General features: G+C 62.7%; 199 protein-coding genes, 6 tRNA genes, 3 rRNA genes, 1 other RNA gene, 6 pseudogenes and 1 riboswitch (1 of these 216 cut by a window edge). Of the genes and pseudogenes, 137 read left to right on the forward strand and 78 right to left on the reverse strand.

The genetic code is table 11. The annotated features are described in order from the left end of the window. Positions 1–18 precede the first annotated feature (18 nt). The 6 genes from infC to pheT all read left to right on the forward strand — a co-directional run bounded on the left by infC (position 19) and on the right by pheT (position 6,046). Positions 19–660: a translation initiation factor IF-3 gene (gene infC, locus ACP8LP_RS05065; RefSeq protein WP_004808524.1), complete on the forward strand. Its 642-nt coding sequence runs from the start codon at positions 19–21 to the stop codon at positions 658–660. Positions 661–761: 101 nt separating this feature from the next. Beyond that, a complete protein-coding gene (rpmI, locus tag ACP8LP_RS05070) occupies positions 762–968 on the forward strand; it encodes a 50S ribosomal protein L35 (protein ID WP_015582520.1) in 207 nt (68 codons plus the stop codon). Between the two features lie 100 nt (positions 969–1,068). Further along, on the forward strand, positions 1,069–1,440 hold the full coding sequence (rplT, locus tag ACP8LP_RS05075) for a 50S ribosomal protein L20 (RefSeq protein ID WP_004808521.1): 372 nt from the start codon (positions 1,069–1,071) through the stop codon (positions 1,438–1,440). Between the two features lies 1 nt (position 1,441). Beyond that, positions 1,442–2,263 carry a TrmH family RNA methyltransferase gene (locus tag ACP8LP_RS05080; protein ID WP_179856612.1) on the forward strand — a complete coding sequence of 274 codons (822 nt, stop codon included), beginning with the start codon at positions 1,442–1,444 and terminating at the stop codon, positions 2,261–2,263. A 157-nt stretch (positions 2,264–2,420) separates the two neighbouring features. Beyond that, on the forward strand, positions 2,421–3,530 hold the full coding sequence (gene pheS / locus ACP8LP_RS05085) for a phenylalanine--tRNA ligase subunit alpha (protein ID WP_484483303.1): 1,110 nt from the start codon (positions 2,421–2,423) through the stop codon (positions 3,528–3,530). Further along, a complete protein-coding gene (gene pheT, locus ACP8LP_RS05090) occupies positions 3,527–6,046 on the forward strand; it encodes a phenylalanine--tRNA ligase subunit beta (RefSeq protein WP_484483304.1) in 2,520 nt (839 codons plus the stop codon). The genes pheS and pheT overlap by 4 nt, the downstream gene beginning before the upstream one ends. An 88-nt stretch (positions 6,047–6,134) precedes the next feature. On the opposite strand, the gene bioB is transcribed toward pheT, so the two are convergent. After that, a complete protein-coding gene (bioB, locus tag ACP8LP_RS05095) occupies positions 6,135–7,301 on the reverse strand; it encodes a biotin synthase BioB (RefSeq protein ID WP_484483305.1) in 1,167 nt (388 codons plus the stop codon). Positions 7,302–7,361: 60 nt separating this feature from the next. Between bioB and ACP8LP_RS05100 the strand changes: the two genes are divergently transcribed. The 6 genes from ACP8LP_RS05100 (at position 7,362) to rrf (ending at position 15,744) form a co-directional block, all read left to right on the forward strand. Continuing rightward, positions 7,362–7,928 carry a TetR/AcrR family transcriptional regulator C-terminal domain-containing protein gene (locus tag ACP8LP_RS05100; RefSeq protein ID WP_484483306.1) on the forward strand — a complete coding sequence of 189 codons (567 nt, stop codon included), beginning with the start codon at positions 7,362–7,364 and terminating at the stop codon, positions 7,926–7,928. 97 nt (positions 7,929–8,025) lie between these two features. Next, positions 8,026–8,565 (forward strand): arginine repressor, encoded by a 540-nt coding sequence (locus ACP8LP_RS05105; RefSeq protein ID WP_016665639.1) that lies wholly within the window; start codon positions 8,026–8,028, stop codon positions 8,563–8,565. Positions 8,566–8,644: 79 nt separating this feature from the next. After that, on the forward strand, positions 8,645–9,901 hold the full coding sequence (gene tyrS / locus ACP8LP_RS05110; protein WP_484483307.1) for a tyrosine--tRNA ligase: 1,257 nt from the start codon (positions 8,645–8,647) through the stop codon (positions 9,899–9,901). Positions 9,902–10,640: 739 nt separating this feature from the next. Beyond that, positions 10,641–12,162 (forward strand): 16S ribosomal RNA (locus tag ACP8LP_RS05115). Positions 12,163–12,437: 275 nt separating this feature from the next. Next, positions 12,438–15,525, forward strand: a 23S ribosomal RNA gene (locus ACP8LP_RS05120). A gap of 102 nt (positions 15,526–15,627) precedes the next feature. Beyond that, positions 15,628–15,744, forward strand: a 5S ribosomal RNA gene (gene rrf / locus ACP8LP_RS05125). The 16S, 23S and 5S rRNA genes sit together here, the layout of an rRNA operon. 233 nt (positions 15,745–15,977) lie before the next feature. On the opposite strand, the gene ACP8LP_RS05130 is transcribed toward rrf, so the two are convergent. Beyond that, positions 15,978–16,637, reverse strand: coding sequence for a class I SAM-dependent methyltransferase (locus ACP8LP_RS05130; protein WP_117189832.1), 660 nt, complete (start codon positions 16,635–16,637; stop codon positions 15,978–15,980). Positions 16,638–16,789: 152 nt separating this feature from the next. On the opposite strand from ACP8LP_RS05130, the gene ACP8LP_RS05135 reads away from it, so the two are divergent. The 15 genes from ACP8LP_RS05135 (at position 16,790) to ACP8LP_RS05205 (ending at position 31,223) form a co-directional block, all read left to right on the forward strand. Further along, entirely contained in the window at positions 16,790–18,091 is a 1,302-nt protein-coding gene (locus ACP8LP_RS05135; RefSeq protein ID WP_484483308.1) for a hypothetical protein, read from the forward strand. Continuing rightward, complete coding sequence (locus ACP8LP_RS05140) at positions 18,088–19,086, forward strand: HAD-IIA family hydrolase (protein ID WP_484483309.1); 999 nt, start codon at positions 18,088–18,090, stop codon at positions 19,084–19,086. The genes ACP8LP_RS05135 and ACP8LP_RS05140 overlap by 4 nt, the downstream gene beginning before the upstream one ends. A gap of 56 nt (positions 19,087–19,142) precedes the next feature. After that, on the forward strand, positions 19,143–19,727 hold the full coding sequence (locus ACP8LP_RS05145; protein WP_484483310.1) for a biotin transporter BioY: 585 nt from the start codon (positions 19,143–19,145) through the stop codon (positions 19,725–19,727). Beyond that, positions 19,724–20,443 (forward strand): energy-coupling factor ABC transporter ATP-binding protein, encoded by a 720-nt coding sequence (locus ACP8LP_RS05150; RefSeq protein ID WP_016667822.1) that lies wholly within the window; start codon positions 19,724–19,726, stop codon positions 20,441–20,443. The genes ACP8LP_RS05145 and ACP8LP_RS05150 overlap by 4 nt, the downstream gene beginning before the upstream one ends. After that, positions 20,440–21,066 (forward strand): energy-coupling factor transporter transmembrane component T family protein, encoded by a 627-nt coding sequence (locus ACP8LP_RS05155; protein ID WP_484483311.1) that lies wholly within the window; start codon positions 20,440–20,442, stop codon positions 21,064–21,066. The genes ACP8LP_RS05150 and ACP8LP_RS05155 overlap by 4 nt, the downstream gene beginning before the upstream one ends. A gap of 214 nt (positions 21,067–21,280) precedes the next feature. Further along, complete coding sequence (locus ACP8LP_RS05160) at positions 21,281–22,018, forward strand: TlyA family RNA methyltransferase (RefSeq protein ID WP_484483312.1); 738 nt, start codon at positions 21,281–21,283, stop codon at positions 22,016–22,018. 42 nt (positions 22,019–22,060) lie between these two features. Then, positions 22,061–22,996, forward strand: coding sequence for an NAD kinase (locus ACP8LP_RS05165; RefSeq protein ID WP_004810924.1), 936 nt, complete (start codon positions 22,061–22,063; stop codon positions 22,994–22,996). Continuing rightward, positions 22,993–24,672 carry a DNA repair protein RecN gene (recN, locus tag ACP8LP_RS05170; protein ID WP_016667819.1) on the forward strand — a complete coding sequence of 560 codons (1,680 nt, stop codon included), beginning with the start codon at positions 22,993–22,995 and terminating at the stop codon, positions 24,670–24,672. Before ACP8LP_RS05165 ends, recN begins: the two co-directional genes overlap by 4 nt. A 75-nt stretch (positions 24,673–24,747) precedes the next feature. Continuing rightward, the gene (pyrG, locus tag ACP8LP_RS05175; protein WP_063279481.1) at positions 24,748–26,448 is read left to right on the forward strand and encodes a CTP synthase; all 1,701 of its coding nucleotides are present in this window, start codon (positions 24,748–24,750) and stop codon (positions 26,446–26,448) included. Further along, positions 26,445–27,104 carry an NUDIX domain-containing protein gene (locus ACP8LP_RS05180; protein WP_484483313.1) on the forward strand — a complete coding sequence of 220 codons (660 nt, stop codon included), beginning with the start codon at positions 26,445–26,447 and terminating at the stop codon, positions 27,102–27,104. The genes pyrG and ACP8LP_RS05180 overlap by 4 nt, the downstream gene beginning before the upstream one ends. Continuing rightward, positions 27,101–28,021 (forward strand): site-specific tyrosine recombinase XerD, encoded by a 921-nt coding sequence (locus tag ACP8LP_RS05185; protein WP_016667816.1) that lies wholly within the window; start codon positions 27,101–27,103, stop codon positions 28,019–28,021. The genes ACP8LP_RS05180 and ACP8LP_RS05185 overlap by 4 nt, the downstream gene beginning before the upstream one ends. 96 nt (positions 28,022–28,117) lie before the next feature. Beyond that, the gene (locus tag ACP8LP_RS05190; RefSeq protein WP_484483314.1) at positions 28,118–29,035 is read left to right on the forward strand and encodes a ParA family protein; all 918 of its coding nucleotides are present in this window, start codon (positions 28,118–28,120) and stop codon (positions 29,033–29,035) included. Continuing rightward, complete coding sequence (locus tag ACP8LP_RS05195) at positions 29,020–29,382, forward strand: hypothetical protein (RefSeq protein WP_016667814.1); 363 nt, start codon at positions 29,020–29,022, stop codon at positions 29,380–29,382. The genes ACP8LP_RS05190 and ACP8LP_RS05195 overlap by 16 nt, the downstream gene beginning before the upstream one ends. A gap of 17 nt (positions 29,383–29,399) precedes the next feature. Continuing rightward, complete coding sequence (locus ACP8LP_RS05200) at positions 29,400–30,137, forward strand: pseudouridine synthase (protein WP_016667813.1); 738 nt, start codon at positions 29,400–29,402, stop codon at positions 30,135–30,137. Positions 30,138–30,146: 9 nt separating this feature from the next. After that, positions 30,147–31,223, forward strand: coding sequence for an FKBP-type peptidyl-prolyl cis-trans isomerase (locus tag ACP8LP_RS05205; RefSeq protein ID WP_484483315.1), 1,077 nt, complete (start codon positions 30,147–30,149; stop codon positions 31,221–31,223). 61 nt (positions 31,224–31,284) lie between these two features. Here the strand turns inward: ACP8LP_RS05205 and gluQRS are convergent, their stop codons facing one another. After that, positions 31,285–32,316 (reverse strand): tRNA glutamyl-Q(34) synthetase GluQRS, encoded by a 1,032-nt coding sequence (gene gluQRS, locus ACP8LP_RS05210; RefSeq protein ID WP_484483316.1) that lies wholly within the window; start codon positions 32,314–32,316, stop codon positions 31,285–31,287. A gap of 45 nt (positions 32,317–32,361) precedes the next feature. Between gluQRS and ACP8LP_RS05215 the strand changes: the two genes are divergently transcribed. The 12 genes from ACP8LP_RS05215 (at position 32,362) to ilvC (ending at position 44,363) form a co-directional block, all read left to right on the forward strand. After that, a complete protein-coding gene (locus tag ACP8LP_RS05215) occupies positions 32,362–33,324 on the forward strand; it encodes a helix-turn-helix transcriptional regulator (protein WP_015582539.1) in 963 nt (320 codons plus the stop codon). After that, positions 33,321–34,289, forward strand: a complete 969-nt coding sequence (locus ACP8LP_RS05220; protein ID WP_484483317.1) for a WYL domain-containing protein — start codon at positions 33,321–33,323, stop codon at positions 34,287–34,289. Before ACP8LP_RS05215 ends, ACP8LP_RS05220 begins: the two co-directional genes overlap by 4 nt. A gap of 1 nt (position 34,290) precedes the next feature. Then, positions 34,291–34,494: a hypothetical protein gene (locus ACP8LP_RS05225; protein ID WP_004810945.1), complete on the forward strand. Its 204-nt coding sequence runs from the start codon at positions 34,291–34,293 to the stop codon at positions 34,492–34,494. A 92-nt stretch (positions 34,495–34,586) separates the two neighbouring features. Continuing rightward, positions 34,587–34,820, forward strand: a complete 234-nt coding sequence (locus tag ACP8LP_RS05230; protein ID WP_004810948.1) for a twin-arginine translocase TatA/TatE family subunit — start codon at positions 34,587–34,589, stop codon at positions 34,818–34,820. An 8-nt stretch (positions 34,821–34,828) separates the two neighbouring features. Further along, complete coding sequence (tatC, locus tag ACP8LP_RS05235) at positions 34,829–35,722, forward strand: twin-arginine translocase subunit TatC (protein WP_004810949.1); 894 nt, start codon at positions 34,829–34,831, stop codon at positions 35,720–35,722. 38 nt (positions 35,723–35,760) lie between these two features. After that, on the forward strand, positions 35,761–36,654 hold the full coding sequence (locus tag ACP8LP_RS05240; protein WP_063279477.1) for a diacylglycerol/lipid kinase family protein: 894 nt from the start codon (positions 35,761–35,763) through the stop codon (positions 36,652–36,654). Between the two features lie 29 nt (positions 36,655–36,683). Beyond that, positions 36,684–39,443, forward strand: a complete 2,760-nt coding sequence (locus ACP8LP_RS05245; protein ID WP_484483318.1) for a DEAD/DEAH box helicase — start codon at positions 36,684–36,686, stop codon at positions 39,441–39,443. 71 nt (positions 39,444–39,514) lie between these two features. After that, a complete protein-coding gene (gene hisF, locus ACP8LP_RS05250; protein WP_016667809.1) occupies positions 39,515–40,276 on the forward strand; it encodes an imidazole glycerol phosphate synthase subunit HisF in 762 nt (253 codons plus the stop codon). Between the two features lie 44 nt (positions 40,277–40,320). Continuing rightward, positions 40,321–40,731: an HIT family protein gene (locus ACP8LP_RS05255; RefSeq protein ID WP_016667808.1), complete on the forward strand. Its 411-nt coding sequence runs from the start codon at positions 40,321–40,323 to the stop codon at positions 40,729–40,731. A 207-nt stretch (positions 40,732–40,938) separates the two neighbouring features. Further along, positions 40,939–42,771 (forward strand): acetolactate synthase large subunit, encoded by a 1,833-nt coding sequence (locus tag ACP8LP_RS05260; protein ID WP_484483358.1) that lies wholly within the window; start codon positions 40,939–40,941, stop codon positions 42,769–42,771. After that, a complete protein-coding gene (gene ilvN / locus ACP8LP_RS05265; protein WP_484483319.1) occupies positions 42,768–43,274 on the forward strand; it encodes an acetolactate synthase small subunit in 507 nt (168 codons plus the stop codon). Before ACP8LP_RS05260 ends, ilvN begins: the two co-directional genes overlap by 4 nt. 60 nt (positions 43,275–43,334) lie before the next feature. Beyond that, positions 43,335–44,363: a ketol-acid reductoisomerase gene (gene ilvC, locus ACP8LP_RS05270; protein WP_016667806.1), complete on the forward strand. Its 1,029-nt coding sequence runs from the start codon at positions 43,335–43,337 to the stop codon at positions 44,361–44,363. 84 nt (positions 44,364–44,447) lie between these two features. Here the strand turns inward: ilvC and ACP8LP_RS05275 are convergent, their stop codons facing one another. Further along, positions 44,448–45,026 (reverse strand): O-methyltransferase, encoded by a 579-nt coding sequence (locus tag ACP8LP_RS05275; RefSeq protein ID WP_036976641.1) that lies wholly within the window; start codon positions 45,024–45,026, stop codon positions 44,448–44,450. A gap of 100 nt (positions 45,027–45,126) precedes the next feature. Beyond that, positions 45,127–46,185: a 3-isopropylmalate dehydrogenase gene (locus ACP8LP_RS05280; protein WP_063279475.1), complete on the reverse strand. Its 1,059-nt coding sequence runs from the start codon at positions 46,183–46,185 to the stop codon at positions 45,127–45,129. Between the two features lie 89 nt (positions 46,186–46,274). On the opposite strand from ACP8LP_RS05280, the gene ACP8LP_RS05285 reads away from it, so the two are divergent. Continuing rightward, the gene (locus ACP8LP_RS05285) at positions 46,275–47,366 is read left to right on the forward strand and encodes a branched-chain amino acid aminotransferase (protein WP_016667803.1); all 1,092 of its coding nucleotides are present in this window, start codon (positions 46,275–46,277) and stop codon (positions 47,364–47,366) included. 111 nt (positions 47,367–47,477) lie between these two features. Here ACP8LP_RS05285 and ACP8LP_RS05290 read toward each other — a convergent pair whose 3' ends face one another. Then, on the reverse strand, positions 47,478–48,761 hold the full coding sequence (locus ACP8LP_RS05290) for a thymidine phosphorylase (RefSeq protein ID WP_016667802.1): 1,284 nt from the start codon (positions 48,759–48,761) through the stop codon (positions 47,478–47,480). 82 nt (positions 48,762–48,843) lie between these two features. On the opposite strand from ACP8LP_RS05290, the gene ACP8LP_RS05295 reads away from it, so the two are divergent. From ACP8LP_RS05295 to ACP8LP_RS05310, 4 genes are all read left to right on the forward strand, one after another. Continuing rightward, complete coding sequence (locus tag ACP8LP_RS05295; RefSeq protein ID WP_063279474.1) at positions 48,844–49,644, forward strand: fumarylacetoacetate hydrolase family protein; 801 nt, start codon at positions 48,844–48,846, stop codon at positions 49,642–49,644. Then, entirely contained in the window at positions 49,644–50,606 is a 963-nt protein-coding gene (locus ACP8LP_RS05300; RefSeq protein ID WP_484483320.1) for a CPBP family intramembrane glutamic endopeptidase, read from the forward strand. The genes ACP8LP_RS05295 and ACP8LP_RS05300 overlap by 1 nt, the downstream gene beginning before the upstream one ends. A 75-nt stretch (positions 50,607–50,681) precedes the next feature. Further along, a tRNA-Gln gene (locus ACP8LP_RS05305) sits at positions 50,682–50,753 on the forward strand. 136 nt (positions 50,754–50,889) lie between these two features. Beyond that, positions 50,890–50,965, forward strand: a tRNA-Glu gene (locus ACP8LP_RS05310). A gap of 139 nt (positions 50,966–51,104) precedes the next feature. Here the strand turns inward: ACP8LP_RS05310 and ACP8LP_RS05315 are convergent. Continuing rightward, positions 51,105–51,824: an IclR family transcriptional regulator gene (locus ACP8LP_RS05315; RefSeq protein ID WP_004810977.1), complete on the reverse strand. Its 720-nt coding sequence runs from the start codon at positions 51,822–51,824 to the stop codon at positions 51,105–51,107. A gap of 119 nt (positions 51,825–51,943) precedes the next feature. Between ACP8LP_RS05315 and leuC the strand changes: the two genes are divergently transcribed. The 4 genes from leuC (at position 51,944) to ACP8LP_RS05335 (ending at position 55,970) form a co-directional block, all read left to right on the forward strand. After that, positions 51,944–53,365, forward strand: coding sequence for a 3-isopropylmalate dehydratase large subunit (leuC, locus tag ACP8LP_RS05320; RefSeq protein ID WP_016667799.1), 1,422 nt, complete (start codon positions 51,944–51,946; stop codon positions 53,363–53,365). A 1-nt stretch (position 53,366) separates the two neighbouring features. Continuing rightward, the gene (gene leuD / locus ACP8LP_RS05325; RefSeq protein WP_004810983.1) at positions 53,367–53,957 is read left to right on the forward strand and encodes a 3-isopropylmalate dehydratase small subunit; all 591 of its coding nucleotides are present in this window, start codon (positions 53,367–53,369) and stop codon (positions 53,955–53,957) included. 144 nt (positions 53,958–54,101) lie between these two features. Next, the gene (locus ACP8LP_RS05330; RefSeq protein WP_484483359.1) at positions 54,102–54,824 is read left to right on the forward strand and encodes a lysophospholipid acyltransferase family protein; all 723 of its coding nucleotides are present in this window, start codon (positions 54,102–54,104) and stop codon (positions 54,822–54,824) included. Positions 54,825–54,872: 48 nt separating this feature from the next. Continuing rightward, a complete protein-coding gene (locus ACP8LP_RS05335; protein ID WP_004810986.1) occupies positions 54,873–55,970 on the forward strand; it encodes a D-alanine--D-alanine ligase family protein in 1,098 nt (365 codons plus the stop codon). A gap of 9 nt (positions 55,971–55,979) precedes the next feature. Here the strand turns inward: ACP8LP_RS05335 and ACP8LP_RS05340 are convergent, their stop codons facing one another. Further along, entirely contained in the window at positions 55,980–56,438 is a 459-nt protein-coding gene (locus tag ACP8LP_RS05340) for a DUF3515 family protein (RefSeq protein ID WP_174266639.1), read from the reverse strand. 51 nt (positions 56,439–56,489) lie between these two features. Here ACP8LP_RS05340 and ACP8LP_RS05345 point away from each other — a divergent pair, with 51 nt between their 5' ends. After that, positions 56,490–57,452, forward strand: a complete 963-nt coding sequence (locus tag ACP8LP_RS05345; protein ID WP_016667798.1) for a thiamine-phosphate kinase — start codon at positions 56,490–56,492, stop codon at positions 57,450–57,452. Between the two features lie 50 nt (positions 57,453–57,502). Here the strand turns inward: ACP8LP_RS05345 and ACP8LP_RS05350 are convergent, their stop codons facing one another. Next, complete coding sequence (locus tag ACP8LP_RS05350; RefSeq protein WP_484483360.1) at positions 57,503–57,757, reverse strand: amidase; 255 nt, start codon at positions 57,755–57,757, stop codon at positions 57,503–57,505. Between the two features lie 19 nt (positions 57,758–57,776). Between ACP8LP_RS05350 and ACP8LP_RS05355 the strand changes: the two genes are divergently transcribed. Continuing rightward, on the forward strand, positions 57,777–60,149 hold the full coding sequence (locus ACP8LP_RS05355) for an FtsK/SpoIIIE family DNA translocase (RefSeq protein WP_484483321.1): 2,373 nt from the start codon (positions 57,777–57,779) through the stop codon (positions 60,147–60,149). A 78-nt stretch (positions 60,150–60,227) separates the two neighbouring features. On the opposite strand, the gene ACP8LP_RS05360 is transcribed toward ACP8LP_RS05355, so the two are convergent. Next, a complete protein-coding gene (locus tag ACP8LP_RS05360; protein WP_004810996.1) occupies positions 60,228–60,800 on the reverse strand; it encodes a DUF805 domain-containing protein in 573 nt (190 codons plus the stop codon). Positions 60,801–60,952: 152 nt separating this feature from the next. Continuing rightward, positions 60,953–61,026, reverse strand: a tRNA-Val gene (locus ACP8LP_RS05365). A 98-nt stretch (positions 61,027–61,124) separates the two neighbouring features. Between ACP8LP_RS05365 and prfB the strand changes: the two genes are divergently transcribed. The 12 genes from prfB to ssrA all read left to right on the forward strand — a co-directional run bounded on the left by prfB (position 61,125) and on the right by ssrA (position 72,054). Then, positions 61,125–62,231 (forward strand): peptide chain release factor 2, encoded by a 1,107-nt coding sequence (gene prfB / locus ACP8LP_RS05370; RefSeq protein WP_004810998.1) that lies wholly within the window; start codon positions 61,125–61,127, stop codon positions 62,229–62,231. A 10-nt stretch (positions 62,232–62,241) separates the two neighbouring features. Beyond that, positions 62,242–62,928 (forward strand): cell division ATP-binding protein FtsE, encoded by a 687-nt coding sequence (gene ftsE, locus ACP8LP_RS05375; protein ID WP_004811000.1) that lies wholly within the window; start codon positions 62,242–62,244, stop codon positions 62,926–62,928. A 32-nt stretch (positions 62,929–62,960) separates the two neighbouring features. Further along, complete coding sequence (gene ftsX / locus ACP8LP_RS05380; RefSeq protein WP_221267608.1) at positions 62,961–63,863, forward strand: permease-like cell division protein FtsX; 903 nt, start codon at positions 62,961–62,963, stop codon at positions 63,861–63,863. 46 nt (positions 63,864–63,909) lie between these two features. Continuing rightward, a complete protein-coding gene (gene smpB / locus ACP8LP_RS05385) occupies positions 63,910–64,392 on the forward strand; it encodes an SsrA-binding protein SmpB (protein ID WP_484483322.1) in 483 nt (160 codons plus the stop codon). 98 nt (positions 64,393–64,490) lie between these two features. Further along, complete coding sequence (gene argC, locus ACP8LP_RS05390; protein ID WP_484483323.1) at positions 64,491–65,546, forward strand: N-acetyl-gamma-glutamyl-phosphate reductase; 1,056 nt, start codon at positions 64,491–64,493, stop codon at positions 65,544–65,546. An 11-nt stretch (positions 65,547–65,557) separates the two neighbouring features. Further along, positions 65,558–66,724: a bifunctional glutamate N-acetyltransferase/amino-acid acetyltransferase ArgJ gene (argJ, locus tag ACP8LP_RS05395; protein ID WP_004811007.1), complete on the forward strand. Its 1,167-nt coding sequence runs from the start codon at positions 65,558–65,560 to the stop codon at positions 66,722–66,724. After that, positions 66,721–67,653 carry an acetylglutamate kinase gene (argB, locus tag ACP8LP_RS05400; RefSeq protein ID WP_004811010.1) on the forward strand — a complete coding sequence of 311 codons (933 nt, stop codon included), beginning with the start codon at positions 66,721–66,723 and terminating at the stop codon, positions 67,651–67,653. The genes argJ and argB overlap by 4 nt, the downstream gene beginning before the upstream one ends. A 10-nt stretch (positions 67,654–67,663) precedes the next feature. Beyond that, a complete protein-coding gene (locus ACP8LP_RS05405) occupies positions 67,664–68,863 on the forward strand; it encodes an acetylornithine transaminase (protein WP_484483324.1) in 1,200 nt (399 codons plus the stop codon). Between the two features lie 145 nt (positions 68,864–69,008). After that, positions 69,009–70,415, forward strand: a complete 1,407-nt coding sequence (argH, locus tag ACP8LP_RS05410) for an argininosuccinate lyase (RefSeq protein WP_484483361.1) — start codon at positions 69,009–69,011, stop codon at positions 70,413–70,415. After that, positions 70,412–70,945 carry a DUF1707 SHOCT-like domain-containing protein gene (locus ACP8LP_RS05415; protein ID WP_462575117.1) on the forward strand — a complete coding sequence of 178 codons (534 nt, stop codon included), beginning with the start codon at positions 70,412–70,414 and terminating at the stop codon, positions 70,943–70,945. Before argH ends, ACP8LP_RS05415 begins: the two co-directional genes overlap by 4 nt. A 97-nt stretch (positions 70,946–71,042) precedes the next feature. Continuing rightward, on the forward strand, positions 71,043–71,654 hold the full coding sequence (locus ACP8LP_RS05420; RefSeq protein WP_462575118.1) for a DUF1707 SHOCT-like domain-containing protein: 612 nt from the start codon (positions 71,043–71,045) through the stop codon (positions 71,652–71,654). Positions 71,655–71,683: 29 nt separating this feature from the next. Next, positions 71,684–72,054: a transfer-messenger RNA gene (gene ssrA / locus ACP8LP_RS05425) on the forward strand. Positions 72,055–72,085: 31 nt separating this feature from the next. Here the strand turns inward: ssrA and ACP8LP_RS05430 are convergent. The 3 genes from ACP8LP_RS05430 to ACP8LP_RS05440 form a co-directional block, all read right to left on the reverse strand. Beyond that, entirely contained in the window at positions 72,086–72,370 is a 285-nt protein-coding gene (locus tag ACP8LP_RS05430) for a hypothetical protein (RefSeq protein ID WP_316088473.1), read from the reverse strand. Positions 72,371–72,376: 6 nt separating this feature from the next. Next, the gene (locus ACP8LP_RS05435) at positions 72,377–72,622 is read right to left on the reverse strand and encodes a hypothetical protein (RefSeq protein WP_016667791.1); all 246 of its coding nucleotides are present in this window, start codon (positions 72,620–72,622) and stop codon (positions 72,377–72,379) included. A 1,222-nt stretch (positions 72,623–73,844) separates the two neighbouring features. After that, complete coding sequence (locus ACP8LP_RS05440) at positions 73,845–74,342, reverse strand: arsenate reductase ArsC (protein WP_279187012.1); 498 nt, start codon at positions 74,340–74,342, stop codon at positions 73,845–73,847. 151 nt (positions 74,343–74,493) lie between these two features. On the opposite strand from ACP8LP_RS05440, the gene ACP8LP_RS05445 reads away from it, so the two are divergent. The 8 genes from ACP8LP_RS05445 (at position 74,494) to secA (ending at position 84,573) form a co-directional block, all read left to right on the forward strand. Further along, positions 74,494–75,159 carry a hypothetical protein gene (locus tag ACP8LP_RS05445; protein ID WP_279187011.1) on the forward strand — a complete coding sequence of 222 codons (666 nt, stop codon included), beginning with the start codon at positions 74,494–74,496 and terminating at the stop codon, positions 75,157–75,159. A 198-nt stretch (positions 75,160–75,357) separates the two neighbouring features. Beyond that, the gene (locus tag ACP8LP_RS05450) at positions 75,358–75,936 is read left to right on the forward strand and encodes a YqgE/AlgH family protein (RefSeq protein ID WP_484483325.1); all 579 of its coding nucleotides are present in this window, start codon (positions 75,358–75,360) and stop codon (positions 75,934–75,936) included. A 64-nt stretch (positions 75,937–76,000) separates the two neighbouring features. Continuing rightward, positions 76,001–76,711, forward strand: a complete 711-nt coding sequence (gene mtrA, locus ACP8LP_RS05455) for an MtrAB system response regulator MtrA (protein ID WP_004811040.1) — start codon at positions 76,001–76,003, stop codon at positions 76,709–76,711. Between the two features lie 116 nt (positions 76,712–76,827). Next, the gene (gene mtrB / locus ACP8LP_RS05460; protein ID WP_484483326.1) at positions 76,828–78,306 is read left to right on the forward strand and encodes an MtrAB system histidine kinase MtrB; all 1,479 of its coding nucleotides are present in this window, start codon (positions 76,828–76,830) and stop codon (positions 78,304–78,306) included. Continuing rightward, on the forward strand, positions 78,303–80,084 hold the full coding sequence (locus ACP8LP_RS05465; RefSeq protein ID WP_484483327.1) for an LpqB family beta-propeller domain-containing protein: 1,782 nt from the start codon (positions 78,303–78,305) through the stop codon (positions 80,082–80,084). Before mtrB ends, ACP8LP_RS05465 begins: the two co-directional genes overlap by 4 nt. A 194-nt stretch (positions 80,085–80,278) precedes the next feature. After that, on the forward strand, positions 80,279–80,773 hold the full coding sequence (locus ACP8LP_RS05470) for a ComF family protein (RefSeq protein WP_221269307.1): 495 nt from the start codon (positions 80,279–80,281) through the stop codon (positions 80,771–80,773). A 217-nt stretch (positions 80,774–80,990) separates the two neighbouring features. Beyond that, positions 80,991–81,602, forward strand: a complete 612-nt coding sequence (hpf, locus tag ACP8LP_RS05475; protein WP_016667783.1) for a ribosome hibernation-promoting factor, HPF/YfiA family — start codon at positions 80,991–80,993, stop codon at positions 81,600–81,602. Positions 81,603–81,870: 268 nt separating this feature from the next. Continuing rightward, the gene (secA, locus tag ACP8LP_RS05480) at positions 81,871–84,573 is read left to right on the forward strand and encodes a preprotein translocase subunit SecA (protein ID WP_484483328.1); all 2,703 of its coding nucleotides are present in this window, start codon (positions 81,871–81,873) and stop codon (positions 84,571–84,573) included. A gap of 48 nt (positions 84,574–84,621) precedes the next feature. Here secA and ACP8LP_RS05485 read toward each other — a convergent pair whose 3' ends face one another. After that, positions 84,622–85,146 carry an Rv3235 family protein gene (locus tag ACP8LP_RS05485; RefSeq protein ID WP_016667781.1) on the reverse strand — a complete coding sequence of 175 codons (525 nt, stop codon included), beginning with the start codon at positions 85,144–85,146 and terminating at the stop codon, positions 84,622–84,624. 179 nt (positions 85,147–85,325) lie between these two features. On the opposite strand from ACP8LP_RS05485, the gene ACP8LP_RS05490 reads away from it, so the two are divergent. After that, positions 85,326–85,823, forward strand: coding sequence for a DUF6912 family protein (locus ACP8LP_RS05490; RefSeq protein WP_016667780.1), 498 nt, complete (start codon positions 85,326–85,328; stop codon positions 85,821–85,823). 28 nt (positions 85,824–85,851) lie between these two features. Here the strand turns inward: ACP8LP_RS05490 and ACP8LP_RS05495 are convergent, their stop codons facing one another. Further along, positions 85,852–86,325 carry a DUF2505 domain-containing protein gene (locus ACP8LP_RS05495; RefSeq protein ID WP_016667779.1) on the reverse strand — a complete coding sequence of 158 codons (474 nt, stop codon included), beginning with the start codon at positions 86,323–86,325 and terminating at the stop codon, positions 85,852–85,854. Between the two features lie 151 nt (positions 86,326–86,476). Between ACP8LP_RS05495 and ACP8LP_RS05500 the strand changes: the two genes are divergently transcribed. The 3 genes from ACP8LP_RS05500 (at position 86,477) to trpS (ending at position 93,181) form a co-directional block, all read left to right on the forward strand. Continuing rightward, the gene (locus tag ACP8LP_RS05500; protein ID WP_484483362.1) at positions 86,477–91,087 is read left to right on the forward strand and encodes an NAD-glutamate dehydrogenase; all 4,611 of its coding nucleotides are present in this window, start codon (positions 86,477–86,479) and stop codon (positions 91,085–91,087) included. A gap of 59 nt (positions 91,088–91,146) precedes the next feature. After that, positions 91,147–91,944: a PHP domain-containing protein gene (locus tag ACP8LP_RS05505; protein WP_036976622.1), complete on the forward strand. Its 798-nt coding sequence runs from the start codon at positions 91,147–91,149 to the stop codon at positions 91,942–91,944. A gap of 145 nt (positions 91,945–92,089) precedes the next feature. Beyond that, on the forward strand, positions 92,090–93,181 hold the full coding sequence (gene trpS / locus ACP8LP_RS05510; protein WP_016667776.1) for a tryptophan--tRNA ligase: 1,092 nt from the start codon (positions 92,090–92,092) through the stop codon (positions 93,179–93,181). A gap of 53 nt (positions 93,182–93,234) precedes the next feature. On the opposite strand, the gene ACP8LP_RS05515 is transcribed toward trpS, so the two are convergent. After that, the gene (locus ACP8LP_RS05515; protein ID WP_063279663.1) at positions 93,235–94,872 is read right to left on the reverse strand and encodes a DEAD/DEAH box helicase; all 1,638 of its coding nucleotides are present in this window, start codon (positions 94,870–94,872) and stop codon (positions 93,235–93,237) included. 249 nt (positions 94,873–95,121) lie between these two features. On the opposite strand from ACP8LP_RS05515, the gene ACP8LP_RS05520 reads away from it, so the two are divergent. Beyond that, positions 95,122–95,688, forward strand: coding sequence for a hypothetical protein (locus ACP8LP_RS05520; RefSeq protein WP_187117081.1), 567 nt, complete (start codon positions 95,122–95,124; stop codon positions 95,686–95,688). 92 nt (positions 95,689–95,780) lie between these two features. Here ACP8LP_RS05520 and ACP8LP_RS05525 read toward each other — a convergent pair whose 3' ends face one another. Next, a complete protein-coding gene (locus tag ACP8LP_RS05525) occupies positions 95,781–96,008 on the reverse strand; it encodes a DUF3107 domain-containing protein (protein WP_016667773.1) in 228 nt (75 codons plus the stop codon). Positions 96,009–96,029: 21 nt separating this feature from the next. Then, on the reverse strand, positions 96,030–96,893 hold the full coding sequence (locus tag ACP8LP_RS05530; protein WP_016667772.1) for a PP2C family protein-serine/threonine phosphatase: 864 nt from the start codon (positions 96,891–96,893) through the stop codon (positions 96,030–96,032). A 269-nt stretch (positions 96,894–97,162) separates the two neighbouring features. Between ACP8LP_RS05530 and ACP8LP_RS05535 the strand changes: the two are divergent. From ACP8LP_RS05535 to nudC, 4 genes and pseudogenes are all read left to right on the forward strand, one after another. Continuing rightward, positions 97,163–98,557 (forward strand): annotated as a pseudogene (locus tag ACP8LP_RS05535) (UvrD-helicase domain-containing protein); the annotation flags it as partial. A gap of 72 nt (positions 98,558–98,629) precedes the next feature. Next, positions 98,630–100,333: pseudogene (locus tag ACP8LP_RS05540) on the forward strand (RecB family exonuclease); the annotation flags it as partial. Next, the gene (locus tag ACP8LP_RS05545) at positions 100,330–103,578 is read left to right on the forward strand and encodes an ATP-dependent helicase (protein WP_063279662.1); all 3,249 of its coding nucleotides are present in this window, start codon (positions 100,330–100,332) and stop codon (positions 103,576–103,578) included. The pseudogene ACP8LP_RS05540 and the gene ACP8LP_RS05545, both read left to right, overlap by 4 nt. Positions 103,579–103,711: 133 nt before the next feature. Beyond that, positions 103,712–104,500, forward strand: a complete 789-nt coding sequence (nudC, locus tag ACP8LP_RS05550; protein WP_290126807.1) for an NAD(+) diphosphatase — start codon at positions 103,712–103,714, stop codon at positions 104,498–104,500. A gap of 31 nt (positions 104,501–104,531) precedes the next feature. Here the strand turns inward: nudC and recD are convergent, their stop codons facing one another. From recD to ACP8LP_RS05565, 3 genes are read right to left on the reverse strand one after another with little or no spacing between them, the layout of a single operon-like run. Then, a complete protein-coding gene (gene recD / locus ACP8LP_RS05555) occupies positions 104,532–106,400 on the reverse strand; it encodes an exodeoxyribonuclease V subunit alpha (protein ID WP_016667768.1) in 1,869 nt (622 codons plus the stop codon). Then, positions 106,393–109,626, reverse strand: a complete 3,234-nt coding sequence (locus ACP8LP_RS05560) for a UvrD-helicase domain-containing protein (RefSeq protein WP_484483329.1) — start codon at positions 109,624–109,626, stop codon at positions 106,393–106,395. The genes recD and ACP8LP_RS05560 overlap by 8 nt, the downstream gene beginning before the upstream one ends. Then, positions 109,623–112,778 carry an exodeoxyribonuclease V subunit gamma gene (locus ACP8LP_RS05565; RefSeq protein WP_484483330.1) on the reverse strand — a complete coding sequence of 1,052 codons (3,156 nt, stop codon included), beginning with the start codon at positions 112,776–112,778 and terminating at the stop codon, positions 109,623–109,625. Before ACP8LP_RS05565 ends, ACP8LP_RS05560 begins: the two co-directional genes overlap by 4 nt. Positions 112,779–112,942: 164 nt before the next feature. Here ACP8LP_RS05565 and ACP8LP_RS05570 point away from each other — a divergent pair, with 164 nt between their 5' ends. Then, complete coding sequence (locus ACP8LP_RS05570; RefSeq protein ID WP_147612116.1) at positions 112,943–115,024, forward strand: ATP-dependent DNA helicase UvrD2; 2,082 nt, start codon at positions 112,943–112,945, stop codon at positions 115,022–115,024. On the opposite strand, the gene ACP8LP_RS05575 is transcribed toward ACP8LP_RS05570, so the two are convergent. Continuing rightward, a complete protein-coding gene (locus ACP8LP_RS05575) occupies positions 114,982–115,926 on the reverse strand; it encodes a hypothetical protein (protein ID WP_484483331.1) in 945 nt (314 codons plus the stop codon). The genes ACP8LP_RS05570 and ACP8LP_RS05575 overlap by 43 nt on opposite strands. A 178-nt stretch (positions 115,927–116,104) precedes the next feature. On the opposite strand from ACP8LP_RS05575, the gene ACP8LP_RS05580 reads away from it, so the two are divergent. After that, the gene (locus tag ACP8LP_RS05580) at positions 116,105–116,728 is read left to right on the forward strand and encodes a M48 metallopeptidase family protein (RefSeq protein ID WP_484483332.1); all 624 of its coding nucleotides are present in this window, start codon (positions 116,105–116,107) and stop codon (positions 116,726–116,728) included. Here the strand turns inward: ACP8LP_RS05580 and ACP8LP_RS05585 are convergent. Next, entirely contained in the window at positions 116,716–118,077 is a 1,362-nt protein-coding gene (locus ACP8LP_RS05585) for a zinc-dependent metalloprotease (RefSeq protein WP_462575122.1), read from the reverse strand. The two genes, ACP8LP_RS05580 and ACP8LP_RS05585, sit on opposite strands and share 13 nt — an antisense overlap. Before the next feature lie 86 nt (positions 118,078–118,163). On the opposite strand from ACP8LP_RS05585, the gene ACP8LP_RS05590 reads away from it, so the two are divergent. The 3 genes from ACP8LP_RS05590 (at position 118,164) to ACP8LP_RS05600 (ending at position 120,525) form a co-directional block, all read left to right on the forward strand. Then, a complete protein-coding gene (locus ACP8LP_RS05590) occupies positions 118,164–119,312 on the forward strand; it encodes a YlbL family protein (protein ID WP_462575123.1) in 1,149 nt (382 codons plus the stop codon). Continuing rightward, positions 119,309–119,872 carry a PPA1309 family protein gene (locus ACP8LP_RS05595; RefSeq protein WP_462575133.1) on the forward strand — a complete coding sequence of 188 codons (564 nt, stop codon included), beginning with the start codon at positions 119,309–119,311 and terminating at the stop codon, positions 119,870–119,872. The genes ACP8LP_RS05590 and ACP8LP_RS05595 overlap by 4 nt, the downstream gene beginning before the upstream one ends. 167 nt (positions 119,873–120,039) lie before the next feature. Further along, complete coding sequence (locus tag ACP8LP_RS05600; RefSeq protein WP_187117078.1) at positions 120,040–120,525, forward strand: universal stress protein; 486 nt, start codon at positions 120,040–120,042, stop codon at positions 120,523–120,525. 73 nt (positions 120,526–120,598) lie between these two features. Here ACP8LP_RS05600 and ACP8LP_RS05605 read toward each other — a convergent pair whose 3' ends face one another. Further along, positions 120,599–121,243 (reverse strand): cation efflux transmembrane domain-containing protein, encoded by a 645-nt coding sequence (locus tag ACP8LP_RS05605; protein WP_462575124.1) that lies wholly within the window; start codon positions 121,241–121,243, stop codon positions 120,599–120,601. A gap of 166 nt (positions 121,244–121,409) precedes the next feature. Continuing rightward, positions 121,410–122,513, reverse strand: coding sequence for a hypothetical protein (locus ACP8LP_RS05610; protein WP_462575126.1), 1,104 nt, complete (start codon positions 122,511–122,513; stop codon positions 121,410–121,412). Positions 122,514–123,002: 489 nt separating this feature from the next. Between ACP8LP_RS05610 and ACP8LP_RS05615 the strand changes: the two genes are divergently transcribed. Continuing rightward, a protein-coding gene (locus ACP8LP_RS05615) for an IS3 family transposase (protein WP_484484209.1) occupies positions 123,003–124,237 on the forward strand; the annotation gives its coding sequence in 2 pieces (ribosomal slippage) (positions 123,003–123,312 and positions 123,312–124,237; 1,236 coding nt in all). Here the strand turns inward: ACP8LP_RS05615 and ACP8LP_RS05620 are convergent. Beyond that, positions 124,195–124,596 (reverse strand): hypothetical protein, encoded by a 402-nt coding sequence (locus ACP8LP_RS05620; protein ID WP_484483333.1) that lies wholly within the window; start codon positions 124,594–124,596, stop codon positions 124,195–124,197. The genes ACP8LP_RS05615 and ACP8LP_RS05620 overlap by 43 nt on opposite strands. A gap of 85 nt (positions 124,597–124,681) precedes the next feature. Beyond that, positions 124,682–125,101, reverse strand: coding sequence for a hypothetical protein (locus ACP8LP_RS05625; protein WP_462575305.1), 420 nt, complete (start codon positions 125,099–125,101; stop codon positions 124,682–124,684). Between the two features lie 698 nt (positions 125,102–125,799). On the opposite strand from ACP8LP_RS05625, the pseudogene ACP8LP_RS05630 reads away from it, so the two are divergent. Next, positions 125,800–127,053, forward strand: a pseudogene (locus ACP8LP_RS05630) (IS3 family transposase). A gap of 80 nt (positions 127,054–127,133) precedes the next feature. On the opposite strand, the gene ACP8LP_RS05635 reads toward ACP8LP_RS05630, so the two are convergent. Next, complete coding sequence (locus tag ACP8LP_RS05635) at positions 127,134–127,955, reverse strand: hypothetical protein (RefSeq protein WP_462575307.1); 822 nt, start codon at positions 127,953–127,955, stop codon at positions 127,134–127,136. Between the two features lie 372 nt (positions 127,956–128,327). On the opposite strand from ACP8LP_RS05635, the gene ACP8LP_RS05640 reads away from it, so the two are divergent. Further along, positions 128,328–129,629, forward strand: coding sequence for an ISL3 family transposase (locus ACP8LP_RS05640; protein ID WP_221268287.1), 1,302 nt, complete (start codon positions 128,328–128,330; stop codon positions 129,627–129,629). A 299-nt stretch (positions 129,630–129,928) separates the two neighbouring features. Here ACP8LP_RS05640 and ACP8LP_RS05645 read toward each other — a convergent pair. Then, a tRNA-Met gene (locus tag ACP8LP_RS05645) sits at positions 129,929–130,002 on the reverse strand. Between the two features lie 219 nt (positions 130,003–130,221). On the opposite strand from ACP8LP_RS05645, the gene ACP8LP_RS05650 reads away from it, so the two are divergent. Genes ACP8LP_RS05650 through serA form a run of 6 tightly spaced genes read left to right on the forward strand, consistent with a single transcriptional unit; the run spans position 130,222 to position 136,323 of the window. Continuing rightward, positions 130,222–131,709: an ABC transporter substrate-binding protein gene (locus ACP8LP_RS05650; RefSeq protein WP_279187148.1), complete on the forward strand. Its 1,488-nt coding sequence runs from the start codon at positions 130,222–130,224 to the stop codon at positions 131,707–131,709. Beyond that, complete coding sequence (locus tag ACP8LP_RS05655) at positions 131,706–132,683, forward strand: ABC transporter permease (protein ID WP_279187149.1); 978 nt, start codon at positions 131,706–131,708, stop codon at positions 132,681–132,683. The genes ACP8LP_RS05650 and ACP8LP_RS05655 overlap by 4 nt, the downstream gene beginning before the upstream one ends. After that, positions 132,680–133,492 (forward strand): ABC transporter permease, encoded by an 813-nt coding sequence (locus tag ACP8LP_RS05660; RefSeq protein WP_016667748.1) that lies wholly within the window; start codon positions 132,680–132,682, stop codon positions 133,490–133,492. Before ACP8LP_RS05655 ends, ACP8LP_RS05660 begins: the two co-directional genes overlap by 4 nt. Then, positions 133,492–134,304 carry an ABC transporter ATP-binding protein gene (locus ACP8LP_RS05665; RefSeq protein WP_279187150.1) on the forward strand — a complete coding sequence of 271 codons (813 nt, stop codon included), beginning with the start codon at positions 133,492–133,494 and terminating at the stop codon, positions 134,302–134,304. Before ACP8LP_RS05660 ends, ACP8LP_RS05665 begins: the two co-directional genes overlap by 1 nt. Further along, positions 134,301–135,086, forward strand: a complete 786-nt coding sequence (locus tag ACP8LP_RS05670) for an ABC transporter ATP-binding protein (protein ID WP_279187151.1) — start codon at positions 134,301–134,303, stop codon at positions 135,084–135,086. The genes ACP8LP_RS05665 and ACP8LP_RS05670 overlap by 4 nt, the downstream gene beginning before the upstream one ends. Before the next feature lie 46 nt (positions 135,087–135,132). After that, on the forward strand, positions 135,133–136,323 hold the full coding sequence (gene serA / locus ACP8LP_RS05675) for a phosphoglycerate dehydrogenase (RefSeq protein WP_279187152.1): 1,191 nt from the start codon (positions 135,133–135,135) through the stop codon (positions 136,321–136,323). An 82-nt stretch (positions 136,324–136,405) separates the two neighbouring features. Here serA and ACP8LP_RS05680 read toward each other — a convergent pair whose 3' ends face one another. Then, positions 136,406–137,194: an inositol monophosphatase family protein gene (locus ACP8LP_RS05680; protein WP_016667744.1), complete on the reverse strand. Its 789-nt coding sequence runs from the start codon at positions 137,192–137,194 to the stop codon at positions 136,406–136,408. Positions 137,195–137,276: 82 nt separating this feature from the next. Here ACP8LP_RS05680 and ACP8LP_RS05685 point away from each other — a divergent pair, with 82 nt between their 5' ends. Then, on the forward strand, positions 137,277–138,794 hold the full coding sequence (locus ACP8LP_RS05685; protein ID WP_016667743.1) for a S10 family peptidase: 1,518 nt from the start codon (positions 137,277–137,279) through the stop codon (positions 138,792–138,794). A gap of 21 nt (positions 138,795–138,815) precedes the next feature. Here ACP8LP_RS05685 and rsgA read toward each other — a convergent pair whose 3' ends face one another. Genes rsgA through ACP8LP_RS05700 form a run of 3 tightly spaced genes read right to left on the reverse strand, consistent with a single transcriptional unit; the run spans position 138,816 to position 141,729 of the window. Further along, entirely contained in the window at positions 138,816–139,817 is a 1,002-nt protein-coding gene (gene rsgA, locus ACP8LP_RS05690) for a ribosome small subunit-dependent GTPase A (RefSeq protein WP_279187153.1), read from the reverse strand. Continuing rightward, positions 139,818–141,107, reverse strand: coding sequence for a 3-phosphoshikimate 1-carboxyvinyltransferase (aroA, locus tag ACP8LP_RS05695; RefSeq protein ID WP_279187154.1), 1,290 nt, complete (start codon positions 141,105–141,107; stop codon positions 139,818–139,820). Further along, entirely contained in the window at positions 141,097–141,729 is a 633-nt protein-coding gene (locus ACP8LP_RS05700; RefSeq protein WP_036976010.1) for a DoxX family membrane protein, read from the reverse strand. Before ACP8LP_RS05700 ends, aroA begins: the two co-directional genes overlap by 11 nt. 190 nt (positions 141,730–141,919) lie before the next feature. On the opposite strand from ACP8LP_RS05700, the gene ACP8LP_RS05705 reads away from it, so the two are divergent. Both ACP8LP_RS05705 and ACP8LP_RS05710 read left to right on the forward strand, forming a co-directional pair. Beyond that, a complete protein-coding gene (locus ACP8LP_RS05705; RefSeq protein ID WP_016667739.1) occupies positions 141,920–142,630 on the forward strand; it encodes a sigma-70 family RNA polymerase sigma factor in 711 nt (236 codons plus the stop codon). Next, positions 142,621–142,896 carry an anti-sigma factor RsrA gene (locus ACP8LP_RS05710; RefSeq protein ID WP_171048569.1) on the forward strand — a complete coding sequence of 92 codons (276 nt, stop codon included), beginning with the start codon at positions 142,621–142,623 and terminating at the stop codon, positions 142,894–142,896. Before ACP8LP_RS05705 ends, ACP8LP_RS05710 begins: the two co-directional genes overlap by 10 nt. Positions 142,897–142,947: 51 nt before the next feature. On the opposite strand, the gene ACP8LP_RS05715 is transcribed toward ACP8LP_RS05710, so the two are convergent. Beyond that, positions 142,948–143,022: a 50S ribosomal protein bL37 gene (locus ACP8LP_RS05715; protein ID WP_369797015.1), complete on the reverse strand. Its 75-nt coding sequence runs from the start codon at positions 143,020–143,022 to the stop codon at positions 142,948–142,950. A 181-nt stretch (positions 143,023–143,203) separates the two neighbouring features. Here ACP8LP_RS05715 and ACP8LP_RS05720 point away from each other — a divergent pair, with 181 nt between their 5' ends. After that, positions 143,204–144,679 carry a sensor histidine kinase gene (locus ACP8LP_RS05720; RefSeq protein ID WP_279187155.1) on the forward strand — a complete coding sequence of 492 codons (1,476 nt, stop codon included), beginning with the start codon at positions 143,204–143,206 and terminating at the stop codon, positions 144,677–144,679. 69 nt (positions 144,680–144,748) lie between these two features. On the opposite strand, the gene ACP8LP_RS05725 is transcribed toward ACP8LP_RS05720, so the two are convergent. Beyond that, the gene (locus ACP8LP_RS05725) at positions 144,749–145,000 is read right to left on the reverse strand and encodes a WhiB family transcriptional regulator (protein WP_002513444.1); all 252 of its coding nucleotides are present in this window, start codon (positions 144,998–145,000) and stop codon (positions 144,749–144,751) included. A 278-nt stretch (positions 145,001–145,278) separates the two neighbouring features. Here ACP8LP_RS05725 and ACP8LP_RS05730 point away from each other — a divergent pair, with 278 nt between their 5' ends. Further along, on the forward strand, positions 145,279–145,677 hold the full coding sequence (locus ACP8LP_RS05730) for a hypothetical protein (protein ID WP_279187156.1): 399 nt from the start codon (positions 145,279–145,281) through the stop codon (positions 145,675–145,677). Positions 145,678–145,725: 48 nt separating this feature from the next. Here the strand turns inward: ACP8LP_RS05730 and ACP8LP_RS05735 are convergent, their stop codons facing one another. The 4 genes from ACP8LP_RS05735 to ACP8LP_RS05750 all read right to left on the reverse strand — a co-directional run bounded on the left by ACP8LP_RS05735 (position 145,726) and on the right by ACP8LP_RS05750 (position 151,418). Then, positions 145,726–145,902, reverse strand: coding sequence for a DUF6104 family protein (locus ACP8LP_RS05735; protein WP_279187157.1), 177 nt, complete (start codon positions 145,900–145,902; stop codon positions 145,726–145,728). Between the two features lie 76 nt (positions 145,903–145,978). Further along, complete coding sequence (locus tag ACP8LP_RS05740; RefSeq protein ID WP_484483334.1) at positions 145,979–149,779, reverse strand: multifunctional oxoglutarate decarboxylase/oxoglutarate dehydrogenase thiamine pyrophosphate-binding subunit/dihydrolipoyllysine-residue succinyltransferase subunit; 3,801 nt, start codon at positions 149,777–149,779, stop codon at positions 145,979–145,981. 186 nt (positions 149,780–149,965) lie between these two features. After that, entirely contained in the window at positions 149,966–151,195 is a 1,230-nt protein-coding gene (locus tag ACP8LP_RS05745) for a glycosyltransferase 87 family protein (protein WP_279187170.1), read from the reverse strand. Positions 151,196–151,346: 151 nt separating this feature from the next. After that, positions 151,347–151,418, reverse strand: a tRNA-Arg gene (locus tag ACP8LP_RS05750). A 122-nt stretch (positions 151,419–151,540) separates the two neighbouring features. Between ACP8LP_RS05750 and lysA the strand changes: the two genes are divergently transcribed. The 21 genes and pseudogenes from lysA (at position 151,541) to ACP8LP_RS05855 (ending at position 171,576) form a co-directional block, all read left to right on the forward strand. Further along, a complete protein-coding gene (gene lysA / locus ACP8LP_RS05755; RefSeq protein WP_252923475.1) occupies positions 151,541–152,977 on the forward strand; it encodes a diaminopimelate decarboxylase in 1,437 nt (478 codons plus the stop codon). Between the two features lie 70 nt (positions 152,978–153,047). Beyond that, positions 153,048–154,373: a homoserine dehydrogenase gene (locus tag ACP8LP_RS05760; protein WP_016667731.1), complete on the forward strand. Its 1,326-nt coding sequence runs from the start codon at positions 153,048–153,050 to the stop codon at positions 154,371–154,373. Then, positions 154,370–155,446, forward strand: coding sequence for a threonine synthase (thrC, locus tag ACP8LP_RS05765; RefSeq protein WP_036976006.1), 1,077 nt, complete (start codon positions 154,370–154,372; stop codon positions 155,444–155,446). The genes ACP8LP_RS05760 and thrC overlap by 4 nt, the downstream gene beginning before the upstream one ends. Positions 155,447–155,456: 10 nt before the next feature. Continuing rightward, entirely contained in the window at positions 155,457–156,347 is an 891-nt protein-coding gene (gene thrB / locus ACP8LP_RS05770; protein ID WP_252905925.1) for a homoserine kinase, read from the forward strand. A 300-nt stretch (positions 156,348–156,647) separates the two neighbouring features. Further along, complete coding sequence (gene rho, locus ACP8LP_RS05775; RefSeq protein ID WP_279187160.1) at positions 156,648–158,549, forward strand: transcription termination factor Rho; 1,902 nt, start codon at positions 156,648–156,650, stop codon at positions 158,547–158,549. 114 nt (positions 158,550–158,663) lie between these two features. Beyond that, complete coding sequence (gene rpmE, locus ACP8LP_RS05780) at positions 158,664–158,873, forward strand: 50S ribosomal protein L31 (protein ID WP_004811173.1); 210 nt, start codon at positions 158,664–158,666, stop codon at positions 158,871–158,873. A 103-nt stretch (positions 158,874–158,976) separates the two neighbouring features. Then, positions 158,977–160,065: a peptide chain release factor 1 gene (prfA, locus tag ACP8LP_RS05785; RefSeq protein WP_252905927.1), complete on the forward strand. Its 1,089-nt coding sequence runs from the start codon at positions 158,977–158,979 to the stop codon at positions 160,063–160,065. Further along, positions 160,062–160,928 carry a peptide chain release factor N(5)-glutamine methyltransferase gene (gene prmC, locus ACP8LP_RS05790; protein ID WP_016667726.1) on the forward strand — a complete coding sequence of 289 codons (867 nt, stop codon included), beginning with the start codon at positions 160,062–160,064 and terminating at the stop codon, positions 160,926–160,928. Before prfA ends, prmC begins: the two co-directional genes overlap by 4 nt. Next, positions 160,870–161,713 (forward strand): annotated as a pseudogene (locus tag ACP8LP_RS05795) (L-threonylcarbamoyladenylate synthase); the annotation flags it as partial. The gene prmC and the pseudogene ACP8LP_RS05795, both read left to right, overlap by 59 nt. Positions 161,714–161,916: 203 nt before the next feature. Continuing rightward, the gene (locus ACP8LP_RS05800) at positions 161,917–163,020 is read left to right on the forward strand and encodes an MraY family glycosyltransferase (protein WP_252905929.1); all 1,104 of its coding nucleotides are present in this window, start codon (positions 161,917–161,919) and stop codon (positions 163,018–163,020) included. Positions 163,021–163,161: 141 nt separating this feature from the next. Beyond that, complete coding sequence (locus ACP8LP_RS05805) at positions 163,162–163,665, forward strand: cyanate permease (RefSeq protein WP_252920461.1); 504 nt, start codon at positions 163,162–163,164, stop codon at positions 163,663–163,665. Positions 163,666–163,679: 14 nt separating this feature from the next. Further along, positions 163,680–163,958 (forward strand): hypothetical protein, encoded by a 279-nt coding sequence (locus ACP8LP_RS05810; protein WP_252905931.1) that lies wholly within the window; start codon positions 163,680–163,682, stop codon positions 163,956–163,958. Continuing rightward, positions 163,955–164,731 carry a F0F1 ATP synthase subunit A gene (atpB, locus tag ACP8LP_RS05815; protein ID WP_252923471.1) on the forward strand — a complete coding sequence of 259 codons (777 nt, stop codon included), beginning with the start codon at positions 163,955–163,957 and terminating at the stop codon, positions 164,729–164,731. The genes ACP8LP_RS05810 and atpB overlap by 4 nt, the downstream gene beginning before the upstream one ends. Positions 164,732–164,816: 85 nt before the next feature. Beyond that, positions 164,817–165,038 carry an ATP synthase F0 subunit C gene (atpE, locus tag ACP8LP_RS05820; protein ID WP_004811190.1) on the forward strand — a complete coding sequence of 74 codons (222 nt, stop codon included), beginning with the start codon at positions 164,817–164,819 and terminating at the stop codon, positions 165,036–165,038. A 10-nt stretch (positions 165,039–165,048) separates the two neighbouring features. Beyond that, positions 165,049–165,603 (forward strand): F0F1 ATP synthase subunit B, encoded by a 555-nt coding sequence (locus ACP8LP_RS05825; protein WP_004811192.1) that lies wholly within the window; start codon positions 165,049–165,051, stop codon positions 165,601–165,603. Further along, positions 165,600–166,391, forward strand: a complete 792-nt coding sequence (locus ACP8LP_RS05830) for a F0F1 ATP synthase subunit delta (RefSeq protein WP_016667719.1) — start codon at positions 165,600–165,602, stop codon at positions 166,389–166,391. The genes ACP8LP_RS05825 and ACP8LP_RS05830 overlap by 4 nt, the downstream gene beginning before the upstream one ends. 53 nt (positions 166,392–166,444) lie before the next feature. Further along, positions 166,445–168,082 carry a F0F1 ATP synthase subunit alpha gene (gene atpA / locus ACP8LP_RS05835; RefSeq protein WP_016667718.1) on the forward strand — a complete coding sequence of 546 codons (1,638 nt, stop codon included), beginning with the start codon at positions 166,445–166,447 and terminating at the stop codon, positions 168,080–168,082. Between the two features lie 3 nt (positions 168,083–168,085). Then, on the forward strand, positions 168,086–169,030 hold the full coding sequence (locus ACP8LP_RS05840) for a F0F1 ATP synthase subunit gamma (protein WP_484483335.1): 945 nt from the start codon (positions 168,086–168,088) through the stop codon (positions 169,028–169,030). Positions 169,031–169,041: 11 nt separating this feature from the next. Continuing rightward, positions 169,042–170,496 (forward strand): F0F1 ATP synthase subunit beta, encoded by a 1,455-nt coding sequence (atpD, locus tag ACP8LP_RS05845; protein ID WP_484483336.1) that lies wholly within the window; start codon positions 169,042–169,044, stop codon positions 170,494–170,496. A gap of 5 nt (positions 170,497–170,501) precedes the next feature. After that, the gene (locus ACP8LP_RS05850) at positions 170,502–170,933 is read left to right on the forward strand and encodes a F0F1 ATP synthase subunit epsilon (RefSeq protein ID WP_065672809.1); all 432 of its coding nucleotides are present in this window, start codon (positions 170,502–170,504) and stop codon (positions 170,931–170,933) included. Between the two features lie 130 nt (positions 170,934–171,063). Continuing rightward, entirely contained in the window at positions 171,064–171,576 is a 513-nt protein-coding gene (locus ACP8LP_RS05855) for a DUF2550 domain-containing protein (protein WP_065672808.1), read from the forward strand. Here the strand turns inward: ACP8LP_RS05855 and ACP8LP_RS05860 are convergent, their stop codons facing one another. The 3 genes from ACP8LP_RS05860 to ACP8LP_RS05870 form a co-directional block, all read right to left on the reverse strand. Continuing rightward, positions 171,577–172,227 (reverse strand): cob(I)yrinic acid a,c-diamide adenosyltransferase, encoded by a 651-nt coding sequence (locus ACP8LP_RS05860; protein WP_117189129.1) that lies wholly within the window; start codon positions 172,225–172,227, stop codon positions 171,577–171,579. A gap of 186 nt (positions 172,228–172,413) precedes the next feature. Continuing rightward, a complete protein-coding gene (locus ACP8LP_RS05865; RefSeq protein WP_462575209.1) occupies positions 172,414–173,250 on the reverse strand; it encodes a uracil-DNA glycosylase in 837 nt (278 codons plus the stop codon). Between the two features lie 2 nt (positions 173,251–173,252). After that, a complete protein-coding gene (locus ACP8LP_RS05870; RefSeq protein WP_462575210.1) occupies positions 173,253–174,464 on the reverse strand; it encodes a low temperature requirement protein A in 1,212 nt (403 codons plus the stop codon). Positions 174,465–174,727: 263 nt separating this feature from the next. On the opposite strand from ACP8LP_RS05870, the gene ACP8LP_RS05875 reads away from it, so the two are divergent. The 5 genes from ACP8LP_RS05875 (at position 174,728) to ACP8LP_RS05895 (ending at position 179,278) form a co-directional block, all read left to right on the forward strand. Then, positions 174,728–175,051: a MarR family winged helix-turn-helix transcriptional regulator gene (locus ACP8LP_RS05875; protein WP_279187171.1), complete on the forward strand. Its 324-nt coding sequence runs from the start codon at positions 174,728–174,730 to the stop codon at positions 175,049–175,051. Then, positions 175,048–176,247, forward strand: a complete 1,200-nt coding sequence (locus ACP8LP_RS05880) for an MFS transporter (protein ID WP_279187163.1) — start codon at positions 175,048–175,050, stop codon at positions 176,245–176,247. The genes ACP8LP_RS05875 and ACP8LP_RS05880 overlap by 4 nt, the downstream gene beginning before the upstream one ends. Before the next feature lie 221 nt (positions 176,248–176,468). Then, positions 176,469–176,891, forward strand: coding sequence for an alternative ribosome rescue aminoacyl-tRNA hydrolase ArfB (gene arfB, locus ACP8LP_RS05885; protein WP_279187164.1), 423 nt, complete (start codon positions 176,469–176,471; stop codon positions 176,889–176,891). Positions 176,892–177,249: 358 nt separating this feature from the next. Next, on the forward strand, positions 177,250–177,942 hold the full coding sequence (locus tag ACP8LP_RS05890) for a type I restriction-modification system subunit M N-terminal domain-containing protein (RefSeq protein ID WP_484483337.1): 693 nt from the start codon (positions 177,250–177,252) through the stop codon (positions 177,940–177,942). An 82-nt stretch (positions 177,943–178,024) separates the two neighbouring features. After that, complete coding sequence (locus ACP8LP_RS05895) at positions 178,025–179,278, forward strand: AlbA family DNA-binding domain-containing protein (protein ID WP_462575212.1); 1,254 nt, start codon at positions 178,025–178,027, stop codon at positions 179,276–179,278. A gap of 177 nt (positions 179,279–179,455) precedes the next feature. Here ACP8LP_RS05895 and ACP8LP_RS05900 read toward each other — a convergent pair. Next, positions 179,456–180,448: pseudogene (locus tag ACP8LP_RS05900) on the reverse strand (IS481 family transposase). 121 nt (positions 180,449–180,569) lie between these two features. Further along, positions 180,570–181,532, reverse strand: a pseudogene (locus tag ACP8LP_RS05905) (FecCD family ABC transporter permease); the annotation flags it as partial. A 161-nt stretch (positions 181,533–181,693) separates the two neighbouring features. Next, a riboswitch (cobalamin riboswitch) is annotated at positions 181,694–181,815 on the reverse strand. Between the two features lie 474 nt (positions 181,816–182,289). On the opposite strand from ACP8LP_RS05905, the gene ACP8LP_RS05910 reads away from it, so the two are divergent. From ACP8LP_RS05910 to ACP8LP_RS05920, 3 genes are read left to right on the forward strand one after another with little or no spacing between them, the layout of a single operon-like run. Continuing rightward, positions 182,290–183,618, forward strand: coding sequence for a hypothetical protein (locus ACP8LP_RS05910; RefSeq protein WP_016667698.1), 1,329 nt, complete (start codon positions 182,290–182,292; stop codon positions 183,616–183,618). A 57-nt stretch (positions 183,619–183,675) separates the two neighbouring features. Continuing rightward, positions 183,676–184,242 carry a hypothetical protein gene (locus ACP8LP_RS05915; RefSeq protein WP_016667697.1) on the forward strand — a complete coding sequence of 189 codons (567 nt, stop codon included), beginning with the start codon at positions 183,676–183,678 and terminating at the stop codon, positions 184,240–184,242. A gap of 6 nt (positions 184,243–184,248) precedes the next feature. After that, entirely contained in the window at positions 184,249–184,878 is a 630-nt protein-coding gene (locus ACP8LP_RS05920; RefSeq protein WP_004811240.1) for a hypothetical protein, read from the forward strand. A gap of 183 nt (positions 184,879–185,061) precedes the next feature. On the opposite strand, the gene lpdA is transcribed toward ACP8LP_RS05920, so the two are convergent. Next, the gene (gene lpdA, locus ACP8LP_RS05925; protein WP_016667696.1) at positions 185,062–186,465 is read right to left on the reverse strand and encodes a dihydrolipoyl dehydrogenase; all 1,404 of its coding nucleotides are present in this window, start codon (positions 186,463–186,465) and stop codon (positions 185,062–185,064) included. Positions 186,466–186,616: 151 nt separating this feature from the next. Between lpdA and ACP8LP_RS05930 the strand changes: the two genes are divergently transcribed. Continuing rightward, positions 186,617–188,143, forward strand: a complete 1,527-nt coding sequence (locus tag ACP8LP_RS05930; RefSeq protein WP_016667695.1) for a helix-turn-helix domain-containing protein — start codon at positions 186,617–186,619, stop codon at positions 188,141–188,143. Here the strand turns inward: ACP8LP_RS05930 and pdxY are convergent. Then, a complete protein-coding gene (gene pdxY, locus ACP8LP_RS05935) occupies positions 188,080–188,955 on the reverse strand; it encodes a pyridoxal kinase (protein ID WP_016667694.1) in 876 nt (291 codons plus the stop codon). The two genes, ACP8LP_RS05930 and pdxY, sit on opposite strands and share 64 nt — an antisense overlap. A gap of 66 nt (positions 188,956–189,021) precedes the next feature. Between pdxY and ACP8LP_RS05940 the strand changes: the two genes are divergently transcribed. Together ACP8LP_RS05940 and ACP8LP_RS05945 are read left to right on the forward strand one after the other, a co-directional pair. Then, complete coding sequence (locus ACP8LP_RS05940; protein WP_187117036.1) at positions 189,022–189,816, forward strand: glycerophosphodiester phosphodiesterase family protein; 795 nt, start codon at positions 189,022–189,024, stop codon at positions 189,814–189,816. Positions 189,817–189,977: 161 nt separating this feature from the next. Then, positions 189,978–190,310, forward strand: a complete 333-nt coding sequence (locus tag ACP8LP_RS05945; RefSeq protein WP_004811252.1) for an RNA polymerase-binding protein RbpA — start codon at positions 189,978–189,980, stop codon at positions 190,308–190,310. A 113-nt stretch (positions 190,311–190,423) separates the two neighbouring features. On the opposite strand, the gene ACP8LP_RS05950 is transcribed toward ACP8LP_RS05945, so the two are convergent. Genes ACP8LP_RS05950 through metX form a run of 5 tightly spaced genes read right to left on the reverse strand, consistent with a single transcriptional unit; the run spans position 190,424 to position 195,149 of the window. Beyond that, entirely contained in the window at positions 190,424–191,242 is an 819-nt protein-coding gene (locus ACP8LP_RS05950) for a polyprenol monophosphomannose synthase (RefSeq protein WP_484483338.1), read from the reverse strand. Next, complete coding sequence (lnt, locus tag ACP8LP_RS05955; protein ID WP_016667691.1) at positions 191,223–192,812, reverse strand: apolipoprotein N-acyltransferase; 1,590 nt, start codon at positions 192,810–192,812, stop codon at positions 191,223–191,225. Before lnt ends, ACP8LP_RS05950 begins: the two co-directional genes overlap by 20 nt. Further along, positions 192,809–193,300 (reverse strand): Lrp/AsnC family transcriptional regulator, encoded by a 492-nt coding sequence (locus ACP8LP_RS05960; protein WP_016667690.1) that lies wholly within the window; start codon positions 193,298–193,300, stop codon positions 192,809–192,811. The genes lnt and ACP8LP_RS05960 overlap by 4 nt, the downstream gene beginning before the upstream one ends. Next, on the reverse strand, positions 193,297–193,947 hold the full coding sequence (gene metW / locus ACP8LP_RS05965; protein WP_036975992.1) for a methionine biosynthesis protein MetW: 651 nt from the start codon (positions 193,945–193,947) through the stop codon (positions 193,297–193,299). The genes ACP8LP_RS05960 and metW overlap by 4 nt, the downstream gene beginning before the upstream one ends. Then, positions 193,923–195,149: a homoserine O-acetyltransferase MetX gene (gene metX / locus ACP8LP_RS05970; protein ID WP_016667688.1), complete on the reverse strand. Its 1,227-nt coding sequence runs from the start codon at positions 195,147–195,149 to the stop codon at positions 193,923–193,925. Before metX ends, metW begins: the two co-directional genes overlap by 25 nt. A 67-nt stretch (positions 195,150–195,216) precedes the next feature. On the opposite strand from metX, the gene ACP8LP_RS05975 reads away from it, so the two are divergent. Then, positions 195,217–196,434, forward strand: coding sequence for an acetyl-CoA hydrolase/transferase C-terminal domain-containing protein (locus tag ACP8LP_RS05975; protein WP_016667687.1), 1,218 nt, complete (start codon positions 195,217–195,219; stop codon positions 196,432–196,434). Here ACP8LP_RS05975 and ACP8LP_RS05980 read toward each other — a convergent pair whose 3' ends face one another. The 7 genes from ACP8LP_RS05980 to prcB all read right to left on the reverse strand — a co-directional run bounded on the left by ACP8LP_RS05980 (position 196,435) and on the right by prcB (position 202,394). Beyond that, a complete protein-coding gene (locus ACP8LP_RS05980) occupies positions 196,435–197,283 on the reverse strand; it encodes an HAD family hydrolase (RefSeq protein WP_016667686.1) in 849 nt (282 codons plus the stop codon). A 207-nt stretch (positions 197,284–197,490) separates the two neighbouring features. Beyond that, positions 197,491–197,564 (reverse strand) — tRNA-Pro (locus tag ACP8LP_RS05985). 63 nt (positions 197,565–197,627) lie between these two features. Beyond that, a complete protein-coding gene (der, locus tag ACP8LP_RS05990) occupies positions 197,628–198,998 on the reverse strand; it encodes a ribosome biogenesis GTPase Der (protein WP_016667685.1) in 1,371 nt (456 codons plus the stop codon). Positions 198,999–199,062: 64 nt separating this feature from the next. Further along, positions 199,063–199,734, reverse strand: coding sequence for a (d)CMP kinase (cmk, locus tag ACP8LP_RS05995; protein WP_484483339.1), 672 nt, complete (start codon positions 199,732–199,734; stop codon positions 199,063–199,065). A 62-nt stretch (positions 199,735–199,796) separates the two neighbouring features. Beyond that, positions 199,797–200,918: a prephenate dehydrogenase gene (locus tag ACP8LP_RS06000; RefSeq protein ID WP_252906089.1), complete on the reverse strand. Its 1,122-nt coding sequence runs from the start codon at positions 200,916–200,918 to the stop codon at positions 199,797–199,799. Then, positions 200,881–201,558 carry a proteasome subunit alpha gene (gene prcA, locus ACP8LP_RS06005; protein ID WP_016667682.1) on the reverse strand — a complete coding sequence of 226 codons (678 nt, stop codon included), beginning with the start codon at positions 201,556–201,558 and terminating at the stop codon, positions 200,881–200,883. The genes ACP8LP_RS06000 and prcA overlap by 38 nt, the downstream gene beginning before the upstream one ends. Next, on the reverse strand, positions 201,555–202,394 hold the full coding sequence (gene prcB, locus ACP8LP_RS06010; protein ID WP_016667681.1) for a proteasome subunit beta: 840 nt from the start codon (positions 202,392–202,394) through the stop codon (positions 201,555–201,557). Before prcB ends, prcA begins: the two co-directional genes overlap by 4 nt. A 143-nt stretch (positions 202,395–202,537) precedes the next feature. Between prcB and ACP8LP_RS06015 the strand changes: the two genes are divergently transcribed. Genes ACP8LP_RS06015 through ACP8LP_RS06030 form a run of 4 tightly spaced genes read left to right on the forward strand, consistent with a single transcriptional unit; the run spans position 202,538 to position 206,645 of the window. Beyond that, the gene (locus ACP8LP_RS06015; RefSeq protein ID WP_036975990.1) at positions 202,538–203,158 is read left to right on the forward strand and encodes a TetR/AcrR family transcriptional regulator; all 621 of its coding nucleotides are present in this window, start codon (positions 202,538–202,540) and stop codon (positions 203,156–203,158) included. Then, complete coding sequence (locus ACP8LP_RS06020) at positions 203,158–204,066, forward strand: ATP-binding cassette domain-containing protein (RefSeq protein WP_016667679.1); 909 nt, start codon at positions 203,158–203,160, stop codon at positions 204,064–204,066. Before ACP8LP_RS06015 ends, ACP8LP_RS06020 begins: the two co-directional genes overlap by 1 nt. A gap of 3 nt (positions 204,067–204,069) precedes the next feature. Further along, entirely contained in the window at positions 204,070–206,256 is a 2,187-nt protein-coding gene (locus ACP8LP_RS06025) for a YhgE/Pip domain-containing protein (protein ID WP_063279953.1), read from the forward strand. Then, entirely contained in the window at positions 206,253–206,645 is a 393-nt protein-coding gene (locus ACP8LP_RS06030; protein ID WP_016667677.1) for a DUF3054 domain-containing protein, read from the forward strand. The genes ACP8LP_RS06025 and ACP8LP_RS06030 overlap by 4 nt, the downstream gene beginning before the upstream one ends. A 114-nt stretch (positions 206,646–206,759) precedes the next feature. Here ACP8LP_RS06030 and ACP8LP_RS06035 read toward each other — a convergent pair whose 3' ends face one another. Together ACP8LP_RS06035 and metH are read right to left on the reverse strand one after the other, a co-directional pair. Then, positions 206,760–208,382 carry an HAD-IA family hydrolase gene (locus tag ACP8LP_RS06035; protein ID WP_063279952.1) on the reverse strand — a complete coding sequence of 541 codons (1,623 nt, stop codon included), beginning with the start codon at positions 208,380–208,382 and terminating at the stop codon, positions 206,760–206,762. Positions 208,383–208,389: 7 nt separating this feature from the next. Further along, positions 208,390–211,875: a methionine synthase gene (gene metH / locus ACP8LP_RS06040; RefSeq protein WP_016667675.1), complete on the reverse strand. Its 3,486-nt coding sequence runs from the start codon at positions 211,873–211,875 to the stop codon at positions 208,390–208,392. Positions 211,876–211,926: 51 nt separating this feature from the next. Here metH and ACP8LP_RS06045 point away from each other — a divergent pair, with 51 nt between their 5' ends. After that, positions 211,927–212,733, forward strand: a complete 807-nt coding sequence (locus ACP8LP_RS06045; protein ID WP_016667674.1) for a proteasome assembly chaperone family protein — start codon at positions 211,927–211,929, stop codon at positions 212,731–212,733. 9 nt (positions 212,734–212,742) lie between these two features. On the opposite strand, the gene rpe is transcribed toward ACP8LP_RS06045, so the two are convergent. The 12 genes from rpe to efp form a co-directional block, all read right to left on the reverse strand. Then, positions 212,743–213,414, reverse strand: coding sequence for a ribulose-phosphate 3-epimerase (rpe, locus tag ACP8LP_RS06050; RefSeq protein ID WP_016667673.1), 672 nt, complete (start codon positions 213,412–213,414; stop codon positions 212,743–212,745). A gap of 425 nt (positions 213,415–213,839) precedes the next feature. Next, positions 213,840–214,685 (reverse strand): CAMP factor family pore-forming toxin, encoded by an 846-nt coding sequence (locus ACP8LP_RS06055; RefSeq protein WP_016667672.1) that lies wholly within the window; start codon positions 214,683–214,685, stop codon positions 213,840–213,842. A gap of 395 nt (positions 214,686–215,080) precedes the next feature. Then, positions 215,081–216,445: an RsmB/NOP family class I SAM-dependent RNA methyltransferase gene (locus ACP8LP_RS06060; RefSeq protein WP_065672772.1), complete on the reverse strand. Its 1,365-nt coding sequence runs from the start codon at positions 216,443–216,445 to the stop codon at positions 215,081–215,083. After that, positions 216,442–217,389 (reverse strand): methionyl-tRNA formyltransferase, encoded by a 948-nt coding sequence (gene fmt, locus ACP8LP_RS06065; RefSeq protein ID WP_016667670.1) that lies wholly within the window; start codon positions 217,387–217,389, stop codon positions 216,442–216,444. The genes ACP8LP_RS06060 and fmt overlap by 4 nt, the downstream gene beginning before the upstream one ends. A gap of 36 nt (positions 217,390–217,425) precedes the next feature. Beyond that, positions 217,426–219,435 (reverse strand): primosomal protein N', encoded by a 2,010-nt coding sequence (locus ACP8LP_RS06070; RefSeq protein WP_484483340.1) that lies wholly within the window; start codon positions 219,433–219,435, stop codon positions 217,426–217,428. A 52-nt stretch (positions 219,436–219,487) separates the two neighbouring features. Then, complete coding sequence (gene metK / locus ACP8LP_RS06075) at positions 219,488–220,684, reverse strand: methionine adenosyltransferase (protein WP_016667668.1); 1,197 nt, start codon at positions 220,682–220,684, stop codon at positions 219,488–219,490. A gap of 40 nt (positions 220,685–220,724) precedes the next feature. Then, positions 220,725–221,957, reverse strand: coding sequence for a bifunctional phosphopantothenoylcysteine decarboxylase/phosphopantothenate--cysteine ligase CoaBC (coaBC, locus tag ACP8LP_RS06080; RefSeq protein ID WP_016667667.1), 1,233 nt, complete (start codon positions 221,955–221,957; stop codon positions 220,725–220,727). Between the two features lie 12 nt (positions 221,958–221,969). Beyond that, on the reverse strand, positions 221,970–222,317 hold the full coding sequence (rpoZ, locus tag ACP8LP_RS06085; protein WP_490292980.1) for a DNA-directed RNA polymerase subunit omega: 348 nt from the start codon (positions 222,315–222,317) through the stop codon (positions 221,970–221,972). Positions 222,318–222,337: 20 nt separating this feature from the next. After that, positions 222,338–222,937 carry a guanylate kinase gene (gene gmk, locus ACP8LP_RS06090; protein WP_016667666.1) on the reverse strand — a complete coding sequence of 200 codons (600 nt, stop codon included), beginning with the start codon at positions 222,935–222,937 and terminating at the stop codon, positions 222,338–222,340. Positions 222,938–222,988: 51 nt separating this feature from the next. Beyond that, on the reverse strand, positions 222,989–223,306 hold the full coding sequence (gene mihF, locus ACP8LP_RS06095; RefSeq protein WP_016667665.1) for an integration host factor, actinobacterial type: 318 nt from the start codon (positions 223,304–223,306) through the stop codon (positions 222,989–222,991). A gap of 90 nt (positions 223,307–223,396) precedes the next feature. Next, the gene (gene nusB, locus ACP8LP_RS06100) at positions 223,397–224,089 is read right to left on the reverse strand and encodes a transcription antitermination factor NusB (RefSeq protein WP_016667664.1); all 693 of its coding nucleotides are present in this window, start codon (positions 224,087–224,089) and stop codon (positions 223,397–223,399) included. Then, positions 224,086–224,655: an elongation factor P gene (efp, locus tag ACP8LP_RS06105; protein WP_016667663.1), complete on the reverse strand. Its 570-nt coding sequence runs from the start codon at positions 224,653–224,655 to the stop codon at positions 224,086–224,088. Before efp ends, nusB begins: the two co-directional genes overlap by 4 nt. 231 nt (positions 224,656–224,886) lie before the next feature. On the opposite strand from efp, the gene ppk2 reads away from it, so the two are divergent. After that, positions 224,887–225,837, forward strand: coding sequence for a polyphosphate kinase 2 (gene ppk2, locus ACP8LP_RS06110; protein ID WP_015582679.1), 951 nt, complete (start codon positions 224,887–224,889; stop codon positions 225,835–225,837). Here ppk2 and ACP8LP_RS06115 read toward each other — a convergent pair. The 5 genes from ACP8LP_RS06115 to aroC all read right to left on the reverse strand — a co-directional run. Beyond that, the gene (locus ACP8LP_RS06115; RefSeq protein WP_484483341.1) at positions 225,756–227,714 is read right to left on the reverse strand and encodes a heavy metal translocating P-type ATPase; all 1,959 of its coding nucleotides are present in this window, start codon (positions 227,712–227,714) and stop codon (positions 225,756–225,758) included. The two genes, ppk2 and ACP8LP_RS06115, sit on opposite strands and share 82 nt — an antisense overlap. Before the next feature lie 112 nt (positions 227,715–227,826). Further along, the gene (locus tag ACP8LP_RS06120) at positions 227,827–228,222 is read right to left on the reverse strand and encodes an ArsR/SmtB family transcription factor (RefSeq protein ID WP_065672765.1); all 396 of its coding nucleotides are present in this window, start codon (positions 228,220–228,222) and stop codon (positions 227,827–227,829) included. Between the two features lie 199 nt (positions 228,223–228,421). Continuing rightward, positions 228,422–229,501 (reverse strand): 3-dehydroquinate synthase family protein, encoded by a 1,080-nt coding sequence (locus tag ACP8LP_RS06125; protein ID WP_434286018.1) that lies wholly within the window; start codon positions 229,499–229,501, stop codon positions 228,422–228,424. After that, on the reverse strand, positions 229,498–230,013 hold the full coding sequence (locus tag ACP8LP_RS06130; RefSeq protein ID WP_484483342.1) for a shikimate kinase: 516 nt from the start codon (positions 230,011–230,013) through the stop codon (positions 229,498–229,500). The genes ACP8LP_RS06125 and ACP8LP_RS06130 overlap by 4 nt, the downstream gene beginning before the upstream one ends. Further along, positions 230,010–230,686, reverse strand: the 3' portion of a protein-coding gene (gene aroC, locus ACP8LP_RS06135; RefSeq protein ID WP_484483343.1) for a chorismate synthase. Its footprint extends 520 nt past the window's final position; only the last 677 of its 1,197 coding nucleotides appear in the window; its start codon lies beyond the right edge, outside the window — the gene reads right to left on this strand; the stop codon is at positions 230,010–230,012. The genes ACP8LP_RS06130 and aroC overlap by 4 nt, the downstream gene beginning before the upstream one ends.

Below are 230,686 nucleotides of genomic sequence, written 5' to 3' on the forward strand. Positions count from 1 at the left end.
CGGATCCGCGTTCCCGAGGTGCGCCTGGTCGGCCCCAATGGCGAACAGGTCGGAATCGTCAGGGTCGAGCAGGCCCTGCAGCTCGCCCGCGAGCAGGACCTCGATTTGGTTGAGGTGGCTCCGCAAGCCCGGCCCCCTGTCGTCAAGCTCATGGACTACGGCAAGTTCAAGTACGAGGCGGCCCAGAAGGCCCGGGAGTCGCGACGCAACCAGGCAAACTCCATCATCAAGGAGATGAAGCTTCGTCCCAAGATTGACGACCATGACTACGAGACCAAGAAGGGCCATGTTCTGCGGTTCCTCAAGGCCGGTGACAAGGTCAAGATCACGATCATGTTCCGTGGCCGTGAACAGTCCCGTCCGGAGCTCGGCGTCAACCTGCTGCGTCGTCTTGCTGACGATCTGACCGAGTACGCGACCGTCGAATCCCCTCCCAAGCAGGAGGGCCGCAACATGCTCATGATCCTCGCCCCGACTCGTAAGAAGAACGAGGCCAAGGCGGATCAGAAGGCTGAGCGTGACCGTCGAGCCGCTGAGCGCGCCGAGGCTGCTGAGGCCGACAAGGCTTACGAGGCTGCTCAGCGAGCTGCTGCCGGCACCGCCAAGAAAAAGAAGAAGAAGGGTCCCGCCGACAACATGGACCCCGACATCGACCTCTGAGCACTGCTCAGAACCAGGCGATCCGGTCTTCACCGGTGAGCCAGCCCGGGACCTTCCCTTCCGGTTCGCGGGACGACACACATGAACGAATGGAGCCATCCATGCCCAAGATGAAGAGCCACTCCGGGACGAAAAAGCGTTTCAAGGTGACCGGCTCGGGCAAGGTCACCGCTCGCAAGGCTGGCAAGCGCCACCTGAACGAGCACAAGTCTTCGCGCGTCACTCGCCGTCTGACCGGCGAGACCGTGCTGCCCAAGGGCGAGGCCGCCAAGGTCAAGAAGCTGCTCGCTGGCCACCCCGGCCGCTGACGACAGTCGACGTCGCCACTGACGACGTCCCCAAGTCCACTGGGCGGCACACGCCCCGAACCAATCCGGGACTGACCCGGGAGATCCAAGGAGAATCACCATGGCACGCGTGAAGCGTTCTGTGAATGCCAAGAAGAAGCGTCGCGAGGTCCTCGACCAGGCCTCCGGTTACCGCGGGCAGCGTTCCCGCCTGTACCGCAAGGCCAAGGAGCAGACCCTCCACTCGGCCACCTACTCGTTCCGCGATCGTCGCGCCAAGAAGGGCGACTTCCGCTCGCTGTGGATCCAGCGCATCAATGCTGCCTCCCGTGCCCAGGGCATGACCTACAACCGTTTCATCAACGGTCTGAAGAACGCTGGCATCGAGGTCGACCGCAAGATGCTCGCCGAGCTGGCCGTCTCCGACATCGACGCCTTCAACAGCCTCGTCGAGGTCGCCAAGGCCAGCCAGCAGCAGAACGCTGCTGCCTGACGTGGGTATGAGTGACGGGCCGAACGACGACCATTCGAGGTGGGATCGCATCTCGAAGGGGTCGCTGCGTTCGGCCCGTCGTCTTTCATCGCGGCGCGGACGTGAGGAGTCCGGGCTCTTTCTCGTCGAGGGTGCTCAGGCGGTGCGCGAGGCACTGGCGTGGCCTGGCAAGGTGAATCTGCTGGCCACTTCGGATCCGGTGCGTGATGCCGAGCACGTCGGAGCCGCAGAACGTCGTGGGATCAGGGTGGCGTTACTGACTGACGAGGACGTCAGTGCCTTGTCCGACACTGTCACCAGTCAGGGGGTCTTCGCCGTCTGCCGACAGGTTACCCGCCACGAGTTGCCTGACGAGGACGTGCACCTGGCCGTCATCTGCGCCCAGGTCCGTGACCCCGGTAACGCCGGAACGGTCATCCGCTGCGCCGATGCCTTTGGTGCCGATTGCGTGATCCTGACGCGCGGGTCGGTGGACCCGCACAACCCCAAGACGGTTCGGTCCTCGGTGGGATCGATCTTCCACCTGCCAGTCCTCGTCGGAGTCGACCTCGCCGATGCGGTGGAGTGGGCTCACAGGCACCAGATGACGGTGCTTGCCGCGGACGGGGGAGGTCACGGCCTCGACGCCGTTGCCCGGTCCGGACGTCTCAAGAGGCCCATCGCGTGGCTGATGGGCAATGAGGCGTGGGGACTGCCCGAGGCGGATCGCGCCCTGGCTGACGAGGTCGTCGGGGTTCCGATGTGGGGATCGGCTGAGTCCCTCAACCTCTCCACTGCGGCCGCCGTCGTTCTGTATGCCACGGCGAGTGAGCAGCGAGCCTGACGGTTCTGTGAGTGAGCAGCGTGCCTGATTCCCGCGAACCGGCCATCAACCATTGACGGCGTCGACACCACTAGAATCGTGGTGATCGACGCCAGTCGCACACTCGCGCCCCGGAGACGGGCGCTTTTCCAACGTCAACCCATCAGGGGGAAGGCCCATGAGTGGCCCCAACACGAATTATGACCCGGTCCAGGTGAGCACCCTGGACGCCGACCAGGTCGACGCCCGGGTGGCCGAGGCTCTGGAAGCGATCGCCGGGGCGTCCACCACTGCCGAGCTCAAGCAGGTGCGCATCGCCCACACCGGTGACAAGTCTCCGCTGGCTTTGGCCAACCGCGAGATTGGAGCTCTGCCTCCGGCTGCCCGCAAGGACGTCGGAAAGCGGATCGGTCAGGCGCGTGGCCGCGTCAACCAGGCTCTCAAGGCTCGTCAGGAGGAGCTTGCCGAGGCTGAGCTGGAGGCTCGTCTCGCCGCCGAGACGACCGATGTCACCTTGCCGGTCGTCACTTCACCTCAAGGCGCTCCACACCCGATCACAGCCCTCATCGACGACGTCTGTGACGTCTTCACCGCCATGGGCTGGGAGATCGCGGAGGGCCCGGAGGCCGAGTCCGAGTGGTTCAACTTCGACGCATTGAACCTGGGCACCGACCATCCCGCCCGCGCCCTGCAGGACACCCTGTGGCTCGATCCGGTCAGCGATGGCAAGTGCATGCGCACCGCCACCAGCCCGGTGCAGATTCACACCCTGCTCAAGCAACAGCCGCCGGTGCGCATCATCAGCCCGGGCAAGGTGTTCCGTGCCGATGAGTACGACGCCACCCACCTGCCGGTCTTCCATCAGGTCGAGGGGCTGTGCGTGGACAAGGGCATCACGATGGGTCACCTCAAGGGCACCGTCGACGCCTTCGCCCGCGCAATGTTCGGTGACGTGCGTACCAGGTTCCGTCCGCACTACTTCCCGTTCACCGAGCCCAGCGCCGAGGTCGACCTGGAGTGCTTCGTCTGTCACGGGGCCTCGGTCGGCAATCCCGACCGTCCGTGCCGTACGTGCCGCTCCGAGGGATGGATCGAGTGGGGCGGCTGCGGCATCGTCAACCCGCGCGTGCTCATCGCCTGCGGAATCGACACCGACGTCTACTCCGGGTTCGCCTTCGGAATGGGCATTGACCGCACGGTGATGTTCCGCAACAACGCCCCTGACCTGCGCGACTTCGTCGAGGGTGATGTCCGATTCAGCCGCTCACTCAAGGGAGGAGCACGATGAAGGTCCCCATATCATGGCTGCAGGCCATGGTCAATCTGCCTGACGGCACCACCACCGAGCAGGTGGCTCAGGCCCTCACCGACCACACCGCGACCGTTGAGAAGGTCGAGGTCGTCGGTGGCGAGCTCTCGGGCCCGATCGTCATCGGTCACATCCTGTCCTCGATCCCCGAGCCGCAGAAGAACGGCAAGACCATCAACTGGTGTCGGGTCGACGTCGGTCCCCGGTACAACGCCGAGGGACACCCCAAGAACGTTGAGGATGGCGTCGAGGGACGGGGCATCATCTGTGGTGCTCCCAATGCCGTCGAAGGCGCCTGGGTGGTCGTCTCCCTGCCCGGAGCGGTGCTTCCCGGCGGATTCGCCATCAGTGCCCGCAGGACCTACGGCCACATGTCCGACGGCATGCTCTGCGCCGCCGACGAGTTGGGTATCGGTGTCGACCACTCCGGCATCATCACTCTGCCGCCATCTGTCGAGGGACACCAGCTGGTTCCTGGCGAGGATGCCCTGCCGATTCTGGGCGTGCCTGAAGAGGTCCTCGACGTCGACGTCACTCCCGACATTGGCTACTGCATGTCGGTGCGTGGCATTGCCCGCGAGGTGGCCCATGCCATGTCGGTGCACTTCCCCGATCCCTATGACGAGCAGCCGATCAGCCCGGTTGAAGGGCCTGTGGCGGTCGACATTCAGTCGAATGCGTGCAGCCAGTTCGTCGCCCTGCCGGTGACCGGTCTGGATCCGCACGCACCGACCCCGCGGTTCATCACCGATCGCATTACCCGGGCAGGAATGCGTCCGATCAGCCTGGCCGTCGACGTCACCAACTACGTCATGCTGGAGTCCGGCCAGCCCCTCCACGCCTACGACGCCGACAAGGTGAGTGGGACGATCGTCGTTCGTAAGGCTCACGAGGGTGAGCACCTGGTCACCCTCGACGACACCGAGCGCACCCTTGATCCCGATGACCTGGTCATCGCGGATGACTCGGGTGCCATTGGCCTGGCGGGTGTCATGGGTGGTTCCGCCACCGAGATGAGTTCGGAATCGACCTCAATCATCCTCGAGGGGGCTCACTTCGATCCCATGACGGTGGCTCGGGCCTACCGACGTCACAAGCTGGGTTCGGAGGCCTCCCGTCGCTTCGAGCGCGGAGTCGACCCGGTGTGCGCCCACACTGCCGCCGTTCGCGCCGCCGAGCTGCTGGCTCAGTACGGTGGAGCCACCATCGGTGAGCCGACGGTCGTCGGCGAGGTGCCGCAAATGCCGCACCAGACCATCAGCGCCGAGCTGCCGGGCCGCATCCTGGGCACGAAGGTGTCCACCGAGGAAGTCATCGAGATCCTCACCCGTTCGGGTGTCAAAGTGACCGCCCTGGGCGATTCCCTCAGCCTCGTCCCGCCGACCTGGCGTCCTGACCTGGTCGACGCATACGACTACGTCGAGGAGATCGGCCGCAAGATCGGTTTCGACCGCATTGAGCTGGCTCTCCCGCCAAGCCTGGGCGCCGCCGGTCTGACCAAGGCCCAGCAGGCCGGTCGTCGCGTGCTGCGTTCGGTCGTCGAGGCCGGATTCGTCGAGCTCATCACCTTGCCGTTCATGGGCGACAAGGATCTCGAAACCCTCGGGATCAGTGCCGATGACCCTCGTCATGCGACGGTGAAGCTGGCCAATCCGCTTGACGACACTCACCCCTATCTGCGCACCAGCCTGTTGCCGGGACTTTTCCACGCCGTGGCGACGAACATGTCGCGGTCCCAGGAAGATCTCGCGGTCTTCGAGAGCGGTGCGGTCTTCCGCGCCGTGATCCCGGCCAGGGCGCCACGTCCTGGTGTCGACGAGCGTCCCTCCGACGAGGTTCTCGCTGAGATCGACGCCGCTCTGCCAGCCCAGCCGCGCATGCTGGCCGCGGTCATCTGCGGAAATTGGCTGCCTGATCGCTGGGACGGCGAGCCCGTCAAGGCGGATTGGCGTCATGCGGTGCTGGTGGCTCAGAAGGCCGCTGACGCCGTCGGCGTCACGTTGGAGCGTACGGCGGACCGGCAGGCTCCGTGGCATCCCGGCCGGTGCGCCGCTCTCATCGTGGGCGGCAAGGTCATCGGTCACGCGGGCGAGCTGCACCCGACCGTGGTGTCGAGTGCTGGTCTGCCGCAGCGAACCTGTGCCGTTGAGTTCAACCTTGACGCCTTGGTGGCCGCTGCACCTCGTGGTGGCCAGGTCAAGGCGATCTCGAGCTTCCCGGTGGCCAAGGAGGACGTCGCTCTTGTCGTTGATGAGTCCGTCCCCAGCGAGGACGTCCAGCAGGCCCTCATCGAAGGTGCTGGACCGTTGCTGGAGTCGGTCGAGCTGTTCGACGTCTACGAGGGCGAGCAGGTCGGTGAGGGACACAAGTCCCTGGCCTTCAACCTGCGACTGCGCGCCGCCGACCGGACTCTCACCGACGCCGAGGCTGCTGAGGCTCGAGACGCTGCGGTGGCTCGCGCCGAGGAGGCTTGTGGGGCTCAGCTGAGGTCCTGATATCTATCCGATACATGCCATGGGGGCCGACATGACGTCGGCCCCCATGCTGTGTTCAGGCGTGTGCTGAGATCTGGATGGGTGTGGCTCAGGCGTTTGCCGGAACCTCACTGCCAACGCCACGGTGACGGATCGGAACCGCGTTGATGGGCAGGTCAGCTGACTGGTACGAATCGACGGTGGTGTGAACCATGGGCTGTCCGTCGGCCCCTTCAGGGACGAAGCCGCCATCCTGAATCATCTGCAGGTCGGCAGCGCCGGCAGCGCCCTCACTGGTGAGGTAGTCGCCCAGGAAGATGGAGTTGACGACCTCGAGGGCCAGCGGCTGCATGGTGCGGATGTGCTGCTCACGACCGGCAGCAGCACGCACCTCGGAGTCCGGATGGACGAAGCGGACCATGGCCAGACGCTTGAGGCACCACTGCGGGGTGATGTGCTGGGCGCCACCGGCGAGCGGAGTTCCCTCGAAGGGCAGCAGGAAGTTGACGGGCACCGAGTCGACGCCGTGCTCACGCAGGTCGAAGATGACGTCGACGAATTCCTCGTCGGTCTCGCCCATGCCAGCGATGACGCCCGAGCAGGGGGAGAGGCCGTTGCGCTTGAGGACCTCGACGGTGTCCATGCGGTCCTCGTAGGAGTGGGTGGTGCAGATCTCGTCGTAGTGGGAGCGAGCGGTGTTTGCGTTGTGGTTGTAGGCGTCGGCACCGGCCTCCTTGATGGAGGCGGCCTTCTCGTCGTCCACGAAGCCCAGACAGACGCAGACCTCGACGTCGGGATGGTCTGCCTTGAGGGAGCGCACCATGCCGTTGACGCGCTCGACATCTCGCGTGGAGGGGCCATGCCCGGAGGCCACCATGCAGACGCGACGGGCCCCGCCGGCGATACCAGCCTCGACGGCCTCGTGCACCTTCTCGGGGTCGGCCCAGGAGTACTTCATGATCTCGGCACGAGACCCCAGGCGCTGCGAGCAGTATGAGCAGTCCTCGGGGCACAGGCCCGACTTGAGGTTGACCAGGTAATTGAGGCGCACCCGGTTGTCGAAGAAGTGGCGACGAATCTTTCCGGCAGCGGCGATGATCGACATGAGTTCTTCATCACTGCTGCGAAGGATCTCGAGAGCCTCCTCGCGGGTGATCGACTCCCCTCTCAGGCCGCGCTCGGTCATGTCGGCTAGATTCAGCAATGCTCTGGTCCTTCCGAGACTGGAGACGTCCTGAACACCGTTCAGGATTGAACGGGGTTCAATGTAGTCCATGAGGTTCGGTCGACGTGGGCCACCCCCGACAAAAAGTGTCATCGAGTTCGAGGAGTCACCGTGAGCCTGACCAAGGCGGACGTCGTCCGGGCGGGAGTTGAGATCCTCGACACCTACGGGCTCGGTGACCTCTCCATGCGCCGGTTGGCTGAACGGCTCGGTGTCAAGGCCGGCGCTCTGTACTGGCATGTTGCCAATAAGCAGAGTCTGTTGGCGGCAGTGAGCGACGAGATCTTGGCAGTGGATGGAGGGCCGACGTCCGTACCGGTTGCAGAGGCTGACCTCGCTGAAGGTATTGACGAGTGGGCCCGGTGTTTCCGAAGGACCCTGCTCGCCCATCGTGACGGTGCGGAACTGGTTGCCTCGACGATCTCGGTGGGGCTGGGGGAAGTTGATCCCATCGTGACGGTGCGGGAATTTCTGGCAGCTCATGGCTTTGATGCTGATCGTGCCGGGGGAGTTTCGCGGGCCATCGTGCATCTCGTTCTGGGCCACACCATGGAGGAGCAGACCCGCACCCAGTTGCACGACCTGGGCGTCATGGGGGAGACCGATCTCGCCCGGCAAGAGGCGGATTTCGACCTCGCGCTGGCAATCTTCATTGCGGGTATGGAGAGCGTCCTCTGAGTCGTGGTTGGACTCGGGCCGCTGTATTGATGCATACTTATGTGGTCTGTCGAAAATTTAGCAGCCGGTCCAATGGTGCGTGATCTAAGGAGGTTCCATGGGCGAGGGGCACTTGGCGCCGACCTCACGCGCAGCGCGGCACGCCCGCATCCGCGCCTTGATTCAGGAGGGAAGGATTTCCTCCCAAGCTGAGTTGGGCGAGATCCTGGCCTCGGAAGGCTTCGTCGCCTCTCAAGGTACCCTTTCCCGTGACCTTGTCGAGATCGGAGCCGTCCGGGGGCGTGATCATGTCGGAAACCCGTGTTATTCAATTCCTGAGGGAGAGCACCCCTCGGATGTGACCACGGGCTCGCCGGCATGGATCAAGCTGGCACGAATGACCAAGGAGCTGTGCACCGGGGTGCAAAATAATGAGTACCTCGTGGTGCTCAAGACCCCGCCGGGTGCTGCCCAGTACTACGGATCTGCCATCGACAAGGCGGGCCTGGACATCATCCTGGGAACGATTGCCGGGGACGACACCATCGCTCTGATGTGCGCCACCGGGGTCGACGCCGGAGAGCTCGCGGGCGCCTTCTCACAGATGGCCGTCAGTGGTGTTCCCGCCGAGATACTCTCGCGTCCGGCTCATGCCTGAGCGAACTGCGGAGAACGGCTCTGTCGATAGACTGACGCTGAATCGACCCCACGTGGGGTCTTAACGAGAGGAAGTTGACGTGTCGGATCTGTTGGACGACCTGGAGTGGAGAGGGCTTGTTGCCGATTCCACCGACCGTGAGGCATTGGAGGCCCACCTCGCCCAAGGACCCGTCACCTTCTATGTGGGTTTCGACCCAACTGCCAAGAGCCTTCACATTGGTCACCTCGTTCAGTTGATGCTGGTGCGGGCCCTGCAGGAACGCGGTCACAAGCCGTTGCTTCTCGTTGGTGGGGCGACTGGTCTCATCGGTGATCCGAAGATGACGGGTGAGCGTCAGATGAACGACCGTGCGGTCGTCGCCGAGTGGGTCGAGTCCATCAAGGAGCAGGTGAGCAAGTACGTTGACACCGAGGGCCCGAACGCCGCTCGGATCGTCAACAACTACGACTGGACGGTCGAGTACACCGCGTTGGACTTCCTGCGTGACGTCGGCAAGTACTTCTCCATCAACCGAATGCTTACCCGCGACGTGGTGGCCCGACGTCTCGAGAGCGGCATCTCGTACACCGAGTTCAGCTACGTTCTGCTTCAGGCGCTCGACTTCTACGAGCTGCACAGGCGCTATGGCTGCACCTTGCAGACCGGTGCTCAGGATCAATGGGGGAACATCACAGCGGGTGCAGAATTCATCCGCAGGACGACCGGTGACGTCGTGCACGGTCTAGTGACCCCGCTGTTGACCAAGGCTGATGGCACCAAGTACGGCAAGACTGAGTCCGGGACGGTCTGGGTCGATCCGGAGCTGACGAGTGCTTATGCCTTCCACCAGTTCTTCCTCAATGCGGAGGATGCGAAGGTCATCGAGTACCTCAAGATCTTCAGCCCGCGCTCCCGTGAGGAGATCGAGGAGCTGGCTCGCAAGACCGAGGAGGAGCCCTGGCGGCGTGCTGCCCAGCACTGTCTGGCGGATGACCTCACGGATCTGGTTCACGGGGTCGAGCAGCGCAAGGCTGCCGAGGCCGCTGCTCAGGCCATCTTCGGACGCGGTGAGTTGCGTGACCTCGACGAGAAAACGGTGGTTTCCCTTGCTGACGAGCTGGGTGCTGCCCATCATGAGGGTGGCGAGTACCCGACAATCGTTGACGCCATGGTTGCGGCTGGAATCGTCGACACCAAGTCTGCCGGCAAGCGGGCCGTGACAGAGGGCGGCGCATACCTCAACAACGTCAAGGTGACTGATCCGGATCAGCGTCTGAGTGACGATGACTTCCTATGTGGTCGAGTGGCGTTGGTGCGTCGAGGCAAGAAGACGGTGGGTGCGTTGACCCGCTGAGCACCTCCATGTCGGATCCGTCCGGGGATCACCGTGTCTGCGGTGGTCCCCGGACGGTTGTATTTACCCACCAAACGCAACCGTGACGCGGCCGGACGGTGGGGCGGTTCGAGTCCTGAATCAGCCCGATTTGCGTTGGGGGTGTGGTTGTGGCAGTGTTGTCTCTCGGCCTGGCGCCTGGTGGGTGTGGGCTGGTGGGAGTGCTGATGGTCCTGTTGTGGGATTGTTGGTGACACGATTTGACGATTGTTTGATGAGTGTTTAGGCTTCTGCGGGTTCCCTTGTTGGAGGGGGCTGGGAATGACTGGATGGTTTTTCTGATGGTGATTTCCCTGGTGAATTCCTGGATTTGACATTCAGGATTGATCCGGTAAAGTTGATCGGGTCGCTGCTTTTCGGAGTGGTGGCACGGTTTCGGCTGGTTTTGCTGGCTGATCTTGAAACCGCGGGTTTTGCGGGGTTGGGGTTGGTGTGGTAGGGTCGGTCGGGTCGCCTTGGGGTGGTCCTGCTGGTTAAGCGGTGGGGTTGTTCTGGTGGGTGTGATGCTTGAGAACTCAACAGTGTGTCTTTGATAGTCAATGATTTTTTGATGCATCTATGGATGTGTCGGATTTGTTTATGAATTCCTTTGTGATTCTGGACATGGACTGAATTTTTTTGGTCAGTGTTTGGGGTTAGTGTTTTGGATTCTCTTGTGACACCGTTGCCTGCATTGTGTGTGTGGGTGGGTGATATTTTTTCATTGGAGAGTTTGATCCTGGCTCAGGACGAACGCTGGCGGCGTGCTTAACACATGCAAGTCGAACGGAAAGGCCCCTTTGGGGGTACTCGAGTGGCGAACGGGTGAGTAACACGTGAGTAACCTGCCCTTGACTTCGGGATAACTTCAGGAAACTGGGGCTAATACCGGATAGGAATCCTTGCTGCATGGTGGGGGTTGGAAAGCTTCGGCGGTTTTGGATGGACTCGCGGCTTATCAGCTTGTTGGTGGGGTAGTGGCTTACCAAGGCTTTGACGGGTAGCCGGCCTGAGAGGGCGACCGGCCACATTGGGACTGAGATACGGCCCAGACTCCTACGGGAGGCAGCAGTGGGGAATATTGCACAATGGGCGGAAGCCTGATGCAGCAACGCCGCGTGCGGGATGACGGCCTTCGGGTTGTAAACCGCTTTCAGCAGGGGCGAAGCTTTTGTGACGGTACCTGCAGAAGAAGCACCGGCTAACTACGTGCCAGCAGCCGCGGTGATACGTAGGGTGCGAGCGTTGTCCGGATTTATTGGGCGTAAAGAGCTCGTAGGTGGTTGATTGCGTCGGAAGTGAAAACTTGGGGCTTAACCCTGAGCGTGCTTTCGATACGGGTTGACTTGAGGAAGGTAGGGGAGAATGGAATTCCTGGTGGAGCGGTGGAATGCGCAGATATCAGGAGGAACACCAGTGGCGAAGGCGGTTCTCTGGACCTTTCCTGACGCTGAGGAGCGAAAGCGTGGGGAGCGAACAGGCTTAGATACCCTGGTAGTCCACGCTGTAAACGGTGGGTACTAGGTGTGGGGTCCATTCCACGGATTCCGTGCCGTAGCTAACGCATTAAGTACCCCGCCTGGGGAGTACGGCCGCAAGGCTAAAACTCAAAGGAATTGACGGGGCCCCGCACAAGCGGCGGAGCATGCGGATTAATTCGATGCAACGCGAAGAACCTTACCTGGGTTTGACATGGACTGGGAGTGCTCAGAGATGGGTATGCCTCCTTGTGGGGCTGGTTCACAGGTGGTGCATGGCTGTCGTCAGCTCGTGTCGTGAGATGTTGGGTTAAGTCCCGCAACGAGCGCAACCCTCGTTCACTGTTGCCAGCACGTTATGGTGGGGACTCAGTGGAGACCGCCGGGGTCAACTCGGAGGAAGGTGGGGATGACGTCAAGTCATCATGCCCCTTATGTCCAGGGCTTCACGCATGCTACAATGGCCGGTACAAAGAGTTGCGAGCCTGTGAGGGTGAGCGAATCTCGGAAAGCCGGTCTCAGTTCGGATTGGGGTCTGCAACTCGACCCTATGAAGTCGGAGTCGCTAGTAATCGCAGATCAGCAACGCTGCGGTGAATACGTTCCCGGGGCTTGTACACACCGCCCGTCAAGTCATGAAAGTCGGTAACACCCGAAGCCGGTGGCCTAACCTGTGTGGGGGAGCCGTCGAAGGTGGGACTGGTAATTAGGACTAAGTCGTAACAAGGTAGCCGTACCGGAAGGTGCGGCTGGATCACCTCCTTTCTAAGGAGCACTTCATTGTCAGGACTCATCATTGCTGTGTGGCTCGTTGTGAGTCGTTGGTGGATGGGTTAGCTTCTTGTGGAACATTGGCGTGTTCATCTTGTGGTGGACGGTCTGGGGCATGCTGTTGGGGTTCTGGGGTATCACACTGGTGTGTGGTGGCCTGGTGCGGTGATGCTGCGTCTGCTGTGTGGTGGGTGTGGTGTTGATTCGTGTGGTGGTTGAGAACTGTATAGTGGATGCGAGCATCTTAATTTTTTGTGTCTTGTGTTGTTGTGCAAGTTGTTAAGTGCGATCGGTGGATGCCTTGGCACCAAGAGCCGATGAAGGACGTTGTAACCTGCGATAAGCCCTGGGGAGTTGGTAAACGAGCTGTGATCCGGGGGTGTCCGAATGGGGAAACCTGGAGTGTCCGGAGTAGTGTCCGGTGACCCTGCCCTGAATGTATAGGGGTGTGGGAGGTAACGCGGGGAAGTGAAACATCTTAGTACCCGTAGGAAGAGAAAACAACCGTGATTCCGTGAGTAGTGGCGAGCGAAAGTGGATGAGGCTAAACCGTGTGTGTGTTCAAGCCGGCAGGTGTTGCATGTGCGGGGTTGTGGGGGCCTTTGGGTTCTGCTGCCGCAGGATTGGCCAGTGATAAATGTTGCGTGAAGGTGAAGCGTCTGGGAAGGCGTACCGGAGTGGGTGAGAGTCCCGTAACTGTAAGCGTGGCACTGGTGAGGGTTACCCCAAGTAGCGTGGAACTCGTGGAATTTCGCGTGAATCTGGCGGGACCACCCGTCAAGCCTAAATACTCCTTGGTGACCGATAGTGGATCAGTACCGTGAGGGAATGGTGAAAAGTACCCCGGGAGGGGAGTGAAATAGTACCTGAAACCGGTCGCATACAAGCCGTCAGAGCCTTGTGGGGTGATGGCGTGCCTTTTGAAGAATGAGCCTGCGAGTTAGTGATGCGTGGCGAGGTTAACCTGTGTGGGGGAGTCGTAGCGAAAGCGAGTCCGATAAGGGCGTGAGTCGCGTGTTCTAGACCCGAAGCGGTGTGATCTATCCATGGCCAGGATGAAGCGTCGGTAAGACGTCGTGGAGGTCCGAACCCACTTCAGTTGAAAATGGAGGGGATGAGCTGTGGATAGGGGTGAAAGGCCAATCAAACACCGTGATAGCTGGTTCTCCCCGAAATGCATTTAGGTGCAGCGTTGCGTGGTTCTTGTCGGAGGTAGAGCACTGGATGGTCTAGGGGGCCTATCAGCTTACCGAAATCAGCCAAACTCCGAATGCCGGCAAGTGGAGCGTAGCAGTGAGACGGCGGGGGATAAGCTTCGTCGTCGAGAGGGAAACAGCCCAGATCATCAGCTAAGGCCCCTAAGTGGTAACTCAGTGGAAAAGGATGTGGAGTTGCGTAGACAGCCAGGAGGTTGGCTTGGAAGCAGCCATCCTTGAAAGAGTGCGTAATAGCTCACTGGTCAAGTGATTCCGCGCCGACAATGTAGCGGGGCTTAAGTTATCCGCCGAAGCTGTGGCAGATCTCCTTTGTGGGGGTTTGGGTAGGGGAGCGTCCTGTGCGAGGTGAAGCTGCCGGGTGACCGTGTGGTGGATTGTGCGGGAGTGAGAATGCAGGCATGAGTAGCGAATGACGGGTGGAAAACCCGTCCGCCGATTATCCAAGGGTTCCAGGGTCAAGTTAATCTGCCCTGGGTGAGTCGGGACCTAAGGCGAGGCCGACAGGCGTAGTCGATGGATAACCAGTTGATATTCTGGTACCGGCTTGTCACCGTCCGTGTCGAGGTGTGTGATGCTAAGCGTGCGAGCCTGCCATTGTGATGTCTTTGATGTTGTGGTGGTGTGGTGAGTGTGTGAACCGATCATGTAGTAGGCAAGCTGCGGAGGGACGCAGGGAGGTAGCTCATCCCCGGCGATGGTTGTCCGGGGCTAAATGTGTGGACCGTCTGGTAGGTAAATCCGCCAGGGTTGTGGTTGAGGCATGATGGCGAGCCCACGGAACGTGGGTGAGTGAGTGATCCTGTACTGTCGAGAAAATCTTCGTGAGCGAGGTGGCTGGTCCGCCCGTACCCTAAACCGACACTGGTGGATAGGTAGAGTATACCGAGGCGATCGAGATCATCATGGTGAAGGAACTCGGCAAAATGCCCCCGTAACTTCGGGATAAGGGGGACCTGAACTGTCAAGGCTTTTACAGCTGGTAGCGGTGAGGGGCGCAGAGACCAGGGGGAAACGACTGTTTACCAAAAACACAGGTCCGTGCGAAGTTGTAAGACGATGTATACGGACTGACTCCTGCCCGGTGCTGGAAGGTTAAGGGGAACTGTTAGCGTTGGCGAAGCGGTGAACTTAAGCCCCAGTAAACGGCGGTGGTAACTATAACCATCCTAAGGTAGCGAAATTCCTTGTCGGGTAAGTTCCGACCTGCACGAATGGAGTAACGATTTCCCTACTGTCTCCACCATGAACTCGGTGAAATTGCATTACGAGTAAAGATGCTCGTTACGCGCAGCAGGACGGAAAGACCCCGGGACCTTTACTATAGTTTGGTATTGGTGATTGGGACGACTTGTGTAGGATAGGTGGGAGACTGTGAAGCGGCCACGCCAGTGGTTGTGGAGTCATTGTTGAAATACCACTCTGGTCGTTCTGGTTATCTAACTTTGGGCCGTGATCCGGTTCAGGGACAGTGCCTGATGGGTAGTTTGACTGGGGCGGTCGCCTCCTAAAAGGTAACGGAGGCGCCCAAAGGTTCCCTCATCCTGGTTGGTAATCAGGTGTCGAGTGTAAGTGCACAAGGGGGCTTGACTGTGAGACTGACAGGTCGAGCAGGGACGAAAGTCGGGACTAGTGATCTGACGGTGGCTTGTGGACGCGCCGTCACTCAACGGATAAAAGGTACCCCGGGGATAACAGGCTGATCTTGCCCGAGCGCTCATAGCGACGGCATGGTTTGGCACCTCGATGTCGGCTCGTCGCATCCTGGGGCTGGAGTCGGTCCCAAGGGTTGGGCTGTTCGCCCATTAAAGCGGCACGCGAGCTGGGTTCAGAACGTCGTGAGACAGTTCGGTCCCTATCCGCTGCGCGCGGAGGAATCTTGAGAAGGGCTGTCCTTAGTACGAGAGGACCGGGACGGACTGACCTCTGGTGTGCCAGTTGTTCTGCCAAGAGCATGGCTGGTTGGCTACGTCGGGTTGTGATAACCGCTGAAAGCATCTAAGCGGGAAGCACGCTTCAAGATGAGGGTTCCTGCAGATGAATCTGGTAAGGTCTCCGGTAGACGACCGGGTTGATAGGCCAGGCGTGGACGCATCGTAAGGTGTGGAGCTGACTGGTACTAATAGACCGAGGACTTACAAACACACACTTTCACGTCCAAGAAGAATTGTGATGATCGCATCCACTGTACGGCTCCCAGCCCCCACGCGGGGGTTGCGCCAAGCCTGACTGGCCCCATAGTTTTTCCGGTGGCCATAGCGGAAGGGAAACACCCGGTCCCATACCGAACCCGGTAGTTAAGCCTTCCAGCGCTGATGGTACTGCACGAGGGATCGTGTGGGAGAGTAGGACGCCGCCGGAATTTATTTTTCAATAGCTCCGGGCGGAACATTTTCGAGTGTTCCGCCCGGAGCTTTTCTGTACTCCTACACAACCGCCAACCTATGCCGAGCGTGTTGGCTTCCCGTATTCGGGCGTCATTGTTCAGCGTTGTTCCTCGTCATGTCTGATGGCGAAGAAAACCAAAAACGATGACCGCGCCGGCATGTTGACGCGGTCATGGGGACGAATTCGAATTCATCGACTCGGGCGCCGTCAGCGCTGAGCTTTGGCCAGAAAAAGTGGGAACTCCTTGATTTGTCCGTCGCGTTCGCGCTTGATGGTCAACGGCACTGACCACGTCATCTCGCTGAACCCTGCATGTGAACACAGTCGGTTCATTGTTTCTTCGGTGAAGCCGTCGTGGTAATAGCGTGGGTCGTCGTCACCATCGGAGTGATGGACGTGAAATGCCCGTCCCTCCTTCTCGGTGAGGTCGATGGCGATGAAGGTTCCGTTCGGTTTCAACATCTTGTGCACGGATGAAAACAACGTCGCCAGGTCCTTGACGTGGTGCAGGACCATCTGGGCGATGACGAGGTCATAGTTGCCGTCGTCCAGCTTCGTTGAAGGACATGAGTAATCCCGATCGAGGACCTTCCATCCCCGGTCCGAGGTTCGTTCGGTGGCAACCCTGCGCATTCCCTCACTGGTGTCGGTCAATGTGAACGTCCAGGTGGCCGGCATCACCAAATCGGCAATCTCGATGGCAAGCTGGCCCGTTCCCGCTCCGATTTCCAAGACGTCGAGGTCGGGGATTCTGTGATTGTCGCCCGGACACATCGTCTCGACGATTGCGCGGGCGACGCGCTTTGCCTGCTTGTGCCTGTGAGGATTGGTCTCCCAGTCCTTGGCGCGGTTGTCGAATTGGCTCACGTCAGTTGATCCTAGATGGCTGGTGTGCGATCTGTGAGCGCTCATCGCCGACGGTGACGATCATGGGGTCGCTGGCTGGCCGTCAAGCACATGGTGAACCGGCTTCGATCTCGGTTCGCCATGATGGCCGGGTGTGCGGGACAATAGGAGACATGGCAGATTCTTCCTCCCCCAACAACGGCCGATCCGGCGGAGACCGACGAGGTCAGGGCCGCAATGGATGGTCCGGCAAGTCGGGCGGACGCAGCGGTTGGAACTCGAAGTCGAATGGTCGTGGTGGTGACCGCCGTGACCGTCGATCCTGGTCCGATGACGGAGGTCGTCGCGGGGATCGCTGGCAAGGACGCGGGGGGGATGGAGATCGTCGTTGGAATGACGATCACAAGTCTCGTCGCGACGGTGGACGTCGTTGGGATGACGATCGTAAGCCCCGTCGTGAGGGCGACTCGGATCGTCCTTGGCGAGACGACCGTGGGGCACGGCGTGGCGGTCAAGGACGCGATGGTCGCTGGAATGACCGCGACGACCGTCGGCGCGGTGACCGTCGCTGGGACAAGGACCGTCAGGACGGCCGCAGGGAATTCCGCAAGTCGGATCGCAAGAACTTCCGGAGCGGCCCGCGGGATGACCGTCGCAATGAACACCGTGATGACCGTCGCAACGGTCGTCCTACTGGCGATGGCACTCTTGAGGAGAAGGTGACTCAGGCCACCGACGAGCCGATGGCACCGCTGGACTTCGATGAGAAGGCTCTGCCCGCCTCGGTGCGTGCCGAGCTTCGTGGTGTTCCTGCCGACACTGCCCACATCATCGAGGGGCACCTCGTCGCGGCTGCCGAACTCCTCGATGAGGATCCTGCCCAGGCCAACGCCCATGCCCAGGCGGCGCGAAGGCGTGCTCCGCGTCTGCCCGTGCTGCGTGAGGTGGCTGCCGAAGCCGCTTACCAGGCCGGCGAGTATGCCTCGGCACTCAACGACTACCGCGCCCTGCGGCGCATGACCGGTAATGACAACTTCCTTCCCGTGATGGCCGACTGCGAGCGCGCGCTGGGGCGTCCCCAGGCTGCTCTTCGCCTCATTCGTGAGGGGCAGGAAGCCGATCTCACCCCGGCTCAGCAGGTTGAGCTGGTGCTCGTCCAGGCCGGTGCCCGTCGAGACCTCGACCAGAAGGCCGAGGCCGTCCGCCTGCTGCGCGAGGCCGTCAAGAACCTCAAGGCACCAACCGAGGCCACAGCCCGTCTGCACTACGCCTACGCCGAGACCTTGCTCGAGGAAGGCGACACCGCCGGTGCGCGGAAGTGGTTCGTGTCGGCCCAGAGTCACGATCCGGCCAATTTCCTGGACTGCCAGGACCGCATCGACATCATTGATGGCAAGGAGCCGAGCGAGGACCTTGACGACGCGGACGACATGGTTTTCATCGAGATGGACGACGACGAGGAGACGAATCAGTGAGCGGCGCCCTCATTGACGGACATGACGCAGTCCTCTTCGACCTGGACGGAGTCGTCTACCTGGGGCCCCATCCAGTACCTGCTGCCCCGGACACGATTGCGGAACTGCGTCGCCGAGGGGTCAAGGTTGGCTTCGTCACCAACAATGCGGCCCGGTCCGCGGAGGTAGTTGCCCAGCATTTGACCGACATCGGTATCCCCACGGAGGCCAGTGACGTCGTCACCTCAGCTCAGGCCATCACCGATCTTGCCGCCGAACAGCTATCTGCAGGGGCCAAGGTGCTCATCATCGGTACCGAGTCGCTGCGTGTGGAGGCGCGATCTCGCGGGCTCGTGACAGTGGAATCGGCGCAGGATGATCCGGTGGCGGTCATCCAGGGCTACGACCCCCACATTGACTGGTCGTTGTTGGAGGAAGCCGGGCTCGCCCTGCAGGCCGGAGCCAAATGGTACGCGGCCAACCCGGACATCACCCGCCCCACCGATCGGGGCATCGTCCCCGGCATCGGCGCCCAGCTCCAGGTCGTCGCGACGACGTGTGACGCCATGCCGGTCATCGCTGGCAAGCCCTACCGTCCGCTGCTGGAGGCCACCGTTTCGCGTCTCGGGTGCAAGGCACCGATCTTCGTGGGGGACCGGCTGGACACCGACATTCGTGGTGCCAACGCCATGACGATGGACTCCTTGTTCGTCTTCACCGGGGCTCACGGCGTCGCTGATCTGCTGGCCGCAACACCTGAGGACCGACCGCAGAACATCGCTGTGGACCTGTCGGGCCTGCTGGAGCCTGCGCGGACGGTTGAGATGTCGGACGCCCACGCTCGTTGTGGTGAGGCGGAGGTCTCACTGACGGCTGACCGCGAGATCCGCGCTGACATGGTTCCTGGCGACGTCTCCGGACAGCTCGATGCCGTGACCGCCATGATGACTCTCGTCCACGAGGCCGGTGCGACAGTTCCCGAGAAGCCTGCGGAGTCTTTCGACAAGCTCCACTGAACAGTGTTCAATTAGTTGTGACGGCCGCTCATCTCGTGCGGCCGCACGATCTCTTCATGGGAGAAAACCCAATGTCATCACGCAGAGGATTCCAGGCCACCGACCTGGCACTCGTCGCCGTCTTCGCTGCCCTCATCGCGGTGCTCGCGGTCATTCCGCCGATCTTCATGGTGGGGGCAGTGCCCTTTGCCCTGCAGATGATTGCCGTCATGCTGACGCCGATGGTGCTTGGCAGCGTCCGCGGCGGATGCGCCATTGGTCTGTACATCCTCGTCGGTGTCCTGGGGCTTCCGGTCTTCAGCGGCGGCGCCAGTGGTGTCGGCGTTCTCGTCGGCCCGACCGGTGGATTCCTGTGGGGTTGGTTGCTGGGAGCATTCGTCGCCGGCGCAGTGGCGACTGTGGTTCTACGTCGACGCCCGCGCAAGTCAATGCTGCCGGTCTGGCTCTTTCTCGTCGCACTCGTGGACCTGGTGTGCGTCTACCTTGGCGGCATCCTCGGGCTGATGGCCTTCGCGAAGCTCAGCCTGAATGCAGCACTGGCTGCCAATATCGCCTTCGTCGGACTCGACCTGGTCAAGGGGATCTTGGCCTGTCTCATCGCCACAGCGGTGCTGACGGCCTTCCCGCGTCTCATGCCGTGATTGAGTTCAAGGATGTCGGCGTCGACGTCGATGAGTATGACGTCGAGGGCCATCACCGACGGGTGACCATCCTCAGCGGGGTCAATGTCACCGTGCCTGAGCGTCGGGTGGCGGTGGTCGGGCCCAACGGAGCGGGCAAGTCAACCCTGCTCAAGCTCGTCAACGGGCTCATGGCGGCCACCAGCGGCACCGTCACCGTCGACGGAATTGATCCCAAGTTCGACGGCAAGGCGGCGAGACGGCGGGTGGGGTACATCTTCACCAACCCCATGAGCCAGCTCGTCATGTCGACCCCCGTCGCTGACGTCGAGCTGTCCTTGCGCCAGCGCATCCGCAATCGCGCGGAGCGTCACGACGCTGCCTTGAAGATCCTTGCCGACCAGGGACTGGAGGCCATCGCTGGCCGCAGCGTCCACGCCCTGTCCGGGGGAGAGCGTCAGTTGGTCTCCCTGGCGAGCGTCCTCGCCGTGGAGCCGTCGGTCATCCTCGCCGACGAGCCGACGACCCTGCTCGACCTGCGTAACCGAGAAATGGTCCGGCACGCCTTTGAACGCCTGGATCAGCAGATCCTGTGTTGCACCCACGACCTGGAGCTGGCGGCCTCCTTCGATCGGGTGTTGGCTGTCGAGGACGGCAGGGTCGTCGATGACGGGGACCCTGCCAAAGTCATTGCCGGGTACCGCCGACGGATGATGACCGAGGAGCTGTCCCGATGAAGGCTGACATCTCGGCTTTCCTCGGGGGTTACCGTCCTGCTCACAGCCTGGCCCACCGGATGCCGGTGTGGTCGAAATACCTGCTCGTGGTGGTCGTAGGTGTCACCCCGTTCTTCGTCAAGCAATGGTGGTTCTCGTCGGGCTGCCTGATCATGGCCGTCGGCATCGACCTGGTCGTGGCAAGGATGCCCGCCCGCACTGCGCTGTCCATCGGCGTGCCATTGTGGATCGCGAACGTCCTCATCCTGGCCTATCACTGCTTCTTCACCACCTGGCAGCGAGGAGTGATCTATGTGGCAGGCCTGCTTGCCTGCCTCTACATCGCTCGGCTCGTCACGTGCACCACGGATCCTGGCGCTCTCATGGACGCCATCGTCGCGATGGTGGGTCCGTTGCGCCCGCTGGGAGCCAAACCTGAGAAGTTCGCCCTCACCTTGGCCCTGATGTGGACCACAATTCCGTATCTCATCGGATCAGTCGGACAGGTGAGGGAAGCCACCAGGGCCAGAGGACTGAGACATTCCAGCTGGAGGTTCCTCATCCCGATGTTCGTGGGCGCAGTGGGCCATGCCCTGGAGATGGGGGAGGCTCTCAAGGCCCGTGGGCTCGGCGACGACGAGTGACTCCTTCAGCACGTCGCATGGTCAGGTTGCGAAACGAAAAGCTCACAAATTGGGAACAATCTGCTGAAACCGTGGGAGACTGCACATCCCTGATGCATGGGTGCGTCAACTATTCGGCTAGCAGTAGCCATTCGTCGCTTTGAGAGCCACAATGACGACGCCTGCTGTATCACCCCTGGCGCGCCAGGTCACCGAGAGGTGGCAGGCTGTCCCCGTGAGACTCGACCAAGCCCTCGTCGACGCCGAACTGGCGCGTTCACGCACCCTGGCCACCCGATTGGTGCGCGAAGGACGGGTGACCGTCAACGGAATGGTCGTCACCAAGCCCGCGGCGAAGGTTGGCCCCTCGGACGACCTGGTGGCAGAGGAAGAGGTGTGGGTCTCCCGGGCGTCCCACAAACTCATCGGGGCACTGGACATTCTCGATGTCGAGGTGCCCGCCCGGGTGCTTGACGCCGGAGCATCCACCGGTGGGTTCACCCAAGTCGTCCTGGCGAGGGGAGCTCAACTCGTTCACGCCGTCGACGTCGGTCATGACCAGCTCTCCCCGGTGCTGCGCGAAGACCCGAGGGTCGTCGTCCACGAGGGACTCAACCTGCGCGATCTCACCCCGGATGACCTGGCCATCGACGACCACTTCGAACCCGTTGATCTCGTCGTGGGGGACGTCTCCTTCATCTCCCTGACCATGATCATGGAACCGATCTCGGCCGTCATGAACCCGGACGGCCTCATGTTGTTACTGGTCAAGCCACAATTCGAGGTCGGGCGCAAGGCCCTTGGTGCCCACGGGGTCGTCACCGACCCGCAGCTGCGCGCTCAAGCCGTCGCGACCGTCATCGCCAAGGCTGAAGAACTGGGTTGGTCAGTGCGCGACGAGTGCGACAGCCCCTTGCCCGGACAGGACGGAAACGTTGAGCACTTCGTCCTGCTGGAACGGTCTGGTCGGTGAAAGCGGGCCGGACAGGTCACACCGGGCCGCTACTGTGGTGACGTGAACGACACGAGCCCTTCCAGATACGTTGTCGTCGTCACCCATGCCACTCGTGACGACGCCTTTGACGCGGCCGCCGAGTTCATCGCCGAGATGGATAGCAGGAATATTGGCTGCGCCGTTCCCGACGATCAGGTGGAACCGATGACGGAGAAGCTGCCCGGAATTCGGGTCCAGGCTCTCGGAGAGTTCACCCACGAGGCTGAGGTCGTCGTCGTCTTCGGCGGTGACGGTACGATCCTGAGGGCGGCGGAGTGGTCCCTCCCTCGGCACGTCCCCATGATCGGCGTCAACCTGGGACATGTCGGATTCCTGGCCGAATTGGAACGCTCCGACATGGCTGACCTGGTCAACAAGGTCTGTTCGCGCGAATACACCGTTGAGGACCGGCTGGTCCTCAAGATCGCCGTCACCGAGCATTCCGGTCAGCATCGCTGGAATTCGTTTGCCGTCAATGAGTTGTCCTTGGAGAAAGCAGCCCGACGCCGCATGCTCGACGTGCTGGCATCCGTCGACGAACTGCCCGTGCAGCGCTGGAGTTGTGATGGGATCCTCGTCTCCACCCCGACCGGCTCCACCGCCTATGCCTTCTCCGCCGGCGGCCCGGTCATGTGGCCCGATCTCGATGCCATGCTCATGGTGCCGCTCAGTGCCCATGCCCTTTTCGCTCGCCCCCTTGTCATGAGTCCAGCAGCTCGCGTCGACCTCGACATCCAGCCAGATGGTTCGGAATCCGCGGTGCTGTGGTGCGACGGACGCCGCTCCTGCACGGTGCGACCGGGGGAGAGGATCACCGTCGTGCGTCACCCCGATCGTTTGCGCATTGCCCGCCTGGCCGCACAACCCTTCACCTCCCGTCTGGTCAAGAAATTTGAGCTTCCGGTCAGTGGGTGGCGCCAGGGGCGCGGACGTAATCATCCGGGGGAGAGCTCGTGATTCGCAGTGTCCGGATTTGCGGGCTGGGTGTCATTGACGAGACTGTCTTCGAGCCTTCTTCCGCGTTGACAGCGGTGACCGGCGAGACGGGCGCCGGCAAGACGATGGTGGTCACCGGCATCGGCCTGCTGCTGGGGGACAAGGCCGACACCGGACTGGTTCGCCATGGTCGCGACCGAGCCGTCGTCGAGGCCGTTCTCGATGTTCCTGACGCTGATCGCATCAATGACCTGGGCGGAACCGTCGAGGACGGTGAGGTCATCTGCGCCCGACACATCACGACGCGTCGTTCCCGGGCTCTGCTGGGAGGGGCCCAGGTCGCCGCGAACCAGTTGGCGGAGGTCGTCGGGGAGCAGGTGACGATCCACGGACAGTCCGAGCAGGTTCGCCTCGTGGATGCATCGCGTCAGCTCGACGTCGTGGACCGTGCCGCTGGTAAGGAACTAGCCGCGCAGTTGGAGCGTCACTCCCAGTTATGGACGCAATTTCGCACCGCTTCCCAGCGTCTTCACCGCCTCAATGAGGATCGCGCCGGGGCCGAGATGGAGCGCGAGGTGCTGTCCCGACGGGTGGGAGAGGTCGACGCCGTCGATCCACAGCCCCATGAGGACGACGACCTCATCGCGGAGATGGCGGGGCTCCAAGCAGCTCAGTCGATTCGAGAATCGCTGCGCAGGGCCGATGTCCTCCTCAACGGTCTGGAGACGTCCACCGGGCCTCAACCGGGAACGCTGGCCCTCCTGGAACAGGCAGTTCACGAGCTCGACGGCACCGGGGACGTCGATCCGGAAGCTGCCGAACTGGCTGAGCGCGCTCGCCAGATGTCGTACGACCTGACAGACCTGGCCGCATCAGTGGCCGGCCATGCCGCCCGCGCCGAGTCCGATCCGCAGCGTCTCGAAGAACTGGGGGGACGGCTGGCGGCGATTCAGCGCTTGTTGAGGGCCCGCACGACGACCCTTGACGATCTGCTGGAGACCACCGCCGCGGATCGACAGCGTCTTGCCGAACTCGATCCCGCTGCCAATGATCTCGATGCCCTGGGACGTGAGGTGGAGAAGTTGCGCTCCCAGCTGCGGGAATCGGCCGACCGCATCAGTGCTGTGCGACGCCGGACCGCCGTCCGGTTGGCTGCCGAGGTGAAGCCGGAGTTGGCGGCCCTGGCCATGCCACACGCTCGGCTGGAGTTTCGCGTCGACCCTGCTCCCATGGGGCCGCGAGGTGCCGATGCCGTGACGATCATGCTGGCGTCCAACCCAGGTGCGGATCCGGCGCCGCTGTCCAAGGCGGCCTCAGGTGGTGAGTTGTCGCGAGTGAGGCTGGCCCTCGAGGTCGTCGCGGCACAGACCCAGTCCCCACAGACCTTCGTCTTCGACGAGATCGACTCCGGTGTCGGAGGTGCGGTCGGCATCGAGATTGGGCGGCGACTGCGTCAACTGGCACGTCGTCACCAAGTCGTCGTCGTCACCCACCTGGCCCAGGTCGCCGCCTTCGCCGACACCCATGTCGTCATCACGAAGGCTTCCGACGGAGCCGTCACCAGCTCTGGTCTGAGAGAGGTCGGCGGGTCCGAGCGCGAGATCGAGTTGTCCCGGATGATGAGCGGCATGGTCGACTCGGAGTCTGGTCTGGAGCACGCTCATGACCTGCTGCACGAGGTTGCGGGACAGGACTGACAAGGCCGTCGCCGACTGTCCGCCAGCCGGGCCGCTTTGGCCGAGACCTTGGGCCATCCGTTAGGCTGGAGGTCCGTGGGCACCGACAATCACTCCAGCAAGCACGTTTTCGTCACCGGAGGAGTCGTCTCCTCCTTGGGAAAGGGGCTCACGGCCTCCTCCCTCGGGTCTCTTCTCAAGGCTCGTGGCCTCAAGGTCACGATGCAGAAGCTGGACCCCTACCTCAACGTCGATCCGGGAACGATGAACCCGTTCCAGCATGGTGAGGTCTTCGTCACCGAGGACGGTGCCGAGACCGACCTGGACATCGGCCACTACGAGCGATTCCTCAATGAGAACCTGTCTGGCCAGGCCAACGTCACCACCGGCAAGGTCTACTCCGCCGTGATCGCCAAGGAACGTCGTGGTGACTACCTGGGCGACACGGTTCAGGTCATTCCTCACATCACCAACGAGATCAAGGAACGCATGTTGGCGATGGAGGAGGGTAACCCCGACGTCGTCATCCATGAGATCGGCGGCACCGTGGGTGACATCGAGTCTCTGCCCTTCCTCGAGGCTGCCCGTCAGGTTCGTCACGAGATCGGCCGGGAGAACGTCTTTTTCCTGCACGTCTCCCTGGTTCCCTACATCAAGCCGTCCGGTGAGATGAAGACCAAGCCCACCCAGCACTCCGTGGCAGCCCTGCGGGAGGTTGGTATCCAGCCCGACGCCATCGTCTGCCGTTCCGAGCGCCCGCTGGGCAAGGGCATCAAGTCGAAGATCGCCCTCATGTGTGACGTCGAGGGCCCGGCCGTCGTGTCCTGTCCGGATGCCCCGTCGATCTACCTCATCCCCAAGGTCCTGCACCGCGAGGGCTTGGACGCCTACGTCGTGCAGAAACTCAGCCTGTTCTTCCGCGACGTCGACTGGACGACTTGGGAAGACCTGCTCGACCGAGTCCGCAAGCCGCGCAACGAGGTGACGGTGGCCCTGGTCGGCAAGTACATCGACCTGCCGGACGCCTACCTGTCGGTGACGGAGGCCCTGCGTGCCGGAGGATTTGCCAACAAGGCCAAGGCCAACGTGGTGTGGGTGGCCTCGGACTCCTGCGTGACCCCTGAGGGCGCTGCACAGCAGCTCAAGGACGCTGACGCCATCTGTGTCCCGGGCGGATTCGGCATCCGTGGGGTCGAGGGCAAGATCGGTGCCATTCGCTACGCCCGCGAGCACAAGGTGCCCTTCCTGGGCCTGTGCCTGGGCATGCAGTGCGCGGTTATCGAGGTCGCCCGGGACCTGGCCGGTATCGAGAACGCTGCCTCCAGTGAGTTTGACCCACAGACCACCGACCCGGTCATCGCGACGATGGCCGAGCAGGTCGACGCCGTCTCCGGCAAGGGAGATCTGGGCGGCACTATGCGCCTGGGGGCCTACCCCGCCAAGCTCGCCAAGGATTCCCTGGTGGCCGAGCTCTATGGCACGACGACGGTCTCCGAGCGTCACCGGCACCGCTACGAGGTCAACAACGCCTACCGAGATCGCCTCGAGCAGGTAGGTCTGAGGATCAGCGGCACCTCTCCTGACGGCGGTCTGGCGGAGTTCGTGGAACTCGACCGCGAAGCTCATCCGTACTTCGTCGCCACCCAGGCCCATCCGGAGCTCAAGTCGCGCCCGACGCACGCCCACCCGCTGTTCCGTGGGCTCGTCGCCGCTGCTGTCGAGCATGCCAAGGCTACTGCCAAGGAAGCCCCCAAGGAGACAGCCAAGGACGTAGCCAAGAAGGAGGCCGACAAGTGAGCCAGGAGCGCTGGGACCGCGACGAGTGCTGGCAGGTCGTTGACCACCAGGTGAAGGCCACCGGTCGGGTGTGCAACTTCGTCGATGACGCTGTCGTCACCCCGTCCGGGGAGCACATCAATCGTCAGTACATGAGCCATCCCGGCGCGGTGGGCATCATCGCCCTCGATGACCAGGACCGCGTCGCGGTGGTGAGGCAGTACCGTCATCCGGTGCGCATGGTTCTCGTCGAGCCGCCTGCCGGTCTGCTCGACGTCGACGGCGAGGACTTCCTGGTGGCAGCTCAGCGGGAGCTGGCCGAGGAGGCCATGCTCGCTGCCGATAACTGGCGCATCCTCGTCGACATCGTCACCACCCCGGGCGGATGCCAGGAATCCTTGCGGATCTACCTGGCTCGTGGGCTTCACGAGGCGCCTCGTCCCGAAGGTTTCGTGTTGGAGGGTGAGGAAGTGTCGATGAAAGCTGGCTGGGAGCCGCTGGACGACCTCGTCGAGGCGATCTACGCCGGACAGTGCCAGTCACCGACCCTGGTGACCGGGGTCATGGCCCTTGAACTGGCTCGTCGCACTGGCCGGATCGACCAGCTGCGTCCTGCCGATTCGCCGTGGCCAATTCGTGAGCGCCCCGGTGGCATCAACGGAGCCCTTGCCGAGTGAGGTCGACCGTCGGTGAGCAGGTCGAGGACTACCTGCGTCACCTCGTCGTGGAGCGAGGGTTGTCCGACAACACGGTTCAGGCTTACCGACGCGACCTCGCGCGCTATCAGGACTTCCTCGACTCGCGCGGGATCCGATCCCTCCCGGAGGTCACCCGCGTCGACGTCGAGGAATTCCGCCGCCATCTCGACGACCTGGGACTGGCCCCGGCATCGGTCACCCGATCTGTGGTTGCGGTGCGCAATCTCCATCGGTTTGCCGCAGGTGCCGGGCAGACTCCGACAGATGTGACGGCTGGCATCTCTCCGGGAACTCGCTCTCGTCGACTTCCCAAGGCCCTGTCCATGGATCAGGTCGAGGCGCTACTGGCGGCACCTGACACGGAGACCGTGGAAGGCCTGCGCGACGTGGCGTTACTGGAATTGCTCTATGGTACAGGTGCGCGTGTCTCGGAGATCTGCGCCCTTGACGTCGACGACATTCGTCCCGTCCTGGACGATCCAGAACTCGGCTTGAGGCTTGTCGGCAAAGGAGACAAGGAACGCATCGTTCCGCTGGGGAACTATGCGGCGAAGGCGGTGAACGCATGGCTGGTGCGAGGACGTCCCTCCTGGGCCGGGGCCGGACATGGCGACCACGCCCTGCTCCTCAACACTCGTGGGCGGAGGTTGTCCCGGCAGTCAGCGTGGGCCGTCATTCGTCGCGCAGGCCAAGCCGCGGGTCTGGACGTCGAGCACCTGTCACCGCACAGCTTGCGTCACTCCTACGCCACCCACCTGCTCGACGGTGGAGCCGATGTCCGAGTGGTGCAGGAACTCCTGGGGCATTCCTCGGTGACGACGACACAGATCTACACCCTGGTGACGGCCGACCATCTCAGGGAGGTGTACCGGTCCTCTCACCCCCGAGCCCTCTGAGGCCAGTCTCGAGGATGGGGTGAGGTTGTCGGGTTCGCCCACTATCGTTGGTGCGAGCATGGATTGTTGTCGTGACGTCGAGAGGAAGGCCACCACGTGTCCGAGACTGACCCCGAACCGCTGTTCCGTGTCCCCGGGCCGGGCCGAGAGGCCCAGGAGGCTGCCGAGAACTCCGTTGGTCCGACCGGACGCCAGCTTCCCGACCTTCCCGAACCGACGCCGGTTCCCGACGGTCCGAAGCACGCCACCGTCATCTCGATGTGCAACCAGAAGGGTGGAGTCGGCAAGACGACGACGACCATCAACCTGGGTGCTGGGCTGGCCGAATATGGCCGCAAGGTGTTGCTCGTCGACTTCGATCCGCAGGGATCCCTGTCGGTGGGGCTGGGAGTCAATCCACACACCCTGGAGAAATCGATCTACACCCTCCTGATGTCCCGGCGCGACGACGTTCATGACGTCATCCAGCCCACCGAGACCGAGGGTATGGATCTGCTACCGGCCAACATCGACCTTTCGGCGGCGGAGGTGCAGCTCGTCAGCGAAGTGGCTCGTGAGCAGACCCTCAAGCGGGTCATCGATCGTGTCCGTGGCGAGTACGACATGATCCTCATCGACTGCGCTCCGTCGCTGGGTCTGCTCACCATCAACGCTTTGACGGCTTCTGACTACGTCATCATGCCGCTGGAATGTGAGTTCTTCGCCCTGCGTGGTATCGCTCTGCTCACCGACACCATCGAGAAGGTTCAGGATCGCCTCAACCCGGATCTGGAAATCCTCGGCATCCTCGGCACGATGTTCGACCCGCGTACCCTGCATGCTCGGGAAGTCATGGAGCGCGTCGTCCAGGCCTTTGGCGAGGTCGTCTTCCACACCGTCATCAAGCGCACCATCAAGTTTCCAGAGACAACGGTCGCGGGGGAGCCGATCACCAGCTATGCCTCCTCGTCACCGGGCGCTCAGGCTTATCGTGATCTGGCCAAGGAGGTTCTGGCCCGATGCCGCGTCGAGTGAGCCTGCCGGGAGCCAACGAGCTCTTCCGGCCCACCGTCGGCAACCACGAACCGGAACGTGCGAAGGCCCCTAAGAACACGGAGACGAAAACTGCCAAGGCGTCCCCGCCGAGCGCATCGGGAGGGAAACGAGCTGGTAGCGGGCGGATCCGCCACGATGAGAAGATCACCGTCTATGTCTCCACCGAGGAACTCATTGCTCTGGAGACCGCCAGGTTGGCCCTGCGATCCCAGGGAATCAACGCCGATCGTGGCCGTATCGTGCGCGCATCGGTAGCCATGGCCCTGGCCGATCTGGAGGAGAACGGCCAGGACTCCCGACTAGCCCGTCTCCTCACCACTGACTGAACAACGCGAGGAAGAACATGAGCGACGAGCAAGGTATCCGGCTTCAGAAGGTGCTGGCCCAGGCGGGGCTGGCGTCCCGCCGGGCTGCGGAAGAGATGATTGCGGCAGGACGAGTCGAGGTCAATGGTGAACTCATCATTGAGCAGGGACGGCGTGTTGATCCGGAGCGCGACGAGATCCGCGTCGACGGGTCCCGTATACCTACTGCCCGACGTCACGTCTACTATGTGCTCAACAAGCCGCAGGGCGTCGTGTCCACGATGGACGATCCAGAAGGGCGCCCCTGTCTGTCAGACATCGAGGGAGTGCCACACGGCATTCGTCTGTTCCACGTCGGTCGTCTAGACACCGAGACCTCTGGACTCATACTGCTGACCAACGATGGTGAATTCTCCAACCGCATGACCCACCCGTCGTACAAGGTTCTCAAGACTTACCTGGCTGACGTCGAGGGTCGGGTCGATGACAAGGTCATTCGTCGCCTTACGAAAGGCATCACCCTGGAGGACGGTCCGGTCAAGCCCGATGCCGTGCGACTCGTGCAGGCCAACGATGAGCACTCCTTGGTCGAGGTGAGCCTTCACGAGGGCCGAAACCGCATCGTGCGCCGCATGATGGACTCGGTTGCCCACCCGGTGCGTCGGCTGTCCCGGACGGCGATCGGCCCGGTCAGACTAGGGCGTTTGGGACGTGGCGATATGCGCGAGCTCACGCGCGAGGAGCTGGGGCAGCTTCTCGACCTCGTCGAGTTGTGAGGCGCTTCAGTGGCAGGAATTGTGCTGAAGCATCCCTCGGGTAATCTCAGGCAGGTGAGTTCGAACAAGCATCGTCCGGTCAGCGCCGCGGCACTTGCCGCCGTACTGTGCGTGTCGTCACTGGCCCTCGCCTCCTGCAACAAGTCATCCTCCGACACCGAGCCGTCGCCGAGTGCCTCGGCAAGCGCCCCGGCCTCCGCCCCCGCGAGCGTGAAGGCCTCGGCCACTCCGACCAAGAAGCCGACCATGGTCACGAACCTTGATCGGATCAAGGTGTCCGGCGAGGACGGCAAGGCACCCAAGGTTGAGGGATCATGGCCGCTGGCCATCGCCAAGACCCAGTCCAAGGTGCTCAAGAAGGGCGACGGCGAGAAGGTCAACAAGAACGCCACTGTCAAGGTGAATTACGTTGGCGTCAACGGGCGTACCGGAAAGGTGTTCGACTCCTCCTACCAGCGTGGGTCAACCGTGGACTTCCCGCTGTCCCAGGTCGTCCCAGGATTTGCGAAGGGTCTCGCCGGCAAACATGAGGGCGATCGCGTCCTCATCATGATGCCGGGTTCTGACGCCTACGATTCCCAGGGTGGTGTCCCGCAGGCTGGCATCATGAAGGGTGATTCCCTCGTCTTCGTCGTCGACATCGTCGGTGTGCCGCTCACCAAGGCCAAGGGCGAGGCAGTGACCCCGGCGTCCGGCCTGCCAACCGTCAAGGAGGTTCATGGAGCCCCGGTCGTGACGATCGGCAACGCCAAGAAGCCGTCGAAGCTTGTCATCCAGCCCCTCACCAAGGGAGATGGCAAGAAGGTCACGGCCAAGGATGCGATTGACGTCAAGTACCGCACCTACGCCTGGTCCTCGAAGGAGCTCATCGAGGATGGGTTCTCCGGCGAGGCCGTCACCGGTTCCATGAACTCGGTCATCTCGGGGTGGAAGAAGGGCCTGGTGGGTCAGACGGTCGGTTCGCGCGTCATGCTCATCGTCCCGCCTGCCGATGCCTATCCGGAGGGCAACACCAATCCACCCGTGAAGAAGGGCGAGACCTTGGTGTACGTCATCGATATTCTCTCGGCTCAGAAGGAGTCTTGAGACACTGATCTGAGGCATTGATTCGGTCGGTCCTGTCTGACAGGCCCGGCCGAATCAGTTGTCACAACTCGTCCACGGAGAGGACGGCGTCACTCCACCACCCCAACGGGCCATCGAGGGAAGCGGGATCCAGTGGGATGACCTCGGCCGGGGCTGAGGGCGGGGTCAGAGCCGCGGACCCGATGAGGTCATGCGGGTCGCTGACTTCTGGAAGCCCCAAGGACCGGCACAGCCACGCCATGATGCGGTTGCGGTCGATCCCCCCAGCCATGAGCCGGGTCAGTCCTGCTGCTCCCGCCGATTTGGAGAGACGCTCACCACCGGGGGCAGCGACGAGACCGGTGTGCGCATAGGTTGGGGCCTCGAAACCCAGCAGTGCGGCCAAGTGGGACTGACGCGGTGCCGATGACCACAGGTCCCGTGCCCGAACGACCTGATCCACCCCCTGCAGTCCGTCGTCGACGACCACCGCGAGGTTGTATGCGGGGATGCCGTCGTTACGCACCAGAACGAGATCGTCGACTCGTCCTCGGCAATGTCCCCGAGCTAGGTCGGTGGCCTCGAAGGAGTCGACCTGGCTGGCCAGGCGGGTGGCGGGAGGACGTTTCGTCGCCCGTTCCTCGCGCTGTGGTGCAGTCACGGTTCGGCAGGTCCCCGGGTATGGACGCCAGTCGGCCTCGTTGGGGGCGGTGGCCGCTGCCGCGATCTCCTTGCGAGTGCAGAAACAGGGGTAGGTGTCCAAGCCCGCGACGGCGTCGGCGTAGAGATCACGACGCTCCGACTGCCGGACCACTGGTCCGTCCCAGTCGATGCCAAGGATCTCCAGATCCCGTAGCTGGGCCGAGGCGATGTTTCCGGCGGCGGCCACCCGTGCCTGATCCAGATCCTCGATGCGCACCACGAATCGCCGTCCCGAGGATCGAGCCAGCAACCAGGCCGCCAACGCGGTGCGGAGGTTCCCCAGGTGGAGAGTCGAGGTGGGGGACGGGGCGAATCGCCCCGCTGCCGCGGATGGCTGCGAAGAGGAATGGGTCGCGGCAAAATCGGTCACGAGCGGCAGTGTAGGCAAAAATTGTTGTGACGGAATGGGCATGCCCGCCCACATGGGTAGGCTGTGACGCTGGAAGGGAGGATGCCGATGGCTGCGCAGCGTTCGGAGAGGTTGGTCAACCTCGTCATCGCTCTCCTGGTCACTGACCGTCCTCTCACTCGTGCCCAGCTGCGCGACATGATCGAGGACTACCGCAGGGTCTCCGAGGTCGCTTTCCAGCGCTCCTTCGAGCGCGACAAGGAGGAACTGCGTCGGATCGGCATCACCGTCGAGTCCGTGACCCTCGACACCTTCTTCGGCGACGAGGTCGGTTACCGCATCCCCCGTGCGGACGTCGAGCTACCTCCCGTGCAGTTCACCCAGGCCGAGGCCGACGCCCTGGCCACTGCGGCGAGGGTGTGGCGGGAGTCCGTTCTTGACGAGTCCTCCACCTCTGCGCTGGTGAAGCTGCGGGCTGCTGGTGTCGAGCCCGACACCGAGGCCGGTATTGCCACGCAGGTCGTCACGGGAGCTGACGCGCCGTCCTTCTCTGATCTGTGGCGGGCCACCATCGACCGGTCCCGGGTGAGGTTCGGGTACCGAGGTGGCAAACAGCGCACCGTCGATCCATGGCGAATGGCTCTGCGCCGGGGACGTTGGTACCTCGTTGGACGTGATGTGGACCGCGACGAGCCGCGACTGTTCCGTCTCTCGCGCATCAGTTCTGCGGTGACGACCGTGGGGGAGCCCGGTACCGTCACCAGTCCCGAACCTGAGGTCATTGAGGCCCACCTCAATCGCCTCGAACCGCCGGAGCCCGAGGAGGTCGACGTCACCATGGCCGTCGCTCCCGGTGTGCGTCTGGGAGTCATGACGACTCGTGCGGAGTGGGATGGACCCGTTCCTGAGGGGTACGAGGTCGTCACCGGCGGGTTTGGCGGATATGACGAGGCCGCCACCGCGGTGCTGCGCGCTGGTGGACGGATCATTCTGCTCGCCCCGGAGAAGGCCCGCACGGTGCTCGCCGATCGTATTCAGGCCGTCCTGCGGTTGGAGGAGGATGCCTCATGACCGCCCGTACTGACACCGCCAGACTGCTCGCGCTCATCCCGTATCTGCGTTCCCATCCCGGAGTCGCCGTCACCGAGGTCGCTAGGGTCTTCGGAGTGACCACCGACCGGGTGATCGCGGATCTCAAGATCCTGTGGATGGTCGGACTGCCCGGCGGCATGCCGGACGATCTCATTGACATCGACATGGATGCCGTCGACTCCGACGGCACCATTACGATCACCAATGCCGACGCCCTGCCACGCCCCATGCGTCTGACACCTGACGAGGCGTGGTCCCTGCTGGCCGCTCTGCAGGTCATCGCCGATCTGGCCGACGACACCGTTCGGCCTGTCGTGGCGTCGGCGGTCGAGAAGTTGCGCCAGGTCTGCCCGCAGTCCGGTCCGGATCCGGTCGAAGCCAGCGTGGAGGCCGATTACGATCCGCGTTCGGAATGGTTCACCGGAGCCTGCGCCAACAAGTGGCGCATCGAGATCGTCCACAAGCGAGGCGATGACCCCACCCCGCACACCCAGGTCGTCGATCCTGTCCGGGTAGAGGTTCGTGACGGTCATCGTTACCTCGTAGGGTGGTCGATGGCCCGCAAACAGTGGCGAACCTGGCGTCTGGATCGCATCGTGACAGGCAAGAGGTTGGGTCACGCCACAAATCATGGCCGTCCGCCCAAGACTCTTGAGTGGTTTTCCGATGTCGTCGATGAAGTGACACTGACCCTGGCCCCGCGTGCCGGATGGGTCGCCGAATACCACCCGGTGCGTCACGTCGAGAAGGACGGGGACGTGTGGAAGGTGACGTTCGCAGTCGCCTCACCGACCTGGCTCGCCGAGCTCATGGTGGGTCTGAGCCCCGATGTCCTCGCCGTAGATCCGCCTCGTGCGGCTGCTCCAGCGATTCAGCTGGCACGCGCGGCCGCCATCGCCAACGGTATTGAGGCGCCACAGCGTGAGGCTGGGGGCGAGTCCTGATATGTGGTGGATGTGGGTTCTTGTCCTCGCATTCGTCCTGTTTGTCGTGGAGATCGTGGTCGGCATGATCTGGTTGTGGCACAAGGTCGTCGCATTGCTGAGCGACGTGGAACGGACGACCAGTCGGCTCGACGAGTTGGCTCACGTCCTGGAGGATCTCGACACCACTGCTGGTAAGGAGTCGATGAGGCCCGATGTACGGTGAGCGTCGTGGTAGCCTAAACGCCGATCGTCGAGCTGGCGGCCCTCCTGTGTGGTGCGGGAAGGGTGCCAGCCAAGTCTGGAAGGAGAGCCTCAATGGCTCCTCTGCTCATCGCGAATGACATGACCATCATCATCATCGTCGTCCTCGCGCTTGTTCTCTTCGGTGGTTCCCGCATCGCCGGTGTTGGCAAGGGTGCCGGTCGCGCCATCCGTGAGTTCAAGGAAGAGACTGCCGGTCTCGACAAGGGCAAGGACAAGGAGGCCGAGAAGGACATCGAGGCCGTCGAGGCTGACGTCGTCAAGGATCAGAGCAAGCCGACCGAGTGAGTCAACCCATGGCCACGGATACTCCGGTCGAGCAAGCTGAGGTGGGGCAGACCGTCGGTGAGGAGCACCGTCGGTTTGCCCGATTTCGTCCGCCCGAGGCCGGGGAGGGCGGCACGATGTCTCTCCTGGATCATGTCCGGGAGCTTCGCTACCGAATCATCGTGTCCTTCATCGCGGTTGCCATCACGAGCTCCGTGGCCTTCGTGTTCTACCGGCCGCTGGTCGAGATCGTCATGTATCCCTACCAGCAGGCCAGCGCCGCGATCAAGGAAAAGAATCCGACGGCCTCCTTGCAGGTCGTCAACAACGGTGTCGTCGCCCCGTTCGTGTTGAACATGAGGGTGGCCATCGTCGCCGGACTCATCGCAGCCTGTCCTGTCTGGTTGTACCAGATCTGGGCCTTCATCGTCCCTGGTCTTCTCGTCAACGAGAAGAAATGGGCGCTGCGATTCCTGGGATCGGCCATTCCGTTGTTCCTCATCGGCTCCGCGCTGGGATATTGGGTGCTGCCCAAGGGCATCGCCCTGATGTTGAACTTCACTCCCCACGGCATGGGCATCACCAACCTGCTGGACATGAATGCCTTCCTTGCGCTGGAGATTCGCGTCATCCTGCTGTTCGGGGTGAGCTTCCTGTTGCCGGTCGTGCTGGTCCTGCTCAACCTGGTCCACGTGTTGTCGTCTGCGCAGTTAAAGTCGGCGCGCAAGTGGTCCATCTTCGGCTTCTTCTGCCTAGGCGCCTTCGTCAATCCGTCCGGTGACCCGATCTCGATGTGTGCCCTCGCGGTACCACTGAGCGTGATGTACGTCATCGCCGAGTGGATCTGCCGCAGCAATGAGCGAAAGCGCAACACCGATGACCTGGGCATCGACAAATCCGAGTTCAACATTCAGATCGACTGATCCGTGCCCACCTCTGCGTCGCGGCAGGAGTGCGCCGCATGACAACCCGTCTGCTTGTCAATCCGGCCGCCGGTGGCGGCCGCGCTGATCGTCTCCAGCCCTGGGTGGCAGCACAGTTGCAGCGGGCCTTCGGTGACGTCGATGCCGTACACACCACCAGCTTTCAAAATGCCGACGAGGCATTGGCTGAGTTTGCGGCCACCGACGGTGAGGGGGACCGCGTCGTCGTCATGGGCGGAGACGGCATGGTCCACCTGGGACTCAACCATCTCGCAGGGACCAGGATCCGGCTCGCCATCGTGCCATCGGGAACCGGGAATGACTTTGCCTCGTCGGTGGGCCTGCCCTCCAGGGTTGACGATGCGATTAGGCACATCGTGGCTGATCAGCCCACTCGGATCGACCTCGCCGAGGTCACAGGTGCCGTGTATGGCGGGCATTGCTGGGTGGGATGCGTTGTCTCCACCGGGTACGACGCCATCGTCAACCGACGTACCAACCGCATGACGACGAAGTTCGGCCCGCTGAGTTACGGCTGGGTCGCGCTGTCAGCCCTGGCCGAGTTCACTCCCAGGCACTACCGGATCAGCATCGATGGGCAGGACCGAGAGCTCGACGCCATGCTCATCGCCGTCGGCAATGGCGGACACTTCGGTGGCGGGATGAGGGTCTGTCCGACGGCCAGCGTCGTCGACGGGTTGCTCGACATCACGATCATCCATGCCGTATCCCGCCGGACACTGCTCAGCTGCCTGCCCCTGCTGTACGCCGGCCGGTTCACCCATCTCGACTTCGTGGAGACCCTGCGCGCCCGACGCGTTGACATCGATGGAGATGACATGTTTGCGATGGCCGACGGAGAAGAGATCGGGGACGTTCCACTGACCGTCGTCGCTCGTTCATCCGCGGTCAACCTCGTCGGTCTGCCGTGACGGTCGTACCTGGCCGCTAGGTTGGAGGCATGAGCGAGACTCTTGACCGGTTCATCGCAGGGCTGTCCTTCGAACCTGACGACTACCAGGTGACGGCTTGTCAGGATCTCGACGACGGTGCCGGGGTCCTGGTCGCCGCGCCGACGGGGGCCGGTAAGACGGTGGTGGGCGAGTACGCCACTGACTTGGCTCTGGCCTCAGGTCTGAAGTGCTTCTACACCACCCCCATCAAGGCGCTGTCCAACCAGAAGTTCCATGATCTGGTGGCTCGTCACGGTGAGGACCAGGTGGGTCTGTTGACTGGTGACGTCACCATCAACTCGGAAGCTCCCGTTGTCGTCATGACGACTGAGGTGTTGCGGAATATGATCTACCGCAACTCCCACACCCTCGACACCCTGGGTTGGGTCGTGCTCGACGAGGTGCACTACCTGGCTGATCGTTTCCGTGGCCCGGTCTGGGAGGAAGTCATCCTCGGTCTGGACCCGCAGGTCAAGATCGTCGGACTCTCGGCGACCGTGTCCAACGCGGAGGAATTCGGGGAGTGGCTGGACGAGGTGCGCGGGGACGTTCGTGTCGTCGTCTCCGAGCGTCGCCCCGTCCCGTTGACCCAGCACGTGGCCGTTGGACGGCGACTCCATGATCTCTTTGGCGACAGGCGTCTCACCGACGTCAATCCGGAGCTGATCTCCATCGCCAAGGAGGAGTCCAGATTCCAGCGGGACGACTCCCGTCGTCCCCGAGGCCGCTCTGGCAAGGGGAAACGCAATGTCTCCTATGGCAGTGGCCGGTTCGGCGGAGCCTCCGCCCAGCGTCGAGGACGAGGCGGACGTGACAAGCCGCGCGGTCCTCGTAACCAACCCAGTCGCATTCAGGTCGTGCGGTCCCTCCAGAGGGCCAATCTGCTGCCCGCCATCATCTTCGTGTTCTCCCGGGCCGGATGTGACGCCGCCGTCAGCCAATTACTCAACACCGACCTGGTCCTCACGAGCCAGCGGGAGGCCCGCCAACTGCGCCGGATCGCTGAGCGCCACGGCGAGGGATTGACAGACGAGGAGCGTCGAGCGGTGGGCTGGAACCACTTCGTGGCGGCCTTCGAGCGCGGTATCGCCGCTCACCACGCAGGACTGCTGCCGGTGCTCAAGGCCATCGTCGAGGAAGGGTTTGTCGCAGGGCTCCTCAAGGTCGTCATCGCCACGGAGACGCTGGCTCTGGGTATCAACATGCCTGCTCGCACCGTCGTGCTGGAAAAGCTCGTCAAGTACAACGGACAGACCCATGCCGACATCACACCGGGCGATTACACCCAGCTCACCGGTCGTGCCGGACGCCGCGGCATCGACACCCAGGGACATGCGGTGGTGTGCTGGCAAGCCGGGATGGATCCCCGTGCGGTGGCCGGTTTGGCGTCGCGACGGACGTATCCGCTCAACTCGGCCTTCGTCCCGACCTACAACATGGCCGTCAACCTCGTCGGATCGATGGGACGCGAGAAGGCCCGTGACTTGCTGGAACACTCCTTCGCCCAGTTCCAGACCGATCGCAGGCTGGGTGGTTCGGCAGTACGGAGCCGTAAGACCCAGTCCGAGATCGACGCCTACCTGAAAGCGGCCCACTGCGAGCACGGCGATTTCGCGGAGTACGCCCGCATGCGTGAGGAGATCGGCGAGCTGGAGCATGAGCAGGCGCGGCTGCGCAAGGGGGAACGGCCCAGCCAGGTCGCCGATTCCCTGTCCCGTCTCGACTCGGGTGACGTCATCGCGGTGCCGTCCGGTCCGTACGCCGGGTGGGTTGTCGTCGTCGACCCCGGTACTCACGGAAAACGGGGTAAGCGTCCGCATCCACTTGTCATGACCCCGGGCCGCACCGTGATTCGCCTTGGTCATGAGGACGTCGACGCCCCCGTCAAGCGGGTTGCCGGGGTCACGGTTCCGCGCCATTTTCACCCAGGAAATCAGGCCGATCGTCGATCCCTGGGTAAGGCCCTCGATCGAGTCCTTGACGGTCTGGGGCAGCCGGTCATCCAACCGAAACGTCCCGAGGTGGACGCGGAACTGGCCGAGCGCATCCGTGAGCTGAGGGCTCGGATGAGGCAGCATCCCTGCCATTCCTGCCCGGATCGGGAATCCCACGCTCGCTTTGCCGAGCGTACCATGAGGCTGTCGCGTCGCAGCGAGCGAGAGTTGGCGAAAGCGCGGGCCAAAGCCACGTCGATCGCTACCCAGTTCGAGCGGATCGTGCTCGTCCTGGAGGCACTGGGATACCTCGGTGAAGGGGGCCAGGACGTCACCGACGCCGGCCGAATGTTGTCGGGGATCTACTCCGAACTCGACCTCGTGACGGCCGAGGCCATTCGGCGTGGTGTCTTCGACAAACTGGACTACCCCCAGCTGGCCGCGGTGTTGTCAACCATCGTCCACGAATCTCGTCCTGGTGATCGTGGCCACCTGCACCGCATGCCCGACCATGGCAGCGAGTCGGCGGAATCCCAGCTCCGAGCCGTGCGAGCCGAAATCGGCCTGCTGGAGCGCGATCACCGTATCGAGCGTCCTCGCGATCTCGACATCGGATTCGCGGAGATGGCCTATGCCTGGGCTGCTGGGGCCGGGTTGGAAACGGTGCTCGATGACATGAGTGCCGGTGACTTCGTGCGCCGGGTGCGCCAGGTCTGTGATCTCGCGGGCCAGATCGCTCATGCCGGAGTCTCTGAGGAGCTTGCCCACACCTGCCGTCAGGTGGTCGGTACCATGCAGCGCGGGGTCGTCACCATGGACCGCGAGGAGGAGTGAGACCGCCGCTCACCCTCGACGGCACCTGCTCACCCCCTGGGCCAAGGGGCCACGCCCGGTAGCCTGTGGCCATGGCTGTGGCTGTGCGTGTCATCCCGTGTCTCGACGTCAAAGACGGACGAGTCGTCAAGGGCGTCAACTTCGTCGGTCTGCGCGACGCCGGTGATCCGGTGGAATTGGCGGCTGAGTACGGACGCCTGGGTGCTGACGAGGTGACCTTCCTTGACATCTCCGCCTCAAGCGAGGGACGAGCCACCACCCGCGAGGTGGTGACCCGCTGCGCCGAGACGGTTTTCGTGCCCCTCACGGTGGGCGGCGGGGTACGCGGGGTTGACGACGTCGACGTCCTGCTGCGCTCGGGTGCCGACAAGGTGGGGATCAACACCGGAGCCATCGCCAACCCGGGGATCATCGACGAGGTCGCCGACCGATTCGGCAACCAGGTCATCGTGCTGTCGGTCGACGCACGACGGGAACCAGACCAGCCCTCCGGATTCGGGGTGACCACCCACGGTGGAAGCCGTTCGGCCGGTCTTGATGCCGTTGAGTGGGCGCGTCAAGCCGTCGACCGAGGAGCCGGAGAGGTCCTGCTCAACTCCATGGACGCTGACGGCACCACGGATGGTTTCGACATCGAGATGATCGAGGCGGTACGCCGGGCAGTCGACGTCCCACTCATCGCCTCGGGCGGGGCCGGCAAGGTGTCTGACTTCGTCGAGGCGGTGCGAGCCGGTGCCGACGCCGTCCTGGCTGCATCGGTGTTTCACTACCGCACCCTGACGATTGCCCAGGTCAAGGACGGCTTGCGCGAGGCCGGTTTCGAGGTCCGCTGAGCGAACATCGTCATCAGGGAGAGCTGTTGTGGTAGTCATGATTCATGGACTGCCTTTTCTGCTCAATTGCTGCGGGGGACATCCCTGCGACGATCGTTGATTCCGACGACATCTCGGTCGCATTCCTCGACATCGAGCCCTTCCAGGATGGCCACACCCTCGTCATCCCGCGGAAGCATGTCACGAGCGTTCTCGACGATGACGGGGAGTTGGCTCGTATCAGCCCGATGGTGACGAAGGTGGCTCGGCGTCTCGTCGATTCGCTGGGAGCATCCGGGGTCAACATCGTCTCCAACGCGGGTGAAGTCGCTGGTCAGAGCGTCCATCATCTTCACGTCCATGTCGTTCCGCGGTATGACCGCGAGCCCGGGATCAATGCCATTCGTTCGACCATGCCGCGACGCCCGGTCGAGGAGGTTGCTGCCATGGTGACCGGAGAGCCGAACAGAAGATAGTCCACAATATGGGACGTTTGTCCGAATTGGTTGACGGCTGGCCGCTCATGCACGAAGCTCAAAGGCATGAACGGCCAGCTTCTCGTTATTGGTTAGCGTCCTCATCCTCGGATAGGACGCTCCCTCGTGTGCCACCTCGGCAGCGAGGGTTTTTTCTTGTCCAGGATCTTGGCAGCACCAATGAAGGGCACCGTTTCGCAACCACGGATGGAGGATGGCATGACCGAGAAATCCCGGCATCAACAGATGATGACTGGCGCACAGATCGTCATCGAGAGCCTCGAGAAGCTCGGTGCCGAGGTTGTCTTCGGACTTCCCGGTGGTGCGATCATGCCAACCTATGATCCGCTGATGGATTCCGCGAGGGTGCGGCACATCCTGGTGCGCCATGAACAGGGAGCTGGCCATGCCGCAGAGGGGTACGCAGTCGCCACCGGAAAGGTGGGTGTGTGCATGGCGACCTCGGGGCCAGGCGCGACCAACCTCGTCACCCCGCTCTACGACGCCTACCTGGATTCGGTGCCACTGGTGGCCGTCACTGGTCAGGTCGGTACCACCCTCATCGGAACTGACGGTTTCCAGGAGGCCGACATACGCGGCATCACGATGCCGATCACCAAGCACAACTTCCTCATCACCCGTGCCGAGGACATCCCGTTGGCGATGGCCGAGGCCTTCCACATCGCGTCGACCGGACGACCCGGCCCGGTCCTGATCGACATCACCAAGGACGCCCAGACCTCGGTCGTCCCGTTCACGTGGCCCAAGCAGTTCGACCTGCCTGGCTACAAGCCGACGACTCGTCCCCACAGCAGGCAGATCAAGGAGGCGACCGACCTCATCCGTGCCGCTCGTCGTCCGGTGCTCTACATCGGTGGCGGCGTCGCCAAGGCCGAGGGTGCGGGCGAACTGGCTCGGTTGGTCGACATGACGAGCATCCCGGTCGCAACCACCTTGATGGCCCGCGACGTCTTACCGGCCACACATCCGTTGGCCCTCGGCATGCCCGGCATGCACGGCTCGGTGGCTGCCGTCGGGGCGTTGCAGCGCGCCGATCTCCTCATCGCCGTCGGTACTCGGTTCGACGACCGTGTCACCGGGCGTCTCGACACCTTCGGTCCCGGCGCCAAGGTCATCCACGCCGACATCGATCCGGCTGAGATCGGCAAGAATCGTCATGCCGATGTCCCGATTGTCGGGGACGCAAGGCTGACCCTGTTGCGCCTGGCGGAGTCCCTGGAGGGCAAGGAACTGCCCGATATCTTCAACTGGGTGCGTCAGCTGCAGCGGATGAAGGAGATCTACGCGCCGTCGTGGGAAGAGGTGCCCGAGGGCGAGATCTCCCCGCAACAGGTCATCCAGCGCATCGGCGCCCTGGCACCCGAGGACAGCGTGTTCGTGACAGGTGTGGGCCAGCACCAGATGTGGGCCTCCCACTTCCTGCCGCACGACAAGCCACGCTCCTGGTTGACCTCCGGCGGCGCCGGAACGATGGGGTACTGCGTCCCGGCAGCCTTGGGTGCCAAGGTCGGGCGTCCTGATGCCACCGTGTGGGGTATTGACGGTGATGGCTGCTTCCAGATGACCAACCAGGAACTCGTCACGGCCGCACTCAACGGTGCACCGGTCAAGATCGCCATCATCAACAACAACGTGCTCGGCATGGTGCGTCAGTGGCAGAACCTCTTCTTCGACTCCAGGTTCTCCCACACTGACCTGCACTCCGACCGTCTGCCGGACTTCGTCAAGCTCGCCGAGGCGATGGGCTGTGCGGCCTTCCGCGTGACCGATCCAGACAAGGTCGACGAAACGATCAAGACTGCCAACGAGATCAACGACCGTCCGGTGGTCGTGGAGTTCGTCGTCCACACTGACGCCATGGTGTGGCCGATGGTGGCCGCCGGGACCAGCAACGACGACATCAAGATCGCTCGCGACATGGCTCCCGACTGGGGAAACGCCGGGGATGAGATCACACCCGTCGATGACGAGGACGATGCGGACGACAGCGGACGACAGAACCGAGGAGAACTGAGATGACCAGACACGTGCTGTCGGTGTTGGTGACGAACCGTCCGGGCGTGCTGACCCGGGTGTCGGGCCTGTTCGCCCGCCGGGGATACAACATCGAGTCCCTGACCGTTTCGCCGACCGATGATCCCAGCGAGTCCCGGATGACGATCGGGGTGAGCGTCGTCTCCGCCCAGGCCCTCGAGCAGATCGTCAAGCAGCTCAACAAACTCATCGAGGTTCACAAGATTGTCGAGTTGGATCCCGGTGCGGTCACCCGTGAGCTCATCCTCGTCAAGGTGTGCTCCAACGTCGAGAATCGCTCCAAGATCATCGACACCGTCGAACTGTTCCGGGGCAAGACCGTCGACGTCTCATTGGAGTCACTGACGATCGAGGCGACCGGGGGACGTGAGAAGCTGGACGCATTGCTGCAGATGCTGGAGCCGTTCGGAATCATCGAACTCGTTCAGTCCGGACAGGTGGCCCTCAACCGTGGTGCCGCCGCTCTCGGGGCAAAACGCTCTGGGTGACCAGGAATTCCTCGAACCGAAATACAAGAAGGCCGAAACACAACAAGGAGACAACACACCATGGCAAAGATCTACTACGACGACGACGCCGACCTGTCCATCATCCAGAACCGTCAGGTTGCCGTCATTGGTTACGGCTCCCAGGGACATGCCCACGCCCTCAACCTGCGTGACTCCGGCGTTGACGTGCGGGTCGGTCTGCGCGAGGGTTCCTCGTCGATCGCCAAGGCTGAGGCTCAGGGTCTGCGCGTGCTGCCCATCGAGGAAGCGTGTGAGGAGGCCGACGTGATCATGGTCCTGGCCCCCGATCAGAACCAGCGTCAGCTGTACGCCGAGCAGATCGCCCCGCACCTCAAGGACGGCGACGCCCTCTTCTTCGCCCATGGCTTCAACGTCCACTTCGGCTACGTCGAGGCCCCCGAGGGCGTCGATGTCTGCATGGTCGCCCCGAAGGGCCCCGGTCACATCGTGCGTCGTGAATACGCTGACGGCCGCGGTGTCCCGGTGCTTGTCTGTGTCGAGAAGGATGCTTCTGGCATGGCCTGGGCCCTGACCAAGTCCTACGCCAAGGCCCTCGGCGGTCTGCGCGCCGGCGGCATTGAGACCAGCTTCCGTGAGGAGACCGAGACCGACCTCTTCGGTGAGCAGGCCGTGTTGTGTGGTGGCCTGTCCCATCTCATCCAGGCTGGTTTCGAGACCCTCGTCAATGCCGGTTACCAGCCGGAGATGGCCTACTTCGAGGTCTGCCATGAGATGAAGATGATCGTCGACCTCATCATCGAGGGCGGCATCTCCAAGCAGCGTTGGTCGATCTCCGACACGGCTGAGTACGGCGACTACGTCTCTGGTCCGCGGGTCGTCGACGACCATGTCAAGGAGAACATGAAGGCCGTCCTGGATGACATCCAGACCGGCGCCTTCGCCAAGCGATTCATCGACGACCAGGACGCCGGTGCTCCGGAGTTCAGGAAGCTGCGTGAGGAGGAGGCCAAGCACCCGATCGAGGCCACTGGCAAGGAGCTTCGCAAGATGTACTCCTGGCTGGCCGCCACCGACGAGGGCTACACCGAGGGCAGCGCTGCTCGCTGAGCTCGAGGTTGCTGACAACTGCCGAGGGCCCGTGGACAACCACGGGCCCTCGGGCTGTGTGCAGGAGGTATGACGAGCGGTTGCTCAGCCGCGCGGGGACAGGCGGCAGGCGACGATGGCCGCCATGTCGGAGGCGAGCTGAATCTCGGTGGCATGGACCTTCGGGTGGGTGAGCCACGCCAGCCTGGTGGTGTCGACGATGCCATTGATGTCGCGCGGGGGGAATCCGTGGCTGGGGGGCATGTCGTCGATGACGACCAAACCGCCGACGGCGACAGCCTTGAGGATGTCGTCGACCTCACGTACCCGAGCCACTCGAATCGGGACGGAGAGAAGACCGAAGGGTCCGCGTTCCAACAGGTCGTCCCAGGTGCCCTCGATGATGTCAATGTCGAGGTCAGCCAAGACCTCGCGGGCACGGGCGCACACCGTCGGATCAGGCTCGTAGCTGATGACCTTGGTGCGCTTGCGGGCCCCCAGACGCAGCCAGGCAGCTCCGGCACCGGATCCTGTCTCGCATTCCCCGATGGAGCCGTGCACTCCCGCAGCCAAGGTGGCCATGAAACGGCCGGTCTCATTACGGGTGGTGGTGAAATAGCCCATCTCCAGCGCATTGTGGAGGGCCTTCGTCACCGGTTCGGGAATCTCGGGAATGGATAGCACGGGGACATTGTGCCAGGAGGGCACATCCTTCTGGACGGTGGTGGCCGACAACTGGACACAGGAAGCCCCGGTCCTGTCGGGTCAGGGTTCTCGTTGCGGCTTAGAGACGCTCGGCGATGCCTCGCCCGATCTCGCTGGTGGTACGGGATGGCCCCGACGCCCTGGCAGCGATGTCGGCCGCAACAGCCTTGCGGATGCGTTCAGCGTCGTCGGCGTGATCGAGATGGTCCAGGAGCAAGGCCATCGAGAGAATCGCGGCGGTGGGATCAGCCTTACCGGTTCCAGCGATGTCAGGAGCCGAACCGTGCACCGGCTCGAACATCGACGGGTACTCACCAGAGGTGTTGATGTTTGCGCTGGGGGCCAGGCCGATGCCACCGGTCACCGCTCCTGCGAGGTCGGTGATGATGTCTCCGAAGAGGTTGTCGGTGACGATGACGTCGAAATGCTGTGGCTCCTTGACCAGAGCGATCGTCACGGCATCGACGTGCATGTAGTCGGTCGTCACCTGGGGGAATTCCACGGAGACCTCGTCGACAATTCGACGCCACAGCGAACCGGCGTTGACGAGAACATTGTGCTTGTGGACGAGGGTGAGGTGGCCACGACGGGCAGCTGCTCGCGAGAAGGCGTCGCGAACGACCCTCTCAACCCCGAAGGCAGTGTTGATGCTCACCTCGGTGGCAATCTCGTGGGAGGTTCCGGTCCGCACTGATCCGCCATTGCCACAGTAGAGACCTTCGGTACCTTCTCGGCAGACGATGAAGTCGATGGGTCCGGCCTCGGTGATCTCGGGAGCCAACGGAGTGGCGGTGCCGGGGTACCAGGTCGAGGGCCGCAGATTGACACCATGGTCAAGGGCGAACCGAAGTTTGAGCAGCAGACCTCGTTCCAGGAGTCCTGAGGGGACCTCGGTCGAGCCGGGAGTGGCACCGACGGCTCCCAGCACGATGGCATCTGCCTTCGAGATCTCGACCAGGGTGGAGTCATTGAGGACCTCCCCGGTGGTCTTCCAGTGCTCGGCGCCGAGGTGGTACTCATGGGTGGTGAAGGTCTCGGTCCCGATCGTCCGCTCCAACACGTGGAGAGCCTGCTCGGTGACCTCGGGGCCGATTCCGTCGCCACCGATGACGGCGAGCTGCATCACGTCGTTCGTCATGGTCGAAACCCTACCTGGATGGTCCACGATGTGATCATGCGATTTCACGAATTGGAACAGAGGGTTCTCCCTCGGTGTAGCGTGTGGCCATGAGTTTGCGCTTTGCTTCTGCTGATGATCTGACGTGGTCCTCCGACGAGCGGATCGCGCTGGAACATGCCACTCCCCGATTTGGTGAGGTTTTCATCGACCACATGGCCCTTGCCACCTGGCAGGCCGGTGACGGCTGGGGAGACGACGCCGTGGTCAATTACCGTGGTCTGGACATCAATCCTGGTGGTGCTGTTCTCCATTACGCCCAGGAGATTTTCGAGGGCCTCAAGGCCTACCGTCACGCCGACGGGTCCGTATGGCTTTTCCGTCCCGACCAGAACGGTGAGCGTTTCGCCCTGTCGGCTGAGCGCCTTGCCCTGCCCAAGTTGCCGATTGATGACTTCGTCAACGCCTGTGTGCGGTTGGCCGAGGTCGACGCCCGCTGGGTTCCTGATCCCGGGGAGGACGGCGAGAAGTCCCTCTACCTGCGTCCGTTCATGATTGCCAACCAGGATTTCCTCGGCGTCGCTCCAGCGACGACGGTGCTGTTCTCCGTGATCGGCTCACCGGTGGGCGCCTACTTCGTCGGGGGAGTGAAGCCAGTGCGCATCCTCGTCGAGCGCCAGCAGGCCCGTACTGCTCCCGGCGGCACAGGCGAGGCGAAGTGCGGTGGCAACTACGCTGCCTCGCTGCGCTCCCAGATCGAGGCTCAGGCCCGCGGCTGCGCCCAGGTGCTCTTCGTCGACGCGGTCGAGCACCGCTGGATCGAGGAGCTCGGCGGCATGAACTTCATGGCCGTCAGCAAGGACGGCCAGCTCATCACCCCGGAGCTGACGGGCACGATCCTGCGCGGTATCACCCGTCGGTCCATCCTCGAGGTGGCCCCGGATCTCGGCCTGGAGCCGGTGGAGCGCAAGCTCGGCATCGACGAGATGCTTGACGGAGTGCGCTCGGGCGAGTTCCCGGAGGTCTTCGCCTGCGGTACCGCTGCGGTCGTCACCCCGATCGGATCCTTCCTCGACGGCGACGACGAGGTGACGGTCGCCGAGCCGACCGGAAAGACCACGATGGAGATTCGTCGTCGTCTCCTTGACATCCAGTTCGGTCGTGCCGAGGACACTCATGGGTGGCTCAAGCGAGTCTGTTGACCGGCACAACGTCAAAACTGTCCTGACGACACCTGTCCTGACGGCACTGGGGCCGGTTCACCAGAAGTGGACCGGCCCCAGTCGTCGTCAGATGCCCTAGGTGCGATCCGCTCAGGCCGTAATGGTGTCGACGACGATGGTGCGGGGCTGGAAGGACTTCCCGACGGTGAAGGCGTCGATCAAGGCGTCCTCGGCGCGCGAGATGGTGTCGGCGGTATCGGTGAGCAGGGTTGCCAGCGGCTGGCCAGCGACGACCCGATCACCCGGGCGAACGCGCAACATGACGCCGGCGGCAGCCTGCACCGGATCCTCCTTGCGAGCTCGTCCCGCTCCCAGACGCCAGGCGGCCAGGCCGACGGACATCGCGTCGATTCCGGTGACGATGCCAGCTTCGGAGGCGATGACGTCCTGGGAATGGTGAGCCACCGGCAGCGGAGCATCGGGGTCGCCGCCCTGGGCACGGACCATGTCGCGCCAGACGTCCATGGCCTTGCCGCTGGCAAGGACGTCGGCCGGGTCAGTGCCATCCAGCCCAGCGGCCTTGACCATCTGGCGGGCCAGCGCGACGGTGAGGTCGACGACGTCGGCAGGTCCGCCGCCGGACAGCACCTCGAGGGACTCGGCCACCTCGATGCCGTTACCGCAGGCATAACCCAGCGGGACGTCCATCCTGGTCAGCAGGGCGGTGGTGCGCACGCCGGCGGACTCGCCCAGGCCGACGAGACGACGTGCCAGCTCGCGGGCGTCCTCCTCAGTCTTCATAAAAGCTCCCGAGCCCGTCTTGACGTCGAGGACAAGGCTGTCGGTGCCCTCGGCGATCTTCTTGCTCATGATCGAGGAGGCGATGAGGGGGATTGACTCGACGGTGCCGGTGACGTCACGCAAGGCATAGAGCTTCTTGTCCGCGGGGGCAAGCCCGGGCCCGGCAGCGCAGATGACGGCGCCGACAGTGTCGAGCTGGGCAACCATCTCGTCGTGGGAGAGGTCCGCCCGCCACCCGGGAATTGCCTCCATCTTGTCGAGGGTGCCGCCGGTGTGGCCCAGGCCGCGGCCGGACAGCTGGGGAACGGCTGCACCGCAGGCAGCGACGAGGGGAGCCAAAGGCAGGGTTATCTTGTCACCGACACCACCGGTGGAGTGCTTGTCGACGGTGGGACGAGACAGCCCCTTGAAGCTCATTCGCTCGCCGGACTCGATCATCGCCGTTGTCCAGGTCGAGAGCTCCTCGTCGTCCAGACCCTGGAAGAACACCGCCATGGCCATGGCGGACATCTGTTCATCGGCGACGACACCATCGGTGTACGCGCGAATGAGCCAACGGATCTGATCGGAGTCGAGGGTCTGACCTCCGCGCTTGGCGCGGATGAGGTCGAGGACGGAGTAGGTGGTGATCATGCCGGAAAGTATGGCAGGACCAGCGGGTTCTCGGTGCGTGGATGCCCCCGTTGTGTCGCGTGTCGCCATTACTCTTGGACCCATGCGTATTGCCCGGTTTGTCACAGCTGGTTCCGACCCCGCCTTCGGGATCGTTGAACTCGCCGCCGATCACGGAGACCATCCCGACACCATCGCCGGCATCACTGGAGACCCAGTGGCGGCTCCGGTTCAGTACACCGGTGCTCGTCACGACCTCGCTGACGTCCGGTTGCTGTCTCCGGTGATTCCGCGCTCCAAGATCATCGGAATCGGCCGTAACTACACCGAACATGCCAGTGAGCTGGGTAATGAAGTCCCATCCCGGCCTCTGCTCTTCCTCAAGCCCAACACCTCGGTCATCGGACCTGACGAGGCCATCGTCCGGCCGGCCGCATCCTCGAACCTGCACTACGAGGGGGAGCTGGCCATCGTCATCGGTCGCATCTGCAAGGACGTCCCCGAGGAAAGGGCCCAGGAAGTCATCTTCGGGTTCACCGCGGCCAACGACGTCACCGCTCGCGACATGCAGAACTCCGACGGCCACTGGGTGCGTGCCAAGGGGGCGGACACCTTCTGCCCACTCGGTCCATGGATGGTCACCCACTTCTCCATCGCCGAGGCCTCACACCGACAGATCGTCACTCGTCTGGACGGCGAGGAGGTCCAGCACGGCAACACCGGCCAGATGATCCACACCATTCCCAAACTCATCTCCTACGTTTCGTCCTGCATGACCCTGTTGCCCGGCGACGTCCTCCTCACCGGAACTCCTGCGGGAGTTGGGCCCATGGAACCCGGCCAGCGCGTCGAGGTCGAGATCGAGGGGATCGGTACCCTGGCCAATACCGTCGTGGAGGTTTGATGGCGACTCGTGCCGTGTCCCGCCGCTCGACGGTGACCGACCCTGAGCCGCGAGCGGACTACACCCGGGTCCTCGTCGATTCCTCGGCTGGACCGGGCCCCGGTCTGCTCGGTCTCATTGGGCTTTTTCTGGGGTACGCGATCATCGTCCCCGGGCTGCTGTACGCCTTCCTGGGGATCGGTTTCCTCTTCGAGCGCAACGACGGGGAAGGGTTCAGTGCCTACTACAAGCGAGCAGCTGGCTATCACACCGTCGGAGGCCTCATCGCCACCCATCTGGCGCTGGCAAGCCTCATCGTCGTGGTGTTGGTGCTGGCGCGGTATCTCAACCATCGCGCGCCTCGGTGGGTGGCATCAGTCCAACCAGACATTCGATGGCGTTTCGGCCTGCTGGTGGCTCTGGTTGCCGTCGTCGTGCTCAACCTGACCCAGCTGCTGGTACGCGGGGGTGCAGACGCCCATTACACCGTTCCCCGGTACTGGTGGGTGTGGCTGTTGGCGATCATCATCACATCGCCCTTGCAGGCCCTTGCCGAGGAGATGTTCTTCCGGGGATATCTCATGAACGTCATCTCCGGACTGGCCTTGAACCTGCCTGAGAAAGCGGGTCGATGGCTCTCGGTCGTCGGTTCCGCCCTCATCTTTGCCTTGATGCACGGCACCCAGAACGCCTGGCTCTTCGCCGACAGACTCGCCTTCGGATTACTCGCTGGATGGCTCGTCATCGTCACCGGTGGCTTGGAGGCCGGGGTTGCTGCCCACGTCGTCAACAACCTCTTTGCCTTCGGCTATGCGGTCTTTCTGGGAGGGGTGTCGCAGGCTCGCGGCATGACCTCGATGGGTTGGGTCGACGCGGCCTGGGACATCGGCGGATTCCTGGCCATTGCCTTGGCCGGGTGGTGGATCGGGAACCTCATGAGAGTCGCTCGAAGGACACCCCCACGGCAAGGTATTTCGTCCTGATTTGCAAAGTGGGAGGAGAGTTCGTTAAAGTTTCTCGTCGTTGCGCCACTGAGGTACACCGAGGTGGAACGACAATGGGGTATAGGGTAATTGGCAGCCCGACTGATTCTGGTTCAGTTAGTCCAGGTTCGAGTCCTGGTACCCCAGCTCGGGAGACTGAAACCATGAAGTTGCGAAAGCGGCAGAATGATTGCTAAGGTTTTCCAGCCTAGTCCGGAAAGGATGCGGGAACAACAGAAAAAGGTTATCAAGACCCGAATTTAACGAGTATTGATGTCCGTATGGCCCCGTAGTGCAGCGGCCTAGCACGCGGCCCTCTCAAGGCTGAAACGGCGGTTCGAATCCGCTCGGGGCTACCATCAATCAATGGCCCGGATCCGTCAGGATCCGGGCCATTGATTTCACACCGGGGAAATGCTGACGCTGCCATTTCCGAGAATCAAGAAGGGATGGAAGGGAATTCCCCCGCATCCCAGGCGCACACCGGGACGACCGGCCTCACTTGGCAGAGCGCCGCAGCACCTCGGACAGACGCCCTCCGGCAGCGACGACCGCAGGAGCGTGAATACGTCCGGGTTGGCGGGTCAGACGCTCAATCGGTCCAGAGACGGAGACGGCCGCAATGACCTTGCCGGAGGGGGACCGCACCGGGGCAGAGACCGAGGCGACGCCGGCTTCGCGCTCGCCCACCGATTGGGACCAGCCGCGCTTGCGTACGGCAGCGAGGGTGACCTCGGAGAAGGCGGAGTTGCTCAATCCACGACGGATCTTGTCGCTGTCCTCCCACGCCAGCAGAATCTGAGCCGCTGATCCAGCGTCCATGGACAGGATGGATCCCACCGGGATGGTGTCCCGCAATCCGGTCGGACGCTCGGCGGTGGCTGCACAGACGCGGCTGCCAGCCTGACGACGGTAGAGCTGAGCGGATTCACCGGTGATGTCTCGAAGTCTGGCCAGGATCGGTCCAGATGCAGCCAGGAGACGATCCTCGCCGGCTGCCGCCGCGAGCTCTGAGAGCCTCGGGCCGAGAATGAAGCGGCCTTGCAGATCACGACTGACGAACCGATGGTGTTCCAGCGCGCGGGCCAGACGATGGGCCGTCGGACGGGCCAATCCGGTCATCTGAACCAGTCCTGCCAAGGATGCCGGACCCGTCTCCAGAGCAGCCAACACGAGGGCGGCCTTGTCCAGCACGCCCACACCACTTGATTCGTCCATATGGCGATATTAGCGTTCCAAATCCTGATCGTCGAGTCAGAATGGATCTCGTCAACCGGTGGGGCTGATGGCATGCCACACAACATCGGTGACGAACGACCAGCGAAAGGGAAGACGCGATGGGGAGAACGCTGAGCGAGAAGCTCTGGGACGCCCACGTTGTCAGGCACGGACAGGACGGGGAGCGCGACCTTCTCTACATCGACCTCCACCTTGTGCACGAGGTGACCAGTCCCCAGGCCTTCGACGGACTGCGGTTGGCGGGGCGCAAGGTTCGTCGTCCGGATCTGACGATTGCGACCGAGGACCACAACATCCCCACCCTCGACATTCTCCAGCCCATCGCCGACCCGATCTCGCGGGCACAGGTCGAGGCGTTGCGTGAGAACGCCCCTGAGTTCGGGGTGCCGCTGCATCCTCTGGGTGACGCGGACCAAGGAGTGGTACACATCATTGGCCCCCAGCTGGGGCTTACCCAGCCGGGTATGACGATTGTGTGTGGTGACTCCCACACCTCGACCCATGGCGCCTTGGGTGCTCTGGCCTTTGGCATCGGCACCAGCGAGGTCGAACACGTGTTGGCGACCCAGACCCTGCCGCAGGTCAAGCCCAGGACCATGGCGGTGACGGTTGACGGGGAGCTGCCGGAAGGCGTCACCCCGAAGGACCTCATCCTGGCCCTCATCTCCAAGACCGGCACCGGCGGTGGCCAGGGCCACATGGTCGAGTATCGCGGTGAGGCCATCGAGAAGATGTCGATGGAGGGCCGCATGACGATCTGCAACATGTCGATCGAGTGGGGAGCCCGCGCCGGCATGGTCGCCCCCGACGAGACCACCTTCGCCTACCTCAAGGACCGTCCGCATGCACCCAAAGGCGAGCAGTGGGACGAGGCCGTCGAGTACTGGCGCACCCTGCGTACTGACGACGACGCCACCTTTGACGCCGAGATCCACCTCGACGCATCCAAGCTCACCCCCTTCGTGACGTGGGGGACGAACCCCGGCCAGGGGGTCCCGCTGGGCGGGGTCGTCCCTGCCGCCGAGGATTTCGAGGATGAGGTCGCTCGTAACGCCGCTGCTCGCGCCCTGGAGTACATGGCCCTCACGCCAGGTACCAAGATGCGCGACATCCCCATTGACACCGTCTTCCTGGGGTCGTGCACCAACGGTCGCATCGAGGATCTCCGGCTGGCCGCCGAGGTCATCAAGGGGCGTCACATCGCCGAAGGCACCCGAATGCTCGTCGTTCCCGGTTCGGCGCGGGTGCGACTGCAGGCCATGGAGGAGGGTCTGGACGAGGTCTTCATCAAGGCCGGAGCCGAGTGGCGCGGAGCCGGATGTTCCATGTGCCTGGGCATGAACCCTGACCAGCTGTCACCGGGGGAGCGCTCGGCGTCGACCTCGAACCGAAACTTCGAGGGGCGTCAGGGCAAGGGAGGACGAACCCACCTCGTCTCCCCGGCCGTCGTTGCCGCCACGGCCGTCACCGGACGGCTCTCCAGTCCCGCCGATCTGCCACCCGTTTCCCACGAGGCCTGAGATGGACGCTTTCACCACGCACACCGGAGTTCCTGTCCCGCTGCGACGGGCCAACGTCGACACCGACCAGATCATTCCCGCGAGCTACCTCAAGCGGATCACCCGAACCGGTTTCGAGGACGGCCTGTTCGCCTCCTGGCGCTCCGAGCCGGACTTCGTGCTCAACAAGGAGCCGTGGAGCACCGGCTCGATCCTCATCGTGGGGCCCGACTTCGGTATCGGATCCTCCCGTGAGCACGCGGTGTGGGCACTGCAGAACTACGGGTTCAAGGTCGTCATCGGATCGCGGTTCGCCGACATCTTCCGCAACAACTCCGGAAACAACGGACTGCTGCTCGCCCAGGTGGACCTCGCGGTCGTCGAGAAACTGTGGGACTTCGCCGAGCACAACCTCGGTGAGAAGCTCACCGTCTCCCTCGAAGACAAGACCATCAGCCTACCCGACGGTACGTCCCACCCGTTCGTGATCGACGACGCCACCCGTCAGCGTCTGCTTGCAGGCCTGGATGCCATTGGCGAGACCCTCGAGTACGCCGACGACATCGCAGCTTACGAGGCTCGTCGGCCATCCTTCCTGCCGACGACGGCTTGACCCGTTGATCAACCCACCCTATCGGCTCACCGATGACAGTATCAGTGAGCCGATAGGGTGGGTTGATCCACATCACTCAGGAGGGACACCGTGGCGCTGCCCGCCGTGACCAATCCAGCCGACACCCCTGGTCTCATCTTCCGGATGGGTGTGGGGACGCTGTACCCGCTGGCTCGTACCTTGACGCGGTTCGACCACCACGGTGGTGAGAATCTGCCTGGACCAGGGCCAGCCCTTGTCGTGAGCAACCACGTCTCCAACTACGATCCCATCGTGCTGGGGTCCTTCTTGGTCGCCAATGGTCGTTGGCCGCACTGGTTGGCCAAGAAGGAGTTGTTCTCGGTGCCGATCGTCGGATGGGTGGCCTCGGCCAGTGGTCAGATCTCGGTGGACCGGAAGGGTCCGAATCCGGCCAAGGTCCTCGACGACGCCAAGACTGCCTTGGACAAAGGTATGACGGTGGTCATGTACCCGGAAGGTACGATCACCGCAGATCCCCTGCACTGGCCGATGACCGGACGAACAGGGGCCGCACGCCTGGCCCTGGAGACCGGTGTACCCGTCATCCCCGTGGGGCAATGGGGACCCCAGGAGGTCATGGGATACAAGGAGATGACCTTCCCCAAACTGTGGCCGCGCAAGACCATGAAACTGTACTGCGGGACCGAGGTCGAACTGTCGGACCTCCATGGCCATCACGACCGCGCGTCGGTCCGCGAGGCCACCAATCGCATCATGGATGCCATCGACGCCCAGGTCGCCCATGCTCGCGGAGAGTTCCCGCCGTCGGACCGTTACGACATGCGCAAGGGGAGGCGGGTTCCCAAGTCGGTTGCTCCTGCGCGGCCAGTCGTCGACCCTCGGTGACGTGATGCCTCGGTAGGGTGGGGTGCCGTCATAGCGAAAGGACCTCACATGAATCGCACCCACGTTGCCGTCATCTTCGGTGGGATGAGTTCGGAGCATTCGATCTCCTGCCTGTCAGCGGCGAACGTGGTAGCTGCGATTGACCGTGAACGATTCGACGTCTCCGGTGTGGGCATCACCCCCGATGGTGTCTGGGTGCGATACGGGGTTGACGAGATCCTTGGCCTGCCCAGCACCGGCCAGCTTCCCGTCGTGGAGGTGGGGGATCGTTCCTTGGTGTCGGTCAAGCAGATGCCGGAGGGTACCTGCATCGTTGACACCGAGGGCAACGCCGATCTCGTCCAGGTGGTCTTCCCAGTACTTCATGGTCCTTTCGGCGAGGACGGAACCATCCAGGGTCTGCTGGAGATGGCCGGCGTGCGCTATGTCGGGTGCGGCGTCGCGGCAAGTGCCAACTGCATGGACAAGCACCTCACCAAGATGATCCTGGCCGAGGCCGGGGTTCTCGTGGGTCCCTATGTCGTCGTCCGTGACCATGAGTGGCGAGAGGACCGCAATGCCGTTCTCAAGGCCGCTTCCCGCTTGGAATATCCGTTGTTCGTCAAGCCAGCGCGGGGCGGATCGTCAATCGGCATCTCCAAGGTGATGAGCCCCGACAGGCTGGAAGCCGCCATCGAGGTGGCTCGCGAGCATGACAACAAGGTCCTCATCGAGCAGGGGATCCGAGGCCGCGAGATCGAGTGTTCCGTCCTCGACGGTCACCATGGTGCCGCCCCTCGAGCTTCCGTGCCTGGTGAGATCGTCGTCCATGACCCGGATGGTTTCTATGACTTCGAGGCCAAGTACCTGAGCGGGGAACAGAAGGCCTCCGTACAGGCCCGAGCCAAGCTTGATGACGAGATCCGCAATCGGGTCCAGAAGGTCGCGATCAAGGCGTTCCGGGTGCTTGGCTGTGAAGGACTCGCCCGCATTGACACCTTCGTGGCCCCTGACGGCACCGTCTACGTCAACGAGCCCAACACTATGCCGGGATTCACCCGCAGCTCGGGGTTCCCGCTGATGTGGCAGGCCAGTGGTATGACGTATGCCCAGATCGTCAGCGAACTCATCGAGCTTGCCCTGGAACGTCCTCTGGGACTGCGCTGATCTGAGCCCTCACTGGCAGGGCTGCACCACTGGCACCTTCTTGACGGTGGCCGACAGGTCGACCAAGGCATCGGCCTCCGGGGCGTACGTGGCAGGAACGGTCACCTCGACGTTGCCAGCCCTCCCGATGGTCGTGAAGCGCCAGCCGTCCTCGATCTGCTCGGCGAACCAGCCCACGTCGTTGATGACGTCACATCGCGACGTTGGTTCGAGTTTGGCGGGCTTGTCCACCCCACAGCGCAGCACGATGCGGGGGTCGCCCCAGGTCGCCACCGTCCCGTCATGATCCTCGAGGTTCGCTCCGGCAACCGTCTGTGGCAGATCGGCCATCGCGGCCTGACATCCGGCAGCGGCTGAACCGCTGGGAGACGGATGGGTGATGGGTTCCTCGTTCGAGCACGCTGCTGTGCCGGCCAACAGACAGACAGCCAGCATGGTTGCGCACCGGGTTGCATGATGGATGGGCACGCACTCACGCTAACGTGTTCTCGACCACCAGCCCGGTACCAAGGAGATCCAATGGCCACCACGACGACCATTTCCCAGGTGGGGGAGTTCCCGCTCATTTCCTCCATCGTCAGGGATCTGCCCATGAGCCAGGCCGTCACCCTGGGACCGGGGGACGACGGTGCCGTCTTCCAGGTTGACGGATCTGTCGTCGTCTCGACCGATGTCCTCGTCGAAGAGGTACATTTCCGTCGCAGATGGTCGACGGCTACCGATGTCGGTCGGAAAGCCGTCGCCGTCAATGTCTCCGACATCGAGGCGATGGGCGCTGTCCCGGTCGCCCTCGTCGTCGGATTCTCCGCGCCGGGAGATCTGCCGGCGTCCTGGGCCCGGGAGTTCATGGCAGGAATGGCTGCCGAGGCCGAGCAGGCTGGGGTGAGCGTCGTGGGAGGTGACACGACCGCTGGACCTGCCATCAGCATTGCGGTCACCGTGATAGGCCAGACAGCTGGGATGGCCCCGGTCCGTCGTGACGGCGCCGTGCCCGGAGACGAGGTGGCAGTCGTCGGTCAGCTTGGCCTGGCTGCTGCTGGACTCGTGCTGCTCGGTCGAGGATTCCGGTCACCGCGTGCAGCGGTCTCGGCCCAACGATGTCCTGAGGTCCCTTACGGGCAGGGACGGGTGGCGGCTCAGGCGGGCGCCCACGCGATGATTGACCTCTCGGACGGCTTGTTGGCCGATCTGGGCCACATCGCAGAGGAGTCTGGATTCGCCATCGACGTCAACACCTCGGTTCTCGACATCGAGGAATCAGTGCGGACTGTCGGCATGGCCACCGGGATGGACCCGCTCGACTGGGTGCTGGCCGGAGGGGAGGACCATGCCTTGGCGGCAACCTTTGCTCCCGGCACCGTTCCGGAGGGATGGACGGTCATCGGGCGGGTCCTTCCACCCGACCAGGTCGCCGACCCCACGGTTCTCGTCGACGGCCAACCGTGGCAGCGTGAGCGAGGCTGGACCCACTTCCATTCCTGAGATGACCACGGCATTGACATCGCGTTCGAACGATGACACTCGCTGATCAATCATCTGACTCTCCGCCTGGCCTGTCGGCCACTGGTGGCCATGGTTGATAACGTCAATGACATGGTGACCCGTGCGTCTTCCCCAGCGCGGTCCCGAAATACGACGGCGAAGAAATCGTCACGTGGCTCGGGCACACGCTCGAACGGAAGCAACAAGAAAACGTCGACCAGCTCGAGGAGCAGGTCGACGCCACCGAGTGCACCCACTTCCACGAATCCGGTGGCCCGAGCGCTGTCGGCAACTTGGTCGGGTATTGCTCGCGGACTGGGAACTATGGTCCGCGGTATCGGTGGACGTCCCGCGGAGCCTGAGGTGACCCACGACGGTACCGGGCTCATGCTGCTGTTGTTGTCGGCCCTGGTAGCTGCTGGATTCTGGTTCGATCTGCCCGGTGGCTTCGGCAACGGATTGCGAATGGGTGTGGCGACGATCTTCGGATCGCTGTCCTACGCCCTGCCGCTGCTCGGGCTGGCCATGATGTGGCACATCCTGCGTCACCCGGCGACCAACGGCACGGGTGGACGCCAGGTAATGGGCTGGGTGTGTTTCTTCCTCGGCCTACTTGGCGTCGTCAACATTGCCCACGGCCTTCCCCGCCCGGATCGTCCTGAGGCGGTCCGCGCCGCCGGCGGCATGCTTGGTTACATCTCCTCGAGTCTGCTGGCTGACCTGCTGACGAAGTGGGTCGCTTTGCCTCTGCTCATCCTCGTGACGGTCCTGGGCGTGCTCCTCATCGTGGGACGCCCCCTCGTTGACGGGGCCGCACGGGTGCGAAACGCCTCTCGTCGCGCGGTGGCCAAGCCTCGTGAGATCGAGTCTCGCCGGGCCTACGACACCCCTCTGGTGACAGACACCCTCGTTGACCACAATCCTGACGAGATCGCCACACAAGAGATGCCCTCTGTCAAGGGTCGTCGTTCCAGGAAGCGCAAGAGCAGCTCCGAGCGCACCGATGAGAGTCTTGACGCGATCTTTGACGCCGAAATCGTCGATGAGCCCCCTTCCGACGTGGCCGGGGATTCCTTGCCGCTCGACCTTCCGACCGGGGACGACGAACCTGCCAAGGAACGCACGACTGCCGGGTTGCCGCAGGGATTCACCGTTCACGAACATGCGGACCTCGAACCCCCGGCCCATGAACCGATGCCAGCTCGCGTCGAGCAATTGCAGCTCTCCGGTGACATCGCCTACACCCTGCCGGCCTCTGAGCTGCTCCATCCGGGATCGATTCCGCAGGCTCGCACGGAGGCCTCTGACGCTGTCGTCTCTAAATTGTCGTCGGTCTTCGACGAGTTCGGGATCGACGCCCAGGTGACTGGCTACTCCCGTGGCCCGACGGTGACCCGTTACGAGGTCGAGCTCGGAGCGGCCGTCAAGGTCGAGAAGGTCACCGCACTGAGCAAGAACATTGCCTATGCGGTGGCATCCCCGGACGTCCGCATTCTGTCGCCCATCCCCGGCAAGTCGGCCATCGGCATCGAGATCCCCAACCGCGACAAGGAAATCGTCTCCTTGGGCGACGTGCTGCGCTCCTCGAAGGCTCGCAATGACCACAACCCGTTGGTCGTCGGCCTGGGCAAGGACGTCGAGGGCGGGTTCGTCATCGCCAATGTCGCGAAGATGCCGCACCTCTTGGTGGCCGGTGCGACGGGTTCCGGTAAGTCAAGCTTCGTCAACTCCCTCATCACGTCTGTGATGATGCGAGCGACCCCCGACGAGGTCCGCATGATGCTCGTCGACCCCAAACGAGTGGAGTTGACCCAGTACGAGGGGATTCCTCACCTGGTCACCCCCATCATCACCAGCGCCAAGAAGGCTGCCGAGGCCTTGCAGTGGGTGGTCCGCGAGATGGACCAGCGTTACGACGACCTGGCCGCCTTCGGCTTCCGCCATGTCAAGGACTTCAACAAGGCTGTGCTGGCGGGAGAGGTCACTCTTCCGCCCGGTTCCGAGCGGGTGCTGGCCCCTTACCCATATCTGTTGGTCGTCGTCGATGAGTTGGCTGACCTCATGCTGGTGGCCCCGCGTGACGTCGAGGACTCCATCGTCCGCATCACCCAGCTGGCCCGAGCTGCCGGCATCCACCTGGTACTGGCCACCCAGCGGCCGTCGACCGACGTCTGCACCGGCCTCATCAAGGCAAACATCCCGTCGCGGCTGGCGTTCGCGACCTCGTCGATGACGGACTCCCGCGTCATCTTGGACCAGCCGGGCGCCGAGAAGCTCGTGGGCCAAGGTGACGGGTTGTTCTTGCCGATGGGTGCGTCGAAGCCGGTGCGTGTACAGGGATCGTGGGTGTCTGATTCCGAGATTCACCAGGTCGCCGCTCACGTGAAGTCCCAGATGGAGGCCCATTACCGCGAGGACGTCGCCGCCCCTACCGCCGAGAAGAAGGTTGCCGAGGACATTGGTGACGACATGGAGCTCGTGCTCGAGGCGGCCAAGCTCGTCGTTGAGTTGCAGTTGGGCTCGACGTCGATGTTGCAGCGCAAGCTGCGCGTGGGATTCGCGAAGGCCGGTCGTCTCATGGACATCTTGGAGACTCGCAATGTCGTCGGGCCGTCGGAGGGCTCGAAGCCTCGAGACGTGCTGGTGCGTCCTGACGATCTTGACGACGTCCTCGCGAATCTGCAGGCCGAAGCCTGAGGAACCCAAGAACTGAGGTACGCGAGAGGGGTCCGAACGATGTGTTCGGACCCTTTCTGATGTCTGGTGACTGAAGAGTTACTCGGTGACGGGCAGCGGCTCCTTGTCGTAGGACTGCCACGCATTCTCGTCGGAATCCTGGACGAGGTAGACCAGCACCCAGATCCAACCAATGACCGGGATGAGGGAGATGAGCAGCCACCAGCCGGTGTGGTTGGTGTCGTGCAGGCGGCGCACACCGATCGCGATTGAGGGGATGAGAGTACCCAGGAACCAGATGGTGCTCAGGACCGCGTAGAGCCTCGCCGGGTCGTTGGGGGTCCCGTCCATGGCGAAATTGATCGCATTGAGGATCATCTCGACCAGGATCGAGAAGAGGAAGATCCACCAGTACTCGGATCGGGATGCCCGCCCGTTGAAGACGGCGTAATTCTTGAAGAAGAGTTTGACGGCGCGGCCGAAATCGACGTGCGGCCTTCGGTGGTCCTCGCCAGACGGGTCACTGTGATTGGAGTAAGGATCTGGAGCCTGGTAGGGATGAGCGGTCACAGGCTGTCCGAACTGGTCGAAACCGCCTTGCGCGTGGCTCTCGCTGGGCCACTCCGGGCCGCCAAAATAGTCAGGTTGCTGTGGGTGGTTCGGCTGTGTCATGCGAACTCCTTATTCATCAATTGACGGCAGCAATATTCAGGATACCTGAATGGCACAGCACCGTCACAGCGTACACAACCAGACATGCAAAGGTGGTTCGTAGCCGCCAAAACGTAGTACCTGACCCGAATGCGATCTGCGGCGCGCAAGGGTGGGCGCAGCCGGGCTCGAACCGGCGACCTCCAGCGTGTAAGGCAGGCGCTCTGACCAACTGAGCTATACGCCCCGGATGCACCACTGTACCGAGTCGTGGGTGTGAGCACACTGTTCGGGGTCGGCGTCGACACGGTGAGTTGTCGTTGTGCCCCTGTAGAGTTGGCTGACGTGGCATTGGTAGACCTTCAACAGACTGTCGAGGAGCTCGACACATCCCTGTCCTCGATCGAAAATGTTCTCGACCCCGAGGCCAAGAAGGCCGAGATCGCGGACCTCGAGGAACAGGTGGCCGCCCCGAACCTGTGGGATGACCAGGAGAACGCTCAGCGGGTGACTTCGCGGCTGTCTGCCCTGCAGGCTGAGATCGAGCGCCTGGAGCGGCTGCGTTCGCGCATCGAGGACGTCAAGGTTCTGCTGGAGTTCGCAGCTGATGGCGATGACGCGGAGTCCCTGGCGGAGGCGACGAGCGAGGCAGCCAAGCTTCGCGAGGAGATCGACGCTCTCGAGGTTCGCACCCTGCTGTCCGGGCAGTATGACGAGCGTGAGGCGGTCGTCACCATCCGTTCGGAGGCTGGTGGCGTCGACGCGGCTGACTTCGCCGAGATGTTGCTGCGGATGTACCTGCGTTGGGCCGAGCGTCACGGTTACAAGATCGAGGTTCTTGACACCTCGTACGCAGAGGAGGCGGGCATCAAGTCCGCGACTTTCGTCGTCCATGCTCCCTTCGCCTACGGCACCTTGTCGGTCGAACAGGGCACTCACCGTCTGGTGCGTATCAGCCCCTTCGACAACCAGGGACGTCGTCAGACCTCCTTTGCCGGTGTCGAGGTGCTCCCCGTCGTCGAGGAGACCGACCACGTCGACATTCCGGAGTCGGACCTGCGCGTCGACGTCTTCCACGCGTCCGGCCCCGGTGGCCAGGGAGTCAACACCACCGACTCGGCTGTCCGCCTGACCCACCTTCCCACTGGCATCGTGGTGAGTTGTCAGAATGAACGTTCCCAGATCCAGAACAAGGCTGCTGCCCTTCGAGTCCTGCAGGCCAAGCTGCTGGAGAAGGCTCGCGAGGAGCAGGAAGCCGAGATGAACTCTCTGAAGTCGGAAGGCAACTCGTGGGGTGCCCAGATGCGCTCCTACGTGCTGCATCCGTACCAGATGGTCAAGGATCTGCGCACCAATCACGAGGTTGGCAACACCGACGCGGTCTTCGACGGCGACATCGACGACTTCATTGACGCCGGCATCCGTTGGCGTCGCAAGAACGAGACTGACTGACGGGACAGACGTGATCACCTTCGAAAACGTCACGAAGACATATTTCGGACAGAGTCAGGCCGCTTTGTCCGACGTCAACGTCGATATCGACAAGGGGGAGTTCGTCTTCCTCGTCGGCCAGTCCGGTTCGGGCAAGTCGACTTTCATCCGACTGATCCTGCGCGAGTACCGCCCGACGAGGGGAACCCTCTACGTCGCCGGTAAGAACCTCAATCAGCTGAGGTCGTGGAAGGTACCGGCCCTGCGTCGTCAGATCGGTACGGTATTCCAGGACTTCCGCCTGCTGCCGGGCAAGTCGGTCTACGACAACGTCGCCTTCGCGATGCAGGTCATCGGCAAGTCGACCAAGGAGATTCGTACCGTCGTCCCTGAGACCTTGGAACTGGTCGGCTTGGACGGCAAGGAGAAGCGGATGCCCGATGAGCTCTCCGGTGGTGAGCAGCAGCGCGTCGCCTTGGCCAGGGCCTTCGTCAATCGTCCCAAGATCCTCATCGCCGACGAGCCGACCGGAAACCTCGACCCTGATACTGCCGTGGGCATCATGAAGGTCCTTGATCGCATTAACCGCACTGGTACCACGGTTGTCATGGCCACTCATGACTCGACGATCGTCGACCAGATGAGACGACGAGTCATCGAGCTCGAGTCCGGACATGTCGTCCGGGACGAGAACGAGGGCGTTTACCGCAACTCCTGAGATCCCCGACACGAGACAGAACGAGGAAATACATGCGTCACACCTTGCGAGAGACGTGGTCCGGGCTGCGCCGCAATGCGACGATGACCCTGGCCGTCATCGTCACGATGTGGGTTTCCCTGTCCCTGTTCGGGGCGGCCCTGCTGGCCACCCAGCAGGTCGACCTGCTCAAGGGCAAGTGGTATGACAAGGTCGAGGTCTCGGTCTTCCTGTGTGTTGACGGCGTCTCGGGGGCGCAGTGCTCGGGGGAGAAGGCCGCCACTCAGGCTCAGAAGGACGAGATTCGTCAGGCTCTGCAGACCAATCCCCAGGTCTCGCATGTCTACTACGAGTCCAAGCACGAGGCCTTCCAGGAGTACCAGCGCATCTATGCGGATTCACCGGTCAAGGACGTTCTCACCGAGGACACCATTCAGGACTCCTATCGCGTCAAATTGGTCGATCCCCAGCAATATCAGGGGGTGGTGACGGAGGCGCAGGGCCTGCCCGGTGTGCAGTCGGTCGTTGACCTGCACAACGTGTTGGACCCGATATTTCTGTGGATGAATGCCCTCAAATGGGTGACCTTCGGAATGTCGGCGCTCTTGTTGGTCGCTGCGGCCTTGCAGATTGGCAACACCATTCGGATGGCTGCCTTCGCCAGACGTCGCGAACTGGGCATCATGAAGTTGGTAGGTGCTTCGAACGCGTATATCCTCATGCCCTTCCTCCTGGAGTCCCTCCTCGCGGGTCTCATCGGAGCGTTGCTGGCCTGCCTCACCCTCGCCTTGGGCGCCGACTTGGTGGTCATGCGCAAGATGGCTCATTTCATCACGACGGTGGCGTGGGTTGGGTGGCCCCAGGTGTGGACCTCGATCGCGTGGATGATCGTCGTGGCCATCGTGTTGTCTGTGGCACCGGCCTACATTGCGACCAAGAAGTACCTCAGGGTCTGAGTTCCTCTGTATAGGATGGAACGTCCTGTGTCGAAGGAGGTCCGCCATGCCCAGGGAACAGGGTGTCAAGGTCGTCGCGCGTAATCGCCGCGCCACCCACGACTACACCATCGGTGATAAGTGGGAGGCCGGGCTCGTCCTACAGGGCACTGAAGTGAAGTCCTTGCGCGCCGGCAAGGCTACCTTGACCGATGCTTTCGCCCAGGTCGATGACAGGGGCGAGGTGTGGATGTACAACCTGCACATCCCCGAGTACGCCTTCGGAACCTGGCGCAACCACGACGTCATGCGCAAGCGCAAGCTGCTTCTCAACAAACGCGAGATCGCCAAGCTGTCGCGGGAGACTGACGGCCCGGGCAAGACGATCGTCCCGCTGCAGCTGTACTTCAAGGACGGTTACGCCAAGGTCGAGATCGCCGTCGGTACCGGCAAGAAGGACTGGGACAAGCGTCAGGCCATTCGTGAGCGCGACGCCAAGCGTGAGGCGCAACGAGCACTGGCGAATCGCGTGCGCAACCGCAAGCGCTGAATCGTTGACGACCGCCACCGCGCTCACAGTGCGGTGGCGGCATTCTGACTCCACATTGTGAATGCGAATTGGAGGAACATGCGTTCTAGTGTATAACTATGCACATGAGCGCAAAAGGATTCACCGTCGCGGTGGTTGGAGCTTCCGGATACGCGGGAGCTGAGGTCGTGCGCTTGCTGGCCCAACACCCCGAGCTGACGATGGGGGACCTTGCCGCGCATCGGCAGGCTGGCCTCCCAGTGGGCCAGGCGATGCCACACCTGGCCGGGGTGGCGGGGGAACGGACGCTGTCCGAGATTGACGTCAATCGGTTGGCGAGCCATGACGCCGTCGTGCTGGCCCTTCCGCATGGCGCCTCTGGCAGGATTGCCAGTGGGCTCAGCGAGGTCAATCCTGATGTTGTCATCGTCGATGCCGGTGCAGACTTCCGGCTGTCGTCGTCCTCGGACTGGCAGCGCTGGTACGGCGGCGATCATGCCGGCACCTGGACCTATGGTCTTCCGGAACTTCCGCTGGCTGCCGGCGGTTCGCAGCGCAGCAACCTCGTCAGGGCCAGGCGGATCGCCGGACCCGGCTGCAATGCCTCAGCGGTGGCCCTCGGTTTGGCGCCGCTGGTCGACCTCGTCGACACCTCTCAGACGGCAGTGACCCTGGTAGTGGGGACCTCGGGGGCCGGGAAGTCGAGTCGTCCGGACCTCACCTTCTCCCGCATGGGTGGGGGAGCCCACCCCTATTCCGTCGGCAATGCTCACCGGCATATCCCCGAGATCATGCAGTCCCTGCGTACCTCGGGTGCCACGGATCCGCACCTGAGCGTCAGCGCCGTTCTCGTCCCCATGACCCGTGGAATTCTCGCGGTGTGTACCGCACCGTCCCAGGCCTCGACCGCGACACTCGGCGGACGCCTGCGCGAGGTCTACCACGACGAGCCGCTCATTCACGTCACCAATGCTCACCCCGATACCCATGACGTCGCCGGATCGGCGATGGCGCACATCAATGCCGTCGGTGACCTCGACAACGGTCTGGCCACCGTCGTTGTCGCCCTCGACAACCTCGTCAAGGGCACCGCCGGTGCTGTCGTCCAGAGCCTCAATCTGGCCATGGGACTCCCCGAGACAGCGGGGCTTCCCATGGTTGGCCTCAATCCGTGACAGGAGGATTCATGTCCGTTACCTATCCGCTCGGATTCCGCGCCCGTGGCGTCCAGGCCGGGCTGCGAACCAAACCGGCCCCGGATCTAGCGTTGATCGTCAACGACGGCCCTCGCGACACCGTCGCCGGAGTGTTCACGACCAATCGCGTCAGTGCCGCTCCCGTGCAGTGGTCTCGCCAGGTTGTTTCTGACCACAAGGCACGAGCGGTCATTGCGAATGCAGCTGTCGCCAATGCCTGCACCGGAATCGACGGCCTGACGGACTCCCAGTGCGAGGCCGAGCATGTCGCAACACTGGTCGGTTGTCAGACTGACGAGGTGGTCGTCGCCTCGACAGGAGTCATTGGTGTGCGACTCGACATGCCCTCAATCTTGGTGGGAGCCACGACCGCGCACACCTCCTTGGACAGGGGAGACGCCGTTGACGAGTCGGCGGCACGAGCAATCATGACGACCGACACCGTTCCCAAGTCCGCCACCGTCGAGAGGAATGGGACACGATTCGGAGGGATCGCCAAGGGGGCAGGCATGTTGGCTCCCCAACTCGCGACGATGCTCGTCTTCCTTACCACCGACGCCGTCGTGGACCCCGAGGAATTCCAGGACGCCCTGGCCCAGGCGTGTGACGTCACGTTCAGCCGCGTCGACTCTGACGCCTGTATGTCGACCAATGACACTGTCGTTGCGATGTCGTCCGGGGCATCCGGCGTCAGCCTCACGGGTGATGCCCTTGTCTCTACCCTGACCGACTTGTGCGCAACCCTGGCTCGCCAGCTCGTCGCCGATGCCGAGGGATCCCACCACGACGTCAAGGTGACCGTCCACGGAGCGACGAGTACCGAGGCTGCGGTGGCCGTCGCACGCGAGGTCACCCGATCCAACCTCGTCAAGACCGCCATTGCCGGCAACGACCCCAACTGGGGACGAATCCTGGCAGCTGTCGGATGCGTGCCCGAGGACGTGGCCCCCTACGATCCCGACGCGGTGGACGTCTCGGTCAACGGCATCCAGGTGTGCAGATCGGGAGGGATCGGCGACGACCGCGATCTCGTTGACATGAACCCGCGAGAGGTCCACATCGACATTGACCTGCACGCTGGTGATGCCGAGGCCGCGATGTGGACCAATGACCTGACCCACGAGTACGTCGAAGAGAACAGCGCATACACATCATGACCCTTGCCCTTGACATTCCCCTCAACGATTCACAGTTCTCGGCTCAGCGAAAGTCAGAGGTGCTGGTTGAAGCGCTACCTTGGATCAGACGGTTCCAGGGCCGGACCGTCGTCGTGAAGTACGGTGGCAATGCCATGGTTGACCCTGGCTTGCAGCAGGCCTTTGCCGACGACATCGTCTTCATGGCGTCGGTGGGTATCCGTCCGATCGTCGTCCATGGCGGCGGACCGCAGATCAACGCCATGCTCGCCGAATCCGCGACACCCGTGGAGTTCCGCAACGGTTTGCGGGTGACGTCTCCCGAGGTCATGGAGGTCGTCCGGATGGTGCTCGTGGGCCAGGTCGGCCGTCAGCTCGTCAACCGGATCAATTCCTACGCACCACTTGCGGCTGGCATGTCGGGCGAGGATTCCGGATTGTTGGCGGCGCGGAAGTCTCGGGTCATCGTTGATGGGGAACGGATCGACATGGGCCTGGTCGGAGACATCGTCGACGTCAACACCGAACTCATCAACTCCATGTTGGATCGCGGGCAGATCCCCGTCATTGCTCCAGTGAGTCCCGAGGTCGACGAGGCCGGTCGGCCGACCGGGCAGGTCCTCAACGTCAACGCTGACGCCGCTGCAACCGCCATCGCCCAAGCTCTGTGTGCTGAGAAACTCGTCATGCTGACGAACGTTGCTGGTATCTACGGCGCCTGGCCGGATCCGCACACCCTCATCTCGGAGATCTCGGACACGGATCTGCGCGCCATGATCCCTCGCCTGGGGGAGGGGATGCGGCCCAAGGGTCAGGCCTTACTCGACGCCATTGACGGCGGGGTCGCTAGTGCGGCAATCGTCGACGGACGAATCGAGCACGCCTTGTTGTTGGAGATCTTCACCACCAGGGGAGTCGGAACGATGGCCCGGCGCGATGACTACGTCTGAGGGGATGACGATGACTGACGATCAGACGACTGGCACTTGGCGGGAGCGCTACCGGCGCGACCTGCTCGGCGTGTTCGGCAGCCCCCAGCTGTGCCTGGAACGCGGTCACGGTTGCGTCGTCGTCGACAGTGACGGCAAGGAGTACCTCGATCTGCTCGGCGGTATTGCCGTCAACGCCCTGGGCTATGCGCATCCCGCATGGGTTGAGGCCGTCAGCCATCAGGCCGCGACCCTTGCCCACGTTTCGAACTTCTTCACCACCGGGCCGCAGCTCGACCTTGCCGAGAAGCTGTTGGCCCTGGCCAAGGCTCCACAGGGATCCGCGGTCTTCCTGTCGAACTCGGGTGCCGAGGCCAATGAGGCGGCGGTCAAGATGTGTCTTGCCCGCAAGCCAGGCGGACGCATCATCGCGCTCGAGCACGCCTTCCACGGTCGGACCCTGGGCGCTCTCTCGGTGACGCACAAGATCGCCTACCGTCAGCCCTTCGGCCCCTCAGCCGTTGACGTGACCTTCGTCCCTGCGGAGGACCCCGATTCTCTCGCCGCTGAGTTGGACAAGGGCGACGTGGCCGGGGTCTTCGTCGAGCCGGTTCAGGGAGAGGCCGGGGTCGTGCCGCTGTCAGTGGCGTACCTGCAACGGGTACGTGAGCTGACGGCCTCCCACGACGTCCTTATGGTCGTTGACGAGGTGCAGTGTGGGATGGGGCGCACCGGTCACTGGTTCGCTCACCATGGCGCTCACATCACACCCGACATCATGACCCTTGCCAAGGCTCTGGGCGGCGGCTTCCCCATCGGGGCGACGATGACCTTCGGACCCGACGTCTCCGGCATTCTCTCCGCCGGACAACACGGGACGACCTTCGGCGGCAACCCGTTGGCCTGCGCGGCGGCCTACTCAGTCATCAACACCATCGAGTCCGAGGATCTGCTGGCCCATGTGCGTCAGATCGGTACCTTGCTGTCGTCCACGCTGAGGCAGTGCCATCCTCGCATCACCGAGGTGCGGGGCAGTGGCGCCTTGCTCGGTGTCCAGTTCGATTCCGAGATTGCTGCCGACCTCGTCGTTGCGGCCCGCGACGCTGGGTTCATCGTCAATGCGGCCAATCCGTCGACGCTGAGGCTGGCCCCTCCATACATCCTGACCACGGAGCAGGCCCAATCCTTCGTCGACGCCCTCCCCGGCCTCATCGACGCGGTGACCGTCTGACAATCTGGTCGGGGTCCCCGGGAAACGCCACAGATGAACGGGGGCGGTCATGGTGGTGGGTAAGCTGAAAATCACGTCCCCGAGTGAGGAGTTCTTCTTGACCACCGAACCGCACGACCACAACCGGAACAGCTCTGACCGTCCGATGGCATTGTGGGGTGGACGCTTCTCCGGTGGGCCGTCCGACGCATTGGCGGCCCTGTCCGTGTCGACCCAGTTCGACTGGCGGCTGGCGCGCCACGACATTGCTGGCTCCAGGGCCCACGCCGGAGTTCTCCACACCGCGGGTCTGCTAGACGACGAGCAGTACCAAGGCATGATCGAGGCCCTCGACAGGCTTGAGGACGATGTCGTCTCCGGACGATTCGTCGCCGGCCCTGATGACGAGGACGTTCACACCGCCCTCGAGCGCGGCCTCATGGAACGAGCTGGTGACGATCTTGGCGGACGTCTGCGTGCTGGTCGCTCTCGTAACGACCAGATCATTGCGCTGCTGCGGCGGTATCTGCGTGAGGAGGCTCGTAGCCTGGCCGGCGAGGTGCTGGAACTGGTCAACGTGTTGGCGCGACGGGCCGAGGAGGCTGGTGACGCCGTCATCGCTGGCCGTACCCACATGCAGCACGCCCAGCCGGTGCTGTTGGCCCATCATCTGCTTGCTCACGCCTGGCCACTGGTGCGTAACGTGCAGCGTTTCCGTGACCTCGATGCCAGGATGGACTGCTCTCCGTACGGCTCGGGGGCCCTTGCGGGGTCGTCACTCGGTCTGGATCCGGAAGCCGTCGCACGGGACCTCGGGTTCTCCTCGTCTGCTCCCAACTCGATCGATGGCACCGCGGCTCGCGACGTCGTTGCCGAGTTCGCCTTCGTGGCTGCCCAGGTTGGGGTTGACCTCTCGCGGCTCAGCGAGGAGATCATCATCTGGAATACCCGCGAGTTCAGCTACGTCACCCTTGACGACTCGTTCTCGACCGGGTCGTCCATCATGCCGCAGAAGAAGAACCCCGATATTGCCGAGCTCGCTCGTGGCAAGGCGGGCCGACTCATCGGCGACCTTGCTGGTCTCATGGCTTCCCTCAAGGGCATGCCGCTGGCATATGCGCGGGACCTGCAGGAGGACAAGGAGCCGGTCTTCGACCAGATCGATCAGCTCCATCTGCTGCTTCCTGCCGTGACCGGGATGATGGACACCGCGGTGTTCAACACCGAGCGCATGGCCGAGATGGCTGGTCAGGGATTCTCCCTGGCCACCGATGTCGCCGAGTGGCTGGTGCAACAGGGGGTGCCGTTCCGCGTCGCTCATGAGCTTTCCGGGGCATGTGTGCGTGAGGCCGAGTCCCAGGGCAAGGAATTGGCCGATCTCACTGACGACGAGCTGGCCGCCATTGATCCCCGACTCACCCCGCAGGTCCGTGAAGTCATGACGGTCGAGGGGTCGGTGCGCTCCCGGTCCGGACGCGGTGGCACTGCCCCCGTCCGCGTGGCCGGACAGATTGCTGAGTTGCGAGATGCTGTTTCGCAGTTGAGTGATTTCGGGAGGGACGTGTCCCGATGAGTTCCGGGTGGCGACCGGAGAATGCCTCGCTGCGGGTGACCAACAAACAACGCGAGAGAGTCCTCGACCACATCAATGACGCCTACGCCCACGGAGTGATTGACGACGCGGAGCGAGAGCGTCGCACCGAGATAACCTTGTTGGCGCGCACTCGGTCCGAGCTTGACCAGGGCTACCGTGGGCTGCCGTCCTTCAAGCCATCGGTTCCGGAAGCCATCAGGGCACCCCTGCCTGACATTCCTGCCGAGAGGACGACGAAGGGAGTCGGGCTGTGTGCCTTGTCAGCATTCATCAGCGGACCAATCGGTCCGGCCATTGGTGTTGCGGTGACGAGGAGGGGATCCTGGGCGCGACGCAGGATGAAGCGCCAGTTCATCACTCAGGTTGTGTTCTTCGCCTTGATGGGCTTCTTCGGTGCGTTCTCTCCTTCCGCATTCTCTGGTGACAGCGTGGCGTTCGGTACGGTCGGACTGATCTGGATGATCGTGACCATCGTCCAGGCGATTCGCGGATTCGAGGGACAAGACTGAGACGCTGGTCTGTGTTCATGCCGTGGCCCTATGACCGCGGTCGGTGTCGAGGTGGCCTTCATTGGTTTGGGCAACGGACCGAATCACGATGGATGTCGTGAATAGTTGTCAGCCGTGGCGGTCGGGAGAGGATCAGTGGCTCGTCAACGACGCTCAGCGTGATCGAGTCGTTGACTTCTTGCGAAATTCCTATGTCGACGGTCGTCTGTCGCCTGCTGACTTCGAGGACAGGGTGAGTCGTGCCCTGGCTGCGGTGACACGAGCTGATCTCAATGCGACCCTGGCTGGTCTGGCTGTCATCGGTGGTCGGGCCCGTTCCTCTCAGACTGCACGTATCGCTCCTGGGGAATCGTTGGCTGCCGGGCTGATCGGGTTGTCTCCGCTCTTCCTCGGGCCGCTGGGTCCGATGTTGGGTGTGGCGATTTCGCCTCGAGGTTCCTGGACTCGTCGTCAAGTTGCCCATCAGGCCAATTTCCAGGTGCTTGCCTTGTTGTTGGCCATGGTTGTGTTGGGGGTTGTTGCCAAAACGGGCATGCTTGTCATCGCCTTCCCCCTCGTCGGAATGGCGTGGTTCGCCGGGACGATCACTCACGCCGCTCGTGCCTTCGAGGGTGTCGAGTGGACGAATCCGCTGCTCGACGCGATCCCGCTGAAGTTCTTCGACGACGGTCGACGTCGGCTGACGGGTTCGGTGACTCGGGGCCGATGAGGTAGACTTGACTGGTACAACACCATAGAGGGGATGACTGGTTTCGACTTGGAATGGTTGTTCCAGGAGAAGCGGGCCGAGGACCCAGGGTCAACTCGTTAACGACCCCTGGAAACCTATAAGTGCCGAGAACACTCGCACTGACTTCGCTCTCGCTGCCTGATCAGTGATCGAAGGGTCAGCCCGGATGTAGCCTTCCGTCCGGATTCTGGCCTCGTTTAGAAGGCTTGCTGTACAGCCGTGGTCACGGAGGCTGTACGGGACTTTTCCGTGACTGGGCTTGTCTGCACCATGTCGGTGTGAGTGCAGGAGCCGAGTAACAACGACAGCATCGACTGCGCCCGGAGAATGTCTGGACGGTCTTTCAAGGACGCGGGTTCAATTCCCGCCATCTCCACCTGAGGGGGAAGTGTCGAACTCTCGTGAGAGGGTCAGCTCTTCCCCCGTTTCCTTGCCTGCATGAGGTTCTCGTGCGTGATCTCCTTCCCGTGGTCGTGGAACCACGACGCGATGGTGAGCGTCTCGCCACCCGCGAAGATCTTGTCGACGGAGTACTCCAGCAGCAGCTTGCGCGTCTGGGGATCTTCCATCATGGCCTTGGCGTAGCGCCGGTAGAACTCCCTGATGGGCCCCTCGTTCTCGGTCGGCGTGGCCCTGACGCGCTCCAGCTGGATCGCAGCCCCCAGCTCCTCTTTTTGCTCGCGCAGCGACGTCATGGCGGCCTAGGTATCTTCGTTGAAGATGCCCATCCCGATGGCCTTGACGAAGTTGGCCAGCTTGTTCTCCACATCACGGCGACGCTCCTCAAGACCTTCCAAGATCGCATCTTGGCGCCCATGGGTCTGCTTGTAGTGGTCTGCCAGATCCACAGCCAGGCTCGCCAACATCTCGGTGTCGTCGAGGAAGCCCTGGATTATCTGCGCGGCGCGTGCTTCCAGCTCATCCTTTACCCCTTGGGCATTGTGCACTTACTTAGCCCGCTGGTTCTTGTAGCAGTAGCACTTCCTGCCCGTCTTCGACGTGCCGGAGACCTCCTGGATCGTCGCGCAGCAACGCTCGCAATACATCCTGATGGATCCGGTCGTCGGGATGGGTCGGATGTCTGGTTGACTGTCGGCATGTACCGGACACCAAATCATTCCACCGGCTCACTCCTTCCGGTCTATTTTGCTGTCGCATTCCCCGCTGCTGTCCTTCAGGGTTCACGATGGACCTACGCAGTCGTTGCGACTTTATTTGCGCTGAGCACTCTTTTTGCGGCGGTCAAACTTCGACGCAGACCCGCGTGGCTTGTCACATTGATCCTGACACTACTGGCCCTGGCCTGCTTGCTTTCTGGCTTCGAGTGGGCCTACAGGGCGCTCGACCTAGGCGCGGTCGCAGTCATGACCGTGACGGCCATCTTCGCTGCGCTCGTGGGCTTCATCGTCAGTTCCCCCCAAGTGAAGGCGGTGAGGCTAGACAGGGCGCTTGCAATCGTCGGTCTTTTTGTGACGGCGGCGGTGTCAATGCCGACTGTTTCAGCTGTCGGTCGGCCGCAGCTCGTGACAATCAACGCATGGGATTACTGGCCACCCCAGAGTGCGACGCCAATCACGGTCGAGTATGAGGATCCGTTCACGGGTAGAAGCGCAAAGGCCCAGGCTGTCGGCACTCAGTCCAGCTGTCAGTGCCATACCCGGGACCCATCCCAAACCTAAGAATTCCATCGCCTGTCGAGATCGACGGTAACAGCTATCTGATGGAGAGACGATTCCAGGAGGAGTCGGGGCCGTACTTCCACTGGTTTAATGTGAGACAGCAGTTTTTCAACATCGCCACGCTGGGGTCGGTCAGAGACGCTTCACCCACAATCACTGTTCAGCTCACGAAAAGCTAACCCTTCGCTGCCCCGTCTCGGCGACCACGCCCAGCGCGCGGTGCTCGACTGGTTCGCCGCCGGCGGCTCCCAGGTTCGTGCCCCCTATCACCACCGCCCCCAGATTACGCCGCAGGAGTGAGCCGGCAGCCGCAGAAGCAGATGCTCTCGCATTGCCACGAGTTCGACACGTGCGCCCTGGGCGAGAGGTGTTCGGCGCTTCCTCCTCTCATCGTGCTTGGCCTGGAGCTGGGCACCGCATCATGACGCTCGCTCACGTGCGCATGCCTGCTGTGGTTTCAGTCTCGCTTCCGCCTGGAGTTCGGGACACTTCACTTGTGGCCAGGCTGACGCAAGGCTTGTACAGGAACGTCGAGTGATGTGAGTAGTTCCTCGACACGCTGCTTGACGCCGTCGCGGATCTCGCGAACGGTCGCCAGGTCCTGACCGGCCGGGTCAGCGACGTCCCAGTCCTCGTATCTCTTTCCCGGATAAACCGGACGGGTCTCTCCACAACCCATCGTGATGACGATGTCAGATGCCTTGACAGCTTCTGGGACAAGCAGTTTCGGCGTTTCCGTCGAGATGTCGATCCCGTCCTCCAGCAGTACGTCTCGGACAAGGACGTTAATCGACTCCGCAGGTTCGGAGCCGGCCGAGAGCACCTCTCCGCTTCCTCCGGAGAGGTGGTGCGCATAGGCAGCACCCAGTTGGGACCGGCCGGCATTGTGGATGCAGGCGAACAACACCGTTGGCCGCTCAGTGGTGTCCGTTGGCTGCGCTGGATCCAGGTCGTCGAGGTCGATGTCGCTGTGGTGGGCGAAATTCATGGACCTCATTATGAGGCAGGTGGTCACGTCGCCGATGACGCCCGTCCGTCAAAACTTGTTGTCCACAGGGGGGATGACGACCCGGCCGTGAGTTGTCCACAGAACTGAGAAAGAGTGACTGAAATCCGAGGTTCGGACGACAACTGTAGGTATGAGAGAACTTGAAACTGAATGGCTCGACAACGACGGTATTGCACGGATCACCAGGACAAGCCCACTACGAGGACAGGCCGACCGTGCTGTCGCCGCCGGGCGTGCCACCCGTCTCCTACCCGGCATTGTCGTCCCGGCCGATCGAGTCGGCGAAACGGACGTCAGGATCCGCGCCTTGCGGGCCTGGCATCCCGAGAGCGTGCTGGTCGGGCAGGTTGCACTTGCGCTACAGGGAGTGACGCCACTCGACGCTGACTCCTCGGGTCTCGGTACCGTGCATCAGGTTGAGGCTTTCAGCCCAACTCGTCATATTCGACGAGACGGCATCGTCGTCCACCGGTGGCAGGTTGCAGACCACTACATCCTCGACGAGCCATATGCCCTGGCCGTTCCTGAAATGTCGGTGCTCCTGCTGGCCATTCGCGGCGAATGGGAATGGGTGTGCGCGGCCCTGGAACACGGTTTGGTGACGCCGTGGTCATGCCGAATGGCTCGAGGCGCCATGTCGTGGCGTTTTCGGCAACACGAGATAGATGCTGCCCTGGGCGGTATTTCCCTCGAGCCGTGGTCGGTGTCTGAATTCCAATTGGCTCAGACGTTGCGAGATGGCGTGAATCCTGGATGCGCCACTGCACGCACCTTGCTCACGGCCGCAGCGGCGTGAAAGGTCTTGCCACAACCGACGTCGAGCAGTGATGACGACGCACCCGGCGGCCGCCTCGATCGCGCCGTCGGGCTCGGCCTCGTCCTCTCGACGGGTGCGCAGGGCATTGAATCAGAGTCCCCGCCCATCGGATTGATGCAGAAGGTCTGGGTGGGGCCTCCCTCGAGATACAGCTTCGTCCCGGTCATCGGTGACACAATGGGTGTTGTGAGACTCGCGAATCCCCTCAAGGCCGGTGACTTGCTGGTGGCAAGTCGCCAGATTGACGAGGGCGTTTTCTACGAGTCCGTCGTCTACCTCGTCGACGTCGGCCTCGATGGAGTCCTGGGTGTCATCATCAATCAGCCGTGCGCCCCGGGAACCCTCCGCCGACAACTGCCCGGATGGGTCCATCTGGCGACCCCGCCCCAGGACCTCTTCCTCGGGGGTCCGATGTCGCCCAGCGGGGCGATTTGTCTGGCTCGTGTGCAGCGTTCCAGCGAGGAGGCTCCCGGGTGGCGACGAGTCCAAGGACTGATCGGTCTGCTCCATCTCGACACCCCGACGGAATTGGTTGTGGGAGCGTTCACGGACGTACGGATCTTTGCCGGATACGCGGAGTGGGGGCCTGGACAACTCGAGGCTGAGCTCATTCGTGGCGATTGGATTCGCGCCATCGCTCACCCGGAGGACGTCTTCTCCTCGGAGCCGCATGGCTTGTGGCGTGCCGTCCTCCACCGCCAGAACGGCACGGCGGCGATGCTCGCCACCGCTACGGACACCCCCGCCCTGAATTGATCGATGGCCGGATGCCGTTGGGACTACGATGTGCACCATCACAGAATGAGTCAGGAGGTCTGTGGTGAGCGCCACCGGTGAACATGGGCCGATCCTCGTCGTCGATGACGACCCGGCCCTGGCCGAGATGCTCCAGCTCGTCCTGGTGAAGGAGGGATTCTCAACCGTGTGGGTCGGGCACGGCAACGACGTCATGGACGTCTTTCGGCAGCGCAAACCCGCACTCGTCCTCCTCGACCTCATGCTTCCGGGCCGTGACGGCATCCAGATCTGCCAGGACATCCGACGCGAATCCGGCGTCCCGATCATCATGCTCACAGCGCGGTCCGACACCCCTGACGTCGTTCGTGGATTGGGCGCCGGTGCTGACGACTACGTCTCCAAGCCCTTCCGCTCCGCAGAACTTGTGGCGCGAATCCGAGCCAGACTCCGCACCCCAGCTGCTCAGCGGGATGAGGGGGGAATCATCACCGTCGGGGACCTGACCATCGATCCTGCCGCTCACCTGGTGCAGCGAGGCGGGGAAGAGATCTCCTTGACGCCATTGGAGTACTCCCTGCTCATGACGATGGCCCAACACCCCAACAAGGTGTTCAGCCGTGAGACCCTGCTTCGGGAAGTTTGGGGCTACACCAGTAATGCGGACACCCGGTTGGTCAATGTCCACATGCAGAGATTGCGCTCCAAGGTGGAACGCAACGCAGAACGTCCACAGATGATCGTGACGGTGCGCGGAGTCGGATATCGCATCAGGACACCCGGGGAGGAAAGCTGATCACCCCAGCGCGGCATGCTGGCCGCCCCCGACGACCTGCTTGGCCCCAGTCCTGGCTCGCCGGGCTGCGACGACTGTGGTGGTCGTCATTGCCGCTGCGCATGGTGACCATCACCATGTCGAGCAGTCTGGTCATTCTCATCCTCGGTGGCTTCTTCCTGGTTCGTCAGGCCACCGTGGGAATCCTCGACGCCAAACGCGCCTCTGCCATTGCGGAGACGACCACGACAATCAATCGCATCCAGGGCCAGCTACGTGACACCGATCTGCGCACTGCCTCTCTCTACGAGCGGCTCAATCGACTTGCAGACGACGCAGCTGGACAGTCGGGGCAGTATCATGTCCTCATCCAGGGTCCTGTTTCCGGACTCATCTCCCAGGGGGTTTCGCCGGACTCCGTCCCAGCTGAACTCACCGCGAAGGTGGGGGAGTCGAGCGGGATGTGGACCGCGCCGACGATGGTCCATTACACCGATCACGTGCGTCCTGACGTCCCCGGGATTGTCGTCGGGTCGACCTTGTGGTCCCCCGGGGTCAGCCAGTCCATCCCGGTTTATTTCATCTTTCCGGAGACCCAGGAGGTCGCCACCGTCGAGTTGCTGCGACGCAGTGTCATCAGCGTCGGGGCCCTCATGGCCCTGGCCATCGCCCTGGCAACCTACTTGGCGACCCGTCACCTGTCCCAACCCATTCGGCAAGCCTCCATCACAGCGTCGAAATTGGCCGACGGGGCGTTGGACGAGCGTATGGCGGTGCGGGGGACTGACGACCTCGCGACCCTTGCCAAGTCGATGAATGACATGGCAGCCCAGTTGGATCGGCGAATTGGGGATTTGGAGAGGCTGTCGACACTGCAGCAGCAGTTCGTCTCGGATGTCTCCCACGAGTTGCGCACCCCCATGACGACGATGCGGATGGCCTGCGACATGATCGAGGCCAATCCCGATGATCCGGTCCAGGTGCGGTCGGTCGAGCTCATGCGGGCCCAGATGGAGCGTTTCGAGGTTCTGTTGGCGGACCTGCTCGAGATCTCTCGGTTTGACGCCGGCGCTGCACAATTGACACTGGAAGACTGCGACATCGTCGAACTCGTGCGCGCCGAGATCGTCGACGTGACTCCGCTCGCAGAGCGCCTGGGAGTTCCGATCGTACTGACCGCCGATACGACGCAGACTGCTGAGGTTGACCCGCGACGGATCAGCCGCATCGTCAGGAACCTGTTGTCGAACGCTGTTGAGCATGCCGAGGGAAGGACGGTCGAGGTGACCGTCGTCGGTAATGACTGTGCTGTAGGGGTCGCCGTGCGTGACCACGGAGTCGGATTCGAGCCATGGCAGGCAGAAAAGGTCTTCGGCAGGTTCTGGCGTGGAGACCCGTCCCGGGTGCGCACCGTGGGTGGCAGTGGTCTCGGCCTGGCCATTTCTCGTCAGGACGCCAACCTGCACCATGGCTGGTTGACGGCGTGGGGACGATCCGGAGATGGTGCCTTCTTCCGGCTGGTCATTCCGAGGGATTCCGGGGGAGTGATCGTCGAGTCCCCATTACCCGCTGCGCCGAGCGATGCCGGTCCGACCGAATCGGAGGAGGAGCGATGACACTGCGTCCCACACGGCGTGCCGTGCTGTCGGGAGCCGCCCTCCTGCTGGCAGGTTGCGCCGAGGTGCCGTCCACAGGGGCAGTGACACAGGCTGAAGACCGACACCAAGCCTCAGGTCAGCGGGAGGGCATTGACGTCGCCCCTCAGCCTCCTGCTGATGGCGCATCGATTGACCTTGTCGTGGGCGGTTTCCTGCAAGCTATGACGAGTGCTCGCGACGACTACCGCGTCGCTCGTGCCTATCTCACGAAGGACATGGCGGACCGCTGGGATCCCCATTCCGGAGCGACGATCTACCAGGCCACCAATCACAAGCCGACCAGCACGGTGGCGACGGCTTCTCTCCAGGCTCCGATCATCGGCACCGTTGATGCCGACGGTCATTACCACCCAGGGGAATCGCAGACGCTCAACCATGATTTCGGCATGGCCCAGGAATCCGGACAATGGCGGATTTCCCGGCCTCCTGACGGGCTGCTGGTCTCGCAATACACCTTCCAGCGCGCTTGGTCGGCGATTCCGGTCTACTTCTTTGCCGCCGACGCTGACCGTCTGGTCCCGGACGTCATTCATCTGCCGAGCCTGGGGGCTACCCCTGAAGCCGCGCTCAGGGCGATGATGGCCGGTGTGCCGGAATACCTGAAGCCTGCGCTTCGCACGGCACTGCCGGCAGGGGTGAGAGCCGTCGGGACGACCACGGTTGACGCCGTTGGCGTCGTCACCGTGCCACTGAGTGCGTCCGCAGCCCAACTCTCAGAATCTCAACGTCGGCTGCTCGCCAGCCAAGTCACCTGGACTCTGAGTGGTTTCGCTGCCATCTCACGTATCCGATTCACCGCCGGCGGGTCTCTGCTGCCTCTTCCCGAGGCGGCTGAGGACAACACAGTGTCGGCAGACTTGTACGCCGACCTCCTACCGCTCCCGTCGACGGATTCCCCCACGGTGGTCGCCGTCGTCAAGGGACAGATGGGACGGGTCAACGCAGTAGGCCAAGCCCTCCAGATCATGCCTGGAGCGTTGGGGCAGGACGCTCGCCCGGAAACTGGTGTCTCAGCTGTCGCCTCCACCCAGTTCGCCATGCCGGTCGCAACCGTGAGCACCCCGGGTGCGGTGTGGCACGCCGTTTCCGCGGATCGACGGTCGCTGGTGAAATGGCGTGAAGGCAGTGATCAGGTCGACGTCGTTGCCACCGGGGTGAATCTGCTTCGTCCTCAAGTCCTCGTCGATCGCAGTGTGGCGACCTTCTCGACAACAGATCCGACGCTCATCGTCGTTGCCGCGGATGGTTCCCGAATGTCCACTGTCGTTGACCTTGGTGGTCGCACAGTGACTTCCTTCAGTGTCTCTCCTGATGGCATTCGCGTGGCCCTGGTCCTTCAGCGGGAGAAGACCTATGGATTGGGTATCGGCCTGCTGTCACGGCAGGACGGCGCAGTTCATCTCGGCCACATCGTCGACATGCCGTTGTCCTCCTCGGACGCGAATCTGTCGAGGATCACCGACGTTGCCTGGCTTTCCCAAACCCAATTGTGTGTCCTGGGCAGCGCGATCGAGTCTGGGGTAACTGCGCCGTACGAGGTCATTGTTGACGGCTCGGGTGCGACGTCCATGGGGCCGCTCAGCGGGAAGAGCGTGGAATCCGTGGTGGCAGTCCCGATGGAAACTGGCACTGAGGCTGTCATGCTCAGTGAGGACGGAAAACTGCTTCACCACGAGGAGAGATTTCACTGGCGCCAGGTCCTGCAGGGGGTCAGTGCGGTCGCGATTACAGCTTGACCCTTCCGTGACACGACGGTGACCGGCGACACTGGTTCATCGTGAACCCAATGGACCCCCTGGCCGACCTGCTGCTGGGAGCGTGCTGTCCTGGATGTGGGGAGCCGGGCGTGGGTCTGTGTGACGCGTGTCGGTCTGCGATCAACCCGACCCCTCGGGTCATTGTTGACGGGCCGCCACCGGTCATTGCCTGCATGGGCTACCACGGTCCTGTTCCCGGGATCGTCACAGCTCACAAGGATCGTGGTGCGGCATGGTTGACCGACGAGCTCGGCCACTGGCTGGCTCATGGGCTCGCTCCGGCGATAGCAGCCGTTCCCGGCCACGTTGACGTCGTTCCAGTTCCCTCGACGGCGAGGGCTGTGCGACGACGAGGTGCTGATCATGCTGCCGACATGACGCGATCAGCTCTGCGAACTCTGGATGCGTCCAATGCCTCCCTCGCCCAGGTCTTGCACCGAACTCGACGCGTGGCGGACCAGCTTGAGGTTCGCCATGAGGATCGCGGCGCCAATCAGCGCGGGTCGATGAGAGCTCCGACGGGAGAGGGGGATGTCATTCTCGTCGACGACGTTCGTACCTCAGGGGCGACGATCGACGAGGCGTGCAGAGCCTTGGGGTGGTCCGGGCGGCGAGTGCTGTCCGTGGTTGTCCTGGCTGATGCTGCGACCCCACTGAGATGGCCGTGACCACACCTGGACGCGAGCGTGATCACATTGTCGGGCGACACGTCAGCGTGGGTGTCGAACCTTGCCAAACAGCTGTTGTGAGCCCCTCTTATGGGCTAGCGTAGGTGCATGGCACGACCGATTGGTACCCGGACCTCTATGAGGGGGATGGGACGCGGTCGTGTCATTTGTTTCTGCGTCGGAAACACCGATGCGAACCCCAATACAGGAGGTTGTCATGGATGTCATCGTTACGGGACGGCACTGCCACGTCAGTGACGACGTGCGCGCCCAGGTCGAGGACAGGCTCTCCGGGGTCGAGAAGTTCAGGGACCGAGTCCAGCGCGCTGAGGTGGTTTTCACTGCCCAGGACGCCAAGGGGTCCAAGGACCAGGCCATGACGTGTGAAATCACACTGCGGGCGAAGGGACCGGTAGTGCGAGCTGTCGGGCAGGCGGAAGACAAGATGGTTGCCTTTGACATGGCTGCCGATCGACTCCGCACCCAGCTCGTCAAGGCTGCTGATCGTCGTCGCAGTCGTCGTGGCTTGCGCGTCTCCCAGGTCCTGGACGTCTTGCCCGAGGAAAGCACCGATGATGCACCCGAGATCCTGGCCACCAGGAAGATCGCGGGCGACGTTGAAGTCACCGGGGACAGCCCCATCTATGTCAAGGAAAAGGTCTTCCAAGCCGTTCCCCTGACCCTTGCCCAGGCTCTCGACGAGATGGAACTTGTCGGGCACGACTTCTTCCTCTACCTCGATCAGGATTCCAAGCAGCCCAGCGTCGTCTACCGGCGCAAGAAGGGGTACAACTACGGCGTGATCCATCTGGATCTTGACCACGAGTGACTCCTGGATCGTCAAGACACAACGACATCGGCGGCGGTGCGGGATAATCCTGCGCCGCCGCCGATTCATGTCGCGGGTCAATGGCGGGAAAGGACGGTGAGGAATGGACTCATGAGGGGTTCAGCAACCCTCACGTGGCCAGGACGAAAGGCCGCGGCGTTCTTGGTTCGGCCGCAAACCCCCTAGGATGGGGAAGGCAGCTCTCTTGAGCTGCTCGTCCGGGATGCGCCCGGACGACACGACGTCTACTCCTTGAAGGACCCACCCCGTGAACCTCATGGATCGCGTGCTGCACGCCGGTGAAGGCAAGATCATCCGCCGACTCAACCGCATTGTCGGCCAGGTCAACAGCATCGAGGAGGACTACGTCGCCATGAGCGACGACGAGTTGGCGGGACAGACCGCCGACTTCCGTCAGCGTCTCGATAACGGCGAGAACTTGGACCGGCTGCTTCCGGAGGCCTTCGCGACGGTGCGTGAGGCGTCCAGGCGAGTGCTCGGCAAGCGTCACTTCGACGTTCAGATCATGGGCGGTGCGGCCCTGTACCAGTGCAACATCGCCGAGATGAAGACCGGCGAGGGCAAAACCCTCGTCGGTCTTCTCCCCGCCTACCTTGAGGGGCTGCTCGGCAAGGGCGTCCACGTCGTCACCGTCAACGACTACCTGGCTCGAGTGCAGTCCGAGCAGATGGGTCGTGTGCACCACTTCCTGGGTCTGACGATCTCGGCGATTCTGTCGGACATGCCTCCGATGGAGCGCAAGGAGGCATACAAGACCGACATCACCTACGGCACGAATAATGAGTTCGGCTTCGACTACCTGCGCGACAACATGGCCAGTTCCTTGAGCGAGTGCGTGCAGCGTGGCCATCACTTCGCCATCGTCGACGAGGTCGACTCGATCCTCGTCGACGAGGCTCGTACCCCGCTTATCATCTCCGGCCCTGCCGAGGAGAACAAGCAGTGGTACCCGGAATTCGCCAAGATCGTCTCGAGACTTCAACGCGACGTCGACTACGAGGTTGACGAGAAGAAGCGGACCGTGGCTGTTCTGGGGCACGGCATCAACGTCGTCGAGGAGCGTCTGGGTATCCAGAACCTGTACGAATCGGCAAACACTCCTCTCATCGGTTACCTCAACAACGCCATCAAGGCCAAGGAGCTCTTCCACCGCGACAAGGACTACGTCATCATCGATGGCGAGGTCCTCATCGTCGACGAACACACCGGTCGTACCCTGGCAGGGCGTCGCTACAACGAGGGTCTGCACCAGGCCCTCGAGGCCAAGGAACACGTCGAGATCAAAGACGAGTACCAGACCCTCGCGACGATCACCCTGCAGAACTACTTCCGCATGTACGACAAGCTCGCCGGCATGACGGGTACCGCCAAGACCGAGGAGAGCGAGTTCCAGAAGATCTACGGTCTGGGCGTCATCCCGATCCCGACGAACCGCCCGATGATCCGCAAAGACCAGAAGGACCTCATCTACCGCACCGAGGATGCCAAGTTCGACGCCATCATCTCCGACGTCGTCGAGCGCCACGAGGCTGGTCAACCGATCCTCATCGGTACCGCATCCGTCGCCAAGTCGGAGCTGCTCTCGGAGAAGCTCAAGCGGGCCGGCGTTCCCCACAAGGTGCTGAACGCCAAGCACCACGAGTCCGAGGCGGCGATCGTCGCCCTGGCCGGCCGCAAGGGAGCTGTGACGGTCTCGACCAACATGGCCGGTCGTGGTACCGACATCATCTTGGGTGGTAACCCAGAATTCCTCACCGAGCTGGACCTTCGCGAGAAGGAGCTCGACCCGGTGGAGGATGAAGAGGCCTACCAGACCGCCTGGAACAACACCCTGGCCAGGTACGAGGAGCAGTCGAAGGCCGAGCACGAGGAGGTCGAGGAGCTGGGCGGCCTCTACGTCATCGGTTCCGAGCGTCACGAGTCTCGCCGTATCGACAACCAGTTGCGTGGACGTTCCGGCCGTCAGGGCGACCCGGGCGAGTCCAGGTTCTACCTGTCCTTGCAGGACGAGCTGATGCGCCTGTTCAAGCCTGAGGTCATCGACCGCGCCATGGTCACCCTCAAGATGCCCGAGGACATGCCGATCGAGTCCAAGTGGGTGTCTCGTCAGATCGAGAGTGCCCAGAAACAGGTTGAGGCGCAGAACTTCGAGATGCGTAAGAACGTCCTGAAGTATGACGACGTCATGAACCGTCAGCGTCACGTCATCTATGGGGATCGTCGCAAGGTTCTCGAGGGTGCCGACGTCGAGGTCGAGCTGCGCGCCACCACTGATCGCGTCGTCGAGGCCGGTGTGCGCAAGTACACCCAGGGCTACTCCGAGGACTGGGACCTCGAGGCGATGTGGGACGAGGTCGGCACCGTGTACCCCGTTGGTCTCGACATCAACGAGTACGCCGACTGCCAGGACAGCGAGGAGCTCGTCGAGGACTTCAAGGCGGATGCCCAGGATGCCTATGACCGTCGCGAGGCCGAGCTCGGTGAGGCGACGATGCGCCAGCTCGAGCGTGAGGTCCTCCTGACGGTGCTCGACCGCAAGTGGCGCGAGCACCTCTACGAGATGGACTACCTGCGCGAGGGCATCGGCCTGCGTGCGATGGCCCAACGCGATCCGCTGGTCGAGTATCAGCGTGAGGGCGGCGACATGTTCAACTCGATGATGGATTCCTTCAAGGAGGAGGTCGTCGGGTTCCTGTTCAATCTTGAGATCGAGACCAGTCCGCAGGTTGGTCTGGTGACCGACGCCGGAGGACAGCCGGTGACGGCAGATTCGGTGCTGCTCCAGGAGAGCCGTCCGCGTCGCGCTCTGAGCTACTCGGCTCCCGACGAGCAGGGTGACGCCAAGACGACTGCTGAAGGTGGTGCGCCGAAGAATCCCAAGGCGGAGGGCAACCGGGCCGCGAGGAGGTCTGCGTCCAAGAAGTCGAGGAAGAACCGCAAGAAGCGCTGATGTGACATCGGGGACGGCGTCGACACGACAGTGTCGGCGCCGTTTTCGTCACGCCATACCGACGGCCTCCTGCGTGATGTGCTTGTTGCTGAGGAGCGCGGCCACCTTGGGGTTCAGAACGAGCTCGACGGCGTCGAGATGCCAGACACCCTCGTGCTGAACCAGGTTCGTGGCCAACGGGAGCCGCCTGCCACGCAGATCGATCAGGCCGACCCCGTCCACGTGGTCGTCGTCAAAACTGACTTGAGGCTCGCCGACGAGGAGCATACGGCTCCAGCCAGGTCCCCGGGGCCATTTGCGCATGGTTGCCGCAGCACGAGGGCTGGATGCTCGCATGAGCTGATTCATGGGGCGTCGCCCGGCCATCGTCTCCACGATGATGATGTGGATTGCCCGCGTCAGTCGCACAGCCTGTTGGCGAGCCTGGATGTTGCCTTCCACGGCGCTCGTCACCGGTGATGACGAGACGACGCGCAATTCGTCCGGCCACCAGTCCCGGTCGAGCTCCAGGAAGATGTCCGAATGATGTGGCCGGGCCGAATCAAGGGGAATGGGCGCTGATGTGGTCGTCATGGGCTCTAGAACAGTTCACGCTGCCTTCCTCGGGAAGGGTTGATGCGCAAATCTGTGGATAACTCGAGCGAGCTAACGATGTCGTCATCTGGGACGACGCGAGCCAATATATGATTCCCGTCCGCATCTGAGTACCGTGGACGATGCATCAGGGGTCACGCTGACCAAGGAGGGTTCAATTGTCGACGTCCACCATCGTTTTCATCCCAACCAATGCGCAACGGGCTCGTGAGCTCGTTGCCGCGCCGGGAGAACAGGTGACGGCCTTCACGGTCACCGAGGAGCTTCGTGTCATCCTCGACGTCACTGATCCCGAGGAAACCGAACATGCTGCTATGGTCATCGGTTCGGTGTGGGGCCTGACCCATACCGGTCGTCGATTGGTTCTCGTCGCCCATGTCCCTGCCGAGCAAATTGCCGAGCACGAAGAGGTCGACAACGGCGGAGTGACGCTGACCCGTCTCGAGCCCTCGCAGATCACGGCGTGGTTTGCCGACGATGACGACGCCGACTCCAAGGATGCTGCCGCAGACGTCAAGGGCATGATCATCGACGATGCCTGGAATGACGTCGCCGTTCAGACTCTCATCGGTGAGCACGAGTTGTCGTGGCATGACATCACCGAGGAGCTTCCGGCGGCCGACACCGACCCCGAGGGTTTTCCCGGATTGGAGTGACGGACCGCCGCGACGGGTGGGGTTGGCCTCAGTGGGAGGCCAACCAGTCGTCGCCCGCCCGCTGTTGCATGTCGAAGGCCTGAGTGATGTGTGGGGCCGCAGCCTTTTCTAGTTTCTTGCCCACCAGCGGGACCGACACGGTGAAGGTACCGGTGTACATGACCTCAGTTCCGGTGACGTCGGGACGCACGGAGACGTGTCCGTCTGCCTTCGCCCGCATGCCCTGAGGAACGATCTGCAAGGAGCCCTCCCGCGATCCATCGGGATTGGCGGGCTGCCACCACAAGGTCTGCTTGGCGGTGAGGGTGGAGCCGACGAACTTCGTCACCTGGCTGGGAGCGGGCACGGCCACGTCCAGGCTCAACGAATCCCCCGTGACGACGGCATTGCTGGTGGTGGCCCCGGCGCGTCGGTGGACGTCCTGCCACCATGCCGGATCGGTCATCATGGCGACGACTTGATCGGGGGTTGCGTCGAAATGGGCCCGTGAATTGATGTCCATGTCACCATGATGCCGGACGTTTGCGACACACCTCGCAAAACGACCTTGTTCGGTGGTTCACGCGAAGGCATAAACCCTTGTAGAGTTCTCATCGAGGACCACGTTGAGGTGGCCCCGTGACCATGACGAAGGTGACCTGATCGTGTCAGAGATGGAGAAAGTCATCCCGGCTCTCGTGGCATCGGTGCTGGAGCAGCACGCCACTGGAGATCACTGCTGTGAAGAGGTGATTCGTCAAGCGATGGAACGGCAGGTGAAGCTTGCCGTGAAGCCTGGACCGGTTCGCGTCGACGTTAGCATCGATCCGCCGTGGTCTGACGGTCAGGTCAACTCGGTGCAGGTCGTCATGGATGACCGTCCCTTCCTCGTTGACACCGTTGTGTCGTGCTTGCTTCGTCATGGGTGGCGAGTTGAGGACGTTCGGCACCCGATTTTCGGTGTCAAGCGCAACGCCGAGGGAGCTGTTGAGAGTGTCGGAACTCCCGGACGCGAGGGTTGCGAGCCGGAGTCCTGGATTCACATCGATGCCACGGCGCCGATTGGTGTTGACACTGGCGAGGCTGCCAAGCAGCTCGATGAGGATCTTCACAGCTGCCTTGACCAGGTTGTTCGGGCCACGGACGACTGGGCGGCGATGCAAGAGGCGATGTTGCGGACCGCTGAGGTGGTGAGTGCTTCCCAAGGGCGCGCCGATGATCGTGACTCGACGCGTGAGCTCCTGGAATGGTTGGCCGATGACCATTTCATGTACTTGTCGTACGAGGAGTTTCGGGTCGACGGGGACACCATGACGCCAGTACCCGGTACCCGGCTGGGCATCACCGATGACGGGCCGCGCTTCGATGCGATCCCTCACAGCGAGGATCAATCCATCCTCGTCGTCACGAAGGACTCGGTTCGTTCCACCGTGCAGCGCAATGGATACCGGGATTACGTTGGCGTGCGAATCCGTGACGAGCACGGCACCGTCGTCGCTGAGCACCGCTTCATCGGTCTGCTGGGGTCGGCCGCATACACCGAGTCGGTGACGCACATCCCGGTCCTCCGCGCCAAGGCCGCCCGCATGCTGGCACTCTCGGGATACCGAGCCAACTCCCATGGCGGCAAGGCGGTCATTCGTACCATCGCCGAGTTCCCACGTGACGCCCTTTTCGAGGCCTCGGCCGAAGAGCTCGTGCCGCTCATCATGACGATCGTCGACCTGCGCGAGAAGCAGCGCCTGCGGGCACTGGTCCGCCGCGGTCCGTGGGGTCGGTTCTTCCACCTGTTGGTCTTCGTCCCGGCCGACCGTTTCGACGCCAGCACTGTTGGCGTCGTCGAGGGAATCGTCGCCAAGCGGACCGGCGCGGTCGAGTTCGACTCGACCATCATGATGGGTGAGTCCTCCCTGGTCAGGATCATCTTGACTGCCAAGGTCCCTGACGGTGAGGTCCTTCCTCCGGTTGATGATGCGGAACTGCAGGCAGAGCTCGCTGACGCCACCTCGAACTGGGATGACGAGTTCATTGCCCTGGCCAGCAGCATTGAGAGCGACCGACGCGGAATTGACTTCGGACCCGAGTACAAGCAGGAATTCACGGCCAAGCAGGGCATTCTGGACCTCGAACTGCTCAACGGGTTGGCTGAGGACGACCTGGGCCTGGTCATGTACCGTCCGGATGACCCCGCCGATCCTTCCGACCTGCGCCTCAAGATCTTCAATCAGCACGCGCCGATGACGCTGTCCCAGGTCATGCCGCACCTGTCGAGCCTCGGCGTCCAGATCGTCGATGAGCATCCGCACCGGATTGTTCTGCGCGGTCGGGAGATCTGGCTGTTCGACCTTGGCCTGCAGGCCCCCGGTGAGCTGTGGAAGGAATCCGAGCGACATCGTTTCACCGAGGCGTTTGCCGCGTCCTGGCTTGGGAAGTGCGAATCCGACACGTTCTCGGGCCTCGTGACCGAGGCGGGCTTGTCCTGGTCCCAGGTGGCCATGTTGCGCTGTATCGCTCGTTACCTCCGGCAGGTTGGTAGCCCATTCTCCCAGACCTACATGGCGAAGGCACTACGGGCGAACCCGAATCTGGCAGGGGACCTCGTGAGGATCGTCGAGGCCAAGTTCGATCCGTCGGCTTACGATGACGGGGTCGATGCCGGAGCCGAGCGGTTGGCCAAGGTGGAGGAACTGTCACAGACCTTCCTTTCTGACCTGGACGACGTCGCCTCCCTTGATCACGATCGCATCCTGCGCATGATGCATGCCGTCATCAAGGCCATGATCCGCACCAACTGGTGGCAGAAGGATCGCCGAGCGCTGGCCTTCAAGGTGCGTCCGGGTGAGCTTGACTTCGCCCCAGCCCCACGACCCAAGTTCGAGATCTTCGTCAATTCGCCGAGGGTCTCCGGAACTCATCTGCGTTTCGGTGCGGTGGCGAGAGGAGGCTTGCGGTGGTCGGATCGTCCCGAGGACTTCCGTACCGAGGTCCTCGGCCTGGTCAAGGCCCAGATGGTCAAGAACTCGGTCATCGTGCCTGCGGGCGCCAAGGGCGGCTTCGTTCCCGCCCATCTGCCCGATCCCACGACCGACCGCGCGGGCTGGGCAGAGGAAGGCAAGGAGTGCTACCGCATCTTCGTCTCGTCGCTGCTATCCCTGACCGACAACGTCGTCGAGGGCAAGGTCGTCGCCCCTGACCACGTGGTGCGCCACGACGGGGACGATCCCTACCTCGTCGTTGCCGCTGACAAGGGCACTGCCACTTTCTCCGACACCGCGAACTCAATTGCCGCGGAGCACGGGTTCTGGCTCGGTGACGCCTTCGCCTCGGGTGGATCCCATGGTTACGACCACAAGGCCATGGGCATCACGGCCCGCGGCGCCTGGGAGTCGGTGACCCGGCATCTCGCCGACCTGGGTATCGACCAGGCGGCTGACGACTTCACCTGCGTCGGTATCGGCGACATGTCCGGTGACGTCTTCGGCAATGGCATGTTGCTGAGCAAGCACATCAAGCTGGTGGCAGCTTTCAACCACCGTCACGTCTTCGTCGACCCGAACCCGGATCCTGCCGCGTCCTGGCAGGAGCGTCGTCGCCTCTTCGATCTTCCGCGCTCGAGCTGGGGCGATTACGACTCGTCCCTCATCTCCGAGGGCGGCGGCGTCTGGGATCGCACCTTGAAGTCGATTCCGGTGAGCCAGCAGATGCGCGAGGCCCTCGGCATCGACGGCTCCGTCAAGAGGATGACCCCTGACAACCTCATCTCAGCGATCCTGCGGGCTCCGGTTGACCTGCTGTGGAATGGTGGAATCGGAACCTACGTACGCGCCACGAGTGAGACCGACGCCCAGGTCGGCGACCGCGCCAATGATCCGGTTCGCATCACGGCCAAGGACGTGCGGGCCAGGGCTGCTGGCGAAGGCGGAAACCTGGGATGGACGCAGGCAGGCCGCATCGAATACGCCCGAAACGGTGGCCGAATCAACACCGATTTCATCGACAATTCTGCCGGCGTCGACACCTCTGATCATGAGGTCAACATCAAGATCCTGCTTGATGCTGAGGTGGCTGCTGGCCGCCTCAGCGCTGAGGAACGCGACGAACACCTGCCTGCCATGGCTGACGACGTCGCTACCCTGGTATTGCGGCACAACCGTTCTCAGAACCTCGCGCTGGCCAATGCGGTGAGCCCGTCAGGGCCGACTCCTGGAGTCCTGGAAGCCTGGATGTGCGAACTCGAGGAGTCTGGCCATCTTGATCGCGTCGTCGACACCATGCCGTTGACTGCTGAGATGAATCGTCGAATGGCCGCAGGGGAGGGGCTTGCCAGCCCGGAGCTGTGCACCCTGCTCGCGTGGACGAAGATCGCCCTGTGCGATGCCGTGCTGGCCACGGATCTTCCAGAAGATCCCTTCGTGGCGGATCTCTTGGTGGGCTACTTCCCGCCGCTGCTGCGTGAGAGGTTCGCTGATCGGATGCCAGATCACCGACTGCACCGGGAGATCATCACTACCGAAGCCGTCAATAGGTTCGTTGACTCCCAGGGCATTACGGCTTTCCACCGCTTGCATCTGCAGACCGGGGCAGACATCGCTCAGGTCATCCGTTGCCAGCTGGCGGCGCGATCGGTCTTCGGACTGGGCAGGGTGGAGACGAACCTCACCCACCTCGGACTGGACGCAGCCCGTACTGCCGAGATCAGGCTCGCTCTTCGAGATCTCGCCATGGACGCCACGAGGTGGTTCCTCAACCACGGTGGTGCGGACAACATCTCTGCCACGATCGAGACCTACCGTCCGGGCGTCGCCAAACTCGTCGACAAGCTCTCCGACCTGCTGGGCGACAGTGCCGACGAGTGGCAGGAGAAGGTTGATGATGTCACCGAGTTGGGACTCGATCGTGCAGATGCCGCTGTGGTCGCCTCTCACGACTGGGGCTCAGTGCTGTTGAGCGTTGTCGAGATCTCTGACGAAGGTCATCCTCTCGACGAAGTCGCCGAGGCATACTTGACGCTGGCGCGCAGGGTGGACATGACCCGCCTGACCCATCTCGTCGAACAGCTTCCCCAGGACCGTCCGACGGATGCCCGAGTGCGGGCAAGCCTCCGCGAGGATCTCCTTCAGGTGATGTCCGAGGCAACGCGTCGGGCCCTTGAGATTGGAACGGCAAACGTTCTGGTCGATGGTGGACGTATTGTTGAAGCGATGACGACAACCCCGGATCTAGCCCACTGCGTCGTGATGGTCAGTGACCTGCGGTCCTCCGTGGGCCAGGAGGCCAAGCAGTGAGAATTGATCTCCACACCCATTCCACGATCTCGGATGGGACGGATTCCCCGACCCGCCTCGTGATGAAAGCTGCCACGAGCGGTCTGGACGTCATCGCCCTGACTGATCATGACACCTTCGATGGGCTGGAGGAGGCTCAGGCAGCCGGACAACGGTTCGGCGTCCGGCTGCTTCCTGGCCTCGAGATGACGTGCCACATTGGTGGTCGTGACGTTCACCTTCTCGGGTACGGGCCGCATCCTGACGATCCAGCTCTGGGCAGGGAGCTGCAGATCACGCGGGATTCGCGAGTTGGGCGTCTGGACGCCATCTGTCAGAAACTCGCCGAGGTCGGAATGTCGGTGACGACGGCGGACGTCCATCGAGCTGCCGGTTCGGCCTCGAGCCTGGGTCGGCCCCATGTAGCGGACGCGATGGTGGCTAAGGGCTACGTCGAAGACCGTGACGAGGCTTTCCGAGACTGGCTCGCTGACGGCAAGCCCGCCTATGTTCCACGGCACAGCGTGGCGTTGGAAGAGGGCATCGACCTCATCCACGACGCCGGCGGCGTCGCCGTCCTAGCACATCCGTGGGGCAGGGGAGCCCAGCAGGTCCTCACCCCGCAGGTGATCGCGTCGTTGTCCGCCTATCACCAGCTCGACGGAATCGAGGTGGAACACCAGGACCACGACCAGGCAGCCCGCCGAATGCTCTTTGATCTGGGAGGACGGCTCGGGTTGGTCCGGACCGGAGCGAGCGATTACCACGGCTCGGGCAAGAAGGACCACGAGCTGGGATGCAATCTCACCCGTGAGACCGCCTACCGAGAGCTCGTGACGAGGATCCAGCTGCGTGGTGGAGTTCTTCGCGTCCGGTGAGACTGCTACAGTGACCGACATGACGACTGCACCTGCGAATGCCACCTCGTGGTGGCGTCGCTGCGTGCGGCACTGACGATGTGACGGCCGCCCTGCCCGGCGGCGTCGCCTCGTCGCCGAGGTGGGCGGCGAGGAAGGATTTTCGATGACTAGCGACGTCTCCGAAATCGGATCGAACGCTGCCACCTTGGCGCGCTCGCAGGCCCGCAGTGACAAGGTTGAGACCGATCTGGCCGTCCATCCCGAGAAATGGCGGATTCTCACCGGGGATCGTCCCACCGGAAGTCTCCACATCGGTCACTACTTCGGCTCCCTGGCCAATCGGGTGCGTCTGCAGGACAAGGGAATCGAGTCCTTCCTCGTCATCGCTGATTACCAGGTCATCTATGACCGTGACGGCGTCGGCGAGTTGCAGGCCAATGTCATGTCGAACATCGCCGATTACCTTGCCATCGGTGTCGACCCGGTCCGTACCACGATCTTCACCCACTCGGCCCTGCCTGCCCTCAACCAGCTGCTGCTGCCCTTCCTGTCGCTAGTGACCGACGCGGAGCTGCGTCGTAACCCGACTGTCAAGGACGAGCTGGCCACCTCGGACCGCCCGATGTCGGGTCTCATGCTCACCTTCCCGGTGCACCAGGCTGCCGACATCCTCTTCTGCAAGGCCAACCTCGTCCCGGTCGGCCGTGACCAACTGCCACACATCGAGCAGACCCGCGTCATCGCTCGTCGCTTCGACGAGAGGTACGGGCGAGCCGATGCCTCCAAGCCGGTCTTCCCCGAGCCGGAGGCGCTGCTTTCCGCCACCCCGCATGTGTTGGGTCTCGATGGCACGAAGATGAGCAAGTCGAAGGGCAACACCATCGAGATCGGCATGACCGCCGACCAGACCGCCAAGCTCATCAAGAAGGCCAAGACGGACGCCGAGCGCCACATCACGTGGGATCCGGAGAACCGTCCCGAGGTCTCGAACCTGTTGCTGCTCACAGCCTTGTGCGAGAACGGTGATCCCGCTGCCATTGCCGAGGAGATCGGTGACGGTGGCTCGGGTACCCTCAAGAAGCGTCTCACCGCCTCTCTCAACGACTACTTCGCCCCGATTCGTGAGCGTCGTGCTGAACTCGCTGCTGACGAGGGCCACTTGCGCGAGGTGCTCCGGGAAGGAAATGAGCGTGCCAACGCCGTCGCCGACCAGACTCTCGCTGAGGTGCGGACAGCCATGAGGATGGTCTACTGAATCTGGTGATATGAAGCGAGGCACGGACATGATGTCCGTGCCTCGTTCTGTGTTCAGTCCGAACTCACAAGGGACCGACGTGCCCTGCGGCGGCGCGGGACAGCGCCAGTCCCCTTATCGCCAACGGTCTTCGTGCTGGCCTTCTTCCTGGGTGCCTGCTCCTTGGCGGAAGCAGCGTCCTTCTCGGGAGCCTTCTTGTGTTCCTTGGCCTCATGCCTGCCGTGCGCGCTGCCGACCTCGTCACCACCGCGGATCACCTTGCCGTTGCGGCGACGGGTGCGCTTGCGGCGCGGCGTGCCATCGTCCTTGGAATCCTCGCGGGAACGACGGCCCCCACTGCGATCACCATGTCTGTGATGGCCGTCGTGCTTGTCGTCACGCTTGTGGTGATGACGCTCACGCTTCTCGGTGCCGGGCAATGCACCCTTGGTGCCTTCCGGGATGTCGAGGTCGGTGTAGAGATGTGGGGAGGTCGAGTAGGTCTCGATGGGCTCGGGGATCTCGAGGTCCAGTGCCTTGTTGATGAGGTTCCAGCGAGTGACGTCAGCCCAGTCAACGAGGGTGACGGCCACGCCCTTGGCACCGGCACGTCCGGTACGGCCAATACGGTGGACGTAGGTCTTCTCGTCCTCGGGGCACTCGTGGTTGATGACGTGGGAGACCCCGGTGACGTCAATGCCACGTGCAGCGACGTCAGTGGCGACGAGGATGGTGGCGTCGCCGTTGCGGAACTTCTTGAGGGCCTTTTCGCGAGCGACCTGGGTCAGGTCGCCATGGATGGCCCGAGCCATAAAGCCACGGTCGTCGAGGTCGTCGGCCAGACGCTGGCAGGTGCGCTTGGTACGGCAGAAGATGATGACCTTCTCGACATCGTGGGACTGCAGGATGCGCCCGATGACCTCGATCTTGTCCATCGGATGAGCCTGGTAGACGAACTGCTGGGTGTCCGGAACGGTGGCCTGGGCGTCGGCGCCCTCGGCACGCACGTGTACCGGACGGTTCAGCTGGGAACGGGCCAGAGCCATGATCGGTGCCGGCATGGTGGCCGAGAAGAGCATGGTCTGGCGAGAGGTCGGGGTGCGCCCGATGAGGTTCTCGACGTCGGGCAGGAAGCCCAGGTCAAGCATCTCGTCAGCTTCGTCGAGAACGACGATGCGCACGTGGGACAGGTCGAGGTCCTTGCGCTGGGAGAGGTCCAGAAGACGTCCGGGGGTGCCGACGACGACGTCGACCCCGGCCTTCAGAGCGTCGATCTGTGGTTCGTAGCCGACGCCGCCATAGACGGTGAGGACTCGCGCGCCGCGCACCGAGGCGGCGGTCGAGATGTCCTTAGACACCTGTAGGGCGAGCTCCCGGGTCGGGCACATCACCAGTGCCTGGGGCCTGCCCGTGTGTTCGAACTCCTCCCAGTCGTCATCTCCGGGCAGGGTGATGCGCTGCAGGACGGTGATGCCGAAGGCGAGCGTCTTGCCGGTGCCCGTGCGGGCCTGGCCTATGAGATCGGTGCCCTGAATGGAAATCGGGATGGACATGGCCTGGATGGGGAAGGGAGAGACGATCCCCACCCCCTCCAGCGCCTGGCAGATGTCTTCTCGGACGCCGAGATCGGCGAAAGAGGTGGAAATGGAAACAGTGGTCTCGGTCAGTGTCTTGGCCTCTTCGTGCGTGGGCCCGTCAAGGCCCTGTGTCATTCTTCGTAGTCGTTCCCCGTGATGTCGTCGCGCGAAACTCTGTTCTGCGACGATGTCACGTGCGGTGTGGACCTGCGAGGTGACGCGGTCGACACACCATTGACCATCCTACCTCCAGTGTCGTCGACCCTCTAACCTGTTGGCGTGAGCATTGACGACACGAACCCCAACGACTCCTCGGTTGTGACGATCTTCTGGTCCGTCGCAGCGTCCTGTGCCTTGCATGGATTCTCCGCAACGGTGTCCGGCATGGTCCTGGCTCCCGGCCTGTCCGAACGGTTCCTCATCGTTGATCGCAGTGCTGAGATTCAGCAGATCTTGGCCGAAGCCAGAACCCATCTGACGCATCGCACGGTTCTGGCAGAGACGGAACCCCTCATCGGGTCCGTGGAGGAGTACGTGCCCTCCCAGTCTTGGTCCCAGGTGTTGCTGCGCGACCACATCGTCGTTGATCTCATCGCCGATTTCCTGGACCGGGTCGAGCCGAATCTCGCACCCGAACTTCGTCCGGCCTGCGGCTCTTTCGGCCCGTGGCTCGGTCGCGGTACGGGGAGCCGCGTGAGATGGGATGCCGCGATGCGTCACATCATCGCCGGGCAACGTGACAAATCGGCAGAATCCCTGTTCGCACGACGTCTCGTGGGAGAGGTGCTGTCGGTGGCCCAACGGCTCTTTGCCCGTCATCAGGCGCTGACCGCGGCCCTGACGAAAGCTGGTGGGGGAGAGTTCGATGATCTCGACCTCATCAATGAGGTGATGGCTGGTGTGTTGAACGCCCATGACGAACGCATGATCGATCTCGGCCTCGAACCGTGATTGACGAAACGGCGAGTGGCCTCGAGTGGTAGATGACAATGGCAGCTTCCGGAATGACCCGAAGCTGCCATGACTTTCAACCGTGACCGAGTTCAGAGAGCCCCAAACCCGACCTGACGGCTGTTGGGCTGCCCCAGGTCGAGGTAGGCGATCCCACGGGCGGGAACGAGAACCTTGCGGCCCTTGGCATCCGTCAGGGTGAGGACGGCGTCGGGCTGGCTGAGGCTGTCCTTGAGCTGCTGCTCAATGGATTCAGCGCTTTCCTGAGCGTCGATGCTGACTTCGGTTGCGGTGTTGACGATGCCGATCTTGATCTCCATGACGACAAATCTACCGTTGGATCAAGCGTCCCGACGCCACAGCGCCACAGTGATGTTGTCATGACCGCCGCACGCGTTGGCGTGCGCAATGAGTCCGGCCGCGAGATCTGCTGGGTCGGGACGACCCTGGTCATTTTTTCGCGCCGTGCCCGCGAGATCAGTGACGAGCGTGGTCAAGTCGTCCGGATCGGGAACGTGATTCCACAATCCGTCACTGCACACCAGGAGCCATCCGGAATGCTGTGGCTGATAGGCCATGACGCGGGGAGCGAGGTCGGTGGCGGAGGCGCCGAGCCACTTCGTGATGGCATGGGCGCCGATCCCCGCCTCTGCCTCTTCCCGAGACATTCCCAGATCCATTTGTGCCTGGGCCATGGAATCATCGATGGACAGCCGGACACAGTTACCGTCATCAGGGAACCAGTAGGTTCGGGTGTCACCGATATTGCCCACGACAATGCGTTCTTGTGTCGCAACGGCGACGGCAAGAGTGCACGCACCAATAGGACGCGATTCGCTCACCACAGCCTCGTGCGCCTTTCGGAATGCTCGCTCGAAGAGGGTGACGATGTCATCGTCGTTGGCTGGCATCCCCTGGTCCATTGTCGCCGTCAGGTAATCGCGCGCGGTGTGAGATGCGATTCTGGCGCATTCCTCTGCACCATCGGTCGACGAGACACCATCAGCGACGACAAGGACGATATGACGCCCAGAACTGTCGATGCCGAGGGCTGCCGCGTCCTGGTTCGTTTCATGACGTAGTCCGATGTGTGAGGCGCAGGCAACATCTCCACGAGCTGCGGCTCGCTCGGTGAGGTCCACTCGCGAGATGGCGGAGGTATCGGGCGTCACGATTTCGGCCGATGACTGGTCCGATTCATTCATGAAGGTCCTCAGACTGGGTAATTGTTCTCCGCAGGGCTCCGGCTGAATCCGGGTGCAGCGCTCGACGTGGTGTGGCGATCGCGGTAGACCCATGTCTACCGTCGAGGTTCATGACCAACTACGAACATGCGGACGCGTCCCATGGGGATGAGACAGCTCTTCCACCCTTTCACATGGTGGGCCGATGAGACCAGGAAATGACTGCTGACGTCGTTGTTCTGTGGAAAAGACCCAGTCGGACGGCAATGCTGTCGCAGGTCGGTGGTGGGATGTGTGCCATGCATGGATGGGATGACGCTCAGGTGCGGGTGCTCAATGATGACGCCGGCACGGTCCTCGTCATGGGAGGGCCGGGCACCGGACGGACGGGTCTGTGTCTTGAGGTGGCCGCGCAGTACGTCGAAGCTGGCGGCTCCCTGTCCGACATCCTGCTGCTCGGCCAGACAAGACCGGCTGCCCAGACATTGCGCAATGGCCTCGTACGACGACTCGGAGGCGCTCATCTGGACCCTCATGTCATGACGGTTCACGCGTTGGCCCGGCGCATCCTTGGATCTCGACATTTCTCGGGACGGCTGTTGACCGCTCCTGAACAGGAGTTTCGTATCAGAGAGCTTCTTGCGGCTCGTGACATGACGGACTGGCCCGAGGAGCTGCAGGCATGCGCACAGACCCCTCAATTCGCGTCTGACGTGCGTGTCATGGCGGCGCGACTTCGTCAAGAAGGATGCGACCCGCAGGACCTCACTGCTGCGGGGATGATCTGGGGCGTGCCGGAATGGCAGGTTTTGGGACCATTCCTGACGGATTATCTGGACGTTCTTGATCTGGAGGGGGCAGTGGATTACGCCGAGGCGGTGCATCGTGCTCGGATCGCCTTGACCCGTCCAGGTGCAGCCATCGACGTGAGGTCACGGGTCAAGCTGCTGGTGTGCGACGATCTGACCGAGTGCGATCCGTCCCAGATTCGCCTCATTGCCCAGATTGCGCAATGCCATGTTCCTTGTGTGCTGACCGCCGATCCGGACCAGACCGTCTACGGTTTTCGAGGAGCAGCCGCGGAACGCCTTGACGATCTGATCGATGAGTTCCCGGACGTGTCGATTCACCACCTGACGATCAATTACCGTAATCATGCGCATGTTGCCGACGTCGTTGAGTCGTTGCGTGCAGGAATGCCAGCGATACCGTCGTCCAGCCGTTTGAGACGGCGGGCAAACAACGCCGCGGCCACAGACGCGGGAACGGTAGCCACCGTTCGAGCTGGCAGCACCACTCGCCTGGTGAGAAAGGTCGCTGGAAGTCTTCGCCATGCTCACGTGGCCGATGGCGTCCCTTGGAGTGAGATGGCGGTGGTGACCCGTCATGGCGCTGAGCTGGGAGTGATCGCGACGATCCTTGCCTCTCAGGGCATACCGGTCTTGCGCTCGCGGGATGAGCATGCGTTGTCCGACGTCCACGCCGTCACTCAGATCCTCAATGCTCTTGAGGTGGCGGTCCATCTCGCAACAGGAACCCAACCGGGCCGGCGAGAAGTGTCGGCCCTGATCACGAACCCATTGGCAGGAATCGATCTCACTGTCGTTCATCGCCTCGAAACCTGGTGCCGACTCGTTCGCCGGGAGGAGCTGAATTGGGAGGTGTTGCAGGAGCTGGCCGCGGATGCGAGCAGCTCTGTGACGAGGACAGAAATGGCCGACGACGCCGTCAGTGATGGAGCTCACGATGACAGCGATGTGACCACAGTGCCTCCAGGACTACGAGTTCTGGCCGAACCGCTTGCCGCCTTGGTCCGGCGAGTTCACCTCTCGGCAAGCCTTTTGCGCCTCGGTGGCACGTGTCATGAGGCGTTGTGGGCCTTGTGGCAGGGCAGCTCATGGGCGTCCGCCCTGCGTCGTCGCGCCTTGGCCGGGGATGCATCAGCTGATCGTGATCTCGACGGGCTGTGTTCTCTCTTCGACATGGCCGAGGTAGCCCGCACCATGGCTGGTGTGTCGGGAGGACGTCGCCTCATCGACATGGTCAGTCGGGAGCAGATTCCAGCAGACCGCGCTCGTGAATCTGATGAAGATCGCGATGGGGTCACCGTCGTCACTGCTCATCGTGTCAAGGGAAGAGAATTCAGCGTGGTGGCGGTCTGCGGACTGGAAGAAGGCAACTGGCCTGCCGACAACCACACTGGTTCCCTGGTCGCTGCAGACAGATGGTCTCCGGACGGTCCCGTGATGGTTCCTGGATGGTCGGAAAACCTTCGTGCCGAGACCAGGCTGTTGCTTGTGGCATGTTCGCGCGCGAGAGATCAATTGCTCTTGTGCTCAGTCGAGTCTCCGGATGAGGGCATTCGCCCGTCCGGGGTGTTGACGGGGATTCCACACCTCGAGGACAGCGCGAATGCCCTGAACTTCGCCAGCCTTACCGAGCTCGTTGGTGAACTGCGTCGAGTTGTCGCGGACGAGACCGAGTCACCCGGGGTACGGGTCCAAGCCCAGGAGCTTCTGGATGATTTGCGTGGTGAAGAGCACCACGGACGGCCTCTCGTGCCACAGGCTGACCCGCAAACCTGGTGGCGTGACGGTGCCCCTCGTCAGGCTGATGTCACCGGTGAGATCGAGTTGGGCGCCTCACACATTGGGGAATTGCTCACCTGCCCGAGACGGTGGTTCATGACTCGTCGTGCCGGAGCCAGCAACGGTGCCGCCCTCAGGGCAAGTATCGGTACCCTTGTCCACCGGATCTGTGCGGAGAACATGGATCAATGGTCCCTGTCCGGAGCACTGGCTGAGTTGGAGGAGTCGTGGTCCGACATCGAATTGACCGCGGAGTGGCAGCAAGAGGCCGAGCTCGACGATGCAAAAGCTGCGCTAAAGCGTTTTGACGGGTGGTTGGCTTCGCGTGATCGAGATCTCATCGGTGCTGAGGTGCGTGTCGATGGCACGATCAAGGTTCCGTCCGGTGTGGCTCGAGTACGTGGAAGCATAGACCGGCTCGAACGAGACGCAGAAGGCGCCTGTTATGTGGTGGATCTCAAAACTGGGACAAGCAAGTCTCCTGAAACGAGGAACTCCCATCACCTACAGATCGGTGTCTACCAAGCCGTCGTCGCTGCCGGTGGAGTCGCGAGTCTTGGGAAGGCGTCGGTGAGTGGCGCGGAATTGGTGCATCTTCGGATCGGGGCGGGTAAGGGACAGGCAAATGCGAAGATCGACCGCCAGAGTGGGCTTTCGGATGTTCCCTGGCCCAAGGGCACGGAGCCAGTTGATGGTTGCCAGAACTGGATCGAGGCGAGCGTTGACAAGGCCGTCAAGATCGTGAAGTCCGGTGAGTACACCGCGATTGCGAACAAGGGTTGCGGTCATTGCCCGGCGAGGGCTGGATGCCCGGCCTTGGTCCCGAAGGACTCCTCAACTGCAGTACCTCGACAGCACGGGAGGGCCTCATGACGGAGTCGACTGACGAGATTCGGAACGATGACGTCGACATTGCATCTCTGCTGGGGATCCCCATCTCAGCTGAACAGCAGAGGGCCGTCACGGCACCGCTCAAACCGTGCGTCGTCATTGCTGGAGCAGGCACGGGTAAGACGACAGTGATGGCGGCCCGGGTGGTCTGGCTTGTCGCCGGTGGGCTGGTCAGGCCGGAGGAAATCCTGGGCTTGACGTTCACCAACAAGGCCACATCCGAATTGTCGGAGCGGATCGAGAAGAACCTCACCAGTGCAGGCTTACTGACCCCGGAACAGCCCAGGCCCACAGTGGCGACGTACGACAGCTTTGTCGGAACTCTGGTAACCGACTACGGGGCGTGGGATGGGATAGACACGGGTGCTCATCTCATCACAGGAGCGAGGGCGTATCAGTTGGCCACGGAGGTTGTGTCAGAGCTGGACAGGCCACCATTGGTGGGCACCCATCTGACGCCGACGTCGATTGCGCGAGCGGTGGTGTCACTGGCCGGAGCGATGTCCTCACACGATGCGAGTGAGGATACGGTGCGAGCTGCGGATGCTCGTTGGCGCCAGATGCTTGTCGATGCACCGACACGACGCGATGGGGAGCAGTACGCCAGTGTGAAGAAGAACCTTCTCACGGTGGACGAACGTGAGGACCTACTCGATCTGGTCAAGGCTTACCGGGATCTCAAGCGGCAGCGCGGATTCGTCGAGTTCGGCGATCGCATGCTGCAGGCCCTGCACCTCGTCGCACATCATCCAAGGGTCGGGCAGGAATTGAGGGCCCGATACCGTGTCGTTCTTCTCGACGAGTATCAGGACACATCGTCGGCGCAGGCTGATCTGTTGGCCGCCCTCTTCTCGGGCCCGGATGCTGATCACGGGATGGGTCATCCGGTGATGGCTGTCGGTGATCCGTTGCAGGCCATTTACGGATGGCGTGGAGCGGCCGCGAGCAACATCTTGGATTTCCACCGGCGGTTTCCGGATGAGACGGGTCGCCCTGCGACCATGTTGTCCCTGGCCACGAATCGACGATGTGCCAATCAGATCATTGACGCCGCGAACGTGGCATCCGAGGAGTTACGGGAGTCGCTGGCATCGTCCATGGAATCTATCGACGACAGCGCGGCCGAGGACCGCGTGGAACTCGCGGTGGGGATGCCTCTCGCAGCTCCAGAGGGGAACCGTCGAGGGGACGTCGGTGTTGCCGCATATCCGACCTGGGTTGATGAGTGCCGTGCGTGTGCCGACATGCTGGTGGAGGCCAAAGAACGTGGGGCAATCACACGGTGGTCCGATGCCGCAATCCTGGTCAGACGCAACGGCGACATTGCCGACCTCTACGATGCGCTGAGCTCTCGTGACATCTCGGTGAGAGTGGCAAACCTCTCCGGGTTGTTGTCTCTGCCGGATGTTGCCATGGTGGTGGCTCATCTTCGTCTGCTTGTCGATCGTCACGACGATGCAGCCATGACGACCCTGCTCGCTGCCCCTCGATTCGGGTTGGGAACGGACGATCTTGCTTGGGTCCACCGACGGGCACGGACCTTGGCCAAGACACAGGCGGAGGCTGACGGCCTGGATCCCAAGGCTGTCGACGTCCATCTTGTCGACGCTGTCATGGAAGGTCGACCGGTAGGCGATGAACGGGTGCGATCTGCACTCAAACGTCTCGCTGCGGAGATCGTCGAGGTCGAGGTCCATCAGGGGGACAGCCCCGACGACCTTATCCTGCACATCGAAACAATTACCGGGCTCGTGGACGACATGGCTGCCGACGACCCAGGTCGTGGCTTGGCCCGTCGTGACCAGCTCGACGAGTTGTGGGACGCAGTACGAGAGATACGTCGGAGCGACCCCGACATGACGATCGCGGGGATCGTCGCATGGCTGGCAGCCGAGGAGGACCATGGGCATGGCCTTGCCCGAGCCTCCGCAGACCGCAGCGATGCCGTGACGATATCGACCGTCCACGGGGCCAAGGGACTGGAATGGCCGTTCGTGATCATTCCTGACATGGCCCAAGGCGTGTTCCCATCGGAGCTGAGCCCGGATAATTTCGTGACCGTGGCCGCTGTCCTGCCATCCTTCGCCAGGGGAGATGCGAGTGAGATCAACCACCCCGTTTCCGGAAGTGAGACCGATGCCAAGGAATACGTCGCGGCTCTCAAGGACGATTCACGATGGTCAGAGGCCAGGCTCGCCTATGTCGCCCTGACGAGAGCCAAAGAACGCTTGATCGTGTCATGGCACAAATGGGACTCACGACGACAAGGCTGTTACATACCCGGCCAGTACGCAGATCTCCTTGCCACCATGCTCGATGTCACGTGGCCAGAGCTTGGCGAGCGACCTGAGGCCAGTACCCAGGATGGGACTCCATGGCCGGTGTTCGCCGATGAGAGCGTCATCCCATGGACCAGCACCAGGATGCCTGATGGTGCTGATCTCCCAGCTGTTGATGATCCCAAGGACGCTGATCGGGTGGCATCGTGGCGGTCTGACGCGCAGGCCTTGGTGGATGATGCTCGACGTCGGCGCGATGACAGTGATTGTGCGGTCATTCCGCCGAGACTGACCACCTCGCAGATGGTGAGGCTCCACGCCAATCCACAGGCGTTCCGGGAGGAACTGCGGCGTCCGATGCCCCGACCTGCAGACAGGGGTGCCGGTATTGGAACGGCATTCCACGAGTGGGTGAGCCAACGCCTTGCCCCGACCGAGCCGATCCCGCTCCTTGACATCGAAGAGATCGACGAATCTGAGAAGGACAGCCTGGAACTCGAGGGTAGTGCGGTGGCAGAGTCGGCCGGGGGTCACGCACTGCGAACCCTTCGCCAGGCTTTCGAGGAAAGTCGGTGGGCAGACGCGACAGTCCTCGCGGTGGAGAGGTCTTTCGTCATGACGATTGGGAACACCGTCGTCCGTGGGCGTCTTGACGCGGTGGTGGCCGATCCCGATCATCCCGGCGATGAACTGGTCATTGACTGGAAAACCTCGCGGCCACGGTCGGCTGACCCGCTTCAGTTGTCCATCTATCGGTTGGCATGGGCCCAGGCCCGAGGGATCGATCCGTCTCGAGTGCGAGCGGTTTTCCATCATGTCGGGGCCAACGAGACCATCACCGCAGAACCATTGTTGGATGCTGATCAGGTGGCTGCGATTTTGGACGGTGTGGAGGACGAATCCGATATGTCGTCCAGCAAGTCCCGGCCCTCGTCCCGTTCGCGATGACCGGGATTACAGTGACAACGTGACTGGGATCAGCGAGACGCGCATCGTGGCTCGACCCATATTGGATCGGTGCCATGCAGACCGGGACGACGACGAGGCGAATCGAGCTCGGTGGAAGGATCCGATGGCCCGATTGTTGCTGATCGATCCGCACGACAAGGTCGTGATGTCCGACGGACGCGTGGCGACGGTTCCAACTGAGGGGGATCGGGACGACCAGCGCGACCTGTTCCTGGGCGTCGTCGGTGGAGTGCCGTGGTTCGCCCGGCGGAACGGTGAGCCGCGTACAGAAGCTTGCAGCTTGCGCACAGTGGACCTTGACCCGACTGATCGTGAAGTGGTGATGTCAGCGGTTGCAGCTCTCGCATGGCACGAGAGCAAGCCGACTTGCCCTCGGTGTGGGGAACCGACACGCATCACGAACGGCGGCCCGGCTCGGATCTGTGCCCATGGTCACCAGGTCTTCCCGCGTACCGACCCGGCGATCATCGCTGCGGTACTGGACGCCGAGGACCGCATTGTGCTGGCTCGGCAACACTCCTGGGCTCCTCATCGTCGGTCCCTTCTGGCCGGGTTCGTCGAAGCTGGGGAGCCAGCGGAACATGCCTTGGTCCGTGAAGTTGCTGAGGAGACGACTCTGAGTATCACCGCTGCTCGGTATGTTGGCTCACAGTCATGGCCTTTCCCGCGGTCACTCATGTTCGGTTACGTCGCACGAGCAGCCGGAACGATCGACGTGGGCCACGACGAGCTGGCAGAGGCTGATTTCCTCACCCGCGACGAGGTGTCCGATCAGGTTGAGTCCGGTCGGTTGCAGCTGCCACCGACCTTGTCGATTGCCAGAGCTCTCATTGATGCATGGTTGGCACATCGGCTTCCGGAACCTGAGAGCGGACTCGACTTGTCGTCTCCGCTGAGGTGAGCGACCGCAAGTTCTTCGGCAACTGCTTTGGTCACAGTGAGCGAGTCTCCTCCCACCGACGCTGGATACCAGACCGACGATCATTGGTCCGATCAATGGCCCGCTCCACGGACTCCTTCATCCCGACAACCGTGAGGTGCTCACGGGCACGAGTAATCGCCGTGTAGAACAACTCACGGGTGAGGAGCGGGGAATCCGGGGGTGGCAAGATCACCGTGACATTGGTGAACTGACTGCCCTGGGCCTTGTGGATCGTCATCGCCTGCAGAGGTTGCAGAGATGGGATGAGGGAACAGGGCAGGCGCCGAGGGGCCCCGCCAGGTCCGGGAAGAGCTACTGTCGGAACAGGCCGCGTCTCCACGACAACCCCACAGTCGCCATTGTTCACGCCCAGCTGAGCGAGATTGTGTGTGACCATGGCAGTTTCACCGAGCGCCCATCGGCTCTGATCGACTCCGGGAAGGACATCGGCGAGGACAGAAACCATGCGTTGCGACCACTCGTCGACGCCATATGGTCCTTCCCGATGGGCGCACAGCAAGCGATGGCCATCCACGAGTTTCAGGGCAGCGGCGTCGGAGCCCGACCGGGCCAGCTCGAGCATCTGCGATCCCGTCCGTGCGGTGACGTCCGCGACAGCTGGAAGGTCAGCCATGGTGATGTTGGCGGGATCGGCGTCGATCCAGGAAATGCTCGGCAGGACGGAGCTCGGCGTTGACGCATCATGGTCGGGCTGAGACCTGGTGAGCACCTCCAAAGCGGCTTCCTTGGCGCCCTCACGAACGGCTTCCGACAGATTCGCGATGTCGCCTCGCGACCGGTGGTTGCGAGTGAGGATCGTGACAGGCAGACGTGTATCGAGAGTACCGGCTGACGACACAATGTCTGCCAGAACACTTCCGGCGTCCACTGAGACGAGCTGGCCCGGGTCTCCCACCAGGATGAGGCGAGTCCCGGTCCCAATGGCGGCGAGGAGGCTGGCCGCCAGTGGGAGGGAGAGCATGGACGCCTCGTCGACGACGACCACTCCGAAGGGAAGCTGGTGCTGCTCGTCGTAGCCGAAGGATGTCCCTGGTCCCTGCCACTTCAAGAGGGAATGGACAGTCGTGGCGTCAGCGACGACGGGCCTGAGATCGTCAGGCATGCGCTCTGATACCTCTGACACCGAGTCGCGAAGTCGGGCCGCTGCTTTGCCGCTGGGGGCCGCGAGGGCGATGGCACCGAGGTGAGGATCCGCCTTCTGAAGTGATGCCAGGAGGGTGCACACTGTCGTCGTCTTGCCTGTTCCAGGTCCACCAGCAAGGACACTGATCCTGTGGGTGATGGCGGCAACAGCAGCCTCGGCCTGAGCCTGGTCCAACGTGATTCCGGAGGATGCAAGAGCAGCGCTGACCTCTGATACGATCTGCTCGGCGGGCACGGGTCCCTGGCTGGGCGGGTCTGCGGCGAGTGAGGCCAAATCGCGAGCGACATCGTGCTCAGCCTGCCAGTACTTCTCAAGGTAGAGCAGGCCATCGTCCAAGCGAGCCGGCAATTGGTTGAGTGGATCACCACGGCCCGCGATGACGGGGCTCTCCGCAAGGGCAGACAGCCATACTCTCGGTTCGGGCCATTCCAAGTCGTCAAAGAGCGCGGCCTGCTCACTGTCGTTGATGTCCGGGATGGCTGGGTCGAGAACCTGACGTCGGATGGACTCGGCAATCTCGTGGGGGTCCCAGAACACCGACCCTCGACGCAGCTCACGACACGACAACGCAATGGCCAAACTGACGTCAGCGTTGTGCTCCTCGCCGATACGGCACACCAGGTTGGCGAGGTGGATGTCGCTTGGTTCGAGAACGCCGGCGCGGGCGAAGGGCTCCAACCTGCTTCCGGCCCCGACCGGTACAAGTTCAGGCATGGTGACCTCCCAAACACTCGCTGATGGCCTCGATGAGTTCCGGCTTTGGATGCCAGGTGAACACTCCCTGCGGCATCCCCATCTCCGGAGCTGGGCGACCGGCCATCCCTCGAACGAAGAGATACCCAATCGGACCGAGATGACGGGCAGGGTCATACCCGGTAAGGCTCGACGATAGGAAACGATGCAGGGCAGCCGAATACAACAGTCCCTGAAGGGGATAGTGAGAGCTGAACATCATGGCGCGCATGGTGGCGGTGTCGTACATGTCGGCCCGTAGCTTCCGAGCGCCGGGAACCCGATTCGTCTTGTAGTCGACCACAAGGTGGCGTCCATCCGGACGTCTCAGGACGGCATCAATCGAACCGGTGAGGAACCCTCGCAGAGTCTGGTCACTGTTAGGTATGTGGGCCAGGGCGTCCCCATAGCCATTGATCGGATCGTCAGATGGCACCAAGCCTGGATCCCTGAGCAGAGCTGCCAGATCGGCCATCGTCGCTGCCAGACCAGATTGGGACATCGCCAACTCGAAGTTCATCTCCGCGAGTCGGTCGTCGGGGGAGAAGCTCGCCAAGGACATGCCCGGCGCCAGGTCGCCAAGATCAGTCCGCAGAACCTGCTCCAAGCCGCTGGCAAGATCTGTTGCAGGGACATCCGGCAATGGCGTGGTGCGCAGAGTTCTGCGGGTGATCGTAAGGACCTCGTTGAACAAATCCGCAGAACCGGTGTCGACGTATTCAAGGACCGCGTGTACCAGTGTGCCGAAGGAGGTGCCGCCTGGGAGTCCGCAGAGACCTGGTGCAGTGGTGTCGGGGGACTCGTCGTCCTCAGGTTCGTCAGTCAAAGTGGTCGGCAGGGGAGTGAGGACGGAGCCATGAAGTTCGGCAGTCAATCCCGAATACGAGGTTCGGACGAAGTCGAGGTCGAGGGGTCGTGTCAGAGAACGAGGAGCCGCAATGCTCTGTTGCTCGGCGTCCGATGCTCGAGTGAGCTGTTTCTGATTTGCGGGTGCAATGGCTGTCGTGATTGGCCCTGAGTTGAGCCAGGGAAGGATACTCGGATCAGTTCCGGCCCTACCCAGGCCGAGTTCACCAGTGGAACGGTCCATCTCGACCAGGCGTTGGAAGGCCGACCATCGATTGCGTCGTGAGCATGGAGACCACCACAGCCGAACGGCTGATCGAGCTCGGGTGAGAGCGACGTAGAGAAGTCGCAGATTCTCGCCACGCTCATCCTCCTCGTGGCTCTCAATCGCCCTGGCGCGATCAGTCCCCTGGGAGGAAATGTTCAGGACTCGGCGCTGCCCGTCATGCCAGACAACCGGCCCACTGATGTTCTTTCTCGGTGCCCATCCATTGGCGATGTCTGGCAGCAGGACGACGGGGAACCCCAACCCCTTCGCCTCATGAATGGTCATGACGTTGACGGCCTGATGGTCGCTGTCGAGACGACGGGGGTCATCGTCCCCCGCTCGTCGTTGCTGATCGCGTATCCATCCGGCAGTTGCCGTCGGCGTCAATCTGGCCTCGACAGCCGCGGCATGGGCCTTTTGAGCGACCTGGCGGAGGTCGGTGACGTATCGCTCGCCCCCGCTCATGCTGACTAGACGATCCAACACCCCTGGTCGGTGGAGGGCCGCTTCGACGGTGCCCCACGCTCCGGTGCTGGGCCACACGCTCGCCCAACGGGCCACATCGATGGCGAGGTCGGAACGCACCCTTGAATCCGATGCCGCGAGGTCGCCAGGGGTTGCACCAATGAGGTCAGACAGGCACAACCGGGTGCGCAGCCGCTCGTCAGTGTTGTCGAGAGCTTCCAGGAGAGTGACGAGATCCTCGGCGGCCTGGGAAGACCACACCGGTGATGCTCCGGAGAAGACAGCGGGCTGATTGGCCCGTGACAAGGCAGCAGCGATCTCCGCACCTCTCCTGCGCGTCCTGACGAGGATGGCGATGTCGTTGGGACGAAGTGGCTTGTCCTGCTCATCCTCGTCATGGATGATCGTGCCGCCTTCCAGCATCATGATGACTTGATTGACGAGATCCTCGGTGACGAGGCGATCCGAGGTCGTGGCATCCAGTTGCCCGTCGAGAGGAGCTTCGAGACAACGGATTTGGAATGGTTGTGACCAGCTGTACCGGTGAGTCTGCGAGGCGTCAGTGCCAATTCGTGACGTCTGGTGACGGGCGGTGACCGGCTCCATGGCGATCCCGCGTCCTAGCTGTGCGTTGTCGAAAAGGGTATTGACCGCCTCGACGATGGGCTTGTCCGCCCGGTAGTTGACGTCGAGATGGAGGACGTGCTCAGCGGAATTCGCGGCGTCCTGATAGGCGTAGATGTCGGCGCCGCGAAACGCATAGATGGACTGTTTGGGATCTCCGATGAGCCACAAGTTGCTGTGTCCGTGAAATGACCGGTGCAAGATCTCCCACTGGAGAGGATCTGTGTCCTGGAACTCATCAACCATGACCAGGGAGAAGCGCCGTGCCAACGTCGCACATGCCATCGGGCCACGTACCGGATCTCGCAGTGCTCCGACAAGATCTCCGATGAGGTCGTCAAAGGTATGTATTGCTCGCTTTCGTGAGCGCTTTCGTACCTCGTCACGCACGGACACGGCCCAGCCAACATCGGGCGACATGGCTTCCATATCTGTCGCGATCGGCACCTCGCCATACCTGACGGCAACATCCCTGGACAGATCCCGCTTGTCACGGACAGACGGAGGTCGGTCAGCATCGAGATGTCGAGCCAGATAAAAGTCGTCAGACACCTCGTTGGCCACTGGAGTGAGGTCGGCCATCAGGACTGACGACGGGTCGTGGTCTGACAGGACTCCCAACTCGGCGAGCATTCGGGAGGCGAACTCGTGGGTGGTCGTGATGACGGCCCGGTCGAAGGAGTCGAGGGCCGCCTCTACACGTTTCAGCCCTTCTGCGCCGAGGCTCATCACGGAGTCATCGCAGGCGTCTGCAGGCTTCCGGCGCCCCGCGAGCAGGGATGCGGTGCTGACAAGGCGTTCATACACGCGGCCACGCAGTTCCCGAGCTGCTGATCGGTTGAAGGTGACCAGGAGGAGACTTTCGATGTTCACCATTCCGGTGGCGATCGCTTTGGCGCACACCGCCGAGATCGTCCAGGTTTTCCCGGTTCCCGCGCTCGCAGCCAACAGGACCGTTCCCTGAGGTAGCGGATCAACGATGTTGAATGAGGTCTTCGTCGTCATGCCATACTCCCGGGACGAGCGAATCGAGCCATCGAGGGTGGTGAGAATCCGGTACCTTGCGATGCCCGAATGATGGGGTCGAACAACCACCCGGAAAGCTCCTCAAGAGTGGTGCCGAGTTCATGACAGCGGGTAATCAGCTCGGTGACGTCAGTGCCCAGGAATGCTGCCCAGTTCGGATCACGCTCCCGCGACCACTGCACTTGCAGTGGGCTGGCGCCGGTGCGGTAGTCATTGCGAGCCATGGGAGACAGGCCTACCAGGGCATGGGCTAGTTTGACGGGTAGGGGGATGAACTGCTGGTTGCTCCACCATGCCAGACGTGCCAGACCGGTGAGAATCCCACGTGCGCGTTCGGGGTCCGGAGCCACCATCCTTCGAACCCCGTCGCTCGAGACCAGAGTCCCGAACCATCCGACCTCGTCAGTGGCAATGGCGACCGCGAGGAGGTCAACCCACAGGTCAAGTATTGGCCTGGCATTCGCACGCGTCGCGACAGCATGAACGATCTGGTTGTTCCTCACGCCGACACGGCCTCGCAGTGAGACCACATGCATCGGATCAACGATGAGACCATCAGGCCACGTCAATGGCGGGTTGTCACCGTCAATGAGATCAAGGTTGATTTCGATGAATCGTTCATCGTGGCCACCACGAAGTTCCTTGGCCGTCTGCGAAATACGCACCGCATCGTCTGCCAAGGAACTGACGATTTGCTGCCCCAAGCGGCCTGGGGGAGTTGACCCGCGCAAACGCTCGGCGTTGATGGCATCTTCTGGGTTCGAACCATGTTCGAGGTCCGCGAGTATCCGAGAACGGATCCAGTACTTGTCCAACGATGTCGGGGCAAGGGGGAGGTCGACTGGCAACTCCGTGTTTCTCTCGTTGGCTGGCGCACCTGCCCGTGCCCGGAGCAATGTCCGAGCGGGGTGAGACAACGCCAGGGTGAGATCGGTTGGCGACATCCGTGATTCGGGAAGCTCCGTCACCGGTGGTAGGACAACGCGTTCACGACGTCGCTGCGAACCAGGTTGGCATCGTGCCGCGTGGGCTGCGGTGTGATCGAAACCGCGCCACCATGCACCGTTTCCATCGCAGAACTCATCAGGCGAGAAGGGCTGCAAACCGTGATCGACGGAGCGGGCAGTGACGGACCCCACCTCCAATGACTGCATGAGGGTCGTTGTGAATGGGCCAGGCAGGACGGGCAGGTTGGTCACAGCGTTTCGAGCCTGTCGCACGACGATGAGGCGGCTCCTTGCCGACAGGGCAACGTCAAGTAGGTCCTGGCGTGCTCTCGCGGTCGGGTCAAGGCAGTCATCGCGCAACCCTTGAAGCTGGTCGGCCCGAAGGACGTCTTGATCAGGGTCAACGATGATGACGACCTGATGATCAATGGGAGAAAGGTCCCCGGGACGACAAACGTGAAGCGAACCGTCGAACCATGTGTGACGGCCGTGATGCGTGCGCGACAACCAGATCAGAAGATCAATGATCTCCTGGCGATCGAACAGTCGATTCTCGGCAGCTACATCCAGACCGGTCAGAAGGGAGAGGGTGTCCAGGACCGATCGCGGAGCATCGCTGGGCGCGGCGGTGAGGTTGTCGACGATGTCGCTGATGCGAGTCGACCACGCGGTGATTGGCGCGGGTGCCGCGGTGTCCAGAAACGCCTTGCGCAATCGCGATACCAGTTCGGCCAGCTTCCCGACCACTGGGATCGTGGTGGAACCGACGTCAGTAATGGGTGTGACGGTACCGAGGTGGGTAGGAGGAGCCGACGACATCGCGATGGCGAGAACCATGCGCTCGATTCCGGCCAGCCAGGTCGACTGCCTGATGCGTCCCAGCCCGGCATCCTCACGAGCTGCTGGATCAATTCCCCATCGGATGTCGGCCTGGCTTACCAGCCGTTCGATGGTTTCCTGGTCATCGTCGGAGAATCCGAAACGTGCCCTCACGGCCGGCATCGCGCACAGATTGAGGAGGTCTTGCCCAGTCGCGCGAGAAGACGCCAGACCAAGGACGGTTGTGACGGCCTCGGTCACCGGATTGACGCGATCCTGGGGTGGGGGAGTCGTGAACCGGATTTGGTTGGCCGGGTGACTGTCCGCCATGGTGCTTGCGGACAACAGGTGCGCGGTATCCTGACGTCCCGAACAGACGATGACGACGTCCCTAGGCTGAACCGTCTCGTCGTCGGCGAGAACTGCGCAGACGACGTCGCGGATGACTTCTGCCTGACGGTCCGGCCCATGGCAGTTGTGGATCTCGACGGGGGCTAACTCGTCGCTTGGAGCGCCCGGAGCTTCACTCGTCGCCGGAAGCGATGATGAGGTCCACCTCGTGGTCGTCGTGGTGCGCAGGCGGTCGAAGGTGCGCCACGGATCGTCATGTCCAATGGCGTGGTCGAGGTGGACGATCGTGATGGTGCGCGATGCTGCCAGTGCTTCGGCCAACTCGACGTCATGATGGGGCAGAGCCGTCGATGAGAACCACACGATAGGTGCACCGGAGGAGGTTTCTTGGCCTCGCAGTGCGTCCACCAACATCTCGTGTCTGGTCACCGGATCGGCAACGGAGCAGGAATCGGCGAGCAGGGCACGCCAGAGTTGGGCCCACCAGGATCGGGCGGGGTCCAAGGGGGCACCAGCGAGGTCGACGTCATGTTCATCGTCGTGTCCGGGCCCGTGGCCTTGTGCCCAGGTCCGCAACACCTCGTGGGAGTCTCGGGCGAGCGCCGTCAAAACTTCTGCGGCTTGTCGGGCTGTCGTCCATGATGCACGTGGAATGCCTTGTCGGCGGCTGGCATCGACATGAGCGGAGACGATCTCGAAACCTGGGGAATCAGTCTCGATGATGCGCGCAATGCGTAACGCCAACGGCCCAGGGCGCCACGGATCCTCGTCGCGCCCGATCTCGAGGAGCTGTTCTTCGAGGTGGGCTCGAAGACCGTGGGGCGTGGTCGACTGGATGCCAGCGGCGATGCCATGGCGGCGGGCAAGGGATTGCAGCAGAGCGCGGGAATGGGCGGTGCTGGGTGCCACGAGCAGCGGACGAACGAAAGGGTCCTCAGTGGGTTGGGCAAGGGCCGTCGTCACCGCCTGTCGGACCTGGTGCCAGGTACGAACCACCTTCACCACACCTGCCATCGGGGCACCTCCTCGTGACGACTCGGCCTTGTCCTGAACTGTTGGAGGCCGAACTGGTGAATCAGTCTAGGGACGCTGTCGGACAGGTTTCGGTGTAGTCGGTGGTACAGGAGCGGAACATCGCGGCAGAACATGCCGTCGCGGAGCTGTCGGTGCGTGCCCCTATGGTGATCGCCGTGAGAACCCAGTCGGCAGATGCGATCCTGGCAGCACTGGATCCTGAGCAGGTCAAGGTTGCTAAGACCTTCGACGTTCCGGTGTGTGTCATCGCTGGTGCCGGAACGGGAAAGACTCGCGCTGTCACCCATCGCATCGCCTACGGAGCCGCGACCGGGAAGCTCGACCCGCGCCGGACCCTTGCGGTGACCTTCACCACCAAGGCCGCCGGCACGATGAAGGGACGACTCGCTGATCTCGGCGTGGTGGGGGTTCAGGCTCGCACCATTCACTCGGCCGCCCTGCGCCAGATCAAGTTCTTCTGGCCACGCGCCTACAACTGTGAGTTGCCACCGGTGAGTGATTCCAGGTTCTCCATGGTCGCCGAGGCAGCCCGACGCATTGGTCTGGGAAATGACAAGGCACTGGTGCGGGACCTGTCCGCCGAGATTTCCTGGGCGAAGGTCTCGAATGTCCCCAACGAACAATATGCAGCCTTGGCGCGAACGGAAGGACGAGTCGTGGCCGGGGTTTCGGCCACCGATGTCGGTAGGGTCCTGGCCGGATACGAAGCGGTCAAACGGGAACGTTGCGTCATTGATCTGGACGACATCCTGCTGTGTGCCGTCGGAATGATGGTCCAGCACCGGGACATCACGGAGGAAATCCGCTCCCGCTATCAGCACTTCGTCGTTGACGAGTATCAGGATGTTTCTCCTCTCCAGCACCGATTGCTCGAGCTGTGGTTCGGCGACCGCAATGATGTGTGCGTTGTCGGGGATCCCCATCAGGCCATTCACTCCTACGCTGGTGCACGTGCTGACTACCTGATGAATTTCGTGGCAGATCATCCGGGTGCGAAACGTATCGACCTGGTCCGGAATTATCGTTCGACCCCGGAGATCATCCGGCTGGCCAATGAGGTTCTCGTCAACCGTGTGACCCCGGACGAAGCTCCCGAGCATGGCAGGGGAGTGACCTTGGTTTCTCGTGGCCGGTCGGGTCCCGAGCCGGTCTACCAAGCGCTCGGTGACGACTCCTCCGAGGCTTCGGCGATCGCGATGTGGGTGGAATCCCGTCATGCCGCGGGGATTCCGTGGTCTGAGATTGCCGTTTTGTACCGGATCAATTCTCAGGCATCCCACCTTGAGACGGCGTTCGCCGAGCGGTCCATCCCATACCTGGTCAAGGGATCCGAGCGGTTCTACGAGAGACGGGAGGTGCGTCGCGCTCTCGATGCTCTCGTCCGGATCGTCGCCGATGAACCCGGGGCCGACGCACTGCCTGCTTTCGACCGCCTTCTTGTTTCGCAAGGGTGGACGACCGCAGCTCCTCAAGGAGAGGGGGAGGTGAGGCAGCGGTGGGAATCGTTGCAGGCACTCCGTGACTTGGCGGCCTCGGCTGTCGAGGAGGGGACGGCAACTCTGGCGGATTTGGCCACTGTGTTCTCCCGGCGAGCTGCCACCCAGGAGGCCCCTGTCGGAGACGGCGTCACCCTTGCGACATTGCACGCGTCGAAGGGTCTTGAATGGGATGTCGTTGCCCTGTACGGGATGAGCGACGCCATGGTGCCGTTCATCATGGCTGAAACTCCCGTCGAGATTGCCTCGGAGCGACGTCTGCTCCACGTCGGAGTCACCAGGGCTCGTCGAGACCTGTGGGTTTCGTATTCCTGGTCGGGTTCGAACCGAGACCGTCAGGGTATCTCGCGCTTCCTGCGGGGATTGCCAGGGACCGGAAATGCGTCGACCAAACCCCCACGCCACCGCAAACGTCGCGCCACCGTTGCAGTGTGCTCGGTCTGTGGAGAGGCGTTGACGGCTGCCCGGGATCGCAAACTCGGCCACCACATTGCTTGCGAGGTCGGGGTTGACCCGACCCTGGTCGAGCGGTTGCGCGAATGGCGCAGCGAACGAGCGGAGGCGGATCGTGTGCCCGCCTTCGTCATTCTCACCGATGCCACCCTGCTCAGCGTGGCCGAGAAGCGGCCAGATTCGGTGGAGGGACTGCTGCAGGTGCCTGGTATCGGCCGACGCAAGGCCGATCATTACGCAGCTGATCTCATCAAGGTATTGCACGACGCCTCCTGAGGCGGCCAGCAGCGACAACCAGGCTGGGCCGGCACGACGAGACTGCGTTCTCCGGCGTTCGTACGTACATGGACGGACTTCGCGCTATAGACGTCTAAGCCATCGCGAAGGGCAAGAGCTGTGGCTTCGATCTGGTTCACCAGCCACGCGGTGACGGCCGGATCGTGGCTGTCTCCCGTCGTCGTACGGGCCACCGTCACCCAGTCGGGGTCGCGCGCAGCCAGTGCCATGTCTGCGCAGTGTTGGCATCCGGGGTGGTGATCGTTGATCGGTCCGAGAACACCCCAGCGATGGCGTCCCCAGGCAATGACCGACGGGACGCCGGCTCGATGGCACTGTTCGGCGATGTCACGTCCCCCGAGCAGGGTCCTTGGACAGATCACGACGACGTGAACCACGGGGTACGAGGCCCCGGACACACACCGAAGGTCACGGAAGCTCCCGGGCTGCCGGCCACGCATCCACGTCGTCACCTCGATACGTCGTGCCTCCAGACCGCGGACGATGTCTTGGGAGACGCCGTCATCACTGACAACGGCTACCTGTAGGCCGGTCGACATCGTCACCATTCCGGACTCGTGAAGGCGATTCGCGATGTCTGCAGGAACATCGACGTGTCCGTCATAGCTTGCTCGCACGCCTCGCAGCCGAAATGATCGACCGTCTGGAGCAAGCAGACGCAATCCGCCCGGTACGGGCGTCCAGGGACAATCAAGTTCAACACGCATGCCCTGAGAATTGCGAAAGGCTTGAAGCGCGGGGAAGGACCAACGAGACGACGGGCAACACGTCAACAATGACGGGCAACACGCTGTCCTTCGCGGACAACACATGCGGGAGTTCGAACAACACTGAATTTCGAACGCCATCTGGCATGTCAGAGCAGGGGATTCGGGGGTCATGGGAACCCCCGGACCATCACGATGTGCCTTCCCCTGCACATCCGAGATCCGGGGGTTATTCTCAATCTAGGGCAGGTCGGGGTTCTCGTCAACCACGTCGCCCCCGGACGTCATGATGTTTCTGAGTCGAGCCGCGGGGCAGAACACCGCTTCACCGAAACTGTCCTAACCACCGGGCATGATGGGCCACATGGCTGGCAGGGCGACCACCGACGAGATCATCGCAGCATGCGACGGCAGGCCGGAAATCATCATTCGGCGTAGTTCCCGACGCCACCGCACCCTGAGCGCACGGATGGAGGGCACATCCGTCCTCGTCATGGTTCCCATGGGGATGCGGAAAGCTGACCAGAACCGTCAAGTCATGGAACTGGTCGACAAGGTGACGCGATCCCAGGCTCGACGACGATCCGGTGCGACCTCCGTCGAACTGACGCATCGTGCCCGTCGGCTGTGTCGGGCCCACCTCGAGCCGCGGGTGGGGCACCCGGTCGAGCCCATCTCAGTGAGGTGGGTGTCGAACCAGAACACTCGGTGGGGGTCATGTACCCCGGCGACGGGACAGATTAGGCTCTCAGATCGCATGGTCGGCTTTCCCGACTGGGTCATAGATCACGTTCTGGCTCACGAGCTGTGCCATCTGGTGGAAGCCAATCACAATCGGCGGTTCCACGAGTTGCTCGCAGGATTCCCCAATGCGGAGCGCGCGGAGGGATTCCTCAACGGGTACCAGTGGGCTGTTTCCGGGGGAGTCGATTCCCCCGAACGTCAGCCGGACGATCCGTTGGCTCAGTCGTCCTGACCGTGATCGCGCAGCAGCTTCTCCAACTCGGCATCGAGATCATCGCCGCCTTCAGCAATGTCCTGACGGTCGCCTGAGACATAGCCCAGCGGGTCATCGAGGTCGGCGGCGGTAGGCACGATATCGGGGTGGTTCCACACCTGATCGCGTCCGACCGTGCCGCGGGCATCACGCAGTGCCGCCCATAGGTTGGCTGCGTCGCGGACGCGGCGGGGGCGAAGCTCCAGACCGAGCAGGGATTGGAAGAACACCTCGGCGGGGCCAGATGTGGCGCGACGTCGACGCACGGCCTCGGCCAGCTGATCGTGACTGGGAAGCCAGGTGCGGGCGACCTGGGATGTCACCTCGTCGACCCATCCCTCGATGAGGGCGAGCAGGGTTTCAAGGCGCTGTAGGACGCCCTCCTGCTCTGGCGTGCGGGTCGGCTCGAAGAGGCGTCCTTGCAACCGCTCGGACATCTCCTGGGCCTTCTCCGGGGTCAATTGGGACAAGTCATCAATGTCGATGGCGTCCTCGATGGCCGAGGAATCGATGCGAATTTCGCGTGCATAGTGCTCAACCAGGGCCAACAGCTGTGGTCCGAGCCAACTCACCGCATTGAATAGACGCTGACGGGCCGACTCACGCAGCACGAGGTAGAGCTCGACATCGCGTGGATCGAGGTCGAGATCCTTCCATGCCGCGGCGATGTTGGTTGGGAGAAGGACGACCTGAGGTACCGACACGACCTGGAGACCAATTTCGGTTCCCGTCACCGTCGAGGTCGACAGTTCGCCGAGGCCCTGGGCCAGCTGAGCTCCATACAGCATGGCTGACATCCGGCGAAGCGCCGGTCCCATCATCTGGGTGAGGGCAGCCATCGGGTCATTGGGACCGCCAGGTGACATCAATCCGGTCATCGCCTCGGTCAGGGAGACCAGCACCGGCTCGACGACAGACTGCCATGAGGAAAAGGTGTGCTCGATCCACTCTGCACGGCTCCAACAGGCAGGTTGTGTGTTGACCTGGGCGAACTCGCATTCTCGGTCGAGCCAGCTCTCTGCAAGACGCGATGCGTCGAGCAGAGCACTGCGCTCCTGCTGTCCTGGCGTCGGGTCAGGGCCGTGGGACGCCGTGATGTGGCGGGCCATGTCCTTGATGTGAGACCAGTCGACCGGTCCCTCACTCGGATTGGCTCCGGGCATTCCGAAACCGACCGGTCCGCCTGAGCCGAACATCTGCGACAACTGGGTCATGAAAGAGGTGAGGTCCCCATTGGCGGGCAGGCCCAGTTGCTGCATCATGCGGCGCAACTGCTCGGCCATCTCCTCGGGGTCGGGCTGCCCAGGATTCTGGGGTCCGTCATTCATTCCCGTCTCCGTTCGCTTGGCATGGTGTCCTCGCCAAGTCTAGAGCCGTCGCCGTCGTGGAAAAGTAATTGTCCGTTCCGGCTAGCATGGCCACCATGTCCGAGTCGATCACGCCCAATTCACAGGCGCATGACTCCGGCACGCCCGCAGCGACGACCACCGCGGTCGATGTCGAGGCCCGACAAGGGGTGCGTTTCCCCACCCGTTGGACGGCAATCTCGTCGGCTCTTGTCGTGCTGCTGTGCGTGCTGGCCCTGATCCTCGTGCCCATCCCGTTCGTGGCCAGGTCGCCAGGACAGACCGTGGATCTGCTCTCAACGAACGAGCAGGGCAAGCCGATGATCCAGATTGACGGCTTGACGGCTCGCCACAGCGAGGGCGAAATGAGGATGACAACGGTGTCCATCACCCGCGCGGATTCGCGTCTCAGCCTCGCAGAGGCCTTGGTGGACCGCATTCGTCGGGACCATGACGTCTTGCAGCGGGAAGCCATCTATCCGCCAGGCCACTCTCCTCAGCAGGTCAATGCTGAGGAATCGTACATGATGGACACCTCCCAGCGCGACGCTGCCGTGGCTGCACTGCGCGCTGCAGGCCAGCCTGTCACTGAGATGCCGATGGTCAACGCCGTCAGTGCGGCTGGTCCGGCTCACGGAAAACTCGAGCCGGGTGACCTCATCGAGGAGGTCGATGGGGAGCCGGTGGCCTCCCTTCTCGACGTCGGCAAGGCGGTTCGCAAGCATGCCGTGGGCGACACCGTGGTGTTCGTGGTGTTGCGGAACTCCACTCGCAAAACGATTGCCGTGACGACGGTCTCATCAGTCAGTGACCGCAGAGCTCCTGCCGTCGGCATCACGGTCGACACTGGATACCGATACGCCCCGACGATCACCTATGGAATCCCGGCGGACATCGTCGGTCCTTCAGCCGGACTTGCCATGGCCCTGTCGATCTATCAAATGGTCGCCCCGAATGACCTCATTGGTTCGCTGCGGATTGCCGGTACCGGAAGCATTTCCCCTGATGGCAACGTCGTTGCCATCGGCGGTGTCCAGGAGAAGATATCCGGTGCCGAGCGGGATGGCGCCAAGATCTTCCTCGTGCCAGCAGGTAATTGCCGGGACATCAGTGGGGTTCAGACCTCGATGCGCCTGGTCAAGGTCTCTAGCCTCAAGGACGCCATCGCGGCCATCCAGAAGATCCGCGCTGGCGGAACGGGAGTACCACATTGCTGAATGATGAGGACGACAAGATGAGTCAGGACGCCGAAAACGCGGGGCCCGAGACACCGTCGGTCAATGACGCCCTGGTGGCATGTCTGGCTGAGATCGAGAGGTTCGTCGGGACATCGAGCTGGGGCGGCCCGCCACGCCTGTTCGCCTTGGTGCGCACCGTCGACCTCATGAAGGCTGAGCCTGCCCTTGCCGGTCAGCTCGCCGTGGGTGGACCAGACAGCCTTTCCAGTATCGAGCAGGACGACTTCCGACCGGGAGAGGATCTGGCCCAGGCCCTCGCCACGACAGCCTGGGGAGAGGCCGTTGACGGGGCGGCCATCTGCGTCGAACGGATCTTCCTGCCCGACGAGTGCGCCAACGAGATTCCGGACGATCCGGACAAGGCTGCGGGTTTCGTCGCGGCTCATCCCCATCGTCAGGAAGTACGTGTCGTGGCCGGTGCGCTGCGTGATGGAAGCCATTACGGCGTGGCCCGTCTCGTCGACCATCCGGAGGATTTGCTCGGATCGGTCAATCTCGTCCCGGCCCTGGAGTCTGCGGTTCTCGGCACCCTGGAGTGACGACCGGTCACGAGATCGTCTCGGGGTCGGTAATGTGCATCGTGTCGGTAGCGTGCCGCGACATCTAGGAGACGATCATGACGGAGCAGCAACCCGGGATGGACAAAGATGAGTCCGATATCGACCGCCGTGCATCCGTGACATATGAGCGTTCGCCCCGAGGTACGATGAGGGGCCGTCCGGTCATCATCGCGATCATGCCGGGCATCCCGCGGGCAGTACTCGCGACTGGCGTCGAGCATGCCAGGGCCATGGGTAGCAAGATTGTCTTCGCCCATGTCGCGACCGATCGCGTGCCGAACCCGTCTGATCCCGACCAAAGCCACCCACTCGACCCGACCGCCCAGCGAATCTCGAATGCGACCGCCCGATCGTCGATCCAAAGTTCCTTGGACGCTTTCATGGCGAACTACCCAGAGACGGAGTGGGAGCTCGTCTATCTGTCTGGTCTGCCGGATCAACAGCTTGCTCACCTCGCCCATGACATTGGCGCTGGGTGCTTCGTGCTGGGAACTCGGCGTCCCGGTTTCCGTGCCGGTTTGCAGGAGTGGCTGGACGGATCGGTGGCAGTCCAGCTGGGGCGCCGTCAGCTGCGCCCGGTCATCATCGTCCCGTTGCGAGGCAAGGACTGGGATCAGCCGCTCTGCCAGTGAGTGCCGTCGCGTCTGGCAGCTCCGTGTCGGAAGGCGACCGACGACCGGTACTGGCGAGATGTCTCAATGCGGCTCAGTCCTCGCCAATCTCGAGTTCAGGTACCTCGCGGCGAGCCTGCTCCCACACTTCCTTGGCAGCCGTGGCATTGATGGCGGCCATCACGAGTCCGACGATGACGTCGGGCCAGACCGTGAACCACACCGTCGTGATGAGACCAGCGACGAGGATGAGCACGTTGCCGAGTACGTCATTGCGTGCTGCCAGCCACGCACCTCGAACCAGGCTCGATCTCTGGCGACGCAATGTCATGAGGGCGATGGCACACGACAGGTTGATGAGCAGGGCGATGATGGCCGTCACTGACAACGGCACGGGCTCAGGCGGGACTCCCGAGGTGATCTTCCAGACGGCAGTTCCCAATGCTGCAGCTGCCGGAATGAGGATGAGACCGGCCAACCAAATGCTGGCTTTCCGTCGTGACTGCACCGACCACCCGAGGGCCACCAAGACGAGTCCGTTGATGAGGACGTCCTCGAGGAAGTCGGCCGCGTCGGCGAAGAGAGATGCCGATCCGATGATGGATGCCACCGTGACGTCAATGACCAATCCGATGGCATTGAGGATTGTCACGAGAGCGATGATCCGCCTGGTCGATGGGGAATTGATCTCGTCGGCTGCGTCACTGATGCAGGTGGGGGAGTCATCGAACTGTACCACGAGACATCAGTCTGTCAGATTACGCATGACCGGGTACAAGGCCAAGGAGTGGTTTGACGGCTCGGCCTGCGAACAGGTTTCGGCAGCCGAGCGAAAACCCCGTCGCTACCACGGATCGGACGTGATCGCGGTGGCGACGGGGCTCACGTGTGACTGGGTGTCGGTATCAGAAGATGCCGTCGCGATTGCGGATCTCGGTGATCGACCGGCCGACGGAGGAGGTCTTGACCACGGAGGTATTCCACGTACCGACGCCGGTGACGCGGCTCGTGTCGTACTCGGTTCCAGCGGCCATGAAGTTACCGACATCGGTGGACCAGTACCACGTGTTGGGGGCACCGGAATTCTCCCACCCCATCACGCTGTCCATGGTGGCGTTCCATCCGTCAATCGAGATCTTCATGTTGCGCAGGCCCTCCCGGCCCGCGATCCACGTCTCCACGCGCTGGTCGTACAGCTTGAGGTAGCAGTTGGTGACGGTGTCCTCCGTCATGCCGGGGTTGGCCGCCGTCGCATTCGTCACGAGGGTGGTCCACGGCAGGGGCGCGAACCCTCGCAGCCGGATGCCCCACGCGGCGTAGATGCGGCCACCATGGCAGGCGCCGTCGCCCGGGACGATGGCGAGGACCTTCTTCCTGTCACCGGGATTCCACGTGGTGTTGCGCAGGGCCACTCGCCAGCTGTAGGCGCTAGGGGTGTCAGGGAAGGCGGTGTCGTTGGACTGGTCGGAGGAGGTCCCGATGCGTGCGTGCGTCGACGGGTTATAGAAGGTGAGGTTCGAGGACGTCATTGAGAATGACCGTGTGCGCGTCGTGTTGCCGACGGCCTGGGCGTCGCTGAGGGAGGGAGGCTGATTGTCGCCTTGAGGGGCCCGGGACTTGAGGATGGGATTGGTGTTCGCCGGTCCGGCCACGGCGGTCAGGCTGTCATTGATCACCTTCGACGTGGCGACGTTCTGGAAACCGACGTCGAACCGCAGGGGGAAGGAGGAGTCGAACGTCTTGGTGCCGATGTTCTTGAGGCTGATGCCGACATTGCTCAAGCCGGCACCGTTGGCTCCGGCGGACTGGTTGAACGAGATCGCCATGTTGACGCCGGTGAGGTCAGGCAGGCTCGACTGGTAGGCGGCGAACCATGAATCGATCTCGGCCGCGGCAGTGCCCGGGCACGAGACGGCGTAGGCGGGAAGGGTTGCTGCGGCGCTCACAGCGGGAACGGCCCACGCCAAACCCTTGGTGATGGTCCGGCGGTTGACGTCGTGCTGCGACATGCGGGTTGACCTGCTGTGGGACGACCGGCTCGAGATGGCGAAGCGGCTGGGTGTACACACGGCGGAGGGAAGAGTACACGAGGGCGGTTGACCCCGCAACGACATCGTCTCTCGTGGCCCTCGCCACACGCGGGCCACCTGCGTTCCGGGTCCGGGACGAGCCCGCAGGTTAGTCAGTACAGGTGGGTGTACGCCACAGCACGGGACGCGCCTCCCGAGGTACGTTGACGCTGAAGTGGTACTGCATGACGGGCTCGGTGGTGCTCCCGGAGCGTTCCTTCTGTGGGATGTTGAGGAGCGGGATGTCCTTGCTGTCGGAGGTCGGGAAGCCCTTGCAACCATTGCACAACAAATCCTTGTTGCCGTGGCAGGAAGCGGCTGCTCGAATAGTTGGGGGCAGGTGCTGTTACCGTAGGCAAGGGGCCTTGACCCTTGGTTGTGGACACGTGGAATCCAGCATGGGCTGGAGGAAGCGAGATGATCATCACCATGGCCAGGAAGAACTACTCGATGGAGTTTCGTCAGCAGGCCGTTGACTTGTACGAGACCACGCCCGGTGCGACGTTGAAGCAGATCGCTGGGGAGTTGGGGGTCTCCCGTGGGACCCTGTCGTTGTGGGTCAAGGACTTGGGCAACGGTGTCCGCACCAGCGACGGACCGACCCCAGCCACGCCCCCTTCCGGTGAGTCACCAGTAGCGAGGATCGCCCGGCTGGAGGCCGAGAATGCCCGGTTGCGGGCGGACAAGGCCAGGGTGGAGACCGAACGGGGCATCCTGCGCAAGGCGGCCAAGTATTTCGCCGGGGAGACGAGCTGGTGAACCGCTTCCAGTTCGTCGCCGACCACCAGACCACCTACCAGGTGAAGCGGTTGTGCCAGGTGTTGGAGCTGTCCCGCTCCTCGTTCTATGCCTGGCAGAAAGCCGGCCCGGCCCGTCAGCAGCGCGCTGAGGACGACGCTGTCCTGGCTGCACGGATCCGACGGGTCCAGGACCCGAAAGCTGGTGGGGACCCGGCCTACGGGGCACCGCGGGTGACCGTCGAACTGAACGACGGCGCCGCCCGCGAGGATCGTGTCAACCACAAGCGCGTCGCCAGGGTGATGCGTGCCCACCAGCTGGCGGGGACCCGGCTGCGTCGCAGGGTTCGCACCACGGTCCCGGAACCGGCTGATGAGAAGTTCGGTGACCTGCTGCAGCGGGACTTCACCTCCGAGAAGCCGAACCAGCGTTACGTCGGTGACATCACCTACCTTCCGCTGGCCGGTGGCGGGAACCTCTATCTGGCCACCGTGATCGACTGCTACTCCCGAAAACTGGCCGGCTGGGCGGTCGCGGACCACATGCGCACCGAACTGGTCGAAGACGCGCTGAAAGCCGCCTGCGCGCAGCGCGGCAGTCTCCGGGGTGCGATCTTCCACAGTGACCATGGGTCGGTCTACACCTCGAAGGCCTACGCCAAACTCTGCAAGGGTCTCGGGGTGACCCAGTCGATGGGGGCCGTGGGGACCAGCGCCGACAACAGTCTGGCCGAGTCGTTCAACGCCACCCTCAAACGCGAACTCCTTGCCGGGCAGGCCACGTTCGCTGGGCCTGAATTGTGTCGCCGTCAGGTCTTTCGCTGGGTCACCCGCTACAACACTCGCCGTCGCCATTCCTGGTGCGGCTACCTGTCCCCGAACACCTATGAGGCCCGCCGGGCCGCTACGCTGCCAACCGCAGCGTAATCAACCACCACCGTGTCCACGATCCGGAGCGAAGGCCCGTTCGACGAGGAGGTCGGGGCGATGACCGTGTTATTGTTGGTCACTTGGATCGTGTCGGTGTAATAGGTGGCCCCCGATGTGGTGGCATTCGAGGTGCGGGCATCCAGGTCGCTGATGGTGAAGGAGATCGGGCCCGTCAGACCGGTGAGGTTGAGGGACATGTACTTACTCGTCGTACCGGCGGAGCCGACCTGCTGCCAACCTGACAGATAGATCCTTACGGGCGCCGGACTCATGGTGAGCCGTTCCTGCGAGTCGGTGGCACCGTTGAGGAAATAGGGGTAGGACCCACCGGAGGTGAAGGTCGCGTCGGCCCACACCGATACGTTGCCGTAGGTCTGGGCCGTACCCGGTCCGTAGGCGTTGGGTTTTCATCCAGCGGTGTGAACCCGGTCTGGGACCACGTCAACGGGACACATGTTGCGCGGGAGGTGTGGCCTTGCCACAGGTGATTTCGCTGAGCGTGACGGCCTGGTCGGGATGGGTGTTTCCATGGCGGTCCGAGACCGGGATCTTTGAACCGTACGCATTCCCGAGCTTGATGGTGACAGGTCCGACTGCGGGATCGGCGACGGTGTACGTGGCGCAGCCGCTGGTCGTACCTGTCGCCACGGTCCAGGAGGTCGTCTTGTCGACGGTGGCGTTGCTCAGCGCGGAGGGCGTGATGATGTTGCCCGACTGGCTCACCTGGACCATGTCGGTGAAGTACTGGGCGTGCGTCGAGTTCCTCGAGCTCGTGTAGGAGTCGAGACCGCAGATCTGAAAGCTGATCGGTCCGCCCGCCGTCGTGGGAAAAGCGAGGACGGTCTCACCGTAATCATTCAACGTCGGGGTGACGCCAGTCTTGACATAGCCCGAGAGGATCAGCGAACCGCCGGAAGACGTCAGGTCGAGGGGGAGTACGTGGTTTCGCCGGTGTAGTTCCAGTTCCCATGTTTGCTAGTAGCGACGGTGACCGCAGAGCCCGAGCCGTCCGGTAACTACCCGTCGGACTCGCGTAGCCTCTGAGGGACGTCCACGTGTACGAGGAGCAAGTCGCATCGCTGATGGCGTACGCAGGGGTGGCCGACGCCAGGGAGACGGCTGGAACGGCCCAGGCCGCCCCCTTGACGACGGTTCGACGACTTGTCCGGGTTTTGATCATGGGCGTTCACGATCCTTCCTAACTGCCGGTGAAAGTCGAGCACGGGAGAACCCACAGGCTGTCACGGCAGCTGCCAAGGCGCTACTTATCTCATGCCAACTGGATGAGGTGACTTTGCGCCCGTCAAATCTCACCGTCACCCCCGCAGACCCATGGAGGTCCGTCGTGCTCTCGAAAATTCGACCTTGGAGCGCGTGCGAGGGTTCTCGGTGTCGTCGGGGTCATCATGCTTGGCTTCGCCGTGGCCGGTGGTGGTGTGTGGGCTGTCATGTCGTCGTTCGGTTTCCTGGACGGCTCTCGTTACATTTGGCACCAGTTCATGAATACTTGAATTGCCCTGGGATGTCGGGAGACTCCGGACTTTGGGAAGGTTGGAGTTATGCTAGGCAACGCGATCAAGCGCTACCTGGCTGAGTTGAGGACCAGGGTGGTGTGGATGTATCTCCAGGCCCGTCCGGGCTATGTGGGGGATTGGCCGGGGATGGTTAAGGTCGCTGAGCTGGTCGGGGTCTTGTCCCCGGATACCCTGTGGCGCTGGGTCTGTCAGGGCGAGGTAGACCAGGGTCAACGTTTTGGCCTCACGAGGGGTCGGCCCAGATCAAATGCTTGAAGTGAGAGAATGCTGAGTTGGGAAGGGTGAATGTGATCCTGAAGGGGGCCTGGGCTTTCTTCGCGGCCGGGCTTGACCGGCCAGGGCAGTGATCGTCGACTTCATTGGTGAGCTTGCCGAGCGGCGTGGGGTGATGGGTTGTGGTGGGGTGTCGAGCCGATCTGCCAGGTGCTGCGCGAGCATGGCGTGTAGATCGCCTCATCGACCTTCTACCAGTGGCGCGACAAGCTGTTCTCCAAGCGTGAGCTGCTGGTCGAGATCTGTTGGGTCTACGAGGCTCATTTCGGTGTCTACGGGGCCGGTAAGGTCTGGCTGCAGCTCAACTGGGAAGGTATCCCGGTGGTTCGCTGCAGCGTCGAACGACTCATGCGCGGTGCGGGGCTGGAAGGGGCACGTCGTGGGAAGGTGAAGCGGACCATGATCGCTGGTCGTGCTGCTGAGCGGCCGGATGACCTGGTCAGTCGCCGGTTCGTGCCGTTGGCGCCGGACCGGTTGTGGGTGGCCGACATCACGGATGTGTCGACGTGGTCGGGTTGGGTCTGAGTCGCATTGGTCACCGATGTCTATGCCCGCACAATTGTGGGCTGGCGTTCGGGTACCACGATGACTACCCAGCTGGTGCTGGACGCGTTGGAGCAGGCGATCTGGACTCGGTAACGCGAAGGCCATGACCTGACTGGGCTGGTGCATCACTGGGACCGGGGCAGCCAGTACACCTCAATTGTCTTGTCACAGCGTCTTTTGGAAGCCGAGATTGCTGCCTCGGTCGGGTCGGTCGGGTCGAGCTATGACAACGCTGTGGTGGAGACGATCGACGGGTTGTTCAAGACTGGGCTGATCAAGCCCAGAGCGCCGTGGAAGGGCGTTGATGAGGTCGAGTTCGCCACCGCGGAAGGGGTCGACTGGTTCAACCACCGACGCTTGTATAAGTACTGCGGTGACATCCCGCCCGCCGAGCTGGAACAGGCCTACTACGCTGGCCACAGCCAGCCCCACGAGGAGCTGGAACTGTCACACCACTGAGTCCCCGGACTCACCGGGGCGATTCAAGAGCCAGTTTACGCACGGTGTTGAAAGAGGCGTCGGTCTACGACGAATGCGGGTTAATGGTCTTGCGGTGTGGGGCGCTGGGCGATGGCATCGAGAACGCGTGAGTGGGTGGCGATCCATTCGGCCGCGTCGGGGTTGATGTTGCGGGCGACGGTGTCGATCGCTGTTACGTAGTGGGCAAGCCTACGAATCTCAGCTTGTCGGTCAGGGTGAGCGCTGATGAGGGGCTCTTGATGGGAGGCGCGGTTACGGACGTGGCGGATGAGCTCCACGTTTTCCTCGAAGTCGCGTCGGCTACGCCCCGGGTAGTGAGGCATGCCTCCGTTACGTAAGTCAGTGAGAGCTTTCCATACGGTTGCTTCCAGGCGCGGTGTGAGCAGAAAGCGCCAGTTGTCCAGTGACAGACTCGCCACGATCTGATCAGGGGTCGCATCGAGCCCCGCGCGCCGCAGTCGCGCCTCGGCCCTGGCGACGTTACGCGGGAAACCACCGAGCCGATAGCTCGAGGATTTCCACCAACGCCGTATGCCAGTATCGGCGCTCAGGCGCACGTCAATGAAGTTTCTCAGGAGTACCTCGACATGGCTGATGTCTTCCAAGAATGCTTTCGAGATGCGGGTGTTCCACACGTACCACGTATCGACTGGTTCGATCCGGTAGCGGCTGAGCCTGGCGGGTGAGAACCACTCCTGCAACGTCTCACGACTCACCGTGAGAGCGTGGTAAGGTGGGTGACGATAGGCCTCGGGAAGGTCAATGCCGCGAAACATCGGTATACCCCCGAGGTCATTGTTTTGCCCAGGCCCCTCCTCGCATACTTGCGGGGCGTCATTGGCTGCCGTCATCTCGTCTCTTCCCGCTACGTGGCTGTCCATGTTCACGGGCAGGTACGGCAATGAGGTTCACCAACCGGTTCCGCACACGAACCTCCACCAAGCATACGCTGGCAAGCTCCCTCTCGGCCCCACCACAACATCAACTGCTGACTCGAACACCTTTGAGGCAGCGCTTTCGGCTTGCGCAACCCCACCCACGACACCGTCCGCTTACTACTCGAAGCTGAGGGATTCAGACCCTACCTACCCCCTCGATTGTGAAGAGCCCGTTATCGTTGGCATATAGAATGAGGGTGTGCCACATCGGCTAATGTGGCTCATCCCAGTGAACGGTGGGTGGTGAGGTTGTAGGCAGGGGTCGAGGCCCTCGATGATGGAGGTTCCTACCCCGTCCATACCGAGAGCCTCGATGTGTTCAACGCTACCTTCTGTCGTCCGGATCTGACTACCTTCCTCGGCTTGGCCGACCTCGGCTTGGAGGCGATCGGGCTCCGTCTCGAGGCTGGTCGTGCTGTGATTGAGTGTGTCCCGATTAGCGACGACAGTTGGTGCCATCGCTGCGGATGTCGGGGTGTTCGGCATGGGGTCGTGGACCGTTGGTTGGCGCATATTCCGTTGGGTTGGCGCCCCACGATGCTGCTGGTTCGCCTGCCCAGGTATCGCTGTCGCGGGTGTGGTTGCTGTTGGCGTCACGACCTGGAGTTGGCTGCTGGGCCGCGAGCCAAGATGACTCGTGCCGCGGTCTGCTGGGGGCTGGAAGCACTGGTGGTGGATCGGCTCTCTATCTCGCGGATAGCGGCGGCGCTCGGGGTCGCTTGGGACACCGCGAACACCGCGATCCTCGACGCCGGGCAGCAGTTGCTCATTGAGCATCCTGGCCGTCTGAACGGGATCGAAGTCCTGGGTGTTGATGAGCATGTCTGGCGCCACACTCGGCTGGGCGACAAGTACGTCACGGTCATCATCGACCTCACACCGGTCCGCGATGGCAGCGGTTCGTCCCGGCTGCTCGCGATGATTCCCGGGCGCTCCAAGGCAGTGTTCAGGACTTGGCTCGATCAGCAGTCCCAAGACTTCCGTCAAGGAGTCGAGATCGTGGCGATGGACGGCTTTACTGGGTTCAAGACCGCGGCCGCTGAGGCGATCCCTGATGCGGTCACGGTCATGGACCCTTTCCATGTCGTCAAGCTCGCCGCAGACGCTTTGGACGCGACCCGACAGCGGGTCCAGCAGGAAGTCCATGGGCATCGCGGCCGCAACCATGATGCGCTCTATCAGGCCCGGCGGCTACTCCATACCGGCTTGGATCTGCTCCGACCACGACAGATCGAGCGACTCGAGGACCTGTTCGCCTGCGATGATCACGTCGGCGTCGAGGTGACATGGAGCGTCTATCAGCAGCTGGTCTCGGCTTACCGGAGCAAGGACGCCACAGCCGGGAAGGCCTCGCTCGCCCGCATCATCGAGTCGCTGGCCCACGGGGTCCCCAAGGCTCTGCCCGAGTTGGCAAGACTTGGCAGGACGCTCAACAAGCGCCGCAGCGACGTCCTGGCGTTCTTCGATCATCCCGGCACCAGCAACGGCCCTACCGAAGCGATCAACGGACGGCTCGAGCACCTCCGCGGGACCGCTCTCGGGTTCCGTAACCTGACCAACTACATCCGAAGGGCGATACTCGACACCGGCGGTTTCAGACCCGCCTTCCACCGATGATTGGGAAGAGCCGCTAATGTGACACACCCTCATAGATATTCTGTTGTGTATTTTGTTGTGATGATGGCTCACGGCTTAGCTTAATGCCACTAGCGACGTTCGTGTGGGCTGTGCTGCGCGTGGCGCGTTTGGTCCAGGACGAGCTCACGTGAGGATGGGAGCATATGACACCCCACAGCGGGGTTTCCATGCCCCGGTCCTGAAATAAATGGTTCTTTTTCTGGCCCCTCGGACCATTTTCGCAGGGCATGACAAGAGCCCCTGACCGATGTTTCACCAGGTCAGGGGCTCTTTCTTCGTAGCGGGGACAGGATTTGAACCTGTGACCTCCGGGTTATGAGCCCGGCGAGCTACCGAACTGCTCCACCCCGCGTCGACCTGCTCGACTATACAGATCACACTGGTGCAATACAAATCGGGGTGGGATGTGCCCGAACGATCGGCGCATCACCCCCTATCTGCGGCATCCGTCCGGCCGCCTTCGGAAACCGTGCACATCTGACTGCAGTACTGACCCCCGCAGACTGCGTGAGGTCGGGGGCGGTTATGCTCATTCGCAGGGCACCACGCCCGAAGGGAGCATGACCAGACGATGCGAGGCCAGTTGAAGGCTGCGGGACTTGCCGTGGCAGTGGCTCTGTCGACCACCGGAATTACCGGCTGCCAGTCCGCAGAAGAGGGAGTTCTCACCATTGGGGCGACGGCTGCTCCGCCGACACTGGACTTGGTGTCAAATGCTGCCGCAGCGATCCCGCAGGTTCTTCTCTACAACGTGTACGAGACCCTCATCCGCGTCGACGACTCGGGCAAGCTCGTCGGTCTGCTGGCGAAGTCGTGGCAGCTGTCCGAGGACGGACTTCACCTCGCCTTCCACCTCGATCCCTCAGCGCGCTTCGCATCCGGGGCCGCGGTGAACTCAGCGGCGGTGAAGGCATCCCTGGAGCGGATGAGAGCCGAATCCGCCAGCCCCGTCAACCAGGCGAACCTGTCGGCAGTCAAGGCCATCCGTACCCCTGACGACGCCACCGTCATTCTTGACCTGTCCCATCGCGACAACTTCCTGTTGTTCAACCTGGCCAGCACATCGGGTGTCGTCATTGATCCCGCCACCAAGGATCTGGCCACCCAGCCGCAAGGATCTGGCCCCTACGTCGTCACCGAGTTCACGCCGGGTCACTCGGTGACCTTGTCGCCGTCCCCTCATCCGTGGCATGAGGGGGGCCGTCCCACCGTTCGTTTCTCGTACTACTCGGACCCGACCTCGCAGACGGCCGCCCTGCTGTCGGGAGACCTTGACGTCGTCTCTGATCTGACGACTCCCCAGGCTCTCTCCCGCTTCACGAGCAACCCGGCCTACCGGGTCCTGCGAGGAACCACCAACGGCGAGGTCGTGCTGGGTATGAACAACACTTCCAAGCCGCTGTCAGACCGACGGGTTCGGCAGGCCATCCTCATGGCGATCGATCGCAACGGATTGCTGGACGTCGTGTGGAATGGCCAGGGAACACTCATCGGCTCGATGGTTCCACCCACCGACCCCTGGTTCACCGACCTGTCCCACACCTGGCCCTATGACCCGGCACGGGCGCGCAAGCTACTTGCTGAGGCCGGGTACCCCAACGGACTGACCCTCAGACTGCGGGCCGCGGCCCTGCCCTACGCGACGGCAGCCTCTCGGGTGGTTGCCTCCGACCTGGCCCAGATCGGGATCACCGTCGACAGCGACGAGCTGGAATTCCCGGCCCGCTGGCTCGATGTCGTCTACACCCATGCTGATTACGACCTGACGATCGTCGCCCACGTGGAGGCACGCGACATCGTCAACTGGGCCAACCCCGACTACTACTGGCGCTACCGCAACAAGGAATTCAACCGGCTCATCGAATCCGCCCGGACGGGACCAGCCGACCGCACCAACGAGACCATGATGCAGGCCAGTCGGATCTTGGCGACTGACGCCGCCGGAGGATTCCTCTTCCTGATGCCAAAGATCACCATCAGCAAGGCTGGCATCAGCGGGCTACAGCGCAATACCACCTCGATGAGCTTCGACCTCACCAAGGTCAGGAGGACGAGGTGACCGTCCTCAAACGCGTGCTCCTCCCATTGGGGGAGTTGCTGGTGTGGCTGCTGGTCGCATCCTTGATCGTCTTCGCCCTGCTCAGCTTGCTTCCCGGTGACGTCGCCCAGGTCATTCTGGGCGCCAACGCGGACCCGAAAGCTGCAGCAGCCGTGCGTACCCGACTGGGCTTGGACCTCCCGTGGCCCCAGCGGTACTGGGATTGGATCAGTTCCCTGGTCAGGGGCGACCTGGGCATCTCCATCGTTTCCGCTGAACCGATCGGTCCGCAGATTGTGTCGCGACTGGCAGTGACGGGTTGGCTCGTCGGGCTGTCGTTGCTGCTGGCCCTGGTGGTCTGCTTGCCGGTGGGAGCCTACGCGGCCGTCCATCGTCGTGAGGGTCGAGGATTTGCGGCTTCCGCACTGTCTCAGGTCCTCATGAGCATTCCTGCCTTCCTCGCCGGAATCCTCCTCATCCTGCTGTTCTCGGTGACCCTCGGATGGCTGCCTGCCGGAGGATACGTACCGCTGCATGAGGATGTCGGAGGATGGGTGGCGCACCTGGTTCTTCCGGTGTTGTCCCTGTCCATCGTGCAGGCCGCAGTGATGACACGTTACGTACGTAGCGCCTTCATCGACGTTCTCGCTGACGATCACCTGCGCACGGCACGCGCCGTCGGCTGGCGGCTGTGGCCCGCACTGCATCGTCACGGATTGCGCAACGCCTCGATCAGCTTGGCCACGGTTCTTGGTCTGCAGGCCAGCGCAATGCTGGTGGGAGCCATCGTCGTCGAAGAGGTCTTCGTCATTCCCGGTCTGGGGTCCTATCTCCTCGATGCTGTCAGTACCCGTGATCTTCTCGTCGTCAGTGACGTCGTCATGGTCATCGTGGCCATCGTGTTGGTGATCTCCTACCTCACGGATCTCCTCATCGTGGCCCTCGATCCTCGGCTGCGTACCAGTGCCATCTCCAGACAGGGGGACCACTCATGAGGAGGGCAGGTCTGGTCATTGGGTGTGTTCTGGTGGGCTTGGTCGTCGTGGCTGGAATCACCTCTGCGGTGTGGACGCCATACGATCCCAATCTCGTCGTCCCGGCAGATCGTCTTCTGGGACCAAGCAGCCAGCATTGGCTTGGGACTGACGGATTCGGCTCCGACATTGCATCCCGGATGCTCGTGGGTGCTCGTACCTGTCTGCTCGTCGGAGTGGTGTCGGTACTCATCGCCGCCGGAATCGGCGTGCCGTGGGGGGTGACATCCGCCATGCTTCCTCGCCCCTGGTCCACGATCGTGGGACGAGCTGCCGATCTGCTGTACGCGTTCCCAGCCCTGTTGCTGGCGATCATCCTGGCCGCGGCAGTGGGGGGATCAACCCTGACCGGCATGGTGGCCATCGGTGTCTCGACGGTCCCCGTGTTCGCCCGTATCACGCGAACCGCCAGCCGACAGATCCTTTCCCAGGACTACATCGTCGCGGCGCGCAGCTCAGGGATGTCATGGCATTCCATCGCCTACAACCACGTGCTGTCCAACATTGCTCCGCTGATCGGCGTGCAGGCCTCAGTGTCCTATGGCACGGCGATCCTCGCGGAGGCCGCGCTGAGTTATCTCGGTCTGGCTACTCCGGCAACCGTCGCCACCTGGGGACGAATGCTGCGTGATTCCCAGGTGTACCTTTTCGACAGCCCCTGGCTGACCGTGGCGCCTGCCCTGGCGATTGCCGCAGCCGTCATGGGATTCACGCTCCTGGGAGACGGGTTGCGTGATTTCCTTGATCCGAGATTGCGGGAGGTCCGCTGATGGCACTTCTGGAGGTCAACGATCTCGTTGTCGATTTCGGACGGCATCGTCGGGTCGCTGTGGACCACGTCAGTTGGTCCCTGGACCCCGGTGAGCGTCTCGGCCTTATCGGTGAGTCCGGATCGGGGAAATCTGTCACCGCCCTGGCGATCATGGGTCTGCTTCCTGGCAACGCCCACGTGTCGGGTTCCATCCGTTGGCGTGGCGAGGAGCTCATCGGGGCCAGCGATCGGGCCATGTCCGCGTTGCGGGGCAGTGGCATCGGCATGGTTTTCCAGGAACCCATGACAGCACTGGACCCGACGATGAAGGTCGGGAGACAGGTTGGCGAGGTTGCCCTGCTGCACCATTCCGTCGCGCGAGGCCGGACTCATGACCGCGTCCTGGAGATGCTGGAACAGGTTGGTATCGAGGATCCGACCCGAGTGGCGAACTCCTACCCGCACCAACTCTCTGGTGGCCAGCGTCAGAGAGTTCTGCTCGCCATGGCCTTGGTCAATTCCCCAGACCTGCTCATTTGCGACGAACCGACGACAGCCCTTGACGTGACGGTGCAGGCCCAGGTTCTCACAACGATTGACCAGGTGCTCGACTCAGTGGGCGCGGCATGTTTGTTCATTACCCACGACCTGGCGGTGGTGTCCCACATTTGCCACGACCTCATCGTCATGACCTCGGGCCAGATCGTCGAAACCGGTCCATCCCGCACAGTGCTGTCCGAACCTGATCACCCCTACACCCGACGGCTGCTGCGAGCCGCCCGACTCGACCTTGTCGAGCCCGGGACGACGATTGTGTTGGAGGATTCATGACCACCCAGATCGAGGTCGAGGACCTGCATCTTCATCTGGGACCGCGTGGCGCCGGGATCGACGCCCTGGACGGAATCTCCCTGCACGTCGGCGAGGGGGAACGGCTCGGCCTGGTGGGGGAGTCTGGGTCGGGGAAGTCAACCCTGCTGAAAGTCATGATGGCCTTGCGTCGACCGGATTCCGGCACCGTCCGCTTCCGGGGACGATCCCTGAGCGACATCGACGCGGTACGCGATTTGCGCCGGTCGGCCGCGATGGTGTTCCAGGACCCACGGTCCTCCCTGGACCCGCGTATGAACATCGGTCGGGCGATCACCGAGCCACTGCGGTCCCCGGTTGCCCGGCGTATGACCCGTGAGGAACGCAAGGACCGGCTGGCAGAGGTCATGGTTGACGTCGGTTTGGATCCCGAGTCCGCCAGCCGATTTCCACACGAGTTCTCTGGCGGCCAGCGTCAGCGCATTGCCATTGCCAGGGCCTTGGTCACTGAACCTGACGTCCTGCTGGCCGATGAACCGGTGTCCGCTCTCGACGTGTCGGTGCGTGCTCAGGTGCTGAACCTGCTCAATGACTTGGTGCGTCAACGGGGACTGACGATGGTCTTCGTTTCTCACGACCTGGCCGTGGTGCGTCACCTGTGCGACACCGTGGCCGTCATGAGTGCTGGACGCATCGTCGAGCGAGGCCGACTTTCTGACGTCTACCGCGATCCGCAGCACGAGGTCACCCAGGAATTGTTGACTGCGATTCCTCGTATCCGTGTGGACGATTCCACCCACTGAGACGAACTCGGTAGTTCGGCCCTGCTCCCTCCATAAACTGACCGTCATGAAGGCGCTCCTGCTCGAAAACATCCACGATGAAGCCGTTCGAACCCTGAAACATGCCGGTTACGAGGTCGAGCGGGTGAGCGAGGCCCTCGACGAGGACGACCTCATCAGTGCCCTCGACGGAGTTGATTTGTTGGGCATCCGGTCGCGGACTCGCATCAGCCGTCGAGTCGTCGAGGCGTGTGGTGACAACCTATCCGCCGTGGGCGCCTTCTGCATTGGCACGAACCAGATGGATCTGGCCACCATGGCCCAGGCTGGTGTTCCGGCCTTCAACGCCCCTTATTCCAACACCCGTTCGGTTGTTGAACTGGTGATGGCGGAGATCATTGCGTTGGCCCGTCGTCTCGGTGATCGCAATACCCAGATGCACAACGGAGTGTGGCGCAAGTCCGCCATTGGGTCCCACGAGATCCGCGGTCGTCGTCTCGGCATCATCGGATACGGAAATATCGGCCAGCAGCTGTCCGTGGTGGCCGAATCCATGGGCATGCAGGTCTTCTTCTACGACATTGTCGACGTACTGCCCATGGGGAACGCCCACAAGTGTGAGTCCATGGAGGAGTTGCTGGGCAGCGTCGATACCGTGTCCTTGCACGTTGATGGACGCCCGAGCAACAACAACCTCATCGGAGCGCGGGAGTTCGCCATGATGAGGCCGCGCTCGTTGTTCCTCAATCTTTCCCGCGGCAAGATCGTCGACATTGACGCCCTGGTCGACAATCTGCGTACCGGCCACATCGCGGGTGCTGGAGTCGATGTCTACCCCGAGGAACCCGCCTCGGGCAAGGAGCTGTTCACCTCCCCGTTGCGTGAGTTGGACAATGTGATCCTCACTCCGCACATTGGTGGTTCGACCCAGGAAGCCCAGGTCGACATCGGTCGCTATGTCGCCGGAAAGCTCATCGATTACGTCGAGAATGGCGCAACCGGGATGAGCGTCAATATTCCCGAGATCACGCCTTCCCCGCGTACTGGCGCCCGTATTGGTCACCTTCATCGCAATATTCCCGGTGTGATGGCCACGCTCAACCGACTCGTCGCTGACCAGGGCGGCAACGTCACGTATCAGGCGCTGGCCACCAAGGGGGAGCTCGGCTACTGTGTCCTCGACATTGCCGAAACTGACGGCGGGTTGTTGGCCAGTGTCACCGATCTCGAGGGGACGATTCGCGCCAGAATCCTCTGATCTCCGCGACACAAAGAGCGGGCGGGTGATCATCACCCGTCCGCTTCTATTCTCAACGGGTTCTGATGCTGACGACGCAGCCTCAATCCTCAGGCTGAACCATGGCCAAGGCCTCGGCATGAAGGAATCCGTTGGACGCCATGGCATTTCCTGACCAGGGACCGTCCTTGCCGTCGAGACCAGTGAATGTGCCGCCGGCTTCGGTGACGATGACGTCAAGGGCGGCCATGTCGTGCAGCCCCAGCTCCGGTTCGCACGCCAGGTCAACGGTTCCTTCGGCAACCAACATGTACGACCAGAAATCACCGAAGGCGCGGGTACGCCACACCGATCTCATGAGTTCACCAAAACCGCGACCGCGACCTCCCTCCACCCATCCATGGAGGGAGGAGTAGGACAGGAAGGCGTCGTCAAGGTTGCGCACATTGGATACGTGAATGGGCGTTGCCGAGGCAAGCGACTTGCCGGTCCACGCGCCGGAGCCCTTGGCAGCCCACCAGCGACGTCTCAAGGCTGGAGCCGACACGACGGACGCGACGATCTCGTCCTCGACACTGAGTGCAATGAGGGTTGCCCATACCGGAACTCCGCGCAGGAAATTCGCGGTGCCGTCGATCGGATCGATGATCCAGCGACGCGGGCCCTCGCCGGTGTCAGCCCGTTCCTCGCCATGCACCGCGTCTCGGGAGCGCATCCGTGACAAGGTGCGGCGAATCGAGTCCTCAACGGCCAGATCTGCATCGGTCACTTCGGAACGATCGGGCTTGGTCGAGACCGTCAGGTCCCTGGCTCCGAATCGAGACATCGTCAAGGAGTCGGCATCGTCAGCGAGGATGTGTGCCAGGCGGAGGTCATCGGTGTGGTCGGCCATGCCCTCACCTTACTGGTGTGGGTGTGGCATCAAGGGCACCAAAACCCGGGTGGCTTGCGACCGACGGCCCTAGGCTTAGGTCATGACGACAGACGAAACCCCCACCGTGGCCGCTGACGCGCCAGCTCCGACTGATGACCTGGTGACAACTCACCACACCATCTCCACGGTTGACGGTGACCTCAGCTACACCGCAACCACCGGACGCATCGTTCTGGGCAGCGAGAAGATCGCCAACAATGCCTTCACCGCTCATATGCCGCAGGCTCTCATGGGCATCACGGCCTACACCCTGGACGACACCGATCCCACCACGAGGCCGTTGACATTCGTGTTTAACGGCGGCCCGGGATCCTCCTCGGTGTGGCTGCACATGGGCCTTGTCGGCCCACGTGTGGTTGATCCGGGAACCCCCGAGGAGCCGGCCACCCCGCCGTTCCACCTCATTGACAACGGGCACACGCTGCTTCGGGAGACCGATCTCGTTGTCATTGATGCGATGTCGACCGGATACTCCCGAGTCGTCGATGGCGAGGATCCAAATCAGTGGCACGGCTGGAGCAAGGATGTCGAGCTCGTCAGCGAACTCATCCGACTGTGGGTCACCCGTCATGGCAGGTGGGGAAGCCCGCTCTACCTGCTGGGAGAGTCCTACGGAACTGTCCGGGCCGTGAGTGTTGCCCAGCGCCTGCAGGACACCTTCTCGCTGTACCTCAATGGCATCATCCTGGTCTCCTCCGTGCTCGACTTCGGTAATCAGGACTTCGAGGACCTCACCTGGGACCGAGCCTGCGTCGACTTCCTGCCGACCTATGCCGCCGTCGCACACTACCACGGCCACAACTCTGATCGCGGCCTGGAAGACGTCCTCGCAGAGGCCGAGGAATTCGCCGACGGCCCCTACCGTCAGGCTCTCGCTGCCGGCCATCGCCTCGACCCTGCGGAGAGGGCTCAGGTCACGGCGACCCTGTCCCAGCTCACCGGCCTGGATGTCAGCTACATCGAGCGTGCCAACCTGCGCATTGAGCACATGCGCTTCTGCACCGAGCTGCTGCGTGGCGAGGGCAAGGTCGTCGGCCGTATCGACGGTCGCTACAAGGGTGCATTGCCGAAGCGGACCGACGAGGTCGCCGACACCGACCCCAGCGGCGACGACACCGGCGCAGCCTTCGTCCACGGCTTCCAGCACTACCTGCGCAGCGAACTCGAGGTGACCACGGAGTCCCAGTACAACCTGGGCCTGCCGCTGTACCGGAACTGGAACTACAAGGAGTTCCAGGGCCGTCCGGTCAACGTCACCGACAAGCTGGAACGGGTCATGCGTGCTCAGAAGGGTCTGCACGTGCGCGTCGAGTACGCCCATTACGACCTGGCCACCCCTTACTTCGCGGCCCGTGACACCATCAACCATCTCAAGCTTGACGACGATGCCTTCGATCGCATCGAGGAGGCCTTCTTCGACACCGGTCACATGCCGTACCTCGGTTGCCGTGACGAAGAGGCTGACGGTATCGCGACCTTCATCCGTCGGACCAGTGGACGTCCCGTGACCGAGGTGCTCGAGGAGAACGCCGAGGACCACGGGGACGGCAGCGAGTGAACGACGTTGCTACCGCCCTGCTCAACGCGGGGCGGTAGCACTCAACAGACGTCGCAGCGAGTCCACCCGGGACTGCCGCACCGTTCCCGCAGTGAGGGCGTCGTCGATGGCGCACTCGGGGCTGTCGGCACTGTGGCGGCATCCGCGTGGGCAGTTGACGGCAATCTCATCCAGTTCCTTGAAACCGGCGAGGATGCCGTCGGGCTCAACGTGGGACAGACCGAAGGATCGCACCCCTGGGGTGTCGATGATCCAGCCGCCTTGGGGCAGCGGGATGGCTTCCGCGCTCGTGGACGTGTGACGACCGCGCCCGGTGACGTCATTGACGTGGCCGGTGACGCGATGGACGCCGGGAACCACGGCATTGATGAGTGTTGATTTTCCGACCCCGGAGTGGCCGACGAGCACGCTGATCCTGCCGTCCAGCAACTCGTGAAGGTCCTTCAGGTCACTACCAGGGCGGCTGGTCACGACCGGAATCCCCACATCCGAGTACAGCTCCACGAAGTCATCTCCCGGCGCCAGATCGGCCTTGGTCAGGCAGAGGATGGGGGAGACACCGGCGGCATGGGCAGCCACCAGGATGCGGTCGATCATCCCGGGACGCGGTGGGGGATCGGCGAGGGCGGTGACGATGACCACCTGATTGGCGTTGGCAACGATGGGACGCTCATGCGGATCGGTGTCATCGGCCGTGCGCCGCAGGACGGTGGCCCGGTCCTCGGTGTGGACGATTCTGGCCAGGGTTCCCTCGGCACCTGAGACATCGCCGTCAAGACGCACCTTGTCGCCGACGATGACTGACTTCCGGCCGAGTTGTCGTGCCTTGGTGGCGATGACCTCGACGTCGTCATCGAGCCGGCAGCGGTAGCGGCCCCTGTCGATGGTGATGACGGTCCCGACAGGCAGCGATGAGTGATCCGGGCGTTGCTTGGTTCGCGGCTTGGTACGGCGACGTGGCCGGTCGTAGGAGGACCAGTCGCCGGTGTCGATTCCCGAGGAAGCCAGACGTCGTGGCGACACTCAGCCCTCCTTGACGAGTTCAGCCCACATCTGTGGGAACTGCGGCATGGTCTTCGACGTGCACGTGATGTCGTCGAGTTCGATCCCCTCGACGGCCAGGCCCAGGAGGGCCCCGGCATGGGCCATCCGGTGATCGGCGTAGCACCCGAACAACCCGCCATGGAGGGAGTCGGCACCCTGGCCATCGATCTGCAGACCGTCCTCGGTCTGCCGGACGGTGACGCCGATACCGGACAATTCATGCTCGAGGGCGGTAAGGCGATCTGTTTCGTGGCCGCGAATGTGTGCGACCCCACGAATACGGGACGGGCCTTGGGCAAGGGACGCGACTGCGGCTACCACGGGGGTGAGCTCGCTCGCCTCGTGCAGGTCGACGTCAATCGGTTGGAGGGCATGCCATCCGGGAGCCTCCAGTGTCATGGATCCCTCGGAACGAGTCGCAGCAGCTCCCATCGTGGCGGCGATCTGGATGAACTGCGCTCCAGGTTGAGTGCTGGAAGCTGGCCACGCCGGCACCGTTACGGATCCGCCAGCGATCATGGCTGCGGCGAGGAAGGCGGCGGCATTGGTGAGGTCTGGCTCGATGACATCGTCGAGAGCGTGAATCGGGCCGGGACGCACCACCCAGCGGCAGGGCTCGTCACTGATCACCGTGACGCCACGCTCTGCCAACATCTCGCAGGTCATGGCAATGTGGGGAGCTGACGGCACAGACGCCCCGTCATGACGAAGATCAATACCGCGCGGGAAGCGAGCGGCGGGCAACAACAAGGCCGAGATGAACTGGCTAGACGCCGAGGAATCGATCGTCACCTCGGGGCCACCGAGACGGGCAGGAGCCGTCATGGCGAATGGCAGTTGGTCGGCATCAACTGTCACACCGAGCTGACGCAACCCGTCGAGAACGGGTCCGACCGGGCGTCGGGACGCCTGCTCGTCACCGATGAATCGGGTCTTGCCAATGACGAGTGCGGCTACCACCGGGAGAAACCTCATGACGGTACCGGCGAGGCCGCAGTCAATCGGGCCGGCATAACGCGCCAGGTCAGGAACGACCCGAACTGAGGACGGGCCGGCAGGCTGGATGTCGGCACCGAGGCACTGCAGCCCGGCGGTCATGAGGTCAGAGTCACGTGAGGTGAGGACACCGTCGAGGACGCTGGGCCCGTCGCCGAGTGCCGCGAGGACAAGGGCGCGGTTCGTCTGGGACTTGGATCCCGGGACGACGACACGCCCCGCGAGACGATGGACGACTCGCGGGGCGGTCCAGTGATGCTGGTCAGTCAGCAATCTTCTTCTGAGCCTTCTTGGCCTTCTTCTCGGCCTTCTTCTGAGCCTTGGCGGCTTCCTTCTGGGACTTCTCGAGCTTCTTGCGGGCCGACTTCGACAGGTCGTCGAAGGAGGAGCTGATGGCCTTGCGCTGGTCACTGGCAGCAGACGAGACGCGACGCTGGGTGTCACCAGCGCGCCAGGCCAGGCTGGGACGACCGGCGGTGTCGCGGGAGGCCATCATGGCCCCACCCAACAGAGCGACGTTACGCAGCAGGACCGAACGAGCCGCGGCACGCTCGTCCCTCGGCAAGGACTTGTCAGGAATGGAAGCGAGCACATGCGGAACCATCGTGGTGGCAACAACTCCGGCACCGACACGACGGGCGAGACCCGTCGCCATTCCGAGACCGCCAAAAGCCTGGGCGGCGCCGTTGATGCGAACCAAGGTCTTGGTGTCCTCAGGGATGTATGCGCCGACAGATGCCGGCAGTGCGCGCTGAACCAGAGGAAGGAGACGGTCAGCGACCGGCTCGGCATCCTCCACGAAAGAATCGGGCTTCATCGCGGAGTTCGTCCCCTTGACGATGAAGTAACTGGCGAACATGGTCCGGCCCAAGCCTCGGATGATACTCATGGGCATATGTCTACCGCGCCAAGGCTTTCCGCGGTAGCCGGATGGGCAATATTTTCGTCAGATGAACGGTCGCCGTGGGAATAGATCAACCTTTGTGATGCGTTGACCCGACATGAACGCTGTCCTCACCACGCCGTGCACCAGGCGGAGCCGTCGCCCGTCCGGTCATCGGCGCTGTGCACTAAGCTGGACAGCGATGACCACACGACAGTTCGAACCCAGGATGGATCGTCACGGGGACGTGCCGGGCACCGTGGATGTCGCCAAGGAAACCGAGGCTGAAAGAGCCGAGCGGTTCGAACGTGACGCCCTCGAGTATCTCGATCAGCTCTATGGTGCTGCATTGCGGATGACCCGAAACCCGGCTGACGCCGAGGATGTCGTCCAGGAGACCTACGCGAAGGCATTCGCGTCATTCCACCAATTTCGTCCCGGAACCAATCTCAAGGCCTGGCTGTATCGCATCCTGACGAATACCTACATCAATTCGTATCGCAAGGCGCAGCGCCGACCGCAGACCTCAGATGACCAGGACATCGAGGACTGGCAGATCGCGCGGGCGGCCTCCCATGACAGCAATGGGCTTCGGTCCGCCGAATTGGAAGCCTTGGACGGGCTGCCCGACCAGCAGATCCTTGACGCTCTCGACGGGCTGTCCGACGAGTTCCGGCAGGTTGTTCTGTTGGCCGATGTCGAGGGATTCGCCTACAAGGAGATCGCCGAGATCATGGGAACGCCTATCGGGACGGTCATGAGTCGGCTCAATCGTGCCCGTAAGCAGTTGCGAAAGCAGTTGGTCGACGTCGCCGGGGCGCGGGGGATTGGCCCTCATGCCGGTCAGATTGACGAGGAGGACCTTGGTCGTCCGGAATTGGCGCGTAGTGCAGGAAAGGAGGGATCACGATGACGCTGTCTAATGGTGACGAGGAGTCCTGTTGTTGGGTCATCGACCACCTCCAGGAGTTCTTGCACGGCGAGATGAGCGAACAAGAGGCCGACGCCTTCCGTCGTCACATCGCGGCCTGTGAGAGCTGCATGGACGAGGCGGACATGGAAGCAGCCGTGTCCCGAGCCCTCAGACGATGCAATCGCACCGTTGCCGCACCGATGCAATTGAGAACCCGCGTCGTGCAGATGCAGGTGTCCTATCGTTGGCAGGCCGGAGACCGCTGACTAGTAAAAGGCCCCCGTCCATATGGACGGGGGCCTCGTCATCCCAAAAACTCAGGCGTTGGGACGCTTGCCGTGGTTGGCGCCCTTTTTGCGACGCGCACGACGCTTACGACCAGTCTTGCCCATGGCGCTCTCCTTCCTGAGGGGTCAGAAGCCTCCCTACTGATGAAGGAGGGTCCGCGCGGATACGCGGCAACGACGATCAATTCTGCCGTATGGGGCGGGCCTGGCCCAAATTGAAACGCACATTCGTCGACACGTTGATGCCAGTTGGAGCTGGCTGGATTCTGGTCACTAGAGTGACGGCATGCCTGCCATCAATCGTTTGGTCGCTGACCGGACCAGCCTCGCTGCCGCCGACATCACGTGGCTCGAGGAACTTGTCGACGACTGGCAGATGCTCGCTGACACGTCCTTCTCGGATCTCATCCTGTGGGTTCCGGACAAGGACCCCAATGTGTTCTGGGCAGCCGCCCAGGTACGTCCGGACACCGGCCCGACGGCCCTGGAGGACGACGTCGTCGGTGAGTCGGTCTCCTACGACGACGAGAGCCTGGTCACCGAGGCGTTCATGAGCGCCGAGATGTGCGAGACCAGCGACAACAAGCTGTCGGCGGGTATTCCTGTGGACGTCTGGGCGATTCCCGTCATTCGTCATGACGATGTCATCGCCGTGGTCGAAAGACACACCAACCAGATGGGGGTGCGGGCTCCCGGAAGCACCGAGGACAATTACCTTGAGATTGCCGACATCCTTTCGGAGATGCTTCATCACGGCCGGTTCCCACTCTTCCCGGACTTTGACAGGGCTCTGGCGCCGAAGGTCACGGACGGGGTCATCCGGGTCGCATCCACAGGAATGGTGACCTTTGCTAGCCCGAATGCCCTGTCGGCCTTTCGCCGCTTGGGCCTGACAGGAGACTTGGACGGCGAGTACTTCATCCCGATGGTTCGGGACCTGTGCCCCAAGGTGCGTGAAGTTGGTCAGTCCTTCACCCTTGATCTGGAGGGTCGTTGGCTTTCCGAGACCGATATTGAGAATTCCGAGGCGACCCTGCGTGCCCGCGTCATTCCGTTGCAGACCTGGTTGGACGACGTCGAGGTCTCGGCAGGAACGATGATTCTCATCCGCGACCTCACCGAGTTGCGGGACCGAGATCGTCAGCTCGTCACCAAGGACGCCACGATCCGCGAGATCCATCACCGGGTGAAGAACAACCTGCAGACCGTGGCGGCTCTCCTGCGTCTGCAGTCGCGGCGGATGAAGAATCCGGATGCCAAGGAAGCTCTCCGACAGGCCATGGGGCGAGTCTCGGCCATCGCCGTGGTGCACGAGATCCTGTCGCAGAACTTCGAGGAGCAGGTGGCTTTCGACGAGGTTGCCGATCGCATTCTCCACATGGTCGGAGACGTCGCGGCATCTTCGGGGTCCGTGGCGGCACGGCGTGAAGGGAGCTTCGGCAGTGTTCCTGCCGAGACCGCCACAGCCTTGTCCTTGGCAACGACGGAGCTGTGCCAGAACGCCATCGAGCACAGCTTGGATTCCTCGTCGGGAAGCGTCATCGTGCGTCCCTACCGCACCGATGATTCGCTGGTCGTCGACATCGTCAACGACGGAAGTCCCCTGCCGGAGGGATTCTCACTCGACCAGCACCGCAGCTCCTTGGGGCTGTCCATCGTCACGACGTTGGTCCAGGACCTCGGTGGAACCTTCACCCTCGAAAACAATCCTGACGGCGTGGGAACCTGCGCCAAGCTCATGATTCCGCTTGACCGGTCGTGAGTATGTGACGCGACCGATGGTTGTCCCGGAACGGATTCGAATGATTCCGGGCTGCCTGTCCGAGCTGAGTCAGGAACGACGAACGCGGGAGCGGGACTGACGACGCTTGATCGCGCGCCTCTCATCCTCGCTCATGCCGCCCCACACACCGTGATCCTGGCCGGCTTCCAGAGCCCAGGCCAAGCACTCGGCGCGAACCTCGCACCGGGCACAGACCTTCTTCGCCTCCTCGATCTGGGCAAGGGCTGGGCCAGTGTTCCCAATCGGGAAGAACAGCTCGGGATCCTCACTCAGGCAGGCAGCCCTGTGGCGCCAGTCCATGCCTCTTCGACTCCTTCTCCCCAGCGCAACCCGGGGCACGTGTGATGTGCGGGTGGATGACCCGTCATGCCGTACGACCGACGAGTGGCCGTTCGGCGGGCAACCATGAAAGTCTGGCAACCGTCGAATGTTTTGGCAAGAGCATCCACCGAAGGACGAACATCCTCCCACGAATCGCTCGGACACGATGAACGTCGGTCCAGGCGAGGACGCCTCAAGGAGTTCGCGGCCAGTTCAATTATGATACGTCGTCGGTCCACCCGTGCAGGAGCAAAACAATGATTCCGTCAAGTGAGCAGGATTCACGATCGTCTGCGTTGCGCGGCGGCATCCCGGTATCGGTCCTGGTCGCGGTGGTGGCGACCTGGATCTGCGCGATTGCCCTCCTCGTGGTGGCCATCGCGGTCATGGTGAGTGGTCGCGACGTCTTCAGCGCCGGAGTAGGCGCGATGCTCATCATCTATGCCGCTCTCGTCGTGCTGGTCGGCTGGATGGCCGTGAAGAGACGACCGCCGGCGCAGGGGCTCATGGTCGCCAGTGGTCTACTACACGTCGTTGTCCTGGTATCACTGCAGCGTTCAGGTGGCCCGGTGTGGTTCTGGATCCTGGCCGTCATCCCGGCTGCGGCTGTCATAGCTTCCTTGTCGCCACGGTCGCGAGCCTGGCTGCGGGACTGATTGCCCCGCAGCCAGTCGTCACCGCATCGGTTCCGGGCTCGTGGTGGCTCAGTCGTTCTCGTCGTCGAGTCGGGCGAGGAAGGTGGCCAGACGCTCAACGGGGACTTCGAACTCCGGGTTGAGGTCGACGAAGTGACGTAGCTCGTCGGCCAACCACGCGACGGTGATTTCCTCGTCTCCGCGACGATCTTCCAGTTCCTCAATGCCCCTGTCGGTGAAATACATGGGCACAATAATGCACCACAGCATGCGCCACGGCGCCACCCCTCATGGGATGGCGCCGTGGTGGTGTTCGGGCGGGTCAGGCCATGGCCTTCTCGAGCAGCTCCTGCTCCTCGCGGACGTGCACACTGTGCTGGCCCACGGAGGGGGCCGAGGACGGCGGGCGCGTCACGGCTGTCAGGCCATCGAAGAAGCCAGGCAGCTTGTCGGACATCGCGTGGGGCAGATGAGTGAGGATGTAGTACCAAGCACCCTGGTTCTCCGGCTCCTCCTGCACCCAGCGAACGTCAGTGACATTGCTGTAGGGCTCGAGCACCTCGGCCAGTTCCTTGTCCGGCAGCGGGTAGAGCCGCTCCAGCGGGATGATGGCCAGCTGACCGTCGAGCCCGGCAGCCTTGCGCTGCTTGACGAGTTCCCAACGCACCTTGCCTGAGCAGAGGATGATCCTGGTGACGGCCGACGGATCAGTGATGGACGGATCGGGCAGAACCGGGTGCCACTTGCCAGTGGTGAACTCCTCCGGGTCAGAGGTCGCCATCTTGTTACGCAGCATGGACTTCGGAGTCGCGATGACGACCGGTCGGTGCCTGTTGACGTAGGCATGCTGACGCAGCAGGTGGCTGTAGCTCGCCGGGGTCGAGGGCTGGCAGACAGCCAAGGCTCCCTCACTGCACAGGTTGAGGAAGCGCTCCAGGCGGGCCGAGGAATGGTCCGGTCCCTGGCCCTCATAGCCGTGGGGGAGCAGCAGGACGACGCCGGACTTTTGCCCCCACTTCGAACCTGCCGAGGCGATGAACTCGTCAATGATCGTCTGGGCTCCGTTGACGAAGTCACCGAACTGGGCCTCCCACAGCACCAAGGAGTCCGGACGGGCGACCGAGTATCCGTACTCGAAGCCCATCGCCGCGTACTCGTTCAGCGGGGAGTCGAGGACGTCCAGGTGAGCCTGCTCACCACCGAGGTGGTTGACGGGCACGTAGAACTCTCCGGTCGCACGATCGACCAGGGCTGCGAAGCGCTGCGAGAAGGTGCCGCGGCGGCTGTCCTGCCCGGCCAGGCGGACGTGGATGCCGTCACGCAGCAAGGAGCCCAGGGCGATCATCTCGCCGGTCGCCCAGTCGATCCCACCCTCGCGAATGTGCTTGGCACGACGCGTCATCTGAGGGGCAACCTTGGGATGGGCGTTGAAGGTCTCCGGTAGGTTCTCGTGAGCCCGGGCGACGGCCTCCAAGGTGTGGGCCTCGACCGTGGTCAGATGCAGGCCACTGTGCTTGACCGGGTAGTCCGGAACGCCGCTGTAGGGCTCTGGCTTCGAGGTGGCCTCACGGACCTCCTTGAAAACTGTCTCGAGGCGAGACCGGAACTTCGACATCACAGCATCGGCGTCCTCGTCGGTGATGTCACCACGACCGATGAGGCTCTCGGTGTAGAGCTTTCGGGTCGAACGCTTCTCAGCGATGAGGTCGTACATGTGCGGCTGGGTGAAGCTGGGATCGTCACCCTCATTGTGGCCGCGGCGGCGGTAGCAGACCACGTCGATGACGACGTCACGGTGGAAGATCTGGCGATACTCGTAGGCAATACGAGCAGCGTGGACCACCGCGGCGGGGTCATCTCCATTGACGTGCAGGACCGGGGCCCCAACGGCCTTGGCAACGTCGGTGCAGTAGGTCGAGGAACGTCCGTCACGGGGCGAGGTGGTGAATCCGACCTGGTTGTCGACGATGACGTGGATCGTGCCACCGGTGCGGTATCCCTCGAGCTGGCTCATCTGCAGGGTCTCGTAGACGACACCCTGACCCGAGAAGGCAGCATCACCATGCATGAGGATTGGCAGGACCGGGAAGTTGTCCGGGTTGCCCAGAGCGTCGAGTTTGGCCCGGCAGATGCCCTCGAGGACAGGATCGACGGCTTCGAGGTGACTCGGGTTGGCGGCAACCGAGGCCTTGATGGTGTTGCCGGAGGCTGCGGTGAACTCACCCTCGTCACCGAGGTGGTACTTGACGTCACCCGATCCCTGGGAGTTCACCGGCTCGGCATTGCCCTCGAACTCACGGAAGATCTGCCCGTAGGACTTGCCGATGATGTTGGCCAGCACGTTGAGACGACCACGGTGAGGCATGCCGATGCAGACCTCGTTGAGGCTGTCGTCGGCAGCCAGGTTGCACAGTGCGGCCAGCAGGACGATGGCCGACTCGCCACCCTCGAGGCTGAACCGCTTCTGACCGACGAACTTGGTCTGCAGGAAGGTCTCGAAGATCTCGGCCTCATTGAGCTGGTCGAGGATCTGCAGGTGCATCTCGCGGGAGAGGGGCTGGTGCTCCTTCTCGAAACGATCCTGGAACCACTTGCGCTGCTCGTGATCAGCGATGTGCATGTACTCGATGCCCATCGTCGAGGCGTAGGAGTCACGCAGGATCGTGAGGATCTCACGCAGGGTCATGATGGCGCGACGCTGCCCGGCGAAGTTCGCGATCGGGAAGGTGCGGTCCATGTCCCACAGGGTGAGGCCGTGGCTGTTGAGCATGAGGTCGTGGTGGAACCGCGGCCGGTACTCGATGGGATCGATGTCAGCGGACAGATGGCCGAAGCGACGCCAGGAGTCGATGAGTTCGATGACGCGAGCCTGCTTGCCGACCTGGTCGGGGCGGTTGGCCTGACGGTCGCTCGCCCACTGGACCGGAGCGTAGGGGATACGCAGGGATTCGAAGATGTTCTCGTAGAAGCGATCAGCACCCAAGAGCAGCTGGTGCATGCGACGCAGGAATTCGCCGGACTGGGCGCCCTGGATGATGCGGTGATCGTAGGTAGAGGTGAGGGTCGTCACCTTGGAGATGCCCAGCTCCGCCATACGGGTGGGGGAGTTGCCCTGGTAGGCAGCTGGGTAGTCGATCGATCCGACGCCGAGGATCATGCCCTGACCAGGCATGAGGCGGGCAATGGAATGGTTGGTTCCGAAACCGCCTGGGTTCGTCAGGGAGGCCGTGACTCCCTTGAAGTCCTCGATGGTCAGCTCATTGGTGCGACCCTTGCGGACGATCTCCTCGTAGGCACGCCAGAAGTCGAGGAAGTCCATCTGCTCGGCGCCCTTGATGGCGGGCACCACGAGTTTGCGGGAGCCGTCCTTGTTGACGACGTCGATGGCCATGCCGAGGTTGATCTGATGGTTCTCGATGAGGTGAGGCTTGCCGTCGATCTCTGCATAGGCGTTGTTCATCGCCGGAACGGTCTTGAGCGCCTGCACCATCGCATAGGCGAGGATGTGGGTGAAGGAGATCTTGCCGCCCTTGGCCTTGCGAAGGAAGTTGTTGATCATGGTGCGCTGCTCGATGACGAGCTGCATCGGTACGTCACGCACCGTGGTGGCCGTCGGCATGGTCAGCGACTGATCCATGTTCTTGGCGGTGCGCATCGGCGCACCCTTCATCTTCGTCACCGTGGGCTCGACAGTTTCCAGCTTGGCGCTGTGACGCGGGGCGTCAGCCGTCAGAAGAGGACGGGCAGGCTCGCGGGAGGTCTTTGATGGTTCGGGCTTCGATGCCATGTCCTTGACCTTCGGTGTCGGGGTGGGGGCGGTTGATGCAGCGGGTTTGGGAGCCGGCTTGGGCTCGGCCTTCGCAGCCGGAGCAGGCTTCTGGTTAGCGACGGGGTTGGGAGCCGGTTCAGGCTTGGGATCCTGACGAGCAGGCTGTTCGCCGGCTGCCGATCCGGTCACCTCATCGGACGTCTGGGCCGCCTCGTGGTGAAAAAATGTGACCCAAGCAGGATCGACCGAACTCGGATCATTCTGGTACTGGTCACGCATCTCCTCGATGAGCCAGTCGTTGGCTCCAAAATCAGGAGAGTTGTTGGACTTGTCGTGTGGGGCGGGACTCACCACTGCCTTCTTCCGTCAAACCGTCGTGTCAAGCACTCGCGGAACCTCTGGAAAGGCCCTCCGAGCTGCGCTGCTCTGTCTGTGTCCATGGACCCAGACGTGATGATCGTAGCCGGGTTGACCAGGCCATCCCAACAATTTGGGCACATCGAGGAACACTCATCCCCGATCACCAAAATGTGATATTGGTCACCGCTCGTCCAGCGTAGCGTGGACTGGTTTCGTCGGGGCCGATGTCGGCTGGGCGGGACGGTGCATGCGAAGGCTCGCGAAGAACGCAACAACACAAGCTACGAAGGTCACGATGGTCATGATGTTGCGGCTGACCAGGAGGTTCGTGCTGATGCGACTGGGAGGCAAGCCGATGATGCCAGCGTAATTCAGTGGGTACACCTGCTGCGTCAAGAAAGCCGTGATGAGAAGGAACATTGCGGCGGTCCAGCACCATGTCTGGGCCCAGGACAGGGTGTTCGGATCGGGAGGGTTCTCAGAGGTGTTCTCACCAGAGACTCGATCGAGAACCATGGCGGCTGGCGCAGCCCACCACACGAAGTACTGGGGGGACAACGTCTTGTTGGCGATGATGAGAGCGCCGATGATGACGAGATCAGCCAGCACTGCGCTGCGGTGGTCAAGACCGTTGCGTCGCCACGAGAGAAGGGCCACCCCGATCGCCAGTCCCACAGTGAGGGCCATGAGGATGGTCGAGAGTGATTGGCACGTAGACGCACCCGGGCCAAAGATCTCGAAGGCGTTGTACTTCGACATCTCGACCTTGTAACCACCGTCGGGATTCTTGAAGTGTTGGTACACGGGGACGGTGGCGGGTACGGATTCGACTTGAAGCCCCCGGCCCGACTGCCACGTCAATGGGGACACGAGGCGGCCCCATCCACCGTCCAGCAACGAGGCCAGTGCGAGTGCGACACCAGTCGCGCCGAATGCGATCAGGCGTCGGATGGCCGCCTTGTGCCGGGAAATCATGGGAAGGATGAGAAGGGCCGGCCACAACTTCACCGCGGCACCCAAGGCGATCATGACGCCACACGCGGCCGGGTGACGGCGGTACCAGAGAGCTGCCAACCCCATGCAAACGGCGGGCACCATGTCGAAGCGATTCCACATGATGGGTCCGAGGAATGGCACCAGGACGATCCACCACAGAGCGCCGACTCGGTGGCCGTGGATCCACATGGCGACAGCAAGCAGTGCGTCAAGCAGCAGCATCGTCGTGGCGAATGCCGGTATGAAGTAGGAGTCACCGGCAGACCAGTGCAAGGCACGCAGAAACCATACGACAGGAAGCGGGTATTCCGGAAGAACCACTGGATCGGGCTGTCCGCCCTGCATCCACCACAGGTAGTACTGCACATCCCCGGTGATGTAGTTCGACGAGGGTTTGATGAAGACATGGAGCATAGTCATGCGTCCGGCGACCCACAGCATGATGGCACCGGCCCCGGAAAACAGGGCGGCTCGTGATCTCTGACGAGGGGATTCGGTGGCAAGGGCTCGCACGATGTGAAACCCTACCCGGTCAGAGCTGGTGTCTCGCTGCGTCACTGGTGGGCGCTCCCGGAGGGATTCGAACCCTCGCTCCCGCCTCCGGAGGGCGGTGCTCTATCCCCTGAGCTACGGGAGCCGATGGGTCTGTGGACCCCGACCGTCCGTCGACTTTAGCGCATTGGTGGGATGATACGCCATTCATGGCCACGAACGTGGACACCCGCTGGCCCTGTCGTCACCCTCTGGCAAGGTGGAACCATGACGCACATGCACGTTGCCGGCTCGGTCCATGCCGATGTCGCGGCTGCCGGCCCTCAGTGGCTGACCTTGCCCGATGACGTCAATGCCCTGGATCCTGCGCTCTGGTCCGGGTCAGCGGGACGTGGACATGACGGAATTGTCGACGTCGCAGGCGTCTCCGTGACAGACCTCCTGGCCGAGTACGGTTCCCCTCTCTACGTCCTCGACGAGGCTGACTTCCGCCAGCGCGCCCGGACCTTCCGCGACGCTTTCGCAGGCTGGGACGTCTATTACGCAGGCAAGGCCTTCTTGACGCGCACCGTTGCCTCCTGGATCGACGAGGAGGGCCTCTGCTTGGACACCTGCACCGGTGGAGAGCTCATCACGGCGCTCCAGGGTGGAATGGATCCTGCACGCATTGGCCTGCATGGGAACAACAAGTCCATTGACGAGCTCAAGCTGGCTCTCAGCACCGGGGTCGGGCGGATCATCGTCGACTCGCTGGACGAGATCACCCGTATCGAGAAACTGTGTCGAGAGAACGGCTGGCACGCCCGAGTCATGGTGCGTGTCACTGCGGGCGTCGAGGCTCACACCCACGAGTACATCGCCACCGCACATGAGGACCAGAAGTTCGGTTTCTCGATCACCAATGGTGCGGCCATGGTGGCCATGGTGAGGTGCCACACCAGTGATGTCATTGACCTGCAGGGCATTCATTCCCACATCGGCTCCCAGATCTTCGACACCGCGGGTTTCGAGGTGGCGGCTCGTCGCACCATGAAACTGCTTGAACAGTTCCGGCAGGCCACCGGCACTGCCCTGCCGGAACTCGACCTCGGTGGCGGATTCGGCATCGCCTACACCAACCAGGACACTCCGGCCACCGCTGAGAGCCTGGCTGCTTCCCTGCGGGAGATCGTCACCCTTGAGGCCCGGGGTAGGGGAATGGAGGTTCCCCACATCTCCCTGGAGCCTGGTCGTGCGATCGTCGGGCCGACGACGATGGCCCTGTACACCGTCGGCACCGTCAAGCCAGTGGACCTGGACACCGGCGCCCAACGGATCTACGTGTCGGTTGACGGCGGCATGAGCGACAACGTTCGTCCCGCTCTTTATGCTGCGGAATACTCTGCCGTCATCGCCAACCGTGCCTCGACCGTCACCCCGGTGCTGTGCCGCATCGTCGGAAAGCACTGTGAGGCCGGCGACATCTTGGTCCGCGACGTGTACCTCCCCGGTGACGTGTCGCCGGGGGACGTCATCGCAGTTCCTGGTGCCGGCGCCTATTCAAGGTCCATGGCATCGAACTACAATCACGTGCCGCGACCAGCCGTCGTCCGCGTCGGTATTGGAGACCACCCGGACACATCGGTATTGCTGCGACGGGAGAGCATTGATGACCTGCTGTCCCTGGATCCGGGCCCGGTCAAGTCCGAGGTGCAGTGGCCGTGATGGATCACAGAAGCACACGGCCCATGGCCCTTGACCAACCATCAGCTGACAACAACGAGATGAGGACGAGATGACGAACACCACCGGTCCCGCGTCAGCCCAGCCGATCCGCGTGGCCCTCCTGGGGTGCGGGGTCGTGGGCTCCCAGGTGGCCCGCATGATTGAGTCCCGCAGTGACGACGTCGCGGCTCGGGTGGGCCGTCGTGTCGAGCTCGCTGGCATTGCTGTCGCCCATCCTGATCGCCCCCGTCAGGGCCTTGACTCGCGGCTGTTCACGGATGACCCGACAGCGCTGGTCAACCGTGACGACATTGACATCGTCATCGAGCTCATTGGTGGCATCGACCCCGCACGTCAGCTTCTGACGGCTGCCCTGGAGAAGGGACATTCCGTCGTCACTGCCAACAAGGCTCTGCTGGCTGCCCATGGCACGGAACTGCACGCGGTCGCCGAGGACCATGGCGTCGACCTCTACTACGAGGCCGCAGTGGCCGGAGCCATCCCGATCGTCAGGCCGCTGCGCGAGTCGCTTGTCGGTGACCAGATCACCCGAGTGATGGGAATCGTGAATGGCACGACGAACTACATCCTTGACCAGATGACGACCACGGGAGCAGGTTTCGACGACGCTCTGGCCCAGGCGCAGGCCAAGGGATATGCCGAGGCCGATCCGACGGCCGACGTCGAGGGATATGACGCCGCCGCCAAGGCGGCCCTGCTGTCCACCTTGGCGTTCCACACGCGCATGCGCGGCGACCAGGTGTACCGGGAGGGCATCACTGCCATCACCCGGGAGGACATTGCCGCCGCTCGGGACATGGACTGCGTCATCAAGTTGCTTGCCGTCTGCCAGGCCGGTCCTGACGGCATCTCTGCTCGCGTTCATCCGGCTCTGGTTCCTGCCGCCCACCCGCTGGGCGGAGTCTCTGGCGCCTTCAACGCTGTCTTCGTGGAAGCTCGCGAGGCGGGGCAACTGATGTTCCTCGGCCCGGGTGCGGGTGGCTCCCCGACGGCTTCTGCCGTGATGGGTGACCTGGTGACGGTGGCTCGTAACCTGGTTCGAGGAGTTTCCGGTCCGCCTCAGGACGTCTACGGCGAGTTCCCGATTCTGCCCATCGCCGAGGTTCACACCAGGTTCCACCTGCGCCTGCAGGTACGCGACGAGCCTGGGGTCCTCGCCGAGGTCGCGAAGATCTTCGCGAGCCATGGCGTCTCCTTGCAGACCGTGCAGCAGTCGGCGGTGGAGGGCAATGACCGTGTCGATGGCTGGTCCGCGACCCTCAAGATTCTCACCCACGAGGCCCGAGAGTGCGACGTGAAGGAATGCGTCGACGAACTCACCGGACACCATTACGTCAACTCTGATCCCCGCGTCATCCGAGTGGAGGGAATGTGATCATGACCCAGCAGAAGCGTCCCTTCGGCGTCATCGAGAACTACCGAGACCGTCTCCCGATGGACGGTATCGACGAGATCGTCACCCTGGGGGAGGGCTCCACGCCGTTGGTGCCGGTGCCGCGTCTGGGTGCCGAGCTCGACTCCTCGGTGTGGATCAAGGTCGAGGGTTCCAACCCGACCGGCTCCTTCAAGGACCGGGGCATGACGATGGCCATGACGAAGGCGCTTGCTGATGGTTCCAAGGCAGTCGTGTGCGCCTCCACGGGCAACACCTCGGCCTCGGCGTCGGCCTACGCGACCCGGGCTGGCATGACCCCAGTCGTGCTTCTTCCCCAGGGAAAGATCGCAGCTGGCAAGCTTGCCCAGGCCGTCGTCCATGGCGGTCGCATCATTCAGGTCCTCGGGAATTTCGACGATTGTCTTCGCATCGCTCGCGAGCTGGCCGAGAACTTCCCGGTGTCCCTGGTGAACTCGGTCAACCCGTACCGCATCGAGGGGCAGAAGACGGCTGCCTTCGAGATCGTCGATGTCCTCGGCGATGCCCCTGACATCCACGCCCTGCCCGTCGGTAACGCAGGAAACATCACCGCGTATTGGAAGGGCTACCGCGAGTACGCCGCTGACGGCCCGGCCAGCCACGCCCCGAGGATGTTTGGTTTCCAGGCCTCTGGGGCCGCTCCGCTGGTACTCGGGCACGACGTCAACGATCCCGAGACGGTGGCCACGGCCATTCGTATTGGTCGTCCGGCATCCGGCGATCTCGCCCTGACCGCCCGCGATGAGTCGAACGGCCTCATCGAGGCCGTCACCGATGAGCAGATCCTCGACGCGCAGGCTTTCCTGGCAGCTCGCGAGGGTATTTTCGTGGAGCCGGCCTCGGCAGCTGGTGTGGCCGGTCTTCTCAAGCTGAAGTCCGAGAGCCGTCTGGAGCCCGGTCAGCGCATCGTCATCACTGTGACGGGCAATGGCCTCAAGGACATTGACACTGCTCTGAGCCGCACCACCTTGTCGACCGAGGCCGTCGAGGCGTCGACCGACAAGGTCGCAGCTTTGTTGGATTTCCACTCCTGAGAGGTTGACGATGCCTGACAGCGTGCGGGTACGTGTTCCTGCCACCTCGGCCAATCTGGGCCCTGCCTATGACTGCATGGGTCTGGCGTTGGACCTGTGGGACGAGGTTGGAGTCGAAGTCCTTGATCACCCCGGGGTGCAGATTGATGTGACGGGGGAGGGGGCCGACACTGTCCCGCATGATGAATCTCACCTTGTCGTCGCAACGTTGCGACAGGGGTTGGTGGAACTGGGTTACCCCCGCCCGGATGCTGGGTTGCACCTGACCGCTTTCAATGCCATTCCGCAGAGCCGTGGCCTCGGCTCCTCAGCCGCGGCAATCGTGTCCGGATTGGCCTTGGCTTGGGGACTGGCGCGTCCGGGAGTGCCGTTGGACCGCACCGAGCTGCTGACGATGGCGGCTGCCATCGAGGGACATCCGGACAACGCTGCCCCGGCCATCCTCGGTGGGGCCCAGCTGGCCTGGTTGAGTGGGGGAGTCGTCAACCACATCGGGCTGGCCGTCAACCCGTCAATCATCTTCCGTGTCTTCGTTCCTGATCGCCATGTGCCTACCGCGCTGGCACGCCAGGTCCTTCCCGGGCAGGTTGACCGTGCCGACGCCGTGCATCAAGTTCTGGCTGCTTCTCTCCTGGTCACGGCCCTGACGACCTCGCCAGAGCATTTGTTGGCCGCCACTCAGGACTGGCTGCATCAGCCTTACCGTCGCACTCTCATGCCGGAGTCAGCTGCGCTCATGGACGCTTTGCGCGACCGTGGTGTTGCTACCGTCATTTCCGGCGCCGGACCCACCGTCCTGGCCCTGGGGACCCGTGATCAGTTCGAGGGAGGATGGGACGTCGACACCACTGGTTTCGTCGTCCACGATCTTGTTCTCGGTGAAGGCGTTCATTTCCTCTGACGCCTTGTGTGAATGCGATCCGCTTCGTGCGTTATAGTGGTGAGGCAAGCGCGCTCGATGCGCGCAATTCCCCACTGACGACCGAATCGTGACCCCTGTGTCACAGTCCCGTTCGTGGGGACCATGTCATCGGCGTTCGAGGGCCTCGAACGCCACACCATGGCCGAGAGTCTCTCTCAGCAGATCATCTCGGATCCCCGTGGTGTCAGCCGCCCGACCCATTGTCGATTCCGACGGCAGGCCCGATGAAATCTCGCCCGCCGGAAGTTGCACCGGCCGGGGCAGTTCGAAGGGACTTACGTGACTCAAACCTCACAGCCGGGTGGATCCTCGGATCTGTCCGCGAAGTTGCTGCCCGAGCTTCGATCCATCGCCATCCAGATGGGTATCAAGGGTGCTCGCAGTATGCGCAAGGCTGACCTCGTGGCCGCCATCTCTGAGGGGGGATACCCAGGAACTGGGAAATCCGGCCCTCGTCGTGATGGTGGTCAAGCGCCCCACACCTCCGGTGAGGGTGATGATGCCCGTCCGCAGCGCACTCGTCGTCGCCGCGACAAGGGCTCGGCTGATCCCGAGTCGCGCTCCTCTGAGGGCGAAAGGACTCCGTCGGTCGGTGACCTTCTCGATGCCGCAGAAGTGCAGAAGCGTGCCGACAAGGTGCCGGCGCAGGAAGACGGGGGTCAGCGTGGCGAGGACGGCACCAACGAGCGTCCGCACCGTGACGATAGCGACCGTGGCGGTAGAGGAGACTCGCCGCGTCGTCGGGCTCGCAACACCTCCCGGGAGAATTCCAACGGCAATTCCGGCGACAATGTCAACGACGAGGTTGGTGCCCGGTTGGAGGCACTGTCCCGCGGGAAGAATGGCGAGCGTCCCCAACTGAATCGCAGCAGCCAGCGTGACCGCAACAACAATGACTCGACCCATGATTCTGACGACGATTACGGCCGCTCCTCGGAATATGGCAATGGTGGTCGCCGCTCACGCCGCCGCCGTCAGCGCGATCGACAGAATCGTCGCAAGCGTTCCAACGAGCGTTACTCCGATTCCGAGCCGAATCTCCGCGAGGATGACGTCCTCATGCCTTGCTCCGGCATTCTCGACATTCGTGACCAGTACGCTTTCGTGCGCACCTCGGGATACCTTCCTGGCTCGAACGATGCCTATGTCTCGATGGCCATGGTCCGTCGCCATGGGCTGCGCAAGGGCGACGTCATTGTCGGTCAAATGCGTGCACACCGCGAGGGGGAGCGGCGTGAGAAGTTCGCACCCCTGGTCAAGATCGAGCAGGTCAACGGCGCGGATCCTGAGCAGATGAAGCAGCGTCCCGAGTTCTCCAAGCTCACCCCGCTGTACCCGCAGGAACGTCTGCGCCTCGAGGATGATCCCAAGAACATGACCGGCCGCATCATCGACCTGGTCAGCCCGATCGGTAAGGGACAGCGCGGCCTCATCGTCTCGCCTCCGAAGGCTGGCAAGACGATGATCATGCAGTCAATCGCGAACTCGATCACCAAGAACAATCCTGAGGTTCACCTCATGGTGGTGCTGGTCGACGAGCGTCCCGAGGAAGTCACCGACTTCCAGCGCACCGTTAGTGGTGAGGTCATCGCGTCGACCTTTGACCGTCCTGCCGACGACCACACCCAGTTGTCCGAGTTGGCCATTGAGCGGGCCAAGCGTCTGGTGGAGCTCGGCCACGACGTCGTCATCCTGCTGGACGGAATCACCCGTCTGGGACGTGCCTACAACCTGGCTGCCCCTGCTTCGGGGCGAATCCTCTCCGGCGGTGTCGACTCCGCGGCTCTCTACCCGCCCAAGAAGTTCTTCGGTGCCGCCCGAAACATTGAGCACGGCGGCTCCCTGACGATTCTCGCCACCGCGCTCGTCGAGACCGGATCCAAGATGGATGAAGTCATCTTCGAGGAGTTCAAGGGCACCGGCAACATGGAGTTGCGTCTGCGCCGTGAGTTCGCCAACAAGAGGCTCTTCCCGGCCATCGACGTCGACGCATCGGGTACCCGTCGCGAGGAACTGCTGCTCTCGCGCGAGGAGACCGCGATCATGTGGAAGCTGCGACGCGTTCTCTCCGGCCTGGAAGATTCCCAGGCCCTCGAGATGATGCTCTCGAGGCTACGCAAGACTCAGACCAACGTCGAGTTCCTCTACACGATCTCCAAGACGGCTCCCAGCCAGGACTGACGTCGCCAGGTGGACCGGTGCCGGCCGTTCGGTGTATCGTCGAACGCCGGTTCCGGTTCACGTCCGCATGATCAGTCGGGCGACCCGGGGCACGTTTGATTAAGGAGATCACGTATGAAGCAGGGAATTCATCCCGAATACCACGAGACGACCGTGGTGTGCACCTGTGGGAACACCTTCACCACCCACAGCACCTCGAAGTCCGGCACCCTTAATGCCGATGTCTGCTCGAAGTGCCACCCGTTCTACACCGGTAAGCAGAAGATCCTCGACACCGGCGGCCGCGTCGCCCGGTTCGAGCGCCGCTACGGTAAGAAGAACTGACGTCGTCCATCAATGACGTATCACCATGACGCCGGGCTGATGCTCGGCGTCATGGTCTTTTCAGGGGGCTCGTGTGGTCCCGACACGGTTGGCCAGGAGGGTCATGAGCGAATCGACGCAGCAAGCGGTTGACGAGGTTCGTCGTCATCTGCGGGAGATCGAGATCCAGCTCGCCGACCCACGGGTGCTGTCCGATCCGGTTGCGATGCGACGATTGGGCAAACGCCATTCGCGCCTGCGCCACGTCGTGTCGGTGGCCGACCGCGTCGACCAACTGGCAGCAGACATCCAGGCTGCAGAGGACCTCGCCGACGAGGATCCCGCCTTCGCGCAGGAGGCCGACGCGCTACGAAACCAGCTCAAGACTGTCAACGGTGAACTGACTGAGCTGCTGGCTCCCTCGGATCCCCTTGACCAGGAGGACGCCCTGGTCGAGATCCATTCCGGCGAGGGTGGCGAGGAGTCCGCCCTGTTCGCCGGCGACCTGCTACGGATGTACACCCGCTATGCCGAGAGGGTTGGCTGGTCGATTCGTGAACTCACCAGCGAGCTGACCGATCTCGGTGGTTATCGCTCCGTCGTCGTTGCCGTCGAGGGGGTTCCGTTACGCCCGGCTTACGGTTATCTCAAGCACGAGGGCGGTGTTCACCGGGTTCAGCGGGTACCGGTGACGGAATCCGCTGGACGTATTCACACCTCGGCGGTCGGTGTCCTCGTCATGCCTGACGTCGACGAGACCGAGGTGGACATTGATCCTGCCGACGTCCGCGTCGACGTGTACCGTTCGTCAGGCCCCGGCGGCCAGGGGGTCAACACCACCGATTCCGCAGTTCGGCTCACCCACCTTCCGACCGGCATCGTTGCCAGCTGTCAGAATGAACGCAGCCAGTTGCAGAACAAGGCTGAGGCCATGCGGATGCTGCGCGCCAAGGTTGCCGCACTGGCTGCCCAGCAAGCTGCCGACGAGAACGATCGGATGCGTCGGGACCAGATCCGTACCGTCGACCGCTCGGCGCGGGTGCGTACCTACAACTTTCCGGAGAATCGGCTCACCGATCACCGCATCGGCTACAAGTCCCGCAAGCTTGACCAGATCCTCGCGGGTGATCTCGGCGAGGTCCTCGACGCCCTCCACGCGGACGAGGTGAGCCGACGGATGGCTGATCGTCGTGATGGGCAGGAAGCATCATGACGGATCCCAGCCCCTCACTTCTCCTGGCACGAGCCACCCGGCAACTGACCAGCGGAGGTATCGAGACCCCAGCTGCTGACGCACGGATGCTGCTGTGCGAGGCCCTTGACGTCCAACCGGCCAAACTCATCTTCGTGTCGAGTGTGAGCCCTCATGATGAGGATCGGTTCAACGAGATGGTGGAGCGACGTCGATCCGGGGAACCGACTCAGTACATCGTCGGTCATGCCTGGTTCCGCGGTCTGCGCCTGGACGTGGGCCCAGGAGTCTTCATTCCTCGGCTGGAAACCGAATTGGTGGCCGAATGCGCCGTCGACGAGGCACGGCGTCTCGTCATGGCGGGATCTGCTCCGAGCGTCATTGATCTGTGTGCGGGCACCGGCGCCATCGCGCTCGCGATCGCCAGCGAGGTACCAGGAGCTCGTGTCAGCGCGGTCGAGCTCGACGAGGCTGCCTTGGTGTGGACTCATCGGAACCTTGCCGATACCGGGGTGGAGGTTCTTGCCGGGGATGCCCTCGAGGCCCCTGATGATGGGCGTCGCTTCGATGTCGTCGTCACCAACCCGCCGTATCTGCGACGTGTCGATGCCCCAGTCATGCCTACTGACGTCACGGACCACGAACCCGACCTCGCACTGTTCTCCGGGGATGACGGGTTGGACCTTCCGCGTCGTCTCATCGACCGTGCCGCACAACTACTCGTGCCGGGGGGTCTGTTCGTGATGGAGCACGACGACACTCAGCGCGAGGCCGTGACCGGGTGCATGGCAATGACGGCGCAGTGGGACGAGATCAAGGACCATGATGATCTCGCAGGTAGGCCGAGGTTCGTCACGGCTCGACGACGGTGCAAGGATGTATGACATGGATGAGACTGACCAGATGACGGTCGAGGACAATGAGCTGACGGAAGACACTGACGTTGAGTCGACCGACACCGACGGTCAGTCCGAGCCCATCGAGGCCGTGGCTGAGGGCGAGGACACCGGGATCGCCCCGCTCATACTCGACGTCGCGAATCCGGCGACCTACGAAGAGGCTCTGGAACAGGCAGCTGACGCCATCGCCGACGGCGAGTGCATCGTCTTGCCGACCGACACCGTTTATGGGATCGGCGCTGATGCTCTTGACTCCTTGGCCGTTCAACGTCTTCTCAACGCCAAGGAACGCGGTCGCGACATGCCGCCGCCAGTCCTCGTCAGTGATTCGGTCGCCTTGCCTGCTTTGTGCCAGCACATTCCGGTCGCAGCGGAGGCTCTCGCGGAGAAGTACTGGCCAGGTGGTCTGACTCTCATCCTGCGTGCTCAGGAGTCGCTCGGGATGGATCTGGGGGAGACCAACGGCACCCTCGCCGTGCGCGTTCCCGACCAGGATCAGACCCGTGAATTGTTGCGTATGACGGGCCCGATGGCGGTCTCGAGTGCGAACAAGTCCGGACATCCGGCCGCGCTGACGGCTCAGGAGGCCGCCAATCAGCTCGGCGTCACGGTTGCGGTGTATCTGGATGCCGGCCCGAGTCGGGTGGGAGAGGCCTCCACCATCATCGACTTCGTGTCGACCACTGACGGCAAGGTCGTTCGCCAGGGAGCGTTGTCTTTGGAAGCCATCCATGAGGTGGCTCCCGATGTCGTCGGGATGGAGGGGCCCGAGGATGAGGCCGCTGAGGAGGACGTCCGCAAGGCCGAAACAATTCCGTCGGACGAGCCCAGTCCAGAGGGCGCGGCCGGATCTCCGACCTCCACAACCGATGACGTCGTACCTGCCGAGGAGACCGAACAGATCGCTCAGAGCGCGACTGCTGCGGACACCGAGGCCCCAGTCACGCCGACTGACGAGAACTGACCTGCGAACATGCGCGAGTACATCCTGGTGATGCTGACATCAGGCCTGACGACCTATTTGTTGTCGAGCCTGTGCCGGCAGGCTGCCCTGAGGTGGGGGGCTGTCGCCAAGGTGCGCTCGAGGGACGTGCACACCAGGCCGATTCCCTACTTCGGGGGGGTGGCCATGCTCGGTGGAGTGGCACTGGCATGCCTGCTGGCACGAAACATGCCCTTCCTGGGGCATCACCTCCTGGTGGCTGACGATGCCCTGACGATCTGCGTCGCTGGGGCGGTCATCTGCGCCGTGGGTGTCCTTGACGACCTGCTTGATTTACCTGCCCTGGCGAAAGCAGCGGGGCAGGTGCTGGCGGCCGGAATTGTCGTCACAGGTGGTGTCCGAATGTTCTGGATCCCGCTGCCCAACTCGATCATTGCCCTGGGGACGCCCACATCGATCCTCGTCACGGTCTTCTTCATCGTGTTGTGCGCCAACGCGGTGAACTTCATCGATGGACTGGACGGATTGGCCTCTGGCGTCGTCGCCATCGGGTCTCTCGCCTTCTTCTCCTACACCTATCTGCTGGCCCACGAACAAGATTTTGTGGTGGCGACGACGACGAGCCTCATCACCGCTGCGACTGCGGGAGCCTGTATGGGATTCCTGCCTCACAACTGGCATCCCGCGAAGATGTTCATGGGGGATTCGGGGTCCTTGCTGCTGGGTTTGCTGCTCGCCACCTCCACGATTTCCCTCACCGGGCAGATAGACTCCACGGCCTTGACGGCACAGGGTGGCGGATTGGTGCCCGCCTACCTCCCGATCATCGTCCCGCTCATGGTGCTCGCGATCCCTGTCCTCGACCTCGTTATGGGATACGTTAGGCGAACTTGGCGGGGAACCTGGTTCTTCGTCGCAGACAAGCAGCACCTTCACCACCGCCTCCTGCAGCATGGTCACTCCCACATTCGAGCCGTCTTGCTGATGTATCTGTGGACCACCGTGTTGACCTTCGGGACGGTGTTCATCGGCCTGGAGAGGACCTGGTGGGCGGTCGCCATCGTCATTGCGGGGCTCGTCATGTGCGTGCTCCTGACCATGGCGAACTCGTGGCATCCGGCCGCCGATGCCTGAGATTTCGACGCCATCACGCGTTATGTGTTACCTTTCTCACCGAGGGCAACACTCGACTCACAGCGTAGCGTTGTCGAGTTCTGACGGCCTGAATCACCATCACTGGATCTATCGGTCATGACGTCGGGGAGGGATGACGAGATGACGAGTCTCGCCATGGCTGGTCCCAGGCATACTCCTGCGGCCGATCCTGCTCCCGTGACTTCTCACGTGCTGTCACGCATTTACCGAAGCGGCTTGGTCTGGGCCACAGCATGTGGACTTCTTGCCACCACGGTGGCGACGGTTGGCGTCACCGCCCATCTGGCTTCCGCTCTCAGTGGCCTGGCCGGCACCGCAGCTGCCGTTGTCTTTCTGGCTTGTGGACGCGGAGTCCACCTGTTGAACCGCAGTGGATCCTGGATCCTGGGAGTAGGGCTCTTCATCATCCAGATCGCCGTTCTTGGTGGTCTTGGCTCACTCCTGGCTCAGTACCGCACCGGCCTGCTCCCGGTCCCGTGTGCGGCAGCGATCATCGCCGTTTCCCTCGCGTGGATCGTCGGTGTCGTCGTCGCCGGACGACGTCCCCAACGCATTTATGAAGACCCGCAGGATCATGATTCCTCCAGTGCCGAAACTCGTCGGACCGACGGAGCTCGACGATGAGCACTGACAGGCCTATGGCTGCTAAAGTCAGCCTGGATATGGGCACGAACTCGATGACGCGAACGAGCACCAGCTCCACGCCGTCCTCCAGCGACGACGCCTGGGGCGTCCTGAGCTACGTCCTGGCGGGCATGCTCTTCTACGGTGGCATCGGGTGGCTGTTGGCCAGCCACTTCCACCAGATGTGGATCTTCGTCGTCGGCATGGTTGTCGGCCTTGCGGCGAGTGTCTTCCTCATTGTCAAACGGTACGGAACCGTGCCTGAACAGAACAACGACCGGGAGGGTCAGTGAACGGGATCGTGTCTCCCCTGGAGTTCCACACTCCGGGGCTTGAGGACTTCGAGTTCGACGGGACTCTCGGGGCGGCTTGGATGGACAAACCGTTCTGGCAGGCAATCATCGCCTTCGTCATCGTCATCGCTTTCTGGCTGTGGATGAGCAGTGGCCTCAAGGTCGTTCCCGGCAAGCGCCAGGTCTTCGGTGAGTACTGCTACAACTTCATCCGCAACGCGCTGGTGCGTGACACCATCGGTCATGGGTTCGAACCCTGGTTGCCGTACTTGGTAGCGCTGTTCAGCTTCATCCTCATCAACAACTGGTTCGGCGAGCTCTTCGTCTTCATGTTCCCGACCTTCTCCCACGTCGGGTACGTCTACGGTCTCGCGATCGTCTCGTGGTTCGTCTACGTCATCGCCGGCTTCAAGACCAAGGGCATCCGTTACCTCAAGGACTCGATGCTTCCTCCAGGCGTCCCGTGGTATCTGTGGTGGCTCATCATCCCGCTCGAGTTCCTGTCAAACTTCATCACCCGTCCGCTGACCTTGTCGTTGCGACTGTTCGCCAACATGTTCGCCGGCCACCTCATCATCATGATCTTCGTCATCGGCGGCGGATTCCTTCTCACCTATCCCTCCAGCGTCATGTACAACATCGCTGGTGGTTTCTCCCTGATCCTCAGTTTCGCGCTCTTCGCGCTGGAACTGTTCGTGGGCTTCCTGCAGGCCTACGTGTTCACCGTGCTGTCGGCACAGTACGTGGCGTCCTCCATCTCCGAAGGACACTGACGGCACAACCCCCTAGACCTCGTCGTCAAACCGACCGGCGACGAAGACAACGCCCCACAAGGGGCACAATCCGGAAGGACACACCATGGTTCCCATGCTCATCGGTGGCTCGCTCAACTCCCTCGGCTACGGCCTGGCAACCCTCGGCCCGGCCCTCGGCGTGGCGTGGATCTTTGCGTCCGTCATCAATGGCACCGCTCGCCAACCTGAGGCTCGCCCGGCCATGATGTCGACGGCATTCATCGGCTTCGCCGTGGTCGAGGCCCTCGCCCTGTTCGGCTTCGTGCTCGCCTTCATCGTTAAGTGAGTCCGGACGCATGAACATTCTCGAAATGGATTTGGGGCCACTCGTCCCACACCATTCCATCGAGATCATCGTCGGCATCATCCTCCTGCTGCTTCTCACCTGGCTCATCGCCAAGGCGGTTGTCCCCCGTTTCGAGAAGCTCTACGAGGAGCGCACCGAGACGATTCAAGGTGGGATCGAGAGGGCCGAGAAGGCTCAGGCGGAGGCCAAGGCTGCTCTGGAGAAGTACCAGGCTCAGCTTGCCAACGCCCGTGACGAGGCTGCCCAGATTCGCGAGGACGCCAAGAGCCAGGGCGCGCAGATCGTTGAGGAGATGCGTGCCAAGGCCCAGGCCGAGGCCAATCGCATCACTGAGCGCGCCAACGCTCAGATTCAGGCGGAGCGCGAACAAGCAGTGCGAGAACTGCGCTCTGAGATTGGTGGTCTGGCGACGACTCTTGCCGGTCGGATTGTGGGGGAGTCCCTTCAGGACGATCAGCGCGTTCAGGCGACCGTCGACCGCTTCCTCTCCTCGCTGGCCGAGGAGCCCTCGGCTTCTGACTCGCGGACGGTGAATCGGGCATGACGACAGTGGTGAGCGCGTCACGACAGCTGGATGAAGCTGGAGATCGACTCGGCGCTACAGCCGAGTTCGCCAGCGAGGTCTTCGCGGTTGTCGACGTCCTGGATCGCGAACGTGGTCTGTGCCGAGCCGTCTCGGACACGGGTTCTGAGGCCAAGGCTCGTCAGGGGCTCGTGGACGCGGTCTTCGCGTCGAAGGTCTCTCCCGACTGCAAGGAACTACTGGACGCGACCACCACCTGCAAATGGCGGTCACCAGCGGCCTTGACGCGTGCGCTGGAGCGCCAGGGTGTTCGCGCCGTGCTGCGCGGAGCCCGGCAGGCTGACCGTCTTGACACGGTTGCCGACGAGCTGTTCCACATCAGTCGACTGGTGCGCGGACAGGCTTCACTTCAGGTGGCGATCGGTGATCCGAACCGTTCGGTGGAGGATCGACAGAAGTTACTCACGACGCTGATTGGCGATCGAGTCAGCGAGGACACCCTCCTCCTGGCTCGCCGCGCGGTGGTGTCGTCCGACAACACCTTCGAGCAGGTCGTCGACGGCTATCTTCACATTGCCGCTGAACTGGCCGAGCGGAGACGGGCCATCGTGACGACTGCCAGTGAGCTGACTGACGCACAGCGTGCCGAGATGGTGAAGCAACTGGAACGGATCACCGGCAGCCCGATCGAGCTGTCCGAGGTCGTCGACCCGGCGACGCTCGGTGGTGCGCTCATCGACCTCGGTGACGAGGTTATCGATTCGACGGTGGCCCACCGTCTGGACCAAGCCCGACGAGAACTGGGCTGACACACGTGACCCCCACCTCGGGTGCGGGATGGGGGAGCTTACAAGGAGACGCAATGGCGGAACTGACGATACGTCCGGAGGAGATCCGCGACGCCCTGGACAACTTCGTCCAGAACTACCAGCCGGAGGCGGCGGCCCGTGAGGAGGTCGGCACCGTCGTCACGTCCGGCGACGGTATCGCCCACGTCGAGGGTCTTCCCTCGGTCATGGCCAACGAGTTGCTGCGCTTCGAGAACGGGACGATGGGCATCGCCCTCAACCTGGAGGAGCGGCAGATCGGCGTGGTCGTGCTCGGCGACTCCGACGGTATTGATGAAGGATCGACCGTTCGTGGTACTGGCGAAGTGCTGTCGGTGCCGGTCGGTGAGGGCTATCTCGGTCGCGTCGTCGACGCGATGGGCAATCCCGTGGACGGTCTCGGGGAGATCAAGGATGTCGAGGGACGTCGTGCCCTGGAGATTCAGGCTGCCGGTGTCATGGACCGCCAGGAGGTTCGCGAGCCGCTGCAGACCGGTCTCAAGGCCATCGACTCGATGATCCCGATCGGCCGTGGTCAGCGTCAGCTCATCATTGGCGACCGTAAGACCGGTAAGACCGCCATTGCGATCGACACCATCATCAACCAGAAGGCCAACTGGGAGTCTGGCGATCCCAAGAAACAGGTTCGCTGCATCTACGTCGCCGTCGGTCAGAAGGGATCGACGGTGGCCGAGGTCAAGGGCGCCCTCGAGAAGGCTGGTGCGATGGAGTACACCACCATCGTTCACGCCCCGGCGTCTGACCCCGCTGGCTTCAAGTACATCGCTCCGTACGCCGGTTCGGCCATCGGACAGCACTGGATGTACCAGGGCAAGCACGTCCTTATCGTGTTCGATGACCTGACCAAGCAGGCCGAGGCCTACCGAGCAATGTCACTGTTGCTGCGTCGTCCGCCGGGTCGCGAGGCTTACCCCGGTGACGTCTTCTACCTCCACTCCCGTCTGCTGGAGCGTTGCGCGAAGCTGTCCGACGAGCTGGGCGGCGGTTCGATGACCGGTCTTCCGATCATCGAGACCAAGGCCAACGACGTGTCCGCCTTCATCCCGACGAACGTCATCTCCATCACCGACGGTCAGATCTTCCTGCAGTCGGATTTGTTCAACGCCAACCAGCGTCCGGCTGTCGACGTCGGTATCTCGGTGTCCCGAGTTGGTGGCGCTGCCCAGATCAAGGCCATGAAGTCGGTGTCCGGCACGCTGAAGATCTCCCTGGCCCAGTACCGGGACATGGAAGCTTTCGCCATGTTCGCCTCCGACCTGGACGAGACCTCCCGTCGTCAGTTGGATCGTGGCGCCCGGTTGATGGAGCTCCTGAAGCAGGGACAGTTCTCCCCGTACCCGGTCGAGGAGCAAACCATCAGCGTTTGGGGCGGCACCACTGGCAAGTTCGACGACGTCCCCGTCAGCGACGTGCTGCGTTTCGAGGGCGATGTGCTCGAGTACTTGCGCAGCCACGGAAACGTGCTCACCACGATCCGTGAGACCGGTAAGTTCGACGACGACGCCCAGAAGGAAGCTGCGGCCGCGTTCGACGAGGTCAAGAAGGGATTCAAGACCTCTGACGGCAAGATGTTGGTTGGTCACGAGGAGTTCGATCCGATGTCCGACGAGGAGATCGACCAGGTCAAGATCGTTCGCGCGAAGAAGGGCTGAGCCGTGGCCTCAAACCTGCGGGAACTGCGGGAAAGGCGGAACTCCGTCGCGACGACGAAGAAGATCACCCGCGCGATGGAGCTCATCGCCTCCTCTCGGATCGTCAAGGCACAGAACATCGTCAGGGCGGCGAGTCCCTACTCCTTGGAGTTGACGCGAGCCCTGTCGGCGGTTGCCTCCCACACCCACGAGGAGCACCCCCTCACCTCCGTCAATCCGGCCCCGAAGCGTTCGGCTGTGCTGTTGGTCACCTCTGATCGCGGTCTCGCCGGAGCGTATTCCTCGAACGCGATCAAGTCGGCCGAGCAGCTGCACGCCGCTCTCAGGCCGGAGCAGGAGGTCGTCACCTACCTGTGTGGTCGCAAGGGAGTGCAGTACTTCGAGTTCCGTGGTCGCAAGGCCGAGCACGTGTGGAGTGGTTTCTCCGATTCGCCGACCTATAGACAGGCCCGCGATATCGCGGACACGTTGATCGAGGAGTTCCTCCGTCCGACCGAGGAAGGTGGGGTTGACGAGATCCACGTCGTGTACACCCACTTCGACTCGATGCTGACGCAGAAACCAAAGGTCGTGAGACTGTTGCCGCTGGCCGTCGTCGATCCGAAGGCGACGCCGGAGGGAGAACTCGAGGCTGGTGATCCTGGAGTCGGCACATCCGATGAGGAGATCTTCCACGAGTACAACTTCGAACCGGATCCGGTCAGCGTGCTGGATCAGTTGCTGCCCTTATACGTCGCGAACCGTATCCATTACGCCTTGCTGCAATCGGCTGCCTCGGAGTTGGCAAGCCGGCAACGCGCCATGAAGGCAGCCACCGACAATGCCGAGCAGTTGATCCAGTCGCTGAGTCGGCAGGCCAACCAGGCCCGTCAGGCTGCCATTACCCAGGAAATCACCGAGATCGTGGGTGGCGCCGCTGCCCTTGCAGAGTCCACCCCACAGGAGTGAGAGAGAACATCATGACTGCGACAGCTATTACCCCCGAGACGAAGGACGAGGCTGCCGGCATTGGCCGCGTCGTCCGTGTCATCGGCCCCGTCGTCGACGTCGAGTTTCCGGCTGGACAGATGCCGGAGGTCCTCAATGCCCTTCACGTCGACACCGAGGTGATGGGTGAGACCCATACCATCACCCTCGAGGTGGCCCTGCACATCGGCGAGAACGTCGTGCGTGCCATCTCTCTCAAGCCGACTGACGGTCTGCGCCGTGGCACCGAGGTCCGTGACACCGGCGCCCCGATCACTGTGCCGGTGGGCGATGTCACCAAGGGCCACGTGTGGAACGTGACCGGTGACGTCCTCAACGTCGATCCGTCGACCATCGAGGTCTCCGAGCGCTGGCCGATCCATCGCGATCCGCCTGGATTCGATGACCTGGAGCCCGAGACCGAGATGCTGCAGACCGGCATCAAGGTTCTCGACCTGCTCACCCCGTACGTCAAGGGCGGCAAGATCGGCCTCTTCGGCGGGGCCGGCGTTGGCAAGACGGTTCTGATTCAGGAGATGATTTACCGTATTGCTCACAACTTCGGTGGTACCTCGGTGTTCGCCGGTGTCGGTGAGCGTACCCGTGAGGGCAACGACCTCATCAACGAGATGGACGAGGCCGGGGTCCTCAAGGACACCGCCCTTGTCTTCGGCCAGATGGACGAGCCCCCGGGCACCCGTCTTCGCATCGCCCTGACCGGCCTGACGATGGCTGAGTACTTCCGCGATGTCCAGAACCAGGACGTGCTGTTGTTCATCGATAACATCTTCCGGTTCTCGCAGGCTGGTTCCGAGGTCTCGACCCTGCTCGGTCGTATGCCTTCAGCCGTGGGCTACCAGCCGAACCTGGCTGACGAGATGGGCCAGCTGCAGGAGCGAATCACGTCGACCCGTGGTCACTCCATCACCTCGATGCAGGCTGTCTACGTCCCTGCCGATGACTACACCGACCCGGCCCCGGCGACGACCTTCGCCCATCTGGATGCCACCACTGAGCTCTCCCGTGAGATTGCTTCTCGCGGTCTGTACCCGGCTGTGGATCCGCTGACGTCGACCTCTCGTATCCTCGACCCGCTGTACGTGGGGCAGGAGCACTACGACACTGCCACCCAGGTGAAGCAGATTCTGCAGCGCAACAAGGAGCTTCAGGACATCATCGCCATCCTTGGTGTCGATGAGCTGAGCGAGGAGGACAAGGTCACCGTCGCTCGTGCCCGCCGCATCCAGCAGTTCCTGTCCCAGAACACCTACACGGGGGAGAAGTTCACCGGTGTCCCGGGCTCGACCGTCTCCATGGCCGACACCATCGAGGGATTCCAGATGATCTGCCGTGGCGACGTGGACCACGTTCCGGAACAGGCCTTCTTCAACGTTGGCAACATGGACATGGTGATGGAGAACTGGGACAAGATGAAGAAGGAGGGCTGAGTCCCATGGACCACCCGCCGCTTCAAGTCAAGGTCGTCTGCGCTGACGGCGAGGTCTGGAAGGGGGAGTCGGTCAACATCATCGTTCGGACCACCGAGGGTGATATTGGTCTCCTTCCCGGACACGAGGCCTTCCTCGCGGCCCTCGCGCCCTGCGCAGCCCAGATCATCACTCCTGACGGTGCCCGCGAGGTCATCGCCTGTGACGGCGGCTTCGTGGCCCTGGACAATGACGGCCACGTGTCGATCATTACCCAGTACGCCACGAAGTCGGAGGAGATCTCGGTCGATCAGGCTCACCGCGACCTCGACGAACTGAGGAAGAAGATCAACGCGGACGAGCGAACCGAGGAGGACTCCTTGGTCGTCCAGGATCTAACCCACCGCCTTCACCTGGCGCAGGCTCAGCTTGCTGCTGCCCGCGTCGCCAGGAAGTAGAACGTCTGACAAGGGTGGGAAAGGGGTCGCCGCGAACCACTCGCGGCGACCCCTTTTCTTCTCCTCGCTGACGAGGGACCTTAGGGTTACCTTTGTGGACTGTCAATGATCTGACGACTAGCGTTGGAACATGCACGCTTCCATCGCTTTCATCGGTATGACACCGATGTTGTCGACGCTAGCGATGGATGCTGTCATCATCGGCCTCATCGTGTGTTGTGCCGTCATCTACATGATTTGGCTCCTCGTCAGGCACCGCGTTCTCATGCGTAGACGCGGTGCTTTTTTGTGCGGTTTGCGAGTCATGGGTGGGCCCAAGCCCGGCGGATGGATGATTGGCACTGCCCGCTACGCCGACGGCACCTTCGAGTGGTATCGAGCGATTGATCCCCGTCCCGTTCCCGCCATTGTCCTGAGGCGGGGCGGACTCGTCATGGTCGAGCACCGCCCGCCGAACGTGAATGACTCCTTGGCACTTGCCTCCGATGCCTACGAGATCGTCACCCTTCAGACAGGGCGCAAGGGCAAGTCCTCGGTGTGCCAGATCGTCGTTGATCCTGGCGTGGTGACCGGCCTCATGTCGTGGCTCGAGGCGGCTCCCCCCGGTGGCGTCGAATATGCCGCCGCAGGTCACCTCATCTGATCATTCCTTCGTGGCTCCCGGGTTGCGTTCTCCACCTGGAACCCACAACACCTCGTCGGAAGAATCTTCGCCAGCCTTGTTTGCTGCTCGCGACAGGATGAAGAGCAGGTCGGACAAGCGATTGAGGTACGTGATCGCCAGTTCGTTGACACCGCCCGGAGTCGTCTCGGGGTCATCCGAAATCTCATTTCCGTATGTCTCAGCAGCTCGCCATGCCGCTCGCTCAGCGGTACGAATGGCAGTTCGGCACACGTGCAGCTGCGCACCGACAGGGTTTCCGCCCGGGAGGATGAACGACTTCAAGGTCGGGAGATCGTCGCCGAACTCGTCACACCAACGCTCAAGCCGATCGACGCTTTCCTGGACGGTGCGAAGCGGTTCCCACTTCGGGTTTGCGACAAGCGGGTTGGCCAGATCAGCGCCGACGTCAAACAGTTCGTTCTGGATGATGCCGAGCGCTTCTCGCACCTCATCGGTGAGCACGTGGATCGTGGAGTCCAGGGCAATGGCCAGACCGATGTTGGCGTTGGCCTGGTCGACGAGACCATACGCTTCCACGCGCAGATCTGACTTGGCTGCCACTGAGTTGTCGACCAGACGGGTCGAGCCGTGGTCGCCAGTACGGGTGTAAATCTTGGAGAGAATGACCATGATCCCAGCCTACGGGCATTCGCAATGCAGGGAAGGCGATCATGGTGCGCGAGCGTTCACATCGCCAAGCTGTCCTTACGGGGATGGATCGGGATCTTTTCCTCGGTGTTGACCTGGCCGCTGAACTGGCGATGGTGCGGCAGGGAGCAGCGTCATACCAAGAGGTTGGCTGGTGCGCCAGGGGCATCATTCGACAGCCAGACCTCGAAGTGTGTGGACGACTTTGTCAAGCATCTGACGCGTGAGGCGTCCGGTGTTCGTGTTCTGCCGACTGACGTGGTAACACCCGATGACGTGGACTGTGGTGCCGTCCGTCCTCGTGATTTCGGCTCTAGCCCCGTGGCCGAAGCGGGGAGCGGGGCGGGGGACATACCACCCAAGCCGGCGGGCAGCTCCCAGAGTTGACGTCCAGGCAATCTGACCAAGGCACATCACCGCGCGCAGGGTGGTCAGCGCAGAGAGTTCGTTATCGAACCAGATCGCACAAGTGCGTTTCTCGTCGGGACTCGGCCAATTGTCGGGTGGAGCGCAGTGCACCGGGGCAATGATGCGACAGTCATCGAGGCTCAGACCATCAGCGGCGTCGACGCTTTCCGCCTGAGACGCAATACCGGCGTCATGCAAGGCACGGTAGAGCCAGTCGCCGGACTGGTCTCCGGTGAACATGCGACCAGTTCGGTTGGCTCCATTCGCAGCGGGTGCCAAGCCGATGACTGCCATTCGGGCCATCGGATCCCCGAACGAGGGTACCGGTCGTCCCCAATAAGGTTCGTTGCGCCATTGAGCGCGCTTGCTGATCGCCTTGTCCTCCCGCCACTCGACGAGGCGAGGGCATGCCCGGCACACTGAAATCGCGGCGTCAAGGTCAGTGAGTTCATTGCATCGGCCGGCGATCTTCGCAACGTCATCAGCGTTGTTGGCGACTGGTGTCCGTGGCGTTGCCAGGTCTCCTGGCCAGCCGGTTCCAGGAATGACGGGGGATTCGAACAGGTCCCCAGTGTGCGGATGGGGGAGAGCAGTCATGGTCACTTCTCAATAATTCGGTCATGCTCAGTCGGGTCTCGGTCGAAGTGTTTCATGTGGTGACGTCGACTCATGACAGCGGTGATGACAAGGATGGTCGCAACCAAGGCATTGGTCACGATGGCAGGAATGAAGCTTGCCGCCGCGACGATGACGAGGGCGAGGATTGCCACGAGGCGACGCCATGGCGTGTGTCCAGTGACCTTGTGAATGTGCCATGCCTGTGCCGCGAGATACAGGATGGCACCCCCACAGGCCAGGGCTGTCAGCGTGAGGCTGCCATGATGGGCCGGTTCGCCAACGATGATCTCATCAGACACCGCGAGCGGGATGAGGCCTAGCGCAAGGACCATCTGCACGGTGACGGATCGTGCCCCGGACTCGGCCGGATCATCGTGCTCAGCCGGGTCGGTTTCCAGAATGACCTCGACGTCCCAGATGTAGAGCCACCACAAGGCGAAGGAGGTGACGATGGATGTGGTGGCGGCAAGGAGGTTGAGTAGATGGAACCCTGCTTCGTGAAGGCCGGTGACGATGCTGACGATCTGCTCGCCCAGAGCCAGGATGAGGAACAGCCGGATGCGTTCAAGCATGTGTGCGGTGTCGAACTGCCACTCGGTGGTGTCGACGTCGTTCCTGCGTCCCAGCGGATGACGCAGCAGCGCTCCTGCCACCTCGACGATGACCGCAGCAAACCAAACCCACAGTCGGGCGTGCGGCTCAACGAAAATGCCGATGATCCAACCGATGGCCGACAGGCAATGCCACACCATGACCCCGCGGGAATGGAGTTTCATCTCTTCGCGACCGTGGATGAACCACGTCATGGCGACCTGACCGAGCTGGGCGATGAGATATGGTGCGACGAAGGCGAGACACTCGACGCCGTCCTCAAACGCCACCGGGATGCCGGCAGCCATGAAGATTCCGAAGAAGAGCACCCACAGGATGGGCCGCCGCAACGACTTGTTCTCGGTGATGGTTCCGGTTGCCGAGAACGAGGTGTTGGCCCACAACAAGTAGAGCGGTACCCACAGCACGATGGTCTCGAGCCCGCCCCGCCACGTCACATGATCGTGAAGGGTGGTTGCGAGCTGACCAATGGCAGCGACGAAGACCAGGTCGAAGAGGAGCTCGATCGCGGTGACGGCTGTGGTCCGCTCTTCCATGCTCGCGGAATCGGAGGCATCGTCCTGCATCGTGGTGTCGTTCATGGGTCCTCATCAGTTAGGTGTCGCGTCACATTCTACGGGAACCGGGCGTTACGCCGATCACACGATGAAGTATTCCGGAAACCGGAGTAATGTGAGGTCACGTGACTTCCGGACGCACCTTGCCCGAGCCCTTTAACCCGCTCGAGGCCGAATTCGCAGCCGACCTGGTTCTCACGTGCGGACGAGTACAGCGCCTGGCCAAGCGACGTGCTGGCATTCCGCCGTCCTCAGTGACGTGGCGGGTCCTGCACACCCTCGAAGTGATGGGGAGCATCAGCACTGGAACCCTCAGCCGCGTGGAGGGAACCAGGCCAACCACCACGACGGACATCGTCGAGAGGCTTGAGCGTGACGGCCTGGTGACGCGACGGCGTGACCCCGACGACGCCCGCAGCAGATTGATCGAGATCAGTGATGAGGGTCGTGATTACTGTCGCCGTTGCGAATTGTCAGTGGGGGAGTCGGTCGTGCCTGCCCTCAAGGAATTGACTGACGAAGAGCGTTCCGTACTGATTCAGGCGCTTCCGGCTTTGCGAAGGGCAGTCCAGGTGCTGTCTGACGACGACGAGAGGACGACGAAGAAGTGACGAGCAAAGAACCCATCAGACCGGCTGTGTGGGCCGTCACCATTGCGGTGGCCTTCTCCTACATGGGGGTGGGCGTCGTTGACCCCATCCTCCCGGAGATTTCGTCGGCCCTCCACGCCAGCCCGGGGCAGACCGAGCTGCTGTTCAGTACCTACCTCTTCGTGTCTGCCGCGTTGATGTTCTTCGCCTCATGGGTGGCCACCCGCATTGGCCGCAAGAAGACCCTTCTCGTCGGACTCATCATCATCGTGACCTTTGCGACGGCCTGCGCGTTGTCCGGTCACGTCAACCTCATCATCGGATTCCGCGGCGGCTGGGGGGTGGGGAACGCTCTCTTCGTCTCGACCGCCTTGGCGACGGTTCTTGGCGCCTCTGCCGATGCCCGCCGCGCCATCATGCTGTACGAGGGGGCTCTTGGGGCCGGAATGGCCTTGGGTCCACTCGTCGGTGGCGCTCTGGGTTCGATTTCATGGCGGGGCCCCTTCCTCGGCACCGCTGTTCTCATGGCGATCGGTCTTGTCGCCATCGCGTTTTTCGTCCCGCCGACCCCGATCGACAAGTCCCAGCGACGATCTGCCGCCGAGCCGTTCAAGGCTCTCGTCGATCCGCGGATCTCGATTCTCATGCTGGCTGCCCTGGTCTATAACTACGGTTACTTCACCTTGCTTGCCTACGCGCCGTTCCCGCTGGCCGAGGCGTCCGTTCGAGCTGGTGGTCAGTTCACCCCGCTCGATCTGGGACTGGTCTTCTTTGGCTGGGGCCTCATGGTCTCGTTGGGGTCGGTGTGGCTCGGACCGCGTTCCTGCGAGCACCTCGGTATTCATCGCACAGTTGCCGTCACCCTGATCCTGTTCACCATTGACGAGGTCCTACTAGCGACCTGGATCTCGCCGATTCCTCAGGTGATCGGGGTCGTCATTGGCGGTCTGTTTATCGGCATCGTCAACACTGCCATGACTGAGATCGTGATGTCCGCGAGCAACATCCAGCGCGAGGTCGCGTCGTCGGCCTACTCCGGCGTTCGCTTCCTCGGCGGCGCGTGCGCTCCCACCCTTGCCGGTGCACTGAGCTCCCTGTGGGGAGTCGGTGGCCCGTACTACGTCGGAGCCGTCACGCTCGCGCTGACAATCGTCCTGCTGTGGATCGATCGTCAGCGCCGCAGGCGGATGACGGCACACAGTGTCGCATTGGAGTGACGTCCCGTGAAGTGTTGATGGTCCGCACCGGATTAGAAGTTCTCACCCATCAAGGCGCAGGAGAAGGTATACGCCGTGCCGGTCATCGGAACCGTCGACGCGAATTCTGCGTAGCACACAGGCTCCTGTGAAGGTGGTGCTCGGGGTCGTGGATATCCTTGATGGGCTGTTCGAAGGAGTATCCGGGCCGAGTAAATGACGAAGCGAGGGGAGCGACGACCATGATAGAAGAGATGGAGATCATTCCTGGTTTCGTCGTTCCCGAGGCACAGCTGCAGGAGCGGTTCTCCCACAGCTCCGGGCCTGGCGGCCAGGGCGTGAACACCAGCGACTCACGGGTCGAACTGCAGTTCGACGTGGCTCGCTCTGACGCCGTGCCAGAACACTTGCGACCGGTGTTGCTGACAACCCTGTCGAATCGCCTGGTCAATGGAGTCTTGACGGTTGCCGTTCAGGATGAGCGGGCTCAGTTGGCCAACCGCCGTCTTGCTCGTGCCAGGATGGCCGACGTGCTCCAGAAGGCATGCGTCCAACCGCGACGACGCCGTGCCACTAAACGAACCAGGGGATCGCAGCGTCGTCGCCTTGAGGCGAAGAAACGACGCGGGGAGATCAAAAGGAACCGACAGCGCCCGAGCTGGTAGTCAGGAATCCACGAATCCGGTACGGAAGACATTCGTGGTCCGCGCGTCACCGATATGGGATAGCGCACCTGCGGGGCGCGCTCGACGATGAATGACCATTCGACACGCGAATTGGTGGCAAGGTTGCGAGTCCACGGATGGCAGCGAACGCGCGACAACTGCATTGAACCGGGAGGGGAGGGATTTCAGCCGAGTGGAAGTATCGCCTCTTCATGAAGTGACATAATGTCTCTTATCGGACAACCATGGTGAGGTGGAGGGCACGGTGGTGAGATGGCTCGGTTGGACGATTCACCGCGCGTGAATCGGGTGTCTCGACGTTATGATGCCATTGCTCCACTCGCGACGAAGGGATCACATGGCTCCGCAGGGTTTTCAGGACAAGGTGGCGTTCGTCTGGAGGGTGGCAGACAAGCTGCGCGGTACCTTCAAGCAACACGAGTACGGCTCGGTGATGCTGCCGCTGCTGGTGTTGCGCCGTATGGACGCGGTGCTGGAGCCCACCAAGGATGAGGTCCTGGAGTATGCCGACGGTCTGGTGGAGATTGGCCCTGGTCAGGACAGAATACTCAAGCGCATCTGCGGCCAGCGGTTCTACAACGCGTCGCGGTACACGTTCGCCCGGCTGCTCAGCGACGACAAGAACCTGGCTGACAACCTTGCCAAGTACATCGCGTCCCTCTCCCCTGACGCGGCGACAGTGATCGAGGCGTACCAGTTCGACGGGAAGATCACCCGGATGGACCACGCCGGGATCCTGTACGGCGTCATGGCCGACTTCGCGGACCTGGACCTGCGTCCCAGCGAGGTCAGCAACGAGACCATGGGTTACATCTTCGAAGAACTGCTGCGGAAGTTCTCCGAGATGAGCAACGAGACCGCCGGTGGGCACTACACCCCGCGTGAGGTGATTCGTCTGGTCGCCGATCTTCTCATCGGGGGTCAGACCGCCCGCGACCTGACCGAGAACCAGATACCGGTGCGTACCATCTACGAAGCTTTCATGCCACGCTGGATACAAACGCGCGCGAACTACGATTTAGCCGCTTGATTGGTTCACGTGGGAACTCAGTTGTCCAACAAGTCCGTGGCGGCTGCGGCTAGAGGCGATTGCTTCCCTGATTAGGAGGATCATGTTCACACCAATTCATCAGGCATTGGGGATTGAGCCCGGCGACCTCTCACTGAGCTTGATCGAGCAAGCCGTAGAACACGGGGTATGTGAGACGGGCATGCTCGACTGGAAGGCCAACATCTACGATCGTCGTAAGCCGCAATGGGATGACGAGGCAGCGAAAGACATTGCGGCCATGGCCAACAGTGGTGGGGGCTGGATCGTGTTCGGAGTCGCTGAGGACAACAAAACAAGTGGTGCCATAGATATATCTCCAATTCAGTGGAATGCGGACATCCAGCAGCGCATTCTTCGAGTGGCATACGCGCGTATCGGGCCGCCGGTGTTGGGTTTGGAGTTCTTCCCGCTTCCAGCCGCCGGAGGTAGTGTCGTGATGATGCGGGTTCCGGATTCTCCTGATGCTCCACATTTCGCACGAAAAGGTGACGTTGCCTTCGTTGCTCCTCGGCGCAATGGACCCCACACTGTATTCATGAGCGACCGTGAGATTGAGCGCGGATTTCGTGAGAGATTCCAGCAAGCAGCCAATCGTAAGCAGCATCTTCAGTCGCTTTTTGATCACGCTAGTAAAGGGCTCAATCCCGAAGACGGCGTTGTTCTGGTCGCGGCTGCGTCCCCGGCAGAACCATCAGGTTCGCTGGAGCCGCCGAGCGAGGAAGACGTCTATAGGCTAATTCGCGAAGCGTCATTCCCTGAACTCGTCTACAGCGCCAACAGACTTGTGCGCTGGGACTTAGGGCAAGTCCGTAAAGGGCTGCGACATTGGGTAATGCGTAGCCATCGCGATGACCGATACGCATTTCGGAAGTATCTGCACGATGATGCAACCGTGCTCGCGTGTTACCGCCTCGGAGCCCTGACAGATCGAGAAGAAGCCCGTCACTACTACCCGGTGGGTCTACCGAATCATTGCATGGCTTCGGACATTGAATCTGCTCTGATCGACTTCATCGCACTGCTGCGTGCTCACGCTGCGAGCCGTCAATCGAATGCCGGGTTCCAGGTGCGGGTAGGTTTGGTCGGAAATCCTAGCGAGCCGATCTATATTCGCACGACGGAATCAAACACGAACTTCTTGCTGCCAGAGGAGTACGCGGAGCCGATCCACCGCTTCCGGCTGGTGTCGACGGAACTTGATCCACTGGCACCCATCGAGACTGTGATGCCAGTCGCCAATGATCTTGCCCGAGACTTGATAAATCAAGGTGGAGTCAAGTTCTTGAAGGTTATGGCTGAGCCGGGCGACGATTAGTCGTACTTGTTTAGGTCTTGGCGATGCTTATCTGACTACCGTCGCGGAATTGGAAGGTGACGGTGTCGTCGGTGTTGACGGTGCCTTTGTCGAGTAGGGTCACGCAAAGATAAGGGCTGAATACCTGCCGGGCTACGTTAAGGTTGGCGGTTTCTTGTTGGTAGTAGCGGTAGGCCGCTAGGTGTAATCGCCGGACAGGTTAGGTACGCGGTCGGCGGGTGATTTGCCTTTGAGCGCGGTGTGCCCGCGGTGGTGATTGTAGTGGTGCAGCCAGCCGGGGAGTTCGGCCAGGCGGTCGGTCTCGCTGGCGTAGGGCCGTGCGTAGGCCCACTCGGCGACCAGGGTCCTGTTGAACCGCTCGACCCTGCCGTTGGTCTTGGGCGTGTAGGGCCGGGTGTACTTGTGCGTGATGTGGGTGTCTTTGAGTGCCTTGTTGAAGACTTTGGACCGGCAGCAGGAGCCGTTGTCGGTCAGGACCCGCTTGACGGTGATGGCCTGGCTGGCGAACCAGGCCTGGGCCCTGGTCCAGAACCCGGCGGCGGTGTCCTTGCGCTCATCGCTGAGGACCTCGACGTAGGCCAGGCAGGAGTGGTCGTCGACGGCGTTGTAGATGTAGTGATACCCACCCCCGCTGGCGGATCAGCCACGGTTGCGTACTCCTTGGGCGCATCCGACCATGCGGTGGCCGCCGCCGTCGGGGATCCGGCCCAGCTTCTTGATGTCGACGTGGACCAGCCAACCGGGGGTGTCGTGTTCGTAGCGGACGGGTGTGGGCTAGGCGCGTAGCCGGGCGCCGGTGGCCTTGTCGATCCAGGTCAGGGGTGGGCATCCGTAGCGTTGCAGGATCTTGCCGACGGTCGAGACGCTGAGGTGCTGGTGGCGTAGGTGGTAGGCGATGCGTGCTGGGCCCCACTGGTGGGTGATGCGCTATCCCACCACCCGTCGTTGCGTGCGACGGCAGACCCGTCGGGGCTGGTGGTGGGGTCGGCTGGAGTGATCACGCATTCCGGCCGGCCCGTGGGCGCGGTAGCGCTGTGCCCAGCGTCGGGCCGTGGTGACGCTGACGTTGAAGCGTTCGGCGGCCCGACGCAGGGGCCAGCCATCCTCGACGATGCAGCAGGCCAGGCGCAAACGTCCGGTTTCGGACAACGGGGCATTACGGTGGGTCATGAGGGCCTCTTGGGAGTCGTGCTTTGTGTGGTAGCAACACACTCCACCCACAGGCCCTCGCCCGTGCCCAGCCACAGCTGTCTCTGACCAGCCCGATGTACCTAACCTGTGTGGTGGTTACACCTAGCAGACCTGTGACGATGCTCAACGGAGTCTCCTGAGGTCGGCTCGCCACCCGGGAGAGGACGTCGACCCACACGAGGAAGAGCGCACCGAACAAAGCGCTGACCGGCAGGACGACGTGATGGCGCGGTCCCACGCGGAACCTAGTGAGGTGGGGAATGACGAGGCCCACGAATCCGATGCCGCCGGAGACCGCGACGATCGCGCTCACGAAAATGGCCTGGACGATGAAGAGGGCGACGCTCAGGCCGGTGACCGGGACCCCGAGCGAGGAGGCGAGTTCCGGGCCTGCTGCCAGCGCGTCGAGCCACCTCGATCCAATCATGAGCAACAGCAGGGTGACGAGGACCACCACCGCCGTCGGCACGAGGGTCTGCCAGGAGGCACCCGCCACGCTGCCCAACAGCCAGAAGAGGACGGACTGGGCCGATTTCGGGTCGTTGCTGTGGAAGACCAGGAAGCTCGACATCGCGCTGAAGGCCGAGGACATGACGACACCGGTGAGGACGAGCCGCAAGGGGCTCAGACCTCCCTGGGCCATGGCGATGCCGAACACGGCCGCGGTCGCGACGAGGGCACCTCGAAGGGCACCCAGGTACAGCGAGTACACGCCGAAGGCCGCCAGCGTTCCCGTGGTGATGACGGCTGTCGCCCCGACGCTGGCCCCTGCCGAGACCCCGAGCATGTACGGATCGGCCAACGGGTTGCGTACCAAGGTCTGCATGACGGCACCACCGACGGACAGTCCGGCCCCGGCAACGACGGCCAGCACCGTTCGTGGAAGTCGCAACCCCCACACGATCTGGTCCGCGGTGGCCTCGACGCTGCCTCCGCGCACGTGTACATCCAGGACGTGCCACGCCTGTTCGACGGGCAGCCGGATCGTGCCGAAGGCCAGCGAGAGCACGACACTCAGAGCAAGAGCAACCGCCAGGACCAGCAGTACGGGCCCGGCGGGCAACCGGCGATCCTGGTGGGCCCGCGATGACGTCGATCCGTCCGACGATTGCCGTTGCCCGCGCGAAGCGCAGGGATGGGTGTCTCGATGGCGGACGTGTGGCAAAGGAACTCCTGGCGGTTGGCGCCCATCTCGCGAGGCGTACGGCGGCTGCATTCGCCGGGAGGTTTTCGGACTCGGGGTCGCGCGGCTCGTCCCCCTTCCCAGGTGTCTCCACCCAGTGGGCTCGCGGCGAGCCATCACCCACACCGCTGCGCGTCAATCCTGGATTCGCACCAGGTTCCCTGGCCGGCGAAACGCACCGTACCACGCAGGTGGTGAATCGTCCCATTCATCCATGAACCCGCCCCGAGAATCCAAATTTCCATCCCGAGCGACATGTCCAAGAAGTGGCGGATGTCTCACTCGTACACTGTCCACAGGCGAGGTCATGCAGTGATGGCGGCCCCGGAAGGCGACGTGCGGATTCGGTATATATTTACGAGATGATATAAATGCTGTCGACGGGTCCAGTGGTCTTGTTATTGCCTGGGGGTCATTGCACCGGTTCGGTGTCCGATCACATGCTCGTCATCACGGGTTCATGTCCTGTTCGCAACCGCGTCATTACTGGATATTCCCGATCGCCGCCCTTCATGAATTGAACCTCCGCGTCGCTAGCATTGGATCGCAGATCCTCCCGGGATGGTTGCCCATGCTCCTTGACAGGGGCGTGCATCGACTTCCACAGGGGCTCTGTGAAGCACGTCAATTCCTATGGATGCGAATCCGTGAGGAGTATGAAAAAGCCATGCCCTTGAAGAGACGTCCAGGGCGCAGAGTTCTCGCGGCGACTGCCTCGGCAGTCCTCGCAGTGTCTGCCATGATGCAGCTGCCGGCGGCTCACGCCGTCATTCCACCCAAGCCGCAGGGCTATCCGATCGCGCACCTCTATGAGTCGTGCACGGATGCCTCCGCCCACGCCCAGGGATACCCCGAGTGGCATTACGGTGAGACGGGACGACGCTACCTCAGCGACGGCACGATCCAGTTCACCAACCGCACCGATCAGGTCGTGCCGTACACCGGCACGATCGAAACTGAGAGCAACCACGACATTTCGGCGACCTCGGCGGCGAAGCTCCCCTCTGGATGGAACACCACCGCCAAGTCTGACATCGGCCTCAAGATGTCCAATGGCTGGGTCGAGGGTGAGACCGTCGGTCCCGTCAAGCTCAAGCCAGGTGAGTCGATCCGCGTCGAATACGGCGTCCTCGAGAAGGACTTCGTCTCGATGTTCGTCACTTGCCGCGACGGCGTCCTGCAGAACTCCAACGGTGCTAACGTCATTCGTGGCACCGGTCCGGCCGGGCGATACGCCTTCGTCTACCTCATCCACGCCGACGGCTCCATCTCGGATCTGGCGATGCAGATCCCGTCGCGCCACGCGGGTGCCAACAGCAAGCCGATGGGATCGGACGCGTACACCGCCATGTCGGGCCCCAGCCTGGAGTCCGTGGCGAAGCCGACCGACCACGTCGTCGAGCCCGCCGTCGCTCCGCAGAAGGATCCGTCCTGGCCGGCGAAGGGTCAGACCTGCCGTGCCCGCGACATCGCGTGGTACCCCTACGACATCTCGTCGATCCAGCCCACCTACCGCAAGCCCGGCTACTCGACGGACTTCCTCAACTGGTCGAAGGCCCCCTACGACTACCACCCGGTGACCGACTTCGTCGTGGGCGCCCAGTACAACGGGTACGCCAACTGGATGGGTCGCTACGGCCGCCCGCCGGCAGGATGGCTTGGCTCGGTTGACAGCACCTACCGTGCCTATATGCCCGTCGGAACCGCCCTCGGTGCGGTACATCTGCAGCCCGGTGAGCGTGTGCGCGTCACCTATGGCACGACGATGACCCGCGTGAACTATCGCGAGATCCACTGCGGCAGGGACGGAAAGTACAGCTTGGTGTCGAACTACGGCACCGCCTCGGCGCCGAGCGGTTTCTGGGCCGAGGCCACCGTCACCTCCCGGGACGGCAGCGTTCGCAAGATCGACGTCACTCCCGACAAGTACCGCCAGCTCCCCCTGCCGACTCAGTCAGACCGCTGACCTAGGCGTCCCCGACACCACGACCACCGTCAATCCCGACCACGAAGGAGAACACTCATGATCACCCGACTTCTTGCCGTTCCCGCAGCCCTCGTCGCCTCGGCCGCTTTCACGGTCGTTCCGGCCCAGGCTGCTACCCCAGCCCAGGCCGCCAACCCCACGACGATCGGCGCCTCCTGCGCCAGCATCGGTGAGACCGGCCAGACCATCACCCGGACCCGTAGCTACTTCGACGGCTCGGCCGGCACGTGGACCATCTCGAACTACAACGACGAGCCGCTGCCCATCACCCGGACCATCACCGAGACCAAGACGAAGACCTGGAACGTCTCGGCCGGGGTCGACTTCCCGATCCTCGACCTCATCCACGTCACCTTCTCGACGAGCTACACCGACAGCCAGTCCTACGAGGTCGGCGACACCGTCGGCCCGTACAACCTGGCTCCGGGCAAGACCGCGGTCCTGCGTGCCGGATGGGTCGTCTCGGACTTCCGTGGCCAGCACACCGTCTGCGGCTCCGATCACACCTGGAAGGCCAACGGTGGCGAGTTCACCGCGAGCCTTCCGAAGGAGCGTCACATCGCCATCAGCACCCGCGACAACGACCCCTCCCTCGAGGCCTGATCGCCCATGGGATTCCTGACACACCAGGTGCGTCGCGGGGTCACACTCGCGGCGGCGGCTGCCCTGTCAGTGGCCCCGTTCGCCGTCTCCGACGCCCATGCGGCCGAGTCGGCCTCCGCCAGTGACCCCACCCAGTTCGAGCTGCCGCAACGGTGGAACTCCGACTACGAGCCGGGAACCGAGTGCTCGACCCCCGGTGAGAACGGCACCTACCTGACGGCCAAGAAGCGTTGGTTCAAGCAGACCGACGCCTCCAGCGTCGCGAACAACACTGCCAATGCCGTGCCCGTTTCGACGAAGGTGAAACAGTCGCGCACCCAGACCCTCCAGGTCAGCGCAAAGGTTGCCGGTCAGGGTGACCTGGCCAAGATCATGACGCAGACCTTCGGGTTCACCTACGTCAACGAGGTCCACTGGTCGCTCAAGCAGGTCGTCGGGCCCTACACCCTGCCCGCCGGCAAGGAAGGACGTCTGGCCTGGGGATTCATCATCCTCGACGCCGACGCCCAGAACGTCCACTGTGCGCCGAACCTCAGCTGGCAGGCCACAGGTCGCCCGTACCACGTCTCGGCCCCCGAGAGCCGGTACGCCGAACTCCAGATCGACAACCCGGAGTACGAGGACCTCTCGTACTGACACCGGACACCAGAGATCGAGGGGCCGCGGATGACCGCGGCCCCTCGATCCGTCTTCGTCGTGGGTCTCATGCCCGGCATTCGCGTCTTCGAACTCGCTCTGTTGCAACACCGGGGCTTGCGGCCCAGACGCCGAGGCGGGGCCCCGTCATCAGGACCCCGCCTCAAGCCATACATGAGAACGTCAGATGTTGATCATCTCTCCGCCAATACCCTCGACAGCATCCTTGAGAGCCTCCGACAGGGATGGGTGCGGGAAGATGTTGCGGGCCACCTCGTCAGTGGTGATGTCCCACATCTGTGCCACGGTGAGCGCCGGGATGAGCTCGGATACGTCGTGTCCGATGATGGTGGCTCCCAGCAGCTCGTTGTGACGGGCGTCGGCGACGACCTTGACGAAGCCGGACCCGTCACCCATGCCCCAGGCCTTGCCGTTGGCCGAGAACGGGAACCGTGACACCTTGACGTCGTAGCCCTGTTCCTTGGCCTGGGCCTCGGAGTAGCCGAAGGTGGCGACCTGCGGCTGACAGTAGGTGACCCGAGGGATCATGGCGTAGTTGATGGGCATGGTCTGCGCCCCGGCGATGGTCTCGGCGGCGACGACGCCCTGGGCCTCGGCGGTGTGGGCCAGCATGAGCTTGGCCGTGCAGTCACCGATGGCGTAGATGCCCGGGACGCTGGTGCGCATGAAGTCGTCGATCTCGATGGCGCCGCGTTCGGTGAGCTTGACGCCGGTGGTCTCCAGGCCGTACCCCTCGACCCGCGGGGCGAAGCCGACAGCCTGCAGGACCCGGTCAGCCTCGAGCACGGTGGACTCGCCGCCCTTGGCCGGACTCACCGTCACCTTGACCTTGTCTCCCGAGTCGTCGATCGACTCGACCTTGGTGCCGGCCATGACCTTGACACCGAGCTTCTTGTAGGCCCTGGTGAGTTCCTTGGAGACCTCGGGATCCTCATTGGGGACCATCCGGTCGAGGTACTCGACGATCGTGACCTGGGCGCCGTAGTTGGCCAGGACGTAGGCGAACTCGGTGCCGATGGCGCCGGAACCAGCGATGATGATCGATCCGGGGACCTCGTCGGAGAGGATCTGCTCCTTGTAGGTGACGACGCGGGCCGACAGCTGGGTTCCCGGCAAGGTCTTGACGGTGGACCCAGCGGCGATGATGCAGTTGTCGAAGGTGATCTCGTCGGACACCTGACCCTGCCCGTCCTTGACGACGACGGACTTGGGCCCGGTGAACTCACCCCACCCGGAGAACTCGGTGATCTTGTTCTTCTTCATGAGGTAGTGGACACCCTTGACCATCCGGTCGGACACCTCACGCGACCGGCTGTAGGCCTTGCCGAAGTCGACGGAGATGTCGCCGCCGATGCCGAAGGCGCCAGCCTCCTTGGTGACGATGTGCGCAAGTTCCGCGTTGCGCAAAAGCGACTTGGTGGGGATGCAGCCAACGTTGAGGCAGACACCACCCCAATATTCCTTCTCAATGATGGCGGTCTTCTTGCCGAGCTGAGCGGCACGAATGGCGGCAACGTAGCCGCCAGGGCCAGCTCCGAGGACAACAACGTCAAAATGTGAGCTCATGGGTAACACTCTAGTGGGAAGGTCGGCCTGTGACGAAGATCTCACTGAGGAGATTTCTGTCGGGTTGCGACTGGCCCCTTCTGCCCCGCGGTTCAACCTCAGATCTGATATATCCTTGTCGGAAGACTTCATCTCGTCGAAAGGATCTGCTGTGGACAACATCACCCCAGCTGCCGTCGGTCGCCTCATCCGCGACGCACGCAAGCAGCGCGGCATGACGCAGAACCAACTGGCGGAGCTCCTCAAGACCTCCCAGAGCGCCATCCACCGGGTCGAGTCAGGCACACAGAACCTCTCGCTGGAGTACATCAACCGCATCGCCGAGGCCCTTGAGTCCCCCATCATCACCCAGCCGGGTGGCGGCACGATGAACTACCGCATCGAAGGCGGCCACCAGCTCGAGGGCTCCATCGAGGTGCGTTCCTCCAAGAACGCTGCCGTTGCCCTGCTGTGTGGCTGCCTCATCAACCGTGGCCGCACTGTGTTGCGCGGAGTCGCTCACATCGAGGAGGTCAATCGCATCCTTGAGGTGCTGACGTCCATCGGCGTCACCTACGAGTGGTCCGAGGACGAGCGCGACCTCACCCTCATTCGTCCTGCTGAGCTCAATCTTGACGACATGGACATCGAGGCCGCCCGTCGCACCCGAAGCGTCATCATGTTCCTCGGCCCACTGATGCGCTTCTATGACTCCTTCAAGCTCCCTTACGCCGGCGGCTGCAACTTGGGCGCCCGTACCGTCGAGCCTCACCTCCAGGTCCTGCGCGCCTTCGGTCTTGACGTCGTCGCGACCGAGGGTTTCTACCAGTGCCACATGACGGATCGCACGGTCAAGGAGCGTCACATCGTCCTGACCGAGCGCGGCGACACCGTCACCGAGAACGCTCTGCTCGCCGCAGCCCAGACTCCGGGCGTGACGGTATTGCGCAATGCCAGCCCGAACTACATGGTTCAGGACCTGTGCGTCTTCCTGTGCCAGCTCGGCGTCGAGATCGAGGGCATCGGGACGACGACCCTGCGCATTCGTGGCGTCGAGAACATAGATGTCGACGTCGAGTACGCGCCGTCCGAGGACCCGATCGAGGCCATGAGCCTTCTCACGGCAGCCGTCGTCACCAAGTCTGAGCTGACGATCACCCGCTGCCCCATCGAGTTCCTCGAAATCGAGTTGGCGATTCTCTCCGAGATGGGTCTGGACTTCGACCTCTCCCCCGAGTACGTCTCCCACAACGGATTCACCCGTCTGGTCGACGTCACCGTCCGCCCGAGCAAGCTACGCGCGGTCGCGGACAAGATCCACCCGATGCCCTTCCCGGGCCTCAACATCGACAACCTGCCGTTCTTCGCCGTCATCGCCGCGGAGGCCAAGGGCCAGACCCTCATCCACGACTGGTGCTACGAGAACCGGGCCATCCATCTGCTCGAGTTGGGCAAACTTGGAGCCGACGTCCAGCTCCTCGATCCGCACCGACTCATCGTGCGGGGACCGACGCGCTGGCGCGGCCGTGAACTCATCTGCCCACCGGCCCTGCGCCCGGCCGTCTGCCTGTTGTTGGCTGCCCTGGCCGCCTCCGGCGAGACGACCCTGCGCGACGTCTACATGATCAACCGCGGTTACGAGGACCTACCCACCCGACTCGGGGCGCTGGGAGCCAAGATCTCCGTCTTCCACGGCTGAGCCGAGGCGTCCTCGGGCGACCAGTCCAATTCGTCACCGGGATGGTTCCAAGTGCGCTCGAGGACCGCATGGACGACGCCTGCAGCCTTGCCGAGTGCAGTCTCCGGGGACTCCCCTGCGACGAGCTGGGCCGTCAGGACTGCCGTCGTCAGGTCGCCAGCGCCGTTGAAGTGACGGTCGATGAGGGGGCCATGGGTCACAACGGTCCTCTTCCCCGTCACCGCAACCATGGCCAGCCCGTCACCGTTCTCGTCCTGATGCGGTACCGAGGTGACGACGACGAGTTTCGGGCCATCAAGGCCACGAGCTGCGTCCACGATCTCGTCAATCGTGCGCGGCACGGTGTCGGTCAGAATGCCGAGCTCGGCCACATTCGGCACAAGGACGTCGGCACTTTGGACAGCCTCTTTCATGAAAGCCACGGTGTCGTCGGGAACGTAAATCCTCACCTGATCGCCAACCATGTCTCCCATGACGGGGTCACAGACCCACATGGCATCGGGATGGTGCTCCCGGCACTTCTCCACGGTCCGCAAGACGGTGGGACCGGTGAGAGCCGTGAGGTAACCCGACAATACAGCGTCAACATGCTTGAGTTCGCCGTTGGAATTGAGGGCGTCAACCATGCCGTTGATCTGCTGAGCATCGATCGGGATACCGGCGACGCTGGAGCGGCCATTGTGGTTGGACAGCAGAGCCGTGGGCATCCCCCATGCTCGGACCCCCATGACGCGCATCACCGGAACCGCGATGCTGTTTCCGACGGTTCCCTGGACGACATGGGACTGCAATGACAAGACGGTGGGCCTCACGCATGGACACTGTAGTTGCCATGGCGATCACGGATCCGAACCATCTCAAGGGCAGAATGGATGGCTGTGCGAGCCACTGACTATCCGTATTGCCAACGTCCGTTCACCGTTCTTGCCCATCGGGGCGGAGCCGGAATGACTGCCAACAAGGGGATCGAGAACACCCTGGCAGCTTTTAGACATGCGGTGGATCTGGGATGCACCCACCTCGAGACTGATGTTCACGCCACCAGTGACGGTGTCCTCATGGCCTTTCATGACCCCATTCTCGACCGGGTCACCGAGTCCAGCGGTGTCATCGCAAAGATGCCGTGGCACGAGGTCAGGCAAGCCAGCGTCGGCGGAGAGCCCATCCCCACCCTCGATGACGTCCTTGACGCCTTTCCGGAATCCTTCATCAATATCGACATCAAGCACGACGCCGCCACCATGCCCCTCATCGAGGTCCTTTCCCGTCACCGGGCCTGGAATCGGGTCTGCGTCGGATCGTTCAGCAGCAAACGCATCCGAACGTTCCGCCGGTTGGCGCGCGAGCGCACGGCCACCGCGGTGGGACCGGTCGGAGTTGGGTGGGCCGTCGTCGGACCGAACAGCCTCCAGATGGCCGAATCCCGAGGCGACGCGTACCAGGTCCCCCATCGTGTGAGCCGGTACGGTGTTCCCCTGGTGACGCCGACCTTCGTTGCCGCTGCCCATCGCCTTGGTCGAGCGGTTCACGTCTGGACGATCAACGAGGTGTCAGAGGCTCGAGAACTCATGGACATGGGAGTCGACGGGATCGTCACGGATCGCCCCGACCTCATGTGCGACTTCGCGCGCATTCACCAGCCCAAGGACGCCCCGACACTCATTCCACGGTGAGTCGCGGCGAGCTGGATGCCCAACTGGTCACAGCTTGTTCCACGACGCGAACGCTCGTCCCGAAATTCGGTTCTGCTCCCGGATTTTGTGGCTTGTGGGATGCTGGATCCATGGACGACGGCCCAACCAGGGCCTGACGCCGACGACCAGGAGGGAGCATCATGGCCGACCGTGCACTGCGAGGCATGGGTTTGGGATCCAAGAGCTTCGAGGACGAAGAAGGCGTTGAGATGGCCGAACGCCAAGAGATTGGCTTCGACTGTCAGAACGGTCACCACTTCGACCTCACCTTCTCCACCGAGGCAGATCTGCCGAGCTTGTGGGAGTGCCCGCGCTGTGGCGCTGAGGCGCTGCGGAGCGACGGCACCGATCCTCAGCGGAAGAAGCAGAAGCCGCAGCGCACCCACTGGGACATGCTTACTGAGCGTCGCTCAATCCCTGAACTCGAGGAATTGCTTGCCGAAAGGCTGGAGGAGATCCGTAAGGGGGACTGATCCTCGGTCAGAGTCCTGGGGCGACACCGAGTCAGCGTGTCGTGGCCCCGAAGACCATGAGAGTGCCCCGCAGAGAAGCTCCGCGGGGCACTCTCATGGTCTCTGGTTTGGCCTCAGCGCTTCGAGCGACGGTCCTTGATGTCGCCAGCAACCTGCTCAGCCCGTTCTAGGGCGACGTGCCCGAGATCCTTGAGCTGGTGAGAACGGTAGTCAACCCCCCACAAGGTGGTGCGAAGCAGAGCCTCGACGACGATTTCCTTGCTCATCTTGGAGTTGCCGTACTCGCGCTCGATGAACTCAATCGGCACCTCGGCGACGGTCATGCCCTTCTTGAGGGTGCGCCACGTCAGGTCGAGTTGGAAACAGTAACCGGCCGAGGCAACCTCGTCCAGGCCGATCGTCCGCAAGGTGTTCGCGCGGAATGCGTTGAAACCACCGGTGGGATCCTTGACACCAATTCCCAGGCACATCCGGGTCCACAGGCCGCCACCACGCGAGATGAGCTCACGGTACTTCGGCCAGTTGACGACGGATCCACCCTTGACGTAGCGAGATCCCTTGACCATGTCGGCATGCTTGAGGGCCTCGAGGAGCAACGGCAGTTGCTCGGGTTGATGGGAGCCGTCGGCATCCATCTCGACGAGGATGTCGTAGCCGTGGTCCAAACCCCAGTGGAACCCGGCAAGGTACGCGGCGCCGAGGCCTTCCTTGCCCTTGCGATGCAGGACGTGAACGTGATCGTCTGCAGACGCCAGACGGTCAGCGATCTCACCGGTGCCGTCCGGAGAATTGTCGTCGGCGACGAGAACATCGACCTTCGGATTAGCGCGGCGGGTGCGCGCGACAATCGTCTCGACATTCTCCGCCTCGTTGTAGGTCGGAATGATGACGAGGACCTTGTCGAGCCGGACCTCAGTGCCGGTGGTGAACATTCCTCTCCGATCTGTTGTTTGCTTGTGCGAGCATATCGCGACGACGTCGAATCACCGACACCACTACCGCGCCAGCCGCAACGAGAACGACGACGACCCGTAGCCACATCCCCATTCTCACGGCCAGCGTCAGCTCGGACTCCAGCGGAACCCGCACCGTGAAATTGGTGTGCGCTCCCTCTTCGGTACGCAGGGATACTGAGCCATCCGGATTGACCAACCCAGAAAAGGAATTTGTCGTCGAGACGATGATGTGTCTCCCAGTTTCAACCGCGCGCGCTCTGGTGATCTGCCATTGCTGGGGAGTTTGGGCGGTATCGATGAATGACGAGTTGTTGGATTGAACCGCAAGAATTCTTGCCCCATGGCGAACCGTGTCCGCGACAGTGTCGTCATAGGCAACCTCGAAACAGACCACCACACCGATCGGAACCTTCGTCCCAGAAATAGTTGAGTCGAGGACACCCGGAGTCGTCCCCGGAACGGACTGGCGTCCAATATTCTCCAGTATGGGAATGAGTGGCAGGAAGAATGACCTGGCCGGAATCCACTCACCGAACGGCACCAAGTTGCGTTTGTGATAGATGGATGTCGGCTTGGGTGACGACGCCGGCCACCACATCGACGTCGTCTGGCGCTCGTCATCGCCGGGTCCGTCGGTCACTGCTCCCACGAGAATTGGCCGCTTCGAGATGGCCAGCGCCCCCATGACGATCTGGTGGCTCTTGACGTCAAGAACTGGATCGATGTCGGTGGAGTTCTCGGGCCACAGGATCATGTCGTGTGCGCCCTTGCCTGAAACCCGTTGCTCGGCGACGGCCATAATCGTCTGGGACAGATGATTGTCCGTGACGGACCGGGCATAGCCCATCGCGTAGGGACCGGCAGTACCGTCCACTCCCCCTTGGACGACGAGTACCCGAACGCTGTCATCATGAGTGTCGCGTGTGGCGATCGTCCCTGACACGGTCGCCAGGACTGCGACGACGACGAGTTCTGCCATGAGGCCAACCGCATTGTGGACTCTCCTCTTTCCTCGGGCAGCGACGACACGCGCCAAGAGGGCTGCCGCCAGGGCCACAAGAAGACTCGTCCCCGTCGTCCCAGCCCACCTCAGGGCTCCGACCCATGGAGTGTCGACGACAGTCCAGGCCAGCCGAACCCAGCCGAACCCCCCAAGCGGGACCGCAGCGGCTCCCACTTCTGTGGCCGTCCAGACCATGGCCTGGAACAAAGGCGCACCGGGCAGGACACTGACGCAGCGGATGGCCCACCCGGCCAGGAGACACCACAACGCCATGACGGCAGTGAGAAGCACCGCCACCGGAGGGCCCATGACGCCGACCCAGGCGATGGTGGTGGCGAACAGGCCGAGACCGAAGAGGTATCCCAGACCCGCCGCGGCACGGCCTGTCGTGGGACGGACGAGCAGGATGAGTGCGGCGAGTCCTGGAATGACGAGGATCCACCAATCCAGCGGCTGGAATCCAGTACCTGTGGCGGCTCCGGCGGCAAGTGCAGCCAGGCCGCGCAGCCACGACGTGTGCGAAAGGTGGGAGAGGTGTGTCACCGGGTACCCAGCATGCCGAGATCGTCGAACATGGTGTCGAGGACGACGACCGTTTCCGTCCCGCAGTGACACTCCTTGCGAATGCGGGTGACCAGCTGGTCGAGGCGACTGGTATTGGGGGCCTGAACTCTCGCCAGGTAGGAGGCTGCGCCAGCGATGGAGTGGCAGCCTCTCACCTCCGAGAAGGTCTTCAGGACGTCGGGGATCCTCTCGTCCTCCCCAGGATCGATGGGGTTGAGGAAGATGAAAGCCGTAATGCCTGCGCCGATGGCTTCCAGGTTCAGGGTGGCGTGGTAGCCGCAGATGATTCCCTTGGCTTCGAGCCTCTTGACGCGCTGCTGGGCGGCTGAGGTGGACAAACCCGTCTGATGTCCGAGCTCAGTCCACGACATCCGACCGTCTCCCTCGAGCAGACTCAGGATTTGGCGGTCGGTGGCTTCCAGGATCGGCGACCGATTTTCGTCCTCCTCGTCGTGGTGCTTGGTCATGAGTGGCTCCTCCCTGTCCCCGGTTCGGCCCAGTGGGATCTCAGCACGTGAATGGTGGATCCGGCGAGCAAATTCGGTGCCGCAGATGCTACCCGGGACGGGCGACCCCGGCCGTCGAGGCAGACTCTTTTGACAATCTCCAGGTCGAACTCGGCGAACCAGTCCTCGAGGTCTGCCACGCCGGAATACGACTGGTTGGGGGTGTCATGCCAGGAGTACGGCAGATCGTGGGAGGCCGGCATCCTGCCTCCGATGATCTTGAGTCGGTTGCGCCAGTACACGAAGTTCGGCACGAGCAGGATGAGCAGGGTGCCGATGCGTGCCATTTCCGCTAAGACGACGTCAGGAGAGACGACGGCCTGCAGGGTCTGCGACAAGATGACGACGTCGTAGGAGTCGTCGTGGAACTCTCCCAGGTCCTCGTTGAGATCCATCCCCAGCACCGGCACCCCCGCCGACATCGCGGTGGCGAGGGAGGACTGATCCAACTCGACACCGGTCCCCAGACAGTCTCGGGTGGTGATGAGGTGACGGAGCAAGGAACCGTCGCCACATCCAAGGTCTAGGACGCGGGAATGGGACGGCACGAGCGAGGTGATGATGCGTTGATCGGGACGGAGTGTCACAGCGTCGTCTCCCTCGTGCACAGGTGGCCGTCGAAGTGTGGTGCCCGCGGTGATGCCCTCATCGGCAACCGGTCGGCGGTGAGGAAGGCCTTGACGAGGTCGTGGTAGGGGTCGAGCTTCATGAGGAAGGAGTCATGACCCCACGACGAGGCAATCGTCGCGAAACTCACTGGTAGCCCTCCCCCCTCGAGATGACGGGCAATCCGGCGTGAGTGGGCCGGGGAGAATCGCCAGTCGGTGTCGAAGCAGATGACGAGGAAGTTAACCGGATCTGCCGCCAGTGCGTCGGTGGCCCCGGCGCGACCGAACGGGTCGAAGTAGTCCATGACCCGAGTCAGATAGATGTAACTGAGTGGGTCGAATCGGGTGAGGAAGGCCTCGCCCTGGTGATCAAGGTATGACTCGACGGCGAAGTTGATGCCGAACCCGCGTTCCACCGATTCGGACTGACGAGACCGTCCGAACTTCTCGGCGAAGGCGTCCTCGGACAGATAAGTGATGTGAGCGAGCATCCGCGCGATCGACAATCCGGTGTTTGGGCGGACGTCGTCATAGGTGCCATCCGCAAAGGCTGGATCGCGTAGGATCGCCTCGCGTCCCACCGCGGAGAACGCGATGTTCTGAGCTGTCAACCCGCTCGACGAGGCAATGATGATGGCGTTGTCCAGGGTCGACGGGTACGTCAGCGACCAGTCGAGGGCCTGCATACCGCCCATGGAGCCGCCGACAACGGCGTGAAAGTGCTCCACACCCAGGTGCTCGGCGAGTCGCAGGTGCACTTCGACGAAGTCGTGCATGTCGATCTGAGGGAAATCGAGTCCCCAGCGTTTCCCGGTGTCCGGATTGGTCGAGGCCGGTCCAGTTGTACCGGAACAGCCTCCCAGCAGGTTGGAAGCAATGACGAAGAAGCGGTCGGTGTCGATGGCGCGACCCGGTCCGATGATGTTGTCCCACCACCCTGGGCGATCCGCTCCCGGGTGGAAACCCGCTGCGTGGGCGTCTCCGGTGAGAGCGTGACAGATGTACACCGCATTGTCACGAGCTTCATTGAGAGTGCCGTAGGTTTCGTAGGCGACGGTGACGTGATCGAGACGGCCACCAGCGATCAGATGGAGAGGGTCGTCCGGCGTGGCAACCGTCGCGTACTTGGTCTCGACGGTCCCGACTCCGGGGCCTACGGGGCTGGTTCTGTGCGCTGGCAGACGGGGTGACATCGCGACCATTCTGCCAGTTCTCGTCGTCGTGCCCACCATGTGAAGGGTCCCAGCCACTACTCTCTTTGTCGTGCGCATGATGGATCAAGTCGGCCTTGAACGCGTCTTGCGGGGTGTGGCAGGCCAGCCGCGGGTCGTCTGTGGCGGTTCGGGGGCCACTCCCGTACCACTCCTGGGCATCATCGACCGGTGTGTCGAGACGTGGCGGTTGGTGTGCATCAATGCGCCAGTCGGTGTACCCACACGCAAGGACGTCGTTCACGAGACGATCTTCATCGGCCCGGGTAGTCGACGTGCCGAGAGCCTCGAGTACGTCCCCTGTCGTTTAAGCCTGGCACCGAGCCTCTACGAGGAGCGACTCGCGCCCGACATCCTCGTTCTGCACACCAGCACGCCACGCAATGGCACCGTGAGCATGGGTATTGAGGTCCAGGTGTTGCCGGCCGCCCTCGACGCGGCCAAGCGGCGAGGTGCTCTCATCATTGCCCAGGTCAATCCGAACATGCCCCATGTCCTCGGCGACGGGATCGTTGACGTCGATGACATTGATATCGGTGTTTTCGTCTACGCTTCTCTGCCAACTGCCTCCATGCCGTCCCCGGGTCCGCTGGCCCGCCAAATCGGTGACCGGGTGGCTTCTCGGATCCGTGACGGCGCCACCCTCCAGGTGGGGATCGGTGCGGTTCCTGACGCCGTCGTCGCTCAGCTGCCCGAGAACATCCACGTAGGCGTGTGGACCGAACTCCTCACCGACTCCATCCGCCTCCTGGACGATGCTCATACCCTGGACGATCGCGTCGTCACCGGCACCTTCGCGATGGGAACACCCGCCTTGTACGAGTGGCTCGACGACAATCCGCGGGTGCGGTTGCTACGCTGCGAGACCACGAATGACCCCGGGACCATCGCTGGCCAACCCAAGGCCACCAGTGTCAATACGGCTTTGCAGGTGGACCTGTTCGGTCAGGTCAACGCAACTCGCGTCGGTACCAAGATCTATTCCGGGGTCGGTGGATCCACCGACTTCCTAGTGGGCGCCATGCACTCCCCCGGTGGTCAGGCCCTCATTGCCATGCGCAGTTGGCATCCGAAAGCCAACCGCTCGACGATCGTGGACGTGCTTGATTCACCGGTTTCGGCGATCCAGCCCTCGGTCATCATCACGGAGCAGGGCACGGCTGAGCTGTTCGGAAACTCCCAGAATGAGCAGGTTCGTCAACTCATCGAGAACACTGCCCACCCGGAGGCCCGCGACCATCTCTGGCGGCGGGCCAGGGAGTTTGGGTTGGCCTGATCAGGCGTCGGGTACTTCGACGTCGAGGAGCTTGGCGAGGACCGTGATGACGCCATTCTCCTTGTAGGACGGAGCAACGTAGTTCGAGGCCTCAATGATGTCGGGATGGGCGTTGGCCATTGCGAAGGACCACTTCGCCAGCGGCATCATCTCAAGGTCATTGAGGAAGTCGCCGAAGATCGCTGTCTGGCCCGGGGTGACACCCAGATCGGCCTGCACAGCCTTGACGGCACTGCCCTTGTTCACGCCGGAGTTCATGATGTCGACCCAGTTCGGGGTGGCAAGGATGACCTGGTGGTCAGGGGCGATGCGCTGCATCGTCGGGTGAGTGACCTCGGAGGCCTCGCCGAAGTCATAGATGGACAACTTGATGACGTCGCCGGTGTGCTCGGTGAGGTCATCGACGACGGTGTGGCTGTGATAGTAGGTCGCGACGTGGGAGACAAAAAGGTCATCCCCGCGTTCAAGGTACGCGATGGACTTGGTCGCGACGACCAAACCGACGTCATGCCCATCTTCGGCGAGCCTTCGAACTCCCTCGATCACCTCGTGCGCAAGGTCGGGGTCGATGATCGATGAGGAGACGTCGGCGCCATCGCGGACGACATAGGTACCGTTCTCCGAGATGATTGGCATCCCGTCGAGGTGGGAATGAAACATCGTGGACAGGGTGGCGCACTGGCGTCCGGAAGCCGGTACGAAGGCGACGTCACGATCCTTCATGATCTCCAGAAGTGGCCACAGCTGGGCCGGGATGTTCCCCTCGCCGTCGAGGAGGGTGCCATCCATGTCGGAGATGACCAGTCGGAGATCGTCGGCGGGGGCAGGAAACGGGGTTGGCTTCGGCATGTCCACCCGCTCAGGATACCGATCCCGGAGTGTGACAGGGAACGAAGACGACGAGCCCATCTGAGATGGCCGGGACCAGAAGCGCAGCACGCGCCCGGTGCCCGGCCCCAGCAACAACGAGCACCCCCGGGGGAGTCATGGGGGGAGGGACTCCTATCCAGAAATGATTAATGCCTGGTGAGAATCACCTTCTCACCAGGCATTTCGTCGGGCTGACAGGATTTGAACCTGCGACCCCTTGACCCCCAGTCAAGTGCGCTACCAAGCTGCGCTACAGCCCGATTGGATCGCTCGGCGATCCGGAGAAGTACACTAGCGTACTTCCGCTCCTCCAACCAAATTGGTCACTTCTTTCCGCGCCTCTCGCGTGGACGGATCTCGACGTGCACCGGTGATCCGGCGAAGCCGAAGTCCTCGCGCAGCCGCCTGATGATGAACCGCACGTATCCCTGGTCGAACATCCCTGAGGTGAACAGGGCGAAGGTCGGCGGGCAGGTGTGAGCCTGGGTACCGAAGAGGATCCTCGGCTGCTTGCCACCACGCACGGGGTGGGGATGTGCCGCCGCCAGACGTCCGAGGAAGGCATTGAGCTTTCCGGTCGAGATCCTCGTCTCCCAACCTGCGGCAGCCGTCTCGATGGCCTTTTCGAGCTTGTCGACGTTGCGACCCTTGAGAGCAGAGATGTTGACCCGCGGAGCCCAGGAGTAGGCCTGCACGTCACGTTCGATCTCGCGCTCCAGATAACGACGACGCTCGTCGTCGGTCAGATCCCACTTGTTGTAGGCGATGACCATCGCGCGTCCGGCCTCCTCGACCATGGTGAGGATGCGCAGATCCTGGTCACTGATCGGCTCCGAGGCATCGATGACGACGACGCACACCTCGGCGCGCTCGATGGCCGCCCGGGTACGTAGGGACGCGTAGTACTCGTGCCCCGAGGCTTCCTTGACCCGCTTGCGCAGTCCAGCAGTGTCGATGAACTGGTACAGGGTGCTGCCAACGGTCACCAACTCGTCGACCGGGTCAACCGTCGTCCCGGAGACATCCGAGACCACTGCACGATTCTGACGGGCCAGACGGTTGAGAAGCGAGGACTTGCCGACGTTCGGCTTGCCGACGATGGCAACACGGCGCGGACCACCGGTCGTCTCGTAACTGGCCGGGCTCTCTGGCAGCACCTCAATAAGGGCGTCGAGAAGGTCACCCGATCCGCGGCCATGCATGGCAGACACCGGGTGGGGCTCCCCCAGACCGAGGTTCCACATCGTCGCGGCCTCGGCCTCACCACGCACGTCGTCGACCTTGTTGGCTGCCACGACGATGGGTTTGCGTGACCGCCTCAACACCTGGACGACAGCCTCGTCCTCGTCAGTCGTACCGACATTGGCGTCGACGATGAACAGCACCGCGTCGGCCGTCGAGATGGCCAGCTCAGCTTGCTCAGCGATCATGGCGGCCATGCCTGAGGCATCGGAGGCCCAACCACCGGTGTCTACGAGCACGAACTGACGACCGGACCACTCGGCGTCATAGGACACCCGGTCTCGGGTTACGCCGGGGACATCCTGCACAACAGCCGCTCGGCGTCCGAGGATGCGGTTGACGAGGGTGGACTTACCCACATTGGGCCGCCCGACGACGGCGACGACCGGCTTGGGAAGGGCTTCCTCGGTGCCGTCACTGGGGCCGTCGAGGAACTCGGGCGAATCGGACATGAGGGCACACTCCTGCTAGGGGACTGAACCACGGTACACGCACTCGCGCCCGTGGAAATATCGTTCAGCGCAGCGACTGAGGAACCAGGCCGATGACGGCGTCGATGACCTGCCCCAGATCGAGATGGGTGGAGTCGACCAAGGTCACCCCTTTAGCGGGCTGCTCAAAGGTGGACACCGTCGAGTCGTCACGGTCACGACGCACGATCGAGTCGATGACCTGTTCCATGTCGACCTTCTCCCCCAACTCAGCCTGACGACGCGCGATGCGAACGGCAGGATCGGCGACCAGGAGCACTCTCACCTGGGCGTCGGGGCACACAACCGTGGTGATGTCGCGACCTTCCATGACGATGCGTCCGCAGTTGGCCGCAATCTGGCGCATGCGAGCGGTGAGGGCGTCTCGAACAGGCTGAATGGTCGCAACCGCAGACACCGTGGCACTGGTCTCCGGATACCGGATCTCTTCGGTGACATCGTCACCGTCGATGACGACGAGGTCGTGGTTGGCAGAGGTGTCAATGTCCAACCGGCAGGTACGAGCCACCTCGATGGCGTCGAGCGGATTGGCCTTCGGATCAATTCCAAGATGGGCAACACGACAGGCCACCGCGCGATACATCGATCCGGTGTCCAGATGGGCCACGTCGAGTCGATTGGCAACCCCGCGAGAGGTCGACGACTTACCGGACCCGCTGGGCCCGTCAATGGCGATGACAAGAGGTGAGGGTGACACGTTCTGCCTGCTTTTCGATGACGATCCGACCAGGCGAGACTATCGGCATCCACCGACAAGGGTCAGGAACGCACCGACCAGCCATGATCGCGCATTGAGGCCCTCAACTGCTCCGCACGATCCGGGGCGACATCGATGGACAGGAAACCAACCTCACGAGCCGGATCATGCTCCACCGACAGGTCCTCGACATTGACCCCAGCAGCCTCGACATCAGCAAACAACCTGGCCAGGCCACCAGGCGCATCGGGAATCTCGACGACGACGACGCTGATCTCCATCATCTGGTGGCCATGCTTACCGGTGATCTTGCGTGCCCCCGACTGCCCGACGCCCAGGAATTCCTCCAGACGGTCCGGGTCGTCCAGACGAGACAGCAGGTCGTCAAGATCGTCACGAATGGCTTCCAGCTGACGACGAACCTCAGTGCGATTGGAGTTGAGGATCTGACGCCACATGGTGGTCTGGGAACGAGCCACTCGCGTGATGTCACGGATCCCCGATCCTGCCAGCCTGAGATGTTGAGGACGAGCATGTCGCAGATTGGCCGCCGTGAGGATGCTCATGAGGTGAGGAAGGTGGGACACCTCGGCGACGGCTCGGTCGTGCTCGTCAGCATCCATGCTCACCACACGAGCGCCGCACGTCCTGGCCAGAGCAATGACCTGCTCGACGTCATCATGCCGGTTGTCAGTACGGGGAGTCACCACCCAGGTGCGGTCGACGAACAGTTCGTCGGAAGCTGTCAATGGGCCTGTGTACTGAGTGCCAGCCATGGGGTGTGAGCCGACATACCTGGTGACATCGACATCTCGACCAGCTGCCAAGTCGATGAGTTCGGCGAGCACCGCTCCCTTGACCGACGCGGTGTCCGTGACGACGGCGTGGGGATGACGGTTGAGGCGCTCGACGATGGTCGAGGCGACGGCGGCGGGTGGGGTTGCCACCACGACGACCCGATACGCATCGTCGTCGAGGCCGTCCAGCTGGCCTGCGCCACGTCCGGCCGCCACCAGGGCGTTGCCGCGATCGATGTCCCACAGGTGGACGTCAGCCCCCGCGGCGACGAGGGCTTTCCCGACTGACGCACCGATGAGTCCTGCACCGACGATGAGAATGGGACCCCTCAAGGCCAGTGCAACGTCCTCAGGACTCGTCACTGTCAGCCTCCAGCACGGTGGCAGCGTCGAGACGGCGGAAATGACGTCGGGTCGAGGCGTGGCGATCGAGTAGTCCCACTTCTATGCTCTCTGGTTCGGCGTCAAGAACGCTCATCGAAGCCCGAACGACCTCAGACACCGACACATGGTCCGGCAGGTCGAAAGACTTCTCAGAAGCCACTCCCATGAGAACGGGATCAGTGCTGGCACGCACGGTCCCGTCGAAGTCAATGGTGTATAAGCGATCCTCGGAAGGGACGAGGCCGAGCTCTGCCACCGTCACCTGGACCTGATAGGGCTTGATATCAGGGCAGGAAAAGACCTTGCCGATAACGCGGGAATACATGCTCGCCAAGCTGCGTCCCGTGACGTCGAGTCGGTCATAGGCGTAGGCACGGAGGTCGGCGAAACGGATGCCCGCCACCCGCAGGTCCTCGGCCTCATGGAAGATCCCGACCGCGGCAAAGGCGAGCCGATCATGGATCTCGGAGATCGACCTCATACCCCTGGGAAGATCTGCACCACGCTGACGGGCAACCAACGCAATGCCCTCCGCGCAACGAGCGACAATGACGCCGTCGCCTCCATCACGGATCGAATCAGACACGAAACTGGCCCGGTCGGCCACCCACTGACTCGGTGGAACGTAGGCAGGAATCGTCATGACTGGACCTCCTCGTGCTCCGCCTCGGCAGTGATCTCGTCGACGACCCGCTTCGCCAACACCGCGACTTCCTCGGTGGGAATCCGCCTGACACCGGTGGAATCGGCATGGGCAACGGTCGGGTACAGACCACGAGACAGATCAGGTCCCGACAGCGCCGAAGTGGTGCTGTCACTGATGGCGGTGTGCAGGGCGCGAATCGCGAGCATGATGGCTTCGTCGCGATCCATCCCGGGGCGGTAACCGTCATCGAGGACATCGGTGGCGAACAGAGTCCCGGACCCGACGCAGGCGTGGGCGTGCTTCTCGGTGCGTCCACCCGTTCCGTCATAGGAAAAGATGCGTCCGCGGTGAGCGAGGTCATCCCACCCGGTCAACAACGGCGTCACAGCCATCCCCTGAGCCATCATTGTGCCGTTCGAGCGCACCAGACTCGACAACCTCGCGGCTCGACCGTCCATGCTGATCCGTTGCCCCTGGATCTTCTCGAGGTGATCAACCTCGGCCTGAAAGAGACGAATCATTTCCCCCGCGAGCCCCGCTGCGCCTGCAATTCCGATCACACAGCGATCATCGGTACCGAGAATTCGGTCAATATCTCGCTGATCTGGGTGCCGCGTCATCGCCGATCCGAGATCGGCGGCGGCTATCACGCCCCCGCTGCAACGGATGGCCAGCACCGTTCTGCCGTGCCTCGACAACTCAGGAACACTGGTGTCCACCGTCGTCGGAGGCAGCAGCTCAGGGGCCACACGCCTCAGGAACAGTGCAAACGAATCGGTGGTTGTACTCGATGTGAGGTAATCCTCATCGAGATCGGACAGCGACAGTGGCATGACCCTCCTCGTCACGGATGCACTCGGGATTTCCAGCCTAGCCGACCGATTTGGGTACAGACCCCGATGCGGATACCATCGGTATTCGATACCAGTGGTACTGCCTACGATCCCCTTGCTCTTCCGAAGGACGACAACCTGTGATGCCTACCGCAGTGGAAAGGCCTCATCGCGACGAGGTCAAAAATCGCATACTCGTCGCTGCCACCGAAAATTTCGAACGGGACGGCTATGCCGGCGCGAGTCTGCGTCGCATCGCATCGGATGCCGGATTCACCAAAGGGGCCGTGTACTCCAATTTCGGGTCCAAGCCCGACCTCTTCGGACAGGTGTGCACCGAAAGGCTTGCCAGTGGCGAGAGGGATGTCGTCGATGCCCTCTCCCCCATCTTTTCGAGCGGTGGCAACCCCGACGAGGTCATGAGGCAGATCAGCGAGAAGCTCACGGAGATCCTCCTGGAAGATGCTCCGTGGCAGGTCATTCTCGCGGAATTCCGCGCTCTGGCCCGCCACGACGAGGAGATCGCCGAGGCCTACACAAAACTGCAGAAACAGCGGATCGCTCAACTGGTCGATTTGACGACCCAGTACTGTGTACTCGACCGCGTCAAGTCCGCGGAGGATGCCAACCCACGCAGCCTCGCGGTAGTGGTCCTCAGTCTGGTCAACGTGCTTGCCCTGGAATTCTCGGTGGCCAGTGCAGTCATCGACCAGCAGGTCATAACCGATGTCATCGAACGTTCAATCAGGGGGTTCCTCCAGTGATGCGTTTCTCGAAACGTCCTCCGGTCGACACCCAGGCCCTTGAGGACGCCTCGGGAGTGGTGCTCCACGCCCGCGACTTGAACGCCCAGGGGCGGCAAGGAATGATCTTCGGGCCTCTCGACATGGACCTCGCGCCGCGTCAGCTAGCCGTCATCCATGGCCCCGCCGGTGCCGGAAAGTCCGCCCTGCTGCTGGCCCTCTCCGGACGGTTCCGCAGAACGCGCGGAACCCTCATCATCGACGGCATTGATGCGATGGCCGAGCCCTACCGCGCCATTCATCGCACGTCCGTGGCCCGTATCGCCGATTACGTCGTCCCAGAGGATCGCCTGACCCTCAATGAATCACTCGCCGAGCGATGCCACCTCGATGCTGTCAACCTCAAGACAGCCGAGAGCAGGGTGCGTCAGATCGAGGAAATCGTCGGTTTCCGCATCGACCGTTCCTGCGAGTTCGAGCAGCTCGAAGCCATTGAGCGTGCCGTGACGTCGCTGGCTCTCGCCATGCTGAGGGAGACGAAGGTAGTCGTCATTGACGATGCCGATGTCATGGTTCCCCACAACCAGCAGAGATTGTTGTTCGAGATGTTCTCAAAGCTCACCGAGCTCGACGACTCGACCATCATCGCCGCGACAGTGGACGACGACATGGCGCCGCCCGGATCCCTCGACGTTGAACTGCCGGCCCACAACCGTGCCCATGCGGTCAAGGACATTCATGGCAACAAGGATGTCGACGGTAATTCTCGCGACCCGGAAGCCCCAGAGGTGACACAGATTCCTCTCGAAGGAGAGGAAGAAAACACCGAACCCGAGGTCGACACCAAGACCGATTCCGCGCCCGACGAAGAAACCGAATACAACACTCCGACGGAAAATGCCCATACCGATGACTGCCCCCGGAGATAACGCATGCTGACTCGATTCATCAGACTCGTACAGTTCGAGTTTCGGCGTTTCAAAGGACGCTCCAAGCTCGGCCTCATCTTCATTCTCATTATTCCGCTGCTGTACGGTGGTATTTATCTTCACGCCAACTGGGATCTTTATTCCAATACCGACAAGGTGAAGATTGCGATCGTCAATCATGACAAGCCGGCCACGTTTGATGGTCGGACCGTCGAAGGTGGCAAGGAATTCCAGGAAACGCTGAAGAAGAACCCACGATTCGACTGGCAGTTCCTCGGAACCGATGAGGACAAGGCCTATCAGGGTCTTCGTGACGCCGAGTACTTCATGGTCATCGAGGTACCCGAGAACTTCTCGACGAGCATCGTGTCTGCCGGTGACTTCAAGCCGGCTCGGGCGACACTCAAGCTCCACCGCGACGACGCAAACGGATTCATCATCGGTCTGTTGACCTCACAGGTTCAGACAGCCCTTGAGCAGGCCTTGGACCAAAGTGTGTCCGAGACCTACTTCAATGCACTCTTCGTCAACCTGGGGGTCATCAAGGACTCATTGACGAAAGCGTCCGAGGGTTCAGCAACACTCGACTCCGGCATGAAAACCCTTGACGCCGGCGTCAATGAGATGAACACCAAGGTCCTGGGGGCAACCAAGGCCGTTGGCGACTCCACCGCAACCGTTAACAAGGTGAATTCCGCACTGGCGAACGCCGATTCGGCAGCGGCCAAGACGTCGATGGCAGTAGGCCAGACCAGGGTGGGTGCCCAAGCCATCACCGGCGCCGCACAAAGCGTCATGGCCGATGCTCAGGCCGTCAATTCTGCAATGATTCCGCTCATCAACAATGTGACCAAGAACCTTCCTGCTTTACAGGAACAGGCCGGTAACCTCGTCTCCGCGACGGCGACGTTGCAGAATCCCAACGGAAATTCTGTCGTCAAGATTCAGCACGATGTGACCGGGGCGGCGAACAAAGCATCGGCTCTTGCTGCCAAACATCCTGAACTTGCCGATGATCCTGACTACATCGCATTGACCAAGCAAATCAATGGCGCCGCAAGTTCAACGACGACCGTGTCGTCCAATATTGCGGCGGTCGCAAATATCTCGGCCGGTCTCAATCTGAGCCTCAACCAGCAGAATGCTGACACCCTGGCCGACAATGCCAAGGCCTCGCTGAATCGTCTCAACAAGGATGCTCAGCAGGTCAACAATGGCCTTGAGACGATCAGCGGTGCCATGGACAACGCCGATTCGGCAGCGAAGGATCTCAACAAGGCTGTCAACAACGCCACCGACGCCGGCCGCGACTTCACCGCGAAGGCTCCGGAAATTGCCTCTGGCGTCATGCAGTTGAGCAATGGTCTGGGACAGCTCAAGGCGGGTGCTGACGCTCTGTCCAAGGGAGCGACAAAGCTCCATCAAGGCCTCGATACCGGTGCCAAGCAGATTCCCGGCATGACGGATGACCAGCGCACCAATCTGGCCAATGTCATGAGTTCCCCGGTCGACGTCGAGCAGACCATCCTTCACTCCGCGAAGTACTACGGACGTGGCCTCGCGCCGATGTTCTTCTCCATCGCCATGTGGATCGCCTGCATCTCGACCTTCCTCGTCGTGCGTACCTTCTCCGGTCGTGCCATGACTGGTCGGGCCAACGCCCTGTCGATCGCGCTCGTCGGTTTCGGCCCGCTGGCGGTGATCGCCTTGGTTGGTGCGTACATCATGGCCTTCGGCGTCTGGTTGACCTTGGGACTCGACCCGGTCCATCCCTGGTACTTCATAGGTTTTGTGACATTGACATCACTGTCATGGATGATGCTGGCCTTCTGGATGAGACTCATCTTCGGCTCGCCACAGACAGCCATCTTCCTCATCCTCCTGGTGCTCCAGCTGCCCACATGTGGTGGAACCTTCCCTGTCACGATGCTGCCGCCGGTCTATCAGAAGCTGGCTGTCGTCATGCCGATGAAGTACTCCGTCGACGCCTTCCGCGTCCTCATCTCAGGTGGACCGATGTCGACGATGGCGCTTGGATTCGCCGTCGAGGGTGGCATCCTCATCATCTCGACGATCATCACCTTGGCCCTTGTCCATCGCCACAAGCTGTTCCGCATGCGTGACCTGCACCCGCCGATGATCACATCGACCTCCACGGCCGACTTCGCCTTCTCCGTGAGGCCGCGATGAATGACGAGCTGGCATCGCCCTCGGTACGACGAGCTCTCGTCGCCGACATCATCTGCGTAATCCTGTTCGCAACGATTGGACGGGCCAGTCACGGGGAGGCCCTCTCCCCCGGCGGCCTGCTACGAACCGGCACTCCGTTCGTGCTGGGACTTGCCGTCGGTTGGGTCATCGTCGTGACGGCCCGTATCCCGGCACAGCGCTGGCTGGCTGGACTGGTTCTGTGGGCGTCCACCCTCCTCGTGGGAATGGCGGTTCGCTACTTCACCGATCAGGGGGTGGCAGTCGCCTTCATCATCGTGGCGGCAAGCTTCCTGGCTCTCACCCTCATCGGGTGGCGCGCCGTGATGATCGGCATCAGGACGGCGCGTCGCAGGAAACGGCAGGTGTGACGGCAAGAGGGCCGGCGAGTGAACCCCGCCGGCCCTTTTCTGTGATTGTTGATGAAACCGTGCGGTTGAACCCGTCAGCGGCACAGCCACAACGTGGTCATGCGACCCCAACCATCACTTCTCCTCCTTCGGCAACCGCCACTGATCGTGCTCGGTGATGTTGCGTGGACGAGGTCCGTGATAGTCAGGCCCGTAAGCTCCCGGAGCAGGGCGACGCTTACGCACTGGCGCCGTCACACCAGGAGCAAGCCGACGTGAAATGACGAGGAAGCCGGTGTGGCCCGTCGTCCCGTGAGCCGGACGGATGGCCAAGCCTTCAGCGTGCCAGTCCCGGGTCGTCGTCTCGGTGGCCTGCGGCTCCGTCCACCCACCATCGGCACGAAGAGTGTCCATCACCCGACCCATCTGGGTCGTGGTGGCGACATAGCAGCACAGCACGCCGCCCGGAACCAAGACCTTGCCAACCGTCTCGACGCACTCCCATGGGGCAAGCATGTCGAGGATGGCGCGGTCGATCGGCTCGGACGTAATGCCCGTCACCAGATCGGAGACCTTGAGGTCCCAGGTGGACGGCACCTCACCATAGAAGGACTCGACGTTCTTGTGGGCGACGTCAGCGAACTCCTGCCGCCTCTCATAGGAATGCAGGCGTCCGTTCGGCCCAATGGCGCGCAGCAATGGGATCGACAGGCCGCCGGACCCGACTCCAGCCTCCAGCACGCGCGCCCCGGGGAAGATGTCGGCCCACATCGTGATCTGGGCCGCCTCCTTGGGGTAGATGATCGCGGCCTCACGCGGCATGGAGACGGTGAACTCGCTGAGAATCGGTCGCATGGCCAGGAACTGCAAGCCGCCGACGGAGGTGACGACGACTCCCTGAGGCCCGCCGATGAGGTCGTCGTGGCGCACTGCCCCCTTCGTGGTGTGGAAGATGCCACCCGACTGCAGGACGATCGAGTGTTTGCGCCCCTTGGGATCAGTGAGGGTGATCCGCTCCCCAGCACGGAGGACTCCCCCGCCGCCATTGGCCACCGGAGCAGCAGCCTCGTCGGCAAGGTGCCACAGGCTGACGAGATCAGCCAGTGACAGACCGGACAAGTCCGGGCGATGAACCCGGCGAGGTCCAGGACCGACCTCGGCCAGCCCGTCAACGGTGAGCACCGCGGCCCCAGCGGTCGTCGCTGAGGTAGTCCCCTTGGGGGAATCCTCGATCGCCAGACAGTCGGCGATGTCGACGCCAAGCCTTTCGGCAGCCAACAAGTACGGATCTGGCGCCGGTTTGGCCGTCCCCGGGGTGACGTCGTCGAAGGTCACAACGGTGTCAAAGGGGTTGCCGATACGGTCATGGATGGCCTCAAGCACCGGCTCGACGACAGCGTGCGCCGATCCCGTCACGATCGCCATGGGGACACCGGCCTCACGGATCTCTGTCAGCAGGTCCAGCACACCCGGACGCCACGGCACCTCTCGTTCCCGGTTGAAGGTCGAGACCATCGTGATGAGCTGGTGCCGCACATCCTCGGTGGTTGCCGATTCCCCAATCTCTCCGGCCATCGCCTCGCAGACATCGGTCATCGGTCCGCCAGTGAAGCTACTGGCCTTTTCGGACTCCCACATGATTCCGTAGGAGGACAGAATCGCCAGTTCTGCCTCGACCCAGCGAGGTTCTGTATCGACGAGGGTCCCGTCAAAGTCCCACAACACCGCCGCAAAACGGTCGGCAGTCGAGGTGTGCAAGGACGTCTCACTTGGCGTTGAAATAGTTGGCCTCCGGATGATGGACGACGAAGGCGTCGGTGGACTGTTCTGGATGGAGTTGAAACTCCTCCGACAGCTCCACACCGATCCTCGCCGGGTTGAGCAGTTTCACCACCTTGGCCCTGTCCTCGAGGTTCGGGCAGGCGGCGTACCCGAAACTGTACCGGCAGCCCCGGTAGGTCTGATGGTCGATGGCATCGGTGACAGAGGTACTGTCGTCGTCAATCCTCAATTCATGACGCACGCGGGCGTGCCACATCTCGGCGAGGGCTTCGGTCAACTGGACGGACAGCCCGTGCAACTCGAGGTACTCCCGGTAGGAATTGGCCTCGAAGAGTCGTTGGGTGGCAGCCGAGACCGCCTTTCCCATCGTCACCAGCTGGAAACCAATGACGTCCGGGCCGTACTCGCCGGCCTCGTCGGCGTCGCGAAAGAAGTCAGCCAGGCAGAGCTTCCGACCACTACTTTGGCGTGGGAAGGTGAACCGGGTGACCTCCTTCGAGGTGTCCTCGGGGTCCAGGACGATGAGGTCGTGCCCCTGGGAGAAGCACGGCCAGTAGCCATCGACCACGCCGAACTGGGCCAGATTCTCCTGCCGGATGCGGTCCAGGAGAAGCCGCAAACGCGGCCGAGCCACCTCATTGACCATGCGATCCCAGGAACCGTCGCTGCGCGAACCCTTGAGCCCCCACCGGCCCATGAAGGTGGCGCGCTCGTCGAGCCAGACCAGCACGTCGGCCAACGGAATACCCGTCGAGACTCTCGAACCCCAGAACGGCGGGGTCGGGATCTCGACCGACCCTGGAACGGGTCGGGCCACATCGGCGCGCGGGGCGTCGTCATCAGAAGTCATGTCGTCGGTCTCAACAGTGGCCTGTTTGACCTTGATACGACGACGTCGAGGCTTCGGGAGTTCAGCTCCCGGAACCCCCTTCTTGACGGCCATCACGGAATCCATGAGGCGAAGTCCCTCGAAGGCGTCCCTTGCGTAGCGCACCTCGCCCTCGAACAGGTCGTTGAGGTCCTCCTCGACGAATGTCCTCGTCAGGGCCGCACCACCGAGCATGACTGGGTACTTGGAGGCCAGTCCGGCCTGGTTCAACTCGAGCAGGTTGTCCTTCATGACCATCGTCGACTTCACCAGCAGACCAGACATGCCGATGACGTCAGCCCGATAGGTCTCGGCGGCCTCGATGATCGCCGTCACCGGCTGCTTGATGCCCAAATTGACGACGTGATAGCCGTTGTTGGAGACGATGATGTCGACGAGGTTCTTGCCGATGTCGTGGACGTCACCCTTGACCGTGGCGAGCACCAGGGTGCCCTTGCCGGAGGCGTCCGACTTGTCCATGTGAGGCTCGAGGTGAGCGACTGCCACCTTCATGACCTCCGCAGACTGCAGCACGAAGGGAAGCTGCATCTTGCCCGACCCGAAGAGGTCGCCAACCACCTGCATACCGGCCAGCAGATCCTCGTTCACGATGTCGAGAGCAGTCTTAGACTCCATGGCCTCGTCGAGGTCATCCTCCAGGCCCTTGGCATTGCCGTCGATGATGCGCTGCTTGAGGCGCTCGAACAGCGGCATGGCGGCCAGCTCGGCCTCGCGCTCGGCACGCATCGAGGCAGCCGTCACTCCCTCGAAGAGTTCCAGGAAGCGATTGAGCGGGTCATAACCGTCATGACGCCGGTCGTGGACGAGGTCGAGGGCGACCTCGCGCTGTTCCTCCGGAATGCGATCGATCGGCAGGATCTTCGCAGTGTGGACGATGGCCGAGTCCAGACCGGCCTTGACGGCCTCGTGGAGGAAGACCGAGTTGAGGACGATGCGGGCTGCCGGGTTGAGGCCGAAGGAGATGTTCGAGACACCGAGGGTGGTACGCACACCCGGGTAACGCTTCTTGATCTCGGCGATGGCGTTGATGGTCTCCAGACCGTCGCGGCGGGTCTCCTCCTGACCAGTGCCGATCGGGAAGGTGAGGCAGTCGACGAGGATGTCACCGATGTCCATGCCCCAGTTGTCGACGAGATCATCGATGAGGCGAGAGGCCACCCGTACCTTCCACTCGGCAGTGCGTGCCTGGCCCTCCTCGTCAATGGTGAGTGCGACGACTCCAGCCCCATTCTCGACGACCATCGGCATGACGCGCTGGTAGCGCGATCCAGGACCGTCCCCGTCCTCGAAGTTCACCGAGTTGATGATGCAGCGACCGGGCAGATGCTCCAGACCAGCAGCCAGGACGTCGGGCTCGGTGGAGTCAAGGATGATTGGCAGCGTGCAGGCGGTGGCCAGTCGGGCGCTGAGTTCGGACATGTCCGCCACGCCATCGCGACCGACGTAGTCGACGCACAGGTCGAGCAAGTGGGCGCCGTCGCGGGTCTGGGCCCTGGCGATGTCAACACACTCATCCCAGTTCTGGGCCAACATCGCTTCACGGAAGGCCTTGGAACCGTTGGCGTTGGTGCGCTCGCCAATGGCCAGATAGGCGGTGTCCTGGCTCAACGGGACGTCGTTGTACGGGGAGGCAACGGCGTCGGCGTGGTGAATCTCGCGCTCGGGAACCGGTCGACCTGAAACCCGCTCGGCAATGGCACGGATGTGGTCAGGGGTGGTACCGCAGCAGCCACCGACGACCGACAGGCCGTAACGATCAATGTAGTCGTCCAGAACGGGGGCGAGATCGTCAGGACCGAGGGGATAACGGGCCCCCTCCCCCGTGATCTCGGGCAGGCCAGCGTTCGGCATGCACATGATCGGTACCTGTGCTCCGCGGGACAGGGTACGCAGGTGCTCGGCCATCTCGGCGGGTCCGGTGGCGCAGTTGAGGCCGATGGCGTCGGCGCCGAGAGATTCCAGCACCGTCAATGCTGCACCGGTCTCCGACCCCATGAGCATGGTTCCGGTGGTCTCGACGGTGAAGTCGACGAGAATAGGCAGGTCGACCTTGCGCGCGGTGGCGGCACGATGAGCGCCTATGATTGCGGCGCGAGCCTGCAAGAGGTCCTGGCAGGTCTCGATCTGGACACCGTCGGCGCCCGCGTCAATCATGGCCTCGATGACCTGCTGGTAGACATCGCGGATGGCGGCGAAACCAATCTGGCGAAGGGTCGGTAGCTTGGTTCCCGGACCGATCGATCCAACGACGTAACGCGGCTTGTCCGTACGCTTGTCAGCTGCCTCACGAGCCAGTTTCGTGGCAGCAGATGCCAGTTCGACAGCACGCGGAGCGATGCCGTACTCCGTCAGGGCTGGCAAGTTCACACCGAAGGTGTTGGTCTCGATGATGTCAGCCCCGGCATCCAGGTAGACGTCATGAATGCCGGAGATGACATCAGGTCGGGTGACATTGAGTATCTCGTTGCAGCCCTCAAGTCCCTGGAAGTCATCCATCGTGAGATCGCTGCTCTGCAGCATCGTGCCCATGGCGCCATCAATGACGAGAACGTGCCGGGACAGAGCGGTGCGAAGGGTCATGGGTTCCAGCCTAGGGGTCAGGCTAGCCTTGGCACCATGCGATTTCGACACATGGACCGGCCATGGGTCGTGGTGGCCTTCAGTGGCTGGAACGACGCCGGCTCGGCCGCCACCCAAGCGGCGACCCTCATCGCTGAGTACTCCGAGGCAAAAACCTGGCGGACGATTGGTGGCGAGGAGTTCCACGACTTCCGTCAGACCCGTCCTGCCATCACCGTCATGAATGACGTCGAAATCGTCAACTGGCCGTGCACGACGATCCGTGTTGGCAGGTGGCAAGGCCAGCCGATCGTCATCGTCACCGGTCCGGAGCCAAGTCTGCGCTGGCGAACCTACTGCTTCCGCTTGCTGCGGCGACTACGCAAGCTCAAACCGGCTGGTCTCGTCGTGCTTGGCGCGATGGCCACTGATGTCGCCCACACACGGCAATTGCCCGTGATGGTCTCGACGACCGACCCTGACCTCGTCAGTGCCCTGGGGGCGGAGAAGCTCGAGTACGACGGCCCGACGGGCATCCCCTTCGTCCTTGTCACAGAGGCACGGCACCACGACTTCAACGCCATCGGGCTGTGGGTCGGTGTGCCGCAATACGCCTGTGAATCCCCTTGCCCTCCGGCTGTGCAGTCCCTCCTTGTCCGGATCGAGGAACTCACCGGGATTGCCGTGCCGCAAGCTGGTCTCGAGGAGGACAAGCGAGAATGGGTCAGAGCCATTGACGAGGCCCTGTCTGAGCATCCCGAACTGGCCGAGTACGTCGCAGCCCTCGAGACGGAACAGGATGCCACCCTGCCCGAGGGGCTTACGGGAGACGTCCTGGCCGTGGAGTTTCAGTCCTATCTACGCCACCGCGGTACCTGACCGCAGTACTCAGTGGCAGCAGTCCTGGGCCGCCTGAGCCTGATTGCGCAGTGAGGTGACGACCTGGTCGGGGTCATCGAATCGGTAGACGGCAGAACCCGCCACGAAGGTGTCAGCCCCGGCCTCGGCAGCGCGCTCAATGGTGTCAGCCGAGACTCCGCCGTCAATCTGCAACCAGATGTCCGCCCCGGATGCGTCAATGAGTTTGCGTGCACTACGGATCTTGGCGAGAACGGGATCGAGGAATTTCTGTCCGCCGAATCCAGGCTCCACGGTCATGAGGAGAATCTGGTCAAACTCGGTCAGGAAACCAGCGAGCTGCTCGACTGGGGTCGCCGGACGCAGTGCCACGGATGCTCGCGCTCCCATCGCCCGGAGCTCCCGAGCCAGCTTGATGGGCGCAGTGGCAGCTTCTAGATGGAATGTGACTGACTGGGCACCGGCCTCGACATATTGCGGTGCCCACCTGTCGGGGTCCTCGATCATGAGGTGGACGTCGAACATGAGGTCAGTGGTTGGACGCAGGGATGCCACAAAAGGTGCTCCCATGACGAGGTTCGGCACGAAGTGGCCGTCCATGACGTCGATATGCAAACCGTCTGCTGACGGGATTCGTCCCACCTCATCGGAGAGGCTGGCCAAATTGGCATTCAAGATGGACGGCGTGATGCGAACTGTCATGCTGCCAGCCTAGAGGGTCATACGGAGGCCGCGGGGAAGGACTCTCCTTGCCACGACGTCAACACCGTGACCCACCACCCCTGCTTGAAGTGATGGGGTACCCAGAGTTGATGACGACGACTACCGCGTCGCTCGTCAACTATCGACACAGGCTCGAGTGCAGGAACACCGACGCCTGACCCGTGACATGTCGCGATGCACGGCCACTGGACGGTGGCCGATTCGGTAACTGTCACGGGTGGACATCCGCAATACCCTTTCGATGCATCATCACCAACATCGTGGCTTCCGCATCATCCACCGGTGACGACTGCGACTCACGCCATTGCCCCGGATGTGGAAAGGACATTGATCACGACTGACATAACCAGCCACACTTAAGGCGATCCTCGGGACCACCACCGTGGCCCCGAGGATCATTGGTATCAGTCAAGAGTTATCGGAGCATTGGCAGCCGGCATGCAGAAGGATGGCGAGGCCGGAGCACCCTTCTTGTTCGGGGCCTTGAGGGCATCCTGGTAGGCGACCTTGAGGTCCTTCATGGCCTGGTCGACTTCGGCGACCCGCACCCATGCGTTACCACGAATGAGACCAGCCCTGTCGATGGCACGGTTGAGCAGACGGATGGTGTCGTTGTCCTTGTAATTGATGACGCACGTGTCGCGATCAAACAGAACTTGCGCCATCAAGCGTCCCAGTTTGGCGCGCACGAACTTGGTGGCAACATCGGTCGGCTTAAGGTCAGGCATGGCCTGAGCTGTAGCGAGAGCCTTCTTGAGCGCAGCCACCTCGTCGGTCAACTGCGCGGGGGTGGAATCAAGAGAAATCAGCACGTTGATGGCGTGGGCAATCTCATCGAACACGACAGTATGCGCGTTCTGCACCTTGTCTTGAATGGTGAGAGTTGCGGTGTGCGTGGTGTCGCACATGGTCAGGAACAACTCGACACGAGCCGGAAGCGACTTGACGAAGGTGGTGACTCCCTTGATGACCTTCTCAAGCTGGGCCTTAAGAATCTTGGCCTGCTTCAGGAGGTCCGAAATGGTATCGATGACTTCCTTAGGAGACAGAGAGACCTTGGCGACCTTGAGATCATTGGTCAGCGAGTCAATACGATTATTGACATCGCCGAGCAATGCGTGTGCATCAGAGGTATTACTCGACACGGCGGAAACAGCCGGTACGGCAGCGTGAGCTGCGGGGGTAGAAAGAGCGGCTGGAGCCATCAGGGCACCGGCAACCAGTGGGGCGGCGATCAACTTGATCCTCATGAGGTTCTCCTCGTTAGAGCGACGTGTCCGCGACCTCGGACCACATCACGATCGCAGACGAGACCGAGTGCTGAGAATGCAAAAGCCGGGATATCCCCAAAAAGGCTACCTGCATGTATACCAAGGAACTTCGCAGGATGACGAGAGCTAACTTTTGTCCTCCGCACCGTGTCGAGCACCGCACGCACCAAGACTGCTGCCGACCCATGTCACACGTAGCACGTTCTGACTTACGGTGTGGTTGCCCACCGACCCGGGGCAACCACTCCCCTCGGCCCCGCTTCCGGAAATATCCAGTGCGTCAAGTGCCGACGTCAGCGTGGATTGGACTGTTTTTGCATCTTGGGATGTCGTTGGCATCCTTCAGCCACACATATGCCTGATGATCGCATTCCTCACTCATCGTGTATGCGGAACAATGCGCAAAACATGGCATCGGTGCCGTGACGATGTGGCCACAGTTGGATGGCGTTTGAGTTTCCGGACGCAGCGATACCAGGAATGCCCGGGAGCATGGCAGGAGCGTCGAGGACGTCAACTGGCAGGGACGCGCGAGCATACTCAATGATGTCGATGGTTTCGGCTCGGTGCGGTGAGCACGTGACGTATCCGACGATCCCACCTGGTCGGCTGAGATTGACCGCCGAGGTAAGAAGTCGACGCTGCAGGTGCGTCAACTCCTCGACGTCAGCAGGAGTACGACGCCAGCGCGCTTCTGGACGTCTGCGCAGGGATCCCAGACCCGAACACGGCACATCAGCAAGGACGGAGTCAAAAGACCGAGCTGGAAGTGGCGGGCACATGCCGTCGGCAGTCATGACGCGATGGTTGCCCGGGATGGTCTTGAGGGCCTTCGCCACGAGATCAGCACGATGTTCATGCAGTTCCACCGCGGTCAGATTGGTGTTGTGCTGGTTCGCGAGTCCGGCCAGGAGCGCGGATTTGCCACCCGGTCCGGCACAGAGATCCAGCCATTGACCAAAATTGCCATTCGCCTCGGCTGCATGAAGCAAGGCCAGGATCACCAATTGAGAGCCCTCATCTTGTACGCCGACCCTCCCCTCACGCACCGCAGTGACATCGGACGGGTTTCCTGGACGCACGACACCCCATGGGGAATACCGAGTTGGGGTCCCAGACTCAATTTCGTCGCGCTCAGCGAGGCCAGGGCGGACGACCAGGGTCGGGACCGGCGGCTCGTTGTCCGCCAGCAGGGCGGCCTCCACCTCGTCAGTTCCAAGACGATCCTGGAAGGCCTTGACGATCCAGGTCGGGTGCAGGGTTCGCAGGGCCATGACGTCGACGCCCTCGCGTCCACCGATCTCGCTGGCCCATTCCTCGAGGCTGTGGGTGCTGATGCGCCGGGATACAGCGTTGACAAGACCTGTTACTCGTTCTCCGATGACTTGACGGGACAAATCGACCGAAGTGGCCACAGCAGCCCGGGTGGGCACCCTCATGGCAAGGATCTGGTGTGCCGCCATCCGTAGGACGACGCGCACTCCGGGCTGGAGTTTGGCAGGGTTTCGCCCTGATGCGGCCTCAATGATGCGATCCCAGGTACCCGATCCGCGGGAGGTGCCGTCGACGAGCTCGGTCGCGAACGCCGCGTCACGTCCGGTCATCCCGGTGGCACGCAATTGGTCGGCCAGGGCAAGGTTGGCATAGGCACCATGGGTCTCGACGGCCAACAGTGCGGTGTATGCCAGCCGTCGTGCTGGATCCGTCTTGCGGCGTTTCTGGTGGGGACGCTGATTCATCGCAGCTTGGTTCCGGCGTCAATCCCTGCGCCTCGCGCCCAGTCAGCTCCGTTCATGGCCTTCTTCCCGAAAGCTTGGACCTGCAGCAGTTCGAGGGGCCGAGAACCAGTCCCGAGGAAGAGCTGTTTGCGGGTGGCGACGAGCTGGCCCGGTTGAGCCGTCGTCACGGTGTCCGGGACCGTGGCGTCGGGGCCAAGGTGGCAGGTGCGCAACACTTTGAAGCGCTTGTCATCGAGTTCAGCCCATGCTCCCGGGGTCGGGGACGTGCCACGGACCAGATGGTCGATCTCCTCGGCAGGAGCCGTCAGATCAATGCGGACGTCACCTGGGTGTATCTGTGGGGCGGTCGTCACCCCTTCAGACGACTGAGGCGTCGGCTCGATCCCGGAATCGATGTCCTCGAGTGTCTGAGTCACCAGCGGGGTCGCGGTCTGCGCCAGTTCGTCAAGGAGCTCACCAGCTGTGGTCGTCTCGCCAATCGGCACTGTCATGGAGCGATACACCGGTCCGGCGTCGAGGTCCTTGACGAGTTGGAAGACGCAGGCACCCGTCTCCTCGTCCCCAGCCATGATGGCCCGCTGCACCGGGGCAGCTCCCCTCCAACGGGGCAACAGGGAGAAGTGCAGATTGATCCAACCATGTTCCGGCGCAGCCAGGAGATCAGTGGGGATGAGACCGCCATAAGCGACAACGACTGCGGCATCAATGTCGAGGGCCGCGACGGCGTCGTGTCCCTCGCCGGACTTCACGCTGGTTGCCTTGATGACGCGAATGCCAAGATCCTCGGCGGCCTTGGCGACGGGGCAGGGACGGGGTGTGCGGTGACGCCCTACTGCGGCGTCAGGCCGGGTCAGGACGGCAACGACCTCATGATGTGGGTCGTCAACAAGGGCCGTCAGGGTGGGGACGGCTACGTCCGGGGTGCCAGCGAAAAGTAATTTCACCCTTCCAGCCTATCGGCCGGGCAACGCCTGCCGGCTTCACAAGAGATGCGCAGGATCGATGACGACGCGCAGAGTGCCCTGCTCATGGTTCATGGTGTGTTTGGAACGCAGGTGGAACAGAGTTGAGGACAACTCCCCGACGGAGAGTTGTCCCACCGGACGCACGATGATCCGGTCACGCTCACTCTCTCCAGCTCGCCGCTGTTGACGGGCCGGGCCCAGTACTTCCAGCTTGTCACCCATGTCCGCGTTCAGTCGCTCGGTTGCCAGGGCGACCGCTTGCGGTTCCCCGTCGACGATCCCACAGGGAACCGCGGGTGGGAACCGAGCCTCTCGTCGGTCCTCGAGCTCACGGGCCGCCCAACCGATGGGATCGTTGCGAACCATGGCCTGCAAGGCAGCATCCTCCGATGGGCCGACGACGACTACCCGCCCGCCATCGCGAACTGATCTGACGAGGGCCATGATCGCCATCCAGCGATCAACGGTCTGCTCCACCGCAGCCAGCCCCGGTCGAGACAGGGAGGACAGCGCATCGAGGATGACGGCGCAGGAGTATCCCGATTCCGGCGCTGGTTCAGCCCCCGGCGTGGCGACGACGAGTCTGGGATCTGAGTCGACGCTGTCTCGCACGTGGTTTCCCGAGGAGTCGACGACGGGCACGTCCGGGAAGGCGCGGCCCAGTTCGCCGGCCGTCGTCGTCGCTCCGACGATTCCGGACCTGACGTCGGTGGAACCGCACTCGGGGCAACGCCACCGAGGTAGATGGGTGCCGCACCAAGTGCAGTGCAGGTCAACTCCCGTGTCAGTACGCCGTCCTGTCACCGGGCCGCCGCAGGAAGGGCATCTCACGGGTGTCCGACACACCGAGCAGGATGGTGAGACTAGATCTCCAACTCGAGGTACCGACACGAGGACCGGTCCACGCAGCAACCCCTCACGGATCGTCGTCATGGCCAGATCGGGCAACCGCACGGATCGGGCCAACGGATCTCGTTCCAGAGCGAAGTCGGAATCCCCTGGGACGTGTACCGGAGCACAGACAGATCTCATCGTCTGACGGTCTGCCCCAATGCCCACGAGCCAGCCTGACCTCAGCCAGGACGCACTGCGAACCGAGCAGGAGTAGCTCGCCAACAGCAGGGCGCCGTGATCGACCTGGGCTCGTAGCGCGGCGACATCTCGGGTGTTCGGGTAGGGAGCTCGCGGTTCGTCATGGAGGTCAGAGCCCTCGTCCCACACTGCGACCAGTCCGAGGTTTTCGACGGGGGCCATGACAGCTGACCTGGTGCCGATGACGGCCTTGGCCGTGCCACGAATGACGGCCAGATAATGACGCCACCTCGTCGACGCCGGTTGATCAGCGTGGAGGACGGCCACCGTCCCCGCCCCCAGGACGGCTTCGAACCTGGAATGGAGGGTGGTGACATCCTCGACGGTCGGACAGCAGACAATGGCACTACGCCCGGAGGCAAGAGCTGCGGAGACGGCCTGCAACAGGCCATTGGCCCAGTCCCCCAGACCTTCGTCATCTCCCGGACCGCATACCGGAGTGACCCGCCAATGAGCTCGGGGACGCTCGCCGGCTGCCACCAGGCCGAGGAAATGACGTCCATCCGTGAGAGCCCGCAAGGTGCCTGACGGCATCGTCGCGGACGGGACTGGCCACGGCGGCGGGTCAGCAGCCTCTGTCGTCGCGTGACGGGTCGGAATGGCCCACCTGAGCACCTCGTCGAGAGTGCCAGCCCAGTGATCGGCAACCTTACGAGCCAGCCTGAGCTGGTTCGGGGTCGACACGACCTGTTCGGAGATCAACTTCACGACCGGGGAAAGCTTGACCCCTGGTTCCTGTTCGTGGTCGACCACCATCACGACGCCGTCACACAGCCGTCCGGCGAGTTTCACCCTGACCCGCGCACCCACCTGAATCCGACCGACGAGGTCATCAGGGATGAGATAGTCGAAGGGACGGTCTAGGTGCGCCAAACCAGAGGAGACGACCACATGGGCAATCCATGTGGTCGTCTCCAGCAGCGGTTCGGTCATGGGTCAGATGCTACGGCCCACCACCGACGGCATCGCGACAGGTGGTGTTCTCTCAGAGACGGGCGGCCGCGGCCAAGGCCTCGGCACGGTCCGTCACCTCCCAGGTGATGCCGGGGAGCTCGCGTCCGAAGTGTCCTCCGGCGACGAGCTGGGAGTAAATCGGACGAAGCAGGTCGAGGTTCTTAATGATCGCCCCGGGACGAAGGTCGAAGACCTCGGTGACTGCGCGCTCGATCTCGATCTCGGGAACATGGTTGGTCCCGAAGGTGTCGATGCGGAATCCCACTGGACGCGCGGCACCGATGGCGTAAGCCACCTGGCACTCGCAGCGGTCGGCCAGACCTGCGGCGACGACGTTCTTGGCCACCCAGCGCATGGCGTAGGCAGCGGAACGGTCAACCTTGGAGGGGTCCTTGCCGGAGAAGGCACCGCCACCGTGACGGGCCATGCCGCCATAGGTGTCGACGATGATCTTGCGACCGGTCAGACCGGCGTCGCCCATGGGGCCACCGATGACGAACTTGCCGGTCGGGTTGACGAGCACCCTCATGTCCTTGTGATCAAGGTCGTAGCGCTCCAGCACCGGGTCGATGACCAGGTGACGCAGATCAGGGGTCATCGTCGCGTCGATGTATACCCCGTCGCGATGCTGGCTGGAGACGACGACGGTGTCCACCGCTACCGGCTTGTCGTTCTCGTCGTAACGGATCGTCACCTGGGTCTTGCCGTCGGGGCACAGGTAGTCCAGCGCGCCCTCCTTGCGGACCTTGGTGAGTTGCAGGGACAGGGCGTGGGCCATGTCGATCGGAAGTGGCATGAGGGACGGGGTCTCGGTGCAGGCATATCCGAACATCAGGCCCTGGTCGCCAGCGCCCTGAGCGTCGATAAGGTCAGTGGAACCATGCCGAGTTTCGTAGGCTGAGGTCACGCCCTGGGCAATGTCGGGGCTCTGGGCATCAATCGCGACCGAGACGCCACAGGAAGCACCGTCGAAGCCCTTGGCCGAGGAGTCATAGCCGATCTCAAGGATGCGGGAACGAGCAATACCCGCGATGTCGACGTAGGCCTCAGTGGTGACCTCGCCGCAGACCATCACCTGACCAGTCGTCACGACCGTTTCCACGGCTGCGTGGGAATGGGGATCCTCGGCAAGGAGAGCATCGAGGACGGCATCAGAGATCGCGTCAGCAATCTTGTCGGGATGGCCTTCCGTCACCGATTCGGATGTGAACAGACGAGTGGTGGGCATGATGGTTTCCTGTCCGCGCGGCCACAAGCCGCGCATCGTGTTACTGAGTGGCCAGCAGCGTGTGGACCTCGTCGAGGACCGCTACTGCAGCCTGCGACTTCGATCCGGTGACGCGTCGACCGGGCCCCTGCTGGTGGACCACGGTGACGTCGGTGCCGACCTTGCCGAACACCTTCCCCTCGCTCACGTCGTTGACGACCAATAGGTCGCATCCCTTGCGGGCGAGTTTGGCCTGCGCCAGCTCAAGGAGCTGGGCACGGTCAGGTGCCGTCTCGGCGGCAAACCCGACGACGACCCGATGCGGTACCGATTGGGCACAGATCCGGGCCAGGACGTCGGGAGTCTGGTGGAGTTCGAGGGACGTCGTCGCGCCGACGGCGGAGTCCCCCTCGTGTTTCTTGATCTTGGTGTCGGCGGCCACCGGTGCGAAATCGGCGGCAGCAACGGCCTGAATGACGACATCGGCGTGAGGTGCCAGATCGTCCATGGTCTCGGCAAGGTCTTCAGTGCTGTCGATCCGCGTCACCTCGACACAGGACGGTATGGCGACATCGACGTGAGCTGCAACGACGTGAACGTCCGCACCTCGAGCAGCTGCCACTTGAGCGATCGCCTTCCCCATCCGTCCGGATGAGGAGTTTCCGAGGTAACGCACTGGGTCGATGGCCTCGCGGGTGCCACCCAGCGAGATGACGACGCGCTTCCCTGCAAGGTCCCGGCGACACATTGCGTCAGCGGCATCCGGACAGGCCAGCAACAGCTCAACGAATTCGGCGATCTCATCCGGATCAGGTAGTCGCCCAGGACCGGAGTCCCGACCGGTGAGGCGCCCGGATGCAGGATCCTTGACGACGATGCCATGACGACGAAGGATCGCGACATTGTCGACGGTGGCTGGATTCTGCCACATCCCGGTGTGCATGGCAGGAGCCAGCAGAACCGGCGCGGACGTGGCGAGAATCGTCGTCGTCAGGAGGTCGTCGGCGTGACCACCAGCGATACGCGCCATGAGATCGGCGGTCGCCGGAGCAACGACGACCACATCGGCACGCTCGGCCAACCGAATGTGCTCGACGCCGGGAACGTCGTCAAAGACCTCGGTGTGGACCGGATGTCCACTCAGCGCCTCCCACGTGGGACGACCGACAAATTCGAGGGCAGTCCTGGTGGGGACCACGTGGACCTCATGACCGGCCTCGGAGAGGAGCCGCGAGAGCAGACACGCCTTGTAGGCGGCGATTCCTCCTCCGACACCGAGGACGACGACACTCACGCCAGACTCAAATCAGGCGTTCGGATCAGCGAGGTCGGCGAAGGGATCGTCGAGCTCGATGGCCGGGGCCTCCTGGGCCGCAGCGGCCTGAGCAGCGATCTCCTCGGCGTCTATCTCATGGGCCTCAACGACACCGGCCTGGATCTCACGCATGGCGATGGACAGCGGCTTCTCCTGGTTGGTGGTCTCCACGAGCGGGCCGACGTTCTCCAGCAGGCCCTCCGCCAGCTGCGAGTAATACGCATTGATCTGACGGGCGCGCTTCGCGGCGAAGAGAACGAGGCGGTACTTCGAGTCGACGTGCTCGAGGAGCTGGTCGATGGGCGGGTTGACGATGCCTTCAGGCGTGGTCTCGGTCAAGGAATGTCCTCCCAGTATGGTCATAGACCCAACAACTCTACCAGAGAAGCAACGGCATGGTCCACGGTGTCGTTGACGACCACGGCGTCGAACTCATTGGCGTTCGCCAGCTCCACACGAGCCGTCTGCAACCGGCGCTCCCGCTGTTCGGGGGTCTCCGTCCCCCTACCGATCAAACGGTGGACGAGCTCGTCCCACGATGGCGGGGCGAGAAAGATCTGCGTGGCCTGTGGATATGTCTCGCGCACCTGGCGGGCACCCTGAAGATCGATTTCAAGGATGACGGTGCGATCGTCCGCAACCGCCTTCTCAACGGGTTCGCGTGGGGTGCCATACCGGTGGCTGTTGTGGACGACGGCCCACTCCAGCAGCCCGTCACCGTCGACAAGCTCGTCGAACTGCGCCGGTGTGACGAAGTCGTAATCGATGCCGTCGCGCTCAGTGGGGCGAGGTGGACGGGTCGTCACCGACCTCGAGACGACGATCTCGGGGTGACGACGCAACAACGCGCCGACTACGGTTCCCTTGCCGACGGCTGTTGGCCCTGAGACGACGGCCACCGTGACGGGATGGTCGTGTCGAAGACCACGGGCCTGTGGGATGACGGGGTCGCTGCTCATGGCAACACCCTAGTGGTCAATGGCGACGACGTCGCGCAGGGGTGAAGAACCTCAACAACGGTCGAACTCGGCACGCAGGCCGGCGATCTGATGTCTGCCCAGGCCACGAATGCGGCGATTCGGGGCGATATCGAGACGCTCCATGATCTCGGCAGCGCGCTTCTCCCCCACGCGAGGAAGGGCCTTCAGCAGGTCAACAACCTTGACGTGAGCGAGTACATCATCCTCGGCAGCCTCGTCCAAGGCCTCGGACAACGACAGGTCCCCGGCGCGAACCCTCGCCTTGAACTCAGCTCGGACTCGCCTGGCCCGTGTCGCTGCTTCACGAGCAGCCGAAAGCTGTTCCGGTGAAAGAGTGGGTATGGACACGAGCCCCTCCGATCAAGTGTGCAGCCATTCCGAACAGTGCGGAAGGTCTCCACCAGAACCCTGGTGGAGACCTTCGGTACACTAGTCTGCTTAGTCGGAGCTTGGGGACGATTCGTGGGGATCTGTGTCCAATTCGTGATCGTTGGATGTCGGATGTTCTTCCGATTCCAGATCTGCCCCGTCAGCGGATTCCTCCACCACTGATTTTTCGGCCGCGTTCTCGCCGTCACCAGCAGCCTCCGGGGAGACAACGTCCGCAGAGGACACGTCCTCCACCCGAGCAGGGCCATGAGCAACGACGGCGTTCAGCAAACCGTTGAGGAATGGCGCCGAGTCATCGGTCGAGAACTCCTCACTCAGCTCAATGGCCTCAGAGATGACGGCCGGGTCCGGCGTATCCGTGTGCAGAATCTCGAAGGTGGCCAGGCGGGCGAGGACACGATCGACGCGCGGCATCCGATCCAACGTCCAGCCCTCGGACAAACAATCGGTGAGGACTGAGTCCAGGCCAGCCTGAGAGGCAGCCACCCCGCGAACCAGATCAGCCGCGAACGGGCGTACCGGGTTGGTGAAGACGCCCGGGCGGGCGGCCAAGACCTCGAGGGTGTCGGTACCCATGAGGTCAGCCTCGAACAGAATGTCGAGGGCCTGTTTGCGAGCCTTGGACCGCGTCGAGAGGTCAGCGTGCTTCTGGATGTCTCCGCTGATGCGCTTGACCTCGAGATCCCCGATCCTCTCGATGGGGCCCTCGTCGTCAGGCGTCGGAGTGATGTTCGTACTCACTTCTCGGAAATACGACCGAGGTAGTCGCCGGAGCGGGTGTCGACCTTGATCTTCTCACCGGTGGTGATGAAGAGCGGAACCTGAATCTCGCGACCGGTCTCAAGGGTGGCGGGCTTGGTGCCGCCGGTGGAACGATCACCCTGCAGGCCAGGCTCGGTGTAGGTGATCTCGAGCTCGACCGAGGCGGGCAGGTCAATGTACAGCGGGTTGCCCTCGTGCAGGGCGACGGTGGCGGTCTGGTTCTCGAGCATGAAGTCCTTGGCGTCGCCGACGACCTCAGAAGGAATTGGCAGCTGGTCGTAGGTGGTCTCGTCCATGAAGACGTAAACGTCGCCATCTTGGTACAGGTACTGCATGTCGCGACGATCAACCTCGGCCGACTCGATCTTGACGTCAGAGTTGAAGGTCTTGTCCACAACCTTGCCACTCAGTACGTGCTTCAGCTTGGTACGAACGACGGTGTTGCCCTTACCCGGCTTGTGGTGCTGGAACCAGATGACCGTCCACAGCTGGCCGTCGAGGTTGAGAACGGTGCCGTTCTTGATGTCATTGGTGGAGATAACCACAGGTCGGTCCCTTTCGAGATGAATTGCGTCGATCACGGATCAGGATGCGGCACGCCAGCCGACATCCTAGGCAAGTCTAGCGGACGCAGGGCTTCACCCCCCTATGCCGGTGGAAGGCAGACCCATGACAGGCAGGTGCGGACCACTCGCCGCCCCCACGACATGGTCCCGTCATGTCCCGTTCATGTCATTGAGGCCTTGGCCGCACACCTCTTCAGTAACGTTGACACCATGCACGACCTTGACTCCACCGGGCTGCGCGCCCACTTTGATCCCGCCACGGATTCCGACCAGCACTCGCTGCGCGAATTCATTGACCTGGTCGCTGATGCCGGATATGTCGTCGATTCCGATGAGCACGGAGACGATCCCGAACTCATCGCTCCAGACGGTTCCGCCGTGGAGACCTGGCATGAGGATTATCCCTATCCGAATCTCATGGACAGGCGCGAGTACGAAACTCAGAAAAGGTTGCTGCAAATCGAGCTTCTCAAGCTCCAATACTCCATTGACGACACCGGCGACCGTCACGTCATCGTCTTTGAGGGACGCGACGCAGCCGGGAAGGGTGGCGCGATCAAGAGGTTCAGTGAGCATCTCAATCCCCGTCGATGCCGTACCGTCGCCCTCGACAAGCCTTCCGACCGCGAGCTCGGTCAGTGGAACTTCCAGCGTTACATCCAGCACTTTCCCACTGCCGGCGAGATAGTCCTCTTTGACCGATCTTGGTACAACCGTGGCGGCGTCGAACGGGTAATGGGATTCTGTACCGACGAAGAGCATCGAATTTTCCTGCACCAGGCCCCAAAACTCGAGGAGATGATGATTGAGTCGGGAATCCACGTCACCAAGTTCTGGTTCTCGGTAACCCGTCAGGAACAGCGCACTCGGTTCGCAATTCGTCAGCTCGATCCGGTTCGCCGCTGGAAGCTCTCCCCGATGGACTTGGAATCCTTGGGACGTTGGGACGATTACACCCGCGCCAAGGAAGAGATGTTCGCCGCGACTGACACCGATGCTGCCCCGTGGATTTGCGTCAAGTCCAATGACAAGAAACGCGCGCGTCTCAACGCCATGAGGTATTTCCTGTCCCAATACGATTACGAAGGCAAAGACGAAGATGTCGTCGGCCAGCCCGATCCTCGGTTGGTACGTCGAGCCCGAGACACCGTTGGAGACTGAGGGAGGCTGTCCCGCCGGGGGTGGATGGCGGCGCCCCTGACGACGGGGCTGATACGTGACTCTGGGTGCCGTCGTTCACCTGAGTTGAACCCAGTGGGAATGAGCCGTGCCGAGTTGAGGATGAAGGCCGTCTCACTACCGACGTGAACCAGCGCCGCTCCGAGAGGTCCGAGAGCTCCGGTCGCGGCCAGGACCATGCCGAGGGCATCCACGGCCAGGGTCCCGACGACGTTGAACCAGATGATGCCTCGCACCCGTCGAGCCGTTCTGACGGCGCCGACGAGGTCGGCAAGGTCCGAGGAGATGAGGACGACGTCGGCAGATCGTCTAGCTATCTCGGTACCGGCGCCCATGCCCACCCCAACGGTGGCTGCCGAAAGAGCGGGAGCGTCGTTGACGCCATCGCCCACCATGACCACCTTGCGTTCCGATGCCATGAGTTCCGAAATGACATCGGCCTTTTCAATCGGACGCAATCCAGCACGGACCTCGTCAACACCGACCTGATCGCCCACTTGTCTGGCTGTTGCCTCCGCATCTCCCGACAACATGACGACCTGAAGCCCCATGCGATGCAACTCCTCAATTGCTGCTGCGGACGTCTCACGAATCTCATCAACGAACTGGATTGCGCCAATCCATTCGTCGTCCACCCACACGTATGACCGAGCGATGGCGTCCGTGGAGAACTCGGCCGGGACGCGTCTGCTGACCTCGACGCGGCGGCCGCCGACGACGCCTGAGACACCATGTCCAGGCTCATAGCGGAAGTCCTCGGCCATCGAGACCGTCACGTCACCGGCCGCGCAGATGGCACGGCCAACCGGGTGTTCGCTGAACTGCTCGACGGATGCGGCCAGGGAGAGGACATCCTCGTCCGCCCAGCCCGCAGCCGGGTCGACCCTCGAAACCGTCGGTTGTCCAGCAGTGATCGTGCCGGTCTTGTCGATCACCACCGTGTCGACCTGACCTAGTTGCTCCAGGTGGACGCCGCCTTTCACGAAGGCTCCGCGTCTGGCAACCCGGGCCATGCCAGCCAGGATCGCCAGTGGCGTACCAGCTGCAACACCACATGCACCGGCGACGACGATGACCGAGATGGTGGCTCGCAGGTCACGGGTCGCGAACCAGGTGATGACTGCAGCGAGGAAGGCTGCTGCGACGATCCAGGTGGCAACGCGATCGCTGAGCCGCTGAACCGGGGTTGGGCTGTCCTGGTCGGAGCGCACAGCCTCGACGATCTGGCCATAACTGGAGTTGGCACCAACGTGCTCGACCCGCACCTCGAGGGCGCCTCCGTGACTGACCGAACCTGCCAGGACACGATCCCCTCCCCGTACTGCCACCGGCATCGGCTCTCCAGTGATCCGGGACTGGTCCACCTCGGATGCACCAGTTTCGACGAGTCCATCCACGGCGATGCGGTCTCCCGGGGAGATGACGACGAGGTCCCCCGAGGTCACACCGGCCAACGTCGTCTCGATGATCCCCTCGTTGCATCGCACCCGGACCGAGTCGGGAAGGAAAGCCATGAGGTCGGTGAGTGCGTCACGGCCACGTTCCATGGACAAGTCCTCGAGAATCTCGGCAACGAGGACGAATGTGGTGATCATGAGTGCGGTGACCCATTCACCGATGGCTGCGGCAGCAGCGATGGCGAGCAGCATCGACAGCTCCATACTCATATGGGCATGACGCAGGTCGTCGAAGGCCTCAGCGAGGAAGGGCCAGCACCCGATAATGAGGCAGATGATGCCAACCGCAGGAAAACGATGGCCCGGCCACGTGAGCCCCAGCCCGACGACGACCGCCGCAACGGCACAGAGAGCGACGCGCCAGGCGAGGTTGATGTCAATGTGTTCGCGCCACGTGGGCATGTGATCTCCTGAACGTGAGTGTGCTCAGCGCAGGTGCACGCGCTGGAAAGGCGCCTTGGTGGGCGTGAAACGTGAAACGGGCTTCGATGGGCAAAGCCCGGGAACGAAGGACTTAGGCCTTGCTCGACTGGCGGGCAGGACATGATCGGGCCCGAGTCATCTCAACCATGTGATGGCTCGGGATCACATCAACCTCGTGCTCAGCCTGGAAGACAGCCTGCGACACGAGATTGCGAGCATGCTCGTCGGTGAGGCTGTTGTACATCGTGGTGCCGTCGCGGCGGGCCGAGACCATACGGCCCATGCGCAATTTCGCCAGATGCTGAGAAACAGCAGTAGGGCGTTTGCCCACGACATCGGCCAGGTCCTTCACGGACATCTCTCCATCCCGGAGGAAGAGGATGATGCGGATGCGAGTTGGGTCGGCGAGCAAGGCGAACACCTCCGTTGCAATATCGACATAGTCGCTGTCGACACCGAATGTGCATGTCTTCATATCTTCGCTCATATGAGGTTAGTAAGTGTGGGTGGTGTCGCGCGGCAACCCAGAGAGTCCTGGTTAAGGCCCATTCACAGCACGGACCAAGGGAATCGTTGGGCGTTGCCTCGACTCTCACAACCGGGATCTCCACATGAGAGCGCGCAGGCTCGTGATGTGAGGACAACCTCAACTGCCGTGGGCCGGGGCCCGGCAGCAACTGTCGATGTCAGGCAGGCTGCAGGCTCCGGTAGCACTCGACCAGCACGTCCTCGTCGGGATCGACGATCATCGCGACGTCGCCGGGCTTGCTGATGCCGACGAGCCTCAGGACCCGCCGACCGGTCTCAGGATCGAACCGGGTCTTCTTGTCGAGGTCCATTGTCCCGCGCAGATCCGCCCACTCGACCTCGTCGAAGGTGATGGGCAGTCCGATTCCCAGCAGGATGGCCCGGGTACGAGACACCACCTCGTCAGACAGTCCCAGGTACCGCCGAGACAACTCAGCAGCGAAGACCATCCCAACGGCGTCCGCTTCACCGTGGCGCCAGGTGAAGTGCTTGTGGGCCTCGACGGCGTGAGCCAGGGTGTGCCCATAATTCAATCTCTCGCGGCCAACGTGGCCACTCGATGACGTCCGTTCATGCAGATCTCCACTGACAACGGCCGCTTTGACAGTGACTGCTCTGGTCAGCACCTCAACGAAGGCCTTCGAGGTGACGTCTAGAACGTCCTGTCCCTCAACAAGATCCAGGATCACCGGGTCATCGATGAACCCACACTTGACGATCTCCGCCATGCCCGATCGCACCTCACGGGCATTCAGGGTCGTCAACAGGTCGGTGTCGCACAGCACCGCTTTCGGCTCGTGGAAGGCCCCGACAAGGTTCTTTCCGGCCGGGATGTTGATACCAGTCTTGCCGCCGATCGCGGCGTCGGCCATGGCAAGCACCGTCGTCGGGACCTGAATGACGTCGACCCCACGCATCCAGGTCGCCGCCAGGAACCCGGCGAGATCCGTGGCGGCTCCCCCACCGAGACCGACGATGACGTCGCCGCGAGTCATGCCAGCCTCGGCCAGGCCCTGCCAACCGCGGACCAGCACATCAGGTGACTTGGCGGCCTCGGCGTCCGGCACCTCGATGACGACCGGATCGTGAATTCCAAGTCGGCCGACGAGGTCCACGAGTGGCTGGGGACACACCACGGCGACCCTGCGTCCTGCCACCAGAGTGGGCAGTTCCGTCACCGCGCCGGGGCCAATCCGCACCTGGTAGGGCTGCGCCGTTGGTACCTCGACACGGTTCATGACTCCCCCTCCAGGTCGGCCAGCTCACTCATGATCGCCTCGACGACCTGGTCAGGGGTCAGTTTGTCGGTGGCCACTCGGATAGTTGCCGGACGCTCGTACACCGCTCGCCTATCCTTCATGAGCCGCACCAATTGCGAGTGCACTTGGCCTCCCAACAGTGGTCGGCCGGTGTCCTTCAGCCCCACCCGGTCAGCCGCGTTACGAGCCGAGACGTCCAGCCAGACGACGCACACCTGGTCCAAGGCCTTACCGACCTCGATGTCGACCGGCGCTCCCCCACCGAGGGAAACCACCCCGCCGCGTTCGATCGCAGCGAGGGTCTCCCGCCTCTCCACCTGGCGGAAGTACGGCTCTCCCTCGACGAGGAAGATCTCCGGGATGTCGCGCCCCTCGACCTGCTCGATGAGAGCATCGACGTCGACGAACTCCTCCTCCAGGCGCTCAGCCAAGAGCGGCCCCACCGTCGACTTGCCGGACCCTGGAGCACCGATGAGGACGATGACACTCACGGGGCCACCACCAGACCGCGTTCGGCCAGGCGACCCAGGTAGGCCTGAGCGTTACGGCGGGTCTCGGCCACCGAGTCTCCGCCGAACTTGTCCAGGGCGCACTCGGCCAGCACCAGGGCAACCATGGCCTCGGCCACGACACCTGCCGCCGGGACCGCGCAGACGTCGGAACGCTGATGATGGGCCGTGGCGGCCTCACCCGTGATGGTGTCGATCGTCGGCAGGGCGCGGGGAACAGTTGCGATGGGCTTCATGGCCGCCCTCACCCGCAACACCTGGCCGGTGGACATGCCGCCCTCGGTACCGCCCGCACGATCACTCATGCGGTGGATACCCGCCTCGGTCGGCTCCATCCAGTCATGGGCCTGAGAGCCGCGACGACGGGCCAGCTCAAAGCCGTCCCCCAGTTCGACGCCCTTGATGGCCTGGATCCCCATGAGTGCTCCGGCGAGACGCGCATCGAGTCGTCGGTCCCCCTGGCTGTGGGATCCCAACCCGGCAGGCAGGCCATATGTCAACACCTCGACGACACCACCCATGGTGTCGCCCTCCTTGCGGCACGCCTCCACCTCAGCAACCATCCGTTCGCTCGTGGCCGGGTCAGTACAACGCACCGGATCAGCGTCGATACGGGCCAGATCCGCCGGTTCCGGCCGCACATCCTCAGGACACT

The organism is Cutibacterium sp. LaCa_89 (assembly GCF_058177555.1).

Bases quoted from the DNA above. Each gene is read 5' to 3' on its own strand.
- rpmI (WP_015582520.1), top strand. From the start codon at position 762: ATGCCCAAGATGAAGAGCCACTCCGGGACGAAAAAGCGTTTCAAGGTG.
- rplT (WP_004808521.1), top strand. From the start codon at position 1,069: ATGGCACGCGTGAAGCGTTCTGTGAATGCCAAGAAGAAGCGTCGCGAG.
- pheS (WP_484483303.1), top strand. From the start codon at position 2,421: ATGAGTGGCCCCAACACGAATTATGACCCGGTCCAGGTGAGCACCCTG.
- pheT (WP_484483304.1), top strand. From the start codon at position 3,527: ATGAAGGTCCCCATATCATGGCTGCAGGCCATGGTCAATCTGCCTGAC.
- bioB (WP_484483305.1), bottom strand. From the start codon at position 7,301: ATGGACTACATTGAACCCCGTTCAATCCTGAACGGTGTTCAGGACGTC.
- ACP8LP_RS05105 (WP_016665639.1), top strand. From the start codon at position 8,026: ATGGGCGAGGGGCACTTGGCGCCGACCTCACGCGCAGCGCGGCACGCC.
- ACP8LP_RS05135 (WP_484483308.1), top strand. From the start codon at position 16,790: ATGGCAGATTCTTCCTCCCCCAACAACGGCCGATCCGGCGGAGACCGA.
- ACP8LP_RS05145 (WP_484483310.1), top strand. From the start codon at position 19,143: ATGGGAGAAAACCCAATGTCATCACGCAGAGGATTCCAGGCCACCGAC.
- ACP8LP_RS05155 (WP_484483311.1), top strand. From the start codon at position 20,440: ATGAAGGCTGACATCTCGGCTTTCCTCGGGGGTTACCGTCCTGCTCAC.
- ACP8LP_RS05195 (WP_016667814.1), top strand. From the start codon at position 29,020: ATGCCGCGTCGAGTGAGCCTGCCGGGAGCCAACGAGCTCTTCCGGCCC.
- ACP8LP_RS05200 (WP_016667813.1), top strand. From the start codon at position 29,400: ATGAGCGACGAGCAAGGTATCCGGCTTCAGAAGGTGCTGGCCCAGGCG.
- gluQRS (WP_484483316.1), bottom strand. From the start codon at position 32,316: ATGCCCATTCCGTCACAACAATTTTTGCCTACACTGCCGCTCGTGACC.
- ACP8LP_RS05215 (WP_015582539.1), top strand. From the start codon at position 32,362: ATGGCTGCGCAGCGTTCGGAGAGGTTGGTCAACCTCGTCATCGCTCTC.
- ACP8LP_RS05220 (WP_484483317.1), top strand. From the start codon at position 33,321: ATGACCGCCCGTACTGACACCGCCAGACTGCTCGCGCTCATCCCGTAT.
- ACP8LP_RS05225 (WP_004810945.1), top strand. From the start codon at position 34,291: ATGTGGTGGATGTGGGTTCTTGTCCTCGCATTCGTCCTGTTTGTCGTG.
- ACP8LP_RS05230 (WP_004810948.1), top strand. From the start codon at position 34,587: ATGGCTCCTCTGCTCATCGCGAATGACATGACCATCATCATCATCGTC.
- tatC (WP_004810949.1), top strand. From the start codon at position 34,829: ATGGCCACGGATACTCCGGTCGAGCAAGCTGAGGTGGGGCAGACCGTC.
- ACP8LP_RS05240 (WP_063279477.1), top strand. From the start codon at position 35,761: ATGACAACCCGTCTGCTTGTCAATCCGGCCGCCGGTGGCGGCCGCGCT.
- ACP8LP_RS05245 (WP_484483318.1), top strand. From the start codon at position 36,684: ATGAGCGAGACTCTTGACCGGTTCATCGCAGGGCTGTCCTTCGAACCT.
- hisF (WP_016667809.1), top strand. From the start codon at position 39,515: ATGGCTGTGGCTGTGCGTGTCATCCCGTGTCTCGACGTCAAAGACGGA.
- ACP8LP_RS05255 (WP_016667808.1), top strand. From the start codon at position 40,321: ATGGACTGCCTTTTCTGCTCAATTGCTGCGGGGGACATCCCTGCGACG.
- ACP8LP_RS05260 (WP_484483358.1), top strand. From the start codon at position 40,939: ATGGAGGATGGCATGACCGAGAAATCCCGGCATCAACAGATGATGACT.
- ilvN (WP_484483319.1), top strand. From the start codon at position 42,768: ATGACCAGACACGTGCTGTCGGTGTTGGTGACGAACCGTCCGGGCGTG.
- ilvC (WP_016667806.1), top strand. From the start codon at position 43,335: ATGGCAAAGATCTACTACGACGACGACGCCGACCTGTCCATCATCCAG.
- ACP8LP_RS05280 (WP_063279475.1), bottom strand. From the start codon at position 46,185: ATGACGAACGACGTGATGCAGCTCGCCGTCATCGGTGGCGACGGAATC.
- ACP8LP_RS05285 (WP_016667803.1), top strand. From the start codon at position 46,275: ATGAGTTTGCGCTTTGCTTCTGCTGATGATCTGACGTGGTCCTCCGAC.
- ACP8LP_RS05290 (WP_016667802.1), bottom strand. From the start codon at position 48,761: ATGATCACCACCTACTCCGTCCTCGACCTCATCCGCGCCAAGCGCGGA.
- ACP8LP_RS05295 (WP_063279474.1), top strand. From the start codon at position 48,844: ATGCGTATTGCCCGGTTTGTCACAGCTGGTTCCGACCCCGCCTTCGGG.
- ACP8LP_RS05300 (WP_484483320.1), top strand. From the start codon at position 49,644: ATGGCGACTCGTGCCGTGTCCCGCCGCTCGACGGTGACCGACCCTGAG.
- ACP8LP_RS05315 (WP_004810977.1), bottom strand. From the start codon at position 51,824: ATGGACGAATCAAGTGGTGTGGGCGTGCTGGACAAGGCCGCCCTCGTG.
- leuC (WP_016667799.1), top strand. From the start codon at position 51,944: ATGGGGAGAACGCTGAGCGAGAAGCTCTGGGACGCCCACGTTGTCAGG.
- leuD (WP_004810983.1), top strand. From the start codon at position 53,367: ATGGACGCTTTCACCACGCACACCGGAGTTCCTGTCCCGCTGCGACGG.
- ACP8LP_RS05330 (WP_484483359.1), top strand. From the start codon at position 54,102: ATGGGTGTGGGGACGCTGTACCCGCTGGCTCGTACCTTGACGCGGTTC.
- ACP8LP_RS05335 (WP_004810986.1), top strand. From the start codon at position 54,873: ATGAATCGCACCCACGTTGCCGTCATCTTCGGTGGGATGAGTTCGGAG.
- ACP8LP_RS05345 (WP_016667798.1), top strand. From the start codon at position 56,490: ATGGCCACCACGACGACCATTTCCCAGGTGGGGGAGTTCCCGCTCATT.
- ACP8LP_RS05355 (WP_484483321.1), top strand. From the start codon at position 57,777: ATGGTCCGCGGTATCGGTGGACGTCCCGCGGAGCCTGAGGTGACCCAC.
- ACP8LP_RS05360 (WP_004810996.1), bottom strand. From the start codon at position 60,800: ATGACACAGCCGAACCACCCACAGCAACCTGACTATTTTGGCGGCCCG.
- ftsX (WP_221267608.1), top strand. From the start codon at position 62,961: ATGCGTCACACCTTGCGAGAGACGTGGTCCGGGCTGCGCCGCAATGCG.
- smpB (WP_484483322.1), top strand. From the start codon at position 63,910: ATGCCCAGGGAACAGGGTGTCAAGGTCGTCGCGCGTAATCGCCGCGCC.
- argC (WP_484483323.1), top strand. From the start codon at position 64,491: ATGCACATGAGCGCAAAAGGATTCACCGTCGCGGTGGTTGGAGCTTCC.
- argJ (WP_004811007.1), top strand. From the start codon at position 65,558: ATGTCCGTTACCTATCCGCTCGGATTCCGCGCCCGTGGCGTCCAGGCC.
- argB (WP_004811010.1), top strand. From the start codon at position 66,721: ATGACCCTTGCCCTTGACATTCCCCTCAACGATTCACAGTTCTCGGCT.
- ACP8LP_RS05405 (WP_484483324.1), top strand. From the start codon at position 67,664: ATGACTGACGATCAGACGACTGGCACTTGGCGGGAGCGCTACCGGCGC.
- argH (WP_484483361.1), top strand. From the start codon at position 69,009: ATGGCATTGTGGGGTGGACGCTTCTCCGGTGGGCCGTCCGACGCATTG.
- ACP8LP_RS05415 (WP_462575117.1), top strand. From the start codon at position 70,412: ATGAGTTCCGGGTGGCGACCGGAGAATGCCTCGCTGCGGGTGACCAAC.
- ACP8LP_RS05430 (WP_316088473.1), bottom strand. From the start codon at position 72,370: ATGACGTCGCTGCGCGAGCAAAAAGAGGAGCTGGGGGCTGCGATCCAG.
- ACP8LP_RS05440 (WP_279187012.1), bottom strand. From the start codon at position 74,342: ATGAATTTCGCCCACCACAGCGACATCGACCTCGACGACCTGGATCCA.
- ACP8LP_RS05445 (WP_279187011.1), top strand. From the start codon at position 74,494: ATGAGAGAACTTGAAACTGAATGGCTCGACAACGACGGTATTGCACGG.
- ACP8LP_RS05450 (WP_484483325.1), top strand. From the start codon at position 75,358: ATGGGTGTTGTGAGACTCGCGAATCCCCTCAAGGCCGGTGACTTGCTG.
- mtrB (WP_484483326.1), top strand. From the start codon at position 76,828: ATGTCGAGCAGTCTGGTCATTCTCATCCTCGGTGGCTTCTTCCTGGTT.
- ACP8LP_RS05465 (WP_484483327.1), top strand. From the start codon at position 78,303: ATGACACTGCGTCCCACACGGCGTGCCGTGCTGTCGGGAGCCGCCCTC.
- ACP8LP_RS05470 (WP_221269307.1), top strand. From the start codon at position 80,279: ATGGGCTACCACGGTCCTGTTCCCGGGATCGTCACAGCTCACAAGGAT.
- hpf (WP_016667783.1), top strand. From the start codon at position 80,991: ATGGATGTCATCGTTACGGGACGGCACTGCCACGTCAGTGACGACGTG.
- ACP8LP_RS05485 (WP_016667781.1), bottom strand. From the start codon at position 85,146: ATGACGACCACATCAGCGCCCATTCCCCTTGATTCGGCCCGGCCACAT.
- ACP8LP_RS05495 (WP_016667779.1), bottom strand. From the start codon at position 86,325: ATGGACATCAATTCACGGGCCCATTTCGACGCAACCCCCGATCAAGTC.
- ACP8LP_RS05500 (WP_484483362.1), top strand. From the start codon at position 86,477: ATGGAGAAAGTCATCCCGGCTCTCGTGGCATCGGTGCTGGAGCAGCAC.
- trpS (WP_016667776.1), top strand. From the start codon at position 92,090: ATGACTAGCGACGTCTCCGAAATCGGATCGAACGCTGCCACCTTGGCG.
- ACP8LP_RS05515 (WP_063279663.1), bottom strand. From the start codon at position 94,872: ATGACACAGGGCCTTGACGGGCCCACGCACGAAGAGGCCAAGACACTG.
- ACP8LP_RS05520 (WP_187117081.1), top strand. From the start codon at position 95,122: ATGGTCCTGGCTCCCGGCCTGTCCGAACGGTTCCTCATCGTTGATCGC.
- ACP8LP_RS05525 (WP_016667773.1), bottom strand. From the start codon at position 96,008: ATGGAGATCAAGATCGGCATCGTCAACACCGCAACCGAAGTCAGCATC.
- ACP8LP_RS05530 (WP_016667772.1), bottom strand. From the start codon at position 96,893: ATGAATGAATCGGACCAGTCATCGGCCGAAATCGTGACGCCCGATACC.
- ACP8LP_RS05545 (WP_063279662.1), top strand. From the start codon at position 100,330: ATGACGGAGTCGACTGACGAGATTCGGAACGATGACGTCGACATTGCA.
- recD (WP_016667768.1), bottom strand. From the start codon at position 106,400: ATGCCTGAACTTGTACCGGTCGGGGCCGGAAGCAGGTTGGAGCCCTTC.
- ACP8LP_RS05560 (WP_484483329.1), bottom strand. From the start codon at position 109,626: ATGACGACGAAGACCTCATTCAACATCGTTGATCCGCTACCTCAGGGA.
- ACP8LP_RS05565 (WP_484483330.1), bottom strand. From the start codon at position 112,778: ATGGCAGGTGTGGTGAAGGTGGTTCGTACCTGGCACCAGGTCCGACAG.
- ACP8LP_RS05570 (WP_147612116.1), top strand. From the start codon at position 112,943: ATGGTGATCGCCGTGAGAACCCAGTCGGCAGATGCGATCCTGGCAGCA.
- ACP8LP_RS05575 (WP_484483331.1), bottom strand. From the start codon at position 115,926: ATGACCCCCGAATCCCCTGCTCTGACATGCCAGATGGCGTTCGAAATT.
- ACP8LP_RS05580 (WP_484483332.1), top strand. From the start codon at position 116,105: ATGATGGGCCACATGGCTGGCAGGGCGACCACCGACGAGATCATCGCA.
- ACP8LP_RS05585 (WP_462575122.1), bottom strand. From the start codon at position 118,077: ATGAATGACGGACCCCAGAATCCTGGGCAGCCCGACCCCGAGGAGATG.
- ACP8LP_RS05590 (WP_462575123.1), top strand. From the start codon at position 118,164: ATGGCCACCATGTCCGAGTCGATCACGCCCAATTCACAGGCGCATGAC.
- ACP8LP_RS05600 (WP_187117078.1), top strand. From the start codon at position 120,040: ATGAGGGGCCGTCCGGTCATCATCGCGATCATGCCGGGCATCCCGCGG.
- ACP8LP_RS05610 (WP_462575126.1), bottom strand. From the start codon at position 122,513: ATGTCGCAGCACGACGTCAACCGCCGGACCATCACCAAGGGTTTGGCG.
- ACP8LP_RS05635 (WP_462575307.1), bottom strand. From the start codon at position 127,955: ATGGACAGCCACGTAGCGGGAAGAGACGAGATGACGGCAGCCAATGAC.
- ACP8LP_RS05650 (WP_279187148.1), top strand. From the start codon at position 130,222: ATGCGAGGCCAGTTGAAGGCTGCGGGACTTGCCGTGGCAGTGGCTCTG.
- ACP8LP_RS05660 (WP_016667748.1), top strand. From the start codon at position 132,680: ATGAGGAGGGCAGGTCTGGTCATTGGGTGTGTTCTGGTGGGCTTGGTC.
- ACP8LP_RS05665 (WP_279187150.1), top strand. From the start codon at position 133,492: ATGGCACTTCTGGAGGTCAACGATCTCGTTGTCGATTTCGGACGGCAT.
- ACP8LP_RS05670 (WP_279187151.1), top strand. From the start codon at position 134,301: ATGACCACCCAGATCGAGGTCGAGGACCTGCATCTTCATCTGGGACCG.
- serA (WP_279187152.1), top strand. From the start codon at position 135,133: ATGAAGGCGCTCCTGCTCGAAAACATCCACGATGAAGCCGTTCGAACC.
- ACP8LP_RS05680 (WP_016667744.1), bottom strand. From the start codon at position 137,194: ATGGCCGACCACACCGATGACCTCCGCCTGGCACACATCCTCGCTGAC.
- ACP8LP_RS05685 (WP_016667743.1), top strand. From the start codon at position 137,277: ATGACGACAGACGAAACCCCCACCGTGGCCGCTGACGCGCCAGCTCCG.
- ACP8LP_RS05700 (WP_036976010.1), bottom strand. From the start codon at position 141,729: ATGCCCATGAGTATCATCCGAGGCTTGGGCCGGACCATGTTCGCCAGT.
- ACP8LP_RS05705 (WP_016667739.1), top strand. From the start codon at position 141,920: ATGACCACACGACAGTTCGAACCCAGGATGGATCGTCACGGGGACGTG.
- ACP8LP_RS05720 (WP_279187155.1), top strand. From the start codon at position 143,204: ATGCCTGCCATCAATCGTTTGGTCGCTGACCGGACCAGCCTCGCTGCC.
- ACP8LP_RS05725 (WP_002513444.1), bottom strand. From the start codon at position 145,000: ATGGACTGGCGCCACAGGGCTGCCTGCCTGAGTGAGGATCCCGAGCTG.
- ACP8LP_RS05730 (WP_279187156.1), top strand. From the start codon at position 145,279: ATGATTCCGTCAAGTGAGCAGGATTCACGATCGTCTGCGTTGCGCGGC.
- ACP8LP_RS05735 (WP_279187157.1), bottom strand. From the start codon at position 145,902: ATGTATTTCACCGACAGGGGCATTGAGGAACTGGAAGATCGTCGCGGA.
- ACP8LP_RS05745 (WP_279187170.1), bottom strand. From the start codon at position 151,195: ATGCTCCATGTCTTCATCAAACCCTCGTCGAACTACATCACCGGGGAT.
- lysA (WP_252923475.1), top strand. From the start codon at position 151,541: ATGACGCACATGCACGTTGCCGGCTCGGTCCATGCCGATGTCGCGGCT.
- ACP8LP_RS05760 (WP_016667731.1), top strand. From the start codon at position 153,048: ATGACGAACACCACCGGTCCCGCGTCAGCCCAGCCGATCCGCGTGGCC.
- thrB (WP_252905925.1), top strand. From the start codon at position 155,457: ATGCCTGACAGCGTGCGGGTACGTGTTCCTGCCACCTCGGCCAATCTG.
- rpmE (WP_004811173.1), top strand. From the start codon at position 158,664: ATGAAGCAGGGAATTCATCCCGAATACCACGAGACGACCGTGGTGTGC.
- prfA (WP_252905927.1), top strand. From the start codon at position 158,977: ATGAGCGAATCGACGCAGCAAGCGGTTGACGAGGTTCGTCGTCATCTG.
- prmC (WP_016667726.1), top strand. From the start codon at position 160,062: ATGACGGATCCCAGCCCCTCACTTCTCCTGGCACGAGCCACCCGGCAA.
- ACP8LP_RS05800 (WP_252905929.1), top strand. From the start codon at position 161,917: ATGCGCGAGTACATCCTGGTGATGCTGACATCAGGCCTGACGACCTAT.
- ACP8LP_RS05805 (WP_252920461.1), top strand. From the start codon at position 163,162: ATGACGAGTCTCGCCATGGCTGGTCCCAGGCATACTCCTGCGGCCGAT.
- ACP8LP_RS05810 (WP_252905931.1), top strand. From the start codon at position 163,680: ATGGCTGCTAAAGTCAGCCTGGATATGGGCACGAACTCGATGACGCGA.
- atpE (WP_004811190.1), top strand. From the start codon at position 164,817: ATGGTTCCCATGCTCATCGGTGGCTCGCTCAACTCCCTCGGCTACGGC.
- ACP8LP_RS05825 (WP_004811192.1), top strand. From the start codon at position 165,049: ATGAACATTCTCGAAATGGATTTGGGGCCACTCGTCCCACACCATTCC.
- ACP8LP_RS05830 (WP_016667719.1), top strand. From the start codon at position 165,600: ATGACGACAGTGGTGAGCGCGTCACGACAGCTGGATGAAGCTGGAGAT.
- atpA (WP_016667718.1), top strand. From the start codon at position 166,445: ATGGCGGAACTGACGATACGTCCGGAGGAGATCCGCGACGCCCTGGAC.
- atpD (WP_484483336.1), top strand. From the start codon at position 169,042: ATGACTGCGACAGCTATTACCCCCGAGACGAAGGACGAGGCTGCCGGC.
- ACP8LP_RS05850 (WP_065672809.1), top strand. From the start codon at position 170,502: ATGGACCACCCGCCGCTTCAAGTCAAGGTCGTCTGCGCTGACGGCGAG.
- ACP8LP_RS05855 (WP_065672808.1), top strand. From the start codon at position 171,064: ATGCACGCTTCCATCGCTTTCATCGGTATGACACCGATGTTGTCGACG.
- ACP8LP_RS05860 (WP_117189129.1), bottom strand. From the start codon at position 172,227: ATGGTCATTCTCTCCAAGATTTACACCCGTACTGGCGACCACGGCTCG.
- ACP8LP_RS05865 (WP_462575209.1), bottom strand. From the start codon at position 173,250: ATGACTGCTCTCCCCCATCCGCACACTGGGGACCTGTTCGAATCCCCC.
- ACP8LP_RS05870 (WP_462575210.1), bottom strand. From the start codon at position 174,464: ATGAACGACACCACGATGCAGGACGATGCCTCCGATTCCGCGAGCATG.
- ACP8LP_RS05875 (WP_279187171.1), top strand. From the start codon at position 174,728: ATGGGGAGCATCAGCACTGGAACCCTCAGCCGCGTGGAGGGAACCAGG.
- arfB (WP_279187164.1), top strand. From the start codon at position 176,469: ATGATAGAAGAGATGGAGATCATTCCTGGTTTCGTCGTTCCCGAGGCA.
- ACP8LP_RS05890 (WP_484483337.1), top strand. From the start codon at position 177,250: ATGGCTCCGCAGGGTTTTCAGGACAAGGTGGCGTTCGTCTGGAGGGTG.
- ACP8LP_RS05895 (WP_462575212.1), top strand. From the start codon at position 178,025: ATGTTCACACCAATTCATCAGGCATTGGGGATTGAGCCCGGCGACCTC.
- ACP8LP_RS05910 (WP_016667698.1), top strand. From the start codon at position 182,290: ATGCGAATCCGTGAGGAGTATGAAAAAGCCATGCCCTTGAAGAGACGT.
- ACP8LP_RS05915 (WP_016667697.1), top strand. From the start codon at position 183,676: ATGATCACCCGACTTCTTGCCGTTCCCGCAGCCCTCGTCGCCTCGGCC.
- ACP8LP_RS05920 (WP_004811240.1), top strand. From the start codon at position 184,249: ATGGGATTCCTGACACACCAGGTGCGTCGCGGGGTCACACTCGCGGCG.
- lpdA (WP_016667696.1), bottom strand. From the start codon at position 186,465: ATGAGCTCACATTTTGACGTTGTTGTCCTCGGAGCTGGCCCTGGCGGC.
- ACP8LP_RS05945 (WP_004811252.1), top strand. From the start codon at position 189,978: ATGGCCGACCGTGCACTGCGAGGCATGGGTTTGGGATCCAAGAGCTTC.
- ACP8LP_RS05950 (WP_484483338.1), bottom strand. From the start codon at position 191,242: ATGTTCACCACCGGCACTGAGGTCCGGCTCGACAAGGTCCTCGTCATC.
- ACP8LP_RS05960 (WP_016667690.1), bottom strand. From the start codon at position 193,300: ATGACCAAGCACCACGACGAGGAGGACGAAAATCGGTCGCCGATCCTG.
- metX (WP_016667688.1), bottom strand. From the start codon at position 195,149: ATGGTCGCGATGTCACCCCGTCTGCCAGCGCACAGAACCAGCCCCGTA.
- ACP8LP_RS05975 (WP_016667687.1), top strand. From the start codon at position 195,217: ATGATGGATCAAGTCGGCCTTGAACGCGTCTTGCGGGGTGTGGCAGGC.
- ACP8LP_RS05980 (WP_016667686.1), bottom strand. From the start codon at position 197,283: ATGCCGAAGCCAACCCCGTTTCCTGCCCCCGCCGACGATCTCCGACTG.
- der (WP_016667685.1), bottom strand. From the start codon at position 198,998: ATGTCCGATTCGCCCGAGTTCCTCGACGGCCCCAGTGACGGCACCGAG.
- prcA (WP_016667682.1), bottom strand. From the start codon at position 201,558: ATGACGATTCCTGCCTACGTTCCACCGAGTCAGTGGGTGGCCGACCGG.
- prcB (WP_016667681.1), bottom strand. From the start codon at position 202,394: ATGCCACTGTCGCTGTCCGATCTCGATGAGGATTACCTCACATCGAGT.
- ACP8LP_RS06015 (WP_036975990.1), top strand. From the start codon at position 202,538: ATGCCTACCGCAGTGGAAAGGCCTCATCGCGACGAGGTCAAAAATCGC.
- ACP8LP_RS06020 (WP_016667679.1), top strand. From the start codon at position 203,158: ATGCGTTTCTCGAAACGTCCTCCGGTCGACACCCAGGCCCTTGAGGAC.
- ACP8LP_RS06025 (WP_063279953.1), top strand. From the start codon at position 204,070: ATGCTGACTCGATTCATCAGACTCGTACAGTTCGAGTTTCGGCGTTTC.
- ACP8LP_RS06030 (WP_016667677.1), top strand. From the start codon at position 206,253: ATGAATGACGAGCTGGCATCGCCCTCGGTACGACGAGCTCTCGTCGCC.
- metH (WP_016667675.1), bottom strand. From the start codon at position 211,875: ATGACCCTTCGCACCGCTCTGTCCCGGCACGTTCTCGTCATTGATGGC.
- ACP8LP_RS06045 (WP_016667674.1), top strand. From the start codon at position 211,927: ATGGACCGGCCATGGGTCGTGGTGGCCTTCAGTGGCTGGAACGACGCC.
- rpe (WP_016667673.1), bottom strand. From the start codon at position 213,414: ATGACAGTTCGCATCACGCCGTCCATCTTGAATGCCAATTTGGCCAGC.
- ACP8LP_RS06055 (WP_016667672.1), bottom strand. From the start codon at position 214,685: ATGAGGATCAAGTTGATCGCCGCCCCACTGGTTGCCGGTGCCCTGATG.
- ACP8LP_RS06060 (WP_065672772.1), bottom strand. From the start codon at position 216,445: ATGAATCAGCGTCCCCACCAGAAACGCCGCAAGACGGATCCAGCACGA.
- ACP8LP_RS06070 (WP_484483340.1), bottom strand. From the start codon at position 219,435: ATGACCGAACCGCTGCTGGAGACGACCACATGGATTGCCCATGTGGTC.
- metK (WP_016667668.1), bottom strand. From the start codon at position 220,684: ATGCCCACCACTCGTCTGTTCACATCCGAATCGGTGACGGAAGGCCAT.
- gmk (WP_016667666.1), bottom strand. From the start codon at position 222,937: ATGAGCAGCGACCCCGTCATCCCACAGGCCCGTGGTCTTCGACACGAC.
- ppk2 (WP_015582679.1), top strand. From the start codon at position 224,887: ATGCACGACCTTGACTCCACCGGGCTGCGCGCCCACTTTGATCCCGCC.
- ACP8LP_RS06115 (WP_484483341.1), bottom strand. From the start codon at position 227,714: ATGCCCACGTGGCGCGAACACATTGACATCAACCTCGCCTGGCGCGTC.
- ACP8LP_RS06120 (WP_065672765.1), bottom strand. From the start codon at position 228,222: ATGAGCGAAGATATGAAGACATGCACATTCGGTGTCGACAGCGACTAT.
- ACP8LP_RS06125 (WP_434286018.1), bottom strand. From the start codon at position 229,501: ATGAACCGTGTCGAGGTACCAACGGCGCAGCCCTACCAGGTGCGGATT.